The sequence below is a fragment of the Streptomyces sp. NPDC030799 genome, from assembly GCF_055572255.1.
The window spans coordinates 455,971-683,012 of the sequence record NZ_JBVIDS010000001.1 but is presented as its reverse complement, the minus strand read 5'-3'; the positions used below and the strand labels follow the sequence as shown (position 1 = coordinate 683,012).

The following is a 227,042-nucleotide window of genomic DNA, read 5'->3' as shown; positions in this document are numbered from 1 at the left end:
TCGGGCCCCCGTTACTCATGTGAAGGAGCGCCTTCCGGCCCTTCCCATCAGCTCGGGCCGGCCAGTGGCCTACGACCGGCTGGCGCCCGGCCATCATCGGAACCCCCGCTGACACGGCGCTGACCCCCGCAAAGCGGTGACAGGCTCCCCGGGTGATGCCGTCGGACCGCTAGGAGTCCGCGGAGTCCTCGGGGTCCGCCCCGCCCTGCTCCCGGGCCGCGTCCTCCCGGAGCGCCGCCAGGATCGTGTCGACGTTCAAGCGCAGCTCGAACGGCGCCAGTTCGAAGTACTTCAGCGCCTTGCCGTCGTCGGACAGCTCCAGGCTCCCGATGACGATGCCGGCCTTCTCCAGGCGGTCCAGGTGCATGTAGAGCAGGGGGCGTGACATGCCGAGCCGCCGGGCCAGCTCACTGACGTACATCCGCCCCTCGGCGAGTTCGGCGACCACACGGAGGCGCTGGGCATGGCCGACCGCAGCCAGCACAGCCAGAAGCTCCTCGCTGGTCATGGCCCACCTCTAACGTCCCGGAATGTGTAACCCGAGACTTTGCCATGTCAGGAATGACTGTCAAACCGCGCCCCCGCAGGCCACCGCGACGGCGGTGAGCAGCAAGTCCTCACCGGCCCACCAACGGCCCCGGAAGGACGCCGCGTTCCAGATACCGCCCGCCGAGGTCCGGGCGTGGAAGGTACCGCTCGACGGGTGAAGGGTGACAGCGACGTCATGGAAGCCGCCCAGCGGGGTGCGTGCGACGGGAAACCATGCCTTGTACACGGCTTCCTTGGTGCAGAAGAAGAGCCGGTCCCAGCAGACCGTCGCATCGGCGCGTACCAGGTCGGCCAGCTGTTCGCGTTCCTCGGGCCGCGCCACGGCGGCGAGGACTCCGTCGCGCAGCGGGCGGTTGGGCTCGGCGTCGATGCCCAGGGCGCGCACATCGCCGCTGCGGGCCACGGCGGCGGCCCGGTATCCGCGGCAGTGGGTCATGCTGCCGACGATGCCGGCCGGCCAGCGCGGGGCACCCCACTCGTCCGGCACCAGGGGTACGGGGGACGCGCCCAGATGGGTCAGCGCGGCGCGGGCGCAGTGCCGGACGGTGGTGAACTCCCGGCGCCGCGCCCGGCCCACCTCGGCCACGACGGCCCGTTCCTCGGGGAGGAGCTCGGCGTCCGGGACGTCTCCCCGACGTTCCACGGCGACGACGGAGCGGGGCAGGACGTGCTCGATCATCCGAACCGCACCACGTGGGCCGGCAGCCGGCTCAACTCCGCCCCGTCGCCGGCCGGGAGCGCAGCGCTGCCACCACGTCCTCGGCCACCTCGGCGACACTCGGCCGGCCGAGCAGCAGTTCGCGTTCCACCGGGAAGCCGCACCGGCGTTCCAGTTCCGCTGCGAGCCGGGTGCTGGTCAACGAGTCGATCCCGAAGCCGCTGAGCGGCACATCGGGGTCGATGGTGTCGGGCGCCAGGTCCAGCAGCTTCGCCAGGATCCGGATCAGGTGGTCGGACACCTCGTGCTCGGACACTTCGTGCGGGGCCATCGGCCGGCCGTTCGTCTCCATCCGTCCTCTCCACTCCGTCAGCGGCTGGACCAGTGGGCGAGCAGCGGCAGCCGCCCCGCTGCCATCTGCTGGGCGCAGGCCCGGCGGCGGATCTTGCCGCTGGTGGTGCGGGGCACCTTGTTCGGGGCCACCGCGTAGACGCTCACCGGAGCGGGCAGCACCCGGGCGACCGCGATACCGGCCGCCCGTACGGCATCGGCCAGCTCCCGCGGATCCCGTTCCCTCGTCTCGACGACGACCGCGACACCGGGGTGCGCCTCGTCCAGCGGCCATGCGGCGGCACGCTGGTGCTCGAAGGCGGCGTGGGCGGCACCGGCCACCGCCTCGACGTCCTGGGGGAAGTAGTTCTCGCCGCCGATGATCAGTACGTCCTTGAGCCGTCCCGTGACGAACAGTTCGTCACCGTCGAGGAATCCCAGGTCGCCGGTGCGTACGTACCTCGTGTCGGCGTCCGCGGGGTCGCCTTCGGTACGTGCCGCGAACACCTCGGCCGACTCGGCGTCGCGGCCCCAGTACCCGGCGCAGTTCCCGGGGGCGTCCACCCAGATCTCGCCCACGACGCGCTCGGCCAGCGGACGACGGGTGTCCGGGTCGACGACACGCACGTGGACACCGGAGACGGCGGTGCCGCAGCCGACCAGTTCGACCGCGTCCGCGCCGGGGGACGCCGGCGTCGCCCTGCCCGCCGCGAGGGCGTCCCGCTCGTAGTGCCGGACCGGTGTCGGATACAGCGGCCGGTCCATGGTGACGGTGAGGGTGCACTCGGCGAGGCCGTATCCGGGGGTGAACACCTCCTCGCGGAAGAAGCTGCGGCGGAACGCCCGCGCGAAACGCCGCAGCGTCGAGGCGCGTACGGGCTCCGAGCCGTTGGCGGCCACCCGCCACGTGGACAGGTCGATCCGGGCCCGCTCGTCCTCCGGAATGCGTCGTACGCACAGGTTGTACGCGAAGTCCGGAGCGGCGGCGAACACATCCTCCTCCGCCTCGATGGCACGCAGCCAGATCCGCGGATCCCGGACGAAGGTGGCGGGTTCCATGGTGACGGCGGCCGCCCCGGACACCAGGGGCAGGACCACCCCGGTGCACAGGCCCATGTCGTGGAAGAGCGGGAGCCAGTTGACCACGGTGGTCTCGGAGTCGATCTCGCAACGGTCGCGCAGCGCCACCTGGCTGGCGACGAGGTTGCCATGGCTGACGAGCACTCCCCGAGGGGATCCGGTCGACCCCGAGGTGTACTGGAGCAGGGCCGTGTCCGCGGGTGCGAGCGCCGCAGGCCCCGCCGGCGCGGCCGCGTCGCGTGCCGGCTGCCGTACGGGTATCCAGGTCACCGCGTCCTCGGCGTCCTCGGCTTCTTCGGCTTCGTCGGCTTCCTCGGCGGTGGACACCAGTACCGCGACCGGCGCGCAGTCCCGGCTGATCGCCGTGAGCCGTTCCGCACGGACGGTCGTGCGCTGCCGGGCGCCGGTACGCAGCTGAGGAACCGGCACGGCGATCATCCCCGCGTAGAAGCAGCCGAGCAGACCCACGTGGAAGTCGAGCCCGGGCAGCGCGGGCACGATCACCCGGTCGCCGGCCCGGCCCACTGCGCGCAGCGCGGCGGCCAGGGCACGGACCCGGTCCAGGAGAGCTCCTGCTGTCAGCTGCTCGGCCGGCTCCCCGTCGGCGTCCAGCGCGGTGAAGACCGGTCTGCCGGCGTCCGGTCCGTCCGCGCGCGCCAGCAGCGCGTCGACGACGGTGGCAGCCCGAGGCTGCGAGGTCGTACGGTTCACAGCTTCACTCTCCTCGGTTGACGGGGCGCTGGGCGTCATCAGGAGCCGGGCGCCGTGGGTCAGCCCCGGGCGCCCGGTGCCGGGGCGCCTTCAGCCGTGAGCGTGACGGGCAGGCCGCTGTACCCGTGGACGAAGTTGGAGTAGAGCCGCTGCGGCGGACCGTCGAGCCGGATCTCGGACACCATCGTGCGGAGCGCTTCGACCATGGCGTTGACATGAACCCTGCCCAGGAAGGCACCGAGGCAGAAGTGCGGACCGTGTCCGAAGGCCACGTGCTTGTTGGGGTTGCGCGCGATGTCGAAGACGTACGGGTCCGAAAAGACGTCCTCGTCGAAGTTGGCGGAGCTGTTCCACAAGGTGACCACGTCACCCGCCTTGATCACCTCGTCGCGCAGCGGAACGTCCACCAGTGCCCGGCGCCCGAAGTGCATGGCGGGGGTGGTCCAGCGCATCACCTCCTCGGTCGCGCTGTCGGCTCCGACCGAGCCGTCCTTCAGCTTCCGCCATTCCTCGGGGTGTTCACTGAACGCGATGAGACCGCCGATGGACGACATCCGACTGGATTCGTCACCGCCGAGGATGAGGGAGTAGCAGTTGAAGACGATCTCGTCCTCGGACAGCGGCTTGCCGCCCACCGTGGCCGTGGCCAGGACGCTGATGACGTCCTCACCGGGGTTCTTGCGCCGCTCGGCGGCGAGCTCGGAGAAATAGAGCAGGATCTCGTTGCGGGCCATCAGTTCGTCGAGCGCACTGTCCTCCGAGCTGTGCCGGGACAGCGTCTGGGTGTTCCACTCGACGAGGCGCTCACGGTCGGCGGCCGGCACATCCATCAGATCACCGATGGTGTTGATGGGAATGTGGTCGGCGACGTCGGTGACGAAGTCGAGCCGTCCGCGCTCCAGGGCCTGCCCGACGAGTTCCCGGGTGCGGCGGTGCACGCCTGCCACCACCGGTTCCAGGACCCGCGGCGAGAAGGACTTCAGCATCAGATTGCGGATCTCTCGGTGACGCTGTCCGTCGGTGACGGCCAGCATCTTGCGTGAGGCCGAGTCCTCCCCCTGGAGCAGGGTGGTCAGCACATTGCCGCGTTCCGAGGTGAACTGCTTGTTGTCCCGGTAGATGCCGACCACGTCGGCGTACTTGGAAATGGCCCAGAATCCGGGCATGGGGCTGCCGCTGACCTGCTGCCAGTGGACGGGGCTCTGCTCCCTGAACCAGCGCCACATGTCATGCGGGTCGTGGTCGAGGAAGGTCTGCGGATCGGTGAGATCCAGGCCGGCCGGATCCGGCCCGGAGGACTGCGTGCGGTCGTGCGTGTGCGTTGTCATGGGTGGTCTCCACCAGGCGTTGGGTCAGGAGCCCGCGGTGCGGTAGCGGCGCAGACTCACGGTGAAGCAGAGCGTGAACAGCACGCCCAGCGTCACCGCGATCACCACTGCGGGGTGCTCGGAAGGGAAGCTGCCGCTGGTCGTGGCCGGGTTCCCCCACAGATCACGGCAGGACGCGATGACGGCACTGATCGGATTCCACTCCGCGACGGGGCGGACCAGAGCCGGCATGGTGTCCGGGGCGAGGAAGGCACTGGACACGAAGGGCAGCACGATGACGATGAAGGGCGTGACCACGCTGATGGTCTCCACGTTGCCGAGCGTCATCGCGAACGCCACACCGAGCCAGAGCATCACATAGGTCAGGAGCACGATCAGCGCGAACCCGGCCAGCACGGGCAGGACTCCGGTGTGCGGCCGCCAGCCGAGCACCAGCCCGGCCGCGGTGACGACGGCCAGCCCGAGCATGCCCACCAGCAGGTCGGCGAGGGTGTGCGCGAAGAGCACGGCGGAGCGGCTGATGGGCAGCGATCGGAACCGGTCGACAAGCCCGCCCTGGAGGTCCATCGCCACCGACACGGCGGTCGGCCCGACGCAGGCGAGCGCCACCTGGACCGCGCCGCCGGCGAAGACGTACTCGCTGTAACTGCCTCCCGCAGGCAACGTGATGGCGTCCCGGAAGAGGTAGCCGACCATCACCATCGACACCAGGGGGCTCATCGCGACCCCGAGCACGCGGCCCGGAGCCCGCCGCAGGTGCAGCAGCCGCCGGCCGGTGACCGCGAACATCTCGGTGAACGCCGACCGCAGACCGCCCGGAGCGCTCGGCGGGCCCTGGCCGAGGCCGGCGGCAGCGGTATTCGTAGCCGTCGTCATCGCCCGTCACGCCCGTCCTGGTCCTGGTGGAGCCGGTCCAGCTCGGCGGCGATCGCCGGGCCGATCTCGGCCAGCGGGCCGGGGTTGAGGAGGTCGTCGTGGTTGCAGTCGATCCTGCGGACGTCGAGCGTGCCGCTGAAGTACGGCCGCCACCGCGGCGCCAGGTCCGGCGCGGCCTCGCCCGAGTCCGACCGCCCGGCGGCGTAGAGCCGCATCACCCCGTCGTAGTCCTGTGGTGTGTAACGGGCGTGCAGGACCTGGTGGTTGGCCATCAGGTCCACCATGCGCGCCATGCGTTCCTCCCCCATCTGGGCCAGCGGGCTGCCGTCGCTGCGCAGCGCCTCGATGACGTCCCCGGCCTCCAGCGGCCGCTCCCCGAATTCCGAACGGTCGTGCCCGATGCCCTCCAGCAGCCAGGCGAGCATGGCCTGTTCGTCCGGCTCCTGCTGTTCGTCCGCCGCTCCGGTGCGCGGGTAGGAGTCGAAGTTGGCCAGGAGGCCGACCTCGTCCCCTGCCGCGCGCAGCTGGACGGCCATCTCGTAGGCCAGCAGGCCACCGAGCGACCAGCCGAGCAGGTGGTAGGGCCCTTCCGGCCGGACCTTCTTGATCAGCCGGATGTACTCGGCCGCGCTCTCCTCGATGCTCGTGGGCAACGGCCCGGCCGCCACCACGTACGGCGCCTGAATGCCGTAGACGGGGTACTCGGCGCCGAGGTACCGGGTGAGCGGCATGTACGACAGGGCGAATCCGACCCCGCTGTGCACACAGAAGACCGGGGGGCGGCTGCCCGTGGGCTTCATGCACAGCATCGTGGCGAACGGGTCGGCGAAGTCCAGGCCGCTCGTCTCGTCGATCGCCTCCGCCATGATCTGCGTGCTCTGCCGGCGGGTGGCGGCTGCGGGCTCCGGCCGCGCGGCCGGGTCCGGCCGGTTCGCCGAGGTGGCCTTGACGGTGCCGGCCAGGGAACGGACCGTCTGGTGCGCAAAGACATCCGCGCCGGTGATCTCAAGGCCGGCCTTGCGGGCCAGCGCCACGAGCCGGAGCGACTTCAGACTGTTCATGCCGGACGTCTCGAAGAAGTTCTCGTCGACACCGATCTCGTCCAGGCCCAGGATGCCGGCGACGATCCCGCGCAGTGTCTCCTCGGCCGCGCTCAGCTCATCGGGTCCTTCGTGCGCCGTCGCCTGCCCGGCGTCGGAAGGGTCCGGTGCCGGTCGCACGTCAAGGGCCAGCAGATTGCCCGACTCATCCCATTTGGCCCGCTCTCCGGTCCGGTAGAGCCGGGAGCCGGCCGGCCCGTACGGGTTGGCGACGAACCGCTCCGCCGTCTGCCGGGGCAGGCCCGCGTAGCCACGCGCCGTCCCGGCTCCGCCGATGTACAACTCGCCCACCAGCCCCGGTGGAACGGGGGCCAGCCACTCGTCCAGGACATAGGCCTCGGTGTTCCACACCCCCTTGCCCGGCGTGTACGTCCTCGGTGTCGCCCAGTCCTGCGGCAGGGGTTCCTCCGCGCTCACTCCGGCGCCGGACAGCAGCGGCCCGAAGAGGCCGGTGCCGGAGGTCTCCTCGCGTTCCAGCGCCCACGCGAGACGGTTGAGCACCGCACGGTGCTCGACGACCGTGCCGCGGGGGCGGCCCGCCGCGTCGTCCTCCCGGATCACATAGGCGGCGTGTCCGGGGCGGAGCGGGGTGCCGCGGTCCGCGTCGGTGATCGGTTCGGTCCGCTCGCCGCGCACCGGTGAGCCGTCGAGCACCACCGCGGTGACGCCGGTGCTCCGCAGCCTGCTCGCCAGCCCGGCAGTCGTCACCACGCACAGCGGAGCGGTGTCGGCGAAGAGCGTCTTGATCCGTCCGATCGGCTCGTCCGCGGCGACCGTCACATAAGCCGTACCGGCCTTGAGGGCCGCGAGCACCGCGACGGTCTGCTCCACGGCACGCGGCACGGCCAGCGCCACGATCCGGTCGGGACCGGCACCGACGGCCAGCAGCCGGCGTGCCAGCTGGTTGGCCCGCGCGTCCAGTTCCGCGTAGGTGAGTGCCCTGGCCCCGGATCCGACGGCCACCGCGTCCGGGGTGCTCGCCACCCGTGCGCCGAAGAGCTCGGGCAGCGTCGTCGCCGGCAGCTCGTGGGCATGGTCGTGCCAGGCGTGCAGCAGCCGCTCGCGCTCATCGCCGGTGAGCAGCTGAAGACCGCTCGGGCGGATGTCGGGGTCGTCCGCCACCGAGCGCAGCACCTGCGTGAAATGCGCTGCGAGCCGTTCCGCGGTGGCCCGGGTGAACAGATCGGTGCTGAAGCTCAGCAGTCCCCGGATACCGCCCCCGCCCGGCCACGGCAGCAGCTCCAGCATCAGGTCGAGCTTGGCCCGGTCGGACCCGGCGTACACGGGCTCGACGGTGAGACCGGGAAGGTCCAGCTCCGCGTTCTCGTGGCTCTGGACGCTCAGCATCACCTGGAACAGCGGGTGCCTGTTCGCCGAGCGGGTCGCCTTGACCGCGTCCACCACCTGGTCGAACGGGACGTCCTGATGGGAGAAGGCTGCCAGGTCGGTCTCCCGGATCCGGTCGAGCAGTTCCCTGAAGCTCGGGTCTCCGCTGGTGTCCGCGCGGAGCACCAGGGAGTTGACGAACATACCGACCAGATCGTTGAGCGCCTCGTCGGTGCGTCCGGCGATCGGGGAACCCAGCGGGATGTCGGTGCCGGCCCCCAGTTTCGTCAGCAGGGTGCACAGCGCTGCCTGGTAGACGATGAACTCGGTGGTTCCGGTCTGCCGGGCCAGCTCGATCAAGGCCGCGTGCAGCCCGGGCTCCAGCTCGAACATCACCATGTCGCCGGAGGACGAGCTCGTCTCGGGGCGCGGGAAGTCGGCCGGCAGGCGGAGTTCCTCGGGAGACCCCGCGAGCACGTCCTGCCAGAAGGCCAGCTGCTCGGCGGCCACGCTGTCCGGCTCGTCCGGCGAACCGAGCAGATCGCGCTGCCAGGCCGCGAAGTCCGCGTACTGCACCGGCAGCGGGTCCCGACGCGCCGTCCGCCCCTCGCAACGGGCCCGGTAGAAGGCCGCCAGGTCGTCCAGCATCGGTGCGATCGACCAGCCGTCGAAGGCGATGTGGTGGAAGACCAGCATCAGCACCCACTCGTCCACGGCGACCGCGTACAGCCGGGCCCTCAGCGGTGGTTCGGTGGTCAGATCGAAGCCCAGGTCGGCCTCGGCGGTCAGGGCGGCCTCCAGCTTCGCCTCCGAGACGGTCCGGGTCCGCAGCACGGGGCCGCCCGTCACCGGGTCGAGCACCTTCAGCGACGGCACACCATCGGTCTCCGGGATGACCGTCCGCAGTACCTCGTGGCGTTCGGCCAGATCCGTCAGCGCCCCCTGCAGGGCGGCTTCGTTCAGACGGCCGGAGAGCCGGAAGGCCATCGGCGTGTTGTACGTGCCGTCGGTGTGTCCCTGGCTCCTGTTGATGAACCACTGCTGCTGCTGCGCGAAGGACAGCGGCAGCGGCGCGTCCTTCGGTGCCGGGGTCAGCGGGGGCCTGGCCCGGCCCGCCGCCTCCACGTGACCGGCCAGGGCGGCCACCGTCCGCGCCTCGAACAGCGCGCGGATCGGCAGTTCGACGCCGAGTGCGCTGCGGACGCGGCTGACGAGCCTGGTCGCGAGGAGCGAGTGGCCGCCGATGTCGAAGAAGTCGTCGTCGACGGAGACCTGGGACGCCCCGAGGATGTCGGCGAACAGACCGCAGAGGATCTCCTCGACCGGGGTGCGCGGCGCCCGGCCGCGGGGACGGTCGTCGAACCCGGGTGCGGGCAGCGCCTTGCGGTCGAGCTTGCCCTGCGCGGTCAGCGGCAGGGCCTCCAGGGCGACGACCGCGGAGGGCACCATGTAGTCGGGCAGCGACCGGGCGAGCTGTGCACGCAGGCCGTCCGCGACGGCGGGCTCGGCGGCCACGACATACGCCACCAGCCGGCGGTCGCCTTCCTCGTCCTCCGACACGATCACCGCGGCCTGCTCGACGCCGGGCTGGGCGAGCAGCGCGGAGGAGATCTCGCCGAGCTCGATGCGGAACCCGCGCAGCTGAACCTGGTCGTCGGCGCGGCCGACGTAGTCGAGCTGGCCGTCCGGCAGCCACCGCACCAGATCACCGGTGCGGTACATCCGGGCACCCGCGGGGCCGAACGGGTCGGCCACGAAGCGCTGGGCGGTGAGCCCGGGGCGGCCCAGGTAGCCGCGGGCCAGACCGCCGCTGACGTACAGCTCCCCGACGACCCCGTGCGGTGCCGGCCGCAGCTGGTGGTCGAGGACGTACACCCGGTGCGCGGCGGTCGGCCGGCCGATCGGCGGCCGGCCGGAGCCCTCCAGCGGACCACCGACGGTCGAGCTCACCACGGCCTCGGTCGGACCGTAGCCGTTGTAGAGCCTGACCTTCGAGGACCAGCGCTGGACGACGTGGGCGGGGACCTCCTCACCGGCCACCGCGAGACGCAGGCCGGCGGGGAGCGTGCTGCCCTCCGGCAGGCCGCCCACCACGGCGGGCGGCAGTCCGGCCAGGTTGACGCGGGCGTTGTTGATCAGGTCGACCAGCGGTTGTCCGGGTGCCCGGCACTCCTCGTCCGCGATCACCAGCGTGCCGCCGTTGAGCAGCGCGAGCATGATCTCCCAGACCGAGGCGTCGAAGCTGATGGAGGCGAACTGCAGCACCCGGGTGTCCTCGTCGAGGCCGAAGCGTTCGACGAGGCTGTCGACCATCGAGAGCAGCCCGGTGTGGGCCACGACGACGCCCTTGGGCCGGCCTGTGGAACCGGAGGTGTAGATCATGTACGCCGCGTTCTCCGGCCGCAGCGGGGCGGTCCGGTCGGCGTCGGTGAGATCGGAACCGGGCAGTGCGGCCAGCCGCTCCGCACGGGCGGGCGCGTCCAGGACCAGTGTCTCGGTCGCCGGCTCGGGCAGCTCCTCCAGTCGTGCCCGGGTGGCCTCATCGGTGAGCAGCAGCGCCGGACGGGCGTCCGCGAGCATGTAGGAGATGCGGTCCACGGGGTACGCGGGGTCCACCGGCAGGTACGCGGCGCCGGCCTTCAGTGCGGCGAGCACCGCCACGACCACCTCGGGCGAGCGCGGCAGCATCAGCGCGACGGTCCGCTCGGGGCCGATGCCGTGCTCGACGAGCAGCCGGGCCAACCGGTTGGCCCGCGCGTTCAGTTCGGCGTAGGTCACCTCTTCGGCACCGGACAGGACGGCCGTCTTGTCCGGCGCCCGGTCCGCGCGTGCCTCGAAGACCCCGGTGGCCGACTCTCCGGACGGTGACCTGACGTCGCCGTTGCCCGACCAGTCCTCGACCAGCCGGCTGTGCTCGTCTCCGCTGAGCGCGTCCAGCCTGCCGAGCAGGACGTCCGGCGCCGCGGCGAGTTGCTCCAGCACGCGGACGAAGCGGTGCAGGATCTCGTCGGCCTCGTCCGGGGTGAAGATGTCGGGCCGGTACTGCGCTTCCAGGCGCATCCGGCTTCCCGGGAACACATTGAGCGCGAAGGGGTATTCGGCGATGACCCGGGCTTCCCAGGCGAGCATGCTGAGGTCGGGGATGTGCTCGCCGATGCGGTCGAGGACACCGGTCGGATAGTTGTGGAAGGACACCACGGTGTCGAAGAGTTCACCGATCCCGGCGCCCTGCTGCACCTCGGCGAGACCCAGGTGGTGGTGGGGTTCCAGGTCGAGCTGGCGCTGCTGGAGCGATGCCAGCATCTCCTCGAAGGGCAGGGAGGGGTCGAGACCGACCCGTACCGGCAGGGTGCTCAGGAAGGAGCCGACCGTCCGCTCGATGCCGGGCACTTCTTCGGCCCGCCCGGAGACCACCGTGCCGAACGTCACGTCCTGCCTGCCGGTCAGCCGGCCGAGGGTGACCGACCAGCAGCCCTGCATGACCGTGCTCATGGTCAGGCCGCGCGTGGTCGCCCAGGCCGTCACCGCCGAGGTCAGCTCCTCGGGCAGCTCCATGTCCACGGACCCGGGCAGCACCGAGGCCCGCGGCCGGTCGACCGGACCGAGCCGGGTCGGCTCGTCGATGCCGGCCAGCTCCTTCTGCCAGGCCTCGCGCGCGGCCGCCTTGTCCTGAGCGGCCGACCACTGCAGATAGCCGCTCAGGGGAACCACCGGCGGCAGTGCCGAGGTGTCGGCGCCATTGGCCCACAGGGTGACGAGTTCCTCGGCGAGGACCGCGGACAGCGACCAGCCGTCCACCAGCATGTGGTGCGCGGTCCACACCACACGGTGCCGGCGTTCGTCGAGCCGGTAGACCGTGAAACGGGTCAGCGGCGCCCGGGTGACGTCGAAACGGTCCAGCCATTCCGCGTCGGTCAGCCGCTGGACCTCGGCGTCCGGATCCGTCCCGGAGAAGTCCGTGAGGTCCACTTCGGTCCAGGCCGGCTCCACGGAACCGGCGACCAGCTGGACCGGGTCACCCGCGTCCCGTTCACGGAAGCAGGCCCGCAGACTCGGGTTGCGGTCGAGCAGCGCCTCGGCGGCGGCGCGCAACGCGGAGCGGTCCAGGGGACCGGCCACATCCATGATCACCTGAAGGGTGTACGCGTCCATGCCCTGGCGGTCGAACTCCGCCTGGAAGAGCAGACCGCGCTGGAGCGGGGAGAGCGGCAGGATGTCGTCGAGCTGCGGGATGTCGCGCTCGTACGCCTCGATCTCCGACTGGGTGAGCGCCACCAGCGGGAAGTCGGAGGGAGTCCGGCCGCCCGTCCCGGGCCGCTCGGCATGCGCAGCCAGCGCCTCCAGTGCACGGAACCAGTCCTCGGCCAGCCGGTGCACCTCTTGTTCGGCCAGCAGTTCGCCCGCCCAGGTCCAGTCGGCGACCAGCACGGGGCCGTCCGCGCGGTCCTCGGTCATCGCGACCAGTTCCAGCGCATGCCGCAGCGGGGTCTCCGGTGCGGCGGTGAGGCCGGAGGCGCCGGCCACCATGGACCAGTCGCCGCTGCCGCTTTCCGTGGCGAACCGGCCCAGGTAGTTGAAGCCGATCCGGGGAGCGGCGCAACGGGCGAGCACCGCAGCGGTCTGCGGGTTGAGGTGGCGCAGCAGGCCGTGGCCGATGCCGTGGTCCGGCAGGGCCCGCAGGCTCTCCTTGACGCGCTTGAGCGCTTCGCCGCACGAGGCCCCGCCGTTCCACACCTCGGCCCAGTCCGGCTCGCCGACGTCGAGGCCGACCGGGTAGACGCTGGTGAACCAGCCGACGGTACGGGACAGATCGAGACCGTCGGCGATCGGCTCGCGGCCGTGCCCCTCCAGCTCCACGAGTGCGCGTGATCCCGCGCCGCGGTGGGCGAGAGCCAGCGCGAAGCCGGTCAGCAGTACTTCGTTGACCTCGGCGTGGAAGGCGGCCGGCACCCGGCCAAGGACCGCGGCCGTCTGTGCGGGGGACAGTTCGAGGCGGAACCGGCCCGCGCTGCCGTGCACGTCCCGGGCCGGGTCGAGGGGGCGGTCGGCGAGTTCGGTCGTCGCCGCGCCCAGCACCTCGTCCCACAGCGGGAGTTCCGCCGTACGACGGGTGGTCCGGGCCTGTTCGGACAGCACCTTCGCCCAGCGCCGGTAGGAGGTGCCGACCGGGCTCAGCGGTGTGCCGTCCCAGGCAGCCCGCAGATCGGGCAGCAGGATCCGCCAGGAGACTCCGTCCACGGCGAGGTGGTGGATCACCAGGAGCAGTCGGGCCGCGCGCTCCTCGCCCTCGTCGAGGAGCACCGCCTGGACCAGCAGGCCGTCCTCGGGGCGGAGCCGCGCCCGGGCCGCCGCGATCTGCTCGTCGAGCAGCGCGTCCTGGTCGGCGCCTGTTCCTTCGGTCTCGATCCTGCTCAGCACCTCGGTGGCGGACACCGCGCCGTGCGGCAGCGTCTCCAGGGACCACAGACCCGGCACCGGGACGGTGAGTTTCGTGCGCAGCGCGTCGTGCCGGTCGAGGACCGCCTGCAGCGCGCGCTGGAGCCGAGCGGGGTCGGCACCTGCGCCCGCGGGCAGCGTGATCGTGACGTACTGGGCGAACTCCCGGACGGCGGTGGGCAGTCCGGCCAAATCGGCACGCAACTGGTCGACGATCGGGGTCAGTTCGAGCTCGCCGATGCCGTCCGTCTCCGCTTCCTCGACTCGGTCCGTGCGCTTCGCCACCGCGGCGATGGCTGCCGGGGTGCGGTACTGGAAGACATCGCGGGAGGTGATGACGAGCCCGGCCCTGCGAGCCTTGCCGACCACCTGTATGGAGCTGATGCTGTCGCCGCCGAGGGCGAAGAAGTTGTCGTCCACGCCGATGCCGGGCACACCGAGGACCTCGGCGAGCACCTGGCAGAGGATCTCCTCCTGTGGGGTCCTCGCCGCGGTACGGCCGGTGGTCGTGACGGCGAACTGCGGTGCGGGCAGGGCCTTGCGGTCCACCTTGCCGTGCGCGGTGAGCGGCATCCGCTCCAGGGGCAGCAGCACCGCGGGGACCATGTGGTCGGGCAGCACCGCGGCGATCCGGTCGCGCAGTGCCTCGGTGTCGACCAGGCCCCGGGCATCGGCCTCTGCCACCACATAGCCGATCAGGCGCTGATGGCCCGCCGGGTCCGCCACGGCAGCGGCAGCAGCGTCCGCGACCCCGGGCAGGTTCCGCAGGACCGACTCGACCTCGCCCAGCTCGATGCGCTGGCCACGGATCTTGACCTGGTGGTCACGGCGGCCGGTGAAGACGAGTTGCCCGTCGGCGAGCAGCACCACCTGGTCTCCGGTGCGGTACATCCGGGTGCCGTCGTCCGCGAACGGGTCGGACACGAAGGTGCCGGCGGTGCGGGCCGGGTCACCCAGGTAGCCGCGGCCGACACCGGCGCCGGCCACGTACAGCTCACCCGGCACACCGCGAGGGACCGGTCGCAGGTCGTCGCCGAGAACGTAGAGCCGGGTGTCGCGCAGCGGCCGGCCGATCGGCATGGAGGCGCCGGACATCTCGTCCGCCGAACGCGCGTATCCGTGCGTGACATCGTCCGAGCACTCCGTGGGGCCGTACACGTTCGCCAGGGGGACGGCGGGATGACGCGCGAACCAGCGAGCGCACAACTCCGTCGGCAGCGCCTCACCGTTGGAGATCAGCCAGCGCAGCGCGGGGAGGGAGGGCGCGCCACCCGTGCTGTCCCACACGTCCAGCGTCGCCCGCAGCAGCGAGGGCACCACTTCGAGCACGGTGAGGCGCTCGGTCGCGATGATGCCGAACAGCGCCTGCGGGTCCGCCGCGTCCGCACGGGAGACGGCACGGACCCGGCCGCCGACCAGGAGCGTGGCGAGGGACTGCCAGACGGACACGTCGAAGGTGACGGGCGCGTTGTGGACGAGCGCGTCGGAGCGGTCCAGGGAGAGTTCCTCCACCTTGGCGAGCAGGTGGTTGACGAGTCCGCCGCGCTGCACCATCGCGCCCTTGGGCCTGCCGGTGGAGCCCGATGTGTAGATGACGTACGCCAGGTCGAGGGGACCGCCGGTGACGGGTGCCAGGGCCTCGGCCCCGTCCTGCGATCCGTCCAGCACCAGGACGGGGATCCCGTCCTCGGTCCCGCGTCCGGCCGCCACCTGTTCGGCGAGGGCACGGTGTGCGCTGTCGGTGACGACCTGGACTGCTCCGCTGTCCTTCAGGAGCTCCGTCAGCCGGGCCAGCGGTGCGCGCGGGTCCAGTGGCAGGAAGGCTCCTCCGGCGCCGAGCACGGCGAGCTCCGCGGTGACGAAGTCCCGTCCGGGGTCCGTCAGTACGGCCACCGGTCCGCCTGCCGTCAGCTGCCGGGAGGCGGCGCTGGCCCGGCCGACGAGCTCGGCGTAGGTCAGGCTTCCGCGGTCGTCGGTGACCGCCGTCGCGTCGGGCCGCTCGGCGGCGTTCACCCGCACCCTCTCCACGACGCCCTGGTAGGGCTCCTGGCTGCGCGGGCCGGTCAGCGCGGTGGCCAGTTCCTCCGCCTCGCCGGGGGACAGCACGTCGAGAGCGGTCAGCGGAGCGTCCGCGTCGGCGGTCAGGAAGCGGTCGAGGAAGGCGATGAACCGGGCCAGGTGACCGCGTACGTCGTCAGGGGTGTAGCGGGCCTCGTTGCCGCTGAGGTCGATGCCGATCCCGGCGTCTCCCTTGTCCGCGACGGTGAGTTCGAGGTCGTCGACGAGGCCGGTGGAGGGGCTGTGGATGGTGGCCGCGCAGGGGCCGATGCTCAGCGCCTCGACCTGCGGCATCATGTTGATGAAGGGGCCGAACGGCCTGCGGTCGTCGCTCGGCAGTCCCATCGCGCGACGGATCCGGCTCACCCGGTACCGCTGGTGCTTGAGTCCCTGGGAGAACGCCCGGTACGTCGTGGCGAGCAGGCCGTCGCGGGTCGTCGCGGGCTCCAGGGTGAGCCGCAGCGGCAGGTAGTTGACCACCATGCCGGGGATCTGCTGCATGGTGCCGCCCACCCGGCCCGTGACGGGCAGGGAGAGCAGCACATCGTGCGTGCCGGTCAGGCGCCCGGTGTACGAGCCGAGGGCCGCGACCAGAACGGTCTGCCAGGTGACCCGGGACTCCCAGGCCACGGCGCGCAGCCGCTCCGCCGTCGGTTCGGGCAGTACGGCCGCCTCGCGCAGGAAGGTCTGCGCCGGTTCCGCATCGCGGGTGGCGAGGCTGATCGGCTCGGGGCGGTCGGCGAGCGTCTTCTCCCAGTAGTCACGGTCGCGTTCGCTGCGCGGCGAGCCGGCGTAGGCCGCCTCGGCCTCGATCAGCGTGCGCAGCGGCGGGAAGCGTCCCTCGTCGAGCGAGGTGCCGGCGAGCATCGCCTCGTAGATCGCGGAGAGCCGCTGCCAGTAGATGACATAGCTGAACCCGTCGGAGACGAGGTGGTGGTTGAGAAGGCAGAAGAAGGTGCGGTCCTCGGCGAGGGTGAAGACACTCATCCGGAACAGCGGCACATGAGGCTCGGCCGCCAGCGGCAGGGGGACACGCAGATCGTCCTGGATCGCCGCGTGTGCCGCCGCGGCCGGGTCCTCGGCCGTGCTGACGTCCGTGACGGTCAGCGGGAGCTCGGCCGGCGGCTCGATGAACTGCCAGGGTTCGCCGTCCACTTCGGCGAACCGGGCGCGCAGGCACTCCGACTCCTCCGCCAGGCGCGCGAGCGCGGCCCGGAAGACGTCCTGGTCCAGTGGTCCGCGGATGTCCCAGTAGATCGCGGTGTTGTACGTGGCCCCGCCGCCCGAGAGCTTCTCGTCGAACCAGATGTCCTTCTGGCCGGCAGTCAGGGGCAGGCCGCCCGTCTGATCATGAGTCATAGCAATCCCCTAGCGAAGGTCACCTGGTGCGCACGGTCGATCATTCGAGAAGGCGCTGACAGTGGGCTGACTTGTGTCGTCGCCGGCCGGAGCGGTCAGCCGCAGCCGCCCGCGTGCGCGTCCTCGACCGACCGGCCGAGGGCCACCGCACTGGCGGGTTCCGGGACGGCGGAGTCCGGGACGGCCCTGGACCGCAGATGCTCGACGAAGGCGTCGAGCCGGTCGATCCCCCAGAACCGGGTGTATCCGTGCACGAAGAACGGCACGCCGAACACACCGTCGTTGCAGACTTCCATCAGGATCCGGACCCCCTCGGCACGCAGCTGGGGATCGTCGCTCGCATCGGCGATCAGCCGCTGGTCGATACCGAGGCGGGAACCGATGTCCGCGATGGTCGCGCGGTCGCAGATGTCGCGCCCCTCGCCGAACCGGGCCTGGTACACGGCCTCGATGTACGCATGCCCGAGTCCCCGGTCGCGGGCGACCAGGTAGCCGAGGTGCGGCACCTCCCACACCGGGTCGCGATCGACCGGCCAGGTCACCTTCAGGCCCCTGGCCCTGGTGAGCCGCCCGACGTCTTGCAGGACGTACCGGTTCTTCTCGCGGGACATCTCCGAGTAGGGGAAACTGCCGCCCTGCTCGGCGAGTCGCCGGGCGCTGTGCGGATCCGGCTCGAAGAACGGGAGCCACTCCAACCGGTCGACGAGATCCGCGTGCCGGCTCGTCATCTCGCGGTGGGCGAGCCAGGAGTACGGGCTGCGCAGGTTGAAATAGAACCGAGGCGTCTTGTTCTTGGCTGCTGAGGCCATGGCGAATTCACTCCTGGTCGTGGGATGGGGAACGTGCAGGCCGGAAGCCGGGCCTCAAGAGCCGTGCGCTCAGACGACGAGGCCACCGTCGATTCCGAACACCTGCCCGGTGATGTACGAGGCGCGGTCGGACGCCAGGAAGGTCACCAGCTCGGCCACCTCCTCGGGACGGCCGAGACGCCCGAGCGGAATGCGTTCCGTCATCCTGCGCATGTGTTCTTCGCTGAGTTCGGAGAGCATGTCGGTGGCGATGTAGCCCGGCGCGACGGCGTTGGCACGGATGCCGTAGCGTCCGGACTCCTTGGCCAGCGCCTTGGTGAAACCGATGATCCCGGCCTTGGTCGCCGAGTAGTTGGCCTGCGTGGCATTCCCGTACACGCCCGCGACCGAGGACAGTGTGATCACCGAGCCGGCCCGGCGCTTCATCATCGCGAAGACGGCCGCCTTGCACAGGTTGTACGTGCCGTCGAGGTTGACCCGCAGTACGGCGTCCCAGTCCGCTTCCGCCATCATCACCAGCGGGTTGTCGCGCACGATGCCCGCGCAGGAGACCACGGCGTGCAGCGGACCGAGCGCCTTCTCACTGGCGCCGACGAAGGCGCGTACGTCGTCGTGGCTGCTCACGTCCACCTGTGCCGGGAACACACGGGCCCCTGCGGCGGTCGCCTCGGCGGCCACGGCATCGGCGGCCTCCTTGTTCGCCTGGTAACAGAAGGCCACGTCGTAGCCCTCCGCGGCGAGCCGGGTCACCACATGACGCCCGATGCCTCGGGAACCGCCGGTGACCAGCGCGACGCGTCGTTCAGTTGCGGACATACGTGTTTCCTCTCCATGGGTACGGCTCGTGGGATGCCGGCGCGCAGCACGCCGGAGCCGGTCCGAGGGGAGGCCTGCCTGCCGCCTCCCCTCCACATCGGTCCCTCAGCCGCGCTCCGCGCCGCCGAGCACCGCGCAGCCGACGGTGCCGTCCCGGTCGATTCCGGTGACGAGGGCCGCTTCACCGGTACCGAGCCCGGAGGCGCCGGCGGTGGCGAGCACCGCGGCCAGCTGCAGGCTGGTCGAGGCGGCGGAGGTGTCCCCGAGCAGCGGCCGGCAGCGGACCCACTCCGGTTTCACCGCACCGAGCGCATCATTGATCGCCGCCTCCTCCGCAAGGGCGAGTTCACCGCCCGCACCGAGCGGCGCGACCAGCCGGATGTCCTCGGGAGCCACGGCGGCCCGCGCCAGCGCGTCCCGTACGCAGTCGGCCAGCGCCTTTCCGGCATCGGCGCGTTCGCCGTACGCCCGGAAACGTGTCGCCAGCACCCGGGCGAGCGGCACACGGCCCGCGCCACGCGCATCTGCCGCCGTCTCCATCAGGAAGACGGCGCCGCCCTCGCCGAGCGGGGTCGAGCGCTCCTCGGCCGCGCGGCCGTGCCACTCCAGCCAGGCGCGCTGGGCGGAGTATTCCTCGGCCGCGCCGCACAGTACCCGCGTGCAGTGGTTGCCGCGGTGCAGCCGTACCGCGTAGCTCAGGGCCAGCAGCCCCGTCAGCCAGCCGCCCGCGACGGTGGTGTTGGGGCCCTTGATGCCATGCCAGATGGCGCTCTGGCCGGCTGCCCGGTTCATCACGGTGTTCGGGAAGCGAGCCGGGTCGACATGGTAGGGACGCTCGCCGGCCAGGGAGTCCCGGGTGAAGTCCATGATGCTCTGGACGCTGCCCGAGCCGGTGCCGAGCACCAGGCCGATCTGCTCGGGCCGCTCGGTGAGTTCGGCACCGCAGGACGCGAGGAGACGGCCGACCGCGGTGACGGCGATCGCGGTCACCCGGTCCATGGTGCGGGTGCCCTTCTTGCCCACGTACTCCGCCGCGGTGAAGCCGGGCACCAGACCGCACCGGTCGAACGGGCCGGGCCAGGCGTCGCGGTCGAGCGCATCGACGGCGCTGCGCCCGGCGCCGATGCCTTCGGTGAAGGGATCGCTGCCCACGCCGTAGGGAGAAACGGCCGACCAGGCGGAGAGAACCAGTTCGGACATCACACAGCCTCCCGGTACCGGCCGAGGATGAGCACGGCGTTGTTGCCCGCGAAGGCGAGCGCGTTGTTCTGGACCACGTTCAGTTCCGCGGCCCGCGCCTCGTTGGGTACGCAGTCCAGGCCGCACTCCGGGTCGGTCTCCCGGTGATTGATCGTGGGCGGAATGAAGCCCTCGGTGAGGGCGAGCGCGCAGGCGGCCGAGGCGAGCGCACTCGCGGCGCCCATGGAATGGCCGATCATGGACTTGATGGAGATCGTGGGCGGGGGCGTGGTGAAGACCTGCCGGATGGCCCCTGCCTCGGTGACGTCGTTGGCGCGGGTGCCGGTACCGTGCGCGGAGATGAAGTCGATGTCCTGGGGCTTCACCCCGGCGTTGCGGTGCGCGACCTCCATGCACCGGGCCAGGCTGTCCTGGTCGGGTGCGACGGGGTGGTGCGCATCGCAGTTGAGCCCGTAGCCGAGGACCTCGGCGTAGATCCGGGCGTCCCGCGCCAGCGCCGAATCCAGGCTCTCCATCAGCAGGATCCCGGCGCCCTCACCGGTCAGGATGCCCTTGCGGTCCTTGTCGAAGGGCTGGCAGACCTCGGGGGCGATCGTGCCGAGCCGGTAGAACCCGGTGAAGGTCTTGCGGCACACGGCGTCGGCACCGCCGCACAGCGCCACGTCGACGTCGCCTTCACGGATCGCGTCGTAACCGCTGCCGATGGCGTAGTTGCCGGCCGCGCATGCGGTGGGGATGGTGAGCGCCTCGACGTCCGTCAGGCCGAGCTCGCGGACGATGCCGCTGGACAGTCCCCCGGCCTGCGCCCTGCGTACGACGGTGGCCGGCAGGTGTTCGGGGCCGTCCTCCAGCTGGATTCCGACGAGCGTGTCGAGGTCCCGGGATTCCGCGTCGGTGGTACCGACAGAGACCAGCGACCTGCGCCGCCTGAATTCCTCCAGGTCCATGCCCGAGTCCTCGACCGCCATCCGAGCCGCGGCGACGGAGAACTGGGAGGCCCGGCCGAGCTCTTCGGGATCGACGCGGTGGATCCACTGCGCCGGGTCGAAGTCGGTCACCTCGCATCCGTTGGCGTGCGCGAAACCCGTGGTGTCGAAGGCCGTGATCGGCTTGACCCCACTGCGTCCGGACCGCAGCCCGGCCAGGAAGTCCGTGACACCGAGCCCGATGCTGGTGACCGTACCGAGCCCGGTGATCACTACGCGGCGAGACCGCTGGTCGCTGTCGTACACCATGTGCTCCAGTCGTCCGGGCCGATACCTACTGGGACGCCTTCGCCGTCAGGGCTTCGCCCACGACAGCGACGACGCTGTCCAGATTGACCATGCGGGCCAGTTCGGCCTGGTCGATATCGATCCCGAACTCTCGCTCCAGCTGCGAGAGAATCTCGATGGCGCCCATCGAGTCGGCCTCGTGGTCCTCCTTGAAGCGGCTGGTGCCGGTCATGTCGTCCGGTTCGATCTCAAGGATGTCGCAGATGATTCCCTTGATCGTGGCGCGGCTGTCGGCGTCCACCTGGTTCGCTGTAGTCATGACGACGATGCTGGCGGACTGCCCTGACAGCGAACTGACAGATCCTCATGCGGCGGGTGACGGCAACGGCAGAAAGCGTCCCGGCTCGTTTACAACGGGATATTCTTTGATCCAACGCCAGTATCCGGAGAGGGTTCTGACGTATTTGTAGTGGTACCGCCGCACCGCTTCCACCAGTCGGTGCAGGGTGTCCTTGGCAAGCGCACCCCGGCGCCACACGAGCATCATCTCTATGCTGTGCGGCTCACGGATGGGTACCAATTTCACCTCGCGTGTGGCACCGGTGGGAGGCGTCAGAGCGACGGCGTTCGCGTCCTTGACCCAGCTCATCGCTTCCTGATAACCATCGACATAATGGAGCGCCTTGAGATCCCCCTGGCCCAACTGAGCCAGCACATGCCGCTCCACCTCGTGGAACCAGTGGTTCCCCGAATAACGGACCCAGTCGAGATCGGCCAATTGGGCCGTTTCCACGAACGGTCGACCGGCCAGCGAGTGCCGCATCGACACCGCGAGCAAAATCGGTTCCTGCACAATGACGGTGGAGTCCAGTTCCGGCTGCTGGACCAGTTCCGGCGTGACCGTCTTCGAGCACGCGATCATCGCAACGGTGAGTGACCCGCGGCGTATCGCTTCCACGGCGGCGGCAGGCGCAAGGGTCTCGGTCTCCACGTCCGCCGACGGTACGGCGTCCCGGATCGCTCCGAGCAGGGTCGGCGGAGTCCATTCGGTGTTCCCGAAACGCAACGTGCTCTCGGCGTATGTGGCGGCCGCCCCCCTCACCTCGTCCGCCTGCTCGACGAGCCGCGTCATCATGGGAATCAGGACGTTGCCCAGAGAGGTCGGAACGACGCCGGCCCTTGAACGGACGAAGAGGTCGCCGCCGAGCATCTTCTCGATCCGCCGTAACTGGGTGGTGAGGCTGGGCTGTGGAAGATTCAACCATCCAGCAGCCCGGGATATACTGCCGGTTTCGGCGATTGTGGACACGATCCGGGCGTGCCTCAGTTCGAGTTCCATACCCCTGTTATCTCATGACTTGATCGATGCCGCAGGCACAGAGATACAAGTCGGGAAACGATGAGCGGAGGAAGTCGTACCGCTTGTCTGAAATCCAGACATGGGGCGGCTGAATATGAACGCCGCTCTCGATCACGCAGTCGACTCGACCAACCGCACCGGCTCACCGAACAAGGCGGCCATGTGACGCTCGCCCTCATAGGCGTCGCGGCCGTGCGCCATCCGCAGGTTGTCGAGCATCAGCAGGTCTCCGTCCTGCCACGGTTCCTTCATACAGGCGATCCGGTAGACCTCGTTGATGGTGTCGACCACCTCGACGGGGATGCTCCCTCCCTCTCCGTACGTCGTCCGGAACGGCAGGCCCTCCACTCCGTAGATCTCCTCCAGGTGCTCCCGGACGACCGGGTCGAGAGCCGACTCGTGCAGGAAGGCCGCCTGGTTGAACCAGACTCGCCGTCCGGTCACGGGATGGCGGAGGATCGCCGCGCGACGCTGGCGGGTCCGCAGGCCACCGCCCTCGGTCCAGGTGTGGTCGATGGCGTTGCCGGCGCAGTAGCCCGACACCGCCTCCCTGTCGTCGGTACCGAAGGCTTCGTTCCAGGTATGGCCGAACTCCAGGTAGTGACGGGCCAGTTGCCAGCCCTCGCGCTCGAAGCGCGCGACCAGGGCGTCCGGCAGGAGCTCCAGGACGCGTTCCCCGTCGGCCACGGACCATCCGCCGCCCTGCTTCGGTGCGACGAGGCAGCCGAACAGGGCGATCGAGGGCACCACGGCGGCGTAGCTCAGTTCATGGTGCATGCAGAGCTGGTCCTCGGACGGCCACTCCGATGCGGAGTAGACGAAGTCGGGGTGGGCGACCCTGCTGGTGAACCCCTCGCGCTCGGCCACACCCGTCACGCCGATCGCTCGCGCCGCCGCGGCCAGATCGGCCGGCGATGCCATGTCCAGGCCACGTATCAGGAGTGCCCCGTGCCGGGCGACCAGGGCCCGGATCTCGGCCCCCGGCAGATCCGAGGCAGCCATGAATCCCAGGTCCTCAAGGCCGGGCAGCCGGAGCGTCGGTATGCGCCCCTCTGCCAGCGTAAGGTGCCATCCCTCCGGACCGGCCTCGACGGCTGCCGGTCCGCTGGTGATTGTCATCCCGATGCCTCCAGTGATGTACGGGCCGGCCGCGGCGACGACGAGCCGGACGCGGGGCGTCCGGCTCGACCGCCGAGGTCAGGCCATCTGATGTGTTCTGAGATCCAGCAGGTTCGCGGCCTCGCTGAGGACCGGGGCCTTGGCCAGCTCCGCCGCACTCACCGTGTTGTCCAGAGCGATCACCACCCGCAGCAGGGCGAGCGAGGTCCCCCCGGCCTCGAAGAAGTGCGTCGCGCGGCCGATGCTCCCGACGGGAACCTTGAGGGCCTTGGCCCACAGTTCGGCGAGCCGGTGCTCGGTGGGAGTGCGCAAGGGTTCCAGCGGTCCGCCGGCCGTCTCGTCCGCCGGGTCGGAACCGGCGTCGGCCTGCAGGGTGAGCAGCTTGCGGTCGACCTTGCCGTTGGGTGTGAGCGGCAGCGTCTCCAACCGGTCGAACCGGCTCGGCAGCATGTAGGCCGGCAGGGAACGGGCGAGGACCGCGCGCACCTCCTCGGGCGAGATGCCCTCCGCCGCCGCGTAGAAGGCGATCAGGCGCTGGGCGCCGTGGCTGCCCGCGACCACGACGGCGGCATCGCGGACGCCGTCGACCCGCAGCAGCTGGTTCTCCACCTCGCCGATCTCGATCCGGAACCCCCGGATCTTCACCTGCGCGTCACGGCGGCCGAGGAACTCCAGGCGGCCGTCGGGCAGCCACCTCCCGAAGTCACCCGAGCGGTAACGGCGCCCGCCGGGGCGGTGCGGATCGGGAAGGTAGGCGGCCCGCGTGCGCTCCTCGTCGTTGATGTAGCCCCGGCCGACGCAGACCCCGGAGAAGACCAGCTCTCCCGGCGACCCCAGGGGCACCGGCCTCAGCCTCTCGTCGACCACCGTCACGCGCACATTCCGCACCGGCCGGCCGAGCGGCACGGAGGCTCCGGCCGGGGGACGGTGCAGCACTTCGTGATTGGTGTCGTCCGACGTCTCGGTCAGACCGTAGGCGTTGACCAGGGTGACGTCGGGCAGCGTGTCGAACCACCGCTGCGTCAACTCCTTCTTGAGCGCCTCACCGGTCACCGAGACGCAGCGAAGGCTGGGCAGCGGCCGCGGCCGGCGGCGCAGGTGATCGAGGACCACCTCGACGTACGAGGGCACGAGTTGGGCCACTTCCACGTCGTTCTCGGCGATCAGCGTCACGAAGCGCGCGACGTCGAGGACGTCCCGCTGCCCGACGATGAGCGTACGGCCCCCCACGGCGAGAGCCGCGACGAGTTGCCACAAGGAGATGTCGAAGCACTGCGGGGCGGTCTGCGCCACCACGGTGCCGGCCTCGACCCCGAGGTCCTCGATCTTGGCCAGAAGGTGGTTGAGGAAGCCCTCGTGCTCGCACATCGCGCCCTTGGGCCGCCCCGTCGAACCGGAGGTGAAGTAGATGTAGGCGAGCTGGTCGGCGGCCACCGGCAGGGCCAGGTCCGCACCGGACTCCGGGCCCGTGTCCTGACCGATCAGGTCGGCGAGTACCTCTGACCGGACGTCTCCCAGCTGGGAAAGGGCCACGTCCAGGCCCGGACTCACCCCCTTCTGGGTCAGCACCTGGCGGCAGCCGCTGCGCGAGACCATGTCGGTGATCCGGTCGGCCGGGAACTGCGGCTCCACGGGGAGATAGACGCCGCCGGCCTTGAAGACCGCGAGCACCGCGGTCAGCCACTCCAGGTCGCGTTCGGTCACGACCGCGACCACGTCCTCGTCACGCAGGCCGTTGCTGCGCAGCATGCGGGCGACCCGGTTGGCCCGCCGGTTCAGTTCCCCGTAGGTCCAGGACCGGCCCTCGTGCACGGCTGCCACCGCGTCGGGGCGCACCCGCGCCTGCTCCTCGAAGAGTTCGTGGAACCGCAGGTCGGGCAGCGCGCGCCGGGGGCCTGCCAGGCCCTCCCGCTGGAAGGCCTCCTCGGTCTCCGGAACGGGGTGCCACAGATGCTGAGCCGTCTCCGGCCCGGTGCCGAGCGCTTCCAGGGCCGAGAGCAGATAGCCGGCGATCCGGCCTGCCGCGTCGGCGTCCAACGCCTGAACACGGTGATTCAGTGACAGTTCGAGCCGGTCGCTTCGCAGCACCAGGCTCACGGCGAGGACCGTGTCGCTGTCGAGGTCCCCCGCGTCGACCGCGCGACCGGCCACCACGACGGTGTCGAACAGCGCTCCGGCACGGCGCAGTTCGGCCCGTATCCGGTTCAGCGACACCGTCTGGTGCTCTTCGGCGGCGGCTCGCACGACAGCGGCTTCGGCGAGGAGTTCCCGCCAAGGCCCCTGCCCCACGTGGACGGGACAGGGCAGCGGCTCGGCGGCCGTGTCCGCGGTGCCCTCCGGCAGGTATCCCATGACCACCGTCGGATCTCCGGTGACGGAAGCGAACACCCGGGCACAGGCGGCGATCAGCAGCGCGTCCAGGGGGACACCGGTACGACGGGCGAGTTCGAGCAGGGCAGCCGTCGTGCTGGGCGGCAGCAGGGTACGGCGTTGCCCGATCCGGTTCTGCGGACGTTCGTCGGCGCACCACTGCGGCAGGGGGGTGAAGTGGTTCCCGTCGAGAACTGCACGCCAGAACGCCTGTGCCTGCTCCTCGGAAGCCGCCGACCGCACTGACTGGTCCGCGGGTCCGTCCTGCCTGTCCGTCACGAGCCTTGCCCTCCTGGTGGGAGTCCGGCTCCGCCGGACATGAGTGGATGCCCGGCCGAGCCGGGTGTACGCCGAAGAATTCAGCCCGGTGCGCTTCCGTGACGTCAGGAGGGCAGACCGGAGGAGGCGGGGACCCGCCTGGGGCGGCCGAGCACCACGTCCTGCTTCAGGATCGCCTGGTAGGTGAAGTGCAGGGCGGGGCCGGGTTCCAGGGCCAGATCGTCGGCGAGGCGTCGGCGGGCTCCGTGGAACACCTCCAGGGCCTCCCGCTGCCGCCCGTGGCGGTAGAGCGCCAGCATCAGCAGCTCGCTCAGCCGCTCCCGCTCGGAGTGCTCGTTGGCCAACTGGCGCAGTTCGGACATGGAGATCCTCTCCGCGTCGACAGCCAGCTTCGCCGCGGTCAGGTCCTCGAACGCGGTGATACGGCGTTCCTCCAGGTGAACCGCCTGGATCCGGCAGCGTGCCGAGTCCCTGGTCTCCATCAGCGCGGGCCCGCGCCACAGGGCGAGTCCCTCTTCCAGCTTCGCAATCGCCGCGACGGGATGGTGCTGCAACAGGTCGGCGCCGGCGTCGGCAAGGACGAGGAACCGGTGCGCGTCCACCGCCTCGGGTGATACGTCCAGGACGTATCCATGGCTGTCGGTGCGGACGATCCTGTCGCCCGTCCGGCCGGTCACCGAACCCAGCAGCCGGCGCAGCCTGCTGACGACGGCCTGCAGGGCATTACGGGAATTGACCATCGGCTGGTCACCCCACAGCTCGTCCACGAGTTGATCGAACGAGACCGGAACCCGGGGAGACATGGCGAGGAGCGTCAGAACAGTGCTCGCTCGCTTCGACGCCACAGCGGACCGTCGTTCTCCGCAGGACAGAGTGAGCGCTCCCAGAACGTTGATGTCCACGGCGATAACCCCCGTAATCGGCGAGACTGGCATGGACCAGTTTTCGCCAGGTAACCCCAGCGGGGAAATATCACTTGCCCGGCCGCCACGGAGGCGGATGGTATGGCTCGGCCGGCCGGCGCCCGTCTCTGCCGCCCACGGCGGAGGTACCGCATATCCAGGACGCCGGACCGGCGGGGGATTTCCGGTCCGGCGTCCGCTCGGGGGCCCGACGGCTAGTACTGCTGGTGCATCTGAGCCGTCGGGACGGTGGCCGGCGCAGTGCCGGCCGGTGCGGGTACGGCGTTGCGCTGCGCCCGCCGCACCTTGCGGGAAGGCCACCAGCTCGCGTTGCCGAGCAGGATCAGGGCGCTCGGCAGGATCATGACCCGGATGACGAAGGCGTCGAGCAGGACCGCCACCGCGAGGCTGAAACCGATCTGCTTCATCTCGGCCAAGTGCAGGAGCATGAAGCTGGCGAACACCGTGACCATCACGACCGCAGCGCTGGTGACCACCTTGGCGGACTTGCTGATCCCTTCGATCACCGCCTGCCGGGTGGGCACCCCCCGCAGCGCTGCCTCCTTGATCCGGCTGACGACGAAGACCTGGTAGTCCATCGAGAGCCCGAAGAGGATCACGAACAGGAACAGCGGCACCCTGGAACCGATCGCGTGCGTCGCGCTGCTCTCGAAACCGAACACCGTGGACGCCCAGCCCCACTGGAAGAAGGCGACCACCAGGCCGAACGACGCCCCGACGGACAGCACATTGAGCAGCACGCCGAGCAGGGCGATGGCCGCCGAGCCGAACACGAACAGGGTCAGCACGAAGGTCAGCAGCAGCAGGAATCCGACGACCACGGGCAGCTTGCTGTTCTGGTGTGCCAGATAGTCGGCGTCCTGGGCGACGGGCCCACTGACGTGGAACTCGGTGTCCGGCACCTTGCCGAGCGTGGCCGGGAGATAGTTCTCGCGCAGTTCCTTCAGCGATCCCGAGGCCTGCTTGGAGCTCAGGTTGAAGGGCACGGACAGGTTCATCACGCTGATCCGGTGGTCCGCGGTCGACACCACTTCGGGCTGCTTCTTGGAGAACATCGGGTCGGCCTTGGCCCGTTCGGCCAGGTCGGTCAGTGCCGAGCGCACCTGCGCCGTGTGTCCGGCGTCGGTCTTCACGACGACCCAGTGCTCGGCGAGCAGGTCGGGGAATGCCGCGTTGAGCCGGTCGAAGACCTTCATCTCCGGGATCGACCGGGAGTGGGTGGCGACGTTCAGCACGCGCAGATGCATGCCGAACGCGGGCAGCGCGAGGCCGATCATGACCAGCACCGACACCACGAGGGTGCGCACCGGATGGTTCCTGGCAGGGCTCAGCAGCGCGGACGAGAACCGCCCGGCCTGGTCGGTCTTGGGCCGCTTGACCCGCTTGCCGCGCCGGGCCGCGCGGGCGGCCTTGTTGTCCAGGCGCTGACCGATCTTGACCAGCAGGGCCGGCAGCACGGTCATCGAGCTGAGGACCGCGACCAGGACGACCACGATCGTACCGATGGCCAGCGACGAGAAGATGACATCGGTGGCGAGGAAGAGGGTGGCGGTGGACAGTGCCACCGCGAGGCCGGAGACCGTGATCGCCCGGCCCGAGGTCGCGGCGGCGATACCCACCAGGGCCCTCGGGGTGAGCCGGCCGTCGGCAAGGGCCCTCTCCTCCCGTTCCCGCTTGAGATAGAAGAGCGTGTAGTCGACGCCGACCGCCATGCCGATCAGCATGATGACGCTCTTGCCGACGCCGGCGTCGGGCACCAGATGGGAGATCAGCTGGGACAGACCCATGGAGGCGCCGATCGAGGAGACCGCGAGCAGCAGCGGCACACCGACCATGATCAGCGACCCGAACACGACCAGCAGGGTGATCAGGGTGACCGGGAAGGTCCACTTCTCCGAGGTGGCGAGGTCGTCGTCACGCGACTTGTCCAGGGCCCGGTCGACCGAGGCGTCTCCGGTCTCCTCGACGCGCAGGTCCGGGTGCCCCTTCTGAACCTCGGCGGTCTGCTCCAGCAGCGGATCGATGTGCTGCGGAGCCTCCAGCCGGGGGCCGTTGACGGTCACTTCGACCATGAGCATCCGGCCGTTCTTCGACCGCACCGGATCGGCGACCTTGAGGACTTGCGGTAACCGCTTCATCCGGGCTGCGACATCCTGTGCGGCGCTCCGGGCCGCTGCGCCGACCTGCCCGCCGGACGGATCAGTGATCATGATCCGTTCGGCAGCTTTGTGCTGCAGCTTCCCCTCCGCCGCGATGGCTTCGGCCTTGCCGGCCTCGCCGACCCAGAAGTCCTTGTCGCCGGCGTTGTGCGTGCCGACGGCGCCTCCCAGGACAAGACAGAGAGCGACAAAGACGAACCATCCGACGATGGCCCGCCAGGGGTGCAGCGCACTCCAGGTCGCCACCCTCACGGTAAGTGGCCGTTTCCTCACTGCCCAACTCCTTAGCGGTAGTCACTCTTACCCAACGGGTGTAAGTCAGAAATTACAGGTGCAGCTCTGGACCGTCAACCGTAAGCTCCCGCCGAGTCGTCCACCGAGTCGTCCGCCGGACACGACGCGGCCCCTGTCACCTGCGGGGCAGGCGACAGGGGCCGCGCGAAGAGCGAGCAGGACCCGGCCTGATCGCGGGGCATCAGTGCGCCCGGATCGAACCAAGGTCCAGTGCGTGAGCTCCGTAGATGTCGCTCACCCAGTTGCTCTGGTACAGGGAATCGAGATAGCGCTCACCGAGGTCCGGAGAGATCGCCACTGCCGTGGGAGCCCTGCCCTCCCGGTGCTCGGCCAGCCAGCCGAGCGCGCCCGAGATGACGGTTCCGGTCGATCCACCGAGCAGGAAGCCGCCTCCGGCCAGCCGGTGGGCGACACGGATCGCGTCGATCTCCGGCACATGGACCACATCGTCCACGTACGAAAGGTCCAGCAACTGCGGCCGCACACCGGACCCCAGGCCCGGGATCATCCGAGGCGCGGGCGGTCCGCCGAAGGTGACGGAACCGACGGCATCGATGGCGACCACGGTGACCGGACGCCCCGAATCCTTGAAGTATCTGGCGCAGCCCATCAGCGTCCCGGTGGTGCCCGCACCGACGAACAGCACGTCGAGATCCGGGAAGCGTTCGGCGATGGCCGGCGCCGTGGTGCGGTAGTGGGCGCGCCAGTTGCACGGGTTGGCGTACTGGTTGAGCCACAGACAGCGGCTGTCGGACGCGCACAGCTGCCGTACGTAGTCGATCCTGGCGCCGAGGAACCCGCCCTCGGGGTCGGGGTCGGTGATCATGTGCACCCGAGCGCCCATGGCTTCCATCAGCCGTCTGGTGTTCAGGTTGCAGCGGGTGTCCGTCACACACAGGAACTGGTAGCCCCGGCTCGCCGCGATCATGCTCAGGGCGACACCGAGGTTCCCCGACGACGACTCGACGAGGATCGAGTCCGGTGTCAGGACGCCCTTGCGTTCGGCGTCGGCAATCATCTCCGACGCCGCCTTCAGCTTGATCGATCCGGCGAAGTTGAAGCCCTCGCACTTCAGGTAGAGCGGCGCGTCGAACACACTGCGCAGGTCCACATAGAGGTCGTCCACATGGAAGTCCTCAGGCACGGAGATCACTGGCACTTGGGCCTCCTGCCCTCAGGAACGACCGCTGGTCGTGCCTCGCCCATACCTGTCCACCTCGTGGAAGAAGCCCTCGATCACCTGGGCCTCGCCACGCCTCAGCACCTCGTCGTACACGTGCTTGCCGACCGCGAGATCGAGGATCCCGAGCCCGAACGGCGAGAAGATCACCGGGCGGTCCGCCGGGATCTCCACCTTCCCGGCCAGCACGTCGTACAGCGTTCCGTCGATGAACTCCCGGTTCCCGGTGAGCTTCTCGGTCAGGTGGGGCGACGTGTCGGCCTTCAGGCAGTGCTCGACGTCATCGAGCACATTCGCCGAGGCCAGCAGGATCTCGGGGGCCAGATCGCGCAACGAGACGTTGAGGACCAGCGGGTTGTGTGCGAACCAGCCGGGCTCGTGCACATGCGGAGCCGCCGCGACGGTCGCGAAGACCACCAGGTCCGAGGAGCGGATCAGATCCTCGGCGCTGTCGTGGACCGTGATCCGGCCGCTCTCACCCGAGCCCTCCAGATATGCGCGGAAGTCCCCCGCGTACGCGGCGGACAGATCGTGCACACCCACCTCGTCGAACTGCCAGCCGGCGCCGGAGAGATAGGTGTGTATGTGGCGGGAGATGAACCCCGTACCGACGAACCCGACCTTCTTCGGCCGGGCACGCCCCGAGGCACGGGAGAGCCGGTCCGCGGCGAGCGCCGCGGAGGCCGCCGTACGAGCGGCGCTGATGATCGAGCTCTCCAGACACGCCAGGGGGTAGCCCGTGTCGTAGTCGTTCAGCACCAGTACCGCGGAGGCCCGCGGGATCCCCGCTTTCACGTTCTCCGGGAAGCTGGAGATCCACTTCAGCCCGTCGACCCGCGTCCCACCGCCGAGGGAGGCCGGCAGCGCGATGATGCGGGCGGAGGGGCGGTCCGGGAATCGCAGGAAATACGACGGCGGGTTCACCGTGTCACCTTCGCCGTGCACCCGATAAGCCGCCTCCACCAGATCAATGGTGCGCTGCTCATGACCGGTCAGAATGCTGTGCACCTGCGAGCCAGGGATCACAGCGAACGGCGGAACAAGTTCTTCCTTCGTCATCCACAACTCCATTGCAATGGGAGGGCGGAGCGATTCCCACCCGATAACCCTGTTCGCATGGTGCCCATTGCCGCTGACAGCGGACTGACGTCTCTGCAGGGAACCCGGATCCGACGGTCGCTCGACCCCCTCCAAGGGGCCCCACCTGCGCCCTTCAGTCATCACTTAATCATCTACCCGGCGATTTGGCCAACTCCTAGGCTCAGTACTTGGTGGCGCCACCCAAAGTGTTTCAACGCACCGGGAAAGCCATCGAATTCCGCAACTCGTGGAGCTATCGAAGGAGTCGTCAATGCTGAACAAAGTCGTGATCGTGGGCGGCGGAACAGCGGGATGGATGACGGCCTCGTACCTCAAGGCCGCGTTCGGAGAGCGAATACAGGTCACCCTCGTCGAGTCGGGCAAGGTCGGTGCCGTCGGAGTCGGCGAGGCCACCTTCAGCGACATCCGTCACTTCTTCGAGTTCCTCGGGCTCAAGGAGAAGGACTGGATGCCGGCCTGCAACGCCACATACAAGCTCGCCGTCAGGTTCGAGAACTGGCGCGAGCAGGGGCACTACTTCTACCACCCCTTCGAGCAGATGCGCTCCGTCAACGGCTTCCCCCTGACGGACTGGTGGCTGCAGCAGGGACCGACGGACCGGTTCGACAAGGACTGCTTCGTCATGGCCTCGGTCATCGATGCCGGCCGCAGCCCGCGCCGGCTCGACGGCACGCTCATCGACCAGCCCTTCGACGAGGGCGCGGACGAAATGCAGGGCCTGACGATGTCCGAGCACCAGGGGAAGACCCAATTCCCCTACGCCTATCACTTCGAGGCCGCGCTGCTCGCCAAGTATCTGACGAAGTATTCGGTGGAACGCGGCGTCCAGCACATCGTCGACGACGTCCAGCAGGTGAACCTGGACGACCGCGGCTGGATCAGCGGCGTCACCACGGCCGAGCACGGCGACATCACCGGCGACGTGTTCATCGACTGCACCGGCTTCCGCGGCCTGCTGCTGAACAAGGCGCTGGAGGAACCGTTCGTCTCCTACAAGGACACGCTGCCCAACGACAGCGCGGTGGCCCTGCAGGTCCCGATGGACATGGAGCAGCGCGGCATCCTGCCGTGCACCACCGCCACGGCACAGGACGCCGGCTGGATCTGGACGATCCCGCTGATGGGCCGGATCGGCACCGGGTACGTCTACGCGAAGGACTACCTCTCCCCCGACGACGCCGAGCGGAGGCTGCGGGAGTTCGTCGGTCCCGCGGCGGCGGACGCCGAGGCCAACCACATCAAGATGCGGATCGGCCGCAGCCGGAATTCGTGGGTCAAGAACTGTGTGGCCATCGGTCTTGCCAGCGGATTCGTGGAACCGCTGGAGTCGACCGGCATCTTCTTCATCCACCACGCCATCGAACAGCTCGTCAAGAACTTCCCCGGCGCGGACTGGAATCCCACGCAGCGCGATCTCTACAACAAGTCGGTCGCCCATGTCATGGACGGCGTACGGGAGTTCCTGGTCCTGCACTACGTCGCGGCGAAGCGAGCGGACAACCAGTACTGGCGGGACACCAAGACCCGGGTGATTCCCGACGCGCTCGCCGAACGCATCGAGACCTGGAAGACCCAGCTCCCGGACTCCGAGACGATCTTCCCTTACTACCACGGTCTGCCCGCGTACTCGTACATGTGCATTCTGCTCGGCATGGGGGGTATCGACCTGCAGCCGTCCAAGGCGCTCGCGCTGTGCGACGGTTCGGCCGCCGAGCGGGAGTTCTCGGAGATCAGCGCAAAGACGCAGCGGCTGATCGAGGTGCTGCCCAAGGCGTACGAATACTTCGCCCACCAGCGCTGAGCGGACGGCAGACCGAGAAATGGAAACGCTGGGAAGGCATGCCCTGGACCTCGCGCCGGACGTCGTCCACGCCGCAGTGGCACTCGCCTTCATCCTGCTGATCGCCATGGCGGGCAGGGCCGCTGCCCGGATGCTGCGCCAGCCCGAGGTCATCGGGGAGATCGTGACGGGGCTGCTCGCCGGTCCCGCCGCGATCGCCCTGCTCGGGCGGGACACCTTCGGGACGGTACTGCCGGGCTCCGTGCTCGACCTGCTCAAACTTGTCTCCAAGGCCGCGGTGGTGCTCTTTCTGGTCGGCCTGGCCCACAAGCTGGGATCCGGTCCCGGCAGGCCTCCGCGCCGGAGCACGGCGTGGGTGGCGGCCGGCGCCCTTGTGCCACCGCTGCTGACGGGCATGGTCCTGGCCGCACTGGTCCTGCTCTTCGACGACACCGCGGCGCGCGGCAGCGCCCCCTTGCCCGCGTTCGTCCTGATGGTCGCGGTGTCGATGTCCATCACGGCCGTTCCCGTCATGGCCCGGATCCTGCACGACCGGGGGATGACGCAATCGGCCGCGGGCCGCACGGCGCTGGCCGCAGCCATCCTCATCGACGCGGTGGGCTGGCTGCTGCTCACGGTGGCCATCGGTCTCGGCAACGGCAACCTCACGGGTTCGCTGCACTCCGTCCGGGCACTCGCGTTCGGTGCGGTGTGCGCACTGGCCGTCCGTCACACACTGCGCAGCCGGGTCGCCCGGCGCGCCTGTGTGCGGCGGCCCCGTACGGTGGCGGTGCTGCTCGGCGCCACGACCCTGGGGGTCGCTCTCACGATGGAGCACCTCGGCATGACAGCGATTCTCGGTGCCGCCCTGGTCGGCCTGTCGATCCCAGCGGACGAACAGGCCCCCTGGGAACGGACGGTGGCCATGGTCTCGCACGTGGGCAGCGCCCTCGCGCCGGCGTTCTTCGTGGTCACCGGGATCACCGTGCTCACCGGCTCGTTCGCCGACATGTCATGGCAGCTGCCGGTCTCTGCCGTCGTGCTCGGCTGTCTGGGCAAGGGGCTCGGCGGGTATCTGGGGGCGCGTCGCGGCGGCCAGCCCGGGAGTGCGGCACGCCGGATCGCCGTCCTCATGAACACCCGAGGACTCACCGAGCTGATCGTCCTGCAGGCGGGTTTCAGCGCCGGGATTCTGACGGCGCCGATGGTCCTGGCCCTGATCGTGATGGCGCTGACGACAACAGCCCTGACGGGGCCGCTGCTGAGCCTTCTCGACCAGCGGGAAGCCGTCCACCTGACGTCCGAAACGGTTGCCGTGGCAACAGAAAGCAGTGTCCGATGACCGATCGCACCCTGAACCTCGGTGCGGAGGCCGACAAGGCGACACCCGACGGCTTCCGGACGATGATGAGCGGCTTTCCCAGCGGCGTCAGCGTGGTGACCACCACGGGCGGCGACGGAGCGCCGCGGGGTATGACGTGCTCTTCGGTGTGCAGCGTCTCGCTCGACCCCCCGACGCTGCTGGTGTGCCTGCGCAAGGGCAGCCCCACCCTCGAAGCGATCAACGAGCGGGGCGGCTTCGCGGTGAATCTGCTGCACGAAGGCGCACGCGAGGTGGCGGAGCTGTTCGCCTCCGGCGCCCCCGACCGATTCCACCGGGTCGCGTGGGAGCAGGCGGCGGACGCGGCAGGACCGCATCTGGTCGGCGACTCGCACACCGTCGCGGACTGTGACGTGGTCATGAGCCAGCCGACCGGCGATCATGTCACCGTCTTCGGCGAGGCTCGCCTGATCACCCACCGGCACGGCCGTCCGCCGCTTCTCTACGGGCTGCGGCAGTTCCACTCCTGGCCCCGTATCTGACGCCGCGTCACCGAACGAACAGCGCCGCCCGGCCCGCCCCTTCCCCCGAGGGGCGGGCTTTCGTACGGCTGCACACCTTTGACGGCGCGTACCGTCATGTGTAAGTTTCGACTTACACACCCGGACGCTCGGAGAGGGTGAGCCATGACAAGCGAGGATCTGCTGGCAGTTCTCGCTGCCATCGGGCACCGGCAACGCCTCCGCGCCGTCGCGGAACTCGCTGACGGCCGGTTGTACGTCAGCGAGTTGGCCAGGCGCCTGGAGATGTCCCGGCCGCTGCTCTACATGCATCTGGAGCGTCTGGAGAAGGCCGGTCTCGTCGTCGGGAACCTGGAGCTGTCCCAGGAGGGCAAGGCGCTGAAGTACTTCGAACTGGCATCGTTCGACCTGCACTTGAACATCGATCTGATCGTCAGGGCCGTCGCAGAGGACACGGCAGAGCACGACCGAACAGAGGGGACCGCCACATGATCGGCGCTGTCATCACCATCGCCATCATTCTGCTTGTCGTCGGTGGCATCACAGGAAGCGTCGTCGCCTACTTCAGGCTGCTGCGACACCGTGCCGACGCCGCCGCCATGGCCGGATACCGAAAGCTGGCCGAGGAGGTGACCGCCGCCCAACTGGCTCTGCAGGGGCAGTTGGGGGCGCTCGACAAGCGGATCCAGGCGGTCGAGGGTCTGCTGCGGAGCGTCGGATGATCGCGCTGGAACCCGGCCGGCGGCTGCCGGTGCGGCGCCACCCGTTGCGGATGCTGCTCTCGGCCGCCCCCTGGCACGCCACGGGGTATCTGGCCAGCTATCTGGTGACCGGCCCCGCGCTGTTCGCCGTCGCGACGGCCGCCGTCCTCCTCGGGGTGGTGTTCATGCAGTTCACCCTCACCGTGGCACTGACCGTCGGCTCGGCCTGGGTCGTACGCTGTTGCGCCCAGGTCGAGCGGGGCCGGGCGGTACTGGTCGACCGGCCGATTCCGTACGCCTATCAGGAGCCCCCGAAGCCGGGCCTGGTGGAGCAGCTCAAGGCCCGCTGCGGCGACCCCGCGTTCTTCCGGGACTGCGTCTGCCTGGTCGTCCTGTTCCCGTTCCTCCTGCTCCTCGATCTCCTCACCCTGGTGGTGTGGCTGCCGCTCCTCGCCGGTGTCTCCCTGCCGCTGTGGTTCTGGACCATCACCTCCCGTCAGCCGGACGGCAGCCTGATCAACGGTGCATGGATCGGCGGGCCCGACGACGGCGACCCCGGCCTGTGGATCGACAGCTGGCCCGCCGCCCTGACCACGGCGGTGATCTGCCTCGCCCTCGCCCTGTGCGCCTCCTACCTCGTCGTCGCCGCCGCCCGGCTGCATCTGACCGTCACCCACCGTCTGCTCCGCCCGCCCCCCGACCCCCTGGCACAGATCAAGCGGATCCTCGCCGAGCCCGGTCCTCTTGCGCGCGCGGCGGCCGACCCGCGGCACGCCCTCACCACGAGCGAAGGACACTGCCCATGAAAGCGACGCCGAGCGTGCTCACCGAGGACGTCGTACACCTTCAATCCGTACGCAAGATCTACGGCAGATCGAAGAACCAGGTGGCGGCCCTCGACGGCGTGACCATCAGCCTCAAGCGGGGCACCTTCACCGCGGTGATGGGGCCCTCCGGGTCCGGCAAGAGCACCTTCCTGCACTGCGCGGCCGGACTGGACCGCCCCACCTCCGGGTCGGTGGTTCTCGACGGCATCGACCTCTCGCCGCTCAAGGAGCGCGAGTTGACCGAGTTACGTCGCGAGCGGATCGGCTTCATCTTCCAGGCGTTCAACCTGCTTCCCGCGCTGAACGTGGTGGACAACGTCACCATGCCGCTCAGGCTCGCAGGCCGCCGGCCCAAGAAGGCCGCGGTGGACGAGGTACTGGAGCGCGTCGGCCTGGCGGCGCGGCGCACCAACCGTCCCGGCGAGCTCTCCGGCGGGCAGCAGCAGCGGGTCGCCATCGCCCGGGCGCTGATCACGAAACCCGCGGTGATCTTCGGTGACGAACCGACCGGCGCCCTCGACACCTACGCCGCCCGCGAGGTGCTGACGCTGCTGCGGGAGGCGGTCCGGCACGCGGGGCAGACCATCGTGATGGTCACCCACGACCCGGTGGCCGCGTCGCATGCCGACCGCGTGCTGTTCCTCGCCGACGGACAGTTCGTCAGCCAACTGGACCGCCCGACCGCCGACCAGGTGGCCGAGCGCATGACACACCTCGGCGCCTGGGGCCTGGACTCGGCCGCGGTGCGGGCCGGACACGGGGTGTCCCGGTGATCGGAGTCGCGCTTCGCACCCTGCGGTTCCACAAGGGCGGATTCATCGCCTCCTTCATCGCGCTGTTCTTCGGCGCCACGATCGTGATCGGCTGCGGCGGGCTGTTCGAGACCGGTCTGCGCAGCGACGCGCCCCCACGGCGGCTGGGCGGCGCCCCGATCGTGGTCACCGGCGACCAGAGCCACCCCGGCACCCACGGGGAGTACGTCTTCTCCGAACGCCTCCGCCTGGACGCCGGACTCGCCGGCACGATCGGTGCGGTGCCCGGGGTCTCCCGCGTCCTGCCCGACGTGTCGTTCGACGCGACCGTGCTGCGGGACGGCGGCAAGGGGTCCGCCGCCCGGGTCACGGGCCACGGCTGGTCCTCCGCCCTGCTCGCCCCGTACCGGATCACCGACGGCACCGCGCCGTCCGGGCCCGGCCAGATCGCGCTCGACGCGCGGTTCGCCGCGCGGGCCGGTCTGAACCCCGGCGGACGGGTCGAACTCCTGGCCGGCGGTGGCGTCGAGCGGTTGAAGGTCACCGGCCTGGTCGGCGGCTCCGGCGCGGACAACGCCGTCTTCCTCTCCGACCGGGCGGCCGCACAGGCCGGCGGACGCCCCGGCAGGGTCGACAACCTCGGCGTGCTCACCGAGCCCGGCGCCGACCTCGGCCGCGTCGTACAGGACATCGAGAAGGCGGTGGAGGGCAAGCCCGTCACCGTACTCACCGGGGACAAGCGCGGCTGGGCGGAGAACCCCTCCATCATCACCGACGGCACCAAACTGGTCACCCTCGCCTCGGTGTTCGGCGGCCTGTCCGCGATGGTCACCGTCTTCGTGGTGTCCAGCACCATGGGTCTGTCGATCCAGCAACGGCAGCGTGAGATGGCCCTGCTCCGGGCGATCGGCACCACGCCCGGCCAACTGCGCAGGATGATCCTCGGCGAGACGCTGTTCGTCGCCCTCATCGCCACCGCGCCGGCCTGCTACCCCGGTCCCCGCGTCGGACGCCGGCTGCTCACCGCCTTCGCCGACGGCGGCGTGGTGCCCGACACACTGGCGTACCGGGCCGGCTGGATACCGATGGTGACCGGCGTGGGCGCAGCGCTGCTCACCGCGCTCGGCGCAGCCTTCATCTCGGCGCGGGGCGCGACACGTACCCGGCCCACCGAGGCACTCGCCGAGGCCTCTCTGCAGCGCAGGTGGTTCAGCATCCCCCGACTGGTCTTCGCGCTGCTCTTCCTCGGCGGTGGCACCGCGCTCGCCCTGGTCACCGCGCACCTGGACGGCCCCATGGCCGGCAGCACCGCGACCCCGGCGGCGATGCTGTGGACGGTCGGGTTCGGACTGCTCGGTCCCGGCCTCGCCAAGGTGATCGCAGCGGTGCTCCACTGGCCTGTGCGCGTGGTGACGGGACTGTCCGGCCGCCTCGCCACACTCAACGCGAAGGCACGCACGAGCCGTATGGCCGGAGCCGTGATGCCGGTCATGCTGGCCACCGGCCTGGCCACCGCGCTGATCTACCTGCAGACCACCCAGTCCAGGGGGGCGCAACAGGCGTTCGACGACAACATGCGGGCTGATCTCGCGGTCACCTCCGTCTCCGGTGGCCTGCCGCTGTCCCTGGTGGACACGGTCAGGAAGCAGCCCGGGGTGGCGGCCGCCTCCGCCCAGGTCTCCAGCCTCGGATACCTGGAGCCGAGGACGCCGCCCACACAGTCCGAGATCGACGAAGGGGACTTCGAGCCCACTGAGATGCCGTTGCAGGGTGTCACCTCCGAAGGAGTGGCCGGCACCACGGCCTTCCGTGCCAGGACCGGCACTCTCACCGCGCTGCACGGCAACACCGTCGCGCTGCCCGCGTCGAAGACCGACGGGCACAAGCTCGGCGACGAGGTACCGATGCGGCTGGGCGACGGTACGGAGGTCCGTCTGGAGCTGGTCGCCACCGTCGGCGCGCGCCGCGGCTACGAGACCGCGCTGGTGCCCGCCTCCCTCCTCGTCCCGCATACCGATTCCGGTCTCGTTCCGCAGATCACGGTGAGTGCCGCCCCCGGGACCGATCCCGCCCGGCTGACGCGGACCCTGTCGGCACTGGCCGACGCGCACCCCGGTCTGGACGTGCTTCCCCGGGCCGCGGTCAGCGCGGTGCACCAGGACGAGGACGACACGCAGGCCTGGATGGCGTACATGGTGCTCGGTGTGGTGATCGCCTATTCCACGATCGCTCTCGTCAACACCCAGGTCCTCGCGACCACCGAGCGACGGCGCGAGTTCATGCTGCAGCGGCTCATCGGGGCCACCCGGCGGCAGGTGCTGCGCATGATGACCGTGGAGGCGGCCCTGGTCGCGGTCGCCGGCATCGTGCTCGGGGTACTGGTCGCGGTGCTGACGCTGGTGCCGCTGAGCCTCAGCGTGCTGGGCTCGCCCGTGCCGGACGGCTCGCCGTGGATCTTCGCCACGGTCGTGACGGCTGCCTTCGCCCTGACGCTGAGCACCACGCTGCTGTCGGCGATGCTCGTCCTGCGCAACCGGCCGAGCGGGATGGTGGGCATCCGCGAGTGACGCGGCGCGGGGCGCTCGGCAGGGAATCCCCGGCCGAGCGCCCCGTGGTCTTCTCCCCGTGGTCTTCTCCCTACATGCCACAGGTACGTCGCAGGCGTGCGGATGACGAGGCATGCTGGATGACCTGTCGGCCGGTTCGGGCGGCCAGGGCGGGACGGGGCGCCTCGGCCACCGCGCCCGCCCTCGACGTGGAGCGCGACGGCAGACCGTCCAGCAGGGCCAGGCCCAGCGGGCTCACCGTGTGCAGTGCGGTGTTGCGGATACGGCGGGTGGTGATCAGGCCCGTCTGGCGCAGCACCGTGGCGTGCTGGCTGGCGCCGGCCGCGGAGATGCCGAGCCGGTCCGCGAGCTGGCTGGTCGTGCAGGTGGTCCGCAGCACCCGCAGGGCGGCCGCCCTGGTCTGGCCGACCAGAGCGCCCAGCGACTGGGTGCGGTCGTCGGGCGCGTCCCACAGGCCCGCGGCCCGTCGGGCGTCCGGCGGCGCGGCGAACGCCAGAACGAATTCCCCGCGCTCGCAATGCTTCCCGGTGAGCTGGGCCGGGCGGTGGTTGAGGAACACGGAGGGGACGAGCACGATGCCGCGTCGTTCGAGATGGACGTCCTCATCGGGGCCGCCGGGAATCTCCAGCCGCTGGGAACGCCACTTGGTCCCGGGGTGCAAAGTGGCCAGCAGCAGCTCCACCCCGCCGCCCATCACCACCCGGCGGCGCGCTTCGCATTCGGCCTCCAGATAGGCCAGCATGCGGTCCCAGTACGGCGCGACCGCCACGCGCCAGACCGCCGACAGACCCGTGGTGTCGCGGTGGGGCGGCATCTGCGCCATCAGGGGCATCTGGTGTGCCGCCCCGCGGGCCGCGCGGTCCTCGGCACGCTCGATCAGCCGCAGCAGCGCCTCGGGATCACTCTCGACGCCCCTGCCCCTGGAGCGCAACGGTGACCCGGAGGGCAGCTGTTCAGCGACCTGCCGACTCCATCGGACGTACGGCGGTCCCACCGGCCGTCCGAACAGGCCGGACGCGAAGGCGGCTTCGACGAGCGGCCCGGCGGTCGTCTCCAGCCGGGTCCTGGCGATGTCGGCCGCGGTGAAATGAATTCTCTGCATGAAGAACTCCCCCGTACCCGTTTTCAGTTGATCCTCAGGCTATGAGGATCAACTGAACCCGGCCAGGGCTGCGCCTGGTTCCCTGGTCGCTCGTCCGCCCCCGGAGCGGGGCGGTGGGGGGATTCAGCGAACCTCGGCACCAAGGCGTGTTCAGGCGGACTGGCCGGTGAGCGTCACGAAGACGTCGTCGAGGGTCGGTCTGCGCAGCGCGAAGTCGACCGCTTCCACACCCTCCTGCCGCAACGCGGAGGCGGCGTTCGCGATACCGGTCATGCCGTCGCCCAGCACGATGGAAACGCTGCGACTGTCCGGGTCCACGGACGGTTCGTCCGCCGAGATCCGGCGCAGCGCGGTGACCGCGGCGGACACCTCGTCCGGGCGCGCCACCACGATCTCCAGGCGTTCCTCGCCGACCTTCCGCTTGAGCTCGTCCGGGGTGCCTTCGGCGATCACCCGGCCCGAGTCGACGACGGCGATCCGGTCGGCGAGGGCATCGGCCTCGTCCAGATACTGGGTCGTCAGGAGCACGGTCACCCCGTCCGCCACCAAGGCCCGGACCGCGCTCCACAGCGCCATCCGGCTGACCGGGTCGAGCCCTGTGGTGGGCTCGTCGAGGAAGAGCACCGACGGTGTCGTGACCAGGCACACCGCCAGGTCCAGGCGCCGCCGCATGCCACCCGAGTAGGTCCCCACGGGCCGGTCCGCCGCATCCGCCAGATCGAACCGGTCGAGGAGCTGCGACGCACGCCCCCGCGCGGCGCGCCTGCCGAGATGGAGCAGTGAACCGATGAGAACGAGGTTTTCGCGGCCCGTGAGGAGTTCGTCCACCGCCGCGTACTGGCCGGCCAGGCCTATCCGTCGACGTACTTCGTGCGGCTGGCGCACCACGTCGAACCCGGCCACTTCGGCGCGCCCCTCGTCCGGTTCGACCAGAGTCGCCAACGTACGCACCGTGGTCGTCTTGCCTGCCCCATTGGGGCCGAGCAGGCCGAGCACCGTACCGCCGGCAACGGCGAGGTCGACTCCCGTGAGGGCCTCGTGCTGCCGGTAGCGCTTGCGCAGCCCGTCCGCCTGAATCGCCATGCTCACAGTTGGTCCTCCGACATCCAGGCGAATCGACGGATACTCAAGAGACCTGTGTGCCGGAGGCCTCGCGCAGACTGCGCGGGCGCATATCGGTCCAGTGCTCCTCGATGAAAGCCAGTGCGGTGTCCCGCGGGCTTTCGTCGAGGGCCACCTGCCAGCCCTGCGGCCGCTGGGCGAATGCGGGCCAGAGAGAGTGCTGGCCTTCGTCGTTCACCAGCACGAGGAAGGTTCCGTCCTGGTCATCAAAGGGGTTCGACACGTCATGCACTCCGGTGTCCGAGTCGTATGAGGTCCGGGCGCCTGGCCCGGTCCCTCATGCTCCCGGCGCACGCTGACACGGCGCTGACTGTCCCGGGCTCAGTCGACGCTGCGCAGCAGGCTCTCGACGGACTTGACCCGGTCGTGCAGTTGGGCCAACTGCCCCTGCAGCTCCTGCTGGTTGGCCACCGCTTCGGTGGCGAGCCTGCGGTACTCGGCCATGGCGACGGCGTCGGCACGGTGGCGCTGCAGTCTGAAGTACGCGACCACACTCGCCGTGATGCCCCCGATGACGATCAGGACGATGGCGATGGTGATGACAGCGCCGGTCATGTGCTCTTCCCCTTAGGCTCGTTGAGTTCCCGCGTGGGATCGTATCCGCCGTCAAGTGCTGGCCGGTCGGCTCCAGTTCGAAGCCCGCCAACTTCATATCGTCATCATCACTGTGCAGGAGGCTCGGCACTCGTCCCTATGGAGACGTGACGACGGACGACCCGGCAGGGGCGAAGGAGGCGGCCGTCCGCCCAGCCGTTGAGCGAACGGAGTCGACGGGTCGTGACGTCCGTGACGAACGGTGAGTAGCCATGGCCTACCGTGCGACACGGCCCGCTCCCAGCGCCGTCTGCATCTCGGCAGCACTTTCCTTGCTCGCCAGCACGACCCTGCTGGACTTCACTCCATGCCACCTAATCGGTGCAGTGGAACTTCTTGGTTTCTCGAGGGACGAAGTCGTTGACGAAGCGTTGGAGTTTCTTGTAGCCGGTGGGGGTGTTCTCGACACGGTCACCGAAGAAATAGACCACGAAGGACATGTATGCGGTTCGAGAGGTGCAAGTGGCCTGAACCACGGCGTGGTCGCTTCCGATCACCGCATGTCCAGGGAAGGACACGGCCCGCTCGGCGGCGTACTTGTACGGTGCTCCCACGGCCTTCCAGTCCACCGGGTCCGGGCTCCGGTCCCGCCGCATGATGTCGACGTACAGCACCCGGTGACCGTCGACACTCAGGGTGCAGCCCGCACCCGGCTGGGCTTCCAAGGCGGTGTACGTCTGCTTCACGGATCCGTCGTGCGGGATGAGTGGTGACAAGGTCGCCTTCGGCACAGAGACCTTGCAGAAGTCCGAGGGAACGGTGGCGTGGGTGCTGCAGCCCGCCGCTGCTGCCATGACGGCGCTGCACAACAGGGCCGCCGCCATGCGCCTCGGTGTCATCACTGAGCTCCCGCCAGGCCGCGGGCCTGTGCATTGCCGTTATTGGCCGATGTGTTGATCTGGTCGTACATGCCCTGTCCGTGCGAGTAGTCGGTGTGGGTGTCGGCCCAGTGGGAGTTGGCCGCGTACCACTGGTTGGCAATGGCGTTGAGCTGGTTCTGGCGATGGTGGAAGGTCGCCTGGCTGTCGCTTGTGAGCTTGTCCGCCTGATGCTGCTGTTCGTCCATGACCCAGGCAGTGGTGATGACGTCGGCTCCACGCTGCAAGGCGTCGCCATAGACCGGGACGAAGTTCAGCATTCCACCGGTGAGGTGGTAGCTCCACGCCTTGTCCCATGTGTAGTCGTGCTGGTCGCCCTTGAGTGCCAGGTACCGGCCCTCCTCCATGAAACCGACCGCGGTGCCGGCCGCGTGGAGGGTGTCTTCCGGGTGTCGCGAAGGGTCGTGAATGTCGTCCATGATCGCGTAGTTCATACCCGTGTGAAGCAGATTGTAGGAGTCCTGGCTCCGCGATATCTGCTTCGTCATCTCCAGCACCTGGTCACGGCTCAGCTTCGGGCCGTCGACGGGGTGCCGGGTGTCGCTCGGGTCGCTCATCGCCACATAGGTCTCGTGACCGTGATTGGTCATGATCTTCGCCATGTCGTCGCGTAGGGACGGCGGCATGTCGTCTCCCTGCTTGGACAGGATATCCAGTGCGTGCACGAACACCCTGTTGTTGGCGTCCGTGTGCGACGTCGGTCCCACCGGGCGGGGTCCGTGCGGGTCGATGCCGGTGGCTGCTGCGGTCAGAGCGTCACCCAGTCCCCTGCGATCGTCGATGTCCTGTACATCGGACGTATCGATTTCTCGGTTCCCCTGCCAGTCAGTGGTGTTGACGACATTCCAGTCTCGGTCCTTGAGGAGGTAGTGGAGACGGTCGTCAGTGCCGCCCGCGTGCGGGTCGAGATAGCCGGCGGCTGCCTCCGGGTCACGCCCCATGATGCCCAGGGCGCCGTCAACCGGGTCATTGGCGAACCAGCCGTCGCCATTCTTGCTGTCGAAGTTACCGTACAGATCCCAGACGTTCGGGCGGTCCTTCTCCGCGGCGATCGCACCGTCGGCGACATCGGACAGGAACTGCGGTGAGTAGCCGCTATGTCCCTGCTGCATCAGCGTGACCAGACTCTGGTAGCCGCGCACCTGCTGACCGTGCCCCTTGGTGACCATCTGGATCTTTTCCCCGGCGGCCTTGAGGTCGTACTTGTCGGCGCCGTGTTCCCTCAGGTCGTTGCCGAACCTGATGTAGAACTGGGCGTCGTCAGTCCCCAGCCAGTTGTCGAAGGCATCGTTGTACCCCTTGGACCCGAAGGGCAGGTGTTTTCCGTTCGCGTCCTTGAAGTCCGGGATACGAGTGGCGGTCGCAAGCGAGTCGGCAATGCCTCCGTTGATCTGGAGGTAGGCGTTCTTGTCCTTGGTGTCGTCGAAGTACGCCAGGTCGTCGATCTTGTTGGTGAGCTTGAGGGTCTTGTCCGCACCGAGGGAGTTGAGGAGAGTCTGGCTGAAGACCTTGTCGTGGGAGTTGTCGCGCATCAGGCGCTGCCACTCCTTCAGGTCGTCGCCCTGCAGCTTGTCGCCGTTCAGGATCTGGTCGGCATACTGCTTGGCCTCGCGGGCCTCGTACACCTCGATGTCGCCGACGGCGGAGCCGTTGAAGGTGTGGCCGCCCTGCCCCACCGCGTCGTCGAAGGCGCGCTGGATCCAGCTCTTGATGCCGGCGGCCTCGTGGAGAGCGAGCCTGACGCCCTGGTCGGCGTCGTCCACCTTCTGTACGGCGTCCTTGATCTTCTTCGTCCAGGCCGCTTCAGCATTCTTCGCCTGGGACACGTACTTGGGGTAGTCCTCGTCGTGCCGCATCGGGGTGAGCTTGCTGAAGTCGTAGACCGCCTCGCCCTGGCTGTTGACGGTCATGTGGTCCGCCTTCACCTGCTCGACGACGTCGTTCACGTTGCCGATCAGTTTGGAGAGCTGCTGATGGGCGTCTCGCAGGATTGAGGCGATGGCGCGGGCTTCGGTCTGTGCATCCTTGAACTGCTGGCGAGTGGCAGCCAGTTGCGCGGCCCTGACTGCGGCAGTGAGGCCTGCCGTGTCCTCGGTCGCGGCCGACTCCACCTTCGCGGCATAGAGGGTCTCCAGGTCCTCGAAGCCGCTGGCCATGTCCTCCCAGTCGGTAGCCGCCGTCGTCAGAGTACCGAGCTTGATGGTGACCACGTCCTGATAGCTGAGCATGCCCGTCCTTCTCCCCGTCCCCGTTTCCCCGTTTTCCTAGCCCTCGCGCCCCTGGTGGGGCCCGGCCTTGATCTGCGCCGTCCGGCTACCGACTCCGTAGTCGACGTATTGGAGGTGCTCATGGCTGCCCTCCAGCGCTGCCTTGTCCTGCCCAAGGCGCGCCTTCAGGTTCTTGACCTGCAACTCCCATTCCGCGTGGGCGTCCTTCAGCCCAGAACCGGTCTGCCAGCCACTGAACTCCCGCACAGCCGCAGAGGTGGACTCGTCGGCGTGACTGCCGGCCTTGTCCGTGCCCTGCGGTATCTCACCCTGCAAGGCCTTGACTGCCGTGTCGTTCCCCGCCTTGTTCGTCTTCACATCAGGCGCGCCCCCGGCGCCAATATCCGCCGCGCTGTCCAGCCGCATCCCGTTCTGCCGACGAGCCAGCGCGGCGGCCTTCAGCTGCTCCCACTCGTCCCACGCCATCTCAGGGCCTCCCCCCGTAGTTGCTGTCTCCGTGCCACGGTGCCTGCCCCGGTCCTGGCGGCGTGGCTACGTGAGTCTGGGCCGCCCCCGCGGAACGTCGACGCCTGCGCACGGTTCCGGCGGTGAAAACCCCACCCACAAGCACTACGACGCCAGCGCCCCCGAGAATCCATGGAAGTGCAGAGCCGTCGTCGGTAGATGCGGTTGCTGCCGACGGGCTGCTGTCGTCCTTGGCGGAGGCCGTGGCCGACCCGTTGGGTGTCTTGGATGCCGCTTCCTTGAAGTCGGGCAGCGGGTAGACGTCGGCCGGGCCGGGGTCGCCGGGGTCGGTCAGCGCGATGCGGGGGCGGACGGCACCGTAGCCGATGTAGTCGGTGCGCTCCTTGCCGCTTGTTGGCTTGCTCGCCGTGTTAAGCATGACCCGCAGCACTTGGTTGTTGGTCCAGTTCGGGTGCTTGGACCAGATCAGAGCAGCGGAAGCGGAGGCGAGGGCGCTGGCGTCGCTGGTACCGTGCGAGTCGCAAACGCCGCTCTTGCTTTCGAGGCAGGCGGAGATGATGGCCTCGCCCGGCGCGACCACGTCCACCTGGGAGCCGTGCTCGGACTCCTTCGTAGCCTCGACGTTTCTGTCGATCGCCCCGACACCCACCACACCTGGAGTGGCCGCCGGATAGTTGACCTCGTTGACGGTGTCCCCGTCATTGCCCACAGCTGCGAAGATCAACTTTCCCTTGGACAGCGCATAGGCGACAGCCTCCGTCAGCTCCCGAGAGCTCTCGGTACTCCCCTGCGAGATGTTGATGACCTGGGCGTTCGAGTCGGCCGCAAACCGGATGGCCTTCCCAACGCTCGTGGGGAAATCGTCCTGATTGCCGTCGGTGCGGTTGCGCTCAATGAAGCCCGGGATACGGATTGGCATGATCTTCGCACCGGGGGCCAGACCGTAGGAGCCGGTGGTGGCACCTCTGCCGCCTGTGCCGGCGATGAGGACAGCCATGCCAGTGCCATGTCCGTCGTAGTCCGTGCGTTCGTCGTCGGCCCGCTTCGAGAAGTCCTTGCCAGTCACAACCTGGCCGCGCAGGTCGGGGATGTCGGCCTGCACGCCAGTATCGATCACGGCCACGGTGATGCCCTTGCCCGTACTGGTCTTCCACATCTGCTCGGCGTGCATGGCATCGAGGTACCACTGTCGCTCGCGGACGGTATCGGCGTACGCGGGAGTGACGGCCAAGCTCGCCAACAGGACCCCGAGGGCTGCGGACACGGCCCGTCCGTACCATCTGGCCTGCTTGCTGCGGCTGCGCATGGTCATCCCTCTCGTCCTATATCTCGTCAGGCCCTTTGGGCAGGGGCGGCGGAGTCGGTCGACTCTCCCTCTCCTCTGCCTGGTCATCCCTGTCCACTGCCTGCTGAACCCTGTCCTCAGCCCGGCCGGTCGCTCGGCTGCCGGAGCGCTTGTCGCGAGCGGAGCGGACATCGCGGTTCGCGGCAGGTTTGGCGGCACCCAGGGATGATCCACCGCGTCGCGGCATTTGCTCGGCTGCGGCAGCCTCACTCGCGGCTCGGACACCTCGCGAGGTGAGCCCTGCCCTTCCGCGGTCTCGGGATGGTCTGGGTTGTCCCCCGACGATGCCGTTGGACGGGGCAGGCATACGCCCCCTCGCCGTGCTCTCACCGTCCGCTGCACGGCTGTTGCCACGGGCTGGGGTGGCGCCTGCAGAAGGACGGCCCGGCACGGTGCCACTACCCCTGGAAGGTTGCTCCTGGTTCGGAGTGCCGCCGATGACGTTGCCTCGCGGAATCGCACCGGTAGGCCGTCCTGCCGACGGCGGGACGGGGCGACCACCGGTGACGCCATTGCCTCCTCTGGCCGAAGGGGAGCCGATCGGCCCGCGCCCAGCACCAGGCTGGCCACCGGTCAGACCAGGGCCGAATGGGCCGCCGCGTCCCGGGATACGCGGACCTGTGGACGCGCCCGGCCCGGACGGCGTGGTCAGTGGGCCCCGACCCCCGTACACGGGACGTTCACCACCTCCCCGGACACCAGGCGGCGGCGTCGGTCCTGCCCCGAACGAAGGCGGGAGCGGCACGGTTGTCCACGGTGTCCGGCCGTCAGGGCCGCTTGGCCCGGCGGGCGGCGTCGAAGGAGAAGAGGGAATTACCGGAGGGGACGGCAGAGTTTTCACGCTGTCGATCGCGGTGCTCGTTGGCTCTGGCACGTGGCCCGGCAGCGTGTCGGGAACATCCGGCACATCCGTCACGTGGTGCCGCACAGACGGTGGTGGTGCCGCACTCGTACCACCAGGGCTCGCTCCCACCTTCGCTTTGTGCCCGGATGGCCTCTCTGGCGTGGCTATGCCTTGGACAGCCAGGGGCGTGGCCGCGCCCCGGGTTGCGGTCCCCTGACCGGAGGGAACGTCGACGGCTGTGGTGCCGTAGAAGGTGGTCGGCACGAATTGCTTGGGCAACTCCGGAAACTTCGGTGCCTCCAGCGCGGTGATCTGCTCCGTCGAGGCCGTGTACGACTGGGCAAGCTTCATCATGAGGCCGCCGGCCTCGGCGCGGGAGTCGGCGTACTGAGTCTTGGCCTTTGTCACCTCGGAGCCCGACGGACCGCCAGCATGGCTGCCGACATCCGTAGCCTTCGCCGCATGGGCGTCAAGCACTGAGCGCGCGCTGACACTCTGGTTCCGCAGCGTCTCAATCTGCGGCTTGACCTCGTGCAGCGTGTCGGCCGCGTGGCCCAGCCACTTGCCCGCATTCTCGCTGTAATCCCCCAGGCTCAGTGTGGTCAGCGCCGCCTGGTAGCACCAGGTCCGAAACGCCTCGCCGCCCTCGCCCTCCCACTCGACCGCCAGACTGTGGTTCAGCAGATCGCCGCCGATCTCCTTGATCGTCTTGGCGGCCTCCGTCAGCAGTTCACCGAGCCCCCTTGCCGTCGGCCCGTCGGCCGGCTCGACCATGGCCCACAACTGTTCGGGGTCTTGGAGCAAGAACCGCTCCTGTTTGATCGTCTCCCACATGCGGCTGGCAAAGTCAGACATTGAGCCGCCCCGCCTTCCCTGTCGAGACCATCCCGTCGCACTGTCTCGTCACCATGGACGTCACAGGCCACCTGCCTGCGAGTCGGGCGCCGCACCGTGCCCGCCGTTGCCGGCTCCGTCAGCCCCGCCGCCGGCGTGCCCCTCTGCTCCCAGCCGGCCCTGATCGACAGCCAGCTTGTTGGCCTCGACACGGATGCGGTGCAGGCGATCGCGAACGTCGTCGTCGAGATTGTGGTAGTTGGCCTTCGACGCGTCGACCGTGACCATCAACCCTTCGATCTGCAGCGCCAGCATCTTGGACAAGTTCTCCAGCTGGGAATGTACTTGGGCGTAGGCGCCGTGAAGTGCGTGGGCTTCGTCGAAGTTGCCCAACCGCCCCGTCGGCATGGAACCGTCCGCGATCCTCTGTGGCGCGGCCTTGGATTTCTCCAACCGGATCAGAAGGTCGTTCACCCGGTTCTTGAAGGTCGTCAGCGTCTCGCCCTCGACCCGCAGTTGCTGGACCATGGCGGCACCGACACCTGCGACCGGCCCGATACCGGACGCGGCAAGCGCGCCAGCTGCCGATACCAGCGCAGCGGCAGTAGCCTGCGGGTCCTCCGTGTTGTCGGCCACTGAGTCCTCCCCCGTGCAGTCAGCCCCTCAGCCACTCGCTTGCGGTGCCCCTGCCATCTCCATCCGTAACAGAAGCAACCCAGGGACGATAGTCGTGATCTTGCCTGGTCACGGAACTTTGACGCCGGCTCGGTCCACGACCGGCCGGAAAGTGACCATGCCGTACGTCACAGTCGTCCCGCTGCCTCTGTCTCGGTCCTTGTCGCGCCCACAAATGGGGCAGGGGAGGCGTGTGCCGTCAGAAACAGGGCGTCTCGCGAATGGCTGGTACGGAATGGCACCAGCCGCAACCTGGGCCTCGCGCTTGGAAGGAACTACGGCCCGGCGAATACTCCGACCCCGACGTGGTTGGCCCCGACGAAGCCTCTGCCGGTGGCGCCAGTTTGGGGGTCCGGCGGCACGAATGCTCGTACTGGCTTGTCCCCCACTTGCTCCGCTTGAGGACAGGCTCGTTGTAATCGAAGCGCACACGCAAGACCGCATGGCAGGCACTCGAATTAGTTGAGGAACGTGCCGATTTCAGGGCGGCGACTGCCGGCACGGCGTTCGCGGCCGGAAGACGAGACCACATGACACCACGGCCGCGGTGCACATCGCGTGCACAATCCCTCGGGAACTCCGAGGGAAACCGCAGGCACACCCAGCCGTACGTTTTGAGGGCCTGACCAAGAAATTTCCCCTGATCAGAGCCCCAATGGCAGACGAGTCGGGCTGTACGCCGGGTTCTGTTCCCCGGTGTCCTCGCGGGCGCCGGGGCGACGGCCATCCATCTAGGGCCGGTGTTGCCACCGGCCTCGTGCGGTCTACCCGCGGACTCGGGCGGGCAGCCCTCGAACGTCCGCGCAGAAACACCGGAGTGTTTCCTTTTGACCTTGCTCCGGGTGGGGTTTACCTAGCTGCCCAGGTCACCCTGGGCACTGGTGGTCTCTTACACCACCGTTTCACCCTTACCGAGGACGAGATCCCCGGCGGTCTGCTTTCTGTGGCACTGTCCCGCGGGTCACCCCGGGTGGCCGTTAGCCACCACCCTGCCCTGTGGAGCCCGGACGTTCCTCGGGAAGCCCCCTAGGGGGACTCCACGCGGCCGTCCGCCCGGCTCGTCTGCCGTATCGACCATGGTACCGGGCGCCGGGACCGGCGCGGACCGGCGGCCGTGGCCAGGACCGAGCCGGCCAGGATGAGGGCGAAGGCCGCCAGGACCGTGGGGGTCAGCGGCTCGCTCAGGAAGACGGCACCCGCCGCCACCGCGACCGCCGGGTTGACGTACGTGATCACCGTGGCGCGGGTCGGGCCCGCCTCCTTGATCAGCTCCAGGAACGCCACGAACGCCACCGCCGTGCAGAGCACGCCCAGGCCGGCCAGGGCCGCCAAGGCGGTGGCGGAGGGCACGGACGACGGCCGGGCCAGGAACGCCACCGGGGCGTAGACCACGGCCGCCAGGGTCAGACAGGCCGCCGTCAGGTGCAGGGAGGGGACGTCCTTCAGCCGGCGCGCGGCTATCAGCGGAGCGGTGGCGTAGCCCAGGACCGTCAGCAGCACCTCGGCCAGGGAGCGGGCGTCGCCGCCGGCCAGGTGGGGAAGGGTCAGGACCGTCACTCCGCCGAGGCCCAGGGCGAGGCCGGTGATGCGGCGGGCTCCGAGGTGTTCGGGGTCCCCGGGCGTGGGAGTCCCCCCGCTCGACCGGAGCCGGGACTGGGCGAGGGCGGCGACCACGCCCACGATCGGCACGCCCGCGATCAGCAGACCGGCCGTCGAACTGGACAGATGCCGTTCGGCGTCGGTGAGCGTGAACCAGGGGACGATGATCTCCAGACATGCGAAGGCCAGCAGGGGCCGCCAGTGGGCGCGTACGGTGCGGGGCAGGCCGCCCTGGCGCAGGGCGAAGGGCAGCAGCAGGAGCGCGCCGAGCGCGCAGCGGGTGAACACGACCACCGGCGGGGACACCTCGTCCACCGCCACTTTGATCATCAGGTAGGGGACGCCCCAGATCACTCCCATGAGGGAGAACAGAAACCAGCCACGTGCAGTCATGCGGTGAGTTTCGGCCGTGTCCTCACGGCGTGTCTTGAACGTTGTTGCGATGCGCCCCCGAGGTGACGCTGCTGCGGTACGCCGCCGGCGTCACCCCGAGCACCCGGCGGAACCAGCGGGTCATGTGCGCCTGGTCCGCGAACCCCACCAGGCCCGCCACCTCCGCCGGGCGCAGGCCGGCCTCCAGCAGGCCCCGCGCCCTGCTCACCCGGTACTGGGCGAGCCAGGCGTACGGGGGTACGCCCATCGTCGTACGGAAGGCCCGCAGCAGTTGGTAGCGGGACAGGCCCAGGTCGGCGGCGAGGCAGGACAGCGGCGGGGGTGCCGTGAGTTCGTCGGCGAGGCGGTCGCGGACCGTCAGGGCGATCGTTTGCGCGCCGGGGACCAAGTCGCGTCCCGGTCTGGCGGTGGAGTGGCGGCGGGACAGCGCGGTCAGCAGCCAGGGCAGGACGGACTCGGCCTCCAGGGGGTCGGGGCAGGAGCTGAGCTCGGTGTGGGCGCGGCGGAGCGCGGCGGCGAGTCCGGGGTCGTCGAGGAGCGGTTCCCGGAAGTAGGGCAGGCCGCCGAGGATGCCGTCGGTCAGCAGTGCCGGCTCGGCGTACAGGGCGCGGTAGGCGTAGCCGTCGGTGGTGTTGGCGGGACCGCCGGTGTGCATCTCGCCGGGGTCGAGGACGACGATGGTGCCCGGTCCGGTGCGGATGTGGCCGCCCCGGTAGTCGATCACCTCGCAGCCGCCGACGCAGACGCCGATCGTGTACTCCTCGTGGGCATGCGGGGCATAGGTGTGCCGGCGGAAGTTCGCCGTCAGGAGGTCGAGCGGCGGCCCGCCGTGGCCCAGCCGGGCCCGTGTCCACCGCGCCTGTTCCGTCATCGGGCACCCCCTTGCCTGTCATGCGCTCACGGGTGCAACGCCTTCGGACCCCGATTCCATGCCGCGCCCGGACCGGCCTCGGCCGTCAGGGCCCGTCGAGGCCCGTCCGTTCGAGCGCGGTGAAGGCGGCCTCCAGGGCCGTTCGGTGGTCCCGGGCCACGTCCTCCACCGCATCGCCCGCCATCAGCCTGCGTACGGAGGCGGTGAACACCGTCCGGTAGGCCGCCACGACCAGGGCCGCCAGGAGGTCGGGGTCGGGCGCGCCGGCCTCGGTGAGGGCGGCGGCCAGCGCCCGTTCGGCTTCCTCGGCCCCCTCCCGGGCGCGGGCACGCAGCGCCGGCGAGTCGACGACGACCCGCCAGAAGGGGGCGAAGGTCTCCCCCACGCCGCCGAGCGGGTGCCGTTCGGCGAGCAGGCGCAGCGCCAGGCCGCGCAGGGCGGTGAGCGGGGACTGGCCGGGTGCGCGGTCGCGGACCGCCCCGGCCAGGAGCTCGGCGGCCTGCGGGATGCGGTCGAGGAACAGGTCCTCCTTGCGCGGGAAGTAGTTGAAGACCGTCATCGCGGAGACGCCCGCCGCGCGCGCCACCTCCGCGACCGTCACCGTGTCGAAGCCGCGCTCGGCGAACAGACCCGTGGCGATGTCCGAGATCCGCTGCCGCGTCTCCCGCTTCTTGCGCTCCCTCAGCGAAAGTTCCTCATCCATGGGAAAACTATATCCGCTCAAAATTTTTAGTGACTATAGTGAGTGCGCATGACGACGATGACCGAGTACGACGTGGTGGTGGCGGGCGCGGGGCCCGTGGGGCTCTTCCTCGGCTGTGAGCTGGGGCTCGGCGGTGCGCGGGTGCTGGTCGTGGAGCGGCTGGCCGAGGTGGACGAGACGATCAAGGCGGGCGCGATCAACGTCCCGAGCGCGGTCTCCTTCTACCGGCGCGGGCTGCTGCCCGAGCTGGCGGCGGTGTGGGAGGCGGCACAGGAACGGCTGCGCGCCTTCCGGGAGAGCGGCAGGCTCGAATCCTGGGGCAAGCTCCCGCCCAAGTTCGCCGGGCACTTCGCCGGGATCACCATGGACCCCGATCTGTTCGACGGCTCCGACCCGGCCTGGGCGGACGCCGGCCCCGCCGGGGAGATGGGGCTCGGCGTGCCCCAGGCCGAGGTGGAACGGATCCTGGCCCGGCGGGCCGCGCGGCTCGGGGTGGAGGTGCGCCGGGGTGTGGAGCTCACCGGCTTCGACGCCGACGCGGACGGGGTCGCCGTACACACCGGCGAGGGGACGGTCCGAGCGGGCTGGCTGGTCGGCTGCGACGGCGGCCGCAGCACCGTCCGCAAGCTCGCCGGCTTCGACTTCCCCGGGACCGAACCGGAGATCACCGGCTATCAGGCGGTCGTGGAGATGTCCGGCGGCGAGCGGCTGCGCACGGGCTGGAACACCACCGACGTGGGAACGTACGTCCACGGGCCGTTCCCCCGGCGGATCCTCAGCGTGGAGTTCGACGGGCCCCCGGCCGACCGCTCGGCGCCCATCACCGCCGAGGAACTGCAGGCCAGTCTGCGCCGGGTCGCGGGCGTTCCCGAGGTCACGATCGACAAGGTGATCACCGCGACCCGGTTCACCGACAACGCCCGCCAGGCCACCGACTACCGCAAGGGCCGGGTGCTGCTCGCGGGCGACGCCGCGCATGTGCACTCGCCGTTCGGCGGGCAGGGACTCAATCTCGGCATCGGGGACGCGATGAACCTCGGGTGGAAGCTGGCCGCCGTGATACGCGGCACGGCACCCGAGTCGCTGCTGGACAGCTACACCGCCGAGCGGCATCCGATCGGCGCCTGGGTGCTCGACTGGACCCGCGCGCAGATCGCCGTGATGCGCCCGGACCGGCACGCCCGCGCCCTGCGCCGGGTGGTCACCGACCTGGCGCTGACCACCACCGGCACGACGTATCTCGTCACGAAGATCTCCGGCATCTGGCAGCGCTACGACCTGCCCGGCGACCACCCGCTGACCGGTGCCAGCGCCCCCGACCTGGTGCTGGCCGACGGCTCCCGGCTCGGCGACCATCTGCACTCCGGGCGCGCCCTGCTGCTCGACCTCGCCGACGACGCCGGGCTGCGCGCCCGCGCAGAGGGGTACGGCGACCGGCTGGAGGTCCGTACGCTCGCCTGCCCGGACCGGCCCGGCCTCAAGGCGCTGTTCCTGCGGCCGGACGGATTCGTGGCCTGGGCCGCCGAGGACGAGGGCGGCAAGGGTCTGCCGGAGTCCCTGGAACGCTGGCTCGGCAAGCCGCACCTCGCCGCTTGACCCTGTCGCGACGTCAACGTCTGTACTGGTCCCATGCGGATCGGAGAACTCGCCGCCGCCGTCGGCGTCACGACGCGCACCGTGCGGCACTACCACCACCTGGGCCTGCTGCCCGAGCCCGAGCGCAGGTCCAACGGCTATCGGAGCTACACGCTGCGGCACGCCGTCGTCCTCGCCCGGATCCGGCGGCTGACCGAGCTGGGGCTGGGCCTCGCCGAGGTACGGGACGTGCTCGCCGACGACGCCGGGAAGGACCTGGTCGAGGTGCTCACCGAGCTGGACGAGGACCTGGCCCGGCAGGAGACGGAGATACGGGAGCGCCGGCAGCGGCTGCGGGCGCTGTTGGATGCCGGGGAGCTGCCCGCCGAGGGGCCCGTCTCGCCGGAACTGGCCGAACTGTTCGGCTCGTTGGCCGACGGCGGCTCCCCGACGGCCGCCAAGGACCGCGAGGTCCTCGCCCTGATCGACACCGGGGCGGCGCCCGAGGAGCGGGAGCGGCTGCTGTCCGCGCTGCGCGGCGCCCTGGACGACCCGGACACCCTGGCGCGGACCCGCGAGGCGTACGCGCTGCTCGACGCGCTCGCGGAGGCCGGACCGGACGATCCACGGGTGGCGGAGGCCGCGCGGACCCTGGCCGGCTGCATCCCCCCGGGACTGCTGCCGGCCGGTCCGGTCGATTCCGGCCACCCCGTGCTGCGCGCCCTGTACGCCGACTTCGCGCCCGCCCAGGCCGAGGTGATCCGCCGCGCGCTCAATATCCTTGCCACCGAAAGGAGATGAGCATGTTGACGACAGTGGGGCGGCTGGCGCGGCACGAAGCACGGCTCTTCGCCAGCCTGGCGCTGTGGCTGGCCCGGCGCACCCAGGGCACCACCGGCGGGCGGGCGTTCGGATACACGCGCGGGCAGGGTGCCATGATGGCGGGGCTGGTCTTCGTGTGCGTGGTGGAGACGGTCGGTGTGTCCGTGATGCTCCGCGACATGCCCACCGCGCACGACGTCCTGCTGGTGGTGGACGTCTACAGCGTGCTGTTCGTCGTCGGACTGCACGCGGCCTGCGTGGTCCGCCCGCACGTGCTGACCCGGGACGCCCTGCGGGTGCGGTACGGCGCCCATGTGGACCTGCGCATCCCGCTGGAGGCGATCGCCGCCGTACACCGCCGGACGCGGATGACGCACGAGCCGGCGGACGACGTGCTCGACCTCGCGGTCGGCTCCCAGACGTCGGTCGAGCTGGAGCTGGCCGAACCCGTCACCCACCGCTCGTTCCTCGGCCGCCCCCGCCGGGTGAGGGTGGTGCGGCTGCACGCCGACGACCCCGGCGGCCTCGTGCGGGCGCTCACCCCGGCCTGAACTGGATCTTCGCCGTCCCCGGGCCGGTCCGGCCGGCGCTCGTCGACGCCGTACGCTGGCGCGGAGGTCTACGTGAGGAGTACGTGTTGCTGGTCCTGCTGCCGCCCTCGGAAGGCAAGGCGAACGCGAGTGAGGGTGCCCCGCTGGAGCTCCGGTCGCTGTCGCTGCCGGGGCTGACCCCCGCGCGGGAAGCCGTGCTCGGCGAGCTGGTCGAGCTGTGCGCCGCCGACGAGGAGAAGGCGCGCGAGGTGCTCGGGCTGAGCGAGGGGCTGCGCGGCGAGGTCACGAAGAACGCCGGGCTGCGCACGGCCGGCGCCCGCCCCGCCGGGGAGATCTACACCGGTGTGCTGTACGACGCCCTCGGCCTGGCCACGCTGGACGCGGCGGCGCGGCAGCGCGCGGCGGACTCGCTGCTGGTGTTCTCCGGGCTGTGGGGCGCGGTGCGGGTCACGGACCGCATCCCCTCCTACCGCTGCTCGATGGGTGTGAAGCTGCCGGGGCTCGGCGCGCTGGCCGGGCACTGGCGGACGCCGATGGCCGAGGTGCTGCCGGCGGCGGCCGGGGACGGGCTGGTGCTCGACCTGCGCTCCTCGGCCTACGCGGCGGCCTGGAAGCCGAAGGGCGAGATCGCGGGGCGGACGGCGACCGTACGGGTGCTGCACGCACCCACCCGGAAGGTGGTCAGCCACTTCAACAAGGCGACCAAGGGCCGGATGGTACGGAGCCTCATGACGGCCGGTGCCGCCCCGCAGGACCCCGCCGAGCTGGTCGAGGTGCTGCGGGAGCTCGGGTACGAGGTGGAGGCCGAGGCGCCGGGGAAGGCCGGGAAGCCGTGGTCGCTGGATGTGCTGGTGGAGGAGATCCACTGAGGGGCGCCACTCACCCCCGCACTGCATTGCAACATGTGCAACAGCCTTTGTGCATGTTGCATCCCCTGGGCACGATGAGGGCATGACCTCACCGCCGCCCTCCTCTTCGGCTGCCTCCGTACTGGATCTCGCGCCCGTCGTGCCCGTGGTGGCCCTCTCCGACGCCTCCGACGCCGTACCGCTGGCGCGGGCGCTGGTGGCGGGCGGGCTGCCCGCGATCGAGGTGACGCTCAGGACTCCGGCGGCCCTGGAGGCGATCCGCGCGATCAGCGGTGCGGTGCCCGGGGCCGTCGTGGGAGCGGGGACGGTCATCAGCCCGGAGCAGGTGACCGAGTGCACGGCGGCCGGGGCACGGTTCCTGGTCAGCCCGGGCTGGACGGACGCGCTGCTGACGGCGATGCGGGCGTCCGGGGTGCCGTTCCTGCCCGGCGTTTCGACCACCTCGGAGGTGGTGGCGCTGCTGGAGCGCGGGGTGCGGGAGATGAAGTTCTTCCCGGCGCAGGCCGCGGGCGGCACCGCCTATCTGAGGTCTCTGGCCGGACCGCTGCCGCAGGCCCGCTTCTGCCCGACGGGCGGGATCGGTCCGGCGACCGCGCCGGAGTATCTGTCCCTGCCCAACGTCGGCTGTGTGGGCGGGAGCTGGATGGTCCCGGCGGACGCGGTGGCCGCCGGGGACTGGGCCCGGATCGAGGAGCTGGCGCGGGGCGCGGCGCAGTTCGCGGGGCTCAGGGACGCAGGTGGGACGTGTCGTTGAACAGCCGTACGCTCGCGTTGCCGTCCGCGTAGTACGCCACCGCCGACAGGGATGCGGCGGACAGCTCCATGCGGAACAGCGACTCGGGCGGGGCGCCGAGGGCGAGGCGGACGAGCGTCTTGATCGGGGTGACGTGGCTGACCAGCAGGACCGTGCGGCCCGCGTGGGCCGCGACCAGCTTGTCGCGGGTCGCGGCGATCCGGGTGGCCGTCTCCGCGAAGCTCTCGCCGCCGCCGGTGGGGTGGGCCTCCGGGTCGGCGAGCCAGGCGTTCAGGTCGTCCGGGTAGCGCTCGCGGACCTCGCCGAAGGTCAGGCCCTCCCAGGCGCCGAAGTCCGTTTCCCGCAGGCCGTCTTCGATCGTGACCTCCAGGCCGAGGCGGGCGGCGACGGCGGCGGCGGTTTCCCGGGTACGGGTGAGGGGGGAGGCGACGACGGCCTGGACGGTGCCGCGCCTGGCGAGTGCCTCTGCGACACGGTGGGCCTGTTCGCGGCCGGCGGCGGAGAGGGAGGGGTCGGTGCCGCCGCTGCCGGAGAAGCGTTTCTGGGGGGTGAGGGGGGTTTCGCCGTGGCGGAGCAGCACGAAGGTTGCCGGGGCGCCGAGGTCGGGGGCGCTGCTCCAGCCCGGCGACGAGACCGGCTGCTCGCCGGCGGTGGAAGGGAGCTGCTCGCCGGCGGTGGACGGGAGCTGCTCGCCGAGAGGGGCCTCTCCCCGTTCCTGAACGGCCCGGGAGGTACCCCCGGCGCCCGCGGTGCGGTCTGCTTCGGACTCCGAGGGAGCCCACTGGTCGCCCCTCGACCCCGCGTCCATCGCCTCGTTCGCCAAGCGGTCGGCGTGTGAGTTCTGGGCGCGGGGGATCCACTCGTAGGTGACCTGGTCCGGCGGGAAGACCGACCGTGCCTCGGTCGCCAGCGGCTTCATGTCGGGGTGCTTGATCTTCCAGCGGCCCGACATCTGCTCGATGACCAGCTTGGAGTCCATGCGCACATGGACCCGGGCCGACGGGTCGAGGGCGTGGGCGGCGCGCAGGCCGGCCACCAGGCCCCGGTACTCGGCCACGTTGTTCGTGGCGACGCCGAGGTACTGCGCGGCCTCGGTCAGGATCTGACCCGTCACCGCGTCCCGCACGACCGCCCCGTAGCCCGCGGGCCCCGGGTTGCCCCGCGACCCGCCGTCCGCCTCGACGATGAACTCCCGCACCCCGACAGCCCCCTTACCGGCTCCTACAGACCCGACTCGGCCGTACGCACCAGGATGCGACGGCAGTTCTCGCACCGCACCACCGTGTCCGGCGCCGCCGCGCGGATGTCGTTCAGCTCGGTGATCGCCAGCTCCTGGCGGCAGCCCTGGCAGGTGCGGGCGTACAGCTTGGCCGCGCCGATGCCGCCCTGCTGCTCGCGCAGCTTGTCGTAGAGCTTGAGGAGATCGGCCGGGACGGCGGCCGCCACGACCTCGCGCTCCTTGGTCACCGAGGCGGTCTCGCCGTCGATCTCCTCGAAGGCCGCGTCCCGGCGGGCGGTCGCGTCGTCGATCTTCGACTGGACGGAGGCGACGCGCTCGGTCAGCTCGTTCACGCGCTCCTGCGCGGCCTCGCGGCGCTCCATGACCTCCAGGACCACGTCCTCCAGGTCGCCCTGCCGCTTGGCGAGGGAGGCGATCTCGTGCTGGAGGTTGGCCAGGTCCTTCGGCGAGGTGACCGCGCCGGAGTCCAGGCGCTGCTGGTCGCGGGCGGCGCGCTGGCGCACCTGGTCGACGTCCTGCTCGGCCTTGGTCTGCTCGCGGGCGGTGTCGCTCTCCTCGGTCTGCGCGGCGACGAGCAGGTCCCGCAGCTGGGTGAAGTCCTTGTTCAGCGAGTCGAGCTCGGCGTGCTCGGGCAGCGACCTCCGCTTGTGCGCCAGCTGCTGCAGGCGGACGTCGAGGGCCTGGACGTCGAGGAGTCGGATCTGGTCGGCGGGCGCGGCGTTCAGTTGGGGGCTCCCATTAGCTAGTGGTGACGGTGGACGCCGCGTGGGCGGTCCAGGGGTCGGTGACCGTCTTGGAGACATGGACCCGAAGGTCCCAGCCGTGGCGGTCGGAGATCTCGTCGAGCTGGGCTGCGGCCAGCTCGCACCAGGGCCACTCGGTGGCCCAGTGCGCCGCGTCGAGCAGCGCGAGGGGGCTCGTGGCCACCGCCTCGGAGGCGGGGTGGTGGCGCAGGTCGGCGGTGAGGAAGGCGTCGACGCCGGCCGCGCGGACCTGGTCGAAGAGGCTGTCGCCGGAGCCGCCGCTGACGGCGACCGTGCGGACGACGGCGTCGGGGTCGCCGGCCACCCGGATGCCCTGCGCGGTGGCGGGCAGCCGCTCGGCGGCGCGCTCGGCCAGCTCACGGACGGTCAGCGGGTGGTCGAGTTCGCAGACACGGCCGAGGCCCCGGCAGCCCTGCGGGTCGGTGGGGTCCGGCACGAGGGGTCGTACGACCCTCAGGTCGAGCGCGCCGGCGAGGGCGTCCGACACACCCGGGTCGGCGGTGTCGGCGTTGGTGTGGGCGACGTGCAGGGCGATGTCGTTCTTGATGAGGGTGTGCACGACACGGCCCTTGAAGTGGGTCGCGGCGACCGTGGTCGTCCCGCGCAGATACAGCGGGTGGTGGGTGACCAGCAGGTCGGCGCCGAGCTTCACCGCCTCGTCGACGATCTCCTGCACGGGGTCGACGGCGAACAGGACCCGGGTGACCTCCTGGTCGGGGTCGCCCACGACCGTGCCGACCGCGTCCCAGGACTCGGCCCGCTCGGCGGGCCACAGGGTATCCAGCGCGGCGATGACTTCAGACAGACGGGGCACGAGGGAAAGGCTACCTGGCTGGTCCCCGGGCCGTACCGCATGCGCCGGGTCTGACCCCGCTCAGCACATAAGCACCGGTTTCCTCAGGTGAATCGCTTCTGCGCCACCCTTATGTGTGAAGCGGATGTCGGCCGGTCCCCCGCCTGTGCGTGCGAAAACTAGCTTCGTTCGCCGGAGGTGACCGAACGATGACGGCCTGTGCGATCGAACCCCCGTCGACCGGTGCGGAGGGCGGCGGGGCGGGGTGCGCCATCACGGCGGACGGCGCGTACGCGGCACGGCTCGCGCGGGACGGCGAGTCGTGGTTCCCGGAGCGCTGGACGCTGGACGGCCCGGAGCCGTACGCGGTGCCGCTGCCCGGCAACCAGCCGGAGGAACCCGGCACCGAGGTCCAGCCCCTGTCCGACGGCCGGGTGCTGATCCACCGGCTGGTCGAGCACCGGCACGCCTTCTCGCTGCTGTACCCGACCGGTCCCGGCACCGGTGAGCTGCCGCTCGGCGCGGTGGAGTGCCCCGAGCCCGGCACCCGGCTCACGCTGCTGCCGCCGGCCCCGGGAGGTGCACGGGCGTACGCCCTCGCCGCCGGCCCGCGCTCCAGCGCGGTGTGGCTGGTGGCGGGCGGCACCTACGGGCCCGAGCGGCTCGCCGAGGTGCCGGGGCGCTGTTCGGGCGGGGTCTGGCTGGACCGCACCGGACGGATGCTGGCGCTGGACCGGCAGCTGGGCGGGCCGGTCAAGACGGTCGTGGTGGACCTGGAGCGCGCCGAGGTGTCACCGCTGCTGCAGATCGCGCCCACGAGCCACGACCGGCTGCTGCTCGCCGACCCCGACAGCGGGCTGCTGCTCATCTCCTCCGACGCCCCCTCGCCGGGGGAGGAACGATTGGGCTGGGGCGTGCTCGGCAGCATGCTGCCGGTCCGCTTCCCGGAGAGCCTGCGCATGCCGGACTGCGTGGTGACGCCGTTCGCGATCCAGCCCGGGCAGGTGCTGATGCCGGAGAACTGCGCGGTGGCGCTGCACGTGGACGGGCCGGTCGGCAGCTGGGTGAGCACCTGGCGGCCGGCCGGACGGCAGGTGAGCCATCTCCCGGCGCCGGCGGGCTGGCTGGCCGGCGCCGGGGTGTGGACACGGGACGGGGTGCTGCGGCTGCCGTACGCCACGCCGGAGACTCCCTGCGGCGTGGCGGAGCTGACGGCGCCCCGGGGGGAGACGGGAGACCCGGCTGCCGCGGAGAGCGGCATCGCCGGGCCTTCGGGGGGTACCGGGGGGCCGGGGGACGCGGGCCCGGAGGGTCCGGTCCGGGACGGCACGGCGGCCGAGGCACCCGGGGCGTCGCGGCCGCCGACGGAACCGGACCCTCCGGGGCCTGCGCACCTTCGGGCTGCGCAGCCGGTGGTGGCACGTCCGGTGCCGTTGCAGCAGGCACCTCTGGGACGTCTTGTAACGAAGTAGTGGCGGTCGGCGTGTGCGCCTGGATTCGGCCGGTGGTGTGTTGGTTACACTCGCCCGGCTGTACGAAAGATCATATGACGGGGTGAATACGTCCGATGAGCGACACCAGCACGACGGAGCAGCTGTCCGCCGACTCGCAGGAGGCTGCCGGCCACGGCCGGCACCGGGGCCCGGTCGCGGCCCAGGAGAGCGAGACGGCTCCGCACGGCCGGCACCGGAGGCCGGCCGAGGACACCGCGGAGGCGGCTGCCTGACGGTTGCAGGGAGAGGGGGTGCCCCGACGGGCACCCCCTCTTCGCGTTCTCAGCCCCTGTTCTCAGCCCCGCTTGAGCCCCAGCACCTCCGCCGCCGCGAAGGTCTCCGCCTCGGGCCGGTCCGCGTAGTGCGGGGTGAGCAGCGCGTCGAGTTCGTCGTACGTGAACGTCTCCTGCTTGCTGTCGAACTTCGCCCGCACCCGGGGCCGTTCGACGATCGCGACCATGCCGCCGTGGACGACGAGCAGCTGGCCGTTGATGCGGGCGGCGGCCGGTGCGGCCAGATAGCCGACGAGCGGGGCGACATGTTCGGGGGCCAGTGGATCCAGGCCCTGGTCCGGCCGCTGGAAGCCGGCGAAGACGTCCTCGGTCATCCGGGTGCGGGCGCGCGGGCAGATGGCGTTGGCCGTGACGCCGTACTTGGCGAGGGCGAGGGCGGTGGAGGTGGTCAGGCCGACGATTCCGCCCTTTGCCGCCGCGTAGTTGGGCTGTCCGGCGGAACCGGCGAGGAACGCCTCCGACGAGGTGTTCACGATCCGCCCGTACACCGGTCCCCCGGCGGCCTTCGACCGCTCCCGCCAGTGGGCGGCGGCGAAGCGGGTGGTGTTGAAGTGCCCCTTGAGGTGGACCCGGATCACCGCGTCCCACTCGTCCTCGGTCATCGAGAACACCATGCGGTCGCGCAGGATGCCCGCGTTGTTGACGAGGATGTCCAGCTTGCCGAATTCTTCGACGGCCGACCGGATCAGTTCGCCGGCCTGCCGGAAGTCCGCGATGTCCCCGGTGTGTGCGCGGGCCCGGCCGCCGCCTGCCCGTATCTCGGCGGCGACCTCCTCGGCGGGACCGGCCGAGGACGCACCGGACCCGTCCCGTCCGGGCTGTCCGTAGTCGTTGACGACGACGGCCGCGCCGAGCCGGGCGAGTTCGAGGGCTTCGGCGCGGCCGAGCCCGCGTCCGGCACCGGTGACGACGGCGGACAGCCCTTCCAGTGGCAGTGCCATGTCCGTCCCCGTCCTCAGATCTCGATGCACGTACGCAGGGCCGTCCCGGTCCGCATCTGGTCCAGCGCCTCGTTGATCCCCGTAAGCGGCACCCGGTGGGTGATCAGCCCGGCGAGATCGACGCGGCCCGCCCGCCACAGGGCGATGGTCCGCTCGTAGGAGCGCAGCACGTCCCCGCCGCCGTACATGGACGGCAGGATCCGCTTCTCGTCGAAGAACAGCTCGAACATGTTCAGCTGCAGGAAGTCGTCCATGGCGCCGGCGCCGACCACGACCAGGGTGCCGCCGCGCCGGGTGTTCTCGTACGCCGTCCGCGCGGTGGCGGACCTGCCGACGACCTCGAAGACGTAGTCGAAGCCCTCGCCGCCGGTGATCTGCTGCTTGGCGTCGGCCAGCTCCTCGGGCGAGACCGCCTTCGTGGCACCGAACCTGAGCGCCGACTCGCGCCGGGAGGCGACCGGGTCGACGGCGACGATCTCGGCGGCTCCCTTCAGCCGGGCCCCCTGTACGGCGGAGATGCCGACACCCCCGCACCCGATGACGGCGACCGACGAACCGGCCTGCACATCGGCGGTGTTGAGGGCGGCGCCGAGTCCGGTGGTCACACCGCAGCCGATCAGCGCGGCGATGTCGAAGGGCACGTCCTCGGGGATCGGCACCGCGCAGCCGGCATCGACCACGACCTCCTCGGCGAAGGTGCCGGTGCCGGCGAAGCCGAAGCAATCGGTGCCCGAGCGCTTGAAGTTCGGGGTGCCCGCGTTCATGAACCCGGCCAGGCACAGCTGGGTCTGCCCGCGCCTGCAGGCCGGACACGCACCGCAGGCGGGCAGCCAGCACAGGACGACCCGGTCGCCCGGCTTCAGACCCCGCACCCCCTCCCCCACCTCCAGGATCTCGCCCGCACCCTCGTGGCCCGGCACGAACGGCGCGGGCTGCGGCAGCACCCCGTTCATCGCGGACAGGTCCGAGTGGCACAGTCCGGTGGCCCGCACCCGGACCCGGACCTTGCCGGGCCCGAAGCCCACCGCCTCGACGTCGTCGAGGACCTCCAGCTTTTCCTGGCCGATCTCGTGCAGTACGGCTGCGCGCATGGTGCGGCTCCCCTCGATACGGGTTTCAGGAGTGCTCTACGACGGTGTCGGCCAGGACCGGTGCGTCGTCTCTTTCGACCGCGCTCACCGTCACCCGCACCCGGTCCGGCTCGCGCCACATGCGGATACGGAGGGTCTCGCCCGGATACACCACCCCGGCGAACCGCGTGCGGTAGCTCCGCACACGGCCGACATCGCCGCCGAGCAGGGTGTCGACGACCGCCTTCAGCGTGATGCCGTAGGTGCACAGGCCGTGCAGGATGGGCCGCTCGAACCCGGCGAGCTTGGCGAACTCGGGGTCGGCGTGCAGCGGGTTCCAGTCGCCGGAGAGGCGGTAGAGCAGTGCCTGGTCCTCGCGGACGGTCCGCTCGACGGTGCGGTCGGGATCTCCCGTCGGCGGATCCGGGCGGGTGCCGGGGCCGCGGTCGCCGCCCCAGCCGCCTTCCCCGCGTACGAAGATCTGCGCGTCGTTGGTCCACAACGGGCCCTGTGCGTCGGCGACTTCGGTGCGCATGACGAGGACGGCGGCCTTGCCCTTGTCGTACACCGCGGCGATCCGGGAGGTGGCGGTGGCGGTGCCCGCGGCCGGGATCGGGCGGTGGATCTCCAGGCTCTGGCCGCCGTGCAGGACCTTGGCCAGATCGACGTCGACGCCCGGCACGGACAGACCACTGATCACGCCGGGGGAACCCGCGCCCGCGACGGTGGCGAAGCTCGGCAGGACGTGCAGCCGGGACTCCAGGGTGTAGCGCAGCTCGTCGGGATCGGTGGCGGGGATGCCGGCGCCGATGCCGAGGTGGTAGAGCTGGACGTCCCTGGTGGTCCAGGTGATCGGGCCGGAGCGGGGCTCGGCGGCGAGGGCCTTGGCTGCGTCGATGGGCATGGGGCTCCTGAGAGGTCTCAAGACCTCGGCACGGCCGTCCGCACCGTCGGCCGCACCGAGGTCGCCACGGGCCGACCTAGAACGCGTTCCAGTCCGGCGCCCTCTGTATAGCCGAGCCCTCCACAGTTGTGAAGGCTCCTGACGTCGTGTCAGCTACCGGCCGGCAGTGACATGTGTACTGCCGGAGTCGGTACAGCCGCATCTGCCGGAGGCGGGGCCGGGCTCCTAACGTCGTAGGCATGACACAACGGGGATACGCCGTCTCCTTCGCGGGGGCGGTCACGTCGTACGGCGCGCCCCGGGGTGCAGGTGCCATCATCGTGCTGACGGCTTGGCTGATTCTGTTCGGTTCGTACGCCGTGCTGTCGTACCGCCCTCGGGCGGGACCATTTGACCGGGGGAAACACAGACATGAACTGGGTGTCGGGAGTTCGCTGCCAGATACAGGCCCTCCAGGCCGAACGGCGCCAGTGGCGGGCCGAGCACGAGCGCTTCAAGGCGGCGCAGCGGTCCGCCCGGAAGGCGGGCAGGAAGCCGCACGTCGACCACCCGGGCCCGCCGCCCACCGGCTTCACCCTGCTGCCCTGGCTGCTGATGGGAATGGGGTCCTTCTCCAATCTCCTCCAGGGCAGGACCCCGAACCCGTTCATCGGTTCCCTGGGCCTGCTCATCTTCAACTCCCTCTACATCTACGTCACCTTCCGCTCCTTCGACCGCGCGAAGCGGGAGGCCGCCTCCACCCGGGTGGCACTGCTCCTCATGGGCCTGGTGACCACCGGTCTGGCGCTCGGCTACGGCGGCAACTGGCTGATGTTCTTCCCGTTGCTCGGCCTCGCCGTGGGCGCGGCGCTGCGCGGGCCGTGGCTGGGCCGCACCGGGCTGCTGCTGACGGCGTACGCGACCTGTGTCTCGGCCGTCCGGGGCGGCTGGGGGGACGCGACGAACATCGGCTACGCGACCTTTCTCTCCAGCATGGTGACCGCCGCGATCCTCGGTCTGTCCGAGGCCGTACGGGAACTGCGCGCCGCCCGTGAGGAGCTGGCCCGGCGCGCGGTGGAGAAGGAGCGGCTGCGCTTCTCGCGGGATCTGCACGACCTGCTCGGGCACACACTGTCGGTGATCGTGGTGAAGTCGGAGGCGGCCCGGCGGCTGGCTCCGCGCGACATGGACGCGGCGCTGGGCCAGATCACGGACATCGAGTCGGTGGGCCGGCAGGCGCTCACCGAGATCCGCGAGGCGGTGACCGGCTACCGCGAGGGCAGCCTCGCCACCGAGCTGACCCGGGCGCGTTCGGCGCTGTCCGCGGCGAGCGTGGAGCCGGTGGTGCGCCAGTCCGGGGTGCCGCTCGAACCGCAGACGGAGGCGCTGCTGAGCTGGGTGGTGCGTGAGGCGGTCACCAATGTGGTCCGGCACAGCGACGCGGGCCGCTGTGAGATCACCGTCGAGAGCGGCACCGAGCAGGCCCGGCTCACCGTGACCGACAACGGCAGCGGCAGGCCCGTGCGCCGGCCCGAGCAGGGCATCGGCGGCACGGGGCTGAAGGGGCTGACCGAGCGCCTCGCGGCGGCGGGCGGCTCGCTCACGGCCGGCCCGTCGCCGCGCGGCGGTTTCACGGTGACCGCCGAACTTCCGGCGGCAGCGGCGGAGTTCGCGGACGCCGCGGCTACGGCGCCCAGGGCGAGCTGACCGCCCAGCTGACGTCGTCGGTCCAGGACGTGCTGCTGTCGAAGGCGTTGGAGCCGCCGTCGCTCGCTGTGTAGAGGTTGTAGGCGTAGTGGCGCAGGTATCTGGTCGGGTAGTTGTAGGAGGCGAACGAGGTGCCGGTGCCGCTCTTGCCGGTCTGCGGGCAGAAGGTGGCGTCGGCCCGGAACTGGGCGGTGCCGTCCATGGGCTGCCGGTAGAGCCTGTAGTTGTAGTGGCGCAGGTAGTCGCCGGGGTAGTTGCGTGACTCGAAGGAGACACAGGAGCTGCGCGCGAGGCCGCGGCGGACGATCCAGGTGGCGTCGCCCTTGTCCGTGCCGGAGCTGCTCGCGGTGACGGAGGAGATGACACCGGCGTCGTTGTGGTGGCGGACGTAGTCGGCGGTGCAGCAGGCGGCGGTGGCGCGCAGCGAGATCTCCGAACCGGGGGTCAGGGTGCCGGTGCTGCCGGTCGCGCCGCCGTAGCCGGCGGAGACGATATCGGCCTGGACGGCGTTGTCGGCGGCGTCGGTCGGGATGCCGGAGGTCATCACGCCCTCGAAGAAGGAGCCGATGGAGCCGTTGCTGTTGTCACCGCCGGTGCCGAGGACGATCGCGCCCTCCTGGTGCATCGGCGAGTATCCGCTCCTGGTCGGCTCACCCCCGGAATAGGTGGTCGTGAGCCCGCCCGACTGGGCATTTCCGTATTTCAGCGCGAAATGGTTCTGCCCGTTGTTCTTGAGCAGCGCGGTCACGAAAGGCAGTGGTCCGGTGCCGGTGTCGGAGGTGTTCCTGCTGTATCCGGCATCGGACTGGAACAGCCCGTTCTCCAGGTCGGCCTGCACCCACGGGCCCTGTCCGTAGCAGGGCGAGAACCAGCACTCGGTGCCGAAGTTGATGGCGTCCATGTGGCCGTTGCCGGTGTCCTTGTTGTTGGTCTCGGCGTTGCCGTAGTCGAAGCAGCAGCGGTTGTTGACGTGCGTGCCGGACGTCACCATGTACATCCCCTCGGCCTGCCCGTTCACGGCCACACCCGAGGTGGAGTTGTCCCGGTAGCCCATGCCGGCGGAGATCTCCAGGCCGTAGACCTGGTGGCCGCCGACGGTCACCGGGAGCGCGTCGGCGGGCGCCCCGACATCGGCGGCGCCGGCGCCGCCCGCACCCTCGACGGTGAGGTCGTTGTGGCGGGAGGACTGGTCGTAGATCTCGGTGATGATGCAGGTGGTGCCGGAACAGAAGGAGTCCTGGGCGGCCGCGTCGGCGTAGCCGCCGGCGGACAGCACCCCGATGTCGGTCCTGGCCCCGTCCGAGGCGCGCTGCACCTGGTAGAGCCGTCCGCTGTACGACCCGTACAGCGCCCGGACCAGGCTGTGCGCGGCGACGCAGGGGGTGCCCGCGGCGGCGTAGATGTCGCAGGGCAGCGAACCGGCCGCGGCGGCCTGGGGCGCACCGGTGCCGAGGAGCAGTGCGGCGAGGGTCGCGCAGACCGCGAGGACGGACAGGGCGGCACTTCTCAGCCGCCGGGGGCCGGTGTGGGGGGATCTCATGGGCACGGTGCACCTCGGATTCTTGGCCGATATTTCGGACAACGTTCGGCCGAAATACCGAACCTATTTTCAGCGGTGGAAATTGCGCGGATTCCTGGAAATGCACCGGCGATTGTTTGATCGCCCCCGGAGACCGTCAACCCCCGCCGCAGCGGACCATGCCAAGTCTTTAATCGACGGCGGCTGCCCGACCCGTGGGCCACCGCTGGACGGAACCCCGTCCCGCCACTTCTGCGGCGGGCGCGGCGCCGGACCGCCGTTCACGGCCTAATCTGACCTGATGAACGAGATGCCCCGGGGGCACCGGACCGGCAAGTCCATTCGGGTGCTGCTCGCCGAGGATCAGGGCATGATGCGGGGTGCGCTCGCTCTGCTGCTCGGTATGGAGGAGGACATCGAGGTGGTGTCCCAGCTGGGCTCGGGCGACGGCATCGTCGACGCCGTGCTCGTCCACCGGCCGGACGTGGCCCTGCTGGACATCGAACTGCCGGGCATCAGCGGGCTGGACGCGGCGGCCGAGCTGCGGGAGCAGGCGCCCGACTGCCGGGTGCTGATCCTGACCACCTTCGGCCGGCCCGGCTATCTGCGCCGGGCCATGGAGGCCGGGGCGGCCGGGTTCCTCGTCAAGGACGGGCCCGTGGAGGAACTGGCCGCGGCGATCCGGCGCGTGCTCACCGGGGAGACCGTCGTCGATCCGGCACTGGCCGCCGCAGCCCTCAGCGCCGGACCCAGTCCGCTGACGGCCCGCGAGTGCGAGGTGCTGAAGGCGTCGGTGGACGGGGCGACGGTCGCCGACATCGCCGGCACGCTGCATCTGTCCGAGTCCACCGTCCGCAATTACCTGTCCTCGGCGATCGGCAAGACGGGCACCCGCAACCGGGCGGAGGCGGTGCGGGAGGCCCGGCAACAGGGCTGGCTGTGACCGCGCCTTCCACCCGCCCCGCCTGTCATCGCGTCACTTTGGCGTCCTTGTACGCGGTGCCCTCCGGTGCGACGCAAGCGAACCACTTCGCCCCGGGATAACCCGCTGCCGACACGATCGCCGGACGGGGCACGTTGTGCTCGTAGACGACCGGGCCGCTCCTCGCCTTGGTGGTCGTGCCGTCCTTCCAGGTGCAGGTGACCTCCCGGGCGGTCTCGGCGACCTGCCCGACCACCAGCTGGTCCCATGTGCCGCTCGTGCTGTCCAGGGGGTTGCTGGCCGACAGCAGGTCGCTGCCCGAGACCCGCTCCGGCTTCGTCCTGGAGTCGAACATGATCGGCTGGGGGGCCTGGTCGCCGAACTTCCGGGTCACGAAGAACGAGGTCTTGCCGATCAGGTCGGTGGGCTTGTCGACAGCGGGCGTCATGTTCAGCTCTCCCATGGCGGCGTACTGCCCGTCCGCCTCGGCCTTGTTCTGCGGCGCTCCCCATACCTGGACGTCGACGTACCAGGACGTGCCCTTGTACCGGCCGCGCAACAGCGGGGTCTCCTGCGGCTCGTACACATGCCGTGCCGCGGGCGAGGTCGGTTCGGTCGCCGCGTTTCCCTGCCGGTCCCCGTGGCCGCCGCCCGGCAGGCCGGTCACCGCAAGCGTCACCCCCGTCGACCCCGCCAGCACCACGGCCGTGGCCGTCGCCACCGCCCAACGGCGGGCTCTACGGCGCCGACCGCCGCGGATGACCGCCTGGACAGGGGCTGTACCGATCTCCACCTCGTCCGCGGCGTCCGCGAGCAGGAGGGCGATGTCCGTCTGCGTCATGTCGGTCATCTGGTGGTTCTCCCGGTCCGCGCTCATCTACTTCAGCCCTCCGTGCGTCACCATCTCGGCCAGTCCCGGTATGGCCCGGAGTTTCGCGATGCCCTTGGCCGCGTTGCTCTTCACCGTGCCGACCGAGCAGCCCATCGCCTCGGCCGCCTGGGTCTCCGTCAGGTCCTCCCAGTAGCGCAGGACCACCGCCTCCCGCTGCCGCACGGGCAGTTGGGCGAGCGCCTTGAGCAGTGTGCCGCGGTCGTCGGCCTGCGCGATCCGGTCCCCCGTGTCGGCCACCTCGTGCACCAGGCCCGAGTCGTCCTTGGGAGCCAGGAACTCCTTGAGCCTTTTTCTGTGTTTGCGCGCATGCAGGTTGATCATCACGCGCCGCACATAGGCCTCCGGATCATCGGCCGTGCCGACCTTGCGCCAGGCCACATAGACCCGCTCCAGCGTGGACTGGACCAGGTCCTCCGCGGCGTGCTGCTCCCCCGTGAGGAGAAATGCCGTACGCATCAGGCGCGGCCAGCGGCCGACCATGAAGCTTTGGAACTCCTCGTTCCGGTCGCTCTTCCCGTCCCCCATGGGCACCTCCCTAGATGTCAGAAGGAGTCCATGGGCGGCCCGGACCGTTGCCTCACCGGGAGGAAGTCGCGGAAATTTTTCGCGGCAGCCACAGCAGCATCAGCACCGCCGCGCCCAGCAGCACCGCCGTACTGGCCCGGAAGGCCAGCGCGTAGCCGTCCGTCAGCGCTTGGGGACCATGGCCGCTGCCCGTGCCCGCCGCGGCGACGGTCGACATCACGGCCAGCCCGAGTGAACCGCCCATCGTCCGTGAGGTGTTGATCAGCCCCGACACCACCCCCGCCTCGCCCGGTGCCGCCCCCGACGTGGCGAGGGAGGCCAGCGGGGTCCCCGCCAGACCCGCGCCGAGCATCATCAGGATGCCCGGGATCATGATCGTGGTGACGTACGCCCCGTGCGCGTTCATCGTCGACTGCCAGCCGAAGCCCGTGGCGGCCACCAGCGTGCCCAGCGCCGCCACGGTCCGCGCGCCCGCCCCCCGCATCAGGCGCGGCGCCAGCTTCGAGCCGACGACCACGGACAGCGAGCTGGGCACGAGGGCGACCCCGGCGGCGAGCGGCGAGTAGCCGAGGACGTTCTGGGCGTAGAGCGTCATGAAGTACCACATGCAGAACATGGCCGAGCCGGAGAAGAACATCGCCGCGTTCGCCGAGGCGACCGAGCGCAGCCGCAGCAGCCCGAGCGGCATCAGCGGGGCCGCCGTACGCGCTTCGACCAGCAGGAACAGGCCGATCAGCAGCAGCCCGGCGAGCAGCGGCAGCAGCGTGGCGGGGGCCGTCCAGCCCTCCGCCTCCGTCTGCGAGATGCCATAGGCGAGGATCGCGAGGCCCCCGGTCACCAGCAGTGCGCCCGGCAGGTCCAGGCGCCGCCCGTCGCCGGCCCGGCTCTCGGTGAGCCGGCGCGCCGAGCCGGCCAGGACCAGCGCGCCCACCGGCACGTTGATCAGCAGCACCCAGCGCCAGGAGAGCACGTCCACGAGCACCCCGCCGACCAGTCCGCCCGCGGCCCCGCCCCCGGCGCCGACCGCGGTCCAGGTGGCGATCGCACGGGCCCGCGCGGCGCCCTCCGGCACCGCGGAGGTCAGCAGGGTCAGCGTCGAGGGGGCCAGCACCGCCGCGCCCAGACCCTGCACGGCCCGCGCCAGCAGCAGCTGCCAGCCCTCCTGGGCGAGGCCGCCGCCCAGCGAGGCCAGCGTGAACAGGCCGAGGCCGACGAGGAACATGCGCTTGCGCCCGTACAGGTCGCCGGCCCGGCCGCCGAGCAGCATGAATCCGGCGAAGGCGATGGCGTACGCGTTCACCACCCACTGCAGGCCCGACGGGGTCAGGCCGAGACCGCTGCGCATGGACGGCAGGGCGACGTTCACCACCGACACGTCCAGGACGACCAGGAACTGTCCGGCACAGGCGAGTGCCACCACCAGCCAGGTGGGCGCGGTCGTACGGCGGCGGGATATGAGGGCTGTGGTGTCGGGGGCTTCCAGCATGGGTGTCATGCTCTCAACCCGGTTACGGTCCTTGCATCGGCATTTCGGACCACCGGCACGACGCGGGTAGTAGGTCGTACGGCCTAGGGCGTGCCGGCCGGCCTGATCCGAACGACACCCCCTAGACCGCCCGCAGGACCGTGACCACCGCCGCCCCGCCCAGCCCGATGTTGTGCGCGAGACCCACCCGCGCGCCCGGCACCTGCCGCTGCCCCGCCGTGCCGCGCAGCTGCCACACCAGCTCGGCCGTCTGGGCCAGCCCGGTCGCGCCCAGCGGATGCCCCTTGGAGATCAGCCCGCCCGACGGGTTCACCACCCAGCGGCCGCCGTATGTCGTGGCACCGGATTCGACCAGCTTCCCGGACTCCCCCGGGGCGCACATGCCGAGCGCCTCGTACGTCAGGAGTTCGTTGACCGAGAAGCAGTCGTGCAGCTCGATCACGTCCACGTCGTCGATGCCGACCCCGGCGCGCTCGTACGCCTGCCGGGCCGCGTCCCGGGACATGGGCTGCCCGACGACGTCGATGCAGGACCCGGACGCGAAGGACTCGGCGGTGTCCGTGGTCATGGCCTGCCCGGCGATCTCCACGAGACCGGTGGGACCGTGCCGCGAGGCGAACCGCTCGGACACCACCACGGCCGCCGCCGCGCCGTCCGAGGTCGGCGAGCACTGGAGCTTGGTCAGCGGCCGGTGGACCGTGCGGGAGGCGAGGACGCCGGCGACGTCGTACACGTCCCGGAACTGGGCGTAGGGGTTGTGCGCGGAGTGCCGGTGGTTCTTGGCGGCGACCGCGGCGAGCTGCGCCTCGGTCGTGCCGTACCGCTCCATGTGTTCGCGGGCCGCGGCACCGAAGATCTGCGCGGTGGGCGGGGCCTGCTCGAAGCCGTGCCGGGCGGCCATGATGCCGTAGTGCCGGGCCACGGGAGACGTCGTGAAGTCCCCGCCGTCCGCCCCTGCCCCGAGCGCGCCCTTCTTCATCTTCTCGAAGCCCAGCGCGAGCACGCAGTCGGCCGCGCCGCCCTCCACGAGCTGCCGGGCGAGCATCAGTGCGGTCGCGCCGGTCGCGCAGTTGTTGTTGACGTTGTAGACGGGGATGCCGGTCAGGCCGAGTTCGTAGGCGGCGCGCTGGCCCGCGGTCGAGGGCTGGAAACAGTAGCCCACGGGAACGTGTTCCACGTCCTCGTACACGACCCCCGCGTCCGCCAGCGCCGCACCGCCGGCCTCACGCACCATGTCCCAGTACTGCCACTGACGGGTCTCGGGCTTCTCGAACCTGGTCATCCCGACCCCGGCTACATAGGCCTTCATGGCGCGCAGACTAGAACTCGTTCCACCAATGAACCAGAGGTGACGGTACGTCAGATCCCCATGAGATGGTCAAGAATTCATTAGAGGCCCGAAGCAACGGAATAGTTGCCTGTGCATACGAGGTTTACCCGGCACTCATGTACACGGGAGGCCTCACTCAATGACCCACACGACGACCGACCAGCCGCCCCGGAGGGCGAGCGGCGCCGTGGTCCCGGTGCTCGCCTTCGCGGGCATCGTCGTCGCGGTGATGCAGACCCTGCTCGTGCCGGTCATCAAGGACCTGCCGCAGCTGCTGGACACCGCCCCCTCCAACGCCACCTGGGTGCTGACCTCGACCCTGCTGTCCGGCGCCGTCGCCACCCCGATCATGGGCCGGCTCGGCGACCTCTACGGCAAGCGGCGGATGCTGATACTCAGCCTCGCCGTGATGGTGGTCGGCGCCCTGATCAGCGCGCTCACCAGCCAGCTGCTCGTCATGATCGTCGGCCGTACCCTGCAGGGCTTCGCCATGGGCGCGATCCCGCTGGGCATCGGCCTGATGCGCGACATGCTGCCGCGCGAGAAGCTCGGCTCGGCCATGGCGCTGATGAGCTCCTCGATCGGCGTCGGCGGCGGCCTCGCCCTGCCCGCCGCGGCCCTGGTCGCGCAGCACACGGACTGGCACGCCCTGTTCTACGGCGCCGCGGGCCTCGGCGCGCTCGCCATCGTCCTCACCCTCCTCGTCGTACCCGAGTCCCCGATGCGGGCCGAGGGGTCCTTCGACCTGCTCGGCGCGCTCGGCCTGTCCACCGGTCTGGTCCTGCTCCTGCTGCCGATCACCAAGGGCAGCGACTGGGGCTGGTCGTCGGGCACGACGCTCGGTCTGTTCGCCGCGTCGGTCGTGGTCCTCGTCCTGTGGGGCCTGTACGAGCTGCGCGCGCCGGCACCCCTGGTCGACCTGCGCACCACCGCCCGCCCGGCCGTCCTCTTCACCAACCTCGCGTCGATCATGGTCGGCGTGGCGTTCTACGTCGTCTCGCTGGTCCTGCCCCAGCTGCTCCAGCTGCCGAAGGCCACCGGCTACGGCCTCGGCCAGTCCATGGTCGTCGCCGGTCTGTGCGTCGCCCCGCTGGGCCTGACGATGATGTTCACGGCGCCGGTCTACGCCCGCCTGTCCGCCAAGTACGGCCCGAAGACCACCCTCATCATCGGCCTGCTGATCATCGCGCTCGGCTACGGCGGCGGCCTCGGCCTGATGGACGCGGCCTGGCAGACGATCGTCACGTCCGTGGTCCTCGGCGCCGGCATCGGCCTCGCCTACTCCTCGCTGCCCGCGCTGATCGTCGGCGCGGTGCCGGCCTCGGAGACCGGTGCGGCGAACGGCCTCAACACGTTGATGCGGTCCATCGGTACGTCGGTGTCCAGTGCCGTCATCGGCATGGTGCTGGCCAACACGGCGAACGACGTGGGCGGTGTCGCGATCCCGACCATGCACGGCTTCCGGGTGTCTTTCCTGATCGCCACGGCCGCGGTGGCGGTGGGGCTGCTGCTCGCGCTGTTCCTGCCGAGTGCTCGCCGCGCGGCCCGGCAGGAGCACACGCAGCTCCGGGCCAGCAGCGAGGAGGACGCCGTGCTGGAGCAGGCGGAAGAGGTCCTGCGGGGCTTCCGGGGGCGGGTTCTCGGTGCCGACGGCGCGCCGGTCGCCCGGGCCAAGGTCACGCTGATCGACCGGCGGGGGCGGCAGGCGGGGGCGACCGTCTCCGACGAGGACGGCAGCTATGTGCTCGCGGTGCCGGCGCAGGGGGCGTATGTGCTGGCCGCGAAGGCCTCCGGCCATGGGCCGCTTGCTTCCTCCGCGACGCATTCCGGGGAGGAGCGGGCTGTCGAGCTGGATCTTTCGTTGCCTGGGGAAGTCGTCAGCGCCTAGAGCTCGGGGGGTCTGGCCGGTTCGCGGCTGTCCCGCCGTCGTGGCTGATCGCGCCGTTCCCCGCGCCCCGTTGGGGCGCCTACCGCACCCCCTGCCGAACAAGTGGGCAGGGGGTGCGGCAGCATGGGCCCCGGAACAGACGTACGACTGGAAGGCCACCCATGACCGCCCCCGCCCCCAAGCCCGAGATTCTGGCCGCGTTCGAAGGGGCCAAGGGGTTCATGCCCGTGGACGAGGGGCTGGCCCTGTACGCCGCAGCGGTGGAGGCGGGGCGGCTGGGGCTGCCGCTGCTGGAAGTGGGCACCTACTGCGGGCGGTCCACCGTGCTGCTCGCCGACGCGGCCCGTGCGGCCGGGGTCACGGCACTGACCGTCGACCACCACCGGGGCAGCGAGGAGCAGCAGCCGGGCTGGGACTACCACGACCCGGAGACCGTGGACCCCGAGGTCGGGCTGATGGACACACTGCCGGCGTTCCGCCGGACGCTGTTCAGGGCGGGCCTGGAGGAGCACGTGGTCGCCGTCGTCGGACGCTCCCCGCAGATCGCGGCGATCTGGAACTCCCCGCTCGGCTTCGTGTTCATCGACGGCGGCCATACGGACGAGCACGCCACCGCCGACTACGAGGGCTGGGCCACCCATGTGGCCGAAGGCGGCTTCCTCGTCATCCACGACGTGTTCCCGCACCCCGAGGACGAGTTCACCGGGCAGGCGCCGTACCGGGTGTACCTACGGGCTCTGGAGTCGGGCGCGTTCACGGAGGTCTCGGCGACCGGCTCCCTGCGTGTCCTGCGGCGAACGCGCGCGGGCATCTGAGGCCCCGGTTAGAGTCACAGACGTGTCGTACCTAGGCCCGGAGTTCGATCCCCCGCAGCCCCGCCGGTCCCGCCGCCGCCCGCTGGCCGTGGCGCTCGCCGTGCTGGTGCCCGGTGCGCTGCTCGGGTGGGTGGCGTACGAGGCGGCCGGCGGCGGGGCCTCCGCCGCCCCGGGCGCCCGCGGCGGCTCCGCCGTGCCGGCCCCCGCGTCGACCTCGCCGTCGGCCCCGCCCGCTTCTCCTGCGGACGGCGGCAAGCGGGCCTCGGGGGCGGCGCCCGCGGACGGTCCGTTGAAGGGCAAGGTCGTCGTCGTCGACCCGGGGCACAACCCGGGGAACTTCCAGCACACGGCCGAGATCGGCCGTCAGGTGGACATCGGGACGAACTGGAAGGAGTGCGACACCACCGGAACGTCCACCAACGACGGTTACACCGAGGCCCAGTTCACCCTCGACGTCGCCCACCGGCTGCGCACGCTGCTGGAGCAGCAGGGTGCCACGGTGAAGCTGACCCGTGACGGCGACAGTCCGCCCTGGGGGCCCTGTGTGGACGAGCGGGCCCGGATCGGCAACGCCGCGCACGCGGACGCGGCCGTCTCCATCCACGCCGACGGCTCCGCCGAAGGCAACCGCGGCTTCCATGTGATCCTGCCGGGGTCGGTGCACGCCGGTGCCGCCGACACCCGCCCGATCGTCGACTCCTCGCACGACCTCGGTACGCGCATCGCCGGCACCTTCCTGCGCGACACCGGTGAGCCGCCGTCCAACTACGTGGGCGAAGGTACCGGTCTCGTCACACGTACGGACCTGGGCGGTCTCAATCTGTCAACGGTTCCGAAGGTGTTCATCGAGTGCGGCAACATGCGCGATAGCAAGGACGCGGCACTGCTGACCAGCGGAGCCTGGCGGCAGAAGGCTGCGCAAGGGATCTCTGAGGGAATCGTGAGTTTCCTGCACGCGTCCTGACCGGCGGGCGGAACCGGCCGGACAGGCGGATCTTGCGGGCGGTAGTGTCTACCGACGACGAGACGACTTACGAAGGACCTTTGAAGTGAATATCCGCTCCCTCACTAGAGGCGACGGCGTGGTGATCGGAGCAGCGGTGATGCTGTTCATCGCGTCGTTCCTCACCTTCCAGAGCTACTCCTTTTTCGGCGGCTCAACCAGCGGGAATGCGTGGGACGCCCTGGGCACGGGCCTGGGCATCTACATGGGCGCGGTGATCGGTGCCGTCCTCATCGTCGTCAACCGCTGTCTGCCGCAGCAGCGCAAGGTGCTCGGCCTCGACCTCGGCCAGACCGGCACCGCGTTCGGAGTGCTGGCGGCCTGGTCGCTGCTGTGGACGCTGATCGACACCCCGGACGGTGCCGACGCCGGCGCGGGCCTCATCCTCGGCTTCATCGCCGCTCTCGTCCTCGCGGGCGGCGCCATCGCCACCCCCCTGGTCCCGGCCCTGCAGGCCGCCCTGGTGCCGGCCCCCACGCCGGTCGCGCCGCAGCCCTACGGCGCCCAGCCGCCCGGTGGTTACGGCTACCCGGGTGCTCCGGCCCAGCCCTACGGCGGCCAGCCGCAGGCGGGTCAGCCCTTCGGGCAGCAGCCGCAGGGCGGGCCGGCGGCCCAGCCGGCCGCGGCCCAGCCGGGCCCCGCGGACTTCTCGCCGTTCTGGTTCGCCGTTCCGGTCGCCCGTCCCCTGTTCCCGGAGGACGGTTCGCCGAACCCGATCGCCGAACTGGCGCCGGGCACCTGGTACCTGGCCGTCGAGCAGCGCGGCGCCGCGCTGGTCGCGCAGACCCAGGACGGCCGCCGCGGCGTGCTCCAGGACACCTCCGGCATCCAGCGCGGCTGACCGCCCGCACCTCGCCGCAGCGACGGCCCCTCACCCTTCCGGGTGCGGGGCCGTTGTCGTACAGTCGGCTCCCGACCAGTTGACTGACGGACCGTCAGGAGGCAGGACCATGCGGCTGGGTCTCGCACTCGGGTACTGGGGACGCGGTCCTGACGCCGGGCATGTGCCGCTCGCCCAGGAGGCGGAACGGCTCGGCTACGACTCCGTGTGGACGGCGGAGTCCTGGGGATCGGACGTCTTCACCCCGCTCACCTGGATCGCCGCGCACACCTCGACGATCAGGCTGGGCACGGCGGTTGCCCAGATGGCCGCGCGATCGCCGGCCACCACCGCGATGCACGCGCTCACCCTGGACCACCTCTCCGGCGGACGGATGCTGCTCGGGCTGGGCCTGTCCGGACCGCAGGTCGTGGAGGGGTGGTACGGCCGCCCGTTCCCCAAGTCGCCGCTGACCGCGACCCGGGAGTACGTGGACGTCGTACGGCAGGTGCTGCGGCGCGAGGCGCCGGCGCAGGCCGAGGGGCGGTTCCATCCGCTGCCCTACCGGGGCCCGGACGGCACGGGGCTCGGCAAGCCGCTGAAGTCGATCACGCATCCGCTGCGGCCCGGCCTCCCCGTCCTGCTCGGCGCCGAGGGACCGAAGAACGTGGCGCAGACACTCCGGATCGCCGACGGCTGGCTGCCGCTGTACTGGTCGCCGAGCCGGCCCGAGGTGTACGGGGACATGGTGCGCAAGGTGCCGGAAGGGTTCATGGTGGCTCCGCTGGCCCGGGTGAAGGTGTGCGACGACGTGGCCGAGGGGCTGCTGCCCGTGAAGGCCATGCTCGGGTTCTACATCGGCGGGATGGGCCACGCCTCCCGCAACTTCCACGCCGACCTCATGGCGCGCATGGGGTACGAGGAGGAGGCGCGGCGGATCCAGGAGCTGTTCCTCGCGGGGCGGCGAAAGGAGGCGGTGCTGGCCGTGCCGGACGCCTTCGCCGACGAGATCTCGCTGGTCGGCCCGCGACAACGCATCGCCGAGCGGCTGGAGTTGTGGCGCCGGGGCCCGGTGACGGACCTCCTGGCGCTGTCACCGGACCCGCACACCCTCAGGGTGCTCGCGGAGCTGAACTCCGAGGGCACCCCCTAACTGCCCTTGGCGAGCTCGGACGCCGAGGGCACCTGGTCCCTGACCGGGGCGCCGGCGCTCGCACCCGCGTGCTTGACGTCGCCGATGACGTCGTTGAAGGAGGAGGCCGCGCCGGCGTCACCCTTGCGCAGCCTGGACGGCAGGTTCTTCAGGGCGTCGATGCCGGCGCCGAGCGGTGCGAGCGCCTTGGCGAGCGTCGGGTCGCCCTGCGCGTTCCGCTGGGCCGCCTTGAGCCGGTTGTAGGCGAAGGCACCGGCGAGGCCGGCCTTCACCAGGGCCGTCCTGCGGCCCTGGGCGCCCTTGTTGAACGCGCCGGCCTTCCAGGGCTTCACGATCCACTGGTAGGCGGCGCCGGCCGCGAGACCGGCGTCGAGCACGAAGCGCGTCTTGGCGAACGTGCGCCGCTCCGCGGAGGTGGTGGGGGTGGGGGTCCCGGCGGCCAGGACCGCCGTGCTGTCCTTCGTACTGGCCTTCTCGACGGTCCTCTCGCTGCCGCAGGCGGTGGAGCAGGCCAGCAGGGCGCAGCACAGCGTGAGCGCCACGCAGAGGCGCCGTATCGGTACGGGCACGGAAGTCCTCCGGACATGTCCTCCCCGAGCGATCTGCTTCCTCCGGAAGCCTCACCCGCGACGGCAGGTTCCGCCACTCGGCGGGAGCCGGCCGGGTTTCACCGTCCCCCGCCCGGCAATCCGGAAGGTATGTCCCCTCGATATCGCAACGGTGCGAATCAGGCCGGGACGGTCATCGCGGTCGTCGCCGACATCATGGCCCTGATCCTCGGCCTGTGGATCCTGATGTACCTGCTGGACGCGAACCGGGCCAACAGCCTGGTCCAGTTCGTCCACGACGCCGCCGCCTGGCTGGCGGGCTGGTCCCATGACCTGTTCACGTTCAACGCGGCCTGGGCCCGGGTGGTCGCCGGTTACGGCCTGGCCGCGGTCGTCTACCTGTTCGTGGGCCACGCCATCGCCAACCGCATGCACCGGCACTGAAGCCTCGGGCCACCCCCTAGCCGCAGCAGTCGGGGTCCAGGCCGGTCGGCAGCTGTTCGCCGCCGAAGACCGCGCACGTCGCCTCGTGGCCGCCGAGCGCGGCGACGGCGAGGAGGAGGGAACCGGCCGTCCAGCTGGTGAGCTCCCGGGGCCAGATCGCGTCGTCCTCGAAGACATAGCCCGTCCAGTACAGGCCGCTCTCGGGGTCGCGCAGATGCTGGATGGACTGCAGGATCGCCAGGGCCCGGTCCGACTCCCCCACCGCCCACAGGGCCAGGGCGAGTTCGCTGGACTCGCCGCCGGTGACCCAGGGGTTGGGCACCACGCAGCGCACGCCGGCGCCGGGCACGACGAACCGGTCCCAGGACTCCTCGATGCGGGCTTTGGCCTCCTCGCCCCTCAGCGCGCCGCCGAGGACCGGGTAGTACCAGTCCATCGAGTAGCGGTCCTTGTCCAGGAAGCGCTCCGGGTGGCGGCGGATCGCATGGCGGAGTCCTCCCACCGCCAGCTCCCAGTCCGGCTGCGGCTCCTCACGCTGCTCGGCGATGGCGAGCGCGCAGCGCAGCGCGTGGTGGATCGAGGAGCTGCCGGTGAGCAGGGCGTCCGCGGTGGGCGTGCCGTCGTCCTCGCGGCGCCAGCCGATCTGGCCGCCGGGCTGCTGGAGTGCGAGCACCCACTCCACGGCCGCGTAGACGGTCGGCCACATGCGGTCCAGGAAGGTGTCGTCGCCGGTGGACAGGTAGTGGTGCCACACGCCCACGGCTATGTAGGCGACGAAGTTGGACTCGCGGGCGCGGTCGGTGACGTCGTCGTGGGCGCCGTCGGCGTAGGCGGCGTACCAGGAGCCGTCCTCGTTCTGGTGCCGGGCCAGCCAGCTGTAGGCCCGTTCGGCGGCCTCGTGTTCGCCGGCCGCGTCCAGGGCCATGGCGGCCTCGGTGTGGTCCCACGGGTCCAGGTGGTGCCCGCGGAACCACGGGATCGCACCGTCCTCCCGCTGTACGGCGAGGATGCCGGCGACGGTCGCGGCGGCCTGCTCGGCGGTGAGGACCCCGGGCAGGACGAGGTGTTCTGTCCGGGGAGTGGTCACTTGGCGGCCACCTCGTCGGACAGTCGCGGCAGATGCGGCTTGGTCGCGTAGACCACGAAGCTCTTGCCGATCAGCGGGTTCAGCGCCTGCTCGGCGACCCGGGTGGCGAGCGGTTTCTTCATGATGTCCCAGACCAGCAGCTTGTGGTACGCCCGCACCGGCAGCGCCTTGTCGTTGTCGACGCCGAACGCGCACTTCAGCCACCAGTACGGCGAGTGCAGGGCGTGCGCGTGATGGCTGCCGTACGGCTTCAGGCCGGCCTCGCGGATCTTCGCGACCAGTTCGTCGGCCTTGTAGATGCGGATGTGGCCGCCCTCGACCTCGTGGTAGGCGTCGGACAGCGCCCAGCAGACCTTCTCCGGGCCGTAGCGCGGCACGGTGATCGCGATACGGCCGCCCGGCTTGAGCACGCGGACCATCTCGGCGAGCACGCCCTTGTCGTCGGGGATGTGCTCCATCACCTCGGAGATGATGACGACGTCGAAGGAGTCGTCGGGGAAGGGCAGGGCCAGCGCGTCGCCCTCCATGGCCGTGGCGGTGGCGCCCTCCGGTGCCTCCCCGGCCTCCTTCATCGCCGCGAACCACTTGGCGACCTCGCGGATCTCCTCGCCGTTCTGGTCGAGGGCCACGACCTGGGCTCCGCGCCGATAGCACTCGAAGGCGTGCCGGCCGGCCCCGCAGCCGAGGTCCAGGACTCGGTCGCCGGGGGCGAGCGGGAACCGGGAGAAGTCGACGGTCAGCACGTGGCCCTGCTTTCGGGGTAGACGCCGGTGTCACTCGCCGAGGCCGCGGAGGCAACACTCGCCGAGGTCGCGGAGGCAGCACTCGGTGCGGCCGCGGGGCGGCCGGGTATCGGGGCGGCGGAGCGGCCGGGTATCGGGGCCGGTGAGCGGCCGGTGGTCACCGCGGCGCGGCCCGGGCCCGCGGAGCGGGCGATGGCCTCGCGGTAGTGGGCCACGGTGCCCTCCGCCGCACGGGCCCAGGTGAAGTGCCGTAGCACTCGCTCCCGGCCCGCGTGGCCGAGCCGCACCCGCAGCTCGCGGTCCCCCAGCAGTCGGCCGAGCCCGGCGGCCAGCGCGCCCGCGTCGCCGGGCGGTACGGCCAGGCAGGTCTCACCGTCGCGGCCGGCGACCTCGGGGATCGCACCGCCGGTCGTGGCGAGCAGCGGGGTGCCGGTGGCCATGGCCTCGGCGGCGGGCAGCGAGAAGCCCTCGTACAGCGAGGGCACGCAGGCGACCTCGGCCGAGCGGATCAGGTCGACCAGTTCGGCGTCGGAGATGCCCTTGACGAACTCGACGGCGCCTGCGAGGCCGTAGCGCTCGATCGCCGCCGCGACCGGCCCCTCCTCGGGGCGCTTGCCGACGACGACGAGATGGGCGGCCGGGTGCTCGGTGCGGACCTTGGCCAGCGCCTCCACCAGGAACACCAGCCCCTTGAGCGGCACATCGGCGCTGGAGGTGGTGACGATCCGGCCCGGCACCACGGGCACGGCCGGATTCGGCGCGAACAGATCGGTGTCGGCGCCGATGTGGACGACGTGGACGCGGTCGTCGCGGACGCCGAGGTGGTCCACGATCTCCTGGCGGGAGCTGCCGGAGACGGTGAGGACCGAGGGCAGCCGGCGCGCGACGCGCTTCTGCATGCGGGTGAAGGCGTACCAGCGCCGGACCGAGTACCGCCGCTGCCAGCCCTCGGCCGCGTCCAGCTCCAGCTGCCGGTCGACGGTGATGGGGTGGTGGATCGTGGTGACCAGGGGGGCGCCGATGTCGCCCAGCAACCCGTACCCGAGCGTCTGGTTGTCGTGGACGACGTCGAACGCGCCGCGCCGGGCGCGCAGATGGCGGCGGGCCCGCAGGGAGAAGGTCAGCGGCTCGGGAAAGCCGCCGGTCCACATCGTCGCCACTTCCAGGGCGTCGATCCAGTCCCGGTACTCGTCGCGCCTGGGGGTGCGGAAGGGGTCGGGCTGGCGGTAGAGGTCGAGGCTGGGCAGCTCGGTGAGGGTGAGGTGGGGGAAGCCCTCGTCGAGCACGGGGTACGGCTGCGAGCCGATGACCTCGACCCGGTGGCCGAGCCGGGCCAGCTCGCGCGAGAGATGCCGGACGTAGACGCCCTGGCCGCCGCAGAACGGGTTCCCTTTATAGGTGAGGAGCGCGATGTCGAGCGGTCGCTCGCCGTCGGCTGCGGGCTCCTTCTGGGCACCCGCATCCCGGGCCTCAGCGGTCACTCCGTGCCCCCTTCTGCCTGCACTGTCCCGCGAGACTATGCCGGGACGCTAATCTAGAACAAGTTTCAGACTTGATCGTTCAAGAGGCTCTGAATCTACCGGCAGGTAGGGGTGCTGTGAGCAGTGGATCAGGTGATTCGCGCCACGGCGCGTCGCCCTGCCATGCTGTCTGATCACGTGCCCCACAGACGCCTTCACCGACTGTCACGGACGGGACCCATGCCTGCGGACATTCCTACGGAATCCAAAGTGGAATCCAAGGTGGGAGCCAAGGGGGAAACCGGTACGGTCCGGCCCTCGTCGTCGTCGCTCACCGAGCGGCAGCAGGCCCGCCGCCGCCGGATCCTGCACGCGAGCGCCCAGCTGGCCAGCCGGGGCGGTTTCGACGCCGTACAGATGCGCGAGGTGGCCGAGTCCTCCCAGGTCGCCCTGGGCACCCTCTACCGCTACTTCCCCTCCAAGGTGCACCTGCTGGTCGCCACCATGCAGGACCAGCTGGAGCACATGCACGGCACGCTGCGCAAGAAGCCGCCGACGGGTGACACGGCCGCCGAGCGGGTGGCGGAGACCCTGATGCGCGCCTTCCGCGCGCTCCAGCGCGAGCCGCACCTGGCCGACGCGATGGTCCGCGCGCTGACCTTCGCCGACCGCAGTGTCTCGCCGGAGGTCGACCAGGTCTCCCGCCAGACCACCCTGATCATCCTGGACGCGATGGGCCTGGACGACCCCACGCCCGAGCAGCTCTCGGCGGTCCGGGTCATCGAGCACACCTGGCACTCGGCCCTGATCACCTGGCTCTCGGGCCGCGCCTCCATCGCCCAGGTGAAGATCGACATCGAGACGGTGTGCCGCCTGATCGACCTGACGGAACCCGGCGCCCATCCGTGATCACCGCCGCCGGCTCAGTGTCCACGCTGCTGCCTTCGCTCGGCCCGCCGTTGCCGCGCACGGCGGCGTTCCTCCTGCTGCCTGGCGATGTTGCGTGCTGTGCGCTGCGCGGCGACGCTGTACCGACGTGTGGCCAAGGGGGTCACCGTGCCGAACGTGACAAACCCGTCTCCAGCAACCCTGCCAGTCCCCAGCTCATGACGCATATTCCCACTGCGTTGAACACGGCCCCCGCCCCTCGCCACTTCATGCGCGGATCATAGGAGCAGCGGCAAGCGACGTACGCCGTGAACAGCGCCGACCATGGTCCGAAGGAGACGGCCTAGTCCTCCGGCGGGAACACCGGCTCCCCGCTCTCCAGCAAGGTGATCAGGATCGCCTCCACCGGGCAGCTCTCCGCCGCCTCCAGGATCGGCTCCGCGGCGTCGGGGTCCGGGTCCACCGGGTGGGACTGGCGGGCCGGGTCGAGGCGGAAGGCGTGCGGGGCGTGGTGGAGGCACTGGGCCGAGCCGATGCACAGCGACCGGTCGACCTCGACGTGCCAGCGGTCACCCATGCTCACGCCCCCGCCGGCAGGTGGATCATCTTGTGTTCGAGGTACGCGCCGAAGCCCTCGGGGCCGAACTCCCGGCCCAGTCCGGAGTTCTTGTAGCCGCCGAACGGGCCCAGCATGTCCAGGCTGAAGGTGTTGACCGAGTAGGTGCCGGTGCGGACCTGCCTCGCCACCTCGATGCCGTGCTCGGCGTCGGCCGTCCACACGCTGCCGGACAGACCGTAGTCCGAGTCGTTCGCGATCTTCACGGCCTCGGGTTCGTCGTCGTACGGCAGCAGGCAGATGACCGGTCCGAAGATCTCCTCGCGGGCGATGCGCATGGTGTTGTCGACGTCGCCGAAGAGGGTCGGTTCGACGTACCAGCCCCGCTCCAGGCCCGCCGGCCGGCCGCCCCCGGTGAGGATCTTGGCGCCCTCCTCCTGGCCGATGCGGATGTAGTCGAGGTTGCGGCGCTGCTGCCGCTGCGCCACCAGGGGGCCGACCTGGGTCGCCGGGTCCAGCGGGTCGCCGACCCTGAGCGCGCTCGCGGCCGCTGCGAAGGCGTCGGCGAACTCGTCGTAGCGGGCGCGCGGCAGGAGGATGCGGGTCTGGGCCACGCAGGCCTGCCCGTTGTTCATCCAGGCCGCCGGGACGATCCCCGCCACCGCCGCCTCGACGTCCGCGTCCGGCAGGACGACCGCCGCCGACTTTCCGCCCAGTTCCAGCGTGACCCGGGTGAGGTTGCGGGCGGCGACCTCCATCACCCGCTTGCCGGCCGCGACCGAGCCGGTGAAGGAGACCTTGTCGATGCCGGGGTGCCCGACCAGGTACTCGCCGACCTCCCGGTCGGCGGGAAGGATGGAGAGGACGCCCTCGGGCAGACCGGCCTCGCGGGCGATCTCACCGAGGAGGTAGGCGTCCAGCGGGGACTCGGGGGACGGCTTGAGTACGACCGTGCAGCCGGCCAGCAGCGCGGGGGCGAGCTTGGCCGCGGCGACGAACTGCGGGACGTTCCAGGGGACCACGGCGGCGACGACACCGACCGGTTCCCGGCGGACGAGGATCGGGCCGAGCACGCCGTCCCTGCGCTCCTCGTAGGTGTAGTCCCGCGCGACCCTGATCGCCGCGTCCCACACCATCATCGCGCCGAGCGCCTGGGCGAGGACGCTCCAGGAGTACGGGGAGCCGTTCTGCGCGGAGATCACCCGGGCGATCTCCTCGTGCCGGGCGGCGATGGCGTCCTTGATCCGGGTGACGACCTCGATCCGCTCCCCGAGCGTCGCCCGCGGCCACGGCCCCTCGTCGAAGGCGCGGCGCGCCACGGCCACGGCCCGGTCCACGTCCTGCCGGCAGGCGTGCGGCACCCGGCCGATGACCTCCTCGGTGTGCGGCGAGATCACCTCGATGACGTCCTCGCCCAGCGGATCGGTCAACTCCCCGCCGATGAACAGCTGTCCGTGTTCCACGAGCTCGGTCATGGCCTGCCGCCTCCCGCCGCACCGCACGTTTCTGACGCTGTTTCAGAACTGATATCAGTTCTAGTTACCATGGGCAATGGCCGTGGGCCGGAGGGGTGGAGGGCTGATGGTGCAGACGTTCGAGCACGGCGGGGGCGTACGGTCCGTGGCGGTTCCCATCCCGGACAACCCCCTCGGCCACACGCTGGTGTACGTGGTGGACACCGACCGCGGCCCGGTGCTGGTCGACACCGGGTGGGACGACCCGGGCTCCTGGGACACGCTGGCGGAGGGCCTGCGCGCCTGCGGCACCACGGCCGGCGAGGTCCACGGGGTGGTGATCACCCATCACCACCCCGACCACCATGGCTTGTCCGGCCGGGTGCGCGAGGCCTCCGGCGCATGGGTGGCGATGCACGCCGCCGACACCGCGGTCGTACGGCGCACCCGGCAGGCCCCGCCCGAGCGCTGGTTCACATACATGAGCGCCAAACTCGCGGCGGCCGGCGCTCCGGAGGAGCACCTCGCACCGCTACGCGCCCCCGGCGTCCCCCGGACCCTGCCCGGCCTCTCCCCCGCCCTGCCGGACCGGGAGATCGTCCCCGGCGAACTCCTCGACCTGCCCGGCCGCAGGCTGCGCGCGATCTGGACCCCGGGCCACACCCCCGGCCACGTCTGTCTGCACCTGGAGGAGGAGCACCCCGCCCGGCTCACCGGAAACGGCCGCCTGTTCAGCGGTGATCACCTGCTCCCGCGGATCACCCCGCACATCGGTCTGTACGAGGATCCCGACGACACGACCGTGACCGATCCCCTCGGCGACTATCTCGACTCCCTGGAGCGGATCGGCCGGCTCGCCCCCGCCGAGGTGCTGCCCGCACACCAGCACGCCTTCACCGACGCGACCGGCCGGGTACGCGAGCTGCTCGACCACCACGAGGAGCGCCTGGCCGGCTTGCTCGCCCTGCTCGCCGAGCCGCTCACCCCCTGGCAGCTCGCCGAGCGCATGGAGTGGAACCGCCCGTGGGCCCAGATCCCCTACGGCTCCCGGAACATCGCGGTCTCCGAGGCCGAGTCCCATCTGCGCCGCCTGGTGAAGCAGGGCCGCGCGGAGCCGGTGACGGGGAGCGAGCCGGTGGCCTACCTCGCGGTGTGATCCGGTGACGAACCCCTGACGTACCTCGGGCGTACCTCGCGGTGCAATCCGGTCGCCTCGCCCGGGGCGTCCCTATTGGATGGGCGCATGGACCCTTTGCGCAGTCTCGTCGCCCAGCACGCCTGCGAGCGCCTGATCATCGACTTCGTCCACCGGCTCGACCTCGGTGAACCGGCTTCCGTGGCCGAGCTGTTCACCGAGGACGGCAGCTGGGAGTGGCCCCCGCCGGGGGACGGGCGCCGGATCGAGGGCCGGCAGGCGCTGCGGTCGTACTTCGGCTCCCGCCCCGCCGACCGGCTCTCGCGCCGCCTGATGTCCAACGTCCTGGTCACGGTGACCGACTGGACCACGGCCAGGGCCGTGTCGTACTTCTCGACGTACCGGGTCGACGGATACGCGGGCGGCATGGTCCCCGCCGGGCCGCCCGTCCAGGTGGGGCACTACGAGGACACGTTCCGCCGGGTCGACGGCAACTGGCTGATCGCCTCCCGCACCCTGCACCTGCCCTTCGCCGGCGACACCCCGAAGGTCGGCTGAGGACCGATGCGGGCCGGTTGGGCTCAGCCGTGTCCGCGCTCCGCCGTAATGATCATCTCGGCGAGGTCGGCGAGCGTGGCGAGCTGCCGTGCGTTCATCTGCGGGGCGCGGGCGGCGAGCCGGACGAGACCGCTCTCACGCAACCGCACCAGCGGGTCCGCCTCGGCCTCCAGACACTGCAGCACCGGGCGCAACGCCTCCTGCAGCGCCTCCGGTTCGTCGGCGGTGAAGAAGCCGGCGGGCAGGCCGAAGAAGCGGCGCAGCCGGTCGGTGTGCTGCAGTCCCGGCATCCCGCTCTTGCGCCATTCGCTCAGCCACTGCCGGCTGGTTCCGGCGATCCTCGCCAGCTCGTCCAGCGAGTACCGCTTGCCGTCGGGCCGGCGCCGGGTCTCGCGGATGAAGTCCAGCCGCTGGCGCACCCGCCCGGCCAGAGAGGTCTCCGTCGCCCGCCCGCCGGCGAGCAGTTCGACGACGACGTTCACGGGGATGCCCGTGCGATGGGACAGATCGGCCACATCGAGGACTTCCGGCAGCCGGCCGGGCCTGCCGGTCAGCTCGCCGAGCCGGTCCAGGACAGCGGCCAGCGAGGCGTAGGCGTCACTCACCGAGGTCCCCCCTGGCGTGTCGTCCGTTCGGTGGCTGGGCTGACGGCGAGGCTACCCGGTCACTCGTTCGCCGACCAGACGCGACAACGCTTCCTGCTGAAGATGGCAGTAATCGTTGACAGTTGAGGGTGCGACGGGTGAGGATCACGACACAGAGAGCAAGATGCGACCCGCCCGGGTGCCCTAGACCCGCCCCGGGTGCCGTCTATGGGGGAGCGGCATCCGGGGTGTTTCTCTGTCCCGCTCCTCCTGCGAAGGTGGTGCGCCGATGCCGCAGCCCGTCCTTCTGCTCGGGGCCGGCCGGGCCGCACACGGCGGATACCCGCTGGCACGGATCGCCGCCGTACGCCCGGTGGTGCTGGCCGACAGCTCGGTGCCCGGCTGGGCGCGGCCGTTCCTGTCCGGCCATCTCCAGGCCGACCCGGCACGGGAGGCGGAGACCGCCGAGACGGTGGCGCGGTACGCCGCCCGGCATCCGGTCGCCGGCGTGCTGACCTGGAGCAGGGCACACCTGGCCGTGGCCGCGCGGATCGCCGGACGGCTCGGCCTGCCGGGCCTGCCGTACGAGACGGCCGCCGTCTGCGCCGATCCGCCGGCCTTACGGGCGCTGTTGCTCCGCAACCGGGTGGTGCCCACGGGACCGGAGGACACGGAGGGGCCACTGGTGTCCGCCGAGACCGTCGTCCTGGACGACGAGGTCCGCATCACCGCGCTGACCCGTACGACGTCGCTGGGGCATTCCGTCCATGCTCATGACGCCCTGCTGCACAACCCGTTTCTCCGGCAGAGCGTGCAACGGGCGGTACGGGCGCTGGGTCTCACCCACACCGTCGCGCATGTGAGCCTGCGGCTGACCGGGCGAGGGCCGCGGGTGACCGCGGTCGCTCCGCATCTGCCGGGTGATCTGATTCCGTGGCTGGTGGAACGGGCGACGGGAGTGGATCTGGTGGGGGCGACGCTGGCGCTCGCGTGCGGGGCGGTGCCTGAAGTGACACCTACGCGGCAGCGGGCGGCGGCGATCCGGTTCGCCGACGGCGCCTGCCGACGGGCCTCGCGGGAGTACTGGGTCGTCGAGGGCGCGGATGCCCTGGAGTGCGAACGGGCCTTCGACGCGGCGTAGCCCGCCCCCCTCAAGACAGTTGCCCCACCGCTCGTATGACGTGCTCGGCCTCTTCGAGGAGCTCCAGCTCCCTCGGCGTCATCGTCGGGTTGGCCGCCCTGCGCCGCCGCGACCCGGCCCGGTACGGCGTGCAGTCGCCGCAGCAGCGAGGCGAGCAGGGTGCCGGCCTCCGCCGCGCCGACCCGGCCCTCGCCGGGGGCGGTCAGCAGCGTCGGGCCGGACAGGCTTTTCAGCGTCAGATCGGTGCGTGAGCCGGTGGGTCGCCCCCGTGGCGCGGGACAGCCGTGCCGACGTACGTATGCCATCACGGCGCACGCGGCTGCCGCGTCCCCCCGGCCGTCGCGGTCCCGGCGCAGGACCCAGGCGTCGTCGACCTCGTACACATCGGCCGAACGGCCCTACCCCAGCAGTCTCCCCGTCTCCGTCATGGCCGTGACCCTGGTCACCGCTGTCCTGTGCCCACAGCCACTCCTCAGGGCGCTGAAGGCTGCCGGTAAAGTGGCGGGGTCGTCATCACACCCGTACGGGGGGAAGCCGGTGCAATTCCGGCGCCGACCCCCATCCGTGAGCCGCTGTTCGCGGTGAGCCGGACTGCCCCGTACGGCACGTTGACCGGCTTGCGTGCGTCGGCCGCCCGCCGCGCACGGCACCGTCGAGGTTTACGGAGCCGAGCCGCCCGGGGCCACCCGCGCGCTGCCCGGCTCCCTGCAGGGAGAGGCAGTCGCCGACCATGAACGTCCGCCGCAGTGCCGCGGCTCTCGCCGCCGTAGGCGTGCTGGCCGCCGCCGCACCCGCCATGGCCGCCGGCCCGTCCCCGTCGCCCAAGGTCGCGATCCCGTCCGGGCTGTACGGCACGTCCGACCCGACCTACGACGGTGTGTGGCGCCAGTCGCTGACGCTGGTCGCCCAGCGGACCCTCGGCTACCGGCCGGCCGCCTCGGCCGTCGACTGGCTGGCCGGGCAGCAGTGCGGCAACGGCGCGTTCGCCGCGTTCCGCGCCACCCCGGACAAGGCCTGCGACGGCAAGGTCATGGTGGACACCAACAGCACGGCCGCCGCCGTCCAGGCGCTGCAGGCCGTCGGGGGGCACGACGCGCAGGTCCGCAAGGCCCTGGTCTGGCTGACGAACGCACAGAACAAGGACGGCGGCTGGGGGTACTCGCCGGGCGGCGCGAGCGACACCAACTCCACCAGCGTCGTCATCGGCGCGTTCGCCGCGGTCGGCCAGGACCCCGCTCGGGTGCGCACCGGCGGCAAGTCCCCCTACGACCTGCTGGCCGCCATGTCCGTGCCCTGCGACCAGGACGGCGGCGGTGCCCTCGCCTTCCAGCCGGACAAGAAGGGCAAGCCGGCCGCCAACGCGGACGCGACGGCGGCCGGGGTGCTCGGCGCGCTCGGCAAGGGGTTCGTCGTGCAGGCCGGCAAGGCGCCCGCGCACGCCGCCTGCAGCCGGGCCGGCCACCCCGGCCCCGCGCAGGTCGCGGACAACGCCGGCGCGTATCTGGCGGCGGCCGTCGCCAAGACCGGCCACCTGCAGTCCGTGCTGCCCGGCGCCAAGGACCGGCCGGACTTCGGCAACACGGCCGACGCGGTCGTCGCGCTCGCCGCGGACGGGCGCACCGAGCAGGCGAAGGCGTCGTACGCCTGGCTGGAGAAGAACGCCTCCCAGTGGGCGGCGCAGAGCGGTCCGGCGGCGTACGCCCAGCTGATCCTCGCCGCGCACGCGGTCGGCGCACAGCCGGGTGACTTCGCCGGCACGAGCCTGGTCCGGTCCCTCAACGAGCTGGGGCCCGCCCCGCAGATGGCGACCGAGCAGAAGCAGAAGACGAAGTCCGACAGCGGTTCGAGCTTCGGTGTCTGGTGGTTCGTCGGCGTCTGCCTCGTCGCGGGCATCGGCGTCGGCTTCCTGATCAGCGGCCGGAAGAAGCAGCAGCCGTGACCGCGGTCCGCCGCGCCGCGAGCCTGCTGGGCGCCGTGCTCGTCCTGCTGGCCGGGGCCGGGCAGGCGCACGCCGTCGGCTACCGCTACTGGTCCTTCTGGGAGCGGACCGGCGGACACTGGACGTACGCCACGCAGGGCCCGTCGACGGCCCGTCCCGACGACGGCGCCGTGGAGGGCTTCCGTTTCGCGGTGAGCGCGGACTCGGCGGACGCGAACCGGCCGCGCGGCGCGACGGACTTCGGCACGATCTGCGCGGCGACGCCCGCCACGTCCGGTACGAAGCGGGTGGCCCTGGTCCTCGACTTCGGCACCGCCGCGGACGCACCGTCCGGCGAGACACCGCCGGCGCGTCGTACGGCGTGCGCGCGGGTGTCCGCCGACGCGACGACGGCGGACGCGCTGGCCGCGGTGGCCAAGCCGCTGCGCTACGACTCCAACGCGCTGTTGTGTGCGATCGCCGGCTATCCGAAGAGGGGCTGCGGGGAGCAGGTGGCCGCCGGCCGGAAGGCACCGGAACAGAGCGGCGGTTCGTCGAGCGGCCCCTCGCTGGGTCTGCCGATCGGCGCGGGTGTCGTCGCCCTGCTGGCAGGCGCGGCGGTGTGGCAGTCCCGACGGCGGCGAAATGTCTCCGGTTGACCGCGGCCCGTCCGTGGCTGGTCGCTCTCACCGGGCGCAGCCTGCCGCTGTTCACCCCGGTGCCTGGTGGCTCTGGTCGTTGAGCCTCGGTACCGCCGCCACCCGCACCACCAACCCCCTTCTCCTCGCCCTCCTCATATCCGCCTCCGCCTACGTCGTGGCAACCCACCGCACCACCACCCCCACCTCCCACGCCTACACGGCCTTCGCGAGAGTCGCCCTCGCCGTCCTCCTCGTCCGCCTCCTCTTCGCGATGGCGCTCGGCTCCCCGATCCCCGGCACCCACACCCTCCTCACCCTGCCCGAAGTCCCGCTGCCGCACTGGGCACAGGGCATCCACCTGGGCGGCAAGGTCACCGCCGAGGCGCTCGTCTTCGCCGCCTACGACGGGCTGAAGCTGGCCACCCTGCTGATCTGCGTCGGCGCGGCGAACGCGCTCGCCAGTCCCACCCGGCTGCTGAAATCCCTGCCCGGCGCGCTGTACGAGGCCGGCGTCGCCGTGGTCGTCGCCCTCACCTTCGCGCCGCACCTCATCGCCGACGTCCAGCGCCTGCGCGCCGCCCGCCGCCTGCGCGGCCGCCCGGACCGGGGCCTGCGCGGTCTGCTGCAGGTCGGGCTACCGGTCCTGGAGGGCGCGTTGGAACGCTCGGTCGCGCTCGCCGCCGCGATGGAGGCCCGTGGCTACGGCCGCACCGCCGAGGTCCCCGCCGGTGTCCGCCGTACGACGGCCGCGCTCACCCTCGGCGGCCTGCTCGGCGTGTGCGCCGGCACCTATGGGCTGCTCACCGCGGAGGGCGGCGCGTACGGCGTCCCGCTGCTGCTCGCCGGTGTCGCCGCCGCGCTCGCGGGTCTCAGGCTCGGCGGCCGGCGTTCGCCGCGCACCCGGTACCGGCCGGACCCGTGGGACGCGCGGGCCTGGCTGGTCGCCGGCTCCGGTGTCGCCGTCGCCGCGCTGCTCACGCTCGCCTCGGCCCGCGACCCGGAGTCCCTGCACCCCGGTGTCGTCCCCCTGACCGCCCCCACGCTCCCCCTGTGGCCCGCCGCGGCGGTCCTTCTCGCCCTCCTCCCCGCCGTCGTCGTACCCCAGGCCCCCAAGGAGCCGTCGTGATCCGCTTCGAGGATGTCAGCGTGACGTACGACGGTGCGGCCGAACCCACCGTCCAGCGCGTCGGCTTCGAGGTTCCGGAGGGCGAACTGGTGCTGCTCGTCGGCCCGTCGGGGGTGGGCAAGTCGACGGTGCTCGGCGCGGTGAGCGGTCTGGTGCCGCACTTCACCGGCGGCACCCTGCGCGGCCGCGTCACGGTGGCCGGCCGGGACACCCGCACCCACAAGCCGCGTGAACTCGCCGATGTGGTCGGCACGGTGGGGCAGGATCCGCTCGCGCACTTCGTGACCGACACCGTGGAGGACGAACTCGCCTATGGCATGGAGTCCTTGGGGCTCGCCCCGGAGGTGATGCGGCGCCGGGTGGAGGAGACCCTCGACCTGCTGGGCCTCGCCGGACTGCGCGGCCGCCCCATCGCCACCCTCTCCGGAGGGCAGCGACAGCGCGTCGCGATCGGCTCCGTGCTCACCGCCCACCCGCAGGTGCTGGTCCTGGACGAGCCGACCTCGGCACTGGACCCGGCCGCGGCGGAGGAGGTCCTGGCGGTGCTCCAGCGTCTGGTGCACGACCTGGGCACGACGGTCCTGATGGCCGAGCACCGCCTGGAACGCGTGATCCAGTACGCCGACCGCGTGGTCCTCCTGCCCGGCCCCGGCGAAGCGCCGGTCGTCGGCACCCCGGCCGAGGTGATGGCCGTCTCCCCCGTGTTCCCGCCGGTGGTGGACCTGGGACGACTGGCGGGCTGGTCCCCGCTGCCCCTCACCGTGAGAGACGCCCGCCGCCGCGCCGGGGACCTGAGGGAACGCCTGGCCGCAGCCGTGGGCGCACATGCCGCTTCGGGTGCGGGGACGCGGGGGCCGGTCGCGCCCACGCGGCGACAGCCGCACATCGGATACAGCCCCACGCTCCCGGGGAACTGCGGCCCCGTCGAGCGCGGAGGCGCGGCACCCCGCGAGCGCCCGCAGGCGGACCAGCCCCCGGCCCGCACCGGCACAGGGCGCCGCCTCCGGTTCCGGCGCCGTCCCGCCCCCACCGCAGAAGCCCGGCGGACGCACATCGCCGAAGTCCGCTCCCTCTCCGTCCGCCGCGCCCGCACAGACGCCCTCCGGCGCGTCGACCTGACGGTGGCTCCCGGCGAGACCATCGCCCTCATGGGCCGCAACGGCGCCGGAAAGTCCACCCTGCTCAGCTCCCTGGTCGGACTCGTGACTCCCACCTCCGGCACCGTCACCGTCGGTACGGTCACCCCCCACCTCGCCTCCCCCCGCGACCTCGTCCGCCGCGTCGGCCTGGTCCCCCAGGAGCCACGGGACCTCCTCTACGCCGACACGGTCGCCGACGAGTGCGCGGCGGCCGACCGGGACGCGGGGGCCGAGCCCGGCACCTGCCGGGCCCTGGTGTCCGAGCTGGTGCCGGGGATCACGGACGACACCCACCCCCGCGACCTGTCCGAGGGCCAGCGCCTCGCGCTCGCCCTCGCCGTCGTACTGACCGCCCGGCCGCCCCTGCTGCTGCTCGACGAGCCGACACGCGGCCTCGACTACGCGGCCAAGGCCCGCCTGGTGACCGTGCTGCGCGGGCTCGCCGCCGAGGGGCACGCGATCGTGCTGGCCACGCATGACGTGGAGCTGGCGGCCGAGACGGCGCACCGGGTGGTGCTGCTCGCCGAGGGCGAGGTGATCGCGGACGGGCCGACGGCGCAGATCGTCGTCTCCTCACCGTCCTTCGCGCCGCAGGTGACGAAGATCCTCGCCCCGCAGCAGTGGCTCACCGTGGCCCAGGTACGGGAGGCCCTCGGATGAGCGCCGCACGGCCGGGTGCCGCACGGCTGCACGCCGTCCGGCTCGGCCCCCGTTCGCTCGCCGCGCTGGCGCTGGTCAGCGCGGTCGGCGTGGCCGCCTTCTGCTGGCCCTTCCTCGCCCCGCCCACCTCGCAGCTGAGCGCCCATGCCCAGGACGCGCCCTGGCTCTTCGCGGGCCTGCTGGTGCTGCTGGTCGCGGTGGTGGCGGCGACGATCTCCGAATCGGATCTCGGGCCGAAGGCCGTGGCCATGCTGGGTGTGCTGGCCGCGACCGGGGCCGCGCTGCGCCCGATCGGCGCGGGGACGGCCGGGGTCGAGCCGATGTTCTTCCTGATGGTGCTCAGCGGGCGGGTGCTGGGCCCCGGCTTCGGCTTCACCCTGGGCTCGGTGACGATGTTCGCGTCCGCCCTGCTCACGGGCGGGGTCGGGCCGTGGCTGCCGTTCCAGATGCTGTCGATGGGCTGGTTCACGATGGGCGCGGGGCTGCTGCCGGGGCCCGTGCGGCTGCGGGGACGCGGGGAACTGCTGCTGCTGGCCGGCTACGGCTTCCTCGCCGCCTTCGCCTACGGCACGGTCATGAATCTGGCGGGCTGGCCGTTCATGGGTGCCTCCGCCTCGAACATCTCCTTCGACGCGCATGTCTCCGTCCCGGCCAACCTGGCCCGTTTCCTCGCCTACTGCCTGGCCACCTCGCTCGGCTGGGACCTGGGCCGGGCCGTCTGCACGGTGGCGCTGACCCTCGCGCTCGGACCGGCCGTGCTGCGCGCGCTGCGCCGGGCCACCCGGCGGGCCGCCTTCGAGACCGCGGTCACATTCGGCGAGCACGGTCGGTGAGTTCCCGTCTCCGCGTGGTGAGCGAGTCGGTGAAGCACCCCACATGACGCAGGTCACCTACGATGCGGGACCGTAGTCCCAAATGTCCGATACTTCCTTTCGTGCACCCCCGCTGACCTGCACTTTGAGAGCCACGCCACACGGCGGATGATTCCGGCCGATCCGGCCACAACTAGTAAAAGGGGTCATTGCGGACCGACTTCGCGCCTGCTTGTCTGGACGACGTCGCCAGGCGCCACGAGCCCTCAGGGCCGCGGCGCCGACGCATGCGGCCACAGCGCGTGGTCCGTCCCATGCGGGCGATCCCCTGTCCCCGACGCAAGAGGTTCTCCGTGTCCGTCTCCTTCATCCGCCGCATCGCTTCCCCGAAGAAGGCCCTCACCGCCGCCGCCGTGGCCGCCGCCACCGCCGGTATGGCGCTGTCCGCGGCACCCGCCCAGGCCGCGCCCGCCTCGGCCTCCTCCGCTCAGGCGATCGCGCACAAGATGATCCCGGACGCCGCGCAGTTCAACGCGTTCAGCAAGATCGTCGAGCGGGAGAGCGGTTGGAACCCGACCGCCACCAACAGCTCCTCCGGCGCGTACGGCCTGGTGCAGGCCCTGCCGGGTTCGAAGATGTCCTCGGCCGGTGCCGACTGGAAGACCAACCCGGCCACCCAGATCAAGTGGGGCCTGGACTACATGAACTCCCGCTACGGCAGCCCGGCCAAGGCCTGGAGCTTCTGGCAGGCCAACGGCTGGTACTGAGCCGACACCCAAAGCCTCCGAAGGCGGCGACCCGCTCCCGGGCCGCCGCCTTCGGCGTTCCCTCACCTGCGCCGCATGGTCCACTGGAGCGGTGAGCGCAGCGGAGGAAGCAGCGGCCGCACCGTCGTACGACCCCGAGGTGCGCGGGCTGCGGCTGGTCGTCGTGCTGCTGGCCCTGACCGCGGTCAGCGGTCTGATCGACGCTGTCGGCTATCTCGGCCTGGGCCGGGTCTTCACGGCCAACATGACCGGCAACGTGGTCGTCCTGGGCTTCGCGGCCGCCGGCGCGCCCGGCTTCTCCGTCCCGCACACGGCGACCTCGCTGGCGTGCTTCCTGCTCGGCGCGGTGGCGGGCGGGCGGGTGACGGCCCATGCCGCGGCCGGCTCCCGGCGCCGGTGGACCCGCCTGACCCTGGCCTCGGAGGCGGTCCTGGTCGGCGCCTCGGCGGCGGTGGCGTTCGTCTGGCCGGGCACTACCGGCACCCGTTACGCCCTGATCGCCCTGACGGCGTTCGCGATGGGCCTGCGCAACGCGACCGTCCGCAAACTGGGCGTCGCCGCCCTCACCACCACCACGGTCCTGACCATGACCCTGACCGGCCTGGCCGCCGAGTCCCGGCTGGGCGCCGCCACCGGTCACCGCTCGCCGCGCCGCACGGCCGCGGTGATCGCGATGCTCACCGGCGCCTGCCTGGGCGCATGGCTGGTCCTCCATCATGGCCTGGGCATTCCCCTGCTGGTCGCGGCGGGGGCGTCGGGCGTGCTGGCGGTGGTGACGTCCGGCCGGGAGTGAGCCGTATCCGCCGCGGGCCCGGTCGCGAGCTCCGACCCGGAGTGCCTGCCTCGGGACGGGACGACGGCCCTGGTCAGCCGGCGGTGACCCGGAGTTCCTTGACGCCGTTGATCCAGGCCGAGCGCAGCCGGCGCGGGGCGTCGGCGAGCCGCAGGCCCGGCATCGTGTCGGCGATCGCGTTGAAGATCAGGTCGATCTCCAGGATCGCGAGGGACTTGCCGAGGCAATAGTGCGGGCCGCCTCCGCCGAAGCCCAGGTGGGGATTGGGGTCCCGGGTGATGTCGAAGGCGTCGGGATCGGTGAAGACCTCGGGGTCATGGTTGGCCGAGGCGTAGAAGAGGCCGACGCGGTCGCCCTCCCTGATCCGGACCCCGCCCAGTTCCGTGTCCTGGGTGGCCGTCCGCTGGAAGGCGTTGACCGGGGTCGCCCAGCGCACGATCTCCTCGGCCGCGGTGGCCGGGCGCTCTCGCTTGAAAAGGTCCCACTGGCCGGGGTGGGTGAGGAAGCCGTGCATCCCGTGCGTGATGGCGTTGCGGGTCGTCTCGTTGCCGGCCACCGCCAGCATCAGCACGAAGAAGCCGAACTCGTCGGAGTTGAGGTTGCCCTCGTCCTCCGCCGCGACGAGGGTCGTGACGATGTCATGGGCCGGGCACTTCTTGCGCTCGGCGGCCATGTTCATCGCGTAGGCGATGATCTCGGCGGCAGACTGCGCGCCGACCTCCTCGGTGATGGCGTACTCGGGATCGTCGTAGGCGATCATCTTGTTGGACCAGTCGAAGATCTTGGACCGGTCCTCCTGGGGCACGCCGATCAGCTCGGCGATGGCCTGCAGGGGCAGCTCGCAGGCGACCTCGGTGACGAAGTCGAACGGGCCGGAGCGGGCCCGGGCTCCCGCGACGATCGCCTCCGCACGCGCGCGGAGCCGCTGCTCCAGGGCGCGTATGGAACGTGGCGTGAAGCCGCGCTGCACTATCTGCCGCACCCGCGTATGTTCCGGGGGATCCATGTTGAGCAGGATCAGCCGCTGGGCGTCGATCGCGTCGCGCCGGATGTGCTCGTTGAAGCGGATGATCGCGGTGTTGACGGTGGAGGAGAAGAGTTCCGGGTGCGTGGAGACGTACTTGACGTCGGCGTGCCGGGTGACGGCCCAGTAGCCGGTGTCGGCGAAGCCCGCGACGCCGTGCGGCTGCGGGATCCAGCGGACCGGCTCGGTGCGGCGCAGCTCGGCGAACTCGGGGAAGGGCACGCGGTGGTGCAACAGATCGGGGTCGGTGAAGTCGAACCCGTCGGGCAGCGCGGGGCAGTGCATCGGCGGCTCCCGTCGATAAGTCCTGACGGTCCATCAGCGAATTGCCGCGACCGTAGTAACGGGTTCTACAAGTGGCAAGAGGCGCGACGCCCTCAATCCCCTGCAAGACCCTTGCGGTGATGGACATCACGTCAGCAGACTGCACTGAGAACTAGAACGCGTACTAGTTCTGGAGGAGAGCCCTCTCGGAGAGGACCCGCACCCATGGCCGCCGAACCCGTGATCGTCGAAGCCGTACGCACCCCCATCGGCAAGCGCGGCGGCGCGCTAGCCAACCTGCACCCCGCCTACCTCCTGGGCGAGACCTACCGTGAACTCCTCGGCCGCACCGGCATCCCCGCCGACGCGGTCGAGCAGATCGTCGGCGGCACGGTCACCCACGCCGGCGAACAGTCCATGAACCCCGCGCGCACGGCCTGGCTGACCATGGGACTGCCGTACGAGACGGCCGCCACGACCGTCGACTGCCAGTGCGGCTCCTCACAGCAGGCCTCGCACATGGTGGCCAACATGGTCGCGGCAGGCGTGATCGACGTCGGCATCAGCTGCGGGGTCGAGGCGATGAGCCGGGTCCCGCTGGGGTCGGGCTCGAAGCACGGTCCGGGCAAACCGTTTCCCGACGAATGGAACGTCGACCTGCCGAATCAGTTCGAGGCGGCGGAGCGGATCGCGCGGCACCGGGGGTTGACCAGGCAGGACGTGGACACGCTGGGGTTGCTGTCGCAGGAACGGGCGGCGCTGGCCTGGGCGGAGGAACGCTTCAAGCGCGAGACGTTCGCCGTGCAGGTGCCGACCACCGAGGAGGAGCAGTACGCCGGTCAGGGCATGTGGCGGCTCGTGGACAAGGACGAGGGGCTACGGGACACGTCCCTGGAGGCGCTGGCGGGGTTGAAGCCGGTGATGCCCACGGCGGTCCATACGGCGGGCAACTCGTCGCAGATCTCGGACGGGGCGGCGGCGATCATGTGGGCCTCGAAGCGGATGGCGCGGGCGCTGAAACTGAAGCCGAGGGCACGGATTGTCGCCCAGGCGCTGGTCGGAGCCGACCCGCACTTCCATCTGGACGGGCCGATCGACGCGACGCGCGCGGTGCTGGGCAAGGCGGGGATGTCGTTGAGGGACATCGACCTCGTGGAGATCAACGAGGCGTTCGCGTCGGTGGTGCTGAGCTGGGCCCAGGTCTTCGAACAGGACCTGGACAAGGTCAACGTGAATGGTGGTGCGATCGCCCTGGGCCACCCGGTGGGGTCGACAGGGGCCCGCCTGATCACCACCGCCCTGCACGAGCTGGAGCGCACGGACAAGGAGTGCGCACTGATCACCATGTGCGCGGGCGGCGGGCTGGCGACCGGGACGATCATTCAGCGGTTGTAGGTTGCCGGGGAATGCCGCCCTCCGCGCGGCACGCCGGTTGCCCGTCCGGGCGCGAGAAGCATCACAGCGGAAGGGCGGAATGCCTCGCCGGGAGCGGGGAGACGTACCTGCGTAAGGCCCATTCAGCTGCAGTGTGCAGCGACTCGCGTACGTCACGTGAGGTGCCGAACGCCGCCTATGGTCACTTTCGGCCCGTTTTCCGGCAGCGTCGCCGTACGGACCGCGCCCTGTCCCCGTCGAAAGGTAGGCGAGCCCCGTTTTGGCGACCGCCACAGCCGTATCCCCGTCCCCGTCCCTGAAGACCCGCCCGGCCACGCAGGCCCGCGACGTCACCGTCACCGACCCCGCGCTCGTCAGGCGCGCCGTGAAGGCCGCGGCGCTCGGCAACGCGATGGAGTGGTTCGACTTCGGCGTCTACAGCTACATCGCGGTCACGCTGGGCAAGGTGTTCTTCCCGTCCGGCAACCCGACCGCCCAGCTGCTGTCGACGTTCGGCGCCTTCGCGGCGGCGTTCCTGGTCCGGCCGCTCGGTGGCATGGTCTTCGGCCCGCTGGGCGACCGCGTGGGCCGCCAGAAGGTCCTCGCCCTCACGATGATCATGATGGCGGTGGGTACGTTCGCGATCGGCCTGATCCCGTCGTACGCGTCGATCGGTGTGGGCGCCCCGCTGCTGCTCCTGGCCGCCCGGCTGGTGCAGGGGTTCTCCACGGGCGGTGAGTACGCGGGCGCGTCGACCTTCATCGCCGAGTACGCCCCGGACAGGAAGCGCGGCTTCTTCGGCAGCTGGCTGGAGTTCGGCACGCTGGCCGGTTACATCGGCGGTGCGGGTCTGGTCACCGTGATGACCGCTCTGCTCTCCTCCGCGGACCTGCTCTCCTGGGGCTGGCGGATCCCGTTCCTGATCGCCGGCCCGATGGGCATCATCGGCCTGTACCTGCGGATGCGTCTTGAGGAGACCCCGGCGTTCGCGGCGGAGGTGGAGAAGGCCGAGGCCGCCCGGCCCAAGGTGCCGCTGCGCGAGATGGTGGCGGGCCAGTGGAAGGCGCTGCTGCTGTGCATGGGCCTGGTGCTGGTCTTCAACGTCACCGACTACATGCTGCTGTCGTACATGCCGAGCTACCTCACCAGTGAGCTGAAGTACGACGAGATGCACGGCCTGCTGGTCGTGCTGGGCGTGATGGCCCTGATGATGATCGTCCAGCCCTTCGCGGGCGCGCTGACGGACCGTGTCGGCCGCCGCCCGGTGATCGCGGCGGGCTGTGCGGGCTTCCTGTTCCTGTCGATCCCGGCCCTGCTGCTGATCCGCCAGGGCAGCCTGCTCGCGGTCGCGCTGGGCATGGGTGCGCTGGGTCTGCTGCTGGTCTGCTTCACGGCGGCCATGCCGGCCGCGCTGCCCGCTCTCTTCCCGACGCGGGTGCGGTACGGGTCCCTGTCCATCGGGTTCAACGTGTCCGTGTCCCTGTTCGGCGGGACGACTCCGCTGGTCGTGACCGCGCTGATCGGGGCGACGGGGAACATGATGATGCCCGCGTACTACATGATGGCGGCGGCTGTCGTGGGCGGTGTCGCGGTGTGGCGGATGTCGGAGTCGGCGGGACGGCCGTTGCCGGGTTCCGCCCCGGCGGTGGAAGGCCGCTGAGCGCCGCAGGGGTACCTCGCCCTTGCCGGGTGCGGGTGCGTGGGGGCTGATCGCGCCCACGCGGCGAAGCCGCACGGGGAACACGGCATTCCAGTGCCCCGCACGGGGCACTGCGGTGCCGGAACCGATCACACGTGCGGCACGTCTGTTGCCCCGTGAAACGCGCCCGCATCCTCACCCTCGTCCTCACCCTCCTCGGTATCCAGCTGACCTGGCTCATCGCCCCGGCCTACGCCTGCGGCTGCGGAGCGATGGTGCCGGATCCGTCGGCACGGATATCCGTCGCCGACGAGCAGTCCGTGCTGCGCTGGGACGGCCGCCAGGAGCAGATCGTGATGCGGCTGACGGTGAACGGCGACGCGCGGCACGCCGCCTGGATCATGCCCGTGCCGCACCGCGCCACCGTCCGCCTCGGCGACCGCGCCCTCTTCGACCAGCTGGCCGAGGCCATCCAGCCGGTCCACCGCACCCGCTACCACTTCTGGCCGGAGAACGGCGACTGGCCCTTCGACGGTCACGGCCTCTCCGGCGACGGCGCAGCCAGGCCCGCCAGCACCGTCGGCGTGGTCGACCGGCAGCGGCTCGGCCCCTTCGACGTGGCCCGGCTGACCGCCACCGACCCGGCCGCACTCGGCGACTGGCTGCACGCCCACGGCTTCGCGCTGCCCGACCGGCTGAAGAGCGCCCTGCAGCCGTACGTCGACCGGCACTGGGAGTACGTGGCCGTCCGGCTCGCCCCGGAGACGGCCGGGACCGTGCTGAACGGCGCGCTGGACCCGATCCACCTCACCTTCGCCGCGGACGCCCCGGTGTACCCCATGCGGTTGTCCCGCCTGGCGACCCGGCCGCAGTCCCTCGGTCTGTACGTCCTCGCCGCGCACCGCATGCGGACGCGCTCGGCGATCGGCGGGCTCCAGCCCAGCGTCGTCTTCGCGGGCCGTCTCCGCACGCACGACGACAGCAGCCTGGGCAGGCTGGCCGCCGGAACGCCGTATCTGACCGCGCTCACCCAGTGGTTCCCCGAGCCCGCCCGCATCGTAGGCGACCACGAGCTGCGCCGGGCCGCCGCCGACACCCCGGTCCAGCAGGTGATCTACGACGACCGGCTGCGCGAGATCGCCGGGATCCCGGCCTGGCTGCTCACGGTCGGGGGCGTGCTGCTCCTGGCCGGCACCGCCGTCGCCCTGATCGTCGTACGGCGGTCGCGGCGGCCGGTGAATCCGCCGCCGCCCGTACAGCCTCCGCCGCCGATCACCCCGTCGGCGCCCGCCGGCTGAGACGATGCGGGGAGAAGGGCAGACACTCGGGAAAGGTAGCAGGAGCATGAGCGACTCCCAGCTCTGGGACGATGTCGACGCGTACTTCACCGGTCACCTGGCACCCGACGACGAGGCGCTCAGGGCGGCCCTGCGGGAGAACGACGCCGCCGGGCTGCCGCACATCGCCGTGACGGCGGCACAGGGCAAGTTCCTCCAGCTGCTCGCCCAGGTGCAGGGTGCGCGGCACATCCTGGAGATCGGCACCCTCGGCGGCTACAGCACCATCTGGCTGGCCCGCGCGCTGCCCGAGGACGGCAGACTCATCTCGCTGGAGTACGACGCCAAGCACGCCGAGGTGGCCACCCGGAACATCGCCCGGGCCGGCCTGGACCGGATCGCGGAGGTGCGGGTGGGCCCGGCCCTGGAGTCGCTGCCCCAGCTCGCCGACGAGAACCCGGCCCCGTTCGACCTGGTGTTCATCGACGCCGACAAGGCCAACAACGCGCACTATGTGGAGTGGGCGCTGCGGCTGACCCGCACCGGCAGCCTGATCGTCGTGGACAACGTGGTGCGCGGCGGCCGGGTCGTCGACGCGGGCAGCACCGAGCCGGACATCCTGGGCACGCGTGCCGCGATCGAGCTGATCGCCTCGCATCCGCGGCTGAGCGGGACGGCGATCCAGACGGTCGGCAGCAAGGGCTACGACGGCTTCGCGCTGGCCCGGGTACTGGCCTGAGCGATCTCCGGCCGGTGGCTCACACCTCGTGGTAGAAGCCGACGTTGACGCTGCGCGGCGCGGTGCGGTCCTGGACGACGAGTTCGCCGGACGCGCCGTGCGGCAGCCGTACGGTCGAGCCGTAGCCGACGGTCTGCGCGTACTCACCGACCACCAGCCGCACCTCGGCGGACGGATCGGCCTGGGAACCGCGCAGCCAGCTCACCTGCCAGCCGCCGTCGGGGCCGCACCGGAACTCCAGGTGCACCCGGGAGACGAACAGCCAGTCCTCCGGCGTGACCAGCCGGCACACGGACGCGTCCCGGCCGACCCGGAGCACGGCGCCCGGCTCGCTGGGCGCGTCGGCCATCGTCATGCCGGCCGTGGCGCCCGCGTCGGCCCCGGAGACGGTGGCCATGGTGAGTTCGAGCACGCGCGTTCCCCCTGTGACGTCCTTGCGCGGCGGCCGGATTGGCGTACCGCCGCCGCATGATAGAACGCCCAGCCGGGTCGCGTCCGGCACAATGGGGTCATGACCGAGCGAAAGCCACCGGGTGTGCGCTTCGAGTCCTGGGTCGACAAGGAGATCCGCGACGCGCAGGAGCGCGGTGAGTTCGAGCGGCTGCCGGGCACGGGTGAGCCGCTGCCCGCCGAGCTCGACTCCGTCTACGACGAACTGTGGTGGATCAAGCGGAAGATGGCACGCGAGGGCCTGTCCGTGCTGCCGCCCGCCCTCGCCCTGCGCAAGGAGGCCGAGGACGCACTCGCGGCGGCTTGTGCGGCGCCCTCTGAGCGGATCGCCCGGAAGCTGATCGAGGACGTCAACGTCAAGATCAAGGACATGATGTTCAAGCCGCCGCCCGGTCCTCCGCTGGGGAAGAAGCCGTACGACGTCGAGGAGGTCGTCCGCGAGTGGCGGCGGCTCAGGGCCGCCGCCAGGGGTGAGCTGCCGGGACCGTCACAGGTGTAGCAGGCGCCCGGCCAGCTCCCGGTAGTCGCGCAGGGCCAGCCTGAGCTGCTCGGTGTCGGTGTCGGTGCCGGGGCCCCGGTCCTCGGAGGCCTCCCAGGAGCGGCGCAGCGTACGCCGCCGCCGGGCCACGGCCTCGCCGAAGCGCGCCACGATCTCCTCCAACGCCTGGTCGGCCTGCTCGACCGCAGCCCGCGGCTCGTCCACGAACCCGACGGCCAGCTGCCGCATCCGCTGCTCCCAGCGGTCGGTCTCCTCGTGCGGCAGAAGAGGGGCGCCGGCCCCGGAGGGCGCGGGAGCCGCCGTACCGACGTCGCCGGCGGATTCCGGCGCACCGCCCGGTGCCGCCGGCCAGGTGTCCGACGCCGGGGACTCGGTCGAGCGCGCCTCACGTGTGCCCACCTCACCGGAGGACGGAATCCCCAGCCCGTCGTCCGGCATTGCGTCGCGCGTTCCCGGCCCGGCGTCACCCGTGTCGTAGGCCAGATCCTCCGTACCGGGCCGCAGGCCCTCGGATCCGGCCCCGGACCCTGGCATGCCTGCGGGGGCCGGAGGGTGTCCGAATGTGTCCTCCGGAGTGCGGTCGTCGGCTGTCAGGCCCTCTGTGCCGGGGGCGGTCGAGGCGGGCGGCTCGCCCGGCAGCCGTTCCTCCGCGAGGGGCTCCCGCGGGGTGCGGCGGCGTGCCGCCGTGTCGTCCTCCGGGGTCCAGTCCTCGTCCGGTGGCTGGGTGAAGCGACCGGTGGGACGCTCGTCGCCGGGGTCTCTCGTCCTGTCCGACATGACGGTCAACTCTCCTTCGGCCGGCTCTTGTCGAAGGCCCACGGGGTGTGGGAGCGGGCGCCGGCGTGGGGCGCACGGTGGCGGCCCGTCTCCCGGGCGGGGTGGGTCAGGTCGTCGAAGAGGGCGCGGGCACCGACGAGTGCCGCGCGCATCTCCTCCGTACCGGAGCCCGCCTCGGTCGCCCCGCTGCTCGGTCCGGACCGGGCCACCCGGTGCACCTGCCGGTAGCCGTCGACGTGGTCGGCGTGGTGCACGGACAGCGCGGCGAGCTGCTCCTCGTAGTGCCCGCCGTCCGGGTAGCCGCGCACGACGGCGAGTTCCGCGAGCAGCCGGTCGGCCTCGGCCACCGCCTGCCGCGGCGACTCGACGAAGTGTTCCTGCACGGCCGTCCAGCGGGCCGCGTACTGCTCGCACCCGGCCGGGTCCAGTGGCCGTTCCCGCAGGTCGCCGTGGCGTTCCATGCGCTCGGTCAGTTCCCGTTCGGCGGCCTTGGTGTCACCGTCGTGCAGGGCCACGGCCCGCTCGTACTCGGGCCCGAAGCGCCGCTTGAGGGCGGGACCGCCGCGCCGGCGCCGGCCGCGCAGGATCGGGAGGGCTGCCGCGCCGACGATCACGACCGCCACGATCACGGTCAACACGATCATGCCAGTGGACATGGTTGCCTTCCGCTCGGGCCGGCCCCACTGGCCGGCTTCCCCTCCGGGTCACCCGGAAGGGGAGCCACAAACGGCGGTCAGTCCGCGAAGCGGCGCAGTCCGGTCACCGACCACACCGTCGCGATCTGCCCGTCCACCACCTCCAGCAGGTCGATCCCGCTCTTCTGCGCCCCGTCCGCAAAGGTCACGTACCAGCAGCAGGCGACCCGGCCCGGACCGGTGTCCACCAGCGGGGTGCCGTCGACGGCGAACCGCAGGCCGGGCTTGTCCGCACGGAAGGTCCGGACGTACGCGGCCATCCCGGCCGGGCCCCGCACCTCGTCGGTGGCCGCGTTCGCGGGGTCGTTGCCGAAGCGGACGCGGAAGCTGGGGGCGAGGAAGGCCTCCGGGTCGCTCAGGTCGCCGTTCCACAGGGCGGTCCAGCGGTCGAAGAGGGCGATACCGGTCGCGGTGGTCAGCGTGCGGTGGCTGGTGTGGGAAGTCGTTGTCATGGGCATCAGCCTCCGCCCGGTCCGCGACACCCCCCTGTCGGTGATTGCCGTCACATCACGGTCGCCGCATCGAGCGGTACGACGTCGGAGCCGAGCGTGTCGAGGGCGGCGAGGTCGACGGCGCGGTGCGGGACCCGCTCGTCCAGGGCCGTCGCCGCACGCACCCGGTCCAGGCGGAAGCCGCGCGGCGCGTCCCGCAGCCGGCACCAGCCGGCCAGATACCAGTGCTCCGCTCCGCCGAGGAAGCCGAGCGGTTCCACGTCCCGAGCGGTGACCCGGCCCGCCGCGTCGGAGTACTCCAGGCGCAGCACCCGCCTCGCGGTCAGCGCCTCCCGCAGCGCGGCGGGCACGACCGGTCCGGCGGGCGGCGCCGGGCGGGCGGCCGGGACGAGCAGCCGTATGCGCCCGGTCAGCTCGGCCGCCGCCCGCCGCTCCCGTTCCGGCAGCACGGCCAGCACCTTGTGCAGCGCGCTGCGCGCGTCCGCCGCGAACGGCGTGCCGGCGAGCTCCTGCAGCCCGACGGCGAGCGCGGTCGCCTCGGCCGGGGTGATGGTCAGCGGCGGCAGGGTGCGGTCGCGGTCCAGGACGTAGCCGCCGCTGCGGCCCGGCTCGGCGTGGATGGGCACCCCGGACTGCTGCAACGCGGCCAGGTCACGCTCGATCGTGCGGACGCTGACCTCGAAGCGCCGGGCGAGCGCCCGGGCGCTGCGGGGGAGGGGAGCGGCGGCGCGCAGCTCCTCGACGAGGGCGTAGAGGCGGTCGGTGCGGTTCACGGCGGACAGTCTGCGGAAATTCGCTCGGCGGCGCGGCGACGGCGGCCGACAATGGCCGGCATGACGTGGACGATCACCCCCGAACCGTACGACTCTCCGGTCGCGGCCGCGTTGTGGCGGGCGTACTACACGGAGGTCAGCGACCGCTGGTACCTGCTGCACGAGGGCCGTCGCACCGACCCGGACGAGCTGGAGCGGGAGATCGCAGCCACGACCGGGGCCGAACTCGCGCCGCCCACCGGCCGGTTGCTCGTCGGCCGGTACGAGGGCGAGCCGGCCGGTTCGGCGGGCGTACGGCTGCTGGAGCCGGACACGGCGGAACTGACCCGGGTGTTCGTGCACGGGCATCTGCGCGGCAGGGGCGGGGCCCCGTTGCTGGTGGCCGCCGCCGAGGAGGCCGCCCGGGCCCTCGGCGCCCGGCGGCTGATCCTGGACACCCGCGGTGACCTGGTCGAGGCCCGTGCCCTGTACGCCCGCCTCGGCTACACGGAGACCGGTCCGCACAACGACGACGTCTACGCCGAGCACTGGTTCCGCAAGGAGCTGGTGGTCAACCGGCCTTCGCCCGGACCGCCTTGTGCGGGCGCTCGCGGTCGGTGCCGCACAGTTCACCGGTGAGTTCCCTGACCAGCTGGGTCAGGTCGGTGGAGCGGCCGGGCTGCCACCAGTCGCCGAGGAGTTCGGCCAGGGACTCCTCACGTGCCCGGGCGAGCCGTTCGGTGACCTCCCGGCCGGACTCGGTCAGATACAGGTCCAGGCCCCGGCGTTCGGCGAGATGCCGCTCCTCGACCTGGCGGGCGGCGGCGAGGACGGCGGCGAGCGGGACGGGGCTGCGCTCGGCGAGCATGCCCGGCTCGACGGAGCCGTACTTGCGGATGCGCAGCAGCAGCCAGCTGGCGGCGGGCAGCAGGTCGTACCCGGCGCGTGCGGTGATCTTCTGGTAGACCTCGCGGCGGCCCTCGCGGGTGCCGAGCAGGGACAGGGCCCGGCAGCACTCGTCGTAGGAGGACCGCTCGACCGGGTTGGGCGCGATGGTCTCGGAGACGTCCGGTGCGGTGACCGAGCCGCGCAGCCGGTCCTCCTTCAGGAACCACGCCAGCAGGAAGCCGAGGACGGCGACGGGGACGGCGTAGAGGAAGACGTCGGTGATGGCGGACGCGTACGCGTGCAGGGCCGCCGGGCGCAGGGCGGGCGGCAGGGCGGCGATGCCGCGGGGGTCGGATTTCAGGGCGTTCGCGGAGGCGCCGGGCGGCAGACTCACGCCCCGGAAGGCGGCGGCGAGTTTGTCGCCGAGGCGGCCGGCGAAGACCGTGCCGAAGATGGCGACACCGAAGGAGGCTCCGATGGAGCGGAAGAAGGTGGCGCCGGAGGTGGCGACGCCGAGGTCCTCGTACGACACGGCGTTCTGCACGATGAGGACGAGCACCTGCATGACCAGGCCGAGTCCCAGGCCGAAGACGAAGAAGTAGACGCTCATCCGGGCGGTGGTGCTGTGCTCGTCGAGCCGGTGCAGCAGGAGCAGGCCGATGGTGGTGACGGCGGTCCCGGCGAGCGGGAAGACCTTCCAGCGGCCGGTGCGGCTGACGATCTGCCCGGAGAGGGTGGAGGACAGCAGCAGGCCGAACACCATGGGCAGCATGTGCACGCCGGACAGGGTCGGTGAGATGCCGTGCACGACCTGAAGGAAGGTCGGCAGATACGTCATCGCGCCGAACATGGCGAAGCCGACGATGAAGCTGATGACGGCGGCGAGAGTGAAGGTGCGGATGCCGAACAGCTTCAGCGGCAGGACCGGTTCGGCGGCCCGCCGCTCGACGGCCACGAACGCCACGGCCAGCAGCACGCCCAGCACGGCGAGCCCGATGAGCTGCGCCGACCCCCAGGCCCAGGTCGTACCGCCGAGGGAGGCGACGAGGACGAGGCAGGTGGCGACGGAGGCGATGAGGAGCGTACCGAGGTAGTCGATGACGTGGTGGGCGGTGCGGCGCGGTATCTGCAGGGCGGTGGCTATCACGGCGAGTGCGACCACGCCGACGGGCAGGTTGACGTAGAACACCCAGCGCCAGCTCAGATGCTCGGTGAACAGCCCGCCGAGCAGCGGCCCGAGGACACTGGTCGCCCCGAACACGGCCCCGAACAGCCCCTGGTACCGGCCGCGTTCCCGCGGCGGCACGATGTCCCCGACGATCGCCATCGACAGCACCATCAGCCCGCCGCCGCCCAGCCCCTGGAGCGCGCGGAACGCGATCAGCTGGGGCATGTTCTGCGCCATGCCGCACAGCGCGGAGCCGATGAGGAAGAGGACGATGGCGGTCTGGAACAGCCTCTTGCGCCCGTACTGGTCACCGAGCTTGCCCCACAGCGGAGTCGCGGCGGTCGAGGCCAGCAGATAGGCGGTGACGACCCAGGACAGGTGCTCCAGGCCGCCGAGGTCGCTGACGATGGTGGGCAGCGCGGTCGACACGATCGTCTGGTCGAGAGCGGCGAGCAGCAGCCCGAGGAGCAGGGCGCCGATCGAGACGAGGACATTGCCGGAGACGTGCTCGGCGGCCTGCGTTTCCGCGCCGTGCGTGTCCAGGGCCATGGAGACCTCCCGGGGCTCGGGTGCACCTTCCATCGTGGTAGGTGTCACCGTTTATGGCCTGTCGAGTCCCGCGTTTTCGGCGACGGATGTGGAGAAGGTGCGCATAGTCTCGGAAGTTCACGAGGGGAGGGACGAACACATGACTGATTCCGGAAGTCCCGGGGGCCGCATCTGCCCCTGCCCGGAGTGCGGGGCGCCGAGGGTGCCGGCCCACGGCCCGTCCTGCGACTGCACCGAGCGCGCCGCCGAGACCCTGCGCGAGACGCGCTCGGCCGAGGCGGCAGCGGCGGAGGACTTCGACCCGCTGCGGATACGACCGTACGTGGAGGTCGACGGGGCCCACACGGCACCGGCCACGCCCGGCACGCCATCCGGCACGGAGACGCAACCGGTACCGGCCGTGGAGGCGACCCTGCCCTTACCGCAGACAGCCGGACCGAACCCGGCCGACGTGCGGATGTTCGGGGTCGAGGGGGCCGGCGGGGCTTCCGGGGCGCCCCGGTCGCAGGGCGGCACCGGCGGCGCCGGGGCCGATGGAGTCCACCGCGCCCAGGGGGCCGGCCCGGGCCGCATCGACGCACCCGGTGCGGCGGAGCCCCTGGGCGCCGGGGCGGGCCGTCGGCGGTCCCGTCGTGGCGTGCTGCTGTCCGTCGCGGGGGCGGGCGTGGCGGTCGTGGCGGCGGCCGGGTTCGCGAGCGGGCTGTTCTCGTACCACACACCGTCCCGGCACCCGGCCGCCGACGAGGTGAGGGAGAGCGTCCCCGACGTGAGCACACCGGGCCCGGCGTCACCGACGGCACCCTCCTCCCCCGCCGTCCCCCGCTCGCCCGCGCCGTCGCCCTCCGCGTCGGTGAGCCGACCGAGTCCGTCGGCCACGCCGTCCCCCTCGCCGACCCCGTCCGCCTCCGCCGAAACGTCCCACCCGGCGTCGCCCACCGCACCCATGACGGCCGCCGCCACCCCCCGGACCACGCCCGCCGTCACGCCGGTGCTGCAACGCGGCGACAGCGGCCCGGAGGTGGCCGAACTCCAGCAGCGGCTACGGCAGGTGAACCTGTACGCCGACCGGATCACCGGGATCTTCACCCGTTCGGTGGAGGACGCCGTACGCACCTATCAACTGGCCCGCGGTATCCAGGGCGACGCTCTCGGCGTGTACGGCCCGGCGACCCGGAGGAGTCTGGAGGCGGAGACATCCGGCCCGTCCGGCTCGATCAGCCCGTCCGCCACGTGAGGACGGGCCCTCCGGGCCGACCGAGGACCCATGCCGATCGGGGTCCATGCCGATCGGGGTCCATGCCGATCGGGGCCCAGGGGGCGGGGCCCCTGGGCTCGGGGGCGAAGGGGCGCAGCCCGACGGGAAGGGCCGTCAGCCGACGTGCAGCCGGATCGCCCCGTCCGCCGCAGCCTCGACCCGCACCCACGTGAGGTCGGGCACGGCCACGTCGGGCGCATGCACACCGGCGCGGGGGCCGACACCCACCACCGTCATACCCGCGGCGCGCCCCGCCGCGATGCCCGCACCGGAGTCCTCGAAGACCACACAGTCGGCCGGAGCCACGCCCAGCTCGGCCGCGCCCTTCAGAAAGCCCTCGGGGTCGGGCTTGCTCGCCCCGACCGACTCGGCGGTGACGCGGACCTGCGGCAGCGGCAGCCCGGCCGCGTTCATGCGGGCGGTGGACAAGGGGACGTCGGCGGAGGTCACCAGGGCGTGCGGAAGACCCCGCAGGGAGGCGAGGAAGGCGCTCGCGCCGGGGATCTCGACCACGCCGTCGGCGTCGGCGGTCTCCTCGGCGAGCATGCGTGCGTTGTCGGCGAGGTTCTCCGCCACGGGACGGTCGGGCAGCAGTACCGCCATGGAGGCGTGCCCCTGCCGGCCGTGGACGACCTTCATCACTTCGTCACCGTCCAGCCCGTGCCGCCCGGCCCAGCGCCGCCAGACGCGTTCGACGACGGCGTCCGAGTTGACGAGGGTGCCGTCCATGTCGAGCAGGAGGGCGCGGGCGGTGAGGACGGTGGACGTGACGGTGGCCGTCATCGGCAGCTCCAGGAGGCTCCGGGAAGGAAATGACCCCGAAGGAAAGGGCCCCGGGGGCAGGGACAAGGCGGCCCCGCCCGCCGGTCAGGGAAAACGGGCGGGAGCCACTTTGTTTCTCCACGGTACAAAACCGGGGGCGAGTCCGCCACCACCCCCGCAAGGGTTCACCGGACTCCCGCACCGGTTCACCGGACGTTCAGCTCGCCGACCGGCTCAGCCCGCCACCGCCTCGTACAGGCTCCACGCGCCGAGCGCGAGCATCAGCAGCGCCGCGATCTGCGTGATCAGCCGCAGCGGCACCCTCTTCATCAGGGCCTTTCCACCGACGATGCCGAGTCCGGCGACGGCCCACAGGCCGAGCACCGCGCCGAGACCGACGGAGACCGGGTCGTCGTAGCGGGCGGCGAGGTTGGCGGTCATGATCTGGGTGAGATCGCCGAACTCGGCGACCAGGATGAGCATGAAGCCCGTGCCCGCGACCTTCCAGAAGGACTGGTCGGCGGGCTTCCTGATCTCCTCCTCGCCGTCGTCCTTCTTCAGCAGCAGCATCGCGGCACCGCCGAGGAAGAGGACGCCGGTGAGGGCGTGCACGAGTCGCTGGGGCAGCAGGGTCAGTACGCTGCCGGCCGCGACGGCCAGCACGACATGCAGCAGGAAGGCTGCGGCGACACCGGCGAAGACATGGCTCGCGCGGTAGCGGGTGCCGAGGACGAGGCCGGCGAGCGCGGTCTTGTCCGGCAGTTCGGCGAGGAAGATGACGCCGAAGACGAGCGCCGTCACGGTGATGCTGATCAAGATTCCTCAATCGGTCGGGGCCGCCCCACCGAGAGTGCGGTACGTCTCACGCGATGACACCTCGGCACGGCAGCACACTCGGCGTCCGTGTCGCGGGGACACGGACGTGCACTGCTTGCCGAAGGTCTCGCCGGCGGTCCTCGAAAGACCCGAGGTCCGCCTCCGGGCGCCGGCTCAGCCTGGCTGAGCAGTATGTCGACGGTCCGGCGAAGAGCTACTCCCCTTCTGCGCTCCCCATCGTAAGGGATGTGAAGGTTCGGCCGTGAAGCTTGTCATGCCCTTGCCCTGTCATGAACACGTCACTAGCTTCTCACCAAACGCTCACCCCACGGCAACACGGGCTCGCGAGCATTCCCTCGCTCGCACCCAACACCCCTACCCCACCAGGGAGTTCCCACATGTCCAGGTTCTACGCGCGTCGACGGCTGAGCATACTCGCCACGCTCACCGGACTCATGGCCTCGGCCGCCCTGTTCGGCTCCCCGAGCGCCTCCGCCGCCCTCCCCACGCCGGTCAGCGCCGCCACCGCCCGCGGCTACCTCTCCCAGCTCACCGTCGCCACCGAGAACCGCACCGGCTACAGCCGCGACAAGTTCCCGACCTGGATCACCATCTCCGGCACCTGCAACACCCGCGAGTGGATCCTCAAGCGGGACGGCACGAACGTCGTCACCGACTCCGACTGCAAAGCCACCAGCGGCAGCTGGTACTCCCCGTACGACGGCGCGACCTGGAGCTCCGCGTCCGACGTCGACATCGACCACCTCGTCCCGCTCGCCGAGGCCTGGGACTCCGGGGCGAGCAAGTGGACCACCGCCCAGCGGCAGGCCTTCGCCAACGACGTCACCCGCCCCCAGCTCCTCGCCGTCACCGACAACGTGAACCAGGCCAAGGGCGACCAGGACCCGTCGACCTGGGTCCCGTCCCGGTCCGCCTACGTCTGCACCTATGTGCGCGCCTGGGTCCAGGTGAAGTACTACTACGACCTCTCGGTCGACTCCGCCGAGAAGACGGCCCTGACCAAGTACCTGGCGAGCTGCTGACCCGCCGGACGGCGCCTCAGGAAACGGGGCGGCGGCGCATGAGGTATCCCGCCGCCGCGCCCACGGCGAAGAGGGCCGCGTACGAGACACCCGTGGCGAGCCAGGTCGCGCCGAGCCACTGGGCGCCGTAGTAGCCGAGGGCCACGCTGTACGCGGCCCAGGAGAGGCCGGCCAGGGCGGACCACGGGACGAAGTCGCGGGCGCGGCGGTGGGCGGCGCCGGCGCAGAAGGAGACGACCGAGCGGCCGGCGGGGGCGAAGCGGGCGAGCACGACCAGCGCGCCGCCGCCGCGGGCCAGGGCATCGCCGAGACGTTCCTGCGCGGTGGTCAGCCGCCGGGAGCGGGCGATCGCCCGGTCCAGCCGCTCACCGCCCCGCCAGGCCAGGCGGTAGGCCACCAGATCCCCGAGGACCGAGGCGGTCGCCGCGGAGAGGGTCAGGGCCAGCAGGTCCGGCACGTCGTGCGGGACCCGGCCGGCCGCCGCGCCCGAGCCCGCCGCCGCTGCCATGCCCGCCGTGATGACGAGCACGCCGCTCGGCAGCACCGGCACGAACACATCGAGCAGCACGGACACGACCACCGCGGCATAGATCCACGGTCCGGTGGCCAGCGCCCCCACACTCTCGAACACGACTACTCCCGTTGCTCCCCCGCCGACAGCCGTACAGCGTACGCCGGAGGTGTGACAGGAGGGGCTCGGGGGGTGAAGGGGGGTTGCGCACAGAGCCGCAGCCGGCCCGGCCGGACCCGAGGTGGCGCCCTTCCCCCTCGTGACGGGGAAGGGCGCCGTGCGCCGGCCCTCGTGGCGGTCGAGGGCGCCGCGCGGTCAGGCGGCTATCGGGGTCTGCTCGGTGGCGGACCTGCCGCCCTCGGCCGTGCGGCGGCCGACGAGCCGGTCGAGGCCGAAGGCGCCGGAGCCGGTGAAGACCAGCATGAAGAACGCCCAGCAGAACAGGACCGACAGCTCGCCGCCGTTCTGGATGGGCCACAGCGCGGCCTGCTGGTGGACGTCGAAGTAGGCGTACGCCATCGAGCCCGAGGCGATCAGCGCGGCGCCACGGGTGCCCAGGCCGAGGAGCACCAGGCCGCCGGCGACGAGCTGGATCACGGCCGCGTACCAGCCGGGCCAGGTGCCGGACGGAATGGTGCCGCCCTGGGTGCCCGCGGCGCCGCCGAGGACGCCGAAGAGCGAGGCGGCGCCGTGCACGGCGAAGAGCAGGCCTACGACGATGCGGAAGAGCCCGAGGACATAGGGCTGAGCGGAGTTGAGACGTGCGGTCATGAGGGGGGATCTCCTCTTCGGTGTCGGTCGGCCGGCCGGGGACGTGGTGGATGGCCGGCCGTGGGGGCGGCGGTACCGAATGGAGTCTCAGGTTAGGGGAACCTAATCAATGCTTGCAAGTTCAACATTCGGCCAGGGGTCCGGCTCTGCTTGCGGCCCCCTGCCGGGAAACGGCGCACGCAGGCAAACCCGCGCGACCGTGCCCGCATCGGCGTACGTGACCGAATCCACACCTGGCCGGCCCCCGCGCCGGGTCACCGGCGCACCCCGTCCGCGGGCAGCGCAAAGGACCGACTCGCTTGGCATGAACGGATCTTGACGGGGCGTCAGTCATGCGCGACGACGGGACCGCGGGACCGGACGTGCTCCGACTGCGGCCGGGCGCCCGTGGCCGCGTGCCGTGGGACGGGCAACTCACCGACCGCGCACCGCAGATCGGGCGCCGACGAGGCACGCCTCCTAAGGCGCACCCCTCTATGAGAGACCTCACACGGCCCGCACTACCCCGCGCTGCGGACGGACTGTCCGCGTACCTCCAGGCCGCCGAGCAACTCGGCCGTGGCCTCGGCCACGGCGGCCACCGCGCGGTCGAAGACCTCGCGGTTGTGCGCGGCGGGAGCCCGGAACCCCGAGATCTTCCGTACGTACTGCAGCGCGGCCGCGTGGATGTCCTCGTCCGTGGCCTCGCCGGGCAGGACGGGCGGACGCAGCGTCTTGATACTCCGGCACATGCCCCCAGTCTTACGCAGACCGCACACCCCTGCGATGATCGCGCGCAAGGCGGCCACCGACACCCGGGGCCGACCCTCGAAAGGAACAGCCTCATGGCGACCAAGAACACCGTGGCCGTACTCGGCCCCGGCGGCACCGGCGGCCTCCTCGCCGCCCTGCTCTCCCGCTCCGGCCACCGCGTCATCTGCCTGGCGCAGGACCGTACGGCCGAGACCCTGCGCCGTACCGGAATCACCGTCCGCAGCTCCCAGTTCGGTGACTTCACCGCCCGCGTCGAGGCGGACACCGAGCTGCGTGAACCGGTGGACGCCTGTCTGATCGCCGTCAAGCACACCGCGCTCGACGCCGCCCTCACCCGGGTGCCGCCCGCCGCCCTCGGCGACGCCCTCGCCGTGCCGCTCCTGAACGGTGTCGAACACCCCGCGCGGCTGCGCGCCCGCTACCGCCCCGACCGGGTCGCCCCGGCGGTCATCCGCGTGGAGTCCGCCCGCGTCGCCCCGGGCGTGATCGAACACGGCAGCCCGTTCACCGAGGTCGACCTCGCCGGGGACGGCGTGCCCCGTGCCCGCCTGGACGCCCTCGCCGCCGACCTCACCGCGGCCGGTGCGACCGCGCGGGTGGCCGCGGACGAGACGGCGGCCCTGTGGGCCAAGATGGCGTTCCTCGCCCCCTTCGCGCTGCTCACCACCCGGTACGGCCTCCCGCTCGGCGAGGCCCGCAGCCGGCACCGCGAGGAACTGGAGTCCCTGGTCGCCGAGACCACCGCGGTCAGCCGCGCCTGCGGCGCCCCCGCCGACCCGGTCCAGGCCCTGGCGCGGTACGACGCCTTCCCGCCCGGCGCCAAGTCGTCCATGCAGCGCGACGCCGAGGCGGGCCGCCCACTGGAACTCGATGCCATCGGCGGGGCCCTGCTGCGCGCGGCCGGGCGGCACGGCGTACCGGCTCCGGTGACGGCCCGCCTGGTGGGCGAGCTGCAGGCGGCCGGCCACTGACACCCGCCGGTCGGCCACCCGTTCGGCTGAACCTCCCCGGAACCTCAGGAAGGAACTCGCCACCCAAAATCGAACAGGCGTAGCATTGCCGTGTGGCTGCGACCTATGAATTCCCCAGTGACCTCCTCGCCGGTCAGGAGGAGCTGCATCAGGTCCGGGCCGAGCTCTCGGCCCTGCTCAAGCGCCTGCCGTGGTCGGTCGAGCCGATGGACGGCTTCAGTGACGACAACGGCTGGCGCAAGGTGGAGCGGCCCGCCTCCCCCGGCTGGACGGCGGACGAGCAGGCCGAGGTGGAGAAGCTGCGCCGCCGCGAGCACGAACTCGCGGTGTTCGTCAGCACGCACCGTTTCTGGGCCGAGGTGGCCGCGGCGGACCGCATGGAGGCCCGCACCCGGCTCAAGCATGCACACGAGCAGCCGAGCGGGGAGGAATGACAACGCCTTCCGGAATGACCGAAGCCCCCGGCCACATGGCCGGGGGCTTCGCCGCCGGTGGGCGCGGACGGTTTCGAACCGCCGACATCCTGCTTGTAAGGCAGGCGCTCTACCCCTGAGCTACGCACCCGGACACCCGGGCTGTGCACCCAGGACGAGTCGACAGCCTACCTTGCCGGGACCGGTGCACGGCAAACCTGTACCGCCGGGTCACAACGGGGCCGAGACGGGGGTTATCCCCACCCCGGGTCGGGGAGCTGGCCGGATCAAGGTCTTCGTCCAGATCGTTTACGGTCGTTGCAGATCGTTCACGGTCGCCGCAGACCGTCCAGGGGGAGAACTCGTCATGACCCGTTCCGTTTCCGTCCGTGCTGCCGTCCTGGCCCTGGGCACCGGTGTGCTCGTCGCCGGGCTCAGTGCCTGTGGTGCCTCGGCGGATGACGACAAGCACCCGGACCACCGGTCCTTCGCACTGCACGGGCGCACGCTCACCGTCGACAGCGACAACGCGGCGATCGAGCTGGTCGCCGGGCGGGGGAACAAGCAGGGAGGCAAGGCCGGCGCGGTCGAGGTCACCCGGTGGTTCGACGGGTCGGTGGCCATCGGCAGCGGGCCGAACCTCAGCTGGTCGCTCGACCACGACCGGCTGGTGCTGCGGGAGCACTGCTCCGGGCTCTTCGCCGACTGCTCGGCCCGCTACCGCATCGAGGTGCCGTCCGGGATCGGCGTCAAGGTCCTCGACGGAAGCGGGAACGTGCGGGCGAGCGGGTTCACGGCCGCGCTCGGCATCCGTACGAGCAACGGTGATGTGCACGTCACCGATGCGTCGGGACCGCTGGACCTGCAGTCCGACAACGGCACGGTCCGGGCGGAGGTCACCTCGCGCCGGGTGCGGGCGGAGGACAGCAACGGCGAGGTGGACCTCGAACTCGGTGCCGTACCCGACATGGTGAGCGCCCACAGCGACAACGGAGAGGTGACGGTCACCGTGCCCCGCGCCGAGTACCACGTGACGGCCGAGTCGGACAACGGGCCGGTGTCGGTGGGGGTGTCGCAGCGGGACCGGAGCCCGCACCGCGTGACCGCCGACTCCTCGAACGGAAAGGTCACGGTGCGGAACCCGAACTGACCGGCCCGTGTCTTCGTCTGCAACGGGTGGGAGAATGACACCACCCACGGCGAACCACGGCACGGGAGAGGGATGTGACGGCGACACCGGGCACGCCAGCGACGCGGTCGTACCCGCCGTCGACCGTCCGGGCCCGGTCCGGGTCCACGGCTCTGCGCGACACCCTGACCCTGTTGGGCCTGCCGGTGCTGGCGGCGCTCGCCCTGCCCGCCGCGTTCGCGGGCGGGGGCACCCGGCGCTGGTTCGGCGGCCGGGCGGAGAGCCAGCGGGCCGAGGCGCAGGCCGCGAAGGACGCCGCGGCGACCGCGTTCTACGAACTGGACACCGCCCAGCGGGACCTGAGGATCTCCGTCGAGACGATCACGGCCGTGGACGACTCCCCCGCCGCCCGGCGTGCCGCCACCGACTTCGCGGCGCTCGGGCAGCGGATCGACGAGGTCAGCCGGCGGTACATCCAGGCCGTCGACGCCCATGATCTCGACCGGGACGACCTGGAGGCCTCGGCGGCCTCCCGGGCGCGTGCGGAGCTGACCTCCGCCAAGGACGAACTGGTCCGGGTCAAACAGGAGCTGGACCGTTTCGGCACATCGCTCGGGCCGCTGCTCGGCACGGCCGAGACCCAGCTGGCCCGGCTGGCGCCCGCCGTGGAGCGGGCCCGGCAGGCGCTGCTGGGCGCGAGCAACGCGCTGGACGCCGTACGTGAGCAGGGACTGCGCGCCGATGACCTCGCCGGGCGGCTCGCCGCCCTCTCCCCCGAGCTGACCAGGCTCAACCAGGGCGCCGGGCAGCACGGGGTGCAGCAGACCCTGGAGCGGGCCGAGCGGGTGCAGCGGGAGGCCGGGGCGATCCGGGCCGAGGCCGAGCGGCTGCCGGAGAAGGCGGCAGAGATCGATCACCGGCTGGTCAGCCTGCGCACCCGCGCCCAGGCACTGACCACCCGGGCCGGGCAGGTGGACCCGGTGCTCAGCGAGCTGCGGCGCCGGTTCGCGGCCGCCTGCTGGCAGGACCTGCAGCAGGTGCCCGAGCAGGCCGTGCAGAACGTCCGGCAGGCCGAGCTGAAGCTCCGCGAGGCACAGCAGGCGCGGGACGCCCAGCACTGGCCGGACGCCACCTCGCTGCTGTCGACGGTACGGGCCCTGCTGAACACCACCGACGAGGCCGTGTCGGCCGCGGGTGAGCGGCTGCGGCGCCTGAACGAGGTGCAGAAGGATCCGCAGGCGGAGGTCGAGCGGACCCGGTTCGCCCTCCGGGACGCCCAGCGGCTGGCCATGACGGGCCGTACGACCCCCGATCCGCGGCATGCGGGGCCGCTGGACGAGGCGGTGGCGCGGCTGGAGCGGGCGATCGGCTCGCTGGAGGGGCGGCATCCCGACTTCTGGCACTTCCTGACCGAGACGGAAGCCGTCCGGCGGGTTGCGGCGCGGGTCGTGGCTCAGATCCGGGAAGAACGGGGCGGGGGGCACTGAGCGGCTGAGCGCCCTTTCGGGGGGCGCTGCAGTCCCGTCGGTTGCAGGGTGCCGCGGGGCGGGCGGATATTGGGTGGACGGATGGCCTCCGCTAGCGATCGAGGGAGGCGGACATGGCCACACACGCAGCGCACACGAGACCGCGACGGCGGATCCGGTTCGACGAGCATCTGCCCGTCGACCACAGGCTGAACACGGTCTACCGGATCGGCGCGGGCCTGATCGGCGCGTTCCTCGTCGCGTTCGGCATCCTGGGGCTGGTCAATCACATCGGTTTCTTCGACACCGGGGGCAACTCCGTCGCCGGGCTGAACACCAACGGCACGCTGAGTGTGCTGTCGATCGTCGTCGGGGCGATCCTGCTTGCGGGGATGGTGATCGGCGGGAACGTGGCGTCGACGCTGAACATGGTGTTCGGGGTGCTGTTCCTGCTGGCGGGCTTCCTGACCCTCGGCCTGCTGGACACCGGCTACAACTTCCTGGCGTTCAGGATCCAGAACGTGTTCTTCAGCTTCATCGTGGGCCTGCTGCTGATGACCTTCGGCATGTACGGCCGGGTCGGCTCGACCCTGCCGCACGACAACCCGTACTGGCGGGCGCGGCATCCCGGTCCGCAGGACGAGCGCGGGACGGACTGAGCCGTCCCGCGCCGGCAGCGACCGGACCGGATCAGGTGCGGTAGGCGTAGAAGTACGCGTTCGGGTACGACGCGACCAGGCTGGCCACCGACCTGTTGTAGGTGTTCGTGGAGTGGTACGTCACGTACGGCACGCCATAGCGGTCGCGGTAGGTGACGATCATCGAGTGGTCCTTGGATCCGTCCCGGTTGAAGTCCATCTGGACCACGTCACCGAGGTTCGCCTGGTAGACGTTGGCGAGCGGGGTGACGCGCTTGGAGGACAGGGCGAACCAGGAGAACTCGTTGACGCCGACGAACGAGTCCGACTGGATGTCGGCGTTGCCGAACCACTTGTGGAAGTCGTTCGTGTAGCCGGGAACGTGCTTCCAGCCGCCCGCCTTCAGGGACTGGCTGACGAAATTGGTGCAGTCACCGCCGTCGGCCTCCCCGTTGTAGTCCGGGTAGTCCGGGTTGTAGTGGGACCAGTACTTCGTCGCGTACGCCACCATGGCCTTGTAGTCGTAGGCGCCGCCGGTGAGGTTCTTCGGGTTGGCCGGAGCGGGCCAGCTGGTGGCCGCGCGGGGCGCGTCGGGCGGGCCGTCGTCGGCGGTCGTCCTCACCTTGGCGACGGACGGCGTGGCGACCTGGTTCACGGCGAGATAGCCGTCATCCGTGTCGCGGATGCCGGTCAGCTGCCAGTTCCCGTCGCGGTCCGCCTTGAAGGTCAGCTCGTGGTGGGCCTGGAACCCCGTGGTCTTCGGGCCCTTGGCCGCGGCCTTGTGGTAGGTCAGGGTCGTGGTCTCGGTGACGGCGACCTTGGCGCGCCGGCCGTGGACCTCGGTCGCGTCGAGCGAGACCTTCGTGCTGCCCGCGCTGTACTTCTCGCCCAGCTTCGCGAGGCGGGTCCTGCGGGCGCGCAGCTCGCCGAGGGCGGAGCTCTGCTCGCGGGACTGCCCGCCGGACAGCCGGACGGACCCCGAGAAGCCGGATGCGTGCCGCGTCCGGGCGCTGCCGGCCCCGTCCACCAGGGCCTGGGTGCGGTCGGTGAAGACCGCGTCGGCGAGCCGCTGGAAGGTCGCCTTGGTGGCCGCGTCCACCGTCGGGTCGTTGGTGACCGCCGCCCCCGCGCTCCAGTTCGGCACCAGGGCCACGCCTGCGACCACGGAGGCGGCCGCTGCCGTGACTATGGTCGCGCGGCGGCGCTTACGGCTCAGTCTTCTTGATTTCAATGGTGTTTCCCCTTTTCGCCGGTACACCTACCGGGATGGAGCATCTTTGCATGCCTGATGCGGTGCATGTGAAGGGTGTTGCACAAGTGGAATCCGCGCCGGGCGCAGGTCACTTGACGACCTGCGACCAGTCCGGCGACTGCGCCGGGTCGAGGCTGCGCAGCGCGGCCAGGGTCTGCGGCTTTTGTACGTCGAGCCAGTCGGCCAGTTCCTTGAAGGTCACGCACTTGACGCCCTTTTTGGTGCAGATCTTCGGGATGATCTGGTCGATGGCCTTCATGTAGATGCCGCCGTTCCAGTCCTCGAAGTGGTCGCCGACGAACAGCGGGGCCCGACTGCCGTAGTAGACGCGGTTGAAGCCGGCCATGTAGGAGTCGACGGTCATCTGCTGCCACTGGGCGTACTTCGACGGATCACCGTTCGTCTCGCCCTGGGACTGGTTGTAGAGGAAGTTGAAGTCCATGGACAGGCCCTGGAACTTGCCGTTCTCGTACGGGAGCATCTGCAGCGGGAAGTCCCAGATGCCGTTCTTCTTCGTGGGCCATATCTGGAAGTCGCCCGGCGAACTGGCGTCGTAGCGCCAGCCATAGCTCTTGATGGCCTTCAGCAGATTCGGCTGGCCCTCGAGGCAGGGTGCGCGACCGCCGGTGACCTCCTTCTTGAAGTCGAAGGGAAGCGCGGGAACGTCCTTGTAGCCGGTGGTGGTCTTCCAGTTCTCCACGAATTGGAAGAACTGGTCGATCTCGCTCTTCCACTGGGCGACGGACCAGTCGCCGCCGCCCTTCTTGCCGCAGAAGTGGCCGTTGAAGTGGGTGCCGATCTCGTTGCCCTGCTGGTAGGCCAGGCGAAGCTGCTCCAGGGTGGTGCGGATGTGCTCGTCGGTGGCGTAGTCGATGGCGGCGTCGCCGGGTGAGTGCATCGGACCGTGGTAGAGCGACTTCCTGCTCTTGGGCAGCAGGTAGATGCCGGTGAGGAAGAAGGTCATGTGGGCGTTGTACTGCTCGCCCATCTTCCGGTAGTGCGAGAAGAGATGGTCGTCGCCCTCCAGGGCGCCGTCCCAGGAGAAGACGACGAACTGGGGCGGCTTCTCGCCGGGCTTGAGCGGCACCGGCTTCAACTGCCCCGGCTGCGGGCCGGTGTAGGAGGTCGAGCCGTCACCGAGGATGTGGGTCCTGCCGTCCCAGGTGGGTGTCGGGCTGGGCTTCGGGGCGGCCGCCTTGGGCTTCTTGCCGGCCGAGGCGGTCGGCTCGGTGTGGTCCGGCCGGGTCAGCGCCAGGAAGCCGGCCACCAGGGAGGCCACGACGAGAAGGACGGCGAGCGTCAGGACCTGCGGGCGGGTGGCGGCGGGGCCCAGGCGACGGCCGGGGGCGCGACGTCGGCCCGTCGGTGACTTCTTGCGAGACATTGCGCGGCTCAATCTCAGAGAGGGGCGAGGGGATCTGTGGGGTCCGGGGTCAGCCCAGACCCGTGGCGGCCGACCAGAGGGCGTACGGGACGTCGTCCGCCGATGTGCCCGCCAGCCCCTTGAGGGGCAGTGGCTGCAGGGACTTCGCCAGGTCCATGCGGTAGACGACGACCGCTGTCGACACGGAGTCGGCTGTGCCGGCGTACCAGGCGGCGGTGTCCTTGTCGTCGGTGCCGGCCTTCCCGGCCGCCCCCGGTGTGAGGGCGGCCGTGGCCGGGTGGGCGGTGCGGAAGGAGTCGGCGAGCGCCTCGTCGACCTCCTGGGCCACCTGGGCGCCGACCGCACGCCGGGGGCGCGGGGTGTTGAGGGCGACCGGGGCGCCGTTCCGGGTGATCCGGCGCACCGAGTACGGCTCCGTGTGCGTGCCGCCGGCCGCGAACGTGGCGTATCCGCTCGCCATGCGGATGGCGCTGGGCGTGGAGTTGCCGAGCGACAGGGCGGGCACCTGGGGGCCGATGCTGTCGGACAGCAGTCCGGACGCCTCCGCGGTCTGGCGCACGTTGTCCAGGCCGGTGTCCATGCCGAGCTGCATGAAGGGCGTGTTGACCGACTGGGCGAGCGCCTGGCGCAGGGTGATCTGCCCGTAGGACTTCCCGCCGTCGTTGTGCGCGGCGACCTTCTTGCCGCTGCGGTCCCAGTAGGGGCCTTCGGGGGTGGTGACGGGAATGCCGTCGTCGCCGTTGTAGGGCGTCTCCGGGGTGACGGGGGTGGCGGGTCCGCCGCGTGTCCTGTGGACGCCGTGTTCGAGCCCGGCGGCGTAGACGAACGGCAGGAACGCGGTGCCGGCCGGGACGGTGGCCGCGTTGGACTCGTTGTAACCCTGCGTACGGTGGTCCGGGCCGCCGTAGACGGCGAGGATCCGGCCGTCGGCGGCGACCGACGCGGCGCCGTAGTGCGCGGTCTTCGCCGCGTCCGGGTGGTCCTTCTTCGCCTGCTTGCGGGCCTTGGTGACGGCGTCGGTGAGCGCCTGCTCCCGCTTGCGGTCGAAGGTCGTGTAGATCTGGTACCCGCCGAGGTCGAACTGCTGGTCGGTCAGATGCCCGGCCTTCTTGGCGTACTGCGACGCCAGCTCCACCAGGTAGTCGCTCTGCGCGCCGGTGTTGTACAGCGGGTTGCTCTTCAGCGGCTCGGGGAAGGTCTTGTACGTGGCGCGCTCCTGCGGCGACAGCTGGTGGATCTTGACCATGCGGTCCAGGATCCACTTCCAGCGTTCCACGGCCCGCTTGTGGTTGGCCTTGCCGAGTGTGGGGTCGTACAGGCCGGCGCCCTTGAGGAGTCCGGCGAGCATGGCGGCCTCGGACGCGTTGAGCTTGCTGACGTCCTTGCCGTAGTAGGCCTGGGCGGCGCGCTGGATGCCGTAGCTGCCGCGGCCGAACCAGCTGGTGTTGAGGTAGCCCTCCAGGATCTGGTCCTTGCTCATCTTGTTGTCGAGCTTGAGGGCGATCATCGCCTCGGTGAACTTGCGGCTGAGCGTCTGGTTCTGGGAGAGATAGACGTTTTTGACGTACTGCTGGGTGATGGTGGATCCGCCCTCGGTGTCGCCCTTGCCCACCGTGCGGTACAGCGCCCGCGTGATGCCTTTGACGGATATGCCCGGGTCCGAGTAGAAACTTTCGTTCTCCGCCGCCAGCACCGCCCAGCGGACGTCCGGGGGTATGTCCTTCAGCGGCATCGCCTGCCGCTGCACCCAGCCCGTGCGGGCCATCGGGGTGCCGTCCGACCAGAAGTAGACGTTGTCCTGCTGCGTGGCGTAGGTGTTCAGGTCGGTCGGTATGTCGGTCATCGCGTACGCGGTGGCGAGGAAGAGGGTCAGCAGGCCGAACGAGGCCGTCGTGGCGCCGAGCCACTGGCGCCAGGACGGTATCCAGCGGCGCCAGCCGGTCCGGCCGGGGCGGGGGTACAGGGGCTTCAGACGGCGCGCGCAGCGGGCGAGCCGGCGGGCGTACGGGGCCAGGCTGCGGGCGTACGGGGTGAGCGGCCCGAGCAGACGCCGGGTCGCGGCCAGGGCGCGCTCGCGCGCGGCGGGACGCGCACTGCGCCGGCGCTCGGCCCGGCTGCCGGCCGCGGGCGGCTCCGGCGGCGGGGGCACGCGCAGCTGCACGGTCTCGTCCGCCCTGAGGGTCTCCACCCTCAGATGCAGGGTCATGTCCGCGTCGATCGGCTTGTCACCACGGGCTCCCGCCTGGGGAGCGCCGTCCCCCTGCGACGCATCGGTCACCTGCGTCTCCCCTCCGCACTCGTTCTTGCTCGCGCGGTGAGCTGAGCACCCTCGCTACGGCGTTCACAAGTTATCAACGAAGTTTTCGAATCCTCTGTTCAAAGGGCGGAGTTTCTCGCAACACTCATGCAACATTGAGAAACCGTCGCCCGGGCCCCGACGGCTACCCTGGGCCCATGCCACGCTATGAGTACCGTTGCCGCAGTTGCGGCGAGACGTTCGAAATGAGCCGGCCCATGGCCGAATCCGCCGCCCCTGCGCCGTGCCCTGCCGGGCATGACGACACGGTGAAGCTGCTGTCGACCGTTGCCGTGGGCGGCACGGCCACGCAGGCCCCTGCGGGGGGCGGGGGCGGCGGTTGTTGCGGTGGGGGCTGCTGCGGCTGATCACCCACGAAGGTGCCGCTCGGCGCCTTCCCGCGGCCCGGCACCGCTGTGGCTCATCGCACCGTTCCCCGCGCCCCTGGGGGGCGCTACTGCCGTGCCGCTCGCAGAAACTCCCGTACGATCCGCTCGCCGGCCAGCACCCCCCGCTCCGGCAGTGCCGCGATCTGCGGTGCCGTCCAGCCCGTGTCGGCCAGTTCGCCGTGGCCGGGGCGCCAGCCCCGGTCGGCGGCGAGGAGCAGGTCGGCGTCCAGGAGGGAGTCACCCGCCGCCAGCGTGAGGTCCGCGCCGGTGCGGCGGGCGACCTCGCGTACCGCCGCGCTCTTGGTGAGCGGCTGGGGGACGGCGTAGATCTTGCGGCCCTGGAGCGAGACGGTCCACCCGCGGTTCTCGGCCCACACCGCCAGCTCCTTCACCCAGTCCTCGGGCAGCAGCTCGCGCTCGACGACGAGATAGGCGAACAGATCCTCGGCGATCCGGTGCTTGCGCACCCAGACGGGGTCGGCCGTCCTCAGCAGGTGCTCGCGGACTTCCGCCAGCGGTGCGCATTCGTCGGCGAGACGGGCCTGCACACCCGCGTGCCAGTCGGGGTCCGTCACCCCGTCGACCAGCAGATGGCCGCCGTTGGCACAGATCGCGTACGTGGGGGGCGGCCCGGGAAGGTTGATCCGCTGGTACTGCTTGCGGGTCCGGGTCGTGGTCGGCACGAAGACGGCCGTGTCGCCGAGGTCGGTCAGCAGCTGGGCCGCCGTCTCCGTCATGTACGACAGCGGCCTGGCCTCGTGGACCTCCACACACAGCAGCCGGGGTGCCCGCGCGTCCGGCATGGTCAGCGCGAGGGCCGCCGAGGAGTAGATCAGCGTACGGTCGAGGTCACTCGCCACCAGCACCGGCATCAGGCGTTCACCGCCTTGCCGTCGGCGCCCGTCGCCCCACGCGTGTACCTGGGGTGGATCAGCCCGACGCAGGTGTACGGCAGGTCGCCGACCTCCTCGACGGGTACGCCTCTCTGCTCGGCGAGCAGGCGGACATGGTCGAGGTCGGCGCCGGCCCCGGCACGGGCGAGGATCTTCCACGGCACCCGGCGCAGCAGCACCCGGGTGGTCTCGCCGACGCCGGGCTTGACGAGGTTCACGTCGTGGATGCCGTACTCCTCGCTGATCCGCTCGACGGCCCGCCAGCCGGCCCAGGTGGGGGTGCGGTCCTCGGCCATCAGCTCCTTGACCGCGGCGTCGACGGGGTCGGCAACCTCGGGGAAGCGGGCGGAGACGGCGTCGAGGAAGGCCACCGAGACGTCGGCGCCGGCGAGTTCGCGGTAGAACTTCGCACCGTGGAAGTCGTCCGGGCCGACCAGGTCGGCCCGCAGCACCGTACGCGAGATCAGGCCGGAGACGGTGGAGTTGAGGCAGGCGGAGGGGATGAGGAAGTCCTCACGGGTGCCGTAGGTGCGCACACAGGAGCCCGGGTCGGCGAGTACGGCGATCTCCGGGTCGAAGCCGGTGATGCCCTCCCGCTCCTCGAACTCCTCGACGGCCTGGGCGAGTTCGCGGGTGATGGCGCCCTTGCCGGTCCAGCCGTCGACGAACACGACGTCACGGGGGTCGTGACGGTCGGCCAGCCAGCGCAGCGCGTTGGCGTCGATGCCCCGGCCGCGCACGATCGACACGGCGTAGTGCGGGAGGTCGAGGCCGTGCCGGAACCGGGCCCAGCGGCGCATGAGGATACCGACCGGGGTACCCGCCCGGGCCAGGGACACCAGCACCGGGCGGGGCGACCGCTCGGCGATGACCGCCTCGGTCACCACGCCGACCGCCTGGGCGAGCCGGGCGGCGGAGGCGTCGAGGGCGGTGTGGAACAACTCCTGGTACTGCTCGCTCGGCTGGTACTCGACGGGCAGTGACTCGGCGTAGTGCGCGCCGCCGCTCTGGATGGCCTCCTCGCGCTCCTCGGTCGGCGCCTCCAGCGTGACGTCGGACAGGTCCTGCAGCAGCCAGCCGACCTCGTCGGGCGCGTAACTGGAGAATGCGGGGCCGCGGAGGGGCTCGGGCAGCATGGCCGGCCTTTCGGGAGTGTGCGGGACATACGCGGGGACGACCGCGAGCAGGACGTGCGGGACGTGCGCCGCGAGCCGTGCCAGCAGGCCGTCGGGCGCGTGCAGGGCGGGAGTGTCGGCGACGGAGTCGACCACGGCGACGACGGCGTCGAAGCCGCCGCCGGCGACGTTGTAGGCGTAGCGCTCACCGGGACCGTCCGCCGGGTCGTCGTGGGCGGGGAAGACCAGGCGGGTACGGATCGCGTACCCGGGATCGTCCAGAGCCAGGACCGGCGAGCGGGTGGTGGTGGAGAAGCGCACCTCGGCATCCGTGGTCCGCTCCAGCTCACGGGCGAGGCGTAGGGGGGCGTACATCAGCTCTTCGAAGCCGAGGACCAGGACGCGACGGGCGCCGGAGGGCAGGGCGCCGCGTATTCGGGCGGCCATGGCGGGCAGGGCGGCGTCCAGGCGGGCCCGGTGGGCGGGCGTGAAGCCGTGGCGCCCGCCGTCGGGGAGGCGATGGGGCCAGTGCAGTTCTATGCGCCTGGGCCGGTGCGCCCCTCGGGCGCGACCGGCCACGGACGACCCGCACCCGGCCGACTCATGGTGAGCCACCAGTTGCTGCCCCTTGCCCAGCACATCCGACGGCAGCCGCACCGTCCCGGACGCGGCGGCGACAAGATCCACCCGGGCCCCGATCCCACGGGCGAACCGTTCCAGCCGATCCGCGTCCTCAGCCGAGCGCATGTCCACCAGCGCCACCACCACATACCGCCCCCGCGGATACCGCTCATGCAGGTCACGGATGGTGTTCAGCACTGTGTTACCGGTGGAGAACTCATCGTCGACGAGTACCAGCGGACCGTCACCGGCCAGCAGGCCGGCGTCTTCCGGCAGCAGAAGATGCGACGTGGCGTGCGAGTGCGACTCCTCGAAGCCGCCCGCCCGGGCGACCCCGGCCACCGGCCGGCGCGTGGAGTGCAGATACGGCGCCGTACCGAGGCCGTCGGCGACCGCGTGGCCCAACCCGGTCGCGGTCTCCGCGTAACCGAGGACCACCGCCTTCCCCGCCTCGTCCGGGGAGAGCAGCGCGGCGACCCGTCGGCCCAAGCGGTAGCCGTACTCGTAGACCACGGACGGCGACTGCGGTACGTGCTTGCCGAGCACGTTGGAGACCAGCAGATGAGCCCGCTTGGGATTACGGCGCAGCGCCAGTCCCAGCAGGGCCTGCAGACCGTCGTCCCCTACGAGTTCGACCCCGAGCCGCTCCGCGACCCAGCTGCCGGACCAGATGCCGTCGTTCACTGCGTGATTCATGCATTCCTTGGACGTGTGGGAAGGGTCAGCCGGGTATCCCGGCGGCGAGCAGCTCCACGAAGCCGACGTCCTCGTGGGCCACGCCGAAGACCTCGGCGCGCAGCACAGTGCGCTCGGCCCAGGCGCGGTGCGGCTTCACCTCGTTCATCTTGTTCGTGTAGGCCGAGCGAAGTACACCCCCGCCGCCGCGTTCCGGCCGCAGGATGTCCTGGGCGTCGCTGTACTCCTCGTGGCTGACCACGGACAGCGCGTGGACGGGCAGCACATGGGAGGGGTGGATGCAGGTCTTGCCGAGCAGGCCGTTGGCGTGGTCGAGGGAGATCTCCCGCAGCAGGCCGTCCATGGCGTGCTCGATCAGCCTCTCGCGCAGCTCGACGGCCTGCACCTCCAGGAAGGGGCTCTGTCTGAGCTGCGGCTTGAACATGCGCTCGGAGACCCGGAAGTACTCCCACACGGGCCCGGTCACGGTGAACCCGGTGCCGTCGGCGCGGCCCAGCATGTTCACGACGTCGGCGATCACCGAGGCGACGATCTGGACGTCGTAGGCGGTCATGTCCGGGGCGCGGCGCAGGCCGTAGGAGGAGCAGAAGTCGGTCACGCCGAGGCGCAGCGCCAGCACCCGGTCGCGGAACTTGTCGACCGCGCGGAAGATGCCCTCCAGGGTGTCCACGCGGGACTCCCGGTAGAGCAGCTCCGGGGACTCCAGGACGGGCATGGCGAACAGCCGGCGCCCGGTCTCGGCCTCGGCGGCCGTCAGGGCCTCCAGGAAGGGGATGCCGCGCTCCTCGGTGAACTTGGGCAGCACGAATCCGGACAGCAGCCGCACGGACGGGCCGAGGCGCCGGGCCAGATCGGGGATCTGCTCGGGGGTGCGCACCCGGATGAACAGCAGCGGCGGCTCGACGCCGGGCCGGGCGGCCAGGTCGGCGAACTGCCGGACGAGGTTGTCCTCGCCGGCCGCGACGTCCGCGTCGTCGATCGAGTCCTCCAGGCACAGCACCATCGAGACCACGCCGTTCCCGGCCTGCTTGACGATGTCGTCGGCGAGCCTCGGCCGGGTGGCCGGGCTGTACAGGGTGGCGCCGAGAGCGGCGGCGAGCAGCCGGGCCGGCGAGTCGGCGCTGAACGCGCACGGCTCCCGGTGGAAGAGGCGCTGCCGCACCTCCGGGGCGATGTGCCCGAAATGACGCATAGGACTCCCTCAGGACGTGGGCCCGAGTCTCAGTGTTCGGTAAAGGGTGGCCGGTAATAGTACGTAGAGATCCATGTCAGGGGTTCCCTGCGGGCATGAATTTCCGGTAACTCACCCATGTCGGCGGTGCTCTGGGAGACCACCCCCCGCATTGTCGTGGCCAGGACCGAGAGGGCAGGATGACCGCATGACGCACGCGATGCTGAAGGGGTCGAACGTCCCGCTGGAAGCCGACACGGTCCGCGCCGTGCTGCGCTGGGCGCCCGGGCAGGCGGTCCCGGACGTGGACGTCTCGGCGCTGCTGCTGGGCCCTGACGGCCGGGTGCGCTCCGACGAGGACTTCGTCTTCTACAACCAGCCCCGGCACCCCTCCGGGAAGGTGTGGCGGCTGGGCAAGAAGCGCATCACCGAGGGACTGACCGACACGATCCAGACGGATCTGCCCGGCGTCGAGCCGGACGTAGGCCGGATCCTGCTGGTCGCGTCGGCGGACGGGGTCACCTTCGACCGGGTGCCGGCGCTGTGCATCCTGCTGTACGACGCCGCGGTCGCCGACGCCGAGCCGCTGGCCCGGTTCGAGATCAAGCCGGAGACGGGCGCGGAGACGGCGCTGATCTGCGGGGAGCTGTACCGGCGCGGGGAGGGCTGGAAGTTCCGCGCGCTGGGAGAGGGCTACTCGAACGGGCTGAAGGGGCTGGCCACGGACTTCGGCATCTCGGTGGACGAGGGGGAGCCCCCGGCGGTTCCGCAGCCATTGCCTCCGGCGGTGGTGCCGCAGCCGGCGTATGGATACCCCCAGCCGCAGCCGGTTCCTGTTCCGGTCGGGCCGTTGGCTTCGGACTTCCGGTTGCCTCCGCAGGGGCCGCAGTTCATCGGGCGGTGAGTGCGCCCAGTGGCTCGGGGCTGCCGGTTGTACGGCGGCTGCGGTGGGCTCGTGGTTTCTCGCGCAGTTCCCCGCGCCCCCTCGGGGCGCACCGGCTCCCGGCGCTTCAGCGGTCGACCTTGGTCTTGTAGCCCCTCCCCCACTGCAGCCCCCACCCGTAGAGCCGGTCCAGCTCCCCCTGGAAGCCGTAGACGAACTTCACCTCGCGGCGGACGACCAGCTCGCCCTTCACGTTCTCGATCATGACGACCGCGCAGGAGCGGGCCTGGGGATGGCGTTCGTCGAGGCCTATCTCGATGCGGGGGCCGTTGCTCGGGTACAGCGTGACGATGGCGTGGGTGCGGTCGAAGGCCGGCGTCTGGTCGTAGATGTAGACGAAGACCAGCAGGCGTTTGATGGCGTCGCGGTGGTCGAGGTTGACGTACATCGTCTCGCCGGACGCCGAGCCGAACCGGTCGTCTCCGCTGAGCTTGATGTACGGCGGTGCGTTGACGTCGCCGAGGTAGCCGCCGAGCGGCTGGACGACGCCCTTCGTGCCGTCGGTCAGTTCGTAGAGGCAGCCGAGGTCGAGGTCGACGTTGACCATGCTCTGGCCGTGGCCGAGGACCTCCGGGGGCCTGAGGGCCTTGAAGGGGTGCCTGAAGAGGCTGGTGCGCTGGACTCCGTCGAAGTCGGAGGTGCGCATCCGCCAGGTGAGGTTGACGCGCAGATGGCCGGTGGCCGCGCCCTGCTTGGTGAGGGACACCGCCTGGTGCCGCCTGGTGAGTTCTATGGCGTTGCTTGAAGCGCTGCCCGAGTCGAAGTCGGCAGCGCTGGCACCGCGCAGCCCGTCGAAGAAACCCATTCCCGCCCCCAGGTCATTCTTGTGAACGCCGTCGGGGCGGCCGACCGCGTCGGCCGCCCCGCTCAGAGCGTTCCTCACCGGCCGGGGTGTCACACCCCGGAGGAGACCTCGGCCTTCTCTCCGGTGCCCTCCCCGGCGGCCGCCAGCGCGCGGTTGCGGCGGACGGAGGACCAGAAGGACCAGGCGATCAGGAGGACGCCGACGAGACCGGTGATCACCTCGTTGATCTCGTACTGGATGGTGACCATGAGGATCACGGCCAGGGCGCCGATGGCGTAGTGGGCGCCGTGCTCCAGGTAGACGTAGTCGTCGAGGGTGCCCTGGCGGACCAGGTAGACCGTGAGGGAGCGGACGTACATCGCGCCGATGCCGAGGCCGAGGGCCATCATGACGATGTCGTTGGTGATGGCGAAGGCGCCGATCACGCCGTCGAAGGAGAAGGACGCGTCCAGGACCTCCAGGTAGAGGAACATGAAGAACGCGGCCTGGCCGGCCAGCAGTACCGCCGACTTCGGCTTGCCGCTGCGGGCGGCCTCTTCCTCCGCCTCGTGCTCGCGCTCCTCCTCTTCCTCCAGCCGGTCCTCGAAGTAGCCGGACAGGCCTCCGACGATCATGTAGGTGATCAGGCCGGCGATACCGGCGATCAGGACCGTCTGGGCCTTGTCGATGTGCGCGCCGCCGTGCTGGTGGGCGTGGGTGGCGAAGGTGAAGGAGGTGATCAGCAGGGCGATCAGGGCGATGCAGACCGCCAGCATGTCGACCTTGCCGAGCTTGGCCAGGGGCCGCTCGATCCAGCGCAGCCACTGGATGTCCCGGTCCTCGAAGATGAAGTCGAGGAAGATCATCAGCAGGAACATGCCACCGAAGGCGGCGATCGCCGGGTGGGCGTCGGTGACCAGCTGCTGGTAGCGGTCCTTGTCGGTGAGGGCCAGGTGGACCGCGTCGTACGGGTTGAGCTTGGCGGTGACGGCGACGATGACGACCGGGAAGACCAGCCGCATGCCGAAGACCGCGATGAGGACGCCGACCGTGAGGAAGATCTTCTGCCAGAAGGCGCTCATCTTCTTCAGGATGCCGGCGTTGACCACCGCGTTGTCGAACGACAGCGAGATCTCGAGGACGGCGAGGATCGCGACGACGCCGAAGGCCTCCCACCCCCCGTAGAAGAACGCGGCGACCAAGCCGAGCGCGGTGACCGCGAACGACCAGCCGAAGGTTTTCAGAAGCACTGGCTACCCAATCGTGTCAGTACGGGGCTCCCCCGCGCCGTACTCGGCTTTGCTAAACGTTGACTCCCGAGTGTAGAGGTGCACCCTACCGGCGGTACCGTGCGGGGCAAGCCGCGCTACGAAACGTTCACCCCGAAGTCCAGGGCGATACCGCGCAGGCCCGACGCATAGCCCTGCCCCACGGCCCGGAACTTCCACTCGCCCTGGTAGCGGTACAGCTCGCCGAAGATCATGGCGGTCTCGGTGGAGGCGTCCTCGCTCAGGTCGTAGCGCGCCAGCTCCTGGCCGTCGGCCTGGTTCACGACCCGGATGAAGGCGTTGGAGACCTGGCCGAAGGTCTGGCCGCGCTCGTCCGCCATATGGATGGAGACCGGGAAGACGATCTTCTCGCAGTGCGCGGGAACCTTGGTGAGGTCCACCAGGATGGACTCGTCGTCGCCCTCGCCCTCACCGGTGAGGTTGTCACCGGTGTGCTCGACCGAGCCGTCCGGGCTCTTGAGCTGGTTGTAGAACACGAACCACTCGTCTCCCAGCACGCGGTTGCCCGCGCCGCACAGCAGCGCGCTGGCGTCGAGGTCGAAGGGAGCGCCGGTGGTGGATCGCGCGTCCCAGCCGAGCCCGATCATGACGTTGGTGAGGTTCGGTGCGGCCTTGGAGAGGGAGACATTGCCTCCCTTGGCGAGCGTGACGCCCATGATGCTGGTCCTCCCCTAGTGGTGCTTCCCTGGTTGTCCTGCGCGTCCGGCGCCGCACGTAAACGGTGCGGCGCCGGTGCCAGGCCCTTGTGCGTCAGACGTTGACGCCGAAGTCCTGGGCGATGCCGCGCAGACCGGAGGCGTAGCCCTGGCCGATGGCACGGAACTTCCACTCCGCCCCGTGCCGGTACAGCTCGCCGAAGACCATGGCGGTCTCGGTGGAGGCGTCCTCGCTCAGGTCGTAGCGGGCGATCTCCTGCTGGTTGGCCTGGTTCACGACGCGGATGAAGGCGTTGCGGACCTGGCCGAAGGACTGCTGGCGGTTCTCGGCGTCGTAGATCGACACCGGGAAGACGATCTTCTCGATGTCGGCCGGGACGCCGGCCAGGTTGACCTTGATCTGCTCGTCGTCGCCTTCGCCCTCACCGGTGAGGTTGTCACCGGTGTGCTCGACCGAGCCGTCGGGGCTCTTGAGATTGTTGAAGAAGACGAAGTGCTGGTCGCTCGCGACCTTGCCGGAGTTGTTCAGCAGCAGCGCGCTCGCGTCGAGGTCGAAGTCGGTGCCGGTCGTGGTGCGCACGTCCCAGCCCAGCCCGACGATGACGGCGGTCAGGCCCGGGGCCTCCTTCGTCAGCGATACGTTGCCGCCCTTGCTGAGGCTGACTCCCACGGGTCCTCCATGTGGTGTCCAGGGGCGGGGAGCCCCGTCGTGCTTCGGATATGGGATCAACGTGCCGATCCTAGTGACGGGTTCCCGCACCCCGCAGACCCTGGACCCGGTGCATCACAGGTGTCGGCCACGGTCGGCCTACAGGGTGTCGAGCGCCTTCACGTAGGCGTTCAGGTCGCGCGCGTCCGGCAGGCCGTTGACCACGGTCCACCGCACGACGCCCTCCTTGTCGATGATGAAGGTGCCCCGCACGGCGCATCCCTTGTCCTCGTCGAAGACGCCGTACGCGCGCGAGACGTTGCCGTGCGGCCAGAAGTCGCTGAGCAGCGGGTACTCCAGGCCCTCCTGCTCGGCGAAGACGCGCAGGGTGTGGATGGAGTCGTTGGAGACGGCGAGCACCTGCGTCTCGCGGTCCGAGAACTTCGGCAGGTTGTCGCGCAGCTCGCACAGCTCACCGGTGCACACACCGGTGAAGGCGAAGGGGTAGAAGAGCAGGACCACGTTCTTCTCGCCGCGGAAGTCCGAGAGCTTCACGGTGCGGCCGTGGTTGTCCTTGAGCTCGAAGTCGGGCGCCTTGTCGCCGACCTGGATCGCCATCGTCGTGCATCCCTTCGGTGGGCTGTTCGGGTGAGCGCACAGCAAACGCTCGGCTCCACCCTACGCAGCGATCACCGGGGCCTTCCGGACGGGCTGGGGCGAAGACCAGCCCGTCCGGTCGACGACCCTCACGTCACTTCTTGGACTTGGCCGCCTTCGGCGTGGCCAGCCGGCTGCCGCTCCAGTCCTTGCCCACGCTGACGCTCTTGGAGGCCGTCAGGCCGGCCGTCGTGGCGGCGTCCTGGATGTCGCTCGGCTCCACGTACCCCGAACGGCCGGTCTTCGGCGTGAGGAGCAGGATCGCGCCGCCCTCTTCGATGTACGTGGTGGCATCCACCAGCGCATCCGTCAGGTCACCGTCGTCGTCACGGAACCACAGCACAACGGCGTCGGCCACGTCGTCGTATTCCTCGTCCATCAGGTCGCCTTCGACGGCTTCCTCGATGGCCTCGCGGAGCTCCTGATCGACGTCGTCGTCGTAGCCGATCTCCTGGACCACCTGCCCGGGCTGGAACCCCAGCCTGGCGGCAGGGTTCGTCCGCTCCTCCGCGTGGTCCGCGGTCGCGCTCACGGGTTGCCTCCTGATCATGTCTTGGTGAATATCTCAGCCACGCGCGTGCGCGAAGCATTGGCCGTAGTCCACACGGGCGGGACGGATCGCGCAAGTACCCGGCCGTCCGGACCGCCGAAACGGTGACGATCCCGGCCGTGTCCCCGCAACTCCTGGCACCGTATCCCGATTCCTCGAGACCCACATCACACCGATGTGCCCGGTTTGCGCCATTCGGAATCATTCAGCGATACGACCCTCGAACGGCTTTGCCAAGCCTGTCACACCCCGGGCGTATCGTTGCGTTTTGACCGAGGAAGAGACCGATGGCCACCGAGGAGATGACGTACGCCGTCCCGAGGTACACGATGGGGAACGGTGTAGGCAGGTGCAAAAAACTGGCCCTCTGACAGGTAAGGAACAGCGTGGCTTCCGGATCCGATCGCAATCCGATCATCATTGGCGGCCTTCCGAGTCAGGTTCCTGACTTCGATCCCGAAGAGACCCAGGAGTGGCTCGACTCCCTCGACGCCGCCGTGGACGAGCGCGGCCGGGAGAGGGCCCGCTACCTCATGCTCCGGCTGATCGAACGGGCCCGCGAGCGGCGCGTGGCCGTGCCCGAGATGCGCAGCACGGACTACGTCAACACGATCCCCACCAAGGCGGAGCCGTTCTTCCCGGGCAACGAGGAGATCGAGCGCAGGATCCTCAACGCGACCCGCTGGAACGCGGCCGTGATGGTCTCGCGCGCCCAGCGCCCCGGCATCGGCGTCGGCGGTCACATCGCCACCTTCGCCTCCTCGGCCTCGCTGTACGACGTCGGCTTCAACCACTTCTTCCGCGGCAAGGACGAGGGCGACGGCGGCGACCAGGTCTTCTTCCAGGGCCACGCCTCCCCGGGCATCTACGCCCGCGCGTACCTCCTGGACCGGCTCACCGAGGACCAGCTCGACGGCTTCCGCCAGGAGAAGTCGAAGTACCCGAACGGCCTGTCCAGCTATCCGCACCCGCGCTCGATGCCGGACTTCTGGGAGTTCCCGACGGTCTCCATGGGGCTCGGCCCGCTCGGCGCGATCTACCAGGCGCGGATGAACCGCTACATGCAGGCGCGCGGCATCGCCGACACCTCCAGGTCGCACGTGTGGGCGTTCCTCGGCGACGGCGAGATGGACGAGCCGGAGTCGCTCGGCCAGCTGTCCATCGCCGCCCGGGAGGGCCTGGACAACCTGACCTTCGTCGTCAACTGCAACCTGCAGCGGCTGGACGGTCCGGTGCGCGGCAACGGCAAGATCATCCAGGAGCTGGAGTCGATCTTCCGGGGCGCCGGCTGGAACGTGATCAAGCTGATCTGGGACCGCTCCTGGGACCCGCTGCTCGCGCAGGACCGGGACGGCGTGCTGGTCAACAGGATGAACACGACTCCGGACGGCCAGTTCCAGACCTACGCCACCGAGTCCGGCGCGTACATCCGCGAGCACTTCTTCGGCGACGACGTCCGGCTGCGCTCGATGGTCGAGAACATGACCGACCACCAGATCCTGATGCTGGGCCGCGGCGGTCACGACCACCGGAAGATCTACGCGGCGTACAAGGCGGCCCTGGAGCACAAGGGCCAGCCGACGGTCATCCTGGCCAAGACGGTCAAGGGCTGGACCCTGGGACCGAACTTCGAGGGCCGCAACGCCACGCACCAGATGAAGAAGCTGACGGTCGACGACCTCAAGCGCTTCCGGGACCGGCTGCACCTGCCGATCTCCGACAAGGAGCTGGACTCCGGCCTGCCGCCGTACTACCACCCGGGCCGGAACACCGAAGAGATCCAGTACATGCACGACATGCGCAAGGCGTGCGGCGGGTACGTCCCCACGCGCGTCGTGCGCTCCAAGCCGCTCGCGCTGCCGGACGACAAGGCGTACGCGACGGTGAAGAAGGGCACGGGCCAGCAGTCCATCGCCACGACCATGGCGTTCGTCCGGCTCCTGAAGGACCTCATGCGGGACAAGGAGATCGGCAAGCGGTTCGTGCTGATCGCGCCGGACGAGTACCGCACCTTCGGCATGGACTCCTTCTTCCCGAGTGCGAAGATCTACAACCCGCTCGGCCAGCAGTACGAGGCGGTCGACCGGGACCTGCTGCTCGCCTACAAGGAGTCGCCGACCGGCCAGATGCTGCACGACGGCATCTCCGAGGCGGGCTGTACGGCCTCCCTGATCGCGGCGGGCTCGGCGTACGCCACACACGGCGAGCCGCTGATCCCGGTGTACGTCTTCTACTCGATGTTCGGTTTCCAGCGCACGGGTGACCAGTTCTGGCAGATGGCCGACCAGCTGGCGCGCGGATTCGTCCTGGGTGCGACCGCCGGCCGTACGACGCTGACCGGTGAGGGTCTGCAGCACGCGGACGGCCACTCGCAGCTGCTCGCCTCGACCAACCCGGCGTGCGTGGCCTACGACCCGGCGTACGCCTACGAGATCGCGCACATCGTCCAGGACGGCCTGCGCCGGATGTACGGCGCCGACGCGGACCACCCCCACGGCGAGGACGTCTTCTACTACCTGACCGTCTACAACGAGCCCATCCAGCACCCGGCCGAGCCGGCGAACGTGGACGTCGAGGGCATCCTCAAGGGCGTCCACAAGATCGGTGAGGGCACGAGCGGCTCGATCCCGGCGCAGATCATGGCGTCGGGCGTGGCGGTCCCGTGGGCACTGGAGGCGCAGAGGATCCTCGCCGCGGACTGGAACGTACGCGCCGACGTATGGTCGGCCACCTCCTGGAACGAGCTGCGCCGCGAGGCGGTGGAGTGCGAGGAGCACAACCTGCTGCATCCGGAGGAGGAGCAGCGGGTGCCGTACGTGACGCGGAAGCTCGGCGGCGCGGAGGGGCCGTTCGTGGCCGTGTCCGACTGGATGCGGTCGGTTCCGGACCAGATCGCGCGGTGGGTGCCGGGCACGTACCAGTCGCTCGGCGCGGACGGCTTCGGCTTCGCCGACACCCGGGGCGCGGCCCGGCGCTTCTTCCGCATCGACGCGCAGTCGATCGTCGTCGCGGTGCTGACCGAGCTGGCCCGCGAGGGCAAGATCGACCGCTCCGCCCTGAAGCAGGCCATCGACCGGTACCAGCTGCTGGATGTGTCGGCGGCGGACCCGGGAATCGCGGGTGGCGACGCGTAACGCTGCGCGTGTCCGACGCAGGGCGGTGCCGGTGGCGCCGCCCTCGTTGCTTTTTCTTTACCATTGCGGGCATGAACGATCAGTCGGCGCAGGCACGTTGGGAGCGGCTCACCCAGCGTCCGTTGCTCGCGCTGGCGGTGGCGTTCGCCGTCGCCTATGCCGTACCGATCGTGGACGACCCCGCGAGCCGGTCCCTGACGCTCCTGTGCACCACCACGGAGTGGGTGGTGTGGGCCGCGTTCGCGCTGGACTACCTGATACGGCTGGTGATCACCCCCCGGCGCCGGGAGTTCGTCCGCACGCACTGGATAGACCTGTGCGCCGTGGTGCTGCCGCTGCTGCAGCCGCTGCGGCTGCTGCGGATGGTGTCGACGCTGCTGCTGGTGGGGCGGCGGGCGCGGATGGCCTCGCAGATCCGGCTCACGACGTACGTCGCCGGGGCGGTGGTCGGACTGCTGATGTTCGGCTCGCTGGCGGTGCTCTCCGTCGAGCGGGACTCGCCGAAGGGGAACATCCGGACGCTGGGTGACGCGGTGTGGTGGTCGTTCACGACGATGACGACCGTGGGGTACGGGGATCACGCGCCGACGACCGGGCTGGGGCGGATGATCGCCGTCGGACTGATGCTGTCCGGGATAGCGCTGCTGGGTGTCGTCACCGCGAACATCGCGGCGTGGTTCATCGCGCGGTTCGAGAAGGACGACGTGGAGGAGCGGCGCCAGACGGAGGCGATCGCTGCCCTGGCCGAGGAGGTACGGCTGCTGCGGGCGGAAGTGGCCCGGTTGGCCGGCGAGCGGGAGCAGCAGCGCAGTTGACCGGCGCCGGGTGCCGCGGTCGGCCGGGGGCCGGTCGCTCACCGGCGTGTGCAGGCCCTCAAGGCACTGGGGGCGCGACCGCCCGCAGCGGCGGCGCCAGGAAGCCGGCGGCGCTGCCGCTGCCCAGGGGCGCGGGGCTGTGTTTGATCTGCGGCTCCGCCGCGTGGGCGCGACCGGCCAGGACGCGCTCGCACGCGGCGGCGGCGCAGCCCCGGCAAGAAGGACCCGTCGGCTAGAGGAGCCCGTGGCCCCAGGTGGCCGCGCCCGCCAGGGCGATGACGGCCAGCAGCGTGTCGATCGCGCCGAGGATCAGGGCCACCAGCGCCGGGATGTCCCGGTCGTTCGACCACCTGCGGCCCATCGCCTGCCAGCCGCACAGCATCGCCACCGGTCCCAGGACGACGCCCAGTGCGAAGAAGCCGGCCACGGCACAGATCGTGCCGATGATGCCGAGGGTCGCGCGGTCCGGCCCGGTCCGTTGCCACGTCCGGCCACGTGAGCGGGGGTACCCGCGCGTTCCGTTCCCGAAGCCCGCCATCATCAACTCCCTGAGGCTCATGGACAGTTCGGCTTCGCTGTGCGGGTACCCCGGTTCGCCGCCGGCAGACCTGCGCGCGCTGCCCCCCTCCAGCAGCGCGCGCCCCGGCCCGGCGGTCCTCCCATGCACTGCGGAGGACTTGACCCACTGTGACCTGCGGCGCGCGCCCAGTGCGAGGAATCTTTAGCGGAGTCACCCTGATAGGCGAACTCCGCCCGCAATCTCGCCGGGAGCGGCACTCAGATGTGGCCCACGCCCGCTCCCGCCCCGGAGTTCGCGCCCCGCTTGGTCAGCAGCGCGACGAGGACGGCGACGGCCGCCACGCCCGCCGCGACCAGGGAGGCGAGGCTCATGCCGGAGATGAAGGTGTGGTGCGCGACCTCGGTGATCCGCGCGGCGACCGGCTCCGGAACGCCCTTCGGCACCGGGGCGACGCCGACCTGCACCGCCTCCGAGGCCTTGTCCAGCTGGTCCGGGGTCAGCCGCGGCAGCCCCGCCCCCGTCCAGTTGCCCGGCAGATCGCTGTCCACCTTGGAGGCCATCACGGCGCCCAGCACGGCCGTGCCAAGGCTGCCGCCGATCTGCATGGCCGCCTGCTGGAGGCCGCCCGCGACGCCGGACAGCTCCATGGGCGCGTTGCCGACGATGACCTCGGTGGCACCGACCATGACCGGCGCGAGACCGAGGCCGAGCAGCACGAACCAGACGGACATCACTCCGCTGCCGGTGTCGGCCTTCAGCGTCGACATGCCGTACATGGCGACGGCTGTCACGGCCATGCCGCCGGCCAGGGGGATGCGCGGGCCGAGCTTGGTGATCGCGGCGCCGGCCAGCGGGGAGCCGACGATCATCATGCCGGTGAGCGGCAGCAGGTGCAGGCCGGCGTCGATGGGGCTCATCCCGCGCACGTTCTGCAGGTAGAAGGTGACGAAGAAGAGCCCGCCCATGAACGCGATGGCCATGAGGACCATCAGGATGACACCGGCCGACAGCGGTACCGAGCGGAACAGGCCCAGCGGGATGAGGGGTTCCTCGACCCTCGTCTCCCAGTAGGAGAACACGGCGAACAGCGCCACGGACGCGATGACGAACATCCATGTCCTGCCGTCGCCCCAGCCCCAGGTGGGGGCCTTGATGAGGGCCCAGACCAGGCAGAACATCGCGCCGGAGAGCAGGGCGATGCCGAGGATGTCGAAGGAGCGCGGTGCGTTCTGCGCGCGGTGGTCGAGCAGGATCAGCGTGCCGAGGAGCAGGGCGAGTACGCCGACCGGGACGTTGATGAAGAACACCGACTGCCAGTTGACGTGCTCGACGAGGACACCGCCGAGGATCGGACCGCCCGCGGTGGACGCGCCGATCACCATGCCCCAGATGCCGATGGCCATGTTGAGCTGCTCGGCCGGGAAGGTGGCCCGCAGCAGGCCGAGCGCGGCCGGCATCAGCAGCGCGCCGAACAGGCCCTGGAAGACACGGAAGGCGACGACCGCGGCGATGGTGTGGGACAGGCCGATGGCGCCGGAGGCGGCGGCGAAGCCGGTCACACCGATGAGGAACGTCTGCCGGTGGCCGAAGCGGTCACCCAGCTTTCCCGCGGTGATCAGGGTGACCGCGAGGGCGAGGAAGTAGCCGTTGGTGATCCACTGCACGTCGGCGAAGGTCGCGTGCAGGTCGTCCCGGATCGACGGATTGGCGATCGCCACGATGGTGCCGTCGAGGGCCACCATCATGACGCCCACGGCGACGGTGATGAGGGTGAGCCAGGGATGGCCGCGCAGCCCCGCGGCCGGAGCCGACCCGAGCGGGGCTGCCGAGCGTGCGTCCCCCGGCCCCGTCGCATCCATGGTGCTCTGACTAGTCATGTGTTCGAGGCTAGTGACAGCCTCTGACAATTGACAAATCATTTCAGCAGTCAGTAACTGACACCTATGGAAACACTGCGCGAACGCAAGAAACAGCGCACCCGGGAGGAGCTGGTGCGGGCCGCTCTGGAACTGTTCACCACCCAGGGGTACGAGCACACGACCGTCGACGAGATCGCCGAGGCCGTCGACGTCTCCCAGCGCACCTTCTTCCGTTACTTCGCCGGCAAGGAGGACGTGGCCTTCGCGGTGCAGGGAATGACCGAGGAACGCTTCGTGGCCGCCGTACGGGCCCGGCCCGCGCACGAGGCGCCGATGGAGGCCCTGCGACAGGCGGTCCTGGAGGGCTGGGACGCGATCCGCGAGACCGTCGAGTCGGCCGTCCCGGTCGAGCTGTATCTGCGCATGTACCGGACGATCGAATCGACGCCCGCGCTGCTCGCCGCCCATCTGCGCCGCTCGGCGGCGACCGAGGAGACCATCGCGCGACTGCTCGCCGAGCGCGAGGGTGTGGACGTGGACGCCGACCCGCGACCGCGGCTGGCCGTGGCCGTGTTCGGCGGAGTGATAAGGGTCACGGAACGGCAGTGGTGCACGGGCGACGACTTCAGCCTGGCGGCGATGCGTCAACTCACCGCGGCCTACCTCGATCAGGTGGGTCCGGCGCTCACCGGAAACTGGCGTGCAACAAAAGATCGTTGACGGGGCGTTCGACCGTTCCGCGAAACGTGATCCCTGTCACTGGGTTACCCCGAGACCCTCTCGTTCTCCTAGTGTGTCCTCCCAGTGACTTCCTTCGACACCTCCCCGCCACTGAACGTCTGGCGCGCCCTGCTGGCGCTGGCCGTGGTGTTCGTGATGCTCGCGACCACCGGTTGGACCGCCCTGCGCAGTCACCGGGAGTCGACCGCACTGCAGGCCTCGCTCGCCCAGTGGGAGCACGGCAGCATCCACGGCCTCCGTCTGCCGGACCCCCAGGCCGCACCGGCCCGGCTCAGCCGTTTCTTCGCCTCCCTCTCCCCCGAGGACCGGAACCGACTCGCCCACCGCTACCCGCTCGCGGTCGGCAACATGAACGGCGCCCCCGCCGCCGTGCGCTACCGCGCCAACCGCATCGCGCTGGAGCAGCAGCGCGAGGTCGAGAAGAAACGTATGCACGACAGCCGGCTCAGCACGGCCGGACAGCAGGACGCGGGCAGTCGTATGCACCGCTACGAGTCCCTGCTGAGCCCGGGCCGGCAGATCCTGGCCTTCGACCCCGAGGGCTCGGGCCGCGTCGCCGAGGTGTTCGGGAACCTGGACGAGGCGCAGCGGATCTCGGTCGTCGTCCCCGGTGTCGACACCGATCTGCTCACCTTCCAGAGGACCGCCCGCCCCTACTCCGCCCCGGTCGGCATGGCCGAGGCCCTGTATGCGGCGGAGCGCGCGCAGAGCCCCGGGACGCGTACGGCCGTGATCGCCTGGGCCGACTACACCGCCCCGGACGGACTCGGCATGGACGCGGCCACCGGGCTGCGCGCCGCGGAGGGCGCCGTACGGCTGAACGCCCTGGTGGGCGGCCTGCCCGGCCATGCCCCGGTGGCGATGATCTGCCACAGCTACGGCTCGGTGGTCTGCGGGGTCGCCGCGCCCGCACTGCCCCGCCGGGTGACCGACATAGCGGTGGCCGCGAGCCCCGGCATGCGGGTCCCCAGCGCCTCCCATCTGGACACGGGGGCCCGGGTGTGGGCCATGCGGGACGCCACCGACTGGGTCCAGGACGTGCCGTATCTGGAGCTCGGCGGGCTCGGGCACGGCGCCGATCCGGTGTCCTCGGCGTTCGGCGCGCGGGTGCTGTCCGCGCGGGACGCACAGGGGCACGCCGGTTACTTCCAGCCGGGCACGGACAGCCTGCGCAACCTCGCCGGCGTCGGGGTCGGCGCGTACGGCGCGGTGACGTGCGCACGCGAGAACGATGCGTGCCGGGCCGGTGTGCCCGGCACTACCACGGCCGGACGCGCGTAGAAACAGCAGGAAGTGCGGTCTGCGCAGGTGGCGACGGAGGAGCACGTGCCGCATACGATGAGCCGCATGGGTGACGTACTGGCGGGTTTTCATGCCGTCTGGGAGTTCGAGTCCGACTCCGTGCTCATCCGCTACGAACGGGGGATTCGAACACCGAAGCTGTTGCAGGCGCTCGGAGAACGGCGCGTCCCGCTGTCCGCGGTCGAGGGGGTGACCCTCACCCCGGGCAAGCGCGGCACCGTCGTCCTGCGGCTGGTGCCCCGCCCCGGCGCCGATCCGCTGATGGAGGCGGCGGACGGGCAGCTGAAGGAGGGCTCCGATCCGTACCGGCTGGTGCTGTCGGCCGAGCGGGAGGCTCTCGCCGAGTACTACGCGGACGAGCTGAAGTCGCTGCTGACCGAGTCCGGGTCCGGGCCGGCCGACCGGTTCCTGGTGCCGGTGCCCGAGGCGCCGCTGCAGTTCAAGGCGTACGACGGCAAGGCGTCCTTCGACGGGACGTCCGTGCAGTTCCGCTGGTCGTGGACGGGGGCGTCGTCGGCGAAGTGGAAGGCCGGTGACCAGAGCTTCGCGGTCGCCGACCTGAGCGGGGTGGAGTGGCGGTCGCCGGAGGTGTTCGAGGGGCATCTGCGCCTGGTACGGCGTGACGGTTCGGGCCCGTTGGTGCAGCCCGATCAGGACCCGGCGACGGTGGTGTTCGGTCTCGGGTACGGGCCGGTGCACGAGTCGTTGCCGTTCGCCGCGGCCGTGCTCGCCGCCGCACGCACCAGGGGGCCGGTACCGGTGGTACCGGCCCCGTCCCGGCGCGACCCCGCGGACATCGCCGAACGGATCCGGCATCTCGGGGAGTTGCATCAGGCGGGGCTGGTCACCGACGAGGAGTTCTCCTGCAAGAAGGCGGAGTTGCTGGCCGAGCTCTAGCGTCTGCCGGGCCGGGGTGGTCGGCTGCTATTCCCTTCCCGCAGAGGTGAAGCTCATGTCCGCGTACCGGTCGCCGGCCACCTTCGCCGCGATCGGCTCCAGTTGGGCCAGTTCCTCGGCGCTGAGGGTGATGCGGGTCGCCGCCACGTTCTCCTCCACCCTGCCCGGCTTGCGGGTGCCCGGGATCGGGACGACCGGCAGGGTGTCGAGCGTGGCGCGCTGCTGGACCCAGGCCAGGGCGATCTGGCCGGGGGTGGCGCCGTGGGCCTCGGCGATCGCGCGCAGGGGCTCCAGGAGGGCGGCGTTGGCGGCCGCGTTGGCGCCGGTGAAGCGGGGCTGCAGACGGCGGAAGTCGTCGGCCGTGAGGTCCTGCTCGGCGTTGGCGAAGGATCCGGTGAGGAAGCCGCGGCCGAGCGGCGAGTACGGCACCAGGGCGACACCCAGGTCCCGCGCGGCCGGTACGACCTGCGCCTCGATGTCCCGGCTGAACAGCGACCACTCCGACTGCACGGCCGCGATCGGGTGCACGGCGTGCGCGGCGCGCAGCTCCTCGGCGGTGACCTCGCTCAGCCCGAGGTGCTTGACCTTGCCCTCGCGGACCAGCTCGGCCATCACGGTGACGGTGTCCTCGATGGGGACGTTCACATCACGGCGGTGCATGTAGTAGAGGTCGATCACGTCGACGTCGAGACGCTTCAGGCTGGCCTCGACGGCCTCGCGGATGTACGGCGCGTCGTTGCGGATGATCCGCTCGGTCGGGTCGTGAGGCGGGATCGACAGGGCGAACTTGGTGGCGATGACCACCTCGTCCCGGTGCGCCTTGAAGAAGGGGGACAGGAACCGCTCGTTCTCGCCCGCGCCGTAGGCGTCCGCCGTGTCGTACAGCGTCACGCCCAGCTCCAGCGCCCGGTCCAGCGCGGCGCGCGCCTGGCCGGCGTCGGTGGGACCGTAGGCGAAGCTCATGCCCATGCAGCCGAGGCCCTGTACGCCGACCTCGGGTCCGCTCTCGCCGAGCCGTACCGTCGGGATCCTGGCGTCGGTCATCGTGTGGTCCCCTCTGTGGCGTAGAAACTGATCTTGCGGTCGAGCACGGCGAGCGTGTCCCGCAGTTCGGCGATCCGGCTCAGCACGTCGCGGCGGGTCGACTCCAGCAGTTCCTGCCGTTCCCGGTAGGTGCTCTCGCCCTCCCGGACCAGCTCCGCGTACCGGACCATGTCCGCCACCGGCATCCCGGTCAGCCGCAGCTTGGTCACGAAGTCCAGCCAGTCCAGGTCGCGGTTGCGGTAGCGCCGCTGACCGGTGTGCGAGCGGTCGACGTGCGGCATCAGGCCGATCCGCTCGTACCAGCGCAGGGTGTGCGCGGTCAGGCCGGTGAACGCGACGACCTCGCTGATCGTGTAGTGGTCCTGGCCGTCGGGGCGCGGATGACGTCTGGGCGGGGCGGAGCAGATGTCGGCGGGGGCCGGGGGCGCGGTGTCCGCCGGCGGGGTCTGCATCACCGTCATGGCCTCCACGCTATGGCCTTGGAGTGCACTCCAAGCAAGCGGATCCGGTAAGAAATCCGCAGGACGCGAGCCGGTGCGCCCGGCCGGCGTGCGGCACCCGAGCCGTGCACGCCGGGCCCTGCCCGAGGATGCCACGGCAGCACCGCGCCTGCGCCAGGTCATGCGCGGCTCGCGCGGCTCATCGAGTCCGACGGGGACTTCGCGGCCTCCGTCGTGGACCATCCGGACCGGCCTGGAGCACCGGCCGCGACCGACACGGCGCCCGGCGGCGAGGGTACGCCCGCGCCCCGCGCCTGCATGGAGGAGCTGCTGGCCCGGCTCCGGGAGCGGGGCGCTGGGGCCATGTGCTGCTCAACGCCTCCCCGGACGCCGAACCGCGGTACGCCTTCCTCGGCTTCAGCCGTGCCCCGACCCGTCGATGCGGCCGCTGCTGTGAGCCGCATAGGCTCGCACCATGTCGTTGAACAGCTTGACGTCGATCGAGAACTGGCCCGTGCCCACCGCCGCGGCGGGCGTCGTACGAGCCGACGGGACCGTCCTCGGGACGCACGGCCCCGCCGGACACCGCTTTCCGCTCGCCTCGGTCACCAAGCCGCTGGCGGCCTACGCGGCGCTCGTCGCGTACGAGGAGGGCGCGATCGAGCTGGACGAGCCCGCCGGACCGCCCGGGGCGACCGTCCGGCACCTGCTCGCGCACACGTCCGGGCTGGCCTTCGACGAGCACAAGGTGATGGCGCCCCCCGGTGAGCGCCGTCTCTACTCCAACGCCGGGTTCGAGCAGCTCGGCGACCACATCGCCAAGGCGACGGACATTCCGTTCGCGGAGTATCTGCGGCAGGCGGTGCTGGAGCCGCTGGGGATGACGGCGACCTCGCTGGAGGGGTCCCCGGCGAAGGACGGCGTGTCGACGGTCGAGGACCTGCTGCGCTTCGCCGCCGAGGTGCAGGCGCCGCGCCTGCTGGATGTGCGCACCGTCGCGGAGGTGATGAGCGTGCAGTACCCGGGGACGAAGGGGGTGCTGCCGGGGTACGGGCACCAGAACCCGAACGACTGGGGGCTGGGCTTCGAGATCCGCGACGGCAAGTCACCGCACTGGACGGGGAGTTCCTCCTCGCCCCGCACCTTCGGGCACTTCGGGCAGGCCGGTACGTTCCTGTGGATCGACCCGGACGCGGGGCTGGCGTGCACCGCGCTCACGGACCGGGCGTTCGGGCCCTGGGCGATCGAGGCATGGCCGGTGTTCACGGACGCGGTGCTGGCAGAGGCGCGCGACGGCAGTTGATCACTGTCGGATAGCCTCGCCGTGCATCACGGGAGCACAGTGACGGACCTCGGGGGAGTGTGATGGGCGGGCTCCAGAGCGACGGCCAGTTCCGGCCGTTGGAGAGCGGTGATCCTCAAGCGGTGGCGGGCTACCGGCTGGCGGCTCGGCTCGGTTCGGGCGGCATGGGCACGGTGTACCTGTCGTACACGCCCGGTGGCCATCCGATAGCGCTCAAGACCATCCGGCCGGAGCTGAGCGAGGACCCCGAGTTCCGCCGGCGGTTCCGGCAGGAGGTCCAGGCGGCCCAGCGTGTGCAGGGCCTGTACACCGCGCCGGTCATCGACTACGACACCGAAGGCGCGCGGCCCTGGCTGGCCACCGCCTATGTACCCGGCCCCTCGCTGGCGGCGGCCGTCGCCGAGCACGGCCCGCTCCCGGTGTCCACCCTCCTGCTGCTGATCGCGGGGGTGGCGGAGGCACTGACGGTCATCCACGGTGCGGGGATCGTGCACCGCGACCTCAAGCCGTCCAACGTGCTACTGGCCGACAACGGTCCCCGGGTCATCGACTTCGGCATCGCGCGTGCCACCGACGCCACCGCCCTCACCGGCACCGGCGTCTCGGTCGGCACCCCGGCCTTCATGTCGCCGGAGCAGGCCACCGGTCGCGAGATCACGCCTGCCTCCGACGTCTTCGCGCTCGGCCAGGTCGCCGCGTTCGCGGCCTGCGGTTCGGCAGCGTACGGCGAGGGACCCTCGCACGCCGTGCTGTACCGGATCGTCCACGAGAAGCCCGACCTCACCGGCCTGCCGGACGCCCTGGGGTTCGTCGACCGCTGCCTGGCGAAGGATCCGGCGGACCGGCCCTCCCCCGAGGAGGTCATCGCGCTGTGCCAGAACGCGTCGCCGGGCGGGCTGCGCCAGTCCGGCGCGTGGCTGCCCGAGGCGATCGGCACCCAGATCACCCAGCGTGTCTCGGCGTCCGCCGCACTGGCGGCCGACGCGGCGGCCGAGGCCATGCCCGCCGCGCAGCCCGCCATGCCCCCCGTGCCGCCCCAGGCACCACCGGCGACCGCACCGGGGACCCGGGCCACCGCCGCGATACCCGAGCCTGCGGCGACCGCTCCCGTGACCCGGCTCGACCGGCCGGCGCCGTACGCCGTCCCCACCGTGAGCGCGCCGTACACTCCGCCACCCGCACCGCCGTCGCCCGCGCCGGCGGCACCGTACGCGCCGCCTGCCGCTGCCTGGCCCGGGGCCCGGCCGCGGCCGGTCCGCGGGAACCGGACCGGCGTGATCGCCTCGGTCGTCGCGGCGGCGCTGGTCGTCGGCGTGGCGGGCGCGGTGTATCTGAGCAGAACGGCCGGTGTCAGCACGAAGGGCGACGGCACGAGCGCCTCCGCACAGGCTTCCGGCGCGCACTCCGGCCCGGTCTCGCACCCGGGCTCGGCCCCCGGCTCCGGTGCCGCCTCGACCCGGCCCGACCCCAAGCCGGTTGCCTTCAAGGGCATCAACATCCCCAAGGGCTACTGGGTGCGGTTCGCGGACTCGCCGCCGAAGCCGGTCCAGGAGGAAGAAGGCGCCAACGCCCGCTTCGGGGACAGCGCCGACTTCTACTACGACAACGACGCGTTCGTCTCCGACGACCAGACACCCGTCGTCGGCAGCAACAGCGAGAAGGTCGTGCTGCTGAACAACGCGGAGAAGGGCTCGCTGGCGACCTGCCGGAACGAGACCCGCTACGCCGAGGACATCCATCTCTCGCAGCTCAGCGCGGGCTCGCAGATCTGCGTGCACACCAAGGCCGGTCACATCGCGGTGGTCACCTACAAGGGGGCCGCGCCCCGCAACGGCCCCAGCGACTACATCTCGGTCGACATCACCGTCTGGCGCAACGCGGAGCAGCCCAGCGCCGACCAGTGAGCGCTCAGCCGGACAGCTCCCACACCAGCAGTTCGGCCCGGGTCACCCCCACCGCCTCCATGCCCCGGGCCCCGGTGATGCGGGCCGCGTCACCGGGGCCCAGCCGCTCGCCGGCCAGCCGGACATCGCCGCGTACGACGTGGACGTACACGTACGCGGCGTCCGGCACCGCCGTGCGCTCCCCCGGTTCCAGCCGCCTCACGTGCAGCAGCGCGCCCGCGGCCGGAAGTGCGTACGGGGTGGAGTCGGCAAGGCCGGGCACGACGGTGTACGACGGCTCACCGCCGGGCTCCAGAGGCGCCAGCCACATCTGGATGAAGGTCAACGGGGCGTCACCGTCGTTGCGCTCGACGTGCCGGACGCCCGCGGCCGAGCTGAGGTGCTGGACGTCGCCGGGGAGCACCCGGGTTTCGTGGCCCGTGGAGTCGCGGTGGGTCAGTTCGCCCTCGGCGACCCAGGTGACGATCTCGGTGTGGCTGTGCGGGTGCTCGTCGAAGCCGGCGCCGGGTGCGAGGCGTTCCTCGTTGCAGGCGATCAGCGTGCCGAAGCGCAGGTTGTCGGGGTCGTAGTGCGGCCCGAAGGAGAAGGCGTGCCACGACTCGATGCCGGCCTCCGCCTCCCCACCGCGGTAGCGCTCACCGGCGCGGCGTACGTCCATCACGGGACAACCGTAGACCTGCGGGAAACCGCGCACGCCCCTCAGCCCTGACCCGGCGGAACACGTCGGCGTCCGGATAAGGCAGTCTTGTCCCCGTGCCCGAACCCGAATCCCACCGCAGCGATCCCCACGCACACGTCGTCCACCCGCACGCCGCCACCCTCAAGCGGCTGGAGAAGTCCTCCGGGTCTCTTGCCGCGCAGGCCATCGCGCGGATGGACGAGACCCTGCCGTGGTACCGGGCCATGCCCCCGGAGAACCGTTCCTGGATCGGGCTGGTCGCCCAGGCGGGCATCGCGGCCTTCACCGAGTGGTTCCGGCACCCGGACGCCCCGCAGGCGATCTCCACCGATGTCTTCGGCACCGCCCCGCGCGAGCTGACCCGGGCCATCACGCTGCGGCAGACCGTGGAGATGGTGCGGACCACCATCGAGGTCATGGAGAGCGCCATCGACGAGGTGGCCGCTCCGGGGGACGAGAGCGTGCTGCGCGAGGCTCTGCTCGTGTACGCGCGGGAGATCGCCTTCGCCACCGCGCAGGTGTACGCCCAGGCCGCCGAGGCACGCGGTGCCTGGGACGCGCGGCTGGAGTCGCTGGTCGTCAACGCCGTGCTCAGCGGAGAGGCGGACGAGGGCGCCGTCAGCCGGGCCGCCGCCCTCGGGTGGAACTCGCCGGAGCATGTGTGTGTCGTGCTCGGGACCGCGCCCGACGGGGACAGCGAGCTGACCGTCGAGGCCATTCGGCGGGCCGCTCGGCACGCCAAGCTCCAGGTGCTCACCGGGGTCCTCGGGGACCGGCTCGTCGTCGTCGCCGGGGGAAGCAACAACCCGCTCGCCGTGGCCAAGTCACTGATCGGGCCCTTCGCCGCCGGACCGGTCGTCGCGGGGCCCGTCGTACCCGATCTGCTGGCCGCCACCCGGTCCGCGCAGGCCGCCGCCGCGGGCCTGAAGGCGTGTTCGGCCTGGCAGGACGCCCCGCGGCCGGTGCTGGCGGACGATCTGCTGCCGGAGCGCGCGATCGCGGGCGATCCGAGCGCCCGCGAGCAGCTGGTGGAGGAGATCTACAGACCGCTGGAGGAAGCGGGCTCGGCGCTGCTGGAAACACTGAGTGTCTATCTGGAGCAGGCGAGCAGCCTGGAAGGCGCGGCCCGGATGCTTTTCGTTCACCCGAACACCGTGCGCTACCGGCTCCGACGTGTGACAGACGTCACCGGTTGGTCGCCGTCGGATGTACGATCCGCCTTCACACTGCGGATCGCGCTGATCCTCGGGCGTCTGGCCGACGGCGAGACCCAGGCATAGGGTTTTGTCGGGGCCCCACAAAAGCCCTTCGTGTTCTTCGTCCCTGTCCCCACGGGCGGCCGCAGCCGTCCCCAAGAGAGAGTGTGAGAGTGCTCGTACTCGTCGCTCCCGGCCAGGGCGCCCAGACGCCCGGCTTCCTGACCCCCTGGCTCGAACTGCCCGGCGCCGCCGACCGTGTGGCTGCCTGGTCGGACGCCATCGGACTGGACCTGGTCCACTACGGCACCCAGGCCGACGCCGACGCCATCCGCGACACCGCGGTGGCCCAGCCACTGCTGGTGGCCGCCGGCATCCTGTCCGCCGCGGCACTCGGTGACATCTCCGAGATCGCCTTGGGCGCCGTCGCCGGTCACAGCGTCGGTGAGATCACCGCCGCCGCCTTCGCGGGCGTGCTGGACGACACCGCCGCGCTCGGCCTGGTCCGCAAGCGGGGTCTGGCGATGGCCGACGCCGCCGCGATCACCGAGACCGGCATGTCGGCGCTGCTCGGCGGTGACCCCGAGACCTCGGTCGCGCACCTGGAGAAGCTCGGTCTGACCCCGGCGAACATCAACGGCGCGGGCCAGATCGTCGCCGCGGGCACGCTGGAGCAGCTGGCCGCGCTGAACGAGGACAAGCCGGAGGGCGTCCGCAAGATCGTCGCGCTGAAGGTCGCCGGCGCCTTCCACACCCGCCACATGGCTCCCGCCGTCGAGACGCTGGCCAAGGCCGCCGCGGAGCTCACGCCCGCCGACCCCAAGGTCACCTACGTCTCCAACAAGGACGGACGGACCGTCGCCACCGGCGCCGAGGTGCTGGACCGGCTGGTCGGCCAGGTCGCCAACCCCGTGCGCTGGGACCTGTGCATGGAGACCTTCAAGGAGCTGGGCGTCACCGCGCTCGTCGAGGTGTGCCCGGGCGGCACCCTGACCGGCCTGGCCAAGCGGGCCCTGCCCGGCGTGACCACGCTGGCCCTGAAGACCCCCGACGACCTCGACGCGGCCCGCGCGCTCATCGCAGAGCACGCCGGCGCCTAAGGAGCCGTACATGGCAAAGATCAAGCCCAGCAAGGGCGCCCCGTACGCGCGCATCCTCGGTGTCGGCGGCTACCGGCCGACCCGGGTGGTGCCCAACGAGGTGATCCTGGAGAAGATCGACTCGTCCGACGAGTGGATCCGTTCGCGCTCCGGCATCGAGACCCGGCACTGGGCCGGTCCCGAGGAGACCGTGGCCGCGATGTCGATCGAGGCGGCCGGCAAGGCGATCGCGGACGCCGGCATCGGCGCCGAGCAGATCGGCGCCGTGGTCGTCTCGACGGTCTCGCACTTCAGCCAGACCCCGGCCGTCGCCACCGAGATCGCCGACAAGCTGGGCACGGACAAGGCCGCCGCCTTCGACATCTCGGCCGGCTGCGCGGGCTTCGGCTACGGCCTGACCCTCGCCAAGGGCATGGTGGTGGAAGGTTCCGCCGAGTACGTGCTCGTGATCGGCGTGGAGCGGCTCAGCGACCTGACCGACCTGGAGGACCGGGCCACGGCCTTCCTGTTCGGCGACGGCGCGGGCGCGGTCGTCGTCGGCCCCTCGCAGGAGCCGGCCATCGGCCCGACCGTCTGGGGTTCCGAGGGCGACAAGTCCGAGACGATCAAGCAGACCGTCCCCTGGAACCGGTTCCGCATCGGTGACGTCGCCGAGCTGCCCCTGGACAGCGAGGGCAACGTCAAGTTCCCCGCCATCACGCAGGAGGGCCAGGCGGTGTTCCGCTGGGCCGTGTTCGAGATGGCGAAGGTCGCCCAGCAGGCGCTGGACGCGGCCGGGATCAGCCCGGAAGAACTGGACGTCTTCATCCCGCACCAGGCCAACGTGCGGATCATCGACTCGATGGTGAAGACCCTCAAACTGCCGGAGCACGTCACGGTCGCCCGTGACATCCGCACCACCGGCAACACCTCGGCCGCCTCGATTCCGCTCGCAATGGAGCGGCTCCTGGCGACCGGGGAGGCGAAGAGCGGCGACACCGCGCTCGTCATCGGCTTCGGGGCGGGTCTCGTCTACGCCGCCACGGTCGTTACCCTCCCCTAGGCACTCCGTGCCGGATCTTGTGTCCGGCAGGGGGACAACTGCCACAAACCGACTGGAACATCGAAGAAGGAGCGCCTGACATGGCCGCCACTCAGGAAGAGATCGTCAAGGGTCTCGCCGAGATCGTGAACGAGATCGCTGGCATCCCGGTTGAGGACGTCCAGTTGGACAAGTCCTTCACCGACGACCTGGACGTCGACTCGCTGTCCATGGTCGAGGTCGTCGTCGCCGCCGAGGAGCGCTTCGACGTGAAGATCCCGGACGAGGACGTCAAGAACCTCAAGACCGTCGGCGACGCGACCGACTACATCCTCAAGCACCAGGCCTGAGCCACCCCTCTGTCCTGAAGGCTGCAAGGCCCCGCCACCCGGCGGTGGCGCCGTAGAATCCCGCATCTGTTGGAGAAAGAATTCCCGTGAGCCCGACCAATCGCACCGTGGTCGTCACCGGTATCGGCGCAACCACACCGCTGGGTGGCGACGCAGCCTCGACCTGGGAGGGTCTGATCGCCGGCAAGTCCGGTGTGAAGCCCCTGGAGCAGGACTGGGCGGCCGATCAGGCCGTCAAGATCGCGGCTCCGGTCGCCGTGGAGCCCACCGAGGTCATCCCGCGGCCGCAGGCGCGCAAGCTGGACCGCTCGGCGCAGTTCGCGCTGATCGCGGCTCAGGAGGCCTGGCAGGACGCCGGCTTCACCGGCAAGGCCGGCGAGGACGGCTCCATCGACCCCGACCGGCTGGGCGCGGTCATCGCCTCCGGCATCGGCGGTGTGACGACCCTGCTGGACCAGTACGACGTGCTCAAGGAGAAGGGCGTCCGCCGCGTCTCCCCGCACACCGTCCCCATGCTGATGCCGAACGGCCCCTCGGCCAACGTGGGCCTGCTCGTGGGCGCCCGTGCGGGCGTGCACACGCCGGTCTCCGCGTGCGCCTCCGGCGCCGAGGCCATCGGCTACGCCATCGAGATGATCCGCACCGGCCGCGCCGACGTCGTCGTCGCCGGCGGTACGGAGGCGGCCATCCACCCGCTGCCGATCGCCGCGTTCGGCAACATGATGGCGATGTCCAAGAACAACGAGGACCCGCAGGGCGCCTCGCGTCCCTACGACGTCGACCGCGACGGCTTCGTCCTCGGCGAGGGCGCCGGCGTGATCGTCCTGGAGTCCGCCGAGCACGCCGCGAAGCGCGGGGCGCGCGTCTACGCGGAGGCCGTCGGGCAGGGCATCTCCGCCGACAGCCACGACATCGTGCAGCCGGAGCCCGAGGGCCGCGGCATCTCGCACGCACTGCAGAACCTGCTGGACAACACCGACCTGAACCCGGCCGAGATCGTGCACGTCAACGCGCACGCCACCTCGACGCCGGCCGGTGACATCGCCGAGCTGAAGGCGCTGCGCAAGGTGTTCGGCGACGACACGGACCACATGGCGGTCTCCGCGACCAAGTCGATGACCGGGCACCTGCTCGGTGGCGCGGGCGGCGTGGAGTCGGTCGCGGCCGTGCTCGCGCTGTACCACCGGGTGGCGCCGCCGACGATCAACATCGAGAACATCGACCCCGAGGCGGAGGCCAACGCGGATGTCGTCCGCGGGGAGGCCCGCAAGCTTCCGGTCGAGGGCCGTATCGCCGCGCTGAACGACTCGTTCGGCTTCGGCGGCCACAACGTGGTCCTGGCGTTCCGGACCGTCTGAGAACGTGAGTGAGGGCCCCTGCCGAACGGCAGGGGCCCTTTCTCATGCACAGCCGCAGGGACTCACACCACCTGGTGCAGCCAGCGGACCGGGGCGCCCTCGCCCGCGTACCTGAAGGGCTCCAGTTCGTCGTCCCAGGGCTTTCCGAGGAGCTTGGCGATCTCGGCCTCCAGGTCCGTCTCCCCGCGCTGGGAGCGCGTCAGCGCCGCGCGGAGGCGGTCCTCGGGGATGAGGATGTCACCGTGGATGCCGGTGACGGCGTGGAAGATGCCGAGGTCGGGAGTGCAGCTGTAGCGCTCGCCCTCGGCGGTCGCACAGGGCTCCGCGGTGACCTCGAAGCGGAGCAGGTGCCAGCCGCGCAGTGCCGAGGCCAGCTTGGAGGCCGTGCCCGCCTCGCCCTGCCAGGAGAACTCCGAGCGCCAGGTGCCGGGGGCCGCGGGCTGCCGGATCCAGTCGAGGTTGACGCGTGTGCCGAGCACCCCGGCGATGGCCCACTCGACGTGCGGGCACAGCGCGCGCGGCGCGGAGTGCACGTACAGAACTCCACGTGTCGTCACCGGAACCTCCGGGCAGAGCGGGACATCTTGCGGACTGGCTGGCGGCAGTGGCACGACGGCCGCGTTGATGGCGAGGCTACCCTGCGGCGGTGCAAGGAGTGTGACGTACCGTCGCTCCCGGTGCCAGGAAACCTTCGCCATTCACCCAGGGGGACGCTTGTACGGGGGTGCTCCGTTCCAAGGTGCCAGGTCGGGAACCCTCGCACGTTGTTATGGAAAGAAGCACCGAAAGCACCGGATTCGACGACGAGGGGATCACCAGGGGATGCGGAAGCGAAGCAGCCGTGGGCGGGCCGCTGCCGCCGTCGTGGCCGCGGCCGTGCTGGGCGCCGCCGGGTGCGACGCCGGGAGCGGCAGTTCGCCCGCGCCTGAGGGCACCAAGGCGCGCGCCGCCAGGCCCGCGCCGGTGTGGAACCGCAGCCCGGACTCGATCGCCGCGGTCGGTGACTCCATCACGCGCGGCTTCGACGCGTGCACGGTGCTGTCGGACTGTCCCGAGGTGTCGTGGGCGACGGGCAGCGACGCGAAGGTCGACAGCCTGGCGGTGCGCCTGCTCGGGGTCACGGGCGCCGCGGAGCACAGCTGGAACTACGCCGAGACCGGTGCCCGCATGGCGGACCTGCCGGGACAGATGGCCCGGGCGGCCGCCCGCGGCCCGGAGTTGGTGACGGTGATGGTGGGCGCGAACGACGCCTGCCGTGCGTCGGCGTCGGCGATGACCCCGGTGGCCGACTTCCGCGCGGACTTCGAGGAGGCGCTGCACACCCTGCGTGCGGCACGGCCGAAGACGCAGGTGTACGTGGCGAGCGTGCCGAACCTGAAGCGGCTGTGGTCCGAGGGCCGGGCCAATCCGCTGGGCAAGCAGGTGTGGAAGCTCGGCATCTGTCCGTCGATGCTGTCCGACGCGGACGACCTGACCAGCGTGGCCACGCTGCGCCGGGACCAGGTGCAGCAGCGGGTGGTGGAGTACAACAGGGTGCTGAAGGAGGTCTGCGCCAAGGACCGCCGCTGCCGTTTCGACAACAACGCGGTCTACGACTACCGCTTCGGCACCGACCAGCTCAGTCACTGGGACTGGTTCCACCCCAGCAGGGACGGCCAGGCGCGGCTCGCGGCGATCGCGTACCGGACGATCATCGCGCCCCGCCCGGTCGCCTAGGACACCAGGTGCCGGACCGGAAGGCCGTCCGCTAGCTGGTCTCGCCGCGCATCCGTCTGGCCGCCTTGGCCAGCAGGGACATCGCGCCGCCGCAGATCAGCAGCGTGCAGCCGCCGATGGCGATCCCGGGGAGGTCCAGGCCCTTGATGCCCTCCCCCGTCACCGTCACAGCCAGCACGAAGATGATCGAGTACAGGCTCCGCCCCACCTTCGCCCCGGCCGGAATCACCTGGAGCAGCTGCGGAATGGTGCTCGCGGCGGCCAGCGCCATCCCGAACGGCAGGGCGGCGCCCAGCGACAGCGCACCGAAGCCCAGCGAATTGCCGTACGCACCCCAGCCGGCGCCCTTGTAGAGCAGATAGCCGGTCGCGGCGAGGGACAGCAGGACCAGCAGGCCGTTGAGATAGGCGGCCTGTGTCGCGGCCTTGCGGGCGCCGGGCAGATGAGCGGCCGGGGAGCGCCAGGCGTCGGCCGTGACGAGCCGCAGCTGCCGCTTGAGGGCCTGCATCTGCAGCAGCGAGAAGACGCCGAAGGCCAGCAGGCCCAGTCCGGCGAGCGCCGCGACGAAGCCGAGGGGCTTCTGTGTGATGCCGTAGTGGACACCGCCGAAGGTGAGCGGGATGCCGAGGACCATGCCGTAGGCCATCGGCTTGGACTTGGCCTGGATCTTCAGCGCCAGATCACGCTGGGCCGGGCTGAGGCCGGGGTCCAGCCGCATCCGTCCCTCACCGACGTGCTGGGCGGGCGGCTGGGGGGACTGCTGCGGAGGGTACGGCTGCTGGGGCGGGCAGGGCTGCTGCGGGTATCCCTGGGGCGGGTACGGCTGCTGCGGATACCCCTGGGGCGGGTACGGCTGCTGCGGATACGGCTGTTGGTACTGCGGCGGCTGCCCGTACGGGCCCGTCGGCTGCTGTGGGCCGTACGGCCCCGGCGGCTGGCCTGGATACACGATGTCTCTCCCCCGTGCCCGGTGTCTTCCGGTGTTCGCGGGCCGGGAGTCTATCCGTACCCGCAGGTGACGAGCCCCGGTCCAGGGGTCAGGTCCCGGACCGGGGCTGCTCGTGGGGGTCTTGTCCCGGATCAGACGTTAATCGGCGCGGCGAGCCTGCGGTCCGCGATCGAGCGTCCGACGGCGATCTCGTACGAACCCTTCACAACCGACCACGTCTTCGCCTCCTCGTCCCAGACCTCGAAGGCGCGGCGCGGCAGGGCGACCGTCACCTCGACGCTCTCGCCGGGACCGGCCTCGGCGGAGGCGAAGTCGGCCAGCTGCCGGGCCGGGCGCTCGGGGCCGGGCCCGGCCGGGGCGACGTAGAGCTGGACGACCTCCCGGCCTGGGCGCTCGCCCGTGTTGCGCAGGCGGATGCGCGCGGTGGTGCCGTCGAGGTCCAGGGACTCGTAGGTCCAGTCGGTGTAGCCGAGGCCGTGGCCGAACGGGTAGGCCGGGGTGCGGGCGGACCTCTCCCAGGCGCGGTAGCCGATGAACACACCCTCCGTGTAGGGAAGTTCCCCGTCGGTGGGGACGACCTGGGTGACCGGGGCGTCGGCCAGGGAGCCCCAGGTGGTGGGGAGGCGGCCGCCGGGCTCGTGGGTACCGGTGAGGACGTCGGCGAGGGCGGCGCCGCCCTCCTGGCCGGGGAACCAGCCGAGCAGGACGGCGGCGACCTCGTCGCGCCAGGGCAGTTCGACCGGGGAGCCGGAGTTGACGACCACGACCGTGCGGGGGTTGGCGGCGGCGACCGCGCGTACCAGGTCGTCCTGGCGGCCGGGGAGCTTCAGGTCCGTGCGGTCGAAACCCTCGGACTCGACACGGTCGGTGGTGGCGACCACGACGACGGCCGTGTCGGCGTTCCGCGCCGCCCGGGCGGCCTCGGCGATCAGTTCGTCGGGGTCGCGCTGCGGCTCGGCGTGGGCGAGCGCGAAGGTGACGACCTTCATGGGGATGTCCTCGGGGAGCTGGACGACGTGGGTGAGGGAGACGTCGACCGGCTCGCCGGCGGTGAGTTCGGCCTGGGCGCGGGGGACGGGGGCGCCGAAGAAGGCCTCGAAGGGGTCGTCCTTGTCGGGGCGCTGGACGTCGTCGTAGTACGTCGTCCCGTCGATGGTGAGGGTGAAGGGGCCCGTGCCCTTGATGCCGAAGGTGTGCGGGCCGGTCACGCGCGGGGTGAAGGTGCCGGTGAGCTCGACGGTGTGCAGGGTGTCGTGGGTGACGCCCTCGGGCAGGTCGGAGCCCATCCACTGGATGTGGCCGTTCGGGGCGGAACGGGTGCCGATGACATCGCCGTCGGTGTCGCGGCAGACGGCGCCGAGCCGGAACCCCTGGTCGGCGACGGCGAGTTCGGTGGCCGGGTCCGCGCCCACGGCATAGGTGAGGGTGCCTTCGGGGAGTGCGGCGGTGAGGCCGTCGAGCGGGGAGACGATCCGGGCCGGGAAGACGGTGGCCGAGCCGCCGCCCAGGACGCGGGCGTCGCGGGCGGCGGCGCCGATCAGGGCCACTGTGCCGTTCGGTTTCAGCGGGAGGGCGTTGTTCTCGTTGCGGACGAGGACGAAGGAGCGGCGGGCGATCTCGCGGGCGAGGGCCTCGCCGTCGACGGGCGCGGGGGGTTCGGCCACGACGGGTTCGGCGCCGCCGAGGATCCCGACGCGGGCGGCGAGCCGCAGGACCCGGCGTACGGCCGCGTCGACGGTGGCCTCGGCGACCTTGCCGTCCCGGACGGCCTGGGCGAGGGCTTCGCCGTAGACGGTCCGCGGTCCGGGCATGGCCACGTCCAAGCCGCCCTCGATGGCACGGACGGTATCCCGGGCGGCCGCCCAGTCGGAGACGTTGAAGCCGTCGAAGCCCCATTCGCCGCGCAGGACTTCGTTGACCAGGTGGTGGTGCTCGGTCATCGTCGTGCCGTTGACCGTGTTGTAGGCGGTCATGACGCCCCAGGGGCGGGCGTTCTCGACGATGGCCTCGAACGGGGCCAGGTACAGCTCGCGCAGGGCGCGTTCGGGGACGACGTTGTCGACGGTGAAGCGGTCCGTCTCGGCGTCGTTGGCGACGAAGTGCTTGACGGTGGTGCCGACACCGCCGGACTGGACGCCGGTGACATAGCCGCTGCCGATCACGCCGGTGAGATACGGGTCCTCGCTGTAGCACTCGAAGTGCCGGCCCCCGAGTGGCGAACGGTGCAGGTTCACGGTCGGGGCGAGGAGCACATGGACGCCCTTGCGGCGGGCCTCCTGGGCGAGCAGCACACCCGCCCGGCGGGCGAGTGCGGGGTCCCAGGTGGCGGCGAGCGCGGTGGGCGAGGGCAGGGCGACGGACGGGTCGTCGGCGGTCCAGCGCACGCCGCGCACGCCGATCGGGCCGTCGGACATCACCAGGGACTGCAGTCCGATCCCCGGCAGCGCGGGCAGGGTCCACATGTCCTGGCCGGCCAGCAGCCGTGCCTTGTCATCGAGGCCGAGCTTGCCGAGAGCGGCCTCGACGACCGCCTCGCGCGCCCTGTCGGCCGGGGTGGGCTGGGATCCCGCCATCGCGGTGCCTCCTCGGGTGTAGGTCCGTGCAGCGTGCCTCCATCGTGCACGGGTCACCTGTAGAGAGGTAGGTTTCGTTATCCTGCCGTTACATTCAAGGGCTGCGGATGTCGTACGGTGAGCGTCATGAAGGCGAGGGTCAGGAGCGAGGAGCGGCGCGCCGAGATCGTCGGGGCGGCGCTGGAGGTGATCGCCGAGCGCGGTTACCGGGGCGCGAGCCTCGGCGCGGTCGCCGAGCGCGTCGGGCTCACCCAGCAGGGGTTGCTGCACCACTTCCCGACCAAGAACGCCCTGCTGGTGGCCGTCCTTCAGGAGCGCGACCGGTGGGACGCGGTACCGGACTCGCAGTGGCGGGTGGATCTGCTGGCCTCCCTGGTGGAGTACAACGCGATGCGCCCGGCGATCGTCCAGACCTTCTCGGCACTGCTCGGCGAGAGCGTGACGGAGGACCATCCGGCGCGGGAGTACTTCACCGAGCGGTACACGCGGGTACGGGAGTCCATGGCGGCGGTGCTGCGGACCGAGTACGGCGACAGCCTGCCGAACGGGCTCACACCGGAACGGACCGCTCCGCTGCTGGTGGCCGTCATGGACGGGCTGCAGTACCAGTGGCTGCTGGACCCCGAATCGGTCGACATGCCGGGGGCGTTCCGGGACTTCCTGCGGTTGCTGGGCGAACCGGTGGACCGAGGACCGCAGGCCTGGGCGTGACTCAGTGCCGGCACCGGCCGCCGCGTCCGTGCGCCCGGACGTCGCCCTGCTGCCGGTGCACCCCGAGGACGCCCCGCCGCTCAGTGCGACGGCGCGAGCGCGAGGCTGACGCCGAGGCCGGCCAGGACGGAGCCGATGACCTTGTTGAGGATCTTCTGGCCGCGCAGCATCAGGGACCGCATGCGGGCCTGCGAGAAGAACGCGGCGACCACGCCGAACCACAGCAGGTGGGCGAGCGACATGAACAGGCCGTAGCCCGCCTGCTGGTAGAGCGGGGTGTCCGGGCTGACGACCTGGGCGAAGGTGGAGACGACGAAGAGTGTCGTCTTCGGATTGAGCACATTGGTGAGGAAGCCGGTGCGCAGCGCGGCGAACGGGGTGAGCTCGCGCCGGTCGTCCAGGTCGATCCTGAGCTCGCCGCGGGTGCGGTAGGTGCGGATACCGACGTGGACCAGGTAGGCCGCGCCGATCAGCTTGATCACCGTGAACAGGGCGGTGGAGGAGGCGATCAGCAGGCCGACGCCGAGCAGGGTGTAGGTGACGTGGACCAGGACGCCGGCAGCGACGCCCGCGGCCGCGAGCAGGCCGGTGCGGCGGCCGTGGAGATAGCTGTTGCGGACGATCATCGCGAAGTCGGCGCCCGGGGCGATCACCGCGAGGACCGTGATGACGGCGACGGCGAGTATCTGGGTCATGGGGTGACGTCCTCCGGTTGAGACTCCCCGTCGGGAGCGGAGTCGTCGTCGGCGCTGTTCTCACCCAGCAGGTCGCGCGCGAGCAGCGTCGCGCCCGCGACCGCGCCCGGCATCAGGAACACCGCGACGAAAGGGACCAGGAAGGCCAGGCCGAGGGGCGTGCCGAAGCCCCAGACCAGGGTCTTGCGGGAGCGGAGCAGGGCGAGCCGGGCGCGCAGTTCCACGCCCCGGCGCTGGAGGGCAACGGCGGTCAGTTCCTCGGTGAGGAAGAAACCGGTGACGAAGAAGCCGAGCACGGGTACGACGGTCTGACCGACGAACGGCAGGAAGCCGAGGGCGAAGAGCAACACGCCCCACAGCGCGGCCCGCACCAGGACGCGCAGGCTGTCGCGGGCGGAGATCCACAGCTCGCGCCAGAGCGGCAGGTCCGAACGCGGGGCGGTGCCGTCGGGCGAGACGTCGGCGTCGACCTGCTCCGAGAGGCTCTCGTAGAAGGGCTGACCGATCAGCAGGGTGACGGCCGTGAACGTCAGCACGGCCAGCAGCAGGCCGAGGGCGAACAGGACGACTGTCAGAAAGCCGCGGAACAGGCCCTGCCAGGGGCTGGACCAGTCGTCCGCGAACGGGGTCGCCCAGGTGACCGCGTCCTCGCCCCACACGGCGAGCGCGACCAGCGCGGCCGAGTAGAGGACCAGGGTGACCAGCCCCGGCAACAGCCCGAAGCCGTACTGGCGGCCGTGCCGGGCCATCCAGCGCTGCCCCTTCAGCAGATGACCGAATCCCGCCCCAAGATCGCGCATGGCGGGAACTCTACCGACTCTCAGCCGGCCAGCATGCGGCGCAGCAGATCGCGCAGGGAGCGGCGCTCGTCCACGGAGAGGCCGGCCAGGGGTTCGCGGGCGAAGTGGAGGCCCTCGCGGAGGTCGCGGGCCACCTGCAGGCCTTCGTCGGTGGCGGCGGCCACCTTCACCCGGCGGTCGGCCGGGTCGGGGCGGCGCTCGACCAGCCCCCGGGACTCCAGGCGGTCCACTATGCCCGTCACGTTCGACGGCTCGCACTTCAGCTTGTGCGCCAGCTTCCGCATGGGCAGCGGCTCCACCGACAGCAGACTGAGGAGCCTGGCCTGCGGTCCGGTCAGTGCGTGCTCGCCCGCCGCTTCCTCGTAGTCCGCGTAGAAGCGGGCCACCACGTCTCCGATGAGTTCGACGACCTCCATCGTCAGGGCGTCGGGGCGGTGGGTCTTCGGTGGTGTGGCCATACCCGCCAGAATACCCGCTTACTTGACATCCTGAAATATCGAAGCGCATGGTTGTTTCAGGTACTGAAGTAATCAGGAAAGGCGCTGTCATGATCAACCGCGAGTGGCACCTGCTCAGCCGTCCCGTCGGCTGGCCGAAGCCCGAGGACTTCGCGCTCGTCGAGACGCCGGTCCCCACCCCGGGCGAGGGTCAGGTGCTGGTACGGAACAAGTTCCTCTCCGTGGACCCGTACATGCGCGGCCGGATGTCGGCGGCCAAGTCGTACGTCGCCCCCTTCGAGCTGGGCAAGGTCATGCAGGGCGGCGCGGTCGGCGAGGTGATCACCTCCCACGCCGAGGGCATCGAGGCCGGCGACCACGTCCTGCACTTCTTCGGCTGGCGCGAGTACGCGGTCGTGGACGCGAAGAACGCGGTCAAGGTGGGACCGGCGGTCATCCCGGCCGTCAAGGTCGAGGAGAAGGCCCACGAGGTGCCGCTGTCGGCGTACCTCGGCGTCCTCGGCATGACCGGCCTCACCGCCTACGCCGGCCTGCTGCGCACCGCCTCCTTCAAGGAGGGCGACGTCGTCTTCGTCTCCGGCGCGGCCGGCGCCGTCGGCAGCCAGGTCGGGCAGCTCGCCAAGCTCATGGGCGCCTCGCGGGTCATCGGCTCGGCCGGGTCGGACGAGAAGGTCAAGCTGCTGGTCGAGGAGTACGGCTTCGACGCGGCGTTCAACTACAAGAACGGCCCGGTCGCCGAGCAGCTGCGCGAGGCCGCGCCCGACGGCATCGACGTGTACTTCGACAACGTCGGCGGGGACCACCTGGAGGCCGCGATCGGTTCGCTGAACCAGGGCGGACGCATCGCGGTCTGCGGCATGATCTCGGTCTACAACGACACCGAGCCCGCACCCGGCCCGCGGAACCTCGCCCGCCTGATCCAGACCCGGGGCCGGATCGAGGGCTTCCTGGTCGGCGACCACTACGACCTCCAGCCGGAGTTCGTCCGGAAGGTCGGGCCGTGGGTCGCCTCGGGCGAGCTGAAGTACCGCGAGACGGTCGTCGAGGGCATCGAGAACAACGTGGAGGCGTTCCTCGGGGTCCTGCGCGGCGACAACATCGGGAAGATGGTCGTCAAGCTCTAGTCTTCACTGGATTTCCGGCATGCGGTAACTTCATTCCGAGATCCGCCGTCGATCGTGGGCGCGAGTCGCGGCGGACCGAGGAGGAAGACAACCGCATGCCCATCACGCAGTCCGACGTCCTGTACACCGCCGTCGCCACCGCCGAGAACGGCCGTGACGGCCGGGTCGCCACGGATGACGGCCGACTCGACGTCGTCGTGAACCCGCCGAAGGAGATGGGCGGCAGCGGGTCCGGGACCAACCCGGAGCAGCTGTTCGCCGCCGGTTACAGCGCGTGCTTCCAGGGGGCGCTGGGAGTCGTCGCCCGGCAGGAGGGGGCCGATGTCTCCGGGTCGACCGTCACCGCGAAGGTCGGGATCGGCAAGAACGACGACGGATTCGGGATCATCGTGGAGATCTCGGCGAGCATCCCCGGCGTTTCCGCCGAGGTGGCGCGGGAGCTGGTCGAGAAGGCTCACCAGGTGTGCCCGTACTCGAAGGCGACGCGCGGGAACATCACCGTGACGCTGGTCTGAGGACCGTCGTTTCCACTGCGGCAGCCGCATCCTTGGACGTGGGGTGCGGCTGCTGTGTTGTGCGTCTGCCGGGTGCGGCGGGCCGTCGGGTGCGGGTCCGTTGTGGATTCTCGCGCGCTATCCCGCGCCCCTGGGGCCTCTCAGCCGGCCAGCGCCGCCTTGTGGACCGCCCTCACCAACCCGTCGTTCTCCGGTGCCGCACCGCCCGGAAACGCCATGCGGCGGCGCGTGTAGCCGTACGCCAGGCCGCTGCGCGGGTCGGCGAAGGCCTGGGAGCCGCCTGCGCCGCTGTGACCGAAGGTGCCGGCGCCCAGGACGGGGTGCCACACGTCGGCGGTCGCCTGGAAGCCGAGGCCGAACGACCTGTGGGTGCGGGCCACCAGGTCGTAGCCGACGGAGTGGATCTGGCCCACCTCGGCGACCGTGTCGGGCTTGAGCAGCGGTGGCCGGTCGTCCAGTTCGCTGATCGCCGCCGCATACATCTTCGCGAGACCCCGCGCGGAGGCGACTCCGCCCGCCGACGCCGGCCCTTTGGCCCGTACGAGGCGGGAGTTGGCGTAGTCGGCCAGGGTGCCCGGCTCCGGGACGTGGGCGTTGAAGGCGATGGAGGTCAGGGTGTGCGGGCCGGTCGGCTGGGCGTCCAGCAGGGCCTGCTGCTCGGGGGTCGGGAGCATCGGCTGGACCGGGCGGAAGCGGGGCTCCTCGGACTCGGGCAGGCCCAGGAAGAAGTCCGTGCCGTACGGGGCGCGCACCCGCTCCTCGTACACCTCCTGGAGGGTGCGGCCCGTGGCCCGGCGGACCACCTCTCCGGTGAGCGCGCCGATCACCAGCGCGTGGTAGCCGAAGGCCGTCCCCGGGCGCCAGAACGGCTTCTGGTCGGCGAGCCGTTCGGCCAGCGCCCGGTCGTCGGCCAGCTCCTCGGCGGAGAACCCGGCGTCGATGCCGACCAGGCCCGCCCGGTGCGCCAGCAGGTCCCGGAGGGTCACCGCGCCCTTGCCCTCCGCGCCGAACTCGGGCCAGTAGTAGGTCACTTTGCGGTCCAGCTCCAGCGTGCCGTCCTGCACCAGGAGCGCGACCACGAGATGCGCCGCTCCCTTGGTGGACGAGAACACGCCGTACAGCGAGTCCGCCTCCGCGCCCGCCCACAGGTCGACGACCCGCCGCCCGTGCACATACGCGCACAACTGGCCCTCGTAGTCGTCCCGTTCCGCGGCGACGAAGGCGGCGAACTCCTCACGCACCGCCTCGAAACCGTCGGCGACCGTGCCCTGGACGGTGATCTGCTGCGTCATCGCTCTCCTCAACTGAGCCGCTGCTCGCTGCTCCCTCTCAGGACAACGCCCGTTCCCGCTCGGGGCGTTCCCGAGACCGGTACGGCGCGATGTACCTGTTCGACTCAACCGTCGTGAGCGGCCGGGGGTGTCATCGATGCCCCGGATGGCGGATGGCGCGGGGTGGTGCGCGCTCGCGCGCTCGGGCTCAGGTGCACCACCACAGGAAACGCGTGCAGGTCCTGGTGGGCGCGGGCGCCGGGGAGGGGGCGGACGTCGGCGGGGCGCTGGACGGACTGGGGGCCGGTCCGGACGTGGCGTGGGTCGCCGGGGCCTTGGGGGGCGCGCCGGAACCCGTCGCGGCGGTCGGCCGTGCCGTGCCGGCGTCCTTGGCGTCGGGCGACGCGGAGTCCTTGTCCTTGGGGGACTTGGAGGCCGAGGCGGAGGCCGAGGCGTCCGGGGAGGGGGAGCCGGCCGCGCCCGGCCGGGTGCCGGAGGCGCCGGCGACCGGGTCGGCCGTGGTACCGGGCGACGCGGAGGCGGTGCCGCCGTCGGCCGCGGTGTCCGAGGCCGGGTCCGGCCGGCCGCTGGTGAAGGGCGAGAAGGGCGCGTCCGTGCCGAGTTCGGCGAGGCTGAGGCCACCGGCGGCCAGCACGAAGCCCGCGGCGACGAGCAGGGCGCGGCGGCGCCGGCGCCGGTGTGCCGCGGCCTTGCGGTCCCGGCGGCTGGCGTCGGCGTCGGCGGGGCTCACGCCGGCGGTGCCCCGTGCCCTGCGCCGGGCGGCCCGGCCGCCGGACTCGGGATCGAGGTCGGGCTCGGGCTCGGTGTCGGGCTCGTGTCCGGGGTCCGGCCCGGGGTCGTGTCCGGACTCGGGGGTCGGGTCGCTGTCGGCCGGGGGCCCGGTCTCCGCTTCCGGCACCCAGGCCTCTTGCCGCTCGGATCCCTTCGGCCACACCACCTGCTCCGGACCGGCCGGTCCGTACTGCTGGGGGATGCGGTACTCGTGGGACTCGGGCTGCGCGTACTGCTGAGGGACGCCGTACCCCGGCATCTCACCCGTGCCCGCGTGCGCGTACGCGACCGTCGCTTCCGCGGCGGGGCGCGCCGGTGCTCCGCACCCGGGGCAGGCCAGGGCGCCGTTGAGGTGCCGTTGGCACGGGTAGCAGTAGTCCATGACGCCGGAAGACTAGATTCCTCATGGGTCATGTTCCTAGGCACCGCTGTGAAGGTTTCGTAGAAAGCGAAATAATTCTCGAAAGGCTTGTCGAAACCGTTACCTGTTCCACCCATTGACACTCCGGCCGCCCCGTCCTTACTGTCACGCCAGCATTTCGAACGTGTGACGAAATATCGAACAGCTGAGGGGCAACTGCCGTGCGCATCACCGGAATCAGCACCCACGTGGTCGGCACGCCGTGGCGCAACCTGACCTACGTCCAGGTGCACACCGACGAGGGGGTCACGGGAGTCGGCGAAACCCGGATGCTCGGTCACACCGACGCGCTGATCGGCTACTTGCGGGAGGCCGAGGCCAATCACATTCTCGGCTCGGATCCGTTCGCCGTCGAGGACCTCGTACGCCGGATGAAGTACGGCGACTACGGCCGTGCGGGTGAGATCGTCATGTCCGGCATCGCGGTCGTCGAGATGGCCTGCTGGGACATCAAGGGGAAGGCGCTGGGCGTGCCGGTGTGGCAGCTGCTCGGCGGCAAGGTGACCGACAGGGTCAAGGCGTACGCCAACGGGTGGTACACGACCGAGCGAACGCCGGAGGCGTATCACAAGGCCGCGCAGGGGGTGATGGAACGCGGATACAGGGCGCTCAAGATCGACCCCTTCGGCACCGGCCACTTCGAGCTGGACCACGAGCAGACGCTGTACGCGGTGTCGCTCATCGAGGCCGTGCGCGACGCCATCGGCCCGGACGCCGAGCTGATGCTGGAGATGCACGGCCGCTTCTCCCCCGCGACCGCCGTCCGGCTGGCCAAGGAGATGGCCCCCTTCAAGCCGGCCTGGCTGGAGGAGCCGGTCCCGCCGGAGAACCTGAAGGCGCTGGAGAAGGTCGCGGCCAAGGTGGACATCCCGGTCGCCACCGGTGAGCGGATCCACGACCGGATCGAGTTCCGCGAGCTGTTCGACAGCCAGGCCGTGGACATCCTCCAGCCCGACGTCGGCCACATCGGCGGCATCTGGGAGACCCGCAAGCTCGCGGCGACCGCCGAGACGCACTACATGCTGGTCGCGCCGCACAACGTGGGAGGGTCCGTCCTCACCGCCGCGAGCCTCCAAGTCGGCTTCACCACGCCGAACTTCAAGATCCTTGAGCACTTCAACGACTTCGCGGATGCGGAGATCAAGAAGGTGGTCAAGGGGGCGCCGCAGGTCGTGGACGGGTACTTCCACCTGTCCGACGCGCCCGGCCTCGGCGTCGAGCTCGACGTCGACGCCGCCGCCGGGTTCCCGCAGCAGCAGGCCCGGTTCGACCTGTGGGCCGAGGGCTGGGAGCAGCGCAAGCCGAAGGGCACGAAGTGAGTTCCCGGGCTTGCCAGGTCGTCATCGAGGCGCCGGGCGCCCACCGGGTCGAGGAGCACACTCCTCGTGATCCCGGTCCCGGGGAGGCACTGGTGGCCGTGCACGCGGTGGGCATCTGCGGCAGTGACCGCGAGGTGTACCAGGGCAACCGGCCCGAAGGGTTTGTACGGTATCCGCTCATCCCCGGGCACGAGTGGTCGGGGACGGTCTCGAAGGTGGGGCCGGGAGTCCCCGCGTCCCTCGTCGGCCGCAAGGTCGTCGGGGAGGGCTTCCGCAACTGCCAGGTGTGCGACCGCTGTCACGCGGGCGAGACCACGCTGTGCACGGCCGGGTACGAGGAGACCGGATTCACCCGGCCGGGCGCCATGGCCGGCACGCTGACCCTGCCGGCCCGGCTGCTGCACGCCCTGCCGGACCACGCCGACCTCACCGCCGCCGCCCTGCTGGAGCCGGCCGCCTGCATCGCGGCCGCCGCGCTCAAGGCGGGCGCCCGGCCGGGCGAACGGGTCGCGGTGGTCGGCACGGGCACGCTCGGGATGTTCGCCGTGCAGTTCCTGAAGGCGGTCTCACCGGCCGAGCTGCTGGTGGTGGGCACGCGCGACGACCGGAAGGCACTGTCGGAGCGGTTCGGCGCCACCGACTTCCGGCTGAAGGACCAGGAGCTGCCCGACGACTTCGACGTCGTCATCGAGACCGCCGGGTCCGCGTCCGCCGCGCGGACCGCCGCCGCGCTGCTCCGGCGCGGCGGCCGGCTGGTGCTGACCGGCATCCCGGCGCCGGGCGCCGACGGGCTCGACCCGACCGATCTCGTCGTACGGCAGCTGGAGGTGCACACCGTCTTCGGGGCGCCGCCGGACGCCTGGGCGCACACCGTGCGGGTGTTCGGCGCGGGGCTGCTGGACCCGCTGCCGCTGGTCACGCACGAGCTGCCGCTGACCGAGTTCCCGCAGGCCATCGAGCTGGTGGGGGCCGGTGATCCGAAGGTGGGCAAGGTGCTGCTCCGGCCCTAGGGGTGAGCCGGTCAGGGCGTGACCTGACGGTGCCCCGACCGGCGTACCACCCGCTTTTTTTCGCGGAGCCGCCCAGGCCGCTCTCCACCCGCAGCCACGAACCTCGTTCGAAATCACGAACACTCAGGACACTGGACCCTAAGGACAGCTTGTGACCGACGCTTCCGCTCCGGCAGCCCGCAGGCCCGGCGAGCAGGTGCTCGCCCGCCTCGGCCTGGCCGCGCCCGCCCTCGACCCCGCCGACGCCTCCGCCCACAGCTTCCCGGGCGGCGGTCGCTGGCGCACCGAGATCCCCTCGTGCGAGGGTCCCGAAGCGCTGGCGGTCGTCCTGAAGGAAGCCTCCCGTCTCGATGTGCCGATCCACCGGATCAGCCAGGGCAGCGGCGTGTGGATGCTCACCGACGCCGAGATCACCGAGATGGTCGAGGCGACCGCCGCACGCGACATCGAACTCTGCCTGTTCACCGGCCCGCGCGGCACCTGGGACATCGGCGGCGCCGTACGGTCCGACTCGCGGGGGGCCGGAGTGCGGGCGCGGGGCCACGACGCCGTCGCCGGATGCGTCGAAGACGCCGTACGGGCAACGGAGCTGGGCGTCAGGTGCCTGCTGGTCGCCGACGAGGGTGTGCTGTGGACCCTGCACCGGGCCCGTGAGACGGGGATCATCCCGGCCGACACCACCCTGAAGGTCTCGGCGCTGATCGGCCCCGTCAACCCGGCCTCGTACGCCGTGTACGAGCGGCTCGGCGCCGACTCCGTCAACGTGCCCAGCGACCTGACCCTGGACCACCTCACCGAGATCCGGCGGGTGTCCCGCGCCCCGATGGACATGTACATCGAGGCCCCCGACGACCTCGGCGGCTATGTGCGCATGTACGAGGTCGCCGAGCTGATCCGGCGCGGCGCCCCGCTCTATCTGAAGTTCGGCCTGTCCAAGGCGCCCGGCATCTACCCGTGGGGCACCCACCTGCGGAACGTGACCCTGCACACCGCCCGGGAGCGGGTGCGGCGCGGCCGGCTCGCCCTGGACCTGCTCGCCCGGCACGGCGCGGACGGCGACATGGCGCCGCTCGGCTCCCGGCTGCCCGGCCCGCTCAACCGCTTCCCCATCACCGCGTAGCCCTCTCAACGACGAGAAGAACAAGGACGGACCACCATGCGCAACCGCAGAGCCGCACTCGCCGCGACAGCCGCAGCCGCCTCGCTCGCCCTCACCCTGACCGCCTGCGGCCAGAGCGGCGAGGGCGGCAGCAAGGAGAAGACGGGCGACGTCAAGGGCGCCACCATCGGCATCGCCATGCCGACCAAGTCCTCCGAGCGCTGGATCTCCGACGGCAAGAACGTCGTCAAGGACCTGGAGGCCAAGGGCTACAAGACCAAGCTCGTCTACGGCGAGGACAACCCGGAGACCCAGGTCTCGCAGATCGAGAACCTCATCACGCAGGGCGTCAAGGGCCTGATCATCGCGGCGATCGACAACAAGTCGCTGAAGAACGTGCTCCAGGAGGCCGCGGACGCGCACATCCCGGTCATCTCCTACGACCGGCTGATCCTCGGCACCAAGAACGTCGACTACTACGCCTCGTTCGACAACGAGAAGGTCGGCAAGCTGCAGGGCCAGTACATCGTGGACCGGCTCGGGCTGAGCAAGGGCAAGAAGGGTCCGTTCAACATCGAGCTGTTCGCCGGCTCCAACGACGACAACAACACCAAGTACTTCTTCGGCGGCGCGATGAGCGTGCTGCAGCCGTACATCGACAAGAAGCAGCTGGTGGTCAAGTCCGGGCAGACCCGGCTCAACCAGGTCACCACCCTGCGCTGGGACGGCGCCACCGCGCAGAAGCGCATGGAGGACGTCCTCACCGGCACCTACAAGAGCGGCCGGGTCGACGCGGTGCTCTCGCCCTACGACGGCATCTCCATCGGCGTCCTGTCCGCACTGAAGTCGGACGGCTACGGCTCGGGCAGCAAGCCGCTGCCGGTCATCACGGGCCAGGACGCCGAGATCGCCTCGGTGAAGTCGATCATCGCCGGTGAGCAGACGCAGACCGTCTACAAGGATCTGCGCAAGCTCGCCGAGGTCGCCGCGACGATGGTCGACGACTCCCTGAAGGGCAAGAAGCCGCAGGTCAACGACACCAGGACCTACGACAACGGGACCAAGGTCGTCCCGGCCTACCTGCTCCAGCCGGTCAGCGTCGACAAGTCCAACTACCGGCAGGTCCTGGTCGACGGCGGCTACTACACCCAGTCCGAGCTCAAGTAACCCGCCCTGATTCCCTACGGATTGGAAGGCACGACCATGGCGGGACCCGTCCTGGAAATGCGCTCGATCGTCAAGACCTTTCCCGGTGTCAAGGCGCTGTCGGACGTCACCCTGACCGTCCGGCAGGGCGAGGTCCACGCCATCTGCGGGGAGAACGGCGCCGGCAAGTCCACCCTGATGAAGGTGCTCTCCGGCGTCCACCCGCACGGCAGTTACGAGGGCGAGATCCTCTTCGAGGGGGAGGTCTGCGCCTTCAAGGACATCCGGGCGAGCGAGCAGCGCGGCATCGTCATCATCCACCAGGAGCTGGCGCTGGTGCCGCATCTGTCCATCGCGGAGAACCTCTTCCTCGGCAATGAACACGCCCGGGGCGGCCTCATCAACTGGCGCGAGACCCTGCGCCACGCCACCGAGCTGCTGCGCCGGGTCGGTCTGCACGAGCACCCGGAGACCCGCGTCGCCGACATCGGCGTCGGCAAGCAGCAGCTGGTGGAGATCGCCAAGGCGCTGTCGAAGAAGGTGAAGCTGCTGATCCTGGACGAGCCGACGGCGGCCCTGAACGACGAGGACAGTGGCAAACTCCTCGATCTCATCCTGGAGCTGAAGAACCAGGGCATCACCTCGATCATCATCTCCCACAAGCTCAACGAGATCCGCAAGGTCGCCGACTCGGTGACGATCATCCGGGACGGCCAATCCATCGAGACCCTCGATGTGAAGGCACCGGAGACCACCGAGGAGCGGATCATCGCCGGCATGGTCGGGCGCGACCTCGACCACCGCTTCCCCGAACGCACCCCGCACCAGCCGGAGGAGGGCGCGGCACCGGCGCTGGAGATCCGCGGCTGGACCGTGTTCCACCCGGTCGACCAGCAGCGCAAGGTCGTCGACGACGTGTCGATCAGCGTGCGGCGCGGGGAGATCGTCGGGATCGCCGGCCTGATGGGCGCCGGCCGCACCGAACTGGCGATGAGCGTGTTCGGGCGGACGTACGGCCGGTACGCGGGCGGCACGGTCCTGAAGGACGGCACCGAGATCCGTACGAAGACCGTCGCCGAGGCGGTCCGGCAGGGCATCGCGTATGTCACCGAGGACCGCAAGCACTACGGCCTCAACCTCATCGACACCATCAACCGCAACATCTCGCTGACCGCGCTGGACAAGGTCGCCAAGCGGGGCGTGGTGGACGAGCACGAGGAGCGGCAGGTCGCCGAGGGCTTCCGGAAGTCCATGAACATCAAGGCGCCGACCGTGTTCGAGCCGGTGGGCAAGCTGTCCGGCGGCAACCAGCAGAAGGTCGTCCTCAGCAAGTGGATCTTCGCCGGGCCCGACGTGCTGATCCTGGACGAGCCGACCCGCGGCATCGACGTGGGCGCCAAGTACGAGATCTACACGGTCATCGACCAGCTGGCCGCCCAGGGCAAGGCGGTCGTCTTCATCTCCTCCGAGCTGCCCGAACTGCTCGGCATGTGCGACCGCATCTACACGATGGCCGCGGGACGGCTGACCGGTGAGGTGCCGCGGGCCGAGGCCACGCAGGAAGTGCTGATGCGTCATATGACGAAGGACAAAGAGGTAACGCGATGAGCACGGACGTCACCGACAAGAGCCCGGCCGCGGCACCGCCGGGCAAGGACGGATCGGGCGCCGGCGAGGGCCTGCTGCAGCTGGCGCTCGGCGGTCTGCGCCGCAACATGCGGCAGTACGGGATGCTGATCGCGCTCGGCCTGATCGTCGTCCTCTTCCAGTTCTGGACCGGCGGCGATCTGCTGCTGCCGCGCAACGTCTCCAACCTGGTGCTGCAGAACAGCTACATCCTGATCCTCGCGATCGGCATGATGCTGGTGATCATCGCCGGCCACATCGATCTGTCGGTCGGCTCGCTGACGGCGTTCGTGGGCGCCTTCGCGGCCGTCCTGACCGTGCAGCACGGGCTCTCCTGGCCGGTCGCCCTCGTCCTGTGCCTGCTGGTGGGTGCGGCGGCCGGCTCGATCCAGGGCTTCCTGATCGCCTACCTGGGCATACCGTCCTTCATCGTCACGCTCGCCGGCATGCTGCTCTTCCGCGGCCTCACGGAGATCCTCCTGAAGGGCCAGACCCTCGGCCCCTTCCCCGACGGCCTGCAGCAGATCGGCAACGGCTTCCTGCCCGAGGCCGGCCCGAACACCAACTACCACAACCTCACCCTGCTGCTCGGGCTGGTCCTGATCGCGGCCGTGGTACGGCAGGAGTTCCGCGACCGCCGCCGCCAGCAGGAGTTCTCCCTGGACGTGGTCCCCACCCGCCTCTTCCTGCTCAAGCTGACGGCCCTGGTGGCGGCGGTCCTCGTCCTCACCCTGCTGCTCGCCAGCTACAAGGGCGCCCCGATCGTGCTGATCATCCTCGGCGCGCTGGTCGTCGGCTACGGCTACGTCATGCGCAACGCGGTCTTCGGCCGGCACATCTACGCGATCGGCGGGAACCTGCCGGCGGCCAAGCTGTCCGGCGTGAAGGACAAGAAGGTCACCTTCTACGTCTTCCTGAACATGGGCGTGCTCGCGGCCCTGGCCGGTCTGGTGGTCGCCGCCCGGCTGAACGCGGCCTCGCCGAAGGCGGGCGTCAACTTCGAACTAGAGGCGATCGCCTCGTCGTTCATCGGCGGCGCGTCCATGAGCGGCGGTGTCGGCACCGTCCTCGGCGCCATCATCGGCGGTCTCGTCCTCGGCGTGCTGAACAACGGCATGAACCTCCTCAGCGTCGGCACCGACTGGCAGCAGGTCATCAAGGGCCTGGCCCTGCTGGTGGCGGTCGGGTTCGACGTGTGGAACAAGCGCAAGTCCGGTTCGTAAGCGCCCAGAAGAGGGAGCCGCATCACATGGAACTGAACAGACGCACGGTCATCGCTGGAGCCGCGGCGGCCGGCATCGCCGCCACCACCCTCGGCACGACGACATCAGCCGCTGCCGCCACGAGCGCACAGGCAGGCTCGGGAAGGAAGCCGGTGAAGGAACCCTTCGGCAAGCTCGCCGACGGCACCAGGGTCTACCGCTGGTCGCTGGAGAACGGCGGCACCCGGCTGAAGGTGCTGAACTACGGCGGCATCGTCCAGACCCTGGAGGTCCCCGACCGCCGCGGTCACCACGCCAACGTCGTCGCGGGCTTCGGCGACATCGCCGACTACGTCGCCAGGAGCCCGTACTTCGGCGCCCTGATCGGGCGGTACGGCAACCGCATCGGCAAGGGGCGGTTCACCCTGGACGGCAAGAGCTACCAGCTCTCCGTCAACGACGGCGTGAACAGCCTGCACGGCGGCAAGCAGGGCTTCGACAAGCACGTGTGGGACGTCGAGCCGTTCGCCGACGGCTCCGAGGTCGGCCTGCACCTGCACTACACCAGCGTCGACGGCGAGATGGGCTACCCGGGCACGCTCAAGGCGAGGGTGACATACACCCTCACCCGGCACGGTGAGTGGCGCATCGACTACGAGGCCACCACGGACAAGGCGACCGTCGTCAACCTCACCAGCCACGTCTACTGGAACCTGGCCGGCGAGGGCAGCGGCACGATCGAGGACCACGAGCTGCGGATCGCCGCCTCCCGCTACACCCCGACCGACTCGGGCCTCATCCCGACCGGCGAGCTGGCGAAGGTCGCGGGCACCCCGTTCGACTTCCGCCACGCCAAGACGATCGGCCGGGACATCCGCGCCGGACACGTCCAGCAGGTGCAGGCCAAGGGCTACGACCACAACTGGGTCCTGGACAAGGGCGTCACGGCGCGCCCGGAACATGTGGCGACCCTGCGCGACCCGCGTTCCGGCCGCACCCTGAGGATCGCCACCGACCAGCCCGGCCTGCAGTTCTACTCCGGCAACTTCCTCGACGGCACCCTCACCGGCACCGGCGGCCGCACCTACCGCCAGGGCGACGCCCTGTGCCTGGAGACGCAGCACTTCCCGGACTCGCCGAACCACGCGAACTTCCCCTCCACCGTGCTGCGGCCGGGACAGACGTACCGGACGACGACGGTCCACACGTTCGGGGCGTGAACCGGCTCACACAGCAGGTGAGTTGAACGCCACTGCCGTCCCCTCCGTATCCATGGGCGGCCCGTGCTCCCCCGCACGGGCCACCCTGAACGGAGGTCTCCTTTGGCCGGCAACGTCACCTCGTTGTTCCGCGGCGGCGCCGCGCACAGCCCCTCGATGGCGGCGCTGACGCGCGAGGGCGACGGGACCGGCCCGGTGGACTTCTGCATCCCGTGCAACCCGTACTTCCCGACGCCGGCCATGTACGACGAACTGTCGGCCCGGTTGCGCGAGATCATCACGTACTACCCGAGCAGCGCCGACACCATCACCGGTGAGCTGTGCTCCCTGCTCCAGCTGCCGCCGCAGTGCGTGGCGATGGGCAACGGCTCCACGGAACTGATCACCTGGATCGACCACCTGCTGGTGCGCGAGTCCCTCGCCGTCCCGGTGCCCACGTTCGGCCGCTGGACCGACCAGCCCATGGAGACCGGCAAGCGGGTCGACATGTTCCCGCTCCAGGAGGCGAGCGGGTTCGCGCTGGACCTCGCGCAGTACGCCGAGTTCATCCGGGCCCGCAGGACCCGGGTGGCGGTGATCTGCAATCCCAACAACCCCGACGGCGGCTATGTGCGCAAGCAGTCGGTGGTGCAGTTCATGGACGCGATGGCGGACCTGGACCTGATCGTGATCGACGAGTCCTTCCTGGAGTTCGCCGACGCGGAGGCCGATCCCAGCGTCGTCCAGGAGGCCATGCTCCGCCCCAATGTGATCGTGCTGCGCAGCCTCGGCAAGAACTTCGGTCTGCACGGCGTGCGTTTCGGCTACCTGGTCGCCAACCCGGCGCTCGCCGGGAAGGTGCGGGCGATGCTGCCGAAGTGGAACCTCAACTCCTTCGCCGAGCACGTGGTGTTCATGCTCAAGGAGCACGGCGCCGAGTACGCGCAGAGCCTGCAGCAAGTCCGCCGCGACCGGCTGGAGATGGCCAGCCATCTGTCGGCGCTGCCGGGGTTGACGGTGTACCCGTCCCAAGGGAACTTCCTCTTCGTGCGCCTGCCCGTCGGCGCCGAGGGCACGCTGGTCCGGGACCGGATGCTCACCGAGCACCGGATTCTGGTCCGAGAGTGCGGCAACAAGATCGGTTCGTCCAGCCGCTTCCTGAGACTCGTGGTGCGCCCCCAGGTCGACGTGCGTCGCCTGGTGTCCGGCCTGGAACAGGTGCTCTACGGGTCCAGGAGGGGAGCCGCCGTGCCCGAGCTGGGCACCGGGACCAGCTACAGCTCGGGTACGGCGGCGGTGGACCGGCTGATGAGCGAGACCAACGGACGCGGGATGCCTGCGGCGCCTCAGCCGACACCCACCCCACTGCCGACGGCACCGCAGCCCTTGCCTGCGGCGCCTCAGCCGTTGCCCGCTGCGGCCCAGCCCCTGCCTGCGGCGCCTCAGCCGACGCCGGTGCCCGCGGCAGCTCAGCCGGCTCCGGCCAAGCAGCCCTTGCCCGCGGCGCCCCAGCCGATGGCAGCTCCGGCCCAGCAACCTGTGGCGCCGGTGCCGCAGCCGGTGCCGGTGCCTGTGCCTGCGGCGCCTCAGCCGGCACCGATGCCTGCGCCTGCTCCGGTTCCGGCTCCTGCGGCCGCTGTCGCGCCGACGCCGCCCGGGGTGCCGGCCCGGGGTGGGCTCACGGCGGCTCAGGTGCGGGGAATGACGGCGCCGGCAACCGGTCTGACTCCGGCCCCGGCAACGGGGTGGCCCAATGCGCAGAGCTGGCCCAATGCGGCGGGGGCCTAGACGCCCGCTCGCCGTGGGGTGCTGGGTGCGGGCGGCTGCTGGTTCGTCGTGGTTGCTCGCGCAGTTCCCCGCGCCCCTTGCGGGGCGCTGCACTCGGCCGGGAGTCAGAGGCTGTGGGCGGTGATGTCGCCGTGGGAGGTGGTGGCGCGGATGTCGAGTGCGGGGGTGCCGGTGTTCTTGAGGGTGTTGCTGATGCGGCCGTAGCTGGTGCCGGCGTCCAGGGTGGCGGAGACGCCGGCGGCGGCGCCGATGGTGATGTCGCCGGACTGGGTGCGCAGTTCGACGGTGCCGTGTGCGGCTTGGGTGATGCGGATGTCGCCGCGTGCGGTGCCGATCCGGGCGGGGCCGCCCAGGCGGCCGATTTCGATGTCGCCGTCGGTTGCGGTGAGGTGCAGGCTCGCGGTTTCGTCGATCTTTGTCCGGCGGTAGGCGCCTTCGAAGGTGACGTCGCCGAGGCGGCCGACGCCGCGGAGTTCGCAGCCGGCGGTGTGGGCCTCGACGCGGGAGTGGGCGGGCAGTTTGACGGTGACGTCGAGGGCGCCGGAGGGGCCGAAGAGCTGGCTCTTGGGTTCCGCGGTGGTGATCCGCAGGACGCCGTCGGCGTAGGAGACGTCGGTGTGCTCGGCGGTCTGGACGTCGCGCCTCTTGGCGGGGTCGGCGGGCCGGACCTCGACGGCGGTGTCGGTGCGGTCGGCGGCGATGAGCTGGATGCGTCCGGCGGGGATGTGCAGGACGGCGGAGATCGGGGCGGGGGTGTCGAACTTCTGCATGGTGGTCTCCGGTGCGCGCTGGTTCGTTTCTGACACCGGAAAAGCTACGTTGCTTTCCAGGGCAAGGCAACATGCTCGTTGCGCTTGATTGGGATCTGTGCAGGTGACAGGCGTGAAAGTGTTGCAACCACCCTGCAAGGTAACGCAATGCAATTTTCGCTTCGTTGCAATGGACTGCCGCTGAACGCTACCCACACCCCGTTGTCACGTCGATCTCGGCCCGCACCGTCTTCCGCGGTGGGTCCCGGTCGACCACCTCCCACCGATCGGCCACCGCGTCCACCAGCCACAGCCCGCGTCCCGCTTCCGCGAGGGGCGTGGGATCGGGTACCTGGCCGGGGGCCGGCGGGCGGCGCTCGGCGCGGGTGTCGGTCACCTCGACTCGGATGCCGCCGGCCCGGAGGAACAGGCGCAGCTCGAAGTCCCGCCCGGGCACCCGGCCGTGGGTCACGGCGTTGGCGGCCAGTTCGGCGACGATCAGGGTGACGGCCTCCGCGGTTTCGGTGCCGTGCGGGATGCCCCAGGTGTCGAGCTGGGCGAGGGTCAGGTGTCGTGCGAGGCGGGCGCCTCGGGGGGTGGAGCTGAAACGCTGGGTGAAGGTGCGGTCGGCGAGCTGCGGGGAGGGGGCTTCCATGGGGCCAATGCATCGGAGGGGAACAGGACTTCACCAGGCACGGCGAGAGCAGCTTCCGCCACTGGACGACAGGCGGATCGAGGACAGGTGGTTCGCCCACTGCGAGGGCCGGCGAGGCGGGTTCCTCGTCTCCGGCGCGAAAGAAGTCGCCCGCACCCCCGCCACCCTCCACGTCCGCGACTCGAAGGACAAGGAAGGCGCCACCCTCACCCTGTCCCCCACGGCGTGGTCCGCGTTCCTCACGCGCGTCGGGGTGTGACCGTCAGGACCTTCAGGGCCACCAAGGGATGGAACAGCAGGGCCGGTGAGGCCACCATGTTCACCACGCGGACGAACCTCGTCCATACGGCCGCGTCCTTCACCGCCACGTGGAAGAGGCGCGTGTTGTACCAGTGGGCGAAGCGCGCGGCGAGGGGCTGGCCGGCCGGGTTCCACATCAGGTCCGAGTTGGTGGACAGCGTCCACGGGCCCAGCAGCAGTCGGCCCAGCTTCTTCTGGTAACCGCCGGCGAGGCCGTCCAGCTGCCCGGAGGCGCGGCGGCGCTTCAGCATGTCGTGCAGCAGCTCCGCCTCCATCGCGGCCACCGTCATGCCCTGGCCGTAGACGGGGTTGAAGACGCAGACGGCGTCTCCGACGGCGATGAGGCGGTCCGGCCAGTCCTTCACGGCGTGGAAGGGCCGCCACTGGTTTTCGGTGTTGGTGTAGCGGCGGGTGGGCTCCTGGACGGTACGTCGGCCGATCTGTTCGGCCAGGTGCGGGTTCTTCAGGGTCTCGGCGAAGGCCAGATAGCCCTCGTCGTCGGTCGGCGGCTGGTCCTGGAAGCCGAAGAGGGAGCAAGTCCAGCGGTCGCGCTCCACGGCGAGCAGGACCCCGGCCCGGGGCACGGTGGGAGCGAACGGCATCTGGTAGGCGACGTAGAAGTCCGGGTGGCCGGGCTGGCTCTGGTGCGGCCGGTCGAAGTTCATCGACGTGTACGTGATCTTCGCCTTCACCGTCCGTTTGGGCGGCACGGTGATGCCCAGGGTGCCCAGCCAGTCGGTCAGGGAGCTGGACCGTCCGGAGGCGTCGACGACCAGGTCCGCGGCCAGCTCGAAGGGCTCCGCGCTCTCCGACTGGCACGCCACGCCGGCGATCCGGCCCGAGGAGTCCCGGGTCAGCCCGGTGCACCGGGTGGACGGAAGCAGCCTGACCTGGGGCAGCGCGAGCACCTTGCGGCGCAGGCGGCGTTCCAGTTCGTCACGGGTGAAGGTCTGGATCCGGACTCCCGTACGGTGCCGGGGCGCGCGGCCCACGGGCAGCAGGAAGTCGATGCCCTCTCCGTAGTCGAAGACCGGCGCTCCCGCTCCTCTCAACTCCTCTCGCAGTCCCGGGAACAGCCTCTCCAGGATCTCGCCGCCCTTGGCCAGCATCGCGTGCGCGTGGTAGCCCTGCGGAGCGCCCGGATGGACGCCGGTGTCCTCGTCGACGGCGTCCCGTTCCACGAGGACGACCTCGCTGAAGAAGTCGGACAGCACGCGGGCCGTCACCAGTCCCGCGTAGCCGCCACCGATGACAATGGCCTTGCGCCAGGGGTGTTCTGTTCTCATGTCGTTTCCCATCCACCCGAGTCAACGGCACCGCCGAGAGTCCCGGTACGGGGCTCGGGAAGCACCTGGGGAGCGCGTGCAGGCCCACGATCATGCGCCCATGGGCCTGCACGCCGTAATGTCAGATCCGGTCGGCCGCGATGAGGAGGTAGTGGAAGCTGCCCTCCTTGTAGGCCGTCAGGAACGAGTCCTCGATGCCCGTGGCCACGGAGGACTTGGCGCGCAGTTCCCAGTAGGGGATGGTGTCCGGGGTCAGGTCGACCACCTGGATCGGCACCAGGTTGTTCGCCGCGAGTGCCCTGAAGTACTCGCTGCGCGGGTGGATGTTGCAGGTGTAGTGCTCGTCGATCCTGCTGACGGCCTTGGAGCGCATGCCGGTGACGTCGTTGGAGCAGCCGGTGATGCAGACGTAGCGTCCGCCGTACTCCAGCAGGCGCGAGAACTCGGCGAAGAGTTCGAACAGGTCGACGTACATGGTCGTCTCGTTGGTCCAGATGGCCCGGCGGGATTCGGTCTCCAGACGGGTGTCGAGCATGTTGCGGAAGTGGAAGCGGACCTTGTCGGCCACGCCCCGCTGCCGCGCCTGCTCGTTCGCGAAGCCGACCTGCTGTTCGGAGATGCTGACGCCGTCCACGTGGCAGCCGAAGCGCGCGTTGGCCATGAAGCTGGTGCCGCCGCGGCCGGAACCGGCGTCCAGCAGACGGTCGTCCGGGGTGATGTCGCCGAGGTGGTCGAGGAGCACCTCGGCCTGTGCGGTCTCCAGGCGGTGCAGTTCCTCGATGATGCGCTGGTCGCGGCTCTCGGGCGGGCCGGCGAGGACCGAGGGGTCCCATTCGCCGAGGCCGTAGTGGTGGTGGTAGAGGCCGTCGACCTCGCCGAGCTTGATGTTGACGGGGTCTTTCTCCTTGTTCCAGTACTCCGCGACCGACTTCTGGTAGTCGGTGCGCAGCACATCGCCCATGGCGATGCTTTCCATCTGGGTGGAGATCTTGGACATGGGGGTTCCTTACGGGGGACTCGGGTGGTGATGCGCGAGAGACGCACGGAGGGAGGGAGAGGGGCGGGGGCTCGGGTCAGGCGGCCTGGGCGGTGCCGTGGTAGCGGCCGCTGCTGGCGTGCCACTCCCGGCTGCCGCCGACCCAGGCCCAGGTGCCGGCCAGGAACCGGCGCAGTTCCGGGGAGCCGGTGTGGGCGAGCGCCGCCGCCTCGGCCTCGAAGGTGAGCATCAGCTCGTTGTGGATGTCGACGGTGCGGTCGACGGCCTCCTCCAGCGAGCAGCCGTCCTCTGCGGCGATCAGCCGGGGCAGGCTGAAATCCGTCGGGCCCTTCTCCTTGGCCATGGAGTAGAGGTCGTTGACGATCACGGTGGCGGTGCCCGCGAGCGTGAACGCGCGCCGTACCCGGGGGTCGGCGAACTCGCCGTACGGGATCTCGTACCCGGCGATCGCGTCGACGAGCACCATGCACGGGATGAAGCTGTTCTCGTGCCGGTGCATCAGGTACTCCCACACCGGCGGGGTGTGCCCGGCGGACTGCCAGTAGCCTTCCTGGCCGTAGGCGACGAACATGATGCCCAGCTCGTGGCGGAGCCGGCGCACCTGTGAGGTCGTCGCGTACCCGTGGAGGTTGCGCAGGCTGTCGCGCAGGGCCCGCATGACCGGGTCCGCCGTGACGACCTCCTCCAACTGGGGGGCGTAGGCGAGCGGGAGGTTCGCCTGGTCGATCACCGAGTGGGCGATGGCGAGCCGTTGGCCGAGCTGCTCCGGGCGGGCCTCCTCCACCTCGCCGTCGACGTAGTGGTCGTCCACGGCCCACTCCGCCAGTGCGCACTTGGCCGCCGCGAGCAGTCGGTCGGGGTCGTCGGTCTCGGGGTGGGCCAGCATCATCAGCCGGCCGAAGTCGGCCGTGCGGATCTTGTCCAGCTGGCCCGGGTAGATCCCGATCTCCTCGGCCCACTCGACCAGGCGCTCGGTGACGGTCTCGCCCAGGGCGGGGTCGTCGCGCACGGCCGGCGGACAGTGCAGCCGCCGTCCGAGATCGGAGCCGTGCGCCGACGCCTCCCGGCGGGGCTCGGGGGCGGGGGCACGGCAGTCTGCCACCGGCGAGCCGGAACCGCTACGAGCAGGCCCTGCCACCGAACCACCGAGTCCGACCCGACCAAGCCCTGCCGCCGAAGTGCCGAGCCCGGTGGGACCAAGCCCTGCCGCCGAAGTGCCGAGCCCGGTGGGACCGAGGCTCGCCGTGCCCACGCCGAGCGCGACGGGCCTGGGGGCCGCCGCGTCCTCGCCGAGCCCAACCGGCCTGGGGGCCGCCGCGTCCTCGCCGAGCCCAACCGGCCTGAGGGCGGCCGTATCCGTGCCCAGCCGGACCCGGCCGAGGGCCGCAGCCGAGGCGCCCAGTGCGGTGGGCCCGGTGGGCAGCCCGGCCGGAGACGGCACGGCCGGGGACGGCACGGCGCCTGCCACCGGCTGCCCGGCATCCGGGGCATGCACCCCCGCCGGCTCCCCGGCCCGCCGCTGATGCGCCTCCACCGGCTGCCGGGCCGTCAGGTGTTGCGCTTCCGCCGGCGGCCGGGCCGTCGGGTGATGTGCTTCCGCCGGGCTCCCGGCCGTCGGGTGATGCGCTTCCGCCGGGCTCCCGGCCGTCGGCGGTTGACCACCCGCCGCATTTCCGTCCGCCCCCGGACCAGCCGCCGGAAGCGAGGACACCGCCCCCGGACGAGCCACCGCAGCCGAAGACACCGGCCCTGGCCGCGCCGCCGCAGCCGAAGACACCGCGCCGGAACACGCCGCCGCAGACGAAGACACCGTCCGAGCCGCCCCGAGCGAAGGCACCGCACCCGGACGAGCCGCCGCAGCCGAAGACACCGGCCCTGGCCGCGCCGCCGCAGCCGAAGGCACCGCGCCCGAACACGCCGCCGCAGACGAAGACACCGTCCGAGCCGCCCCGAGCGAAGGCACCGCTGCGGGACCGGCCGCCGCAGGCGAAAACCCCGTCCGAGCCGCCCCAAGCGAAGACACCGCCCCCGAACCAGCCGCCGCAGGCAACCGCACCGCCCCCATCAAAGCCGCCGCAGGCAACCGCACCCCCGCCAACTGCACAGCCCCCGGCGCATACAGCCCCGCCGGTCGGTCCGGCGCGGGAGACGGTAGTGGCAGCGGCAGCGTGCCCGTGTGGGTTGTTCCTCGGACCGTGGGTGTGCGGGGCGGGGTGGTGGCCGTGCCGGTCAGGGCGCGTGCCGCCGATGTGCCCAGGCCTGTGGGGCGCGGCGGGAGGGCCGGCTCGGGCGGCGCGGCGGGCCCGGCGGACGGCGGGCGCGTCGGTGCCGGTGCCGGCGGTGGCGGCCCCGCCGACAGCAGGGCCCGTACCAGACCCGCCATGTCGTGGGCCGCGGCGGGCGCCGTGACCCGGGAGATCAACGACACCGTCGTCAGCTCCCGTTCGTCCGGGCGATCTCGACGTTCTCCAGGATGCCGAGGGCGTCGGGCACCAGGACGGCCGCCGAGTAGTAGGTGCTGACCAGGTAGGAGATGATCGCCTTCTCGTCGATGCCCATGAAGCGGACGTTGAGGCCGGGCTCGACCTCGTCCGGGATGCCGGTCTGGTAGAGGCCGATGACGCCCTGGTCGTCCTCGCCGGTGCGCATGGCGATGATCGACGTCGTGCCCTGTTCGGTGATCGGGATCTTGCTGCACGGCAGCAGCGGCACTCCGCGCCAGGCGGGCAGGTGGTTGCCGTTCAGTTCGACGCTGCCGAAGTAGATGCCCCGCTTGTTGCACTGGCGGCCGAACGCGGCGATGGCCTTCGGGTGGGCGAGGAAGCAGCGGGTCTTGCGCCGCATGCTGAGCAGCTCGTCCATGTCGTCCGGGGCCGGCGGGCCCGAGTACGTGGAGATCCGCTGGTCGAACTCGGCGTTGTTGAGCAGGCCGAACTCCTCGTTGTTGATCAGCTCGTGCTCCTGCCGCTCGCGCAGCGCCTCGATGGTCAGCCGCAGCTGCTGCTGGGTCTGGTTCATCGGCTCGTTGTAGAGGTCGGCGACCCGGCTGTGCACCCGCAGTACCGTCTGGGCGACGCTCAACTCGTACTCGCGCGGCGTGAGTTCGTAGTCGGCGAAGGTCTGGGTCAGCGTCTGCTCGCCCACGTGCCCCGAGCTGAGCTCGATCTCCGCCTCACCCGAGCGGTTCAGCTTGCGCTGCCCGTTGGAGCTGATGTGCTGCACGTGCCGGCGCAGCGCCTCGTGGCGGTCGGCGACCGCCTTGTACGCCGTCATCGGCAGCGCGAGCACCGTGGTGGCGGTCAGGGCACGGGCCGTGAACTCCCACTTCTTGGCCTGCCCGGCGAGCACCTGGCCGCCGAAGGAGTCCCCGTCGGCCATCAGTGCGAGCACGGACTCGTCGCCGTACGGGCCCTCGCCGATCTTCTCGACCTTGCCGTGCGCGATCAGGTACACCTGGTCGGCCTTGCGGCCCTCCTGGACGATGACCTGGCCGGGGGCGAACTCCTTCTGCACGAACTTGTCGGCCAGCGCACCGAGCGCGCCGGCGTCCGAGAAACCGCGCAGCAGCGGCAGTTCGCCGAGTTCCTCGGGTACCACCTGGACCTTGGAGCCGGTCTTCACAAAGCTCACCCGGCCGTCGCCGACGGTGAAGGAGAGACGGCGGTTGACCCGGTAGGTCGCGCCGGGCACGTTCACCCAGGGCAGGATGCGGCTCGCCCAGCGGGAGCTGATGCCCTGCATCTGGGGTTCGGACTTGGTGGTGGTGGCGAGATTGCGCGCCGCCGCGGTGCTGAGGCTCTGCTGCTCGCGCTGCTGCTCCGACTCCGGGGCCGCCGCCGCTGCGGTCACTGTGTCGAGGGGCATGGCTCTACCTCGTCTTCCATGGCACGGGGAGACGCGACGACCTGCTGTCGTCACGCTGCGTACACAGAAGTAGCAGAGCTCGCTTACGTTCAGTAATCGAATCAAACGGCGCGCGAGGCACTGCGCATGCTGGACATGCGCCCCTCGCGCGCCCCCTGACACACAAAGCTCCAGGTCGAACGATTCCGCAGGTCAACCGCTGGATGACCGCTCCCCGACGAGAGCCGCCCGGAGTCGGCGCACACTCAGAGTGACCGGCGTGGCGAACGCCTGCCTAGCCGTTCGGGCACTGCTTCCACGCCAGGTGGTACACCGTGCTGATGTCCCCGTCCGTCGAGTCCATGGTCATGAAGCTGACCTTGCCGGGGGACGAGGTGCCGGCGTTGACCCTCAGCTCGGTGTTGATGTTGAAGTTGCGCAGGACTCCGCAGGGCGCCCAGACCAGCTGGGCCCAGTCCGTGCTGTCCGTGGCCTGCCAGTCGTCGTTGTACGCGCCGCTGAAGGGGTGGGTCCTGGGCACGGTCTGCGAGGAGCCCTGGAAGTAGTACGAGGCCTTCTGGGTGGCGCTCGCGCCGGGCTGGAGCGAGAGGAAGCCGCGGTAGTCGGCGCTGGCCACGGCGTAGGTGAAGCCCTGGGGGACGTGGACCACCAGGTTGAGCTGGCAGTTCTTGCGGAACGCAGTGGGGTCGGAGTTGCCGCCGACCTGGGCCAGGTAGTCGCTGTAGGTCACCGTGAAGGCGGTGTTGTCCGGCGAGACGGCGACCGCGGCCGTGCCCGCGGGACAGCCGGAGCCGTTCACCGTCGCCACATCGATGACGATCTTGTCCGGGGGCGGGTTGTCGAACACCCCGGAGGCGGGCGTGCGGGCGGGTAGTGCGGTGGTGAGCAGCGCCGCCACGGCGCCGCTCAGGAGGAGGCCACCAGCCATGGTTTCTCCCGTGTCGTGGAGTGGGGGGTCTGTGTGGAACCTGTGGAGAGTCCGAGCGCTCCGCATCGTAGGAAGCCCCGCTCACCCCCGGGAGGGCCGACTCCGGCCATTCACAACCGGCCGTTCACACCGGCCCGTTGCGCCGGACCGTTGCGCCCGACCGTCACGGGTTCTCCCACGCCCCCGGCTCCGCCGCCAGCGCCCGGACGGGCTCCGGCAGTGCGTCCGTCGCGAGATCGGCGATGGTGACGCCTTCGAGGATGCGGCGCACATTGGCGCGGAGGGCGATCCACAGGGGCAGGAGCGGCTGCGCCGTTCCCGTGTACGCCAGGTCCGTCGGCCGTTCTCCGCGTACCGACACGATCGGGCCGTCCACCGCGCGGATGACGTCCGCCACAGTGATCGCCGCCGCGTCCCGCGCCAGCCGGTAGCCGCCGCCCCCGCCACGCCGGCTGGCGACGATCCCGCCGCGCCTGAGGTCGCCCAGGATCCCTTCCAGGAACTTGTGCGGGATGCCCTGCGCGGCGGCGATTTCCTCCGCTTTCACCGGGCCGTTACCCTGCCGTACGGCCAGCTCCAGTACCGCCCGTACCGCGTAATCCGCCCGTGCCGAGATCCTCATGGATCCATTGTGGGGCGCCGCCGCATGGAGAATGGCCGCACCCGCGCCCCATAAGATCGCCCGGGAGGATCCACCTTGGCGCTCAGCAGACGTACTTTCAGTGCCCTGGCCGGCTCGGCCGCGCTCGGGCTCGCCCTGGGCGGCAGCGGCGGCCCCGGGGCGCCTTCGGCGTACGCGGCGCGCAGTGTGCCGACCGGCCCGGCGCCCGCCCCGCCGAGCGCCGACGGGCAACGGCACACCATCGGCTACGACCGGTACTCCCTGCTCGTGGACGGCAGACGGCTGGTCGTGTGGTCCGGTGAGATGCACCCCTTCCGGCTGCCCAGCCCGTCCCTGTGGCGGGACGTGCTGCAGAAGATGCGGGCCCACGGGTACAACGCCGTGAGCATCTACGTGGCCTGGAACTACCACTCCCCCGCCCCGGGGACGTACGACTTCACCGGCGTACGGGACCTGGACCTGTTCCTGCGCATGGCCGCCGAGACGGGTCTGTACGTCATCCTGCGGCCCGGCCCGTACATCAACGCCGAGGTCGACGGCGGCGGCTTCCCCGGCTGGCTGACGGCGACGAAGGGCAGAGCACGGACCGACGACCCGACGTATCTCGGGCACGTGGACGAGTGGCTGACCCGGGTGAACCGGATCGTCCGCAGGCATCTGTTCACCCAGGGCACCGGCACGGTCCTGCTCTACCAGATCGAGAACGAGTACGACGCCCATGTCGACGCCACCGGCCGGGCGTACATGTCCCACCTGTACAAGAAGGTGCGGGCGGACGGCATCGACGTGCCGCTGTTCCACAACGACAAGGGGAGCAACGGCTACTGGGTGCCCGGGTCGTTCGACACCGGCGGCGAGAAGGGCGGCTGGCTGTACGGCTTCGACGGGTATCCGTCGCCGTCGACGACCCCGCCGGACTGGGGGACGTTCGGGCCCGGAGGTCCGAAGGGCGGGGCCAGCGCCTCACCCTCCACGCCCGGGTTCGTGCCCGAGTTCGGCGGCGGCTGGTTCGACCCGTGGGGCGGCGCCTGGTTCGACGGCAAGGGGTACGCCGAGTCGCGGCGCACCCGGGACGCGGCCTACGAGCGGCGCTTCTACCTGACCAACCTCGCCAACGGGCTCACCCTGCACAACGTGTACATGACCTTCGGTGGGACCTCCTGGGGCTGGCTGCCCGCGCCGGTCGTCTACACGTCGTACGACTACGGCGCCGCCATCGACGAGGGCCGAGGCGTCACGGACAAGATCGCGCCGATGCACCAGCTCGGACATCTGCTCCAGCGCGTGCCCGACTTCGCCAAGCTGGACCGGGCGGCGGACGTGCACGCCGCGGGCCTGAAGGTCTACCACCTGACCAACCCGGACACCGGCGCCCATGTCTACGTCGCCCGCAACGACGGCGCCGACGCGGTCACCAGCGATCTGCCGACCGACGCCGGGCGGCTGCGGATCACCGTGCCCGGCAAGGACGCCCGGCTGTTCACGACCGGGCTGAAGCTGGGCGAGCGGACGCTGAAGTACGCGACCGCCCAGCCCGTCATGTGTGTGACGGCGGGGCGGCAGGACATCGCCGTGTTCTCGGGGCGGCACGACGACATGGCGGAACTGGTGCTGAAGTGCCCGGTCGAGCCGAGCGTCATGCGGCTGGACCCGGAGGCCGCCTGGGTCTTCGCCGGGGACGAGCTGCGTGTGAACGTCCCGCTCGGCGAGGGGGGCCTGACCCGTGTGCTGGTGCAGAAGGGCGAGACCGAGACACCGCTGCTGCTGCTCTTCACCGACGACGCCACCGCCGCGCGCCTCTTCCCGTACGACACCCCGTCCGGAACCCTGCTGGTGTACGGCCCGGCGATGCTGCGGCACGCGGAGCTGCGCGGCTCCGAGGTGCACTTGACGGGTGACGTCACCGAGACGACGAGCGTGGAGGTGTGGGGACCGCGGGGCATCCGCACCGTGGTGTGGAACGGCCGCACCCTGCCCACCCGGGTCACCCTGGCGGGCAGCCTGCTGACCACCGGCCTGCTGCCCGCCGCCCCCGAGGTGAAGCTGCCCGCGCTGAGCGGCTGGCGGATGCGCAGGGAGAACCCGGAGGCCGACCCCGCCTTCGACGACTCCGGCTGGAAGGCCGCCGACAAGAAGACGTCGTTCAGCACGACACCGGTCCCCGACGGTCAGCCGGTCCTCTTCGCCGACGACTACGGCTTCCACTACGGCGACGTCTGGTACCGCGGCTCCTTCACCGACTCCACCGGCCTGGAGGAGATCGCGCTCGCCTACAGCACCGGCACCCAGGGCCTGTTGATGGCCTGGCTGGACGGCGAGCCGCTGGGCACCCACCGGATGCCGGTGCCGGACAAGGACACGACCGTACGGAAGGGCAGCTGGGCGGCGACGGCCGCTCTCCCGGTACGGGAGGCGCTGCGCTCCCCCGGCCGGCATGTGCTGTCCGTGCTGGTGCGGCGCATGCAGCACGACCAGGACGGCAAGGGGCTCGACACGCACAAGGTGGCGCGCGGCCTGACGGCGGTCTCCTTCAAGGGCGCCGCACCGAGGGTGCGGTGGCGGATCCAGGGCGAGAAGGCCCCCGACCCCGTCCGCGGCCCGATGAACAACGGCGGCCTGTACGGCGAGCGGGAGGGCTGGCACCTGCCCGGCTTCCGGGACCACGACTGGGAGGAGGTGACCTTCCCGCGCACCGCCCGGTACCAGGGCGTCACCTGGTACCGGACCACCTTCCGGCTGTCGGTGCCGGCCGACGTCGACGCCTCGATCGGGCTGACCCTGGACGACGACCCGTACCGGGCCTACCGGGCGCAGATCTTCCTCAACGGCTGGAACATGGGCCAGTACATCAACAACGTCGGCCCGCAGCACACCTTCGTCCTGCCGAACGGCGTCCTGCGCACCCGGGGCACCAACACCCTCGCGCTGGCGGTCCTGTCGGAGTTCACCACGCTGTCGGGACCGGGGAAGGTGAGCCTGACGCTGCTCGGCAGGGCGAGCGGCGGACTACCGGTCACGCCCGTCTGATCACGTTCCAGGACAGCGGTGCCAGTACGGCGGTGAGGGTGCCGTCCCTCAGGGCGGTGCCCTCGACCGGGTGCGGGGTGACCCGTTCGGGGTCGCCGGCCGTGTTGCGGGCGTCGGGGTCGACGGGGCGAAGACCGTGACCGTGCCGTCGGCCGCGTTGCCCGATCACATGACGCGGACACGCCCTTCCGCGTAGGCTCGGGCGGGCTGCCGATCGTCGGCGAGAAGGGGGCGCGATGGGCATCGCGGGCGCGCGGAGAAGTGCGGCCCGGTTTGCCGGGAGGCTGCGACGGCGCTCGCCGGCCGGCTTGACGATGCGCCGGCTGACGGCTCGCTTCGCCGCCGCGGTCCGGGACCGTCCCAGACCCCCCGCCGATGCGCGTGAGCTGTGCCGAGAGCTGTGCGCGACGATGAGCACCCTCCGTGGCGGGCGGCCCGTCCAGCTGCGCTTCGAGCGATTCCCCGACGAGCTCGCGGTCACGGGCCTGTGGGTGGAGTTCCACGACTTCGACCTGGTCATCGTCGAGGAACGGGCCGAAGGAGTGCAGCAACTGGTCATACTCGGCCATGAGCTGTGGCACATGCACGCCGGTCACCGCCACCACCCCGGCGCCGGCGCGGCCGCGTCCCGCCTGCTGGCCGAGGAGCCCGACCTGCGTGCGGCCGCGCTCGCCGTCGCCGCCCGTGACGGCTCCCGGGAGCGGGACGAGGCCGATGCCGACGCGTTCGGGCACCTGCTCGCCACCGCCTTCCGGCCCCGGCTGTCCCGGGGCACGGACCGGCCGCTCGACCCCGTCCAACGGTCCCTCGGCCACCGGGGGCGCCCGGGGGGCCCACGGTGACGTGCGCCTGCCCGGCCTCCGCGCTGGCCGGCCGGCTGGGCTCGACAGGGATGCTCGGCGAGTCCTCCGTCGCGTTCTGGGTCGCCACCGCGGTGCTGGCCACCGCACTGGCGATCAAACTTCCCACGATCATCCGGCTGTGGAAGGACCCGCTGCTGCGCGCGGTGGGCGGTCTGCTGCTGCTCGCCTGCGCGGTGTTCGTGTTCGTGACGCCGTCCACGATCGCCTGGACCAACCGGGTCACCGGCGTTCCCAACATCGCCGCCCCGCTGGTCTATTCACTGCTCACCGCGTTCTGCGCGTCGTGTCTGCTGCTGATCACCGCCTGGCGCCACGGACTGTCCGACCGCTCGGCCGTCACCCGCCGCGCGCAGCGCCGGGTGATCGCCGCGTACTCCGGGGTGATCATCGCGCTGTGGGTGCTGTTCGCGCTCGCGGACGTGCCCGTCGAACGGCGCACCGACCTGGACACGTACTACGCCAACACCCCGTACATGCGCGAGGAGATCCTGCTCTACCTGCTCGCACACTGCACCACGGCCCTCATCACATCCCGGCTCATCTGGAACTGGGTGAGCACCGACGGGCTGCTCGACTCCTGGCTGCGCTGGGGGCTGGTGTCGCTGGGTGCGGGCTACGGCACGAACCTGGTGTTCGACGCCGTCAAGCTCACCGCGGTGACGGCCCGCTGGACCGGATACGACCTGGACTGGCTGAGCACCGACGTCGCGCCGCCGGTCGCCTGCCTGTCGGCCATCCTCATCGCGGTCGGCTTCATCCTGCCGCACGTCGGCCAGTATCTGCACGACCGCTGGCGGGTCCGGCTCGCCCACAACCAACTGCGCCCGCTGTACCTGCTGATGCGCAGCGTCAAGGGGGAGGGGGTGCCCCTGCTGCTGCGGGCCCGCCCGGAGTTGCGGCTGACGCGCCGTGAGACGTTCATCCGGGACATGCTGCTGCCTCTGGGCCGCCGCATCGACGAGGACCTGCGCCGCCGGTCGTACGACGCCGCGCTCGCCCTCGGTCATCCGCCGGACAAGGCCAAGGCGCTGGCGGCGGCGGTGACGATCCTGGACGCCGTGGAGAAGCGCGCACTCCCGCGGCCCGACGAGGGCATGGCGGACACCGACGCGACGGAACTGCTCCGGGAGATCGGCCCGGTCTCCTGCGCACTGCGCCACCAGGACGCCGTCGCGGCCGTGCGCGCCCGCGCGGACGCCACGACGGCCGGCACACCGGCCCCGGGGTGAAGGGCGGCCGGGCTCAGGCACAGACGTACGGGCGGATTTCCGACGCGGAGTGGCCGAGACGAGCCGAGTCTTGGCATATTGCACGGGTGACAGCGGCGAGATGACGGAGAGCAGGGTGCGTACGACCAGGGAGATGCGTCGGCTCGCCGACACCCTCATCGGTCCCATGCGGGTCCCGGTCCCGGCGGACCCGGAGGCTCTCTTCGACGCCCTGGTCGCCTCCGTCAGTGCGTGGCGCGGCCGTGAGGTCGTCGTCCACAAGGAGGTCTTTCCCCCGCACACCGCCAGCGGACTGTGGCTGGAGCGGGAGACGCACGACCACGTGGTCGTCGACCGGCGGGCGGCCGTGTGGCACCAGATCGTCATCTTCTGTCACGAGGTGTGGCACATGAACCAGGGTGACGCGGGCGCGGCGCGCACCGACTTCAGCCTGGTCGAGGAGCAGGCGGCCGACCAGTTCGGCATGCTGATGGGCCGTCGGCTGCGCCCGTTGCTGGAGGCCTCCGCGGATTCGGTGTTCGCCGACCCCGGCGACGGCGCCCAGGGCCTGGCCGGCCGGATCGCCGCCGCTCTCAACTACCGCGGGACCGAGCGGTGAGCGGCCTGATCAACTACGTCAGCTGCGCGGCGCTGTGGCTCGGACTCGCGGTCAAGTCGCCCGATCTGGCCCGCCATTGGCGGGATCCGTACCTGCGGGCGATCTGCGCGGTGCTGGCCCTGGCCGGGCTGTGCTTCCTCCTCGGGGCCCCGCCGACGGTGGGCGCCGTCAACCGGCTCAGCGGCATCCCCAACCTGGCCGCCCCGCTGACCTATGCCGCGATCACGGCGTACAGCGCCGCCTCCCAACTCCTCGTCGTCCACTGGCGGGGCGGGCCGCGGGTGCAGCGGACCGCCCGCCGGTGGGTCGTCACCTACGCGCTGGTCCTGCTCGGCATCGCGGTCATGTTCGCGCTGGGCGACGCGCCGGTGGAACGCCGTACCGATCTGGACACCTACTACGCGACGACGCCGTTCCTCGCCGAGATGATCGTGCTGTACCTCGCCGGGCACCTCGCCGCCGCCGGTGTCACCGCGGTGTCGTCCCTGCGCTGGGCGCGCCGGGTCGACGGCCGACTGCGGGTGGGCCTGATCATGCTGGGCACGGGGGCGCTGTGCAGCGCCGGGTACAGCATCACCAAGTTCACCGCCGTGGTCGCCCGCTGGTGCGGGGCCGACTGGTCGCGGCTGGGTACGACGGCCTCCCCGGTGGCCGCCGGGCTCGGCGCGCTCCTCACCGTCACGGGCATCCTGATCCCCCTGGGCTGGCCTCTGGTGACGGAGTGGCAGCGGTCCCGACGGGCGTACGCGCGCCTGAAGCCGCTGGAGCGCGAGCTGGACGAGCTGCTCACCCGCCGCTCGCTCCGGCTGCCGCGGCCCCGCTGGGTCACGCCGGCCACCCGGCTGGTGTGGCTGCAGACCAGCATTCACAACGCGCTCGGCCATCTGGACGCCTACTTCGACCGTGACCTGTACGAGCAGGTCCGCGCGAGCGCCCTGCGGGAGACGGGCGACGCGGGACGCGCCGAGTCGGTGGCGTGGGCGGCGGTGGTCGCGGCGGCGGTCGAGGCGGAACGGCACCGGGAGCGGCCCCTGGGACCGTGCGACGAGATCGACCTGCTGTCGGTCCACGCCCCCGGTCCCGCGGCGCTCGTCGACATCGCCGACGCCCTGGCCACCTCGACGCTGGTCGCGTCCGCCCGCGTCCACGACACGACCACGCCGACGGGCACCGCATGAGGCGGGCCCGGGCGACACGCGCGTCCCGCGAGGCCGCGCACCGAGCGGATGGGAGGGCGCGGCCGTGAATCTCGTCGTGTACGTGGCGGCCGGGGCTCTTGTGCTGTCCTCCGCCCTTCTGTTCCGCCGGCCCCGCACCGCCCCGTGGAACCCGCTGACCGTGTCGACGTCCGCCGCGGTCGCGCTGGGTGGCCTCGTCTTCGTCTGCTCGGCCCCGCTGACCCTGGCCACCGTCAACGACGTCACCGGCGTACCGAACTTCGGTGCGCCGCTCACGTACGGCATGCTCTCCGCGTACAGCTGCTCACTGCTCGTCCTGCTGATCCACTGGCGGGGCGGGCCGCGCGAGCGGCTACGGCGGGCGGCGCTGCACTGTGTGGCCGCCTACGGGGCGCTGATCGCCGCCATCGTCGTGCTGTTCGCGCTGGCGGACCCGCACACCGAGCGGCTGCGCGATCTCGACACGTACTACGCGAACACACCGGGCATGCGGGAGATGATCCTGCTCTATCTGCTCGGGCACAGCGCGTCGATCCTGGTGATGTGCACGATGTGCGTGAAATGGGGGCGTGAGGTCACCGGGCTGCTGCGGACCGGTCTGCGGCTGATCCTCGTCGGCGCGCTGCTGGACGCCACCGGCTTCCAGCTCACCAAGTACACGGCGGTCGTGGCCCGTTGGACGGGACACGACCTGGACTTCCTGTCCACCACCCTCGCCCCGCCGGCGGCGTCGCTCGCCGCCCTGCTGTGTTCCGCGGGCTTCGCCCTGCCCAGACTGCTGCCCGCGGTCCTCACCCAGTGGCACAGCCTCGGCGACTACCGCCGGCTCGGACCGCTGTGGTCCCAGCTCCGGTTCGCGTCCATCGCCCCCAAGCCCCCCAGCTCGTGGTGGCAGCTGCCGCAGGAACGGCTGCACTGGCGGGAGGTGTCCATCCACGACGCCCTGCTGGCACTCGCCCCGTACTTCGACGACGGCGTCCGTGAGAAGGCACGCGAGGCCGCACGGCGGGCGGGACGCGGACCGCACGAGGCACGGATCGCGGCGGAGGCCGCCATGGTCGCGGACGCCGCGCGGTGCGCCGCCGTCGGCGAGGAGCCGCCCGAGGTGCCGAGCGGCAGCCGCCTGTACGCGACGGAGGTGTCCGGGCCGAGCGGCCTGGTGGAGCTGGCGCAGGCCCTGGAAACCGTGCACACCGGGGGAACCGTGGGTGAAGGTGCGGTGAGGACCTCCCATGGCTGAACCTTCGTGGCCCGCTTCCAGCTTGCCCGGTTCGTTCCCGGATGATTCGAGGAGCCCCATGCCGCGTAGAGCCGTCGTCATCGGTGCCGGACTGGCCGGCATGCTGGCCGCCGCGGCGTTGTCCGCCTCCGTGGAGGAGGTGATCGTGCTGGAGCGCGACGACCTGCCCGACGGCCCCGAGCACCGCCGTGGGCTTCCGCAGGGGCACCATGCCCACCTGCTCATGGCCGGCGGCCTGGCCGCCATGGACGAGCTGGTGCCCGGGACGGGCATGCGTGAACGGCTGCTCGCCGCCGGTGCCCACGAAGTCGCCCTCGGCCAGGGCCTGGTGGCGCTCACCCCGGAGGGGTGGTTCCGCCGCTGGCGGCACGAGGGGCCCCGCATGCTCACCTGCAGCCGGGCGCTGCTGGACTGGGTCGTACGGGCCGCGGTGCTGGCCGGCACGGACGTGCGGATACGCAAGGCGCAGGCTCTCGGACTGATGGGGGACGCCGACCGGGTCCGGGGGGTCCGCATATCGACGCCCGACGGTGAGCGGGAACTCGAAGCCGACTTCGTGACCGACGCCGGCGGGCGCGGGTCCCGGGTCCTGAAGTGGCTGGCGGAACTCGGCGTTTCGGGCATCCGCGAGAAGACCGTGGACGCCGGTCTCGTCAATGCCACCCGCATCTACCGCAGGCCCGCCGGGGCCGAGCTGTTTCCGTTGACACTCCTGCAGGCCGACCCCTACCGAGGGCGGCCGGGGCGCAGTGGGATGGTCCTGCCCATCGAGGGCGACCGCTGGATGGTGAGCCTCGCCGGCACCCGGGGCGGCCAACCGCCGGCCGACCCCGAGGGTTTCCTGCGGTACGCGTCGGACCTTCCCGACCCCATCGTCGGCCGGCTGATCTCCGGCGCCGAGCCCCTCACCGAGGTGCGCATCAGCCGCAGCACCAGCAACGTACGGCGCTATCTGGAGAAGGCCCGCCAGTGGCCCGACGGGTTCGTCGTCCTCGGTGACGCGGTGGCCACGTTCAACCCGGCCTACGGCCAGGGCATGTCGGTGGCCGCGCTCGGCGCCGGGGTGCTGGGCGCGGAACTGCGGCGCGGCGGGATCGGCGCGCCCGGGCTGGCCCGGCGGGTGCAGCGGGGGGTCGCCAGGTCGGTCGCGGCGGCATGGGCGATGGCGGTGGGCCAGGACGTCTGGTTCCCCCAGGTGCGGGGCGCCCGGCCGGGCGTCGCGGATCACCTCGTCACCCGGTACTCGCGCCGCATGACGAAGGCGGCCACCGGCTCCTACCGGGCGGCCGCCGCCGTCTGGGACGTGACGAGCCTCGCGACGGGACCGTCCCGTCTGCTGCGCCCGGACGCCATGCTCGCGGCCCTGACCGGCCCGCTCCTTCCGGCCCTGCCCCAGCCGCCGCTGACGGCACAGGAGTGGAAGATCCTGCGGGAGCTGGACCGCGCGCGAGGGTGAACCGGTCAGCCCGCGAACGCCGGCTGGGCGACACCCTGGCCCGCGCCCGGTACCACCAGCAGCGAGCCCGCCACCGGGTGCGGTGCCGAGAGCCCCGTGCGGGCCGTCGTGACGTACAGGTCGGTCAGGCCGGCGCCGCCGAACGCACAGGCGGTCGTACGAGGCGTGGGCAGGCTGATCACCCGGTCCAGCTCACCGCGGGGCGTGTACCGCCGCACCGCTCCCCCGTCCCACAGCGCCACCCATACGCACCCGTCCGCGTCGACCGTCAGCCCGTCCGGGAAGCCCGCACCCTCCTCGATCCGCACGAACGGCCGGCGGTCATGGACGCGCTCGCCGTCGTAGGCGAAGACGTCGACCCGGCGGGTCGGGCTGTCCACGTAGTACATGAGGCCCCCGTCAGGACTCCAGCCCGTGCCGTTGCTGACCGTGACGCCGGGCAGGACCGTCTCCGCCGTCCCGTCACCGGTCAGCCGGCTCAGCGTGCCGCCGCCCGCCGCCTCGTCGTACCGCATGGTGCCCGCCCACAGCGAGCCGTCCGGCGCCACCGCGGCGTCGTTCGCGCGGCGGCCGGCGACCGGCTCGTGGTGCAGCCAGCGGAAGGTGTCATCGGGGTCCAGCAGCCCGACGCCGTCCCGCAGATTGAGCACCAGGCCACCGCCCGCGCGGGGCTTGGCCGCGCCCACGTGCTGCTCCGTCGTCCGCACGCTACGACGGCCCGTGGCGGGGTCGTAGGTGTGGACGCGCATGCCCAGGATGTCGAGCCAGATCAGCCGGTCCGTCGCCGGGTCCCAGGCCGGGCCCTCGCCCAGCTCCGCCTCGGCCCGTACGGCGACCTCGTATCCGGCGCTCATGCCGCGCTCCGGTGGCCCAGCCGCTCGGACAGCTCCGCCGCGCCCTTGACGGCCAGCTGCTCCAGCTCGGCCCGGCGCTCGTCGCTCCAGCGGATCGTGGGGACCGAGATGGACAGCGCCGCGACCACCTGACCCGTGCGGTCGCGCACCGGAGCGGCCACACAGCTCACGTCCGGGTTGGACTCGCGGCTCTCCACCGCGATGCCCCGCTGCCGGATCCCCGCGAGGGCCTCGCGCAGGGCGGCCGGGTCGGTGATGCTGTTGGGGGTCATCGCGGTCAGCTCGGCGCCGTCCGGGATCCGTACCGCGAGCTCCTGTTCCGGCAGCGAGGCAAGCAGCATCTTGCCGACCGAGGTGCAGTGGGCGGGCAGACGGCGGCCGGCCGCGGAGACCATGCGGACGGCGTGCGTGGAGTCCACCTTGGCGATGTAGATGACGTCGGTGCCCTCCAGGATCGCCACGTGCACCGTCTCGTCGCAGGTCTCGGCGACCGAGCGGGCCACCTGCTGGCCCTCGGCGGAGAGGTCGAGCTGCTCGGCGTAGCGGCTGCCGAGCTGGTACGGGCGTACGCCGAGCCGGTAGCGTCCGGGCTGTCCCGGCACGGGCACGATGTACGACCGTGCGGCGAGCGTGGTGACCAGCTCGTGCACGGTGGTGCGCGGCAGCTGGAGCCTGCGCACGATGTCGGGGGCGGAGAGCGTCCCGTCCCCGTCGAGGAACAGCTCAAGAATGTCGAGAGCCCGGGTCACGGCAGGCACGAGGCGTCCCACGTCCGGCCCCCTCCTTGGATGTAAGCGCCCACTGAGAACCTCTCGTTCGAGATATCAACAGGCGATCGGCATGACGAACACAGGCTAGTCACGGGGAGGTGTACGGGCAATGGTCCGGAGCAGGCCGGGCACGATGGGGGCATGTACGTCGACTTCCAGCTGGTGCTGCTGCGTCGCATGGCCGACCACAATCCGGACCTGGTCGAGGATGCCCGGCGCCTTCTGGGCGCGTCGGTCGCGGACATGCGGGAGGCCAACAAGCGCTGGCAGGCGATGGTCCGCTCGCCGCGATCCGGATCGGCCGCCGCCCGCTACCGGTCCGTCCTCGGCGAACCGGAGTCCGTCCTCCCGCGCCGCCTGGGCGACGTCGACTGCGAGGCCCGGCGCTGGGTTGTGCCCCTCTGGCCCGACCTGCGCTTCGAAGTGCTGGTCGGGCCGGACGGGGCGGTGTGGAACGAGTGGCTGGTGCGGGCGCCGGACGCCCCGGCGCCCCGCCTGGAGACCCTGCACGACCTCGTCCCCTGGTCCTGCACGGTCGACGAGGCCGCCCGCGCCTTCGCCCCGGCCCGCCCGCTGGAGGGCACGGCACCCACCCGGTGGGGGCTCGCCTTCACCGCGCCCGGCCCGGACGGCGTACGGCACGAGGTGGTCGCGGAGTTCACCTGGGGGCTGCTGCAGCGGACGGCCGTCATCACCTAGGGGTGTCGTTCGGATCAGGCCGGCCGTGACGAGCGACGCCGGGATGACCCGAACGACACCCCTGGATCAGTCGTCGAAGGCCGTCGCCCGAGTCCGCTTCTCCCAGGCGCCGACGTCCGCGCGGACCTGATCCAGATGGGCCAGGACGGCACTCACCCCGTCCTCGCCGAGCGGCAGCCGCAGCGGGGTGTCCTCGGCCTCCAGCGCGGCCAGGATCAGGGCGGCCGCCTTGGCCGGGTCGCCGGGCTGGCTGCCGTGGCCACCGGCGACGGCACCCCGGGTCTCGGCGACCCTGGCGTACACCCCGGTGTCGGAGCTGACCCCGGCCCGGTCGGCCTCGAACAGCGCGGTCCGGAACGCGCCCGGCTCGACGATCAGCACCTTGACGCCGTACTCCCGCACCTCGTCCGCGAGCGCCTCGGACAGGCCCTCCAGGGCGAACTTCGTCGCGCTGTACGCCCCGAAACCGGCGAAGGACATCTGGCCGCCCATGCTGCTCATCTGCACGATCGCGCCGGAGCGCCGTTCCCGCATCTGCGGCAGCACCGCGCGGACGAGGGCCGCCGGGCCGAAGAAGTGCAGGTCGAACAGGGCGCGCAGCTCGTCGTCGGTGGTCTCCTCGACGGCTCCGACATGGGTGCGTCCCGCGTTGTTGACCAGCACGTCGATCCGCCCGTGCCGACCCACGACATCCCGGACCGCCTCCTCGACGGCACCCGGGTCGGCGACGTCCAGCCGCAGCGCCTCCACCTGGTCGGGATGGGCGGCCACCAGGTCCCCCAGGGCCTCCGGGCGCCGGACCGCACCGACCACCACATCACCGGCGGCCACGGCCGCCTCGGTGATCGCCCGCCCGAAACCGCTGCTCGCCCCGGTCACCAGCCATACCTTGTTCATCACAACTCCCCGTACCTCTCGATTCGTTCGACACGGACCAGACTGCCGCCGGATGCTGTTGCCCGTCCAAGACCCTTGGTGATGACCATCGGCCATGACCACGGACGTCCACGAGAAGCTGTACGTCTCGCAGCCCGCGCTGAGCAAGCAGATCCGGGCGCTGGAGCGGCAGTTGGGGGTGGAACTGTTCCGGCGCGACCGGCACGGGGTGGCCTTGACGGGCGCGGGCGAGGCGCTGCTGCCGCACGCGCGCACGGTGCCGGCCGCATGAGAGGCGGGCGCGGCGGCACGGCTGCCGCCGCGCGGGCGCGATCAGCCACAACGGCGCCGCAGCCGCGATACGACACCTCGCTGCACCCCCGTGGGCACTACTCGGCAGCCCCCAGAATCGCCTCCACCACCCGCTCCAGCGACCCGGGGTGCAGCCAGAGAAACAGATTCGGCTCCACCAGCTCCAGCTCCATCAGCCGGGGCTCCCCATCCTCTCCGTCCACGAGATCCACGCGCGCGTACAGCAACTCGGAACCACCGGGCACCACACTCAACGCCTTCTCGGCAACTGCCAGTTCGGCGTCCGTCGGCCGCCACCGCTCCAGGTCCGGATGAGCCACCTTCTCCGCGTCGTACGGCGTCCCCGGCGCAAGCACCGCACCCTTGCGGCTCGCGTGCAGCAGCCGCCCGCCGAAGAACTGCAGCACCCTCTCCCCGCTGACGTCGATGCCCCGCACATACGGCTGCACCATCGCGGTGAAGCCCTCGGCGTGCATCCGGGCGAGCTGCCCTGCGGCCTGCTCGTGCTCGGCGGGCGTGTAGCGGGCGGCGAACCGGGCGCCCGCGCCCGAGGTCGGCTTGATCACGAACTCGTGGCCGTCGGGCAGGCCGGCCCGCTCGCCCGGCGCTATGTAGCGCGTGGGGACGGTGGGCACGCCGGCCGCCGCCAGCTCGCCGAGGTAGCGCTTGTCGGTGTTCCAGCGCACCACGGACGCCGGATTGGCGAGCCGGGTGAGCGCGCCGACGCGCTCCACCCAGGCCCCGAACTCCGCGGCCCGCCAGCTGTAGTCCCAGGTGGAGCGGATGACGACGAGGTCGTAGCCGCCCCAGTCGGCGTCCGGGTCGTCCCAGTACCGGGCCTCGGCCTCGGCGCCGGCCTCGCCCAGCGCCCGCACCAGCTCCGGCAGGTCCGTGTCCTTGCCGGGCTCGGCGCCGGGGTCGTAGGTGGCGAGGGCGATGCGGGGCACGGCGGGCTCCCTGTCGTACGACGATGCGATCACGGCGAGGCTAACAACCGTCGCTGCCCGGTATGAAGTTGATCAGGCCATCGACCGCGGCTGGCGGCGTACTCGGGCGCGGTCGTCGGGAGGAGCCGGCTGGTGTAGGAAGGGTGCCGACGGTCGAGCGACAGTCCCAGAGTTAGGAGTGCGCCGCGTGTCCTCCCTCTTCCCCGCCCTGGCGGACGGCCCGGGCGAGCGCAGCAAGACGGGCGTCCCCCCGGACGAAGTCCGGGGGAGGATCGCCCTGCGGTTCGGCGAACGGTCGTTGACGTACGGCGAGCTGGCCGGTGCCGCCGGTGCGCTCGCCGCCCGGCTGCGGGGCGCCGGCCGGGTCGCCGTGTGGGCCGCCCCGGAGCTGGAGACCGCCGTCGCCGTGACGGGCGTCCTGCTCGCCGGGGCCGCCGCGGTGCCGCTGAACCCCAGGTCGGGCGAGAAGGAACTCGCGCACATCGTCTCCGACAGCGCACCGGCGCTGGTGCTGGCCGCACCGGGCACGGAACTCCCCGGCGCGCTCGACGGGCTGGAGCGGCTCGACGTCGACGCGTCCGCCCCCGCCGCCGTACCCGGCCGGACGGCCTCCGCCGGAACGGTCTCCGACGAGGATCCGGCGTTGATCGTCTACACCTCCGGTACCACCGGCCCGCCCAAGGGCGCCGTCCTGCCCCGCCGGGCCCTCGCCACCACCCTGGACGCACTGGCCGACGCCTGGCAGTGGACGGCGGACGATGTGCTGGTGCACGGGCTGCCGCTGTTCCATGTGCACGGGCTGGTGCTGGGCGTCCTGGGCCCGCTGCGGCGCGGCGGCGGCGTCCGGCACCTGGGCCGCTTCAGCACCGAGGGCGTGGCACGGGAGCTGAACGCCGGCGCGACCATGCTGTTCGGGGTGCCGACGATGTACCACCGCATCGCCGAGGCCCTGCCGGCGGACCCCGAGCTGGCCGAGGCGCTGGGCCGGGCCCGGCTGCTGGTCTCCGGGTCGGCCGCGCTGCCCGTGCACGACCACGAGCGGATCGCGGCCGCGACCGGGCGACGGGTGATCGAGCGGTACGGCATGACGGAGACGCTCATGAACACCAGCGTGCGGGCCGACGGGGAGCCGCGCGCCGGGACCGTGGGCGTGCCGCTGCCCGGTGTCGAGCTGCGGCTCGTGGAGGAGGACGGGACGCCGATCACCGCGTACGACGGGGAGAGCGTCGGCGAGATCCAGGTGCGCGGGCCGAACCTGTTCACCGAGTATCTGAACCGGCCCGACGCCACGGCCGCCGCGTTCACCGCGGACGGGTTCTTCCGCACGGGTGACATGGCCGTCCGCGAGCCCGACGGCTATGTGCGGATCGTCGGGCGCAAGGCCACGGACCTGATCAAGAGCGGCGGGTACAAGATCGGGGCCGGTGAGATCGAGAACGCGTTGCTGGAGCACCCCGGGGTGCGGGAGGCGGCGGTCACCGGGGAGCCGGACGCGGACCTGGGCGAGCGGATCGTGGCCTGGATCGTCCCGGCGGACCCCCGGGCAGCGCCGGGGGCCGAGGAGTTGGCGGACCACGTGGCCCGTCGCCTCGCCCCGCACAAGCGCCCCCGCCTCGTCCGCTACCTGGACGCGCTGCCCCGCAACGACATGGGCAAGATCATGAAGCGGGCGCTGACCGATGCCTGAGCGACGCTCGGCCCGGGACATACTGACCCTGGTCGCGGACCCCGGCACCTTCACCGAACTCCCCTCACCTCCAAGGGAATGCGCACCCGACGGCCCCCTCGGCTGGCAGGGTTACGACGCCTCGCGCGCCCGCGCCGCCGCCCGCACCGGCGAGGAGGAGTCGGTCGTCTGCGGCACCGCGCGCGTCGAGGGCACCCCGGCCGTACTGATCGCCTTCGAGTTCGGCTTCCTGGGCGGCTCTCTGGGCGAACGCACCGGAGACCGCCTGGAGGCGGCGTACACCCACGCCCGCGCACACCGGCTGCCGGTCGTGCCGCTGATCGCCACCGGAGGCAGCCGCATGCAGGAGGGCATGCTCGCGCTGAGCCAGCTCCAGCGTGTGGCCCGGCAGTCGGCGCTCACCCGGGAGGCGGGACTGCCGCAGATCGCGGTGGTGCGGGACCCGACGACCGGCGGCGGCTGGGCCACGCTCGGCGCGGGCGCGGACGTCGTCCTGGCCCTGCCCGGCGCCCAGGTCGGCTTCGCCGGCTCCCGCGTCCGCCCGCCCGGCGCCGACCCGTCCGCGTACACGGCGGAGTCCCAGCTGGCGGCGGGCTCGGCGGACGCGGTGGTGGCTCCGGCGGAGCTGAAGGAGGCCCTGGGGGCATGGCTGCGCCTGCTCACCTCCCCGTCCGCCGATGCGCCTGCCCCACCACCGGCGCTGAGCGGCGCCGGCCTCCCGGCCACGGGCTGGGACGCCGTCCGGCGCGCACGTGCACCCGAACGCCCGCGCGCCCGGGCCTACTTGGACGTGTACTTCACTCACCGCCGCGCCATCAGCGGTGACCGGTGCGGCGGCACCGATCCCGACGGCATCCTCTGCGGGTTCGGGGAGCGGGACGGCCGTACCGTCGCCTACGCCGCACAGACCGGAGCGGCGACCCGCCCCGCCGGCTTCCGGACCGCGGCCCGCCTGATCCGGCTGGCGGACCGCCTCGGCATCCCGGTGCTGACGCTGGTGGACACCCCGGGCGCCGCGAACGACGCGGAGGCGGAGCGGCAGGGGGCCGGCGCGGCGATCGCGGAGGTGTTCGAGGCGGTGGCCTCGGCCCGCGTCCCCGTCACCACGCTCGTCATCGGCGAGGGCGGCTCCGGAGGAGCACTGGCGCTCGCCGCACCGGCGAACACCTGGGCCGCCCCGGACAGCTACTTCTCGGTGATCGCCCCGGAACTGGCAGCGGCCATCCTCAAACGCCCGGGGCAGGAGGTGCGGACAACCGCCGACCAGCTGCGGATCCGGCCACAGGACCTGGTGGAACTGGGGGTGATCCGGGGCATCGTCTGAACGCCGCCGCCCGGCCCGCAGCGCAGTTCCGGCCAGGCGTGAAAGCACCGGGACAGCTCACTTCCCGTGCGTCACAATGGAGTTGATCCAGGTACAACCGCACGGGGGCAGTCGACTTCATGAACAAGCTGGTGGAGTTCACCACGGAGGACGGCGCCGTGGTCGTCGTGGAGACCGCGGACGCCGTGAGCGGAACCAAGCTCGTCTCGCGTGGCGAGGCCCCGGCGGCGCAGGCCACCCGTACCTTCGAGGCAGCCCTGGACGGCGTCCGTTCGGCGGCCCACTCCGCCCTGCGGGTCTTCCGGGACGGCGCGCTGAGCCCCGACGCCGTGGAGCTTGAATTCGGTGTGAAGCTGAGCGCGGAGGCCGGCGCGGTGATCGCCAAGGGCGCTGCGGAGGGCCAGCTGGTGGTCAGACTGAAGTGGGCGTCAGGGGCGGCGGAGCCCACGCCCCGGTCATGACGGGTACCGCCTGGCAGGCCCGGATCGAGTGCGGGGGCGTGGTGGCCGGGGCGGGCTTCCTCGTCACCCCCCGCACGGTGCTGACCTGTGCCCACGTCGTCCAGGGCGATCCGGTGACGGTGAGTTTCCCCAACCGGCCGGAGCTGGCCGGGCTGCCCGCGGCCGTGACCGTGCCCGGCGGCTGGGCGGGCGGTGCCACCGACCCCGGCGACCTCGCCGTACTGGAACTGGACCGCGACGTACCCGTGGCGCCCGCGCGGTTCGCGCCGCCCGGCGCGGAGCAGGGCAGCCCGTCCCTGCTCGCGTACGGCTTCCCCGACGGCTACGACGAGGGCGTCCTCGCCCAGTACCGCGCCGTGTCCCGGACGCTGATCGCCGACCAGTGGGTACAGCTGGAGGCCACCTCCGCGCACGGGCAGCCGCTGGCCGGCGGGTTCAGCGGGGCGGCGGTGACCCTGCCGGACGACCGGGTGGTCGGCATGGTGGCGCAGGTCGCGGGGGAGCCGGACGTCCGGGTCGGGCGGATGCTGCCCACGGAGGTCATGGCCCGCTACTGGTACGGCCTGGGCGCTCTGGTCCCCGGCCCCGGCGCCGCCTCCCCGGCCGCGACCGGGCGGCTGCACGCGCTGGTGCGGCGCGCGGAGGCCGTCGGCCTGGACTGCGATCCGGACCGGCTGTACGGGCATGCCGTGGGCCCCTTCGGACCGGACCTGCCCCCGGGCGGGTTCGGCTCGCTGCGGGCCGCCGCGGCCTATGTGCAGTGGCAGGTCGACGACCCCGAGGCGGTGCCCCGCCTCGCCCGCCGGCTGGCCGAACTGCTCGCGGGTCCGCCCGCGCCGCGCACCTCCGCCTGGTCGCCCATCGTGGTGGAGCTGGAGCGCAGTGGCGCGGGCCAGGACCAGGTCACCGTGCGGGTGTCGGCCTACCGCGACGGGCAGCGGCGCCCGGTGGACACGGGCCGGCTGCCGCGCGGTGAGGTACGGGCCTATGTGCAGCAGCGCGTCGACCGCGCCTTCGTCCACCTCGCGGAGGGCGCCGAGGCACTGCTCGCGTTCGTCCTGCCCCGCGAGTGGCTCAACGAGCCGGTCGCGCACTGGGAGTGCGGCCCGGAGGACTCCACCCCGCTCGGCTGCGCCCATCCGCTCGTCGTCACCGACGCCACCCGGCACCGCAGTGGCCGGCTGCGCCACCACCTCGCCAAGAAGTGGCGGAGGCTGGAGACCGGGCCGACGGCCACGGCGCTGCACCGGGTCGACTGCACGAGCCCGGAGCGCCCGCCCAGCCTGCGCAAGCGCCTGCGGGACGAGGACGCCGACCTGGTGGGCTACGCCGCGCCGCCCACCGCCCTGCCCGGCCACTTCGAGGCCGGTCTGAACGTCCCGGTCCCCGTGCTGCTGTGGCCGCGCACCGGCTGCGCCGACGTCGGCCACGCCCCCGCCGCCTGTGCGGGGGCCGCCTTCCTGGACGCCCTGGGCCCGGCCGTGCGGGGCGTCCCGGCCGCCGAACTCCCGCGCCGGATCAGGTCCCTGCGGGAGGAGGCGGCGGCCGACGACGCCCCCGACCGGCACTGGGCGAAGGACATCCAACTGCTGTGGGACGACCCCCACTGCTTCCCCGAGCCCGCCGCCGGCCTGCACTCCCCCGTCGCCTGAACCGAGCACCGCACCCGATGGAGAAGAAGGACCCCATGCCCCTGTGGCCCGTCTACACCGGCTCGAAGGAGCCGCACGACGGCATCGCCCAGCTGCCCCCGCCCCCGCCCTGGCGGGACTTCGACGGCGGCCCGGTGCTCCCGACCCCCGCCGACACCGACGACGCCTCGGCCAGCTCCCCCGACCGCACCCACCGCGCCGCCACCTACCAGGCGACCGACCGCACGGTCCAACTGGTCAACGCGGCCCTCTACTTGCGCCGCCCGCTGCTGGTGACGGGCCCGCCGGGCACCGGCAAGTCGTCGCTCGCCTACGCGGTGGCCCGGGAGCTGGGACTGGGCCCGGTGCTGCGCTGGAACATCACCAGCCGCAGCACCCTGCACGACGGCCTCTACCAGTACGACCCCCTGTCCCGCCTCTACGCGGCCCGCCAGGCCGCGGCCACCGGGGAACCGGACGGACCCGCCCCCGAGTCCGGCCTGGAGGACCATCTGCGCCTCGGCCCCCTGGGCACCGCGCTCCTGCCGTACGCCCGTCCCCGCGCCCTGCTGATCGACGAGATCGACAAGAGCGACCTGGACCTGCCGAACGACCTGCTCAACGTCCTGGAGGAGGGCCAGTACGAGATCCCCGAGCTGGTCCGCGCCGCCCGGCACACCCCCGTCGCCGAGGTGATGGTCGACGGCACCCACGACCGCGTCCCGGTGACGCACGGCCGGGTCCGCTGCCGTGCTTTCCCCTTCGTGGTGCTGACCAGCAACGGCGAACGCGAGTTCCCGCCCGCGTTCCTGCGCCGCTGCGTGACCCTGCGGCTGCGGCAGCCCGACGACCGCCATCTCGCCGACATCGTCCGCGCCCACCTCGGCGAACCGGACGCCTACGCCGAGTCGCTGATCACCCGCTTCCTGTCCCGGTCCGGCCACGGCGACCTGGCCACCGATCAGCTCCTCAACGCCATCTACCTGGCCCGCTCCGCCGGCCTGAGCGCCGAGTCCCTGGACGAACTGGCCGAACAGCTCATGCCGTACCTCGGCGAGGCCCCGCAGGCAGATGCCTTCTGAACACCCCGCCACGGCGGCCCCCGACCCGCACGCCCGCCTCGCCGACGTCCTGGCCCTGGCGACGGACGGCGCCCGCCCGACCCCGCTGGAGCTGGCCGAACTGCTGTGGCTGGCCCGGCAGCTGCAACCGGCGGACGGCGGGGTCGAGCAGGCCGGGCGTCCGGCGCAGGCGGCAAAGCCGGAACCCACGCCTCGGAGCCCTGTCCGGGAACCCGCCGGCCCGGCCACCGCCCCCGACCGCACCGAAGGCCTCGGCTCCCCCGCCCCGGCGTCCCCGCGCGCCCCGCTCCATCTGCCCTCGCCCACCCCCACGGCGGGGCTCTACGCCGCCCTGCACACCCCCGCACCGCCGATGCTGCGCCACCCCCTGGGCCTGCAGCGTGCCCTGCGCCCGCTCAAGCGCCGCACGGACGCCCCGGTCGGCCACCGCCTCGACGAGCAGGCCACCGCCGACCGCATCGCCCGGCTCGGCGCGGGACCCGAGTGGTGGCTGCCGGTGCTGCGCCCGGCCCGGGAGCGCTGGCTGCGCCTGAACCTGGTCTACGACGCCGGCCCCACGATGCCCGTCTGGCGGCCCCTGATCCGCGAACTGCAGCAGGCGCTGGCCCAGTCGGGCGTGTTCCGCACACTGGCCGTGCACCGCGCCGACCCCGACGGCACGGTCCGCGGCGCAGGCTCGTACGATCCCGGCGACGGCCGTACGGTCACGCTGCTGATCAGCGACTGCATGGGTCCGCAGTGGTGGCAGGGCGAGGCGGGCAGCCGCTGGTACGGCACCCTGCACCGCTGGGCCCGGCGGATGCCGCTGGCGGTGGTCCAGCCGCTGCCCGAACACCTGTGGCGCGGCACGGCGCTGCCCGCCGCACCGGGGGTGTTCTCGGCTCCGTTCCCGGCCGCGCCGACGGCGGCACTGACGTTCACGCCCTACCAGGAGTACGGGGAGTGGGGGGAGTACGGGCAGCGGGGGACAAAGGCACCGCAGGAGGCGGTGGCGCTGCCCGTGCTCGAAGCCGGTCCGCGGTGGCTCGCACACTGGGCCGGGCTGGTGGCGTCCATGGGCGGATCCGCGTTTCCGGGCACGGCCGCCCTGCTGGGCTCGCCGCTCGGGCCGGAGGACGCCGGGGACCGCACCGACCTCGCCGCTCTCACCGCCGAGGAACTGGTGCTGCGCTTCCGGGCGACGGCGTCCCCGGAGGCGTTCCGGCTGGCCGGCCATCTCGCGCTCGGCCGCCCCGACCTGCCCGTGATGCGGCTGGTGCAGCGGGCGGTCGAACCGGATCCGCGCCCGCAGCATCTGGCCGAGGTGATCCTCAGCGGTGTCCTGACGACGGTCCCGGGGCCGCCGGGGTCGTACGCGTTCCGCCCCGGCGTGCGCGAGCTGCTGCTGCGCGGCCTGCCCCGCTCCGCACGCGGCGCCACGGCCGAACTGCTGGCCCGGGTCGGCGGATTGATCGAGGAGAGGGCCGGAGCGGCACCCGGCGAGTTCCGCGCGGTGACGCCCGCGGCCGAGGGTACGGGGGCGGCTGCGGACGGGGAGGCGTTCGCGACCGTACGGCCGGAGAGCGTGCGGCAGTTGACGGGCGGTGGGGACGAGCCCGGGGTGCCGCGTGACCGGATCGGCCGCTATGTGCTGGTGCGGCGGTTCACTCCGTCCGGGCGGGCCGTGTGGCTGGCCGATGACCCGCAGACGGGCCGGCAGGTGGCGGTGCGGTTGTACCGGCCGTTTCCCGACGCCGCACGGCGCGGGGCGTTCCTGCGGGACGCGGAGGGGCTGCGGGCCCTCGCGCACCGCAATCTGGCGCACGTCAGCGACTTCGGCATCGAGAACGGCAGACCGTACGTCGTCATGGAGTACGTGCCGGGCGTCAATCTCAACGCCCTGGCCTCTCCCGACGGTTACCGTGTCCCGGCTCCCCTGCTGGTGTCGGTCGGGACGCAGGTGGCCCAGGCGCTCGAAGCGGTCCACGAGGCGGGCCTCACCCACGGTGACCTCGGCCTGTCCCGGGTGATGCTCAGGCCCGACGGCACGGTCCGGCTCAGCGGCTTCGCGCCGGGCCGGACCTCCGGGGCCGAGGGGCGGGCCCAGGACCTGGCGAAGCTGGGCAGGCTGCTGCTGCGCCTGGCCTCGGGCACCGGACGGCCCGCGCCGCCGTTCGCGCCGGACCGGCTCCGGCACCTCCCGGAGAGCCTGCGCGAACCGTACGCACGCGCCCTCGGCCTGCTGATCTCCGGGTCGCCCCAGGACCAGCTGCGGGGCAGGGACCTGCTCATGGACGGGGAGCTGCTGCGACTCGCCCAGGAGGGGTACGACCAGCGGCGTTCCTACCGCATCCTGGGTCCGGTGACCGTGCGGGTGGGCAGCCGCGACGTGGAGCTGGCCCCTGAGGAGGCCGCGGTGCTCGCGATGCTGGTGCTGCGGGACGGCCGCGAGGTGAGCCGCGCCGACCTGCGGGCCGGTCTGTGGGCCCGGCACGAGGAGCCGGCGGACGCCGCGGCGGCCATGGACCGGATCACGTCCCGGCTGCGCACCCGCCTGGGTCCCGGCGTGCTGGCCGTGCTCCCTGCCGGGTACGCCCTGCACACCAGCGCCGACTTCGTGGACCTGGCGCGCCACGAGCACTTGGAGCGGACGGCCAGGGAGCGGGCGAGGACGGGAGAGCACCGGGAGGCAGTCGCGCTCCTTGACATGGCTCTCCTGCTGTGGCGCGGGGAGGGCCCGCTCGCCGGGGTACCCGGCCCTGCGGCCCGCAAGGCGCGCGGCCGGCTCCTCGACCTCCGCCTCGTGCTGCATCGCAAGACCGCCGAACTGCACCTGGATCTCGGCGAGTATCACCGTGCCGAAGCGCAACTCACCGAACTGGTCCGGCAGTACCCGTCCCGAGAGGACTTCCGCCTTCTGCTGCTGATCACCCTGCGCCAACAGGGCCGTACCGAGGAAGCCCTGGAGGTGTACGAGGAGTACGAGCTCGCCGGCGGCCGGAACCCGGAGCTGCTCGCGCTGGGGCACGAACTGCGCGGGGAGGTGGACGAGCCCGCGGACGACTCCGGCTCGTCCCCCGGCGGCTACGGCACTGCCCCGCTCTCGCAGAACCCGGTCCCGGAGCCCGACGCGCTGCCGGAGGGCAGTTTCCCCACCGAGGAGTCGCTGCCGTCGATCTTCGAGATGCAGGACCAGGAGACGGCGGCGGAGGAGGAGCCGCTGCCGCAGGACGAGAGCCTGTTCGCCGTCGAGCGGCCGAACGAGGACGAGGACGAGGAGGACGACGGCCCCGGTCCGGACATCCTCTACGACGACCTCTTCGACGATCCCGACGGCGACCGGCCCCTGCCCGCCTACGACACGGTCGCCGTCTACGAGTTCGCCGACGGCCCCCGGCATCCGGACGACGTGGCCGCGCTGGGCCGGGCGGTCACCCGGCTGATGGCGGCGAGCGGGTCGGAGGGCCACTGGTTCGGCGCGACCCGGGATCGCACCAGCTGGTGGGTGCAGACGCATCCGGACGAACCGGGCCTGCCGCTGCTGAGCGCCACGGTGAGGCACTTCGAGGAGGAAGTGGTGCGGCTGGGCGGGCTGCGCTGGCGGGTGACCTTCACGTGCGCGTTTCCCGGCGGCGACGAGGTACCGGACCCGGAGGCCGTCAGCCGGATGCTGGACGCCGCCGAGGACCGGCGGGGCATCGTCGCCGTACCGCAGACGCTGCGGGAGGAGCTGGACGAGGAGGAGGACCTGGCTCCCTGGCTGGAGCCCCTGCGCCGGGGGACCGACGCGGGTTGGTGCCGGCTGTGCCGGCTGCCGCACGCGCTCTTCGACGGCACGCACCCGCTGCCCCCCGTCGACGGCCCGCACCCGCTGCCGCCCGACGGCATCTTCCCCGAGGGAACGGGCGAGACCAGGGTGGTCGTCTACTCGTCCGGCGCCGAACTCGGCCTCGCCCAGGGGCCGCAGAGCGAGGAGTACTTCGAGGTCGACCTCACCGAGCGGCGCCTGGAACTGGACGAGACCGAGTCGTCCCTGCGGGCCACGGGCACGGCGGTCTGGCGTGTCAGCGACCCGCTCCGGGCCGTGGCGCACGCGGGCGACGGGTCCTTCGCCGAGCGCATCAGGGGGGCGGTGCGACACCACCTGGCGAGCGCCTCCCCACGCACCGTGCCGCAAGGGGCACGGCTCTCCCTCGACCTCGGCCCGGACGCCGTACCCGGATGCACCGTCCACTGTGAGCTGTCCCTGACCCGGACCCGTAGCTGACCAGGCGACACACCGGCGTACCTCCGGAAAACCCCCATTCAGCGGCGCCCCGCCCGGCCCCCTCCAGAAGGCGCCCGCCCCCGGACCCCGCGCAGGATGCAGACAGAGGGAACAGGCCCGCGCACCCCGGGAGGATCTGCCGTGACCGTCCGTCTGGAGCAGCTGCGGCGCTGCCACTTCGCCGTCGACCTGGGCGCGGCCCGCACCCGGGTGTATGTGAAGGGCGCCGGTCTCGTGGTCGACCAGCCCTCGGTCGCCGCCGTGAACACGCGCAGCGGGTCACTCATGGGGGTCGGCGACTTCGCGGAGCGGATGACGGGACGGACGCCGGGTTACATCCGGGTCGTGCGGCCCATCTCCGGTGGCACGGTGGTCGACATCGAGATGGCCCAGCGCATGCTGCGGCAGCTGCTCGGCGACAAGGTGCGCCGTGCCCTGCGGCGCAATCTGCGGCTGCGGGCCGCCGCGTGCACCCCGCACGGCGCGGATCCGCTGGCCCAGCGGGCGACCGTCGAGACGCTGGTCGGACTGGGTGCGCGCCGGGTCGAGCTGGTGGACACGCTGATCGCCGCCGCCGTCGGCTGCGGGCTGCCCGTCGAACGCCCCGAGGCCACCATGATCATGATGTGCGGGGCGGCGGCCACGCAGGTCGCGGTGCTCTCGCTCGGGGCGGTCGTGACCGCCGAGCGGGTCCCGGTGGGCGGCGAGGTCGTGGACCAGGCGATCGTGCAGCACCTGCGGCACGCGCACGAGCTGATACTGCCCAGCCAGTCCGTACGTCCGCTGCAGCTGGCCCTGTCCGGCAACGGACTGACCTCGCAGGGCCCGTCCTCCACGGTGATCAACGGCCGGGACGTGGTCACCGGGCTCGCGCGCAGCGTGCGCGTCGACACCGCAGCCGTGCGGGAAGCGATCGAGACCCCGCTGACCGCCGTCCTCGACGGCATCGGCAAGGTGCTGCGCGACTGTCCGCCCGACCTGGTCGCCGACCTCGCCGACCGCGGGATCACGATGGTGGGCGGCTCGGCACTGCTGCCCGGCTTCGACCAGATGCTGCGGCAGGCCACCGGGATGCCGGTGCACATCGCCGAAACCCCCGACATCTGCGCGATCCAGGGCATCGGCGCCATGCTGGAGGGGCGGATCGAGCCGCTGGTCCTGAACCCCCTGGTCGCCTGAACCGCGCACCGTGACCTCCCACGGCGAACCCCCGGTTCACCGCACCACGTAACATCGAATGGTGGTCCCCGCAGGCCCCGTGTGCACCCGCACCAGGTCCGCCACCAGATTGACCAGCAACAGGCCACGCCCGCCCCGCTGGTCCCGGGAGGCCGGCCGCCGGCCGGCCAGCGGATCGGCCAGTCGCCCCTTGTCGCGGACCTCGCACAGCACATACCCGCCCTCGGCCCACACCGTGAGCCCGCCGGTGCCGCCGCCGTGGAGGACGCTGTTGGTGGTCAGCTCGGCGGTGATCAGCGCCAGGTTCTCCAGTCCCAGGCCTGCCAGGCCCAGCCGGGCGCCGTGCTCGGTGGCGAGGTGCCGTACGGCGGACAGCGAGTCCTCGTCGAAGGCGGTGGTGAACACGCCCGTGCCGTCGCCGGGGGCGGGCGGCAGCGGCTCGTTGTAGCGGGCGGCCACGCCCTCGGGGTCGTAGGTCTCGCTCCTGCGCTGCGCGCCGCCGGCCGGGATGACGACCGGATGGGTGGCGTGGGCGTCGGCGAGCGCGCGCTCGTCCAGCCGGGCGGTGTCGTACGGGCACAGGATGGTGACCTCGCGGCCCTGGAACGCGGCGTTGATCAGCGCCTCGTGCTGGGCGCAGGCCGGGTACTCGGCCGGGCTGCGGCCCGCCCAGATGGGCTCGCCGATGATGTGGACGCGTCGGCCGGACGGCTGGGCGTCGGCGAAGGCGCGCAGCACGCCCGGGATGATCCGGCCGGGGTTGCGGCCGGCTTCCCGCATGTCCAGGAACCGTACGGCGTCGCCCTCGGCGCCCAGCGCGTCCTGGATCAGCCGCAGGTTGTCGCCGGGTACGGCGACCGCGACCGGTGCGCCGGCCGCCAGCGCGTCACGGACGAAGGGGACGGTGCCGGCCAGGTACTCCTCCGCGTCGCCGTAGAACAGCGCGGGGTGGACGAAGGGCTCGACGGGGTCGACGGATCCTGCCTTCGGCGCTGTGGTCATGACGCCGCCACCTCGATCGCGGGAAGCCCGGGCCACAACAGCTCCAGGACGCGGGGCAGCGCGGCCGGCGGGCGGTCCAGCACCAGCCGCCGCTCACCGAACCGCCGGGCGGCGTCCGCGAGCGCCTCGGCCCCGGCGACGTCGACGAAGGACAGCGCGGAGAGCTCCACGTGGTACACGTCCCCCTCGTCGCGCACGGCACCCTCCAGCGCCCGCTCCCAGACGCCGTGGGTGGGCAGGCTCACCTCGCCCACCGCCCGGAATCCGGTCCGCCCGGTGAGCGGGTACACATCGAGCCAGGGCGCCGGCAGGGCACCGGTCGCCCGCCGGGGCCGTACCACCTCGGGTCCGCTCACACCTTCTCCCACTCGCACAGGAAGAGAAGTGCCCAGTATGCCGCTCGGCTCACCTGCTCGGGACCGGATCCGGGAACGACGGGTGTAGGCCAAGGTGCGCAGGGCAGCCGAGCGGCGTGGCACCGAGCGGACCGAAGAGAGCGGAGAACGGGGCGGCGACATGCGTTCTGCGGCACACGCACCGCACACCGGACGGCCGGACACCCTGGTCGTCGTCGGTCACGGGCAGGGTGACCGGATCGTCCTGCGGGCGCGTGGCGAACTGGTCCAGGGCTGTACGGACACCCTCGCCGGGATCCTGGCCGGGCTGCCGGCGGACATCGCCCGGATCGAGCTGGACCTGACGGAGGTGTCCTTCATGGACTCGACCGGCACGGCGTTCCTGGAAGTGCTGCGGGAGTACGGCCGCCGGCACGGTGTCGCGGTCTCGGCCACCGGCTGGCGGGGTCAGCCGCGCCGGGTCCTGGAGCTGATGGGGCTGGACACCACCGACCCGCTGCGCACCGCGCCGGCCGCGGGCCGCCCGGCCCGCACCGCCTCGGCGGTGGCCCGGGAACGCGCCGAGCAGCTGGACTCGCTGCGCCTGGAGATAGCGCAGTTGCGGCACGCGATCGCCTCCCGTCCGGTGATCGACCAGGCGCGCGGGATTCTGATGGCCGCGCACGGCTGCACCCCGGACGGCGCCTGGGACATCCTGCGCGAGACCTCCCAGCGCTCCAACACCAAGCTGCGCCGGGTGGCGGCGGCGGTCACGGCGAGCGTGCGCCCCGGCGGCCCGGCCCTCCCGGAGGACCTGCGCACCGCCCTGCGGGCGGCGGTCGACGGCCGGCGCGGTGCACCGGGGCTCCCGGACGCCGGGTGATGCGGCGGTCAGTACGGCAGGATGCGCCCCGACGGCGTCCTGCGGTCGATCTCCCGCTCACGCGGGGCGGCGGGGCGCCGGCTGACGCGTACCCGGATGCGACGGTCCATGACGCCCTCCCTGTGCCGATGCGGTCCGGCGGTGTAGGCCGGTAGGGGGTGCGTGCCCAGCACGCGGGCCGTTCAAGCATGTACGGGTCAACCAACCGCACATGACGCCGGCACCAACGGTGCAACCGCCGTGGGCATTTGACGCCGCCACAGATCACATCGTTTCTGCAGCTGCGGCGCCCGGTGCGGCGGGCGGCACTCGAACCCACGGCCGACGGGTGGAAGGTGAGCGCAGTGGAGTGGGCGCCCCCTGGTGGCGTCGGCCTACGCTGTAACTCGGCTCTCTCCGTGCCAGGACGGTGGACGGATGAAGACGGACCAGTTCCCGCAAGAGGCGATCGTCCGGAACCTGCTGGACCAGGTGCTCGTCCGGGCGCTGGAGGGCCTGGGCGCGCACACCGGCACGATCTTTCTGCGGGACCCGGCCGGCGAGATCCTGGACATGGAGGTGAGCGTCGGGCTCCCGCCGGAGTTCGTCGGCCCGCTGCGTCGGCTGCGGCTGGCGGGCACGGCCTCGGATCCCGTGGTGGAAGCGGTTCGCGAGCGGCATCTCGTGTGGGTGCGGTCCGGCGAGGACCTCGCACGACGCTACCCGGCCCCCGCCATGCTGATGCCGTACGACCGCGCCCAGGTCTTCGTGCCGATCATGGCCGGGGAGACGGTGTGGGGGGCGATGGTGATGTCGTTTCCGCACGGGCGGTCACCCGAGCTCGGTACGGACGAGCGCCGCTCGGTCTGGTCCTCCGCCCGGTGCGCCGGCTGGCTGCTGCGCGGCGCCGCCGAAACCGGCAGCCGCCTCACGCCGTCACCCGTGCCCCGCTTCCTGCCCGGGGTGGAATCCGCCGCGGTGGACCCCACCGGGAGCCATCCCGCCGCGGACTTCCTCAGGCGTCTGCCCGAAGGCGCCTGCTGTGTCGACGCGAACGGGCGGATCACCTTCATCGACCGGACGTCGGCCGGTCTGCTGGGGCTGGGCGCGCAGAGCATTCCCGGCCTGCGGGGCAGCGTGCTGTGCGAGGCGGTCCCGTGGCTTCGCCGGGCAGGTTACGAGGACCGGCACCGGGCGGCGGTGTTCAGCATGCTGCCGACCTCCTTCACGGCCGTTCGGCCCGGCGGCGGTCGTCTGCTGTTCCAGCTCTATCCGGACCCCACGGGTGTCAGCGTGCGCATCCGCGAGACCGGCGACCGCGGCGATGCACCGGCGCCGCGCGACATGAAGGAGGAGACCAGTGCGAGCCGGCTCAGGGTGGTCCATCACCTGCTGCACCTGGCCGGCTCCCTGACCCAGGCGGCGACCGCGGGTGAGGTCGCCGACCTGGCGGCCGAGCACTTCCTGCTCGCCTTCCAGGCGCAGACCGTTGCCCTGCTGGTGCCGGAGGCCGGACGCGTGCGGATCATCGGCCACCGCGGGGTGCGCGCAGAGCTGCTGAGCCGCTTCGACCGGAAGCCGCTGACCGCACAGCTGCCCAGCGTTTTCGGGCTGACCACCGGGGCCCCGGCGTTCTTCGCCTCCCGGCAGGAACTGTGCGCTTCCGGTGGTGTCGCGGCCGACGACGGCATGTCCGCCTGGGCGTATCTGCCGCTGATCGCTTCCGGGTATCCGGTCGGAACGTGCGTGCTCGGATACGACCGGCCCCATCGCTTCCCGTCCGAGGAACGGGCCCTGCTGACGTCCGTCAGCGCCCTGATCGCCCAGGCGCTGGAACGGGCCCGGCAGTACGACGCCCAGCAGCAGGTCGCCCACGGTCTGCAGGCCGGCCTGCTGCCCCGTCACCTTCCGGTGGTGCCGGGTCTGCAGGTGGCCGCCCGCTATCTGCCCGCCAGCCACGGCATGGACATCGGCGGCGACTTCTACGACCTGATCCGGCTCTCCGCCACCGAGGCCGCCGCCGTCATCGGCGACGTCCAGGGGCACAGTGTGCGCGCCGCAGGGCTCATGGGCCAGGTCCGCACCGCCGTGCACGCCTATGCCGTCGCCGGCGCGGCCCCCGGCGAGGTCCTCGCCCGCACCAACCGCCTGCTCGTCGATCTCGAAGCCGACCTGCTCGTCAGCTGCCTGTACGCCCACCTCGACCTGACCCGCCGCACCGCCCACCTGGCCACCGCCGGACACTGGCCGCCCTTCCTGCGCCGCCCCGACCTGCGCACCGAGCTCCTGGACCTGCCCCCGGGTCCGCTGCTCGGCGTCGATCCGGCAGCGGAGTACCCCTCGGTCCAGGTCGCTCTCCCGGACGGCACCGTGCTCGCCTTCTACACCGACGGACTCATCGAGATCCCCGGCACCGACCACGCCGTCGACACCACAGCCCTGTGCGCCGTGCTCTCCCACGCCGGCCGCCTGCCCCACGACATCGCCGACGCGCTCCTCGCCCGGGCCCAGCCCACGGGAAACCGCACCGACGACACCGCCCTGCTCGTGTTGCGCGCCGAGGCGACGGCGTGACACGCAGCCGACGGCGGAGAGCGGCGGCCCTGCGGTCGGCCTCGGTGAGCATGGCGTCCACGGGCAGGCCGGCGGCGGCGACGGTGCGCAGGACGGAGCGGTACCGGCTCATGGCCACCGCGGCCTGGAGGCCGTGCCCCAGCACATCGCCCATGACCGACATGCCCTTTCGGCCGGCGCCGGCCCCAGCAGCAGCCGCGCTCGTGGCTGAGGTGAGAGGGGACGGGATCGGTGTGACACTGGGCACGGAAGGGGTGATCCCGTGTCGGACCCACCGCACGCGTCCTCCGGTTCCGACACCGCCGTCGACGAGAATCGGCTGGCAGAGCTGATCATCGAGGCGCAGACAAGCCTGCCCGTCGAACTGCCGGCCCTGGCGAACCGGTGTGCTTCGGCCCTCGGCCTGGACACCGCGCTGGTCTACCTCGTCGATCTGCAACAGCGGCTGCTCATCCCACTCGACGAGGCCATGGAGCCGCTGCCGGTGAACCGCTCGTCGGCCGGCTCGGCCTACCGCACACTCTGCCCGCGGGTGGCCGACACCGGCGACGGCTCGGTCGTCTGGATGCCTCTGGTCGACGGTGCGGAGCGGCTGGGCGTGCTGGCGGTGGGTACCGCCTCGCCCGACCGGGTGCGGATGCGCCGCATCCGGATGCTGGCCGATCTGTTCGCCATGCTGATCACCTCCAAGCGCGCCTACAGCGACTGGCTCGCCGCCCGCACCCGCACCGAGCCCATGCGGCTGCCCGCCGAGATGCTGCGGGCCTTCCTTCCGCCCCGCACCATCGGCAGCAGAAGGTGCGTCTCGACCGCGGTCCTGGAACCGGCGTACGACATCGCCGGCGACGCCTTCGACCACTCGGTGGTCAAGAACGTCCTGCACACCATGATCCTCGACGCCATGGGTCACGACCTGACCGCCGGCCTGACCACGTCGGTCGCCATGGCGGCGGCGCGCAACGCCCGCCGCGGCGGGCGCGACCTGGCCGACGTCGTCGGCTCCGTCGACCAGGCGCTCGCACAGTGGCTGCCCGACCACTTCTGCACCGGGGTGCTGTGCCGGCTCGACGCCGAGACCGGGGTGCTGCGCTGGGTGAACTGCGGTCATCCCCCACCGCTGCTGATCCGTGCCGAGCGGGTGCTCGAGGGGGCGCTGGACAGCCCCCCGCAGCCGCCGATCGGCCTGGCTGTCCAGCTCACCCCGGGAGCCCGGCAGGTACACGAGACGACACTGGAACCGGGCGACTGCGTCCTGCTCTACACCGACGGTGTCGTGGAGGCTCGCGACGCGGACGGTGCGGAGTTCGGCCTCGACCGGTTCACCGACTTCATCATCCGCTCGCACGCCGCCGGCCAGCGCCCGGCCGAGGTCCTGCGGCTGCTCATCCACGCCATCCTCGAATACCAGCGCAACCAACTGCGGGACGACGCGACCATCCTCCTCTTCGAGTGGCGCCCGCAGCACCGGTGACGGGAGACCGCGCCAGGCCGGCGCCCGGCCCGCCGTTCGCTCAACTGCCCCATCAGACCCCCCTGCAGGGGCCCTGATGGGGCAGAACGTTTCTTCAGGAAGAGGTTCCAGTGGGGCGGGTGGGACTCGAACCCACGGCCGACGGATTATGAGTCCGCTGCTCTAACCGGCTGAGCTACCGCCCCATAGCGGCGTGTCGCGTACAAGTGTGCGCGCCGTCTGCCGCAGCATAGCCGCTCATACGATCTCCTGCTTCGGATGGTCGGCTTCTGCGCTGCTCATGACCTTGAGGACATCGGTGCAGGCGCGGCGGTTCCCGCGGGCATGAAAAAGGACCCCCAAGGGGTCCTCGTTCACTGCGCTCCCCCGACTGGACTCGAACCAGTAACCTGCCGGTTAACAGCCGGCTGCTCTGCCAATTGAGCTACGGAGGACCGAAGCTCCCCCGACTGGACTCGAACCAGTAACCTGCCGGTTAACAGCCGGCTGCTCTGCCAATTGAGCTACGGAGGATCGCCTCGATTGCATCGAACGTGCCTACCTGGGTATTCGCCAGAGGGCGGGCGCTCGCTGCGACACATACATTAGCGCAAGCAGGGGGGTGCTCCGCCAATCGGTTCCCCTCGGCGCCCACGTCGCACCAGCAGACCCAGGCAAGGGAAGGGTGGCAGCCATGCGCTACCGGCTCACGTTCGTCGCCGGACTGGCCCTCGGTTACGTACTCGGCACGAGGGCCGGACGCGAGCGCTACGAGCAGCTGAAGAAGTCCGCTCAGCGGATCACGCAGAACCCCGCCGTCCGCAACACGGCCGAGACCGCCGCGCAGCAGGGCCGCCAGTACGCCGGCAAGGCGTTCCACACGGTCGGCCACAAGGTCGGCGACCGGGTTCCCGAGACCGTCGCCCAGCGGGTGCGGTCCTTGCGGGAGCGGAACCTGAACGGCAGGCCCGAGGACGACTGGGGGCACGAGTGACACCTGAGCGCCCTCGGCCGTAGCAGGCCCGTGGATGCTGCAAAATTCTCCGCATGGGGATAGTCGCCGGCTTGGACAGCTCACCGGATTTCACGCGCATCGTGGTGTGCGACACGGACACCGGTGCCGTACTACGGCAGGGGTACGCCCCGCACCCGGTGGAGGGCCGGCCCAGCGACGTCGACCCGCAGGCCTGGCTGCTCTCCCTCGGCGAGGCCGCGGGCGGCGGTCTGCTGGAGGGCGTGCAGGCCATCGGCGTGTCGGCCCAGCAGAACGCCCTGGTACCGCTGGACGCCCAGGGCAACACCGTGCGCCCGGCGCTGGTCGGCGGCGACAAGCGGGCGCAGGTCGCGGCAGCGGATCTGGTCGACGCGCTCGGCGGCCGGGAGGCCTGGGCGCAGGCGGTCGGCTGTGTGCCGCAGGCCGCCCAGCCGGTCACCAAGCTGCGCTGGCTCGCCAAGAACGAGCCCGAGAACGCCCGCCGGACGGCCGTACTGCTCCAGGCGCACGACTGGCTAGTGTGGCAGCTGCTCGGGCGGCCCGTGCGCAGGACCACCGATCGCGGCGGGGCCTCCGGGACCGGGTACTGGTCGGCCGCCACCGGCGCCTACCGGCCGGACCTGGTGGAGCTGGCGCTCGGCCATCAGGCGATGCTGCCGGAGGTGATCGGCCCGTCCGACGCGGCCGGTACGACCCCGGAGGGGCTGCTGATCTCCGCCGGCACCGGGGAGACCATGGCCGCCGCGTTCGGGCTCGGGATCGGGCTGGGGGATGCCGTCGTGTCCCTCGGTGCCTCCGGGTCCGTGATGGCCGTGCACCCCGAGGCGCTCGCCGATCAGTCCGGAATGATCACCTCCCTCGCCGACGCCACCGGCATGCACCTGCCGGTCGTGACCACCCTGAACGCCGTGCGGACCCTGCGCGGCACCGCCGAACTCCTCGGCCTCCCGGACCTGGAGAGCCTGTCCGAGCTGGCGGTGAAGTCCACACCGGGCGCTCATGGGCTGGTGCTGCTGCCCTATCTGGAGGGTGAGCGGACACCCCATCTGCCGCACACCGCCGGGACGATCGCCGGGCTGCGGCGGGAGTCGATGAAGCCGGAGCATCTGGCGCGGGCCGCGTTCGAGGGCATGCTGTGCGGGCTCGGCGACGCGCTGGACGTGCTGCGCGGGCGGGGCGTGGACGTGCGGCGGATCTTCCTGCTGGGCCCGGCCGCCGAACTTCCCGCCGTGCAGGCCTCGGCGCCCTCGCTGTTCGGCGCCCAGGTCGTCGTACCGCAGCCCGCGGACTACGCGGCGATCGGCGCGGCCCGGCAGGCGGCCTGGGCGCTCGGTGTGTCGCAGGGCACATTCGACCCGCGCACCCCGCCGGCCTGGCAGGGTGCGGCGGCTCAGGTCCTGGAGCCGGGGGACGAGCTGGCCGTGGGTCAGGCGGTGCGGCAGCAGTTCACGGCGGTGCGGGAACAGACCCATCCGGGGGCGTTTCGGGCGTGACCTGATCGGGGGCGTTTCGTGTGTGGGGCGTAGGGCCAACGGCTGAGTGCCGTCGGTTCTTTGGACCGCTGTTGGGTTAATCGGTTGAGGTAACGCGGGTGGAGTGTCCGACGATAGGGGCCAAGGGCAACCGACCAGCCCCCCACCCGCCGACTCCGAGAGACCCAGCGTGCTCATACGACTTCTGCGGACCTGTCTCAGGCCCTACAGGAAACCCATAGCCGTCCTGGTGCTGCTGCAGTTCCTGCAGACCTGCGCCACCCTCTATCTGCCCACCCTGAACGCGCACATCATCGACAACGGTGTCGTGAAGGGTGACACCGGTTACATTCTGTCCTTCGGCGCCCTGATGATCGGCATCTCGCTGGCACAGGTCGTGTGCAACATCGGTGCCGTGTACTACGGCGCCCGGACCGCCTCCGCGCTCGGCCGGGACCTGCGCGGTGCCGTCTTCGACCGGGTGCAGTCCTTCTCCCCGCGCGAGCTGGGCCACTTCGGGGCGCCCTCGCTCATCACGCGTACGACGAACGACGTACAGCAGATCCAGATGCTGGCCCTGATGACGTTCACGCTGATGGTGTCGGCGCCCATCATGTGCGTCGGCGGCATCGTGCTGGCCCTCGGCCTGGATGTGCCGCTGTCCGGGGTGCTCGTCGCCGTCGTGCCGGTGCTGGCGGTCTGCGTGACGCTCATCGTGCGCCGGCTGCGGCCGCTGTTCCGGTCGATGCAGGTCCGCCTGGACACCGTGAACCGGGTGCTGCGCGAGCAGATCACCGGCAATCGGGTGATCCGTGCCTTCGTACGGGACCAGTACGAGCAGGAACGGTTCGGGAGGGCCAACGGTGACCTGACCGAGATGCAGCTGGCCACCGGCCGGCTGCTCGCGCTGATGTTCCCGATGGTGATGACGGTGGTGAACGTGTCGTCGATCGCGGTGGTGTGGTTCGGCGCCCACCGCATCGACAGCGGCGGGATGCAGATCGGCGACCTGACCGCGTTCCTCGCCTATCTGATGCAGATCGTCATGTCCGTGATGATGGCCACCTTCATGTTCATGATGGTGCCGCGCGCGGAGGTGTGCGCCGAGCGCATCCAGGAGGTCCTCGGGACCGACTCCAGCGTGGTGCCGCCCACCGCTCCGGTCACCGAGCTGCGCCGGCACGGCCACCTGGAGATCCGGGGCGCCGGCTTCCGCTATCCGGGTGCCGAGGAGCCGGTGCTGAAGGCCGTCGACCTGGTGGCCCGGCCGGGTGAGACGACCGCCGTGATCGGCTCCACCGGCAGCGGCAAGTCGACGCTGCTCGGACTGGTCCCGCGGCTGTTCGACGCCACCGAGGGGGAGGTGCTGGTCGACGGCGTGGACGTCCGGGAGGTCGCCCCGGTGCTGCTGGCGAAGACGGTGGGTCTGGTGCCGCAGAAGCCCTACCTGTTCGCGGGCACGGTCGCCACCAACCTGCGCTACGGCAATCCGGACGCCACCGACGAGGAGCTGTGGCACGCGCTGGAGGTGGCGCAGGCGAAGGACTTCGTGCAGAAACTGGAGGGCGGCCTGAACGCGCCGATCGCGCAGGGCGGTACGAACGTCTCCGGCGGTCAGCGGCAGCGTCTCGCGATCGCCCGCACGCTCGTCCAGCGCCCGGAGATCTACCTCTTCGACGACTCCTTCTCCGCGCTCGACTACGCCACCGACGCGGCCCTGCGCACCGCGCTCTCCCGCGAGACCGCCGAGGCGACCGTCGTCATCGTCGCCCAGCGGGTGGCGACCATCCGGGACGCCGACCGGATCATCGTGCTGGACGAGGGCCGGGTGGTCGGCTCCGGCCGGCACCGGGACCTGATGGCGGGCAACGAGACCTACCGGGAGATCGTGCTCTCCCAGCTGACGGAAGCGGAGGCTGCCTGATGGCCGGGCCCATGGGACGCATGATGGCCGGGGGCGGCCCCGACCAGCGCTCGATGGACTTCAAGGGGTCGGGCAAACGGCTCGTCGCCCAGTTCAGACCGGAACGCTTCACGATCTACGGCCTGCTGCTGTGCGTGGTCGTCAGCGTGACCCTGAACGTGATCGGCCCGAAGATCCTGGGCAAGGCCACCGACCTGGTCTTCGCCGGCATCATCGGCCGGCAGATGCCGGCCGGGGCCACCAAGGAGCAGGTTCTCGACCAGATGCGGGCCCATGGCAAGGGCTCCGTCGCGGACATGCTGCAGAGCACCGACTTCACGCCCGGCAAGGGCATCGACTTCGGGGCCGTCGGCGACGTCCTGCTGCTCGCGCTCGGGACGTTCCTGGTCGCCGGCCTGCTGATGGCGGTGGCGACCCGGCTGGTCAACCGGGCCGTGAACCGCACGATGTTCCGGATGCGCGAGTCCGTGCAGACGAAGCTGTCCCGGCTGCCGCTGTCGTACTTCGACAAGCGCCAGCGCGGCGAGGTGCTCTCCCGGGCCACCAACGACATCGACAACATCGGGCAGACGCTCCAGCAGTCGATGGGCCAGCTGATCAACTCGGGGCTGACCATCATCGGTGTGCTCGCGATGATGTTCTACGTCTCCTGGATCCTGGCGCTGGTCGCGCTGGTGACCGTGCCGCTGTCGTTCGTCGTCGCCACCCGGGTCGGCAAGCGGTCGCAGCCGCACTTCGTGCAGCAGTGGCGCTCCACCGGCAAGCTGAACGCGCACGTCGAGGAGATGTACACCGGGCACACCCTGGTGAAGGTGTTCGGCCGGCAGGAGGAGTCGGCGAAGCAGTTCGCCGAGCAGAACGAGGCGCTGTACGAGGCCGCGTTCAAGGCGCAGTTCAACAGCGGTGTGATGCAGCCGCTGATGATGTTCGTGTCGAACCTGAACTATGTGCTGGTGGCGGTCGTGGGCGGCCTGCGCGTCGCTTCGGGCGCCCTGTCCATCGGTGATGTCCAGGCCTTCATCCAGTACTCGCGGCAGTTCTCGATGCCGCTGACGCAGGTCGCGTCGATGGCGAACCTGGTGCAGTCCGGTGTCGCCTCGGCCGAGCGGATCTTCGAACTCCTGGATGCGGAGGAGCAGGAGGCGGATCCGGTACCGGGCGAGCGGCCGGAGCAACTGCGCGGGCGGGTCCGCCTGGAGCATGTGTCCTTCCGGTACGACCCGGAGAAGCCGCTGATCGAGGACCTCTCGCTGACGGCGGAGCCCGGTCACACGGTGGCGATCGTCGGCCCGACGGGCGCCGGCAAGACGACCCTGGTCAACCTGCTGATGCGGTTCTACGACGTGTCGGGCGGCCGGATCACCCTGGACGGCGTGGACATCCGGCGCATGTCCCGCGACGAACTCCGCGCCGGCATCGGGATGGTGCTCCAGGACACCTGGCTGTTCGGCGGGACCATTGCGGAGAACATCGCGTACGGGGCGTCCAGGGAGGTCACCCGCGGGGAGATCGAGGAGGCCGCGCGGGCGGCGCTCGCCGACCGGTTCATCCGGACGCTGCCCGACGGGTACGACACCGTGATCGACGACGAGGGCACGGGGGTCAGCGCGGGTGAGAAGCAGCTCATCACCATCGCGCGGGCGTTCCTGTCCGACCCGACGATCCTCGTGCTGGACGAGGCGACGAGTTCGGTCGACACCCGGACCGAGGTGCTGATCCAGAAGGCGATGGCGAAGCTGGCGACGGGGCGGACGTCGTTCGTGATCGCGCACCGGCTGTCGACGATCCGGGATGCGGACACGATCCTGGTGATGGAGAACGGGGCGATCGTGGAACAGGGCGCGCACACGGAGCTGTTGGCCGCGGACGGCGCCTATGCCCGGCTGTACAAGGCCCAGTTCGCGCAGGCGGTCGCCGAGGTGGACTGACCGCGGGAGGGGCCGCCGGCAGGCGGCCCCTTTCAGTCCAGGTAACCCCTCAGCTGGTCCGCGAAGGCGTGATCCCGGAGCTTGTTGAGGGTCTTGGACTCGATCTGCCGTATCCGCTCCCTCGTCACCCCGAACAGCCGGCCTATCTCCTCCAGCGTGCGGGGGCGGCCGTCGATGAGGCCGTAGCGGAGCTGGACGACCTTGCGCTCCCGCTCCCCCAGCGTGGACAGGACCGCCTCCAGGTGCTCCCTGAGCAGGAGAAACGCCGCCGACTCCACCGGACTCGCCGCATCCCCGTCCTCGATCAGGTCACCGAGGGCCACGTCCTCCTCCTCGCCGACCGGCGCGTGGAGGGAGACCGGCTCCTGGGCGAGGCGCAGGACCTCGGAGACCCGCTCGGGCGGCAGGTCGAGGTGGGCGGCTACCTCTTCGGGGGTCGGCTCGTAGCCCCGCTCCTGCAGCATGCGGCGCTGGACGCGGACGACCCGGTTGATCAGCTCGACCACGTGGACCGGGACGCGGATGGTGCGGGCCTGGTCGGCCAGGGCCCGGGACATGGCCTGGCGGATCCACCAGGTGGCGTACGTCGAGAACTTGTAGCCCCGGGCGTAGTCGAACTTCTCGA

196 protein-coding genes, 4 tRNA genes, 1 other RNA gene and 5 pseudogenes (2 of these 206 only partly in view) are annotated in these 227,042 nt (G+C 71.3%); 97 read left to right on the top strand and 109 right to left on the bottom strand.

From position 1 onward, the window contains the following. The 20 genes from ACZ41I_RS02985 to sbnB form a co-directional block, all read right to left on the bottom strand. Position 1 carries a 1-nt sliver of an ArsR/SmtB family transcription factor gene (locus ACZ41I_RS02985; protein ID WP_399773821.1) on the bottom strand. Its footprint begins 830 nt before the window's first position, so just 1 of its 831 coding nucleotides falls inside the window; its start codon straddles the left edge of the window (only 1 of its three bases is visible, at position 1); the stop codon falls past the left edge of the window. Positions 2-169: 168 nt separating this feature from the next. Next, positions 170-508: an ArsR/SmtB family transcription factor gene (locus ACZ41I_RS02980; protein WP_363215392.1), complete on the bottom strand. Its 339-nt coding sequence runs from the start codon at positions 506-508 to the stop codon at positions 170-172. Between the two features lie 60 nt (positions 509-568). Continuing rightward, positions 569-1,228, bottom strand: a complete 660-nt coding sequence (locus ACZ41I_RS02975) for a 4'-phosphopantetheinyl transferase family protein (protein WP_468323694.1) — start codon at positions 1,226-1,228, stop codon at positions 569-571. Positions 1,229-1,259: 31 nt separating this feature from the next. Then, complete coding sequence (locus ACZ41I_RS02970; RefSeq protein ID WP_468513019.1) at positions 1,260-1,559, bottom strand: acyl carrier protein; 300 nt, start codon at positions 1,557-1,559, stop codon at positions 1,260-1,262. Positions 1,560-1,576: 17 nt separating this feature from the next. Continuing rightward, entirely contained in the window at positions 1,577-3,328 is a 1,752-nt protein-coding gene (locus ACZ41I_RS02965) for a fatty acyl-AMP ligase (RefSeq protein WP_468513018.1), read from the bottom strand. A gap of 59 nt (positions 3,329-3,387) precedes the next feature. Then, positions 3,388-4,656 (bottom strand): cytochrome P450, encoded by a 1,269-nt coding sequence (locus ACZ41I_RS02960; protein ID WP_468513017.1) that lies wholly within the window; start codon positions 4,654-4,656, stop codon positions 3,388-3,390. A gap of 24 nt (positions 4,657-4,680) precedes the next feature. Next, entirely contained in the window at positions 4,681-5,532 is an 852-nt protein-coding gene (locus ACZ41I_RS02955) for an ABC transporter permease (RefSeq protein ID WP_363215397.1), read from the bottom strand. Continuing rightward, positions 5,529-16,811 (bottom strand): amino acid adenylation domain-containing protein, encoded by an 11,283-nt coding sequence (locus ACZ41I_RS02950; protein WP_468513016.1) that lies wholly within the window; start codon positions 16,809-16,811, stop codon positions 5,529-5,531. The genes ACZ41I_RS02955 and ACZ41I_RS02950 overlap by 4 nt, the downstream gene beginning before the upstream one ends. A 95-nt stretch (positions 16,812-16,906) precedes the next feature. After that, positions 16,907-17,620 (bottom strand): DsbA family protein, encoded by a 714-nt coding sequence (locus ACZ41I_RS02945; RefSeq protein ID WP_468513015.1) that lies wholly within the window; start codon positions 17,618-17,620, stop codon positions 16,907-16,909. Positions 17,621-17,689: 69 nt separating this feature from the next. Then, a complete protein-coding gene (fabG, locus tag ACZ41I_RS02940) occupies positions 17,690-18,436 on the bottom strand; it encodes a 3-oxoacyl-[acyl-carrier-protein] reductase (RefSeq protein WP_363215400.1) in 747 nt (248 codons plus the stop codon). A gap of 105 nt (positions 18,437-18,541) precedes the next feature. Then, the gene (locus ACZ41I_RS02935; protein ID WP_363215401.1) at positions 18,542-19,636 is read right to left on the bottom strand and encodes a beta-ketoacyl synthase N-terminal-like domain-containing protein; all 1,095 of its coding nucleotides are present in this window, start codon (positions 19,634-19,636) and stop codon (positions 18,542-18,544) included. Beyond that, the gene (locus tag ACZ41I_RS02930; protein WP_399773839.1) at positions 19,636-20,871 is read right to left on the bottom strand and encodes a beta-ketoacyl-[acyl-carrier-protein] synthase family protein; all 1,236 of its coding nucleotides are present in this window, start codon (positions 20,869-20,871) and stop codon (positions 19,636-19,638) included. The genes ACZ41I_RS02935 and ACZ41I_RS02930 overlap by 1 nt, the downstream gene beginning before the upstream one ends. A 25-nt stretch (positions 20,872-20,896) precedes the next feature. Continuing rightward, a complete protein-coding gene (locus ACZ41I_RS02925; RefSeq protein WP_363215403.1) occupies positions 20,897-21,169 on the bottom strand; it encodes an acyl carrier protein in 273 nt (90 codons plus the stop codon). Between the two features lie 45 nt (positions 21,170-21,214). Then, positions 21,215-22,189, bottom strand: a complete 975-nt coding sequence (locus tag ACZ41I_RS02920) for a LysR family transcriptional regulator (RefSeq protein WP_468513014.1) — start codon at positions 22,187-22,189, stop codon at positions 21,215-21,217. A gap of 132 nt (positions 22,190-22,321) precedes the next feature. Further along, positions 22,322-23,212: a TauD/TfdA family dioxygenase gene (locus tag ACZ41I_RS02915; protein ID WP_399773845.1), complete on the bottom strand. Its 891-nt coding sequence runs from the start codon at positions 23,210-23,212 to the stop codon at positions 22,322-22,324. A 195-nt stretch (positions 23,213-23,407) separates the two neighbouring features. Continuing rightward, complete coding sequence (locus tag ACZ41I_RS02910; protein ID WP_468513013.1) at positions 23,408-25,978, bottom strand: non-ribosomal peptide synthetase; 2,571 nt, start codon at positions 25,976-25,978, stop codon at positions 23,408-23,410. Between the two features lie 104 nt (positions 25,979-26,082). Further along, positions 26,083-26,913, bottom strand: coding sequence for an AfsR/SARP family transcriptional regulator (locus ACZ41I_RS02905; RefSeq protein ID WP_363215407.1), 831 nt, complete (start codon positions 26,911-26,913; stop codon positions 26,083-26,085). A 182-nt stretch (positions 26,914-27,095) separates the two neighbouring features. Beyond that, entirely contained in the window at positions 27,096-29,312 is a 2,217-nt protein-coding gene (locus tag ACZ41I_RS02900) for an MMPL family transporter (RefSeq protein WP_363215408.1), read from the bottom strand. A gap of 223 nt (positions 29,313-29,535) precedes the next feature. Further along, positions 29,536-30,513, bottom strand: coding sequence for a 2,3-diaminopropionate biosynthesis protein SbnA (gene sbnA / locus ACZ41I_RS02895; RefSeq protein ID WP_363215409.1), 978 nt, complete (start codon positions 30,511-30,513; stop codon positions 29,536-29,538). A gap of 15 nt (positions 30,514-30,528) precedes the next feature. Next, positions 30,529-31,593, bottom strand: coding sequence for a 2,3-diaminopropionate biosynthesis protein SbnB (gene sbnB / locus ACZ41I_RS02890; protein ID WP_468513012.1), 1,065 nt, complete (start codon positions 31,591-31,593; stop codon positions 30,529-30,531). 292 nt (positions 31,594-31,885) lie between these two features. Between sbnB and ACZ41I_RS02885 the strand changes: the two genes are divergently transcribed. The 8 genes from ACZ41I_RS02885 (at position 31,886) to ACZ41I_RS02850 (ending at position 40,104) form a co-directional block, all read left to right on the top strand. Then, complete coding sequence (locus ACZ41I_RS02885) at positions 31,886-33,436, top strand: tryptophan halogenase family protein (protein WP_363215411.1); 1,551 nt, start codon at positions 31,886-31,888, stop codon at positions 33,434-33,436. 19 nt (positions 33,437-33,455) lie between these two features. After that, positions 33,456-34,757 carry a cation:proton antiporter gene (locus ACZ41I_RS02880; protein ID WP_399773855.1) on the top strand — a complete coding sequence of 434 codons (1,302 nt, stop codon included), beginning with the start codon at positions 33,456-33,458 and terminating at the stop codon, positions 34,755-34,757. Then, complete coding sequence (locus ACZ41I_RS02875; protein ID WP_468513011.1) at positions 34,754-35,278, top strand: flavin reductase family protein; 525 nt, start codon at positions 34,754-34,756, stop codon at positions 35,276-35,278. Before ACZ41I_RS02880 ends, ACZ41I_RS02875 begins: the two co-directional genes overlap by 4 nt. Before the next feature lie 144 nt (positions 35,279-35,422). Further along, positions 35,423-35,749, top strand: coding sequence for an ArsR/SmtB family transcription factor (locus tag ACZ41I_RS02870; RefSeq protein WP_363215414.1), 327 nt, complete (start codon positions 35,423-35,425; stop codon positions 35,747-35,749). Then, positions 35,746-35,979, top strand: a complete 234-nt coding sequence (locus ACZ41I_RS02865; protein ID WP_363215415.1) for a hypothetical protein — start codon at positions 35,746-35,748, stop codon at positions 35,977-35,979. Before ACZ41I_RS02870 ends, ACZ41I_RS02865 begins: the two co-directional genes overlap by 4 nt. Beyond that, positions 35,976-36,764, top strand: a complete 789-nt coding sequence (locus tag ACZ41I_RS02860) for a sensor domain-containing protein (protein WP_468513010.1) — start codon at positions 35,976-35,978, stop codon at positions 36,762-36,764. The genes ACZ41I_RS02865 and ACZ41I_RS02860 overlap by 4 nt, the downstream gene beginning before the upstream one ends. Beyond that, positions 36,761-37,558: an ABC transporter ATP-binding protein gene (locus tag ACZ41I_RS02855; protein WP_468513009.1), complete on the top strand. Its 798-nt coding sequence runs from the start codon at positions 36,761-36,763 to the stop codon at positions 37,556-37,558. Before ACZ41I_RS02860 ends, ACZ41I_RS02855 begins: the two co-directional genes overlap by 4 nt. Next, complete coding sequence (locus ACZ41I_RS02850) at positions 37,555-40,104, top strand: FtsX-like permease family protein (RefSeq protein ID WP_399773863.1); 2,550 nt, start codon at positions 37,555-37,557, stop codon at positions 40,102-40,104. Before ACZ41I_RS02855 ends, ACZ41I_RS02850 begins: the two co-directional genes overlap by 4 nt. 70 nt (positions 40,105-40,174) lie before the next feature. Here the strand turns inward: ACZ41I_RS02850 and ACZ41I_RS02845 are convergent, their stop codons facing one another. The 13 genes and pseudogenes from ACZ41I_RS02845 to ACZ41I_RS02785 form a co-directional block, all read right to left on the bottom strand. Beyond that, positions 40,175-41,206 (bottom strand): ArsR/SmtB family transcription factor, encoded by a 1,032-nt coding sequence (locus tag ACZ41I_RS02845; RefSeq protein ID WP_399773866.1) that lies wholly within the window; start codon positions 41,204-41,206, stop codon positions 40,175-40,177. Between the two features lie 150 nt (positions 41,207-41,356). After that, positions 41,357-42,289: an ATP-binding cassette domain-containing protein gene (locus ACZ41I_RS02840; protein WP_363215420.1), complete on the bottom strand. Its 933-nt coding sequence runs from the start codon at positions 42,287-42,289 to the stop codon at positions 41,357-41,359. A 43-nt stretch (positions 42,290-42,332) separates the two neighbouring features. Further along, the gene (locus ACZ41I_RS02835) at positions 42,333-42,551 is read right to left on the bottom strand and encodes an MbtH family protein (RefSeq protein ID WP_363215421.1); all 219 of its coding nucleotides are present in this window, start codon (positions 42,549-42,551) and stop codon (positions 42,333-42,335) included. A 98-nt stretch (positions 42,552-42,649) separates the two neighbouring features. Continuing rightward, positions 42,650-42,883 carry a hypothetical protein gene (locus tag ACZ41I_RS02830; RefSeq protein WP_363215422.1) on the bottom strand — a complete coding sequence of 78 codons (234 nt, stop codon included), beginning with the start codon at positions 42,881-42,883 and terminating at the stop codon, positions 42,650-42,652. A 353-nt stretch (positions 42,884-43,236) separates the two neighbouring features. Continuing rightward, positions 43,237-43,761 carry a hypothetical protein gene (locus tag ACZ41I_RS02825; RefSeq protein ID WP_468513008.1) on the bottom strand — a complete coding sequence of 175 codons (525 nt, stop codon included), beginning with the start codon at positions 43,759-43,761 and terminating at the stop codon, positions 43,237-43,239. After that, positions 43,761-46,028: a hypothetical protein gene (locus ACZ41I_RS02820; protein WP_468513007.1), complete on the bottom strand. Its 2,268-nt coding sequence runs from the start codon at positions 46,026-46,028 to the stop codon at positions 43,761-43,763. The genes ACZ41I_RS02825 and ACZ41I_RS02820 overlap by 1 nt, the downstream gene beginning before the upstream one ends. Positions 46,029-46,064: 36 nt before the next feature. Further along, a complete protein-coding gene (locus ACZ41I_RS02815) occupies positions 46,065-46,493 on the bottom strand; it encodes a hypothetical protein (protein ID WP_468513006.1) in 429 nt (142 codons plus the stop codon). A 1-nt stretch (position 46,494) separates the two neighbouring features. After that, on the bottom strand, positions 46,495-47,805 hold the full coding sequence (mycP, locus tag ACZ41I_RS02810) for a type VII secretion-associated serine protease mycosin (RefSeq protein WP_468513005.1): 1,311 nt from the start codon (positions 47,803-47,805) through the stop codon (positions 46,495-46,497). 1,792 nt (positions 47,806-49,597) lie between these two features. Then, positions 49,598-50,152, bottom strand: coding sequence for a hypothetical protein (locus ACZ41I_RS02805; protein ID WP_468513004.1), 555 nt, complete (start codon positions 50,150-50,152; stop codon positions 49,598-49,600). Positions 50,153-50,850: 698 nt separating this feature from the next. After that, positions 50,851-51,252: RNase P RNA component class A (gene rnpB / locus ACZ41I_RS02800), an RNA gene on the bottom strand. A gap of 115 nt (positions 51,253-51,367) precedes the next feature. Then, positions 51,368-52,120 (bottom strand): annotated as a pseudogene (locus ACZ41I_RS02795) (DMT family transporter); the annotation flags it as partial. An 85-nt stretch (positions 52,121-52,205) separates the two neighbouring features. Continuing rightward, positions 52,206-53,054, bottom strand: coding sequence for an AraC family transcriptional regulator (locus ACZ41I_RS02790; protein ID WP_399773870.1), 849 nt, complete (start codon positions 53,052-53,054; stop codon positions 52,206-52,208). Between the two features lie 85 nt (positions 53,055-53,139). Beyond that, positions 53,140-53,757 carry a TetR/AcrR family transcriptional regulator gene (locus ACZ41I_RS02785; RefSeq protein WP_468513003.1) on the bottom strand — a complete coding sequence of 206 codons (618 nt, stop codon included), beginning with the start codon at positions 53,755-53,757 and terminating at the stop codon, positions 53,140-53,142. Positions 53,758-53,814: 57 nt separating this feature from the next. Here ACZ41I_RS02785 and ACZ41I_RS02780 point away from each other — a divergent pair, with 57 nt between their 5' ends. The 5 genes from ACZ41I_RS02780 (at position 53,815) to eda (ending at position 58,328) form a co-directional block, all read left to right on the top strand. Continuing rightward, positions 53,815-55,353: an FAD-dependent monooxygenase gene (locus tag ACZ41I_RS02780; protein ID WP_468513083.1), complete on the top strand. Its 1,539-nt coding sequence runs from the start codon at positions 53,815-53,817 to the stop codon at positions 55,351-55,353. 33 nt (positions 55,354-55,386) lie between these two features. Continuing rightward, positions 55,387-56,133, top strand: a complete 747-nt coding sequence (locus tag ACZ41I_RS02775) for a MerR family transcriptional regulator (protein ID WP_468513002.1) — start codon at positions 55,387-55,389, stop codon at positions 56,131-56,133. 2 nt (positions 56,134-56,135) lie between these two features. Further along, positions 56,136-56,705: a hypothetical protein gene (locus tag ACZ41I_RS02770; protein ID WP_399773876.1), complete on the top strand. Its 570-nt coding sequence runs from the start codon at positions 56,136-56,138 to the stop codon at positions 56,703-56,705. A gap of 86 nt (positions 56,706-56,791) precedes the next feature. Then, positions 56,792-57,574: a peroxide stress protein YaaA gene (gene yaaA / locus ACZ41I_RS02765; RefSeq protein WP_468513082.1), complete on the top strand. Its 783-nt coding sequence runs from the start codon at positions 56,792-56,794 to the stop codon at positions 57,572-57,574. Between the two features lie 82 nt (positions 57,575-57,656). Then, positions 57,657-58,328, top strand: coding sequence for a bifunctional 4-hydroxy-2-oxoglutarate aldolase/2-dehydro-3-deoxy-phosphogluconate aldolase (gene eda, locus ACZ41I_RS02760; RefSeq protein WP_468323742.1), 672 nt, complete (start codon positions 57,657-57,659; stop codon positions 58,326-58,328). Here the strand turns inward: eda and ACZ41I_RS02755 are convergent. From ACZ41I_RS02755 to ACZ41I_RS02745, 3 genes are read right to left on the bottom strand one after another with little or no spacing between them, the layout of a single operon-like run. Continuing rightward, positions 58,300-59,526, bottom strand: a complete 1,227-nt coding sequence (locus tag ACZ41I_RS02755) for a bifunctional RNase H/acid phosphatase (protein ID WP_468513001.1) — start codon at positions 59,524-59,526, stop codon at positions 58,300-58,302. The genes eda and ACZ41I_RS02755 overlap by 29 nt on opposite strands. Positions 59,527-59,549: 23 nt before the next feature. Beyond that, positions 59,550-60,293: a zinc ribbon domain-containing protein gene (locus tag ACZ41I_RS02750; protein WP_363215449.1), complete on the bottom strand. Its 744-nt coding sequence runs from the start codon at positions 60,291-60,293 to the stop codon at positions 59,550-59,552. A 13-nt stretch (positions 60,294-60,306) separates the two neighbouring features. After that, complete coding sequence (locus ACZ41I_RS02745) at positions 60,307-61,146, bottom strand: Nif3-like dinuclear metal center hexameric protein (RefSeq protein ID WP_363215430.1); 840 nt, start codon at positions 61,144-61,146, stop codon at positions 60,307-60,309. Between the two features lie 188 nt (positions 61,147-61,334). On the opposite strand from ACZ41I_RS02745, the gene ACZ41I_RS02740 reads away from it, so the two are divergent. Both ACZ41I_RS02740 and ACZ41I_RS02735 read left to right on the top strand, forming a co-directional pair. Beyond that, complete coding sequence (locus ACZ41I_RS02740; RefSeq protein WP_468513000.1) at positions 61,335-62,597, top strand: hypothetical protein; 1,263 nt, start codon at positions 61,335-61,337, stop codon at positions 62,595-62,597. Between the two features lie 95 nt (positions 62,598-62,692). Then, on the top strand, positions 62,693-62,851 hold the full coding sequence (locus ACZ41I_RS02735; protein WP_363215432.1) for a hypothetical protein: 159 nt from the start codon (positions 62,693-62,695) through the stop codon (positions 62,849-62,851). Positions 62,852-62,913: 62 nt separating this feature from the next. Here the strand turns inward: ACZ41I_RS02735 and ACZ41I_RS02730 are convergent, their stop codons facing one another. Genes ACZ41I_RS02730 through ACZ41I_RS02720 form a run of 3 tightly spaced genes read right to left on the bottom strand, consistent with a single transcriptional unit; the run spans position 62,914 to position 65,826 of the window. Further along, a complete protein-coding gene (locus tag ACZ41I_RS02730) occupies positions 62,914-63,852 on the bottom strand; it encodes a 3-oxoacyl-ACP reductase (protein WP_363215433.1) in 939 nt (312 codons plus the stop codon). A gap of 14 nt (positions 63,853-63,866) precedes the next feature. Next, positions 63,867-64,943: a Zn-dependent alcohol dehydrogenase gene (locus ACZ41I_RS02725; RefSeq protein ID WP_399773891.1), complete on the bottom strand. Its 1,077-nt coding sequence runs from the start codon at positions 64,941-64,943 to the stop codon at positions 63,867-63,869. Positions 64,944-64,968: 25 nt separating this feature from the next. Beyond that, a complete protein-coding gene (locus ACZ41I_RS02720) occupies positions 64,969-65,826 on the bottom strand; it encodes a MaoC/PaaZ C-terminal domain-containing protein (RefSeq protein WP_399773895.1) in 858 nt (285 codons plus the stop codon). A 411-nt stretch (positions 65,827-66,237) separates the two neighbouring features. Between ACZ41I_RS02720 and ACZ41I_RS02715 the strand changes: the two genes are divergently transcribed. Beyond that, complete coding sequence (locus ACZ41I_RS02715; RefSeq protein ID WP_468512999.1) at positions 66,238-67,512, top strand: sensor histidine kinase; 1,275 nt, start codon at positions 66,238-66,240, stop codon at positions 67,510-67,512. Here ACZ41I_RS02715 and ACZ41I_RS02710 read toward each other — a convergent pair. Beyond that, positions 67,490-69,052 (bottom strand): alpha-L-arabinofuranosidase B, encoded by a 1,563-nt coding sequence (locus ACZ41I_RS02710; protein WP_468512998.1) that lies wholly within the window; start codon positions 69,050-69,052, stop codon positions 67,490-67,492. The two genes, ACZ41I_RS02715 and ACZ41I_RS02710, sit on opposite strands and share 23 nt — an antisense overlap. A gap of 289 nt (positions 69,053-69,341) precedes the next feature. On the opposite strand from ACZ41I_RS02710, the gene ACZ41I_RS02705 reads away from it, so the two are divergent. Next, entirely contained in the window at positions 69,342-69,974 is a 633-nt protein-coding gene (locus ACZ41I_RS02705; protein WP_468513081.1) for a response regulator, read from the top strand. Between the two features lie 25 nt (positions 69,975-69,999). Here the strand turns inward: ACZ41I_RS02705 and ACZ41I_RS02700 are convergent, their stop codons facing one another. The 4 genes from ACZ41I_RS02700 to ACZ41I_RS02685 all read right to left on the bottom strand — a co-directional run bounded on the left by ACZ41I_RS02700 (position 70,000) and on the right by ACZ41I_RS02685 (position 74,165). Beyond that, the gene (locus ACZ41I_RS02700) at positions 70,000-70,830 is read right to left on the bottom strand and encodes a hypothetical protein (RefSeq protein ID WP_468512997.1); all 831 of its coding nucleotides are present in this window, start codon (positions 70,828-70,830) and stop codon (positions 70,000-70,002) included. After that, positions 70,831-71,370, bottom strand: coding sequence for a SigE family RNA polymerase sigma factor (locus tag ACZ41I_RS02695; RefSeq protein WP_363215440.1), 540 nt, complete (start codon positions 71,368-71,370; stop codon positions 70,831-70,833). Between the two features lie 52 nt (positions 71,371-71,422). After that, the gene (locus ACZ41I_RS02690) at positions 71,423-72,865 is read right to left on the bottom strand and encodes an MFS transporter (protein WP_468512996.1); all 1,443 of its coding nucleotides are present in this window, start codon (positions 72,863-72,865) and stop codon (positions 71,423-71,425) included. Positions 72,866-72,977: 112 nt separating this feature from the next. After that, complete coding sequence (locus tag ACZ41I_RS02685; RefSeq protein WP_468512995.1) at positions 72,978-74,165, bottom strand: thiolase C-terminal domain-containing protein; 1,188 nt, start codon at positions 74,163-74,165, stop codon at positions 72,978-72,980. Positions 74,166-74,325: 160 nt separating this feature from the next. On the opposite strand from ACZ41I_RS02685, the gene ACZ41I_RS02680 reads away from it, so the two are divergent. From ACZ41I_RS02680 to ACZ41I_RS02660, 5 genes are all read left to right on the top strand, one after another. Further along, positions 74,326-76,074 (top strand): MFS transporter, encoded by a 1,749-nt coding sequence (locus ACZ41I_RS02680; protein WP_468326408.1) that lies wholly within the window; start codon positions 74,326-74,328, stop codon positions 76,072-76,074. A 161-nt stretch (positions 76,075-76,235) separates the two neighbouring features. Continuing rightward, a complete protein-coding gene (locus ACZ41I_RS02675; protein WP_363215444.1) occupies positions 76,236-76,889 on the top strand; it encodes a class I SAM-dependent methyltransferase in 654 nt (217 codons plus the stop codon). 22 nt (positions 76,890-76,911) lie between these two features. After that, the gene (locus ACZ41I_RS02670) at positions 76,912-77,853 is read left to right on the top strand and encodes an N-acetylmuramoyl-L-alanine amidase (protein ID WP_363215445.1); all 942 of its coding nucleotides are present in this window, start codon (positions 76,912-76,914) and stop codon (positions 77,851-77,853) included. Between the two features lie 118 nt (positions 77,854-77,971). After that, entirely contained in the window at positions 77,972-78,733 is a 762-nt protein-coding gene (locus ACZ41I_RS02665; RefSeq protein WP_363215446.1) for a hypothetical protein, read from the top strand. 109 nt (positions 78,734-78,842) lie between these two features. Beyond that, the gene (locus ACZ41I_RS02660; RefSeq protein ID WP_468512994.1) at positions 78,843-79,865 is read left to right on the top strand and encodes an LLM class F420-dependent oxidoreductase; all 1,023 of its coding nucleotides are present in this window, start codon (positions 78,843-78,845) and stop codon (positions 79,863-79,865) included. Here the strand turns inward: ACZ41I_RS02660 and ACZ41I_RS02655 are convergent. After that, positions 79,862-80,434, bottom strand: a complete 573-nt coding sequence (locus ACZ41I_RS02655; protein WP_468512993.1) for a hypothetical protein — start codon at positions 80,432-80,434, stop codon at positions 79,862-79,864. The two genes, ACZ41I_RS02660 and ACZ41I_RS02655, sit on opposite strands and share 4 nt — an antisense overlap. Before the next feature lie 129 nt (positions 80,435-80,563). On the opposite strand from ACZ41I_RS02655, the gene ACZ41I_RS02650 reads away from it, so the two are divergent. After that, complete coding sequence (locus ACZ41I_RS02650; protein WP_363219090.1) at positions 80,564-80,857, top strand: hypothetical protein; 294 nt, start codon at positions 80,564-80,566, stop codon at positions 80,855-80,857. 16 nt (positions 80,858-80,873) lie between these two features. Here ACZ41I_RS02650 and ACZ41I_RS02645 read toward each other — a convergent pair whose 3' ends face one another. From ACZ41I_RS02645 to ACZ41I_RS02635, 3 genes are read right to left on the bottom strand one after another with little or no spacing between them, the layout of a single operon-like run. Continuing rightward, positions 80,874-81,944, bottom strand: coding sequence for a prenyltransferase/squalene oxidase repeat-containing protein (locus tag ACZ41I_RS02645; protein WP_399771617.1), 1,071 nt, complete (start codon positions 81,942-81,944; stop codon positions 80,874-80,876). After that, positions 81,941-82,687, bottom strand: a complete 747-nt coding sequence (locus ACZ41I_RS02640; protein WP_363219092.1) for a class I SAM-dependent methyltransferase — start codon at positions 82,685-82,687, stop codon at positions 81,941-81,943. Before ACZ41I_RS02640 ends, ACZ41I_RS02645 begins: the two co-directional genes overlap by 4 nt. Further along, positions 82,681-84,168, bottom strand: a complete 1,488-nt coding sequence (locus ACZ41I_RS02635) for a glycosyltransferase family 4 protein (RefSeq protein WP_468512992.1) — start codon at positions 84,166-84,168, stop codon at positions 82,681-82,683. Before ACZ41I_RS02635 ends, ACZ41I_RS02640 begins: the two co-directional genes overlap by 7 nt. A gap of 231 nt (positions 84,169-84,399) precedes the next feature. Here ACZ41I_RS02635 and ACZ41I_RS02630 point away from each other — a divergent pair, with 231 nt between their 5' ends. Next, positions 84,400-85,056, top strand: a complete 657-nt coding sequence (locus ACZ41I_RS02630) for a TetR family transcriptional regulator (RefSeq protein WP_468513080.1) — start codon at positions 84,400-84,402, stop codon at positions 85,054-85,056. Between the two features lie 322 nt (positions 85,057-85,378). On the opposite strand, the gene ACZ41I_RS02625 is transcribed toward ACZ41I_RS02630, so the two are convergent. Together ACZ41I_RS02625 and ACZ41I_RS02620 are read right to left on the bottom strand one after the other, a co-directional pair. Continuing rightward, positions 85,379-85,612, bottom strand: a complete 234-nt coding sequence (locus tag ACZ41I_RS02625; RefSeq protein WP_399771621.1) for a ferredoxin — start codon at positions 85,610-85,612, stop codon at positions 85,379-85,381. 2 nt (positions 85,613-85,614) lie between these two features. Further along, positions 85,615-87,066: an aldehyde dehydrogenase gene (locus tag ACZ41I_RS02620; RefSeq protein ID WP_468512991.1), complete on the bottom strand. Its 1,452-nt coding sequence runs from the start codon at positions 87,064-87,066 to the stop codon at positions 85,615-85,617. A gap of 106 nt (positions 87,067-87,172) precedes the next feature. Here ACZ41I_RS02620 and ACZ41I_RS02615 point away from each other — a divergent pair, with 106 nt between their 5' ends. Both ACZ41I_RS02615 and ACZ41I_RS02610 read left to right on the top strand, forming a co-directional pair. Beyond that, positions 87,173-88,201, top strand: a complete 1,029-nt coding sequence (locus tag ACZ41I_RS02615; RefSeq protein ID WP_468512990.1) for an MBL fold metallo-hydrolase — start codon at positions 87,173-87,175, stop codon at positions 88,199-88,201. An 87-nt stretch (positions 88,202-88,288) separates the two neighbouring features. Further along, on the top strand, positions 88,289-88,738 hold the full coding sequence (locus tag ACZ41I_RS02610; protein ID WP_363219097.1) for a nuclear transport factor 2 family protein: 450 nt from the start codon (positions 88,289-88,291) through the stop codon (positions 88,736-88,738). A 23-nt stretch (positions 88,739-88,761) separates the two neighbouring features. On the opposite strand, the gene ACZ41I_RS02605 is transcribed toward ACZ41I_RS02610, so the two are convergent. Beyond that, positions 88,762-89,343: an XRE family transcriptional regulator gene (locus tag ACZ41I_RS02605; RefSeq protein WP_363219098.1), complete on the bottom strand. Its 582-nt coding sequence runs from the start codon at positions 89,341-89,343 to the stop codon at positions 88,762-88,764. Positions 89,344-89,611: 268 nt separating this feature from the next. Here ACZ41I_RS02605 and ACZ41I_RS02600 point away from each other — a divergent pair, with 268 nt between their 5' ends. Then, positions 89,612-90,463: a hypothetical protein gene (locus tag ACZ41I_RS02600; RefSeq protein WP_399772127.1), complete on the top strand. Its 852-nt coding sequence runs from the start codon at positions 89,612-89,614 to the stop codon at positions 90,461-90,463. Positions 90,464-90,570: 107 nt separating this feature from the next. Here the strand turns inward: ACZ41I_RS02600 and ACZ41I_RS02595 are convergent. Beyond that, positions 90,571-90,849: pseudogene (locus tag ACZ41I_RS02595) on the bottom strand (phosphotransferase); the annotation flags it as partial. 344 nt (positions 90,850-91,193) lie between these two features. Between ACZ41I_RS02595 and ACZ41I_RS02590 the strand changes: the two are divergent. The 7 genes from ACZ41I_RS02590 to ACZ41I_RS02560 all read left to right on the top strand — a co-directional run bounded on the left by ACZ41I_RS02590 (position 91,194) and on the right by ACZ41I_RS02560 (position 98,319). Beyond that, positions 91,194-92,402: a prenyltransferase/squalene oxidase repeat-containing protein gene (locus ACZ41I_RS02590; RefSeq protein ID WP_468512989.1), complete on the top strand. Its 1,209-nt coding sequence runs from the start codon at positions 91,194-91,196 to the stop codon at positions 92,400-92,402. Further along, positions 92,399-93,040 (top strand): SCO2322 family protein, encoded by a 642-nt coding sequence (locus ACZ41I_RS02585; protein ID WP_363219101.1) that lies wholly within the window; start codon positions 92,399-92,401, stop codon positions 93,038-93,040. The genes ACZ41I_RS02590 and ACZ41I_RS02585 overlap by 4 nt, the downstream gene beginning before the upstream one ends. Next, complete coding sequence (locus ACZ41I_RS02580) at positions 93,027-94,148, top strand: CbiQ family ECF transporter T component (protein ID WP_468512988.1); 1,122 nt, start codon at positions 93,027-93,029, stop codon at positions 94,146-94,148. Before ACZ41I_RS02585 ends, ACZ41I_RS02580 begins: the two co-directional genes overlap by 14 nt. Then, positions 94,145-95,947, top strand: coding sequence for an ABC transporter ATP-binding protein (locus ACZ41I_RS02575; RefSeq protein ID WP_468512987.1), 1,803 nt, complete (start codon positions 94,145-94,147; stop codon positions 95,945-95,947). Before ACZ41I_RS02580 ends, ACZ41I_RS02575 begins: the two co-directional genes overlap by 4 nt. Then, the gene (locus tag ACZ41I_RS02570) at positions 95,944-96,780 is read left to right on the top strand and encodes an ECF transporter S component (RefSeq protein WP_363219104.1); all 837 of its coding nucleotides are present in this window, start codon (positions 95,944-95,946) and stop codon (positions 96,778-96,780) included. The genes ACZ41I_RS02575 and ACZ41I_RS02570 overlap by 4 nt, the downstream gene beginning before the upstream one ends. 332 nt (positions 96,781-97,112) lie before the next feature. Continuing rightward, positions 97,113-97,526, top strand: coding sequence for an aggregation-promoting factor C-terminal-like domain-containing protein (locus tag ACZ41I_RS02565; RefSeq protein ID WP_363219105.1), 414 nt, complete (start codon positions 97,113-97,115; stop codon positions 97,524-97,526). Positions 97,527-97,617: 91 nt separating this feature from the next. Next, positions 97,618-98,319, top strand: coding sequence for a YoaK family protein (locus tag ACZ41I_RS02560; protein WP_468512986.1), 702 nt, complete (start codon positions 97,618-97,620; stop codon positions 98,317-98,319). Between the two features lie 73 nt (positions 98,320-98,392). Here the strand turns inward: ACZ41I_RS02560 and ACZ41I_RS02555 are convergent, their stop codons facing one another. After that, positions 98,393-99,628: a cytochrome P450 gene (locus ACZ41I_RS02555; protein ID WP_468512985.1), complete on the bottom strand. Its 1,236-nt coding sequence runs from the start codon at positions 99,626-99,628 to the stop codon at positions 98,393-98,395. Between the two features lie 204 nt (positions 99,629-99,832). Here ACZ41I_RS02555 and ACZ41I_RS02550 point away from each other — a divergent pair, with 204 nt between their 5' ends. The 4 genes from ACZ41I_RS02550 to ACZ41I_RS02535 all read left to right on the top strand — a co-directional run bounded on the left by ACZ41I_RS02550 (position 99,833) and on the right by ACZ41I_RS02535 (position 104,636). Continuing rightward, complete coding sequence (locus tag ACZ41I_RS02550; RefSeq protein WP_363217858.1) at positions 99,833-101,002, top strand: steroid 3-ketoacyl-CoA thiolase; 1,170 nt, start codon at positions 99,833-99,835, stop codon at positions 101,000-101,002. Between the two features lie 259 nt (positions 101,003-101,261). Next, positions 101,262-102,641, top strand: coding sequence for a glycine betaine/L-proline transporter ProP (proP, locus tag ACZ41I_RS02545; protein ID WP_363217857.1), 1,380 nt, complete (start codon positions 101,262-101,264; stop codon positions 102,639-102,641). 155 nt (positions 102,642-102,796) lie between these two features. Next, a complete protein-coding gene (locus tag ACZ41I_RS02540) occupies positions 102,797-103,918 on the top strand; it encodes a DUF2330 domain-containing protein (protein ID WP_468512984.1) in 1,122 nt (373 codons plus the stop codon). A gap of 46 nt (positions 103,919-103,964) precedes the next feature. Then, the gene (locus ACZ41I_RS02535; protein ID WP_363217855.1) at positions 103,965-104,636 is read left to right on the top strand and encodes an O-methyltransferase; all 672 of its coding nucleotides are present in this window, start codon (positions 103,965-103,967) and stop codon (positions 104,634-104,636) included. 19 nt (positions 104,637-104,655) lie between these two features. Here the strand turns inward: ACZ41I_RS02535 and ACZ41I_RS02530 are convergent, their stop codons facing one another. After that, the gene (locus ACZ41I_RS02530; protein ID WP_363217854.1) at positions 104,656-105,048 is read right to left on the bottom strand and encodes an FHA domain-containing protein; all 393 of its coding nucleotides are present in this window, start codon (positions 105,046-105,048) and stop codon (positions 104,656-104,658) included. A 99-nt stretch (positions 105,049-105,147) separates the two neighbouring features. Here ACZ41I_RS02530 and ACZ41I_RS02525 point away from each other — a divergent pair, with 99 nt between their 5' ends. After that, positions 105,148-105,585, top strand: a complete 438-nt coding sequence (locus ACZ41I_RS02525; RefSeq protein ID WP_468512983.1) for a DnaJ family domain-containing protein — start codon at positions 105,148-105,150, stop codon at positions 105,583-105,585. Here the strand turns inward: ACZ41I_RS02525 and ACZ41I_RS02520 are convergent. The 4 genes from ACZ41I_RS02520 to ACZ41I_RS02505 form a co-directional block, all read right to left on the bottom strand. Continuing rightward, positions 105,574-106,362 carry a hypothetical protein gene (locus tag ACZ41I_RS02520; RefSeq protein WP_468512982.1) on the bottom strand — a complete coding sequence of 263 codons (789 nt, stop codon included), beginning with the start codon at positions 106,360-106,362 and terminating at the stop codon, positions 105,574-105,576. The two genes, ACZ41I_RS02525 and ACZ41I_RS02520, sit on opposite strands and share 12 nt — an antisense overlap. Before the next feature lie 5 nt (positions 106,363-106,367). Next, positions 106,368-107,018 carry a hypothetical protein gene (locus ACZ41I_RS02515; protein ID WP_363217851.1) on the bottom strand — a complete coding sequence of 217 codons (651 nt, stop codon included), beginning with the start codon at positions 107,016-107,018 and terminating at the stop codon, positions 106,368-106,370. 77 nt (positions 107,019-107,095) lie between these two features. Continuing rightward, entirely contained in the window at positions 107,096-107,509 is a 414-nt protein-coding gene (locus ACZ41I_RS02510; RefSeq protein WP_468512981.1) for a nuclear transport factor 2 family protein, read from the bottom strand. A 50-nt stretch (positions 107,510-107,559) separates the two neighbouring features. Then, entirely contained in the window at positions 107,560-108,282 is a 723-nt protein-coding gene (locus tag ACZ41I_RS02505; RefSeq protein WP_468512980.1) for a helix-turn-helix transcriptional regulator, read from the bottom strand. Positions 108,283-108,342: 60 nt separating this feature from the next. On the opposite strand from ACZ41I_RS02505, the gene ACZ41I_RS02500 reads away from it, so the two are divergent. Then, entirely contained in the window at positions 108,343-108,900 is a 558-nt protein-coding gene (locus ACZ41I_RS02500; RefSeq protein ID WP_399771666.1) for a GNAT family N-acetyltransferase, read from the top strand. Here the strand turns inward: ACZ41I_RS02500 and ACZ41I_RS02495 are convergent. Continuing rightward, positions 108,833-110,866, bottom strand: coding sequence for a DHA2 family efflux MFS transporter permease subunit (locus tag ACZ41I_RS02495; RefSeq protein ID WP_399771668.1), 2,034 nt, complete (start codon positions 110,864-110,866; stop codon positions 108,833-108,835). The two genes, ACZ41I_RS02500 and ACZ41I_RS02495, sit on opposite strands and share 68 nt — an antisense overlap. A 139-nt stretch (positions 110,867-111,005) precedes the next feature. On the opposite strand from ACZ41I_RS02495, the gene ACZ41I_RS02490 reads away from it, so the two are divergent. Next, positions 111,006-112,100 (top strand): peptidoglycan-binding domain-containing protein, encoded by a 1,095-nt coding sequence (locus tag ACZ41I_RS02490; protein WP_468512979.1) that lies wholly within the window; start codon positions 111,006-111,008, stop codon positions 112,098-112,100. 135 nt (positions 112,101-112,235) lie between these two features. On the opposite strand, the gene ACZ41I_RS02485 is transcribed toward ACZ41I_RS02490, so the two are convergent. Both ACZ41I_RS02485 and ACZ41I_RS02480 read right to left on the bottom strand, forming a co-directional pair. Continuing rightward, positions 112,236-112,904 (bottom strand): HAD-IA family hydrolase, encoded by a 669-nt coding sequence (locus ACZ41I_RS02485; RefSeq protein WP_468512978.1) that lies wholly within the window; start codon positions 112,902-112,904, stop codon positions 112,236-112,238. A gap of 213 nt (positions 112,905-113,117) precedes the next feature. Next, the gene (locus ACZ41I_RS02480; RefSeq protein ID WP_363217844.1) at positions 113,118-113,699 is read right to left on the bottom strand and encodes a TMEM165/GDT1 family protein; all 582 of its coding nucleotides are present in this window, start codon (positions 113,697-113,699) and stop codon (positions 113,118-113,120) included. Positions 113,700-114,097: 398 nt separating this feature from the next. Here ACZ41I_RS02480 and ACZ41I_RS02475 point away from each other — a divergent pair, with 398 nt between their 5' ends. After that, positions 114,098-114,742, top strand: a complete 645-nt coding sequence (locus tag ACZ41I_RS02475) for an HNH endonuclease family protein (RefSeq protein ID WP_363217843.1) — start codon at positions 114,098-114,100, stop codon at positions 114,740-114,742. Between the two features lie 16 nt (positions 114,743-114,758). Here the strand turns inward: ACZ41I_RS02475 and ACZ41I_RS02470 are convergent, their stop codons facing one another. From ACZ41I_RS02470 to ACZ41I_RS02460, 3 genes are all read right to left on the bottom strand, one after another. Then, complete coding sequence (locus tag ACZ41I_RS02470) at positions 114,759-115,373, bottom strand: DedA family protein (RefSeq protein ID WP_399771676.1); 615 nt, start codon at positions 115,371-115,373, stop codon at positions 114,759-114,761. A gap of 195 nt (positions 115,374-115,568) precedes the next feature. After that, on the bottom strand, positions 115,569-116,024 hold the full coding sequence (locus tag ACZ41I_RS02465; RefSeq protein ID WP_399771679.1) for a DoxX family protein: 456 nt from the start codon (positions 116,022-116,024) through the stop codon (positions 115,569-115,571). A gap of 500 nt (positions 116,025-116,524) precedes the next feature. Then, entirely contained in the window at positions 116,525-116,755 is a 231-nt protein-coding gene (locus tag ACZ41I_RS02460; protein WP_399771681.1) for a DUF2277 domain-containing protein, read from the bottom strand. Between the two features lie 93 nt (positions 116,756-116,848). Between ACZ41I_RS02460 and ACZ41I_RS02455 the strand changes: the two genes are divergently transcribed. After that, the gene (locus ACZ41I_RS02455; protein WP_399771684.1) at positions 116,849-117,748 is read left to right on the top strand and encodes a ketopantoate reductase family protein; all 900 of its coding nucleotides are present in this window, start codon (positions 116,849-116,851) and stop codon (positions 117,746-117,748) included. 92 nt (positions 117,749-117,840) lie between these two features. Continuing rightward, complete coding sequence (locus ACZ41I_RS02450) at positions 117,841-118,182, top strand: hypothetical protein (RefSeq protein ID WP_399771686.1); 342 nt, start codon at positions 117,841-117,843, stop codon at positions 118,180-118,182. A gap of 58 nt (positions 118,183-118,240) precedes the next feature. Here the strand turns inward: ACZ41I_RS02450 and ACZ41I_RS02445 are convergent. Then, positions 118,241-118,312: transfer RNA gene (locus ACZ41I_RS02445), tRNA-Val, on the bottom strand. Positions 118,313-118,528: 216 nt separating this feature from the next. Here ACZ41I_RS02445 and ACZ41I_RS02440 point away from each other — a divergent pair. From ACZ41I_RS02440 to ACZ41I_RS02430, 3 genes are all read left to right on the top strand, one after another. After that, positions 118,529-119,311, top strand: a complete 783-nt coding sequence (locus tag ACZ41I_RS02440) for a DUF4097 family beta strand repeat-containing protein (RefSeq protein ID WP_468512977.1) — start codon at positions 118,529-118,531, stop codon at positions 119,309-119,311. Positions 119,312-119,385: 74 nt separating this feature from the next. Continuing rightward, the gene (locus ACZ41I_RS02435) at positions 119,386-120,777 is read left to right on the top strand and encodes a hypothetical protein (RefSeq protein ID WP_468512976.1); all 1,392 of its coding nucleotides are present in this window, start codon (positions 119,386-119,388) and stop codon (positions 120,775-120,777) included. A gap of 113 nt (positions 120,778-120,890) precedes the next feature. Next, on the top strand, positions 120,891-121,415 hold the full coding sequence (locus ACZ41I_RS02430; protein WP_363217835.1) for a DUF4383 domain-containing protein: 525 nt from the start codon (positions 120,891-120,893) through the stop codon (positions 121,413-121,415). Positions 121,416-121,446: 31 nt separating this feature from the next. Here the strand turns inward: ACZ41I_RS02430 and ACZ41I_RS02425 are convergent, their stop codons facing one another. From ACZ41I_RS02425 to ACZ41I_RS02415, 3 genes are all read right to left on the bottom strand, one after another. Continuing rightward, the gene (locus ACZ41I_RS02425; protein ID WP_468512975.1) at positions 121,447-122,547 is read right to left on the bottom strand and encodes an amidase domain-containing protein; all 1,101 of its coding nucleotides are present in this window, start codon (positions 122,545-122,547) and stop codon (positions 121,447-121,449) included. Positions 122,548-122,734: 187 nt separating this feature from the next. After that, positions 122,735-124,030: a polysaccharide deacetylase family protein gene (locus ACZ41I_RS02420; RefSeq protein WP_468512974.1), complete on the bottom strand. Its 1,296-nt coding sequence runs from the start codon at positions 124,028-124,030 to the stop codon at positions 122,735-122,737. Positions 124,031-124,079: 49 nt separating this feature from the next. Continuing rightward, a complete protein-coding gene (locus tag ACZ41I_RS02415; RefSeq protein WP_468326475.1) occupies positions 124,080-126,236 on the bottom strand; it encodes a transglycosylase domain-containing protein in 2,157 nt (718 codons plus the stop codon). A 248-nt stretch (positions 126,237-126,484) separates the two neighbouring features. Here ACZ41I_RS02415 and ACZ41I_RS02410 point away from each other — a divergent pair, with 248 nt between their 5' ends. Further along, positions 126,485-126,694 carry a zinc ribbon domain-containing protein gene (locus ACZ41I_RS02410; RefSeq protein ID WP_399771693.1) on the top strand — a complete coding sequence of 70 codons (210 nt, stop codon included), beginning with the start codon at positions 126,485-126,487 and terminating at the stop codon, positions 126,692-126,694. An 86-nt stretch (positions 126,695-126,780) separates the two neighbouring features. Here ACZ41I_RS02410 and ACZ41I_RS02405 read toward each other — a convergent pair whose 3' ends face one another. From ACZ41I_RS02405 to ACZ41I_RS02395, 3 genes are read right to left on the bottom strand one after another with little or no spacing between them, the layout of a single operon-like run. Further along, positions 126,781-127,587 carry an HAD family hydrolase gene (locus ACZ41I_RS02405; RefSeq protein WP_363217832.1) on the bottom strand — a complete coding sequence of 269 codons (807 nt, stop codon included), beginning with the start codon at positions 127,585-127,587 and terminating at the stop codon, positions 126,781-126,783. Further along, positions 127,587-130,040, bottom strand: coding sequence for a phosphoribosyltransferase (locus tag ACZ41I_RS02400; protein ID WP_399771698.1), 2,454 nt, complete (start codon positions 130,038-130,040; stop codon positions 127,587-127,589). Before ACZ41I_RS02400 ends, ACZ41I_RS02405 begins: the two co-directional genes overlap by 1 nt. Before the next feature lie 25 nt (positions 130,041-130,065). Then, positions 130,066-131,232, bottom strand: a complete 1,167-nt coding sequence (locus ACZ41I_RS02395) for an HpcH/HpaI aldolase/citrate lyase family protein (protein ID WP_399771700.1) — start codon at positions 131,230-131,232, stop codon at positions 130,066-130,068. A gap of 187 nt (positions 131,233-131,419) precedes the next feature. Here ACZ41I_RS02395 and ACZ41I_RS02390 point away from each other — a divergent pair, with 187 nt between their 5' ends. Next, complete coding sequence (locus ACZ41I_RS02390) at positions 131,420-132,115, top strand: TerD family protein (RefSeq protein WP_468326445.1); 696 nt, start codon at positions 131,420-131,422, stop codon at positions 132,113-132,115. 106 nt (positions 132,116-132,221) lie between these two features. On the opposite strand, the gene ACZ41I_RS02385 is transcribed toward ACZ41I_RS02390, so the two are convergent. From ACZ41I_RS02385 to ACZ41I_RS02360, 6 genes are all read right to left on the bottom strand, one after another. Beyond that, on the bottom strand, positions 132,222-132,959 hold the full coding sequence (locus ACZ41I_RS02385) for a TerD family protein (RefSeq protein WP_363220473.1): 738 nt from the start codon (positions 132,957-132,959) through the stop codon (positions 132,222-132,224). Positions 132,960-133,048: 89 nt separating this feature from the next. Beyond that, positions 133,049-134,188 carry a DUF475 domain-containing protein gene (locus ACZ41I_RS02380; RefSeq protein WP_363217551.1) on the bottom strand — a complete coding sequence of 380 codons (1,140 nt, stop codon included), beginning with the start codon at positions 134,186-134,188 and terminating at the stop codon, positions 133,049-133,051. 116 nt (positions 134,189-134,304) lie between these two features. Further along, positions 134,305-134,883 carry a TerD family protein gene (locus ACZ41I_RS02375; protein ID WP_363217550.1) on the bottom strand — a complete coding sequence of 193 codons (579 nt, stop codon included), beginning with the start codon at positions 134,881-134,883 and terminating at the stop codon, positions 134,305-134,307. 94 nt (positions 134,884-134,977) lie between these two features. Then, on the bottom strand, positions 134,978-135,553 hold the full coding sequence (locus ACZ41I_RS02370) for a calcium homeostasis/redox stress adaptation protein (protein ID WP_363217549.1): 576 nt from the start codon (positions 135,551-135,553) through the stop codon (positions 134,978-134,980). A 138-nt stretch (positions 135,554-135,691) separates the two neighbouring features. Further along, complete coding sequence (locus tag ACZ41I_RS02365; RefSeq protein WP_360090617.1) at positions 135,692-136,150, bottom strand: peroxiredoxin; 459 nt, start codon at positions 136,148-136,150, stop codon at positions 135,692-135,694. A 133-nt stretch (positions 136,151-136,283) separates the two neighbouring features. Next, complete coding sequence (locus ACZ41I_RS02360; RefSeq protein ID WP_351245079.1) at positions 136,284-136,721, bottom strand: DUF3052 domain-containing protein; 438 nt, start codon at positions 136,719-136,721, stop codon at positions 136,284-136,286. Between the two features lie 404 nt (positions 136,722-137,125). Here ACZ41I_RS02360 and aceE point away from each other — a divergent pair, with 404 nt between their 5' ends. Continuing rightward, positions 137,126-139,873, top strand: a complete 2,748-nt coding sequence (gene aceE, locus ACZ41I_RS02355; protein ID WP_363217547.1) for a pyruvate dehydrogenase (acetyl-transferring), homodimeric type — start codon at positions 137,126-137,128, stop codon at positions 139,871-139,873. Between the two features lie 71 nt (positions 139,874-139,944). Then, positions 139,945-140,688: a potassium channel family protein gene (locus tag ACZ41I_RS02350; protein ID WP_399771708.1), complete on the top strand. Its 744-nt coding sequence runs from the start codon at positions 139,945-139,947 to the stop codon at positions 140,686-140,688. Positions 140,689-140,920: 232 nt separating this feature from the next. Here the strand turns inward: ACZ41I_RS02350 and ACZ41I_RS02345 are convergent, their stop codons facing one another. Next, a complete protein-coding gene (locus ACZ41I_RS02345; RefSeq protein ID WP_399772099.1) occupies positions 140,921-141,229 on the bottom strand; it encodes a small hydrophobic protein in 309 nt (102 codons plus the stop codon). A gap of 236 nt (positions 141,230-141,465) precedes the next feature. After that, positions 141,466-143,067: an MFS transporter gene (locus tag ACZ41I_RS02340; protein WP_468513079.1), complete on the bottom strand. Its 1,602-nt coding sequence runs from the start codon at positions 143,065-143,067 to the stop codon at positions 141,466-141,468. 84 nt (positions 143,068-143,151) lie between these two features. Between ACZ41I_RS02340 and ACZ41I_RS02335 the strand changes: the two genes are divergently transcribed. The 3 genes from ACZ41I_RS02335 (at position 143,152) to ACZ41I_RS02325 (ending at position 146,007) form a co-directional block, all read left to right on the top strand. Further along, a complete protein-coding gene (locus tag ACZ41I_RS02335; RefSeq protein WP_399771711.1) occupies positions 143,152-143,787 on the top strand; it encodes a TetR family transcriptional regulator in 636 nt (211 codons plus the stop codon). An 84-nt stretch (positions 143,788-143,871) separates the two neighbouring features. Next, positions 143,872-145,089 carry an alpha/beta hydrolase gene (locus tag ACZ41I_RS02330; RefSeq protein ID WP_399771714.1) on the top strand — a complete coding sequence of 406 codons (1,218 nt, stop codon included), beginning with the start codon at positions 143,872-143,874 and terminating at the stop codon, positions 145,087-145,089. A gap of 66 nt (positions 145,090-145,155) precedes the next feature. Further along, a complete protein-coding gene (locus ACZ41I_RS02325) occupies positions 145,156-146,007 on the top strand; it encodes a DUF4429 domain-containing protein (RefSeq protein WP_468512973.1) in 852 nt (283 codons plus the stop codon). A 27-nt stretch (positions 146,008-146,034) separates the two neighbouring features. Here ACZ41I_RS02325 and ACZ41I_RS02320 read toward each other — a convergent pair whose 3' ends face one another. Together ACZ41I_RS02320 and ACZ41I_RS02315 are read right to left on the bottom strand one after the other, a co-directional pair. After that, positions 146,035-147,051, bottom strand: a complete 1,017-nt coding sequence (locus ACZ41I_RS02320; protein ID WP_399771717.1) for an aldo/keto reductase — start codon at positions 147,049-147,051, stop codon at positions 146,035-146,037. After that, positions 147,048-147,512, bottom strand: coding sequence for a MerR family transcriptional regulator (locus tag ACZ41I_RS02315; RefSeq protein WP_363217539.1), 465 nt, complete (start codon positions 147,510-147,512; stop codon positions 147,048-147,050). The genes ACZ41I_RS02320 and ACZ41I_RS02315 overlap by 4 nt, the downstream gene beginning before the upstream one ends. 454 nt (positions 147,513-147,966) lie before the next feature. Between ACZ41I_RS02315 and ACZ41I_RS02310 the strand changes: the two genes are divergently transcribed. Together ACZ41I_RS02310 and ACZ41I_RS02305 are read left to right on the top strand one after the other, a co-directional pair. Further along, positions 147,967-148,794 (top strand): serine hydrolase domain-containing protein, encoded by an 828-nt coding sequence (locus ACZ41I_RS02310; protein ID WP_468512972.1) that lies wholly within the window; start codon positions 147,967-147,969, stop codon positions 148,792-148,794. Positions 148,795-148,856: 62 nt separating this feature from the next. After that, positions 148,857-150,698 (top strand): serine/threonine-protein kinase, encoded by a 1,842-nt coding sequence (locus tag ACZ41I_RS02305; protein WP_468512971.1) that lies wholly within the window; start codon positions 148,857-148,859, stop codon positions 150,696-150,698. A gap of 4 nt (positions 150,699-150,702) precedes the next feature. Here the strand turns inward: ACZ41I_RS02305 and ACZ41I_RS02300 are convergent, their stop codons facing one another. After that, complete coding sequence (locus ACZ41I_RS02300) at positions 150,703-151,356, bottom strand: pirin family protein (protein ID WP_399772104.1); 654 nt, start codon at positions 151,354-151,356, stop codon at positions 150,703-150,705. Between the two features lie 95 nt (positions 151,357-151,451). Here ACZ41I_RS02300 and fasR point away from each other — a divergent pair, with 95 nt between their 5' ends. The 5 genes from fasR (at position 151,452) to ACZ41I_RS02275 (ending at position 156,402) form a co-directional block, all read left to right on the top strand. Next, positions 151,452-152,657, top strand: a complete 1,206-nt coding sequence (fasR, locus tag ACZ41I_RS02295) for a fatty acid biosynthesis transcriptional regulator FasR (protein ID WP_363217536.1) — start codon at positions 151,452-151,454, stop codon at positions 152,655-152,657. Positions 152,658-152,746: 89 nt separating this feature from the next. Continuing rightward, positions 152,747-153,673 carry an ACP S-malonyltransferase gene (locus ACZ41I_RS02290; protein WP_468512970.1) on the top strand — a complete coding sequence of 309 codons (927 nt, stop codon included), beginning with the start codon at positions 152,747-152,749 and terminating at the stop codon, positions 153,671-153,673. 10 nt (positions 153,674-153,683) lie between these two features. After that, positions 153,684-154,715, top strand: coding sequence for a ketoacyl-ACP synthase III (locus ACZ41I_RS02285; protein ID WP_363217533.1), 1,032 nt, complete (start codon positions 153,684-153,686; stop codon positions 154,713-154,715). Positions 154,716-154,795: 80 nt separating this feature from the next. Further along, positions 154,796-155,044 (top strand): acyl carrier protein, encoded by a 249-nt coding sequence (locus ACZ41I_RS02280; protein ID WP_067123645.1) that lies wholly within the window; start codon positions 154,796-154,798, stop codon positions 155,042-155,044. Between the two features lie 86 nt (positions 155,045-155,130). Continuing rightward, the gene (locus ACZ41I_RS02275; RefSeq protein WP_363217532.1) at positions 155,131-156,402 is read left to right on the top strand and encodes a beta-ketoacyl-[acyl-carrier-protein] synthase family protein; all 1,272 of its coding nucleotides are present in this window, start codon (positions 155,131-155,133) and stop codon (positions 156,400-156,402) included. A 62-nt stretch (positions 156,403-156,464) separates the two neighbouring features. Here ACZ41I_RS02275 and ACZ41I_RS02270 read toward each other — a convergent pair whose 3' ends face one another. Further along, the gene (locus ACZ41I_RS02270; protein WP_363217531.1) at positions 156,465-156,959 is read right to left on the bottom strand and encodes a DUF3145 domain-containing protein; all 495 of its coding nucleotides are present in this window, start codon (positions 156,957-156,959) and stop codon (positions 156,465-156,467) included. Between the two features lie 265 nt (positions 156,960-157,224). On the opposite strand from ACZ41I_RS02270, the gene ACZ41I_RS02265 reads away from it, so the two are divergent. Beyond that, complete coding sequence (locus ACZ41I_RS02265) at positions 157,225-158,118, top strand: SGNH/GDSL hydrolase family protein (protein WP_468512969.1); 894 nt, start codon at positions 157,225-157,227, stop codon at positions 158,116-158,118. Positions 158,119-158,149: 31 nt separating this feature from the next. On the opposite strand, the gene ACZ41I_RS02260 is transcribed toward ACZ41I_RS02265, so the two are convergent. Together ACZ41I_RS02260 and ACZ41I_RS02255 are read right to left on the bottom strand one after the other, a co-directional pair. Then, positions 158,150-159,067, bottom strand: a complete 918-nt coding sequence (locus tag ACZ41I_RS02260) for a hypothetical protein (protein WP_468512968.1) — start codon at positions 159,065-159,067, stop codon at positions 158,150-158,152. Between the two features lie 131 nt (positions 159,068-159,198). Next, entirely contained in the window at positions 159,199-161,640 is a 2,442-nt protein-coding gene (locus ACZ41I_RS02255; protein WP_468512967.1) for a beta-glucosidase H, read from the bottom strand. Positions 161,641-161,747: 107 nt separating this feature from the next. Between ACZ41I_RS02255 and ACZ41I_RS02250 the strand changes: the two are divergent. After that, a pseudogene (locus tag ACZ41I_RS02250) lies at positions 161,748-162,351 on the top strand (TetR/AcrR family transcriptional regulator). A gap of 80 nt (positions 162,352-162,431) precedes the next feature. On the opposite strand, the gene ACZ41I_RS02245 reads toward ACZ41I_RS02250, so the two are convergent. The 3 genes from ACZ41I_RS02245 to ACZ41I_RS02235 are packed head-to-tail and all read right to left on the bottom strand — an operon-like array spanning position 162,432 to position 164,304. Beyond that, positions 162,432-163,046, bottom strand: coding sequence for a LysE family translocator (locus tag ACZ41I_RS02245; RefSeq protein WP_363217527.1), 615 nt, complete (start codon positions 163,044-163,046; stop codon positions 162,432-162,434). After that, positions 163,043-163,846: an EI24 domain-containing protein gene (locus tag ACZ41I_RS02240; protein WP_468512966.1), complete on the bottom strand. Its 804-nt coding sequence runs from the start codon at positions 163,844-163,846 to the stop codon at positions 163,043-163,045. Before ACZ41I_RS02240 ends, ACZ41I_RS02245 begins: the two co-directional genes overlap by 4 nt. Positions 163,847-163,866: 20 nt before the next feature. Then, entirely contained in the window at positions 163,867-164,304 is a 438-nt protein-coding gene (locus ACZ41I_RS02235) for a MarR family winged helix-turn-helix transcriptional regulator (protein WP_363217524.1), read from the bottom strand. 89 nt (positions 164,305-164,393) lie between these two features. Here ACZ41I_RS02235 and ACZ41I_RS02230 point away from each other — a divergent pair, with 89 nt between their 5' ends. Then, positions 164,394-165,428 carry an NADP-dependent oxidoreductase gene (locus ACZ41I_RS02230; RefSeq protein ID WP_468512965.1) on the top strand — a complete coding sequence of 345 codons (1,035 nt, stop codon included), beginning with the start codon at positions 164,394-164,396 and terminating at the stop codon, positions 165,426-165,428. A 95-nt stretch (positions 165,429-165,523) separates the two neighbouring features. After that, complete coding sequence (locus ACZ41I_RS02225) at positions 165,524-165,943, top strand: organic hydroperoxide resistance protein (RefSeq protein ID WP_363217522.1); 420 nt, start codon at positions 165,524-165,526, stop codon at positions 165,941-165,943. A gap of 140 nt (positions 165,944-166,083) precedes the next feature. On the opposite strand, the gene ACZ41I_RS02220 is transcribed toward ACZ41I_RS02225, so the two are convergent. Together ACZ41I_RS02220 and ACZ41I_RS02215 are read right to left on the bottom strand one after the other, a co-directional pair. Continuing rightward, positions 166,084-167,235 carry a serine hydrolase domain-containing protein gene (locus tag ACZ41I_RS02220; protein WP_399771746.1) on the bottom strand — a complete coding sequence of 384 codons (1,152 nt, stop codon included), beginning with the start codon at positions 167,233-167,235 and terminating at the stop codon, positions 166,084-166,086. Positions 167,236-167,422: 187 nt separating this feature from the next. Beyond that, positions 167,423-168,388 (bottom strand): SCO2400 family protein, encoded by a 966-nt coding sequence (locus tag ACZ41I_RS02215; RefSeq protein ID WP_468512964.1) that lies wholly within the window; start codon positions 168,386-168,388, stop codon positions 167,423-167,425. 200 nt (positions 168,389-168,588) lie between these two features. On the opposite strand from ACZ41I_RS02215, the gene ACZ41I_RS02210 reads away from it, so the two are divergent. The 8 genes from ACZ41I_RS02210 (at position 168,589) to ACZ41I_RS02175 (ending at position 178,816) form a co-directional block, all read left to right on the top strand. Beyond that, entirely contained in the window at positions 168,589-169,746 is a 1,158-nt protein-coding gene (locus ACZ41I_RS02210; protein WP_399771751.1) for a mandelate racemase/muconate lactonizing enzyme family protein, read from the top strand. Then, complete coding sequence (locus ACZ41I_RS02205) at positions 169,743-170,756, top strand: zinc-dependent alcohol dehydrogenase (protein WP_468512963.1); 1,014 nt, start codon at positions 169,743-169,745, stop codon at positions 170,754-170,756. Before ACZ41I_RS02210 ends, ACZ41I_RS02205 begins: the two co-directional genes overlap by 4 nt. A gap of 151 nt (positions 170,757-170,907) precedes the next feature. Continuing rightward, complete coding sequence (locus tag ACZ41I_RS02200; RefSeq protein ID WP_399771756.1) at positions 170,908-171,876, top strand: hypothetical protein; 969 nt, start codon at positions 170,908-170,910, stop codon at positions 171,874-171,876. A gap of 36 nt (positions 171,877-171,912) precedes the next feature. After that, positions 171,913-173,022 (top strand): multiple monosaccharide ABC transporter substrate-binding protein, encoded by a 1,110-nt coding sequence (gene chvE, locus ACZ41I_RS02195; protein ID WP_468512962.1) that lies wholly within the window; start codon positions 171,913-171,915, stop codon positions 173,020-173,022. Positions 173,023-173,058: 36 nt separating this feature from the next. After that, positions 173,059-174,609, top strand: a complete 1,551-nt coding sequence (mmsA, locus tag ACZ41I_RS02190) for a multiple monosaccharide ABC transporter ATP-binding protein (RefSeq protein WP_468512961.1) — start codon at positions 173,059-173,061, stop codon at positions 174,607-174,609. Continuing rightward, complete coding sequence (gene mmsB, locus ACZ41I_RS02185) at positions 174,606-175,850, top strand: multiple monosaccharide ABC transporter permease (protein ID WP_363217513.1); 1,245 nt, start codon at positions 174,606-174,608, stop codon at positions 175,848-175,850. The genes mmsA and mmsB overlap by 4 nt, the downstream gene beginning before the upstream one ends. A gap of 26 nt (positions 175,851-175,876) precedes the next feature. Beyond that, a complete protein-coding gene (locus ACZ41I_RS02180; RefSeq protein ID WP_399771763.1) occupies positions 175,877-177,049 on the top strand; it encodes an aldose epimerase family protein in 1,173 nt (390 codons plus the stop codon). Between the two features lie 102 nt (positions 177,050-177,151). Further along, the gene (locus ACZ41I_RS02175; protein ID WP_468512960.1) at positions 177,152-178,816 is read left to right on the top strand and encodes a pyridoxal phosphate-dependent aminotransferase; all 1,665 of its coding nucleotides are present in this window, start codon (positions 177,152-177,154) and stop codon (positions 178,814-178,816) included. 104 nt (positions 178,817-178,920) lie between these two features. Here the strand turns inward: ACZ41I_RS02175 and ACZ41I_RS02170 are convergent, their stop codons facing one another. Then, on the bottom strand, positions 178,921-179,586 hold the full coding sequence (locus tag ACZ41I_RS02170; RefSeq protein WP_468513078.1) for a DUF4097 family beta strand repeat-containing protein: 666 nt from the start codon (positions 179,584-179,586) through the stop codon (positions 178,921-178,923). 187 nt (positions 179,587-179,773) lie between these two features. Further along, the gene (locus ACZ41I_RS02165; RefSeq protein ID WP_399771767.1) at positions 179,774-180,220 is read right to left on the bottom strand and encodes an ATP-binding protein; all 447 of its coding nucleotides are present in this window, start codon (positions 180,218-180,220) and stop codon (positions 179,774-179,776) included. Positions 180,221-180,227: 7 nt separating this feature from the next. On the opposite strand from ACZ41I_RS02165, the gene ACZ41I_RS02160 reads away from it, so the two are divergent. Next, positions 180,228-180,479 carry a DUF397 domain-containing protein gene (locus tag ACZ41I_RS02160; RefSeq protein ID WP_468512959.1) on the top strand — a complete coding sequence of 84 codons (252 nt, stop codon included), beginning with the start codon at positions 180,228-180,230 and terminating at the stop codon, positions 180,477-180,479. Here ACZ41I_RS02160 and ACZ41I_RS02155 read toward each other — a convergent pair. The 6 genes from ACZ41I_RS02155 to ACZ41I_RS02130 form a co-directional block, all read right to left on the bottom strand. Next, entirely contained in the window at positions 180,460-181,806 is a 1,347-nt protein-coding gene (locus ACZ41I_RS02155) for an FAD-dependent oxidoreductase (RefSeq protein WP_399771772.1), read from the bottom strand. The genes ACZ41I_RS02160 and ACZ41I_RS02155 overlap by 20 nt on opposite strands. A 121-nt stretch (positions 181,807-181,927) precedes the next feature. Beyond that, positions 181,928-182,803, bottom strand: coding sequence for a geranyl diphosphate 2-C-methyltransferase (locus ACZ41I_RS02150; RefSeq protein ID WP_468512958.1), 876 nt, complete (start codon positions 182,801-182,803; stop codon positions 181,928-181,930). A gap of 76 nt (positions 182,804-182,879) precedes the next feature. Continuing rightward, positions 182,880-184,055, bottom strand: a complete 1,176-nt coding sequence (locus ACZ41I_RS02145; RefSeq protein ID WP_468513077.1) for a family 2 encapsulin nanocompartment cargo protein terpene cyclase — start codon at positions 184,053-184,055, stop codon at positions 182,880-182,882. Between the two features lie 1,181 nt (positions 184,056-185,236). Then, positions 185,237-186,667, bottom strand: a complete 1,431-nt coding sequence (locus ACZ41I_RS02140; RefSeq protein ID WP_363215727.1) for a family 2B encapsulin nanocompartment shell protein — start codon at positions 186,665-186,667, stop codon at positions 185,237-185,239. 274 nt (positions 186,668-186,941) lie between these two features. Continuing rightward, a complete protein-coding gene (locus ACZ41I_RS02135) occupies positions 186,942-187,595 on the bottom strand; it encodes a DUF4360 domain-containing protein (protein WP_363215726.1) in 654 nt (217 codons plus the stop codon). 163 nt (positions 187,596-187,758) lie between these two features. Then, positions 187,759-188,217 (bottom strand): RrF2 family transcriptional regulator, encoded by a 459-nt coding sequence (locus ACZ41I_RS02130; protein WP_468512957.1) that lies wholly within the window; start codon positions 188,215-188,217, stop codon positions 187,759-187,761. A gap of 75 nt (positions 188,218-188,292) precedes the next feature. Between ACZ41I_RS02130 and ACZ41I_RS02125 the strand changes: the two genes are divergently transcribed. Further along, complete coding sequence (locus tag ACZ41I_RS02125) at positions 188,293-191,244, top strand: glycoside hydrolase family 35 protein (protein WP_468512956.1); 2,952 nt, start codon at positions 188,293-188,295, stop codon at positions 191,242-191,244. Here ACZ41I_RS02125 and ACZ41I_RS02120 read toward each other — a convergent pair. Then, positions 191,231-191,413, bottom strand: coding sequence for a hypothetical protein (locus ACZ41I_RS02120; protein ID WP_468513085.1), 183 nt, complete (start codon positions 191,411-191,413; stop codon positions 191,231-191,233). The genes ACZ41I_RS02125 and ACZ41I_RS02120 overlap by 14 nt on opposite strands. 67 nt (positions 191,414-191,480) lie before the next feature. On the opposite strand from ACZ41I_RS02120, the gene ACZ41I_RS02115 reads away from it, so the two are divergent. The 6 genes from ACZ41I_RS02115 to ACZ41I_RS02090 all read left to right on the top strand — a co-directional run bounded on the left by ACZ41I_RS02115 (position 191,481) and on the right by ACZ41I_RS02090 (position 197,808). Further along, positions 191,481-192,086, top strand: a complete 606-nt coding sequence (locus ACZ41I_RS02115) for a toxin-antitoxin system, toxin component family protein (protein ID WP_468512955.1) — start codon at positions 191,481-191,483, stop codon at positions 192,084-192,086. A gap of 50 nt (positions 192,087-192,136) precedes the next feature. After that, positions 192,137-193,336: an MAB_1171c family putative transporter gene (locus ACZ41I_RS02110; RefSeq protein ID WP_363215733.1), complete on the top strand. Its 1,200-nt coding sequence runs from the start codon at positions 192,137-192,139 to the stop codon at positions 193,334-193,336. A gap of 115 nt (positions 193,337-193,451) precedes the next feature. Then, positions 193,452-193,934, top strand: a complete 483-nt coding sequence (locus ACZ41I_RS02105) for a toxin (RefSeq protein ID WP_399771785.1) — start codon at positions 193,452-193,454, stop codon at positions 193,932-193,934. Next, positions 193,931-195,112, top strand: a complete 1,182-nt coding sequence (locus ACZ41I_RS02100; protein WP_399771789.1) for an MAB_1171c family putative transporter — start codon at positions 193,931-193,933, stop codon at positions 195,110-195,112. Before ACZ41I_RS02105 ends, ACZ41I_RS02100 begins: the two co-directional genes overlap by 4 nt. A 64-nt stretch (positions 195,113-195,176) precedes the next feature. Then, positions 195,177-196,352, top strand: coding sequence for an MAB_1171c family putative transporter (locus ACZ41I_RS02095; protein WP_363215720.1), 1,176 nt, complete (start codon positions 195,177-195,179; stop codon positions 196,350-196,352). 58 nt (positions 196,353-196,410) lie between these two features. Further along, the gene (locus ACZ41I_RS02090) at positions 196,411-197,808 is read left to right on the top strand and encodes an FAD-dependent monooxygenase (RefSeq protein WP_468512954.1); all 1,398 of its coding nucleotides are present in this window, start codon (positions 196,411-196,413) and stop codon (positions 197,806-197,808) included. 5 nt (positions 197,809-197,813) lie between these two features. On the opposite strand, the gene ACZ41I_RS02085 is transcribed toward ACZ41I_RS02090, so the two are convergent. Beyond that, complete coding sequence (locus ACZ41I_RS02085) at positions 197,814-198,662, bottom strand: SMP-30/gluconolactonase/LRE family protein (RefSeq protein WP_468512953.1); 849 nt, start codon at positions 198,660-198,662, stop codon at positions 197,814-197,816. Next, positions 198,659-199,432, bottom strand: a complete 774-nt coding sequence (locus ACZ41I_RS02080; RefSeq protein ID WP_468325880.1) for an IclR family transcriptional regulator — start codon at positions 199,430-199,432, stop codon at positions 198,659-198,661. Before ACZ41I_RS02080 ends, ACZ41I_RS02085 begins: the two co-directional genes overlap by 4 nt. 141 nt (positions 199,433-199,573) lie before the next feature. Here ACZ41I_RS02080 and ACZ41I_RS02075 point away from each other — a divergent pair, with 141 nt between their 5' ends. Continuing rightward, positions 199,574-200,131, top strand: coding sequence for a hypothetical protein (locus ACZ41I_RS02075; protein WP_468512952.1), 558 nt, complete (start codon positions 199,574-199,576; stop codon positions 200,129-200,131). A gap of 66 nt (positions 200,132-200,197) precedes the next feature. Here the strand turns inward: ACZ41I_RS02075 and ACZ41I_RS02070 are convergent, their stop codons facing one another. Continuing rightward, on the bottom strand, positions 200,198-201,028 hold the full coding sequence (locus ACZ41I_RS02070; protein WP_468512951.1) for an oxidoreductase: 831 nt from the start codon (positions 201,026-201,028) through the stop codon (positions 200,198-200,200). A 94-nt stretch (positions 201,029-201,122) separates the two neighbouring features. On the opposite strand from ACZ41I_RS02070, the pseudogene ACZ41I_RS02065 reads away from it, so the two are divergent. Further along, positions 201,123-201,293 (top strand): annotated as a pseudogene (locus ACZ41I_RS02065) (LysR family transcriptional regulator); the annotation flags it as partial. 103 nt (positions 201,294-201,396) lie between these two features. Here ACZ41I_RS02065 and ACZ41I_RS02060 read toward each other — a convergent pair. Continuing rightward, positions 201,397-202,266, bottom strand: a complete 870-nt coding sequence (locus ACZ41I_RS02060) for an ATP-grasp domain-containing protein (protein ID WP_468512950.1) — start codon at positions 202,264-202,266, stop codon at positions 201,397-201,399. A 187-nt stretch (positions 202,267-202,453) separates the two neighbouring features. Between ACZ41I_RS02060 and ACZ41I_RS02055 the strand changes: the two genes are divergently transcribed. The 7 genes from ACZ41I_RS02055 to ACZ41I_RS02025 all read left to right on the top strand — a co-directional run bounded on the left by ACZ41I_RS02055 (position 202,454) and on the right by ACZ41I_RS02025 (position 213,876). Then, the gene (locus tag ACZ41I_RS02055; RefSeq protein WP_468512949.1) at positions 202,454-203,953 is read left to right on the top strand and encodes an acyl-CoA synthetase; all 1,500 of its coding nucleotides are present in this window, start codon (positions 202,454-202,456) and stop codon (positions 203,951-203,953) included. Then, positions 203,946-205,277: a carboxyl transferase domain-containing protein gene (locus ACZ41I_RS02050; RefSeq protein ID WP_468512948.1), complete on the top strand. Its 1,332-nt coding sequence runs from the start codon at positions 203,946-203,948 to the stop codon at positions 205,275-205,277. Before ACZ41I_RS02055 ends, ACZ41I_RS02050 begins: the two co-directional genes overlap by 8 nt. Positions 205,278-205,396: 119 nt before the next feature. Further along, positions 205,397-205,738, top strand: a complete 342-nt coding sequence (locus tag ACZ41I_RS02045; protein WP_363215712.1) for a CU044_2847 family protein — start codon at positions 205,397-205,399, stop codon at positions 205,736-205,738. After that, a complete protein-coding gene (locus tag ACZ41I_RS02040) occupies positions 205,735-207,390 on the top strand; it encodes a VMAP-C domain-containing protein (protein ID WP_468512947.1) in 1,656 nt (551 codons plus the stop codon). The genes ACZ41I_RS02045 and ACZ41I_RS02040 overlap by 4 nt, the downstream gene beginning before the upstream one ends. A gap of 35 nt (positions 207,391-207,425) precedes the next feature. Beyond that, entirely contained in the window at positions 207,426-208,451 is a 1,026-nt protein-coding gene (locus ACZ41I_RS02035) for an AAA family ATPase (protein ID WP_399771820.1), read from the top strand. Then, positions 208,441-212,697, top strand: a complete 4,257-nt coding sequence (locus tag ACZ41I_RS02030; RefSeq protein WP_468512946.1) for an SAV_2336 N-terminal domain-related protein — start codon at positions 208,441-208,443, stop codon at positions 212,695-212,697. The genes ACZ41I_RS02035 and ACZ41I_RS02030 overlap by 11 nt, the downstream gene beginning before the upstream one ends. A gap of 141 nt (positions 212,698-212,838) precedes the next feature. Further along, positions 212,839-213,876, top strand: a complete 1,038-nt coding sequence (locus ACZ41I_RS02025) for a rod shape-determining protein (protein ID WP_468512945.1) — start codon at positions 212,839-212,841, stop codon at positions 213,874-213,876. A gap of 36 nt (positions 213,877-213,912) precedes the next feature. On the opposite strand, the gene ACZ41I_RS02020 is transcribed toward ACZ41I_RS02025, so the two are convergent. Together ACZ41I_RS02020 and ACZ41I_RS02015 are read right to left on the bottom strand one after the other, a co-directional pair. Beyond that, positions 213,913-214,878, bottom strand: coding sequence for an anti-sigma factor RsbA family regulatory protein (locus tag ACZ41I_RS02020; protein WP_468512944.1), 966 nt, complete (start codon positions 214,876-214,878; stop codon positions 213,913-213,915). Then, complete coding sequence (locus ACZ41I_RS02015) at positions 214,875-215,234, bottom strand: STAS domain-containing protein (RefSeq protein ID WP_468512943.1); 360 nt, start codon at positions 215,232-215,234, stop codon at positions 214,875-214,877. Before ACZ41I_RS02015 ends, ACZ41I_RS02020 begins: the two co-directional genes overlap by 4 nt. A 160-nt stretch (positions 215,235-215,394) precedes the next feature. Here ACZ41I_RS02015 and ACZ41I_RS02010 point away from each other — a divergent pair, with 160 nt between their 5' ends. From ACZ41I_RS02010 to ACZ41I_RS02000, 3 genes are all read left to right on the top strand, one after another. Next, positions 215,395-216,096, top strand: a complete 702-nt coding sequence (locus ACZ41I_RS02010) for an ANTAR domain-containing protein (protein ID WP_468512942.1) — start codon at positions 215,395-215,397, stop codon at positions 216,094-216,096. A 417-nt stretch (positions 216,097-216,513) separates the two neighbouring features. Beyond that, positions 216,514-218,649 (top strand): SpoIIE family protein phosphatase, encoded by a 2,136-nt coding sequence (locus ACZ41I_RS02005; RefSeq protein ID WP_468512941.1) that lies wholly within the window; start codon positions 216,514-216,516, stop codon positions 218,647-218,649. A 262-nt stretch (positions 218,650-218,911) separates the two neighbouring features. Next, positions 218,912-220,120, top strand: a complete 1,209-nt coding sequence (locus tag ACZ41I_RS02000; protein ID WP_468512940.1) for a PP2C family protein-serine/threonine phosphatase — start codon at positions 218,912-218,914, stop codon at positions 220,118-220,120. A 111-nt stretch (positions 220,121-220,231) separates the two neighbouring features. Here the strand turns inward: ACZ41I_RS02000 and ACZ41I_RS01995 are convergent. The 3 genes from ACZ41I_RS01995 to ACZ41I_RS01985 form a co-directional block, all read right to left on the bottom strand. Beyond that, positions 220,232-220,305 (bottom strand) — tRNA-Ile (locus tag ACZ41I_RS01995). A gap of 176 nt (positions 220,306-220,481) precedes the next feature. Beyond that, positions 220,482-220,554 (bottom strand) — tRNA-Asn (locus ACZ41I_RS01990). Positions 220,555-220,560: 6 nt separating this feature from the next. Then, a tRNA-Asn gene (locus ACZ41I_RS01985) sits at positions 220,561-220,633 on the bottom strand. A 160-nt stretch (positions 220,634-220,793) separates the two neighbouring features. On the opposite strand from ACZ41I_RS01985, the gene ACZ41I_RS01980 reads away from it, so the two are divergent. The 4 genes from ACZ41I_RS01980 to ACZ41I_RS01965 all read left to right on the top strand — a co-directional run bounded on the left by ACZ41I_RS01980 (position 220,794) and on the right by ACZ41I_RS01965 (position 226,417). After that, positions 220,794-221,093, top strand: coding sequence for a YtxH domain-containing protein (locus tag ACZ41I_RS01980; RefSeq protein ID WP_468512939.1), 300 nt, complete (start codon positions 220,794-220,796; stop codon positions 221,091-221,093). Positions 221,094-221,146: 53 nt separating this feature from the next. Continuing rightward, complete coding sequence (locus ACZ41I_RS01975) at positions 221,147-222,586, top strand: FGGY family carbohydrate kinase (RefSeq protein ID WP_363215701.1); 1,440 nt, start codon at positions 221,147-221,149, stop codon at positions 222,584-222,586. A gap of 169 nt (positions 222,587-222,755) precedes the next feature. Then, the gene (locus tag ACZ41I_RS01970) at positions 222,756-224,489 is read left to right on the top strand and encodes an ABC transporter ATP-binding protein (protein ID WP_468512938.1); all 1,734 of its coding nucleotides are present in this window, start codon (positions 222,756-222,758) and stop codon (positions 224,487-224,489) included. Next, positions 224,489-226,417: an ABC transporter ATP-binding protein gene (locus ACZ41I_RS01965; protein ID WP_399771845.1), complete on the top strand. Its 1,929-nt coding sequence runs from the start codon at positions 224,489-224,491 to the stop codon at positions 226,415-226,417. Before ACZ41I_RS01970 ends, ACZ41I_RS01965 begins: the two co-directional genes overlap by 1 nt. Positions 226,418-226,449: 32 nt before the next feature. On the opposite strand, the pseudogene ACZ41I_RS01960 reads toward ACZ41I_RS01965, so the two are convergent. Beyond that, positions 226,450-227,042 (bottom strand): annotated as a pseudogene (locus ACZ41I_RS01960) (RNA polymerase sigma factor); it runs 710 nt beyond the window's last position.

Coding starts and splice junctions, on each gene's coding strand:
- ACZ41I_RS02980 (WP_363215392.1), bottom strand. CDS start 508: ATGACCAGCGAGGAGCTTCTGGCTGTGCTGGCTGCGGTCGGCCATGCC.
- ACZ41I_RS02975 (WP_468323694.1), bottom strand. CDS start 1,228: ATGATCGAGCACGTCCTGCCCCGCTCCGTCGTCGCCGTGGAACGTCGG.
- ACZ41I_RS02970 (WP_468513019.1), bottom strand. CDS start 1,559: ATGGAGACGAACGGCCGGCCGATGGCCCCGCACGAAGTGTCCGAGCAC.
- ACZ41I_RS02960 (WP_468513017.1), bottom strand. CDS start 4,656: ATGACAACGCACACGCACGACCGCACGCAGTCCTCCGGGCCGGATCCG.
- ACZ41I_RS02955 (WP_363215397.1), bottom strand. CDS start 5,532: ATGACGACGGCTACGAATACCGCTGCCGCCGGCCTCGGCCAGGGCCCG.
- ACZ41I_RS02950 (WP_468513016.1), bottom strand. CDS start 16,811: ATGACTCATGATCAGACGGGCGGCCTGCCCCTGACTGCCGGCCAGAAG.
- ACZ41I_RS02945 (WP_468513015.1), bottom strand. CDS start 17,620: ATGGCCTCAGCAGCCAAGAACAAGACGCCTCGGTTCTATTTCAACCTG.
- fabG (WP_363215400.1), bottom strand. CDS start 18,436: ATGTCCGCAACTGAACGACGCGTCGCGCTGGTCACCGGCGGTTCCCGA.
- ACZ41I_RS02935 (WP_363215401.1), bottom strand. CDS start 19,636: ATGTCCGAACTGGTTCTCTCCGCCTGGTCGGCCGTTTCTCCCTACGGC.
- ACZ41I_RS02930 (WP_399773839.1), bottom strand. CDS start 20,871: ATGGTGTACGACAGCGACCAGCGGTCTCGCCGCGTAGTGATCACCGGG.
- ACZ41I_RS02925 (WP_363215403.1), bottom strand. CDS start 21,169: ATGACTACAGCGAACCAGGTGGACGCCGACAGCCGCGCCACGATCAAG.
- ACZ41I_RS02920 (WP_468513014.1), bottom strand. CDS start 22,189: ATGGAACTCGAACTGAGGCACGCCCGGATCGTGTCCACAATCGCCGAA.
- ACZ41I_RS02915 (WP_399773845.1), bottom strand. CDS start 23,212: ATGGCTGCCTCGGATCTGCCGGGGGCCGAGATCCGGGCCCTGGTCGCC.
- ACZ41I_RS02905 (WP_363215407.1), bottom strand. CDS start 26,913: ATGCCAGTCTCGCCGATTACGGGGGTTATCGCCGTGGACATCAACGTT.
- sbnB (WP_468513012.1), bottom strand. CDS start 31,593: ATGACGAAGGAAGAACTTGTTCCGCCGTTCGCTGTGATCCCTGGCTCG.
- ACZ41I_RS02885 (WP_363215411.1), top strand. CDS start 31,886: ATGCTGAACAAAGTCGTGATCGTGGGCGGCGGAACAGCGGGATGGATG.
- ACZ41I_RS02880 (WP_399773855.1), top strand. CDS start 33,456: ATGGAAACGCTGGGAAGGCATGCCCTGGACCTCGCGCCGGACGTCGTC.
- ACZ41I_RS02875 (WP_468513011.1), top strand. CDS start 34,754: ATGACCGATCGCACCCTGAACCTCGGTGCGGAGGCCGACAAGGCGACA.
- ACZ41I_RS02870 (WP_363215414.1), top strand. CDS start 35,423: ATGACAAGCGAGGATCTGCTGGCAGTTCTCGCTGCCATCGGGCACCGG.
- ACZ41I_RS02865 (WP_363215415.1), top strand. CDS start 35,746: ATGATCGGCGCTGTCATCACCATCGCCATCATTCTGCTTGTCGTCGGT.
- ACZ41I_RS02860 (WP_468513010.1), top strand. CDS start 35,976: ATGATCGCGCTGGAACCCGGCCGGCGGCTGCCGGTGCGGCGCCACCCG.
- ACZ41I_RS02855 (WP_468513009.1), top strand. CDS start 36,761: ATGAAAGCGACGCCGAGCGTGCTCACCGAGGACGTCGTACACCTTCAA.
- ACZ41I_RS02845 (WP_399773866.1), bottom strand. CDS start 41,206: ATGCAGAGAATTCATTTCACCGCGGCCGACATCGCCAGGACCCGGCTG.
- ACZ41I_RS02840 (WP_363215420.1), bottom strand. CDS start 42,289: ATGGCGATTCAGGCGGACGGGCTGCGCAAGCGCTACCGGCAGCACGAG.
- ACZ41I_RS02830 (WP_363215422.1), bottom strand. CDS start 42,883: ATGACCGGCGCTGTCATCACCATCGCCATCGTCCTGATCGTCATCGGG.
- ACZ41I_RS02825 (WP_468513008.1), bottom strand. CDS start 43,761: ATGACACCGAGGCGCATGGCGGCGGCCCTGTTGTGCAGCGCCGTCATG.
- ACZ41I_RS02820 (WP_468513007.1), bottom strand. CDS start 46,028: ATGCTCAGCTATCAGGACGTGGTCACCATCAAGCTCGGTACTCTGACG.
- ACZ41I_RS02815 (WP_468513006.1), bottom strand. CDS start 46,493: ATGGCGTGGGACGAGTGGGAGCAGCTGAAGGCCGCCGCGCTGGCTCGT.
- mycP (WP_468513005.1), bottom strand. CDS start 47,805: ATGACCATGCGCAGCCGCAGCAAGCAGGCCAGATGGTACGGACGGGCC.
- ACZ41I_RS02790 (WP_399773870.1), bottom strand. CDS start 53,054: ATGACGGAACAGGCGCGGTGGACACGGGCCCGGCTGGGCCACGGCGGG.
- ACZ41I_RS02785 (WP_468513003.1), bottom strand. CDS start 53,757: ATGGATGAGGAACTTTCGCTGAGGGAGCGCAAGAAGCGGGAGACGCGG.
- ACZ41I_RS02780 (WP_468513083.1), top strand. CDS start 53,815: ATGACCGAGTACGACGTGGTGGTGGCGGGCGCGGGGCCCGTGGGGCTC.
- ACZ41I_RS02775 (WP_468513002.1), top strand. CDS start 55,387: ATGCGGATCGGAGAACTCGCCGCCGCCGTCGGCGTCACGACGCGCACC.
- ACZ41I_RS02770 (WP_399773876.1), top strand. CDS start 56,136: ATGTTGACGACAGTGGGGCGGCTGGCGCGGCACGAAGCACGGCTCTTC.
- eda (WP_468323742.1), top strand. CDS start 57,657: ATGACCTCACCGCCGCCCTCCTCTTCGGCTGCCTCCGTACTGGATCTC.
- ACZ41I_RS02740 (WP_468513000.1), top strand. CDS start 61,335: ATGACGGCCTGTGCGATCGAACCCCCGTCGACCGGTGCGGAGGGCGGC.
- ACZ41I_RS02735 (WP_363215432.1), top strand. CDS start 62,693: ATGAGCGACACCAGCACGACGGAGCAGCTGTCCGCCGACTCGCAGGAG.
- ACZ41I_RS02730 (WP_363215433.1), bottom strand. CDS start 63,852: ATGGCACTGCCACTGGAAGGGCTGTCCGCCGTCGTCACCGGTGCCGGA.
- ACZ41I_RS02725 (WP_399773891.1), bottom strand. CDS start 64,943: ATGCGCGCAGCCGTACTGCACGAGATCGGCCAGGAAAAGCTGGAGGTC.
- ACZ41I_RS02720 (WP_399773895.1), bottom strand. CDS start 65,826: ATGCCCATCGACGCAGCCAAGGCCCTCGCCGCCGAGCCCCGCTCCGGC.
- ACZ41I_RS02715 (WP_468512999.1), top strand. CDS start 66,238: ATGAACTGGGTGTCGGGAGTTCGCTGCCAGATACAGGCCCTCCAGGCC.
- ACZ41I_RS02710 (WP_468512998.1), bottom strand. CDS start 69,052: ATGAGATCCCCCCACACCGGCCCCCGGCGGCTGAGAAGTGCCGCCCTG.
- ACZ41I_RS02705 (WP_468513081.1), top strand. CDS start 69,342: ATGCCCCGGGGGCACCGGACCGGCAAGTCCATTCGGGTGCTGCTCGCC.
- ACZ41I_RS02700 (WP_468512997.1), bottom strand. CDS start 70,830: ATGAGCGCGGACCGGGAGAACCACCAGATGACCGACATGACGCAGACG.
- ACZ41I_RS02695 (WP_363215440.1), bottom strand. CDS start 71,370: ATGGGGGACGGGAAGAGCGACCGGAACGAGGAGTTCCAAAGCTTCATG.
- ACZ41I_RS02690 (WP_468512996.1), bottom strand. CDS start 72,865: ATGACACCCATGCTGGAAGCCCCCGACACCACAGCCCTCATATCCCGC.
- ACZ41I_RS02685 (WP_468512995.1), bottom strand. CDS start 74,165: ATGAAGGCCTATGTAGCCGGGGTCGGGATGACCAGGTTCGAGAAGCCC.
- ACZ41I_RS02680 (WP_468326408.1), top strand. CDS start 74,326: ATGACCCACACGACGACCGACCAGCCGCCCCGGAGGGCGAGCGGCGCC.
- ACZ41I_RS02675 (WP_363215444.1), top strand. CDS start 76,236: ATGACCGCCCCCGCCCCCAAGCCCGAGATTCTGGCCGCGTTCGAAGGG.
- ACZ41I_RS02660 (WP_468512994.1), top strand. CDS start 78,843: ATGCGGCTGGGTCTCGCACTCGGGTACTGGGGACGCGGTCCTGACGCC.
- ACZ41I_RS02650 (WP_363219090.1), top strand. CDS start 80,564: ATGTCCCCTCGATATCGCAACGGTGCGAATCAGGCCGGGACGGTCATC.
- ACZ41I_RS02625 (WP_399771621.1), bottom strand. CDS start 85,612: ATGGGTGACCGCTGGCACGTCGAGGTCGACCGGTCGCTGTGCATCGGC.
- ACZ41I_RS02620 (WP_468512991.1), bottom strand. CDS start 87,066: ATGACCGAGCTCGTGGAACACGGACAGCTGTTCATCGGCGGGGAGTTG.
- ACZ41I_RS02615 (WP_468512990.1), top strand. CDS start 87,173: ATGGTGCAGACGTTCGAGCACGGCGGGGGCGTACGGTCCGTGGCGGTT.
- ACZ41I_RS02610 (WP_363219097.1), top strand. CDS start 88,289: ATGGACCCTTTGCGCAGTCTCGTCGCCCAGCACGCCTGCGAGCGCCTG.
- ACZ41I_RS02600 (WP_399772127.1), top strand. CDS start 89,612: ATGCCGCAGCCCGTCCTTCTGCTCGGGGCCGGCCGGGCCGCACACGGC.
- ACZ41I_RS02590 (WP_468512989.1), top strand. CDS start 91,194: ATGAACGTCCGCCGCAGTGCCGCGGCTCTCGCCGCCGTAGGCGTGCTG.
- ACZ41I_RS02580 (WP_468512988.1), top strand. CDS start 93,027: ATGTCTCCGGTTGACCGCGGCCCGTCCGTGGCTGGTCGCTCTCACCGG.
- ACZ41I_RS02570 (WP_363219104.1), top strand. CDS start 95,944: ATGAGCGCCGCACGGCCGGGTGCCGCACGGCTGCACGCCGTCCGGCTC.
- ACZ41I_RS02555 (WP_468512985.1), bottom strand. CDS start 99,628: ATGCACTGCCCCGCGCTGCCCGACGGGTTCGACTTCACCGACCCCGAT.
- ACZ41I_RS02550 (WP_363217858.1), top strand. CDS start 99,833: ATGGCCGCCGAACCCGTGATCGTCGAAGCCGTACGCACCCCCATCGGC.
- ACZ41I_RS02535 (WP_363217855.1), top strand. CDS start 103,965: ATGAGCGACTCCCAGCTCTGGGACGATGTCGACGCGTACTTCACCGGT.
- ACZ41I_RS02525 (WP_468512983.1), top strand. CDS start 105,148: ATGACCGAGCGAAAGCCACCGGGTGTGCGCTTCGAGTCCTGGGTCGAC.
- ACZ41I_RS02520 (WP_468512982.1), bottom strand. CDS start 106,362: ATGTCGGACAGGACGAGAGACCCCGGCGACGAGCGTCCCACCGGTCGC.
- ACZ41I_RS02515 (WP_363217851.1), bottom strand. CDS start 107,018: ATGTCCACTGGCATGATCGTGTTGACCGTGATCGTGGCGGTCGTGATC.
- ACZ41I_RS02510 (WP_468512981.1), bottom strand. CDS start 107,509: ATGACAACGACTTCCCACACCAGCCACCGCACGCTGACCACCGCGACC.
- ACZ41I_RS02500 (WP_399771666.1), top strand. CDS start 108,343: ATGACGTGGACGATCACCCCCGAACCGTACGACTCTCCGGTCGCGGCC.
- ACZ41I_RS02495 (WP_399771668.1), bottom strand. CDS start 110,866: ATGGCCCTGGACACGCACGGCGCGGAAACGCAGGCCGCCGAGCACGTC.
- ACZ41I_RS02490 (WP_468512979.1), top strand. CDS start 111,006: ATGACTGATTCCGGAAGTCCCGGGGGCCGCATCTGCCCCTGCCCGGAG.
- ACZ41I_RS02485 (WP_468512978.1), bottom strand. CDS start 112,904: ATGACGGCCACCGTCACGTCCACCGTCCTCACCGCCCGCGCCCTCCTG.
- ACZ41I_RS02475 (WP_363217843.1), top strand. CDS start 114,098: ATGTCCAGGTTCTACGCGCGTCGACGGCTGAGCATACTCGCCACGCTC.
- ACZ41I_RS02465 (WP_399771679.1), bottom strand. CDS start 116,024: ATGACCGCACGTCTCAACTCCGCTCAGCCCTATGTCCTCGGGCTCTTC.
- ACZ41I_RS02460 (WP_399771681.1), bottom strand. CDS start 116,755: ATGTGCCGGAGTATCAAGACGCTGCGTCCGCCCGTCCTGCCCGGCGAG.
- ACZ41I_RS02455 (WP_399771684.1), top strand. CDS start 116,849: ATGGCGACCAAGAACACCGTGGCCGTACTCGGCCCCGGCGGCACCGGC.
- ACZ41I_RS02440 (WP_468512977.1), top strand. CDS start 118,529: ATGACCCGTTCCGTTTCCGTCCGTGCTGCCGTCCTGGCCCTGGGCACC.
- ACZ41I_RS02430 (WP_363217835.1), top strand. CDS start 120,891: ATGGCCACACACGCAGCGCACACGAGACCGCGACGGCGGATCCGGTTC.
- ACZ41I_RS02420 (WP_468512974.1), bottom strand. CDS start 124,030: ATGTCTCGCAAGAAGTCACCGACGGGCCGACGTCGCGCCCCCGGCCGT.
- ACZ41I_RS02415 (WP_468326475.1), bottom strand. CDS start 126,236: ATGACCCTGCATCTGAGGGTGGAGACCCTCAGGGCGGACGAGACCGTG.
- ACZ41I_RS02410 (WP_399771693.1), top strand. CDS start 126,485: ATGCCACGCTATGAGTACCGTTGCCGCAGTTGCGGCGAGACGTTCGAA.
- ACZ41I_RS02405 (WP_363217832.1), bottom strand. CDS start 127,587: ATGCCGGTGCTGGTGGCGAGTGACCTCGACCGTACGCTGATCTACTCC.
- ACZ41I_RS02400 (WP_399771698.1), bottom strand. CDS start 130,040: ATGAATCACGCAGTGAACGACGGCATCTGGTCCGGCAGCTGGGTCGCG.
- ACZ41I_RS02395 (WP_399771700.1), bottom strand. CDS start 131,232: ATGCGTCATTTCGGGCACATCGCCCCGGAGGTGCGGCAGCGCCTCTTC.
- ACZ41I_RS02390 (WP_468326445.1), top strand. CDS start 131,420: ATGACGCACGCGATGCTGAAGGGGTCGAACGTCCCGCTGGAAGCCGAC.
- ACZ41I_RS02385 (WP_363220473.1), bottom strand. CDS start 132,959: ATGGGTTTCTTCGACGGGCTGCGCGGTGCCAGCGCTGCCGACTTCGAC.
- ACZ41I_RS02375 (WP_363217550.1), bottom strand. CDS start 134,883: ATGGGCGTCACGCTCGCCAAGGGAGGCAATGTCTCCCTCTCCAAGGCC.
- ACZ41I_RS02365 (WP_360090617.1), bottom strand. CDS start 136,150: ATGGCGATCCAGGTCGGCGACAAGGCGCCCGACTTCGAGCTCAAGGAC.
- ACZ41I_RS02350 (WP_399771708.1), top strand. CDS start 139,945: ATGAACGATCAGTCGGCGCAGGCACGTTGGGAGCGGCTCACCCAGCGT.
- ACZ41I_RS02345 (WP_399772099.1), bottom strand. CDS start 141,229: ATGATGGCGGGCTTCGGGAACGGAACGCGCGGGTACCCCCGCTCACGT.
- ACZ41I_RS02340 (WP_468513079.1), bottom strand. CDS start 143,067: ATGGATGCGACGGGGCCGGGGGACGCACGCTCGGCAGCCCCGCTCGGG.
- ACZ41I_RS02335 (WP_399771711.1), top strand. CDS start 143,152: ATGGAAACACTGCGCGAACGCAAGAAACAGCGCACCCGGGAGGAGCTG.
- ACZ41I_RS02325 (WP_468512973.1), top strand. CDS start 145,156: ATGGGTGACGTACTGGCGGGTTTTCATGCCGTCTGGGAGTTCGAGTCC.
- ACZ41I_RS02320 (WP_399771717.1), bottom strand. CDS start 147,051: ATGACCGACGCCAGGATCCCGACGGTACGGCTCGGCGAGAGCGGACCC.
- ACZ41I_RS02315 (WP_363217539.1), bottom strand. CDS start 147,512: ATGACGGTGATGCAGACCCCGCCGGCGGACACCGCGCCCCCGGCCCCC.
- ACZ41I_RS02310 (WP_468512972.1), top strand. CDS start 147,967: ATGTCGTTGAACAGCTTGACGTCGATCGAGAACTGGCCCGTGCCCACC.
- ACZ41I_RS02305 (WP_468512971.1), top strand. CDS start 148,857: ATGGGCGGGCTCCAGAGCGACGGCCAGTTCCGGCCGTTGGAGAGCGGT.
- ACZ41I_RS02300 (WP_399772104.1), bottom strand. CDS start 151,356: ATGGACGTACGCCGCGCCGGTGAGCGCTACCGCGGTGGGGAGGCGGAG.
- ACZ41I_RS02285 (WP_363217533.1), top strand. CDS start 153,684: ATGGCAAAGATCAAGCCCAGCAAGGGCGCCCCGTACGCGCGCATCCTC.
- ACZ41I_RS02280 (WP_067123645.1), top strand. CDS start 154,796: ATGGCCGCCACTCAGGAAGAGATCGTCAAGGGTCTCGCCGAGATCGTG.
- ACZ41I_RS02265 (WP_468512969.1), top strand. CDS start 157,225: ATGCGGAAGCGAAGCAGCCGTGGGCGGGCCGCTGCCGCCGTCGTGGCC.
- ACZ41I_RS02255 (WP_468512967.1), bottom strand. CDS start 161,640: ATGGCGGGATCCCAGCCCACCCCGGCCGACAGGGCGCGCGAGGCGGTC.
- ACZ41I_RS02245 (WP_363217527.1), bottom strand. CDS start 163,046: ATGACCCAGATACTCGCCGTCGCCGTCATCACGGTCCTCGCGGTGATC.
- ACZ41I_RS02240 (WP_468512966.1), bottom strand. CDS start 163,846: ATGCGCGATCTTGGGGCGGGATTCGGTCATCTGCTGAAGGGGCAGCGC.
- ACZ41I_RS02235 (WP_363217524.1), bottom strand. CDS start 164,304: ATGGCCACACCACCGAAGACCCACCGCCCCGACGCCCTGACGATGGAG.
- ACZ41I_RS02230 (WP_468512965.1), top strand. CDS start 164,394: ATGATCAACCGCGAGTGGCACCTGCTCAGCCGTCCCGTCGGCTGGCCG.
- ACZ41I_RS02225 (WP_363217522.1), top strand. CDS start 165,524: ATGCCCATCACGCAGTCCGACGTCCTGTACACCGCCGTCGCCACCGCC.
- ACZ41I_RS02220 (WP_399771746.1), bottom strand. CDS start 167,235: ATGACGCAGCAGATCACCGTCCAGGGCACGGTCGCCGACGGTTTCGAG.
- ACZ41I_RS02215 (WP_468512964.1), bottom strand. CDS start 168,388: ATGGACTACTGCTACCCGTGCCAACGGCACCTCAACGGCGCCCTGGCC.
- chvE (WP_468512962.1), top strand. CDS start 171,913: ATGCGCAACCGCAGAGCCGCACTCGCCGCGACAGCCGCAGCCGCCTCG.
- mmsA (WP_468512961.1), top strand. CDS start 173,059: ATGGCGGGACCCGTCCTGGAAATGCGCTCGATCGTCAAGACCTTTCCC.
- mmsB (WP_363217513.1), top strand. CDS start 174,606: ATGAGCACGGACGTCACCGACAAGAGCCCGGCCGCGGCACCGCCGGGC.
- ACZ41I_RS02180 (WP_399771763.1), top strand. CDS start 175,877: ATGGAACTGAACAGACGCACGGTCATCGCTGGAGCCGCGGCGGCCGGC.
- ACZ41I_RS02170 (WP_468513078.1), bottom strand. CDS start 179,586: ATGCAGAAGTTCGACACCCCCGCCCCGATCTCCGCCGTCCTGCACATC.
- ACZ41I_RS02165 (WP_399771767.1), bottom strand. CDS start 180,220: ATGGAAGCCCCCTCCCCGCAGCTCGCCGACCGCACCTTCACCCAGCGT.
- ACZ41I_RS02160 (WP_468512959.1), top strand. CDS start 180,228: ATGCATCGGAGGGGAACAGGACTTCACCAGGCACGGCGAGAGCAGCTT.
- ACZ41I_RS02155 (WP_399771772.1), bottom strand. CDS start 181,806: ATGAGAACAGAACACCCCTGGCGCAAGGCCATTGTCATCGGTGGCGGC.
- ACZ41I_RS02150 (WP_468512958.1), bottom strand. CDS start 182,803: ATGTCCAAGATCTCCACCCAGATGGAAAGCATCGCCATGGGCGATGTG.
- ACZ41I_RS02140 (WP_363215727.1), bottom strand. CDS start 186,667: ATGCCCCTCGACACAGTGACCGCAGCGGCGGCGGCCCCGGAGTCGGAG.
- ACZ41I_RS02135 (WP_363215726.1), bottom strand. CDS start 187,595: ATGGCTGGTGGCCTCCTCCTGAGCGGCGCCGTGGCGGCGCTGCTCACC.
- ACZ41I_RS02130 (WP_468512957.1), bottom strand. CDS start 188,217: ATGAGGATCTCGGCACGGGCGGATTACGCGGTACGGGCGGTACTGGAG.
- ACZ41I_RS02115 (WP_468512955.1), top strand. CDS start 191,481: ATGGGCATCGCGGGCGCGCGGAGAAGTGCGGCCCGGTTTGCCGGGAGG.
- ACZ41I_RS02110 (WP_363215733.1), top strand. CDS start 192,137: ATGCTCGGCGAGTCCTCCGTCGCGTTCTGGGTCGCCACCGCGGTGCTG.
- ACZ41I_RS02090 (WP_468512954.1), top strand. CDS start 196,411: ATGCCGCGTAGAGCCGTCGTCATCGGTGCCGGACTGGCCGGCATGCTG.
- ACZ41I_RS02085 (WP_468512953.1), bottom strand. CDS start 198,662: ATGAGCGCCGGATACGAGGTCGCCGTACGGGCCGAGGCGGAGCTGGGC.
- ACZ41I_RS02075 (WP_468512952.1), top strand. CDS start 199,574: ATGTACGTCGACTTCCAGCTGGTGCTGCTGCGTCGCATGGCCGACCAC.
- ACZ41I_RS02070 (WP_468512951.1), bottom strand. CDS start 201,028: ATGAACAAGGTATGGCTGGTGACCGGGGCGAGCAGCGGTTTCGGGCGG.
- ACZ41I_RS02050 (WP_468512948.1), top strand. CDS start 203,946: ATGCCTGAGCGACGCTCGGCCCGGGACATACTGACCCTGGTCGCGGAC.
- ACZ41I_RS02045 (WP_363215712.1), top strand. CDS start 205,397: ATGAACAAGCTGGTGGAGTTCACCACGGAGGACGGCGCCGTGGTCGTC.
- ACZ41I_RS02040 (WP_468512947.1), top strand. CDS start 205,735: ATGACGGGTACCGCCTGGCAGGCCCGGATCGAGTGCGGGGGCGTGGTG.
- ACZ41I_RS02035 (WP_399771820.1), top strand. CDS start 207,426: ATGCCCCTGTGGCCCGTCTACACCGGCTCGAAGGAGCCGCACGACGGC.
- ACZ41I_RS02030 (WP_468512946.1), top strand. CDS start 208,441: ATGCCTTCTGAACACCCCGCCACGGCGGCCCCCGACCCGCACGCCCGC.
- ACZ41I_RS02020 (WP_468512944.1), bottom strand. CDS start 214,878: ATGACCACAGCGCCGAAGGCAGGATCCGTCGACCCCGTCGAGCCCTTC.
- ACZ41I_RS02010 (WP_468512942.1), top strand. CDS start 215,395: ATGCGTTCTGCGGCACACGCACCGCACACCGGACGGCCGGACACCCTG.
- ACZ41I_RS02005 (WP_468512941.1), top strand. CDS start 216,514: ATGAAGACGGACCAGTTCCCGCAAGAGGCGATCGTCCGGAACCTGCTG.
- ACZ41I_RS01980 (WP_468512939.1), top strand. CDS start 220,794: ATGCGCTACCGGCTCACGTTCGTCGCCGGACTGGCCCTCGGTTACGTA.
- ACZ41I_RS01975 (WP_363215701.1), top strand. CDS start 221,147: ATGGGGATAGTCGCCGGCTTGGACAGCTCACCGGATTTCACGCGCATC.
- ACZ41I_RS01965 (WP_399771845.1), top strand. CDS start 224,489: ATGGCCGGGCCCATGGGACGCATGATGGCCGGGGGCGGCCCCGACCAG.